Below are 226893 nucleotides of genomic sequence, written 5' to 3'. Positions count from 1 at the left end.
CGGCGGCGACGGCCTTGCGAACCTCGCGGTGCTTCTGCTTCAGCTTCGCCAGTTCGGTTTCCAGGTTCTCCACGCGCTTGCCGAGGTCCTCGGCTTCCGATTCCAGTTCGGACAGTTCCTGTGCCGCGGCATCCCGGTCGGCGGCGGTGCGCTTCGCGCGTTCCTCGGCCTGACGGCGTTCTTCGCGGCGGCGGCGTTCGGCTTCGGCGCGCTTCGCGGCGAGTTCGTCCCGTACCGGCTCGGGCTTTTTCTTCTTCTCCGCCTTGGGTTTTTCCGGCTTCGCCTGCCGTGCCGGGGCCGCCGACGGTGAAGCGGCCATCAGCCACATGTCCGTCATGTCCGGCGTCAACGCCGCGCTGAGCCGCCCGGCGGCCAGTTGCTCGGCGGCCTCTTCCCCGGCGACGGCCGCTTCGAGCGTGCTTTCGATCTCCCGGGTGATCGTCTCGCTCATCGAGACGCCTTCCGCGCGCGCCACCTCCCTGGCCAGCCCGAGCAGCTGGTTGATCTGCTCACGCCGCCGGTGCGACAGCTCACGGATGTCGTCGCTGGCCAGCTCGCGGTGCGCCTGCCGCAGCGACTCCCCCAGCTCGGTCAGCTCACCCAGCTCGTCCGGGTGCGCGGCCGCCAGCCGGTTCGCCAGCCACGCCGAACTGGTCGGCTTGCGGAGCTCCTTGATCCGCGCGGCCAGGTCCCGATCGCCCGCCTTGCGCGCCCGCGCCGCCAGTTCGTTGCGCCTGCCGGTGAACTCCTCCCGCGGCCCGGAGTACAGCTCGGCGGCGATCGAATCGAGATCCATGGCGTTCAGCAAAACACAGCTCACTCGAACCGCGATGTGTCTCCCGCACCGCGCCGCACGATTTCCGGCTCACCCTCGGACAGGTCGATCACCGTGGTCGGCTCGGTCCCGCACTCCCCGGAGTCGAGCACCGCGTCCACCTGGTGGTCCAGCCGCTCCTTGATCTCCCACCCCTGGGTCATCGGCTCCTCCTGGTCGGGCAGCAGCAGCGTGCTCGACAGCAGCGGTTCCCCCAGTTCGGCGACCAGCGCCTGGGTGACCACGTGCTCGGGGATGCGCACGCCGACGGTCTTCTTCTTCGGGTGCATCAGCCGCCGCGGCACCTCCTTCGTGGCCGGCAGGATGAACGTGTAGCTCCCCGGCGTCGAGGCCTTGACCAGGCGGAACACCGCGTTGCTGACGTGCACGAACTGCCCGAGCTGGGCGAAGTCCTGGCAAACCAGGGTGAAGTGGTGCTTGTCGTCGAGCCCGCGGATCTCCTTGATCCGGTCGATCCCGGTCTTGTTGCCCAGCTGGCAGCCCAGCGCGTAGCAGGAGTCCGTCGGGTAGGCGATCAGGCCGCCTTCGGTGATCAGCCGGACCACCTGGCCGATCGACCGGCGCTGGGGGTTCTCGGGGTGCACGTCGAAGTACCTGGCCATGGGCGGAGCATAGAGACGGGTGATCGGCGGCCGCCGGACGGGGGCGGGCCACCCGTGTCTTGTCCCCGCCCGCCCGCACCCCGTACCGTGCTGGGAAAGCCGTCACGATGCGCTGTCGGGCGCCTACCGCCGAGTGAGGAACTGCCGTGGAGCGAACCGCCACCACCCTGGACGTCCGGACCACCCGGCCGGCGCCCGGCGTCGTGGTGGTCAGCGCGGCGGGCGAGATCGATCTCGGCACGCTCACCACCTGGGACACCGCGCTGGCCGCCGCGCTGCTGCCCCCGCCGGAGGTGCTCGTCGCCGACCTGGCCGGGGTGGACTTCCTCGGCAGCAGCGGTATCGCCACCCTGGTGCTGGTGCAGCAGGAAACCGCCGAGCGCGGGGTGGACTTCCGCGTCGCCGGGGCCAGCCGCCCGGTGCGGCGCGCGTTCGAGGCCACCGGCGTCGGCGTGATGCTGCGCCTGTACGAAACCGCCGAACTGGCCGGGCGGCCTGCTGCTCAGACCAGCACGGGCAGCGACTCGACCCCGTAGACCACCGACACCTTCCGGAACTCCAGTTCGTGCGCCGGCACCGCCAGGCGCAGGTCCGGGAAGCGCCGGACCAGCGCCGGGTAGGCGGCACGCAGTTCCATCCTGGCCAGTTCGGCGCCGATGCAGCGGTGCACCCCGTGCCCGAAGGCCACGTGCTTGGTCGGGCTGCGGAAGGCGTCGAAGTCCTCCAGCGCCGGCCCGAACTCCGGGTCCCGGTTCGCCCCGCTCAGCGAGCACACCACCACGTCGCCCTGGCCGATCCGCACCCCGCCGATCTCCAGGTCCTCCCTGGCGAACCGCGGGAACGCGGCCTGCACCACGGTCAGGTGACGCAGCGCCTCCTCGACGAAACCGTGCACCACCGGGTCGTCGTCGGCGGCGCCGCCGATGCGCTTGAACGTCTCCTGGTCCTGCAGCAGGACCAGCGCGCCGAGCGCCAGCATGCTGGCGGTGGTCTCGAACCCGCCGGTCAGCACGCCGTCGGCGAGCCCGGCCAGCTCGCGGTCGTCGACCTCGTCGCCGTGCTCCTTGATGATCATGCCGAGCAGCCCGTCGCCCGGGTTCTCGCGCTGCTTGCGCACCACGCCGAGCAGGTACTCCAGCGATTCGGAGATCGCGCCGAACGACGCCTCCGCCCCGCTGAACAGGTCGAACCGCGCCACGCTCAGGTGCTGGAAGGCGTCGCGGTCCTCGTAGGGCACGCCGAGCAGCTCGCAGATCACCAGCGACGGGATGGGCAGCGCGAACTCCTGCACCAGGTCCACCGGGCCGTGCGCGGAGGCCGCGGCGATCGCGTCCAGCCGCTGGTCGATGATCTCGGCGATGCCGGGCTTGAGCCGCGACAGCCGGCGCATGGTGAACTCCGGGGTGAGCAGCTTGCGCAGCCGCGTGTGCACCGGCGGATCGGCGAAGCCCAGCCCGCCGGGATTGGCGTCGGCGTTCGCGCCGCCCTCCCCGACCAGGTTGTTGAAGTCGTTGCTGAACCGGGTGGCGTCGCTGAGCACCGCCTTGGTCTCCTCGTACCCGGAGACCAGCCACACGTTCACCCCGAACGGGATGTCCAGCTTGCTGATCGGCTCGCGCTCACGCAGCCGCGCCAGCTCCGGCACCGGGTCGAGCCCGTTGCGCCGCAGCGGCATCAGCGCCGAGTCCGGGAACATGCCCAGCCTCGACAGATCGAACCCCTTTTTGCGTACCCTGCTGAGATACCGGCGTGCCAGCCAGGCACTCACTCGCGTCCGAAGCTGCCCCACCCGGCCGACGGTACCCCTGACTCAGGCAAACCGCCCACACCCCCCACCGTCTGTGCGGCAACGCACAAGCTCCCGGTCACCTGATCGTCGGCCGGGGTAAACACGGTAAACGGTTCCCGGGATGGAAGGAGGCCACGACCCATCGGGTCGCGGCCTCCGGCTCGGGACAGCCCCTCGCCCCTACTTGACGAAGTCGTCGACCACCTTCGGCGGCCAGATGCCGACGTTGAGCACGCCCATCGAGTACGCGCGGGAAACCAGCGCGGCCCGGTTGGGCACCTTCAGCTTCCGGAGCAGGCCGCTGACGTGGTACTCCACGCCCTGCCGGCTCAGGTACAGCCGCGAAGCCAGCGGAATGGTGGAGAACCCGGCCGCGATGCCCTCCAGGATCCGTGCGTCCATTTCGGACAGGATCTTCTTGCGGTTGGTCACCACCCCGGCGTCGGCGGCACCCTGCGCGGCCCGCATCATCACCAGGATCGTGGTGGAGCCGCCGATCTCCGGCGTACCACCGCGCACGGCGACCCCGGTCAGCGTGGCCGGGAAGGCCACGCCACCCGCGCGCACCAGGACCACGTGCGCGGCGAAGCGGTGGCGCTTGCCCTCGACCAGGCCGGCGAACTGCCGTCGCAGCGCCTGCTGCATGCTCGGGTGCACCAGCTCGGTGAAGCCGCGGCCGCACACGTCCGCCGACGCCATCCCGAACTGGCGGAAGAACTCCTGGTTGGCCTGCTGGATCCGCAGCGCCGAGTCCAGGCACACCATCAGCCCGGCCTTCTCGGCGTGCGCCTGCGCATCGGTGTCCACGGTCAGTTCGTGCTCGAGGCCGCGGACCGGTGCCCGGCCGGTGTCCGCGAGTGCCGCACTCGTCATGTGACTGCCATCCCTTCGCCTCAGCTGGAGAACCACGCCACTGCCGGAAAAGACCGTTCCGCTCGCCCGTGCCCCCGGTTGGCGGCTGGTTCCGGCCCCGCGATTCTTAGAGCGCTCTACGCCGTCAAGTCGTATCGAAAACTATCCACCGAAAGAGGGGGCGTCAATGAAGGCGGTAACTGAGGGAGAAGCCTGTGGGAACTTGTCGAAGTAGTACGGGCCGACCGGGCGGGAGACGGTGGTTCGGTACGGTCGGCCCCCGAACCCCCGGGCGAACCCGCTGGTGTCCCGCCGTTCACCTGGGAAATCCCGGAGAGACCGAACCGTACCACCGACACTGTCGGCACCGACACCGAACCATGCGGCCCGGGCACCGGTGGATTAGCCGGAAGCGCCGAATCGGGTTCGGAACGAGCTGATTGCCATTGAGTTTACCGACGGGAAACGCGCGAACTTCACTAGCGAGTAAGTAACGTGAAACACGCGTTGAAAAAGCGGTGACGCGGTGATTTCCGCTCAGCCGGCGTCCGGCACATCGGCCGAGATCGCACCGGCCAGCCCGGCCCGGCCCGCGACGCCGAGCTTGCGGTAGGAGTTCGTCAGGTGCTTCTCCACCGCACGCGAGGACACGCCGAGCCGCTCGGCGATCTCGGCGTTGGTCATGCCGGACCCGGCCAGCTCGGCCACCCGGCGCTCGGTGCGGGTCAGCGACACCTTCGGCGGCGGCGCGGCCCCCCGGCCCGCCGCACCCGGCCGGGCGCGGTCGGCCAGCCAGCCCGCCCCGCAGGTGGTGGCCAGTTCGGCGCCTTCGCGCAGCGCGGCAGCGGCTTCGGCCGAGTCGCCGAGGCGCCTGCCCAGCAGGATCAGCGCCCGCGCCAGTTCCAGGTCGTTGGCCGAGCCGCGCAGCGTGCCGACCGCGTCCCGCAGCAGTTCCAGCCCGCGTTCCCCGCCGTGCAGCCAGCCCTGCAACCGCAGCGCGCGCCCGACCGCCGATGCCGCGCCCCACGACTCCGCCCAGGCGTGCTCCTCCTCGGCCAGCGCCAGCGCGGACGAGCTGTCCCCGAGGCGCTGGTGCAGGCTGATCGCCCACGGCCGCCACGGGTACAGCGCGGAATTGCGCCAGCCCGACGCCTCCAGCAGCCTGCCCACGGTGAGCAGCCCGTCCAGCGCGCTGACCCACTGGCCCTGGTGGGCGTCGATCGCCGACTCCAGGATCTGCGTGACCGCGGTCAGGCACAGGCTTTCCGAGCGCCGCCTGCCCACCCCGGCCAGGATGCGCTTGCTCAGCTCGATGTCCCGCAGCTCCAGCGCCACCGCGGCCAGCGAGACCATGGCGCACGCGCTGACCTCGTGCCAGTCGGTGTCCACCAGCTGCATCGCGCGCTCGGCCTGCTCACGCGCGGCGGGCAGCCTGCCGCGGGCGGTGAGCACCAGCGAATGCTCCACGTGCACCAGCGTGTCGGCCACGGTCACCTGCTGGCGCCGCGCCTGCCGCTCGATGGAGAGCCAGGAACTGATGCCCTGCACCGAATCCGCCGCGATCAGGGTGAGCACCAGCAGCGGCAGCGCGGTGTGCACGTGCGACGGGGTGGCCGGTTCGCGCTCCAGGATCCGGTTCGCCAGCGAAGCCAGCTCGGCGGCGGGGCGCCGGGCGCTGATCGTGGCGGCGTGCAGCAGCACGACGAGCAGCTCGCGTTCGGCGCCGGAGCGCATGGGCGGGCTTTCACCGAGGCCGCGCAGGCGTTCGCTGGCCGAGGCCAGCTCCGCCGGGTCCTCGTGCCCGGCGTGCCGGAGCCGGGCTTCCAGCCGCAGCGCGATTTCCCGGGCCGAACCGTCCAAAGTGTCCGGACTGCCGAGGTCGCCGGCGACCTGCCCGATCAGGTCGATCATCGACGCCGGTGGCGTGCCGAGCACGGTCGGCGCGATGCGCAGCACGGCCGCCGCCCGGTCGCGCGGGGTGGTCAGCAGCGGGACGGCCTGGGAGACGTGGCGTTCGCAGGCGGCCGGGTCGAATCCGCGTTCGGCGGTGGCCAGGTCGATCAGCAGGCGCGCGCGGTCCTCGCCCTCGGTGGAGCTGTCCAGCAGCGCCCGCCGCAGGTACCGGGCGGCGGTGTCCGGCGCGCCCCGGCGCAGCGCGGTGTCGGCGGCGGCCCGCAGCACCACCACCGACCACGGCTGCCGCGACACGGTGACCGCCATCAGCTGCGCCGCCACCTGCTCGGCGGGCGCGCCGAACCGGTAGAGCAGGGCGGCGGCCGAATCGTGCAGCCGCTCGCGCTCGACCACGGTCATCGAGGCCTCGACCGCGTCCTGCACCACGCGGTGGAAGAAACGTGGTTCCTGCTCGGTGGCCAGCAGGCCGAGCTGGTGCAGCGAGCGCAGCGCACCGGCGAAGCCGATCGCGTCGAGCCCGGCCAGCCGCGCGATCAGCTCGGGATCGCCCTGCTCGCCGAAGGTGGCGATGGCCGCGGCCAGGTCGCGCACCGGCAGCGGCTGGTTGCGCAGCCCGCTTTCCACGCGCTCACGCAGTTTCGACGGCCGCTGGCTGCGCAGTTGCGGTGCCTGCGCGGCTTCCGGGCGGCAGCCGGTGGCGACCAGGCTGAACAGCATCGAGTTGAGGAACAGCGGGTTGCCGGTGGAGGCTTCGTGGCAGGCGCTCGCGAACTCCTCGTCGCCCTCTTCGCCGAAGTGCCCGACGATCACCTCCTTGGTGGCCTCGAACGAAAGCGGCGCGGGGGTGAGCACCCGGGTGGCGGCGTCGGCCACCTCGCGCACCAGTGCGTGCTGCGCCCGCGGGTCACCGTCGCGCAGTGTGCAGACCACCACCACCCGCAGCCCGCTCAACCGGCGCGCCAGGTAGGCGAACCAGCGCAGCGACGGCACATCGGCCCACTGCAGGTCGTCGACCAGCAGCAACAACGGGGTTTCCTCGCCGACGTTGGCCAGCAGCGTGCACAACCCGTGCAGCACGGCCTCGGACTGGGCCACGTCGTGGGCTTCGGCGGCGGGCACCGCGTCGTCGGCGAAAACCAGCTTGGCGAACCCGGCCCGCTCCTGCAGCCAGTGCTCGCGGGCCTCCTCGGGCGTGCCGGCCAGCAGCGTGTCGAACAACTGGCGCACCACGCCGAAGGCGAAGTCCTGCTCCATCGGCGCCGCGTTCGCCCGCAGCACCCGGACCCGTTCACCGTCGGCCACCCCGGGGAGTTGCTGCAGCAACGCGGACCGGCCGATGCCGAGCGGGCCACGCAACAGGATCAGCGCGGACTCGCCGTCCGTCGCCGCGCGCAGCGCCTTGGCCACCAGCGCGAGTTCGGCGTCCCGCTCCAGCAACATCGGTTTCAGAACCCCTCCATCGACCGGACCAGCGCGCCGAGTTCCTCCCGCCCGCTGATGCCCAGCTTGCGGTAGACGCAGCTGAGCCGCCGCTCCACGGTCCGCTTGGTGACCGAGAGGGTCTCGGCGATCTCGCCGTTGACACGACCGCGGGCAACCATGACGGCGACCTTACGCTCCGGTTCGGACAGCGAAGTCCAAATCGGCGAAACCGGCGTGGCCGGGGCGCCGCCGGCCCGCTCGCTCAGCTCCCGCAGCCGTGTGGTGAGCCAGTGCGAGCGGTGGATGGTGGCCAGCGCGGACGCCTCGCCCAGCAGCGGGGGCGCCTCGGCCGGGTCACCGTCGTCCAACTCGGCGGCGGCGGCTTCCAGCAGTGCCAGCGTGTAGACCGGGCTCAGCCGGAACCCGCGCAGCACCCGCAGCGCTTCGCGCGCCCGCATCACCCGTTGTTCGCCGGACAGCCGCGAAAACCCCATTTCCGCCCAGCCGAGCGCGCTCGGCGCGCCCCACTTCTCGGCCAGCGTCCACTCCTCCAGGCTGAGCCGCTGCGCCTCCTTGACGTGGCCCAGCGCGGCGGCCGCACCGGCGGCCACCGACCGCCACGGCAGCAGCCCGGGATTGACGATGTGCTGCCGCAGCAGCCGCCTGCCGCACTCGCGGAACATGTCCAGCGCGTCCACCGGCCTGCCCTCGGCCAGCGACAGCAGTCCCTTGGCGAACATGAAGTACGCCGAAAACGCGCCCTCGGCCGGCCGTGCCCTGCCGAGCAGCGCCCTGGCCCGGTCCAGCCGTCCATATTGGACATCGATGCACAGCTGCAGCGAGATCGGGTAGGAGGCGATGTTCGGGTGCCACCCGCTCAGCGGCAGCGCGCGCTCGGCGGCGGCCAGGTCCCGTTCGGCGACGTCGTTGCGGCCGGTGCGCATGCTCAGCTCGGCACGCGCGGCGAGCACACGGGCGGTGCCCGCGCGCAGGTGCTCGCGCTGCACGTCGGCGAGCAGCGCGTTCAGCTGCACTTCGGCTTCTTCGAGGTCGTCGGTGAGGAACAACGCGCGGCAGGCGGACAGCCGGGGCATCACCAGCAGCGGCCGGTCCTCCTCCCGGCGCAGCGCGCGCCGCGCCAGCACGCGGGTGGCCTGCAGGTCGTTCGCCGAAGCCGCGAGCTGCCAGGCCCGGGCCCCGGCCTGCGCGGTGTCCAGCGGGTGGTCCGGCAACGGCGGCATCTCCGGCACCATCGGCTCGCCGTCGTCCTGGCGGGTCTGCTCGGACAGCCAGTACAGCGCCAGCATTCCGTCCTTTTCGGACTCGTGCTCGGCGAGCACGGCCTCCGCGGCCACCCGGCGCGCCCAGTGGCTGTCACCGCGGGACAGCTTGGCGTCCACCGCGCGCAGCCGCAGCCCGGCGAACTCGCGGCCGGGAGTGGTGGCCAGCTCGCTCAGCCGCCGGTCGCTGGCCACCGGCACCCTGGCCACCTGCACCGAGGCGAGTTCGAAGTTCAGCCGCGCCCGCTCGAGCGGTTCCAGCGGTTCGTCCAGCGCCCGGTTCAGGTACGCGATCGCCGCGCCGTCGTCACCGGTGCGCAGTGCCGAAACGAAGCTGCGGCGCAGCAGGTGCACCACCCAGCGCGCGCCGATCGGCCCGGCCTGCAACAGGATCCGCGCGACGTCGGCGTCGCGGACGTCGGCCCGGTAGGCCAGCTCGGCGGCCCGCGCGTGCAGTTCGGCGCGTTCGGCGCCCGGCATGCTCTCCAGCACCCTGGCCGCGACCACCGGGGCACGCACGCGCAGCCGGTCCCCCGCCTCCACCGCGAGCCCGCTGGCGGCGATGATCGCGCGGATCCGCGACTCGTGCAGGTCCTGCTCACCGGCCAGCCGGCAGACCAGCGGGAAGTCCAGCACCGCACCGCAGACCGCCACCGCGCGCAGCACCGAAATGGCCTCTTCGGACAGTCCATCCAGGACACGGGCGGCGTAGTCGCCCAGCGCCGCCTCACCGATGGCGCGCAGCCGCGGCGCCCCGGCGTCCACCGGTGCGCCACCGCGGGCGTGGTACTCGCCGAGGACTTCCCGCAGCAGCAAGGGATTCCCGCCGGTGGTGGCCAGCGCGGCGGCGCAGAAACCGTCCTCGCCGCGCTCACCGCAGACCAGCTCCACCGCGTCCGCCACCCCGCGTGCGCTCAGCGGCGCGAGCAGCATCTCGACGGCGTTGACCTGGCCGGTGGCGGCCAGGCTGGACACCGCGGCGCAGTCCCCGCAGGTCCCGCCGGTGCTGGCGAGCATCGCGATCCGGGTGCCGGGCAGCCGCCGCACCAGCGCCTGCAGCCAGGCCGAGGACGCCGGGTCGAGCCACTGCCCGTCCTCGACGATCACCATGGTCGGCCGCGTGCGCGCGGCCCGCAGCAGCTCGGCCAGCCCCGGCAGCTGGTCCGGCCCGGCCAGCAGGTCACGCACGCCGGGCACCAGCGGGGTGAGCAGCTGGGCGACCACGCCGTAACGCAGGCCGTGCTCGGCCGGTGCCGCGCGCGCCCACAGCACGCGCACGCCCTGGCCGGTGGCCAGCCGGGCGATCCAGCGCAGCAGGTCGAGCTGGCCGAGCCCGGGAGCCCCGGAAATCGTGACCACGGAAGGGATTCCGCGGTCGAGCGCGCCGAGCACGGAGGTCAGGGCGTGCCGCTCGGCCTCCCGTTCGAGGCCGAACAACTCGGCGTGGCCGCTCACGAGAACACCCGTTTCGCCGGGCCGCCGAGCGAGCGCGGCATGTCGGCCAGGGCGGTGTCGAGTTCGGCACGCGAGCCGACGCCCAGCTTGCGGTAGACGTTGGTCAGGTGCGATTCGACCGTGCGCACGGTGACGAACAGCGATTCGGCGATGGCCCGGTTGCTCGACCCGGCCACCGCCAGCGCGGCGACCTTGCGCTCGGTGCCGGTGAGCATGTCGACCGGCGATTCGGTGATCTCCCGCATCCGCCCGCCCGCCGCGACCAGCCCGCGGCGGGCCGACCGCGCCAGCGCCAGTGCCCCGCACCGGCGGGCCAGGTCGGCGGCCGTGCGCAGGTGCCCGCGCGCGCGTTCGGAAAACCCGGACTCCAGCAGTGCCTGCCCGAGCCGGAATTCGGCGCGTGCCTGCTCCAGGCGCGCGGGTGAGCGGGCCAGCAGGGACGCGGCTTCGGCGAGCAGTTCCATCCCGGCCGTGCCCGGCGTGATCACCCCGCGCGCGAGCGCGGCCAGCCCGAGCACCCGCGGGGTGCCCCAGCGGCGCGCCAGCTCCGTGCCGTACTCGACGATCTCCACCGCGTCGCCGGGGCGGCGGGTGTCGGCCAGCACGCACGCCGACTCCACCCACCAGGGCACGAACGCCGGGTTGACCAGCCCCGCGTCCTTCAGCGAGCGGCCGCACTCATCGAACAACGCGAGCGCAGTGTCGGCGTCACCGAGCGCCCAGCGCGCCCGCGCGCGGGTCATCAGGAACCAGTGGTACTCCCAGACGAACCGGTCCAGGCCGGCGCGCCCCACCCCGGCCAGCAGTTCCTCGGCGCGGGCCGGTTCACCGCGGTCGATCAGCCCGGCGGCGAGCGCGGTCGGCGGCATGGTCACCGCGTCACCCCACGGTTCCCCGCGGCTGACGTCGAGCGAGACCTGGGCGTCGGAGATCGCGTCGGCCAGCTCGCCGAGCCCGTGCATGATGAACGCGCGGAAGGACAACGTGAGCACGTAGGTGCGGACCGCCGCGTTTTCCCTGGCGTGCTCGAGGACCCGGTCGAGCGCGTCCATGCAGTCGCCCACCTCGTCGGCGAAGCTGAGCGCGAGCGCGGCGGACAGCAGCGACCACCCGCCGAGCGTGACACCGGGGGCACGCATGGCCCGCCGCGCCTGCTCCACCGCCAGCGCCGGGGAGGTGCCGTCCATCGCGGTCACCACGGTCATCGTGCCGAGCAGCTGCCGCTGCGCCGGGGTGTCCCCCGGCGGCGGGGTCATCCGCGCCACCCGCTCGCGGACCGCCGCGACGGTCGACTTCTCGTCCACGCCGGTGAGCAGCAGCGCCGATTCGACGTGGGTGCGCAGCTCGCGGTCGGCCGGATCGGGATCGGGCCCCAGTTCCAGGTCCAGCGCGTCGAGCACTTCGCTGAGCACCCGCACGGCTTCGGGTGACTTCTGCACGTGGAGGCAGGTCATGCCGAACTGCACCGCGACCATCGCCCTGGTGCGCACGTCCAGCGCCAGCACCAGCGCCTCCCGCAGCAGCGCCGCGCCCTTCGGCGGGTCGAGCTCGGCCAGCGACCTGGCCAGTTGCAGCCGCACCGGCACGCTCTCCGGTTCGGCTTCCAGCACGCGGTAGAGGTACCGGATCGCGGCCTCGGGCGCACCCCGCAGCTCGGCACGCGCGGCGGCCGCGCGCAGCACCCCCGCCATCCAGGGCTGGGTCACGTCCGGGACGAGCAGCAGCAGGTTCGCCACGTCCTCGGCCGGACGGCCCGCGTCGCTGAGCAGGCTGGCCGCGCGCACGCGCAGCGCGGCGAGATCGGCCGGGCTGATCGAGTCGAGCACCGCCGAGCGCACCACGTCGTGCACCGGCTCGACGCGGTCGGCGGCCAGCACGTCCGCGCCGCGCAGCACCTCGAGCGCGGTTTCCACCTGCGACGAGGGCACCCCGGCCAGCGCGCCGAGCAGTTCCTCGCCGTGGTCGCCGAGCACGGCGACGGCGATCGCCACGGCACGCACCCAGTCCGGCTTGCTGTCCAGCGTGGCGCGGACCGAGGTCGCCACCACGTACCGGCCGACCTCGGTGACCCGCCGCGCGCCCGTTTCGTCCGGTGGCACGCCCAGTTCCCGCAGTTCGTGCAGCAGCCGGGTGAGCACCAGCGGGTTGCCGCCGGAGACCATCGCCGCGTTGTGCACAAAGGACGGATCGGCGGGGTTGCCGAAGTCGCGGGTGATCATGGTGGCCACGTCGGCCTCGCCCAGCGGTCCGACGTCGACGGTGACCGAACGCGGCTGCGCGGAGATGTCGGCGAGCGCGCCGGGCGCCACGGGTCCGATCTCGGTGCGCAGCGCGAGGACCACCAGCAGCGGCAGCGTGTCCGCGCGCCGCATCAGGAACTCCAGCCAGCGCAGCGACCGCTCGTCGCACCAGTGCACGTCGTCCAGCGCCAGCACCAGCGGGCCGTCGGCCATCAGGTTCACCGCGAGCCAGTAGAGCCCGTGCAGCGCCGGGTAGTCGGCGGCCGAGCCGGCGTCGCCGGGGTCGTCGGCCAGCGCGACCAGCGCCCGGCGGGCGCCACCGCGCAGCAGCCCGGAATCCGCGCCGGTCAGGTCCAGCGAACCGAACAGGGCCTGCGCGCCGCCGTACCCGGTGCCCGCCACCACTTCACCGCAGGTGCCGTGCAGCACCCGCATGCCTTCGGCGGCCGCGTGCCCGGTGAACGCCCGCAGCAGACTGGACTTGCCGATCCCGCTCGGTCCGGAAAGGACGATCAGGCCCGCGTCACCGGCGCGGGCGGCCGCGGCCAGCCGTGCGAGGGCCCCCAGTTCACCGCTCCGGCCGATCAGCACGCCGGAGTCGCCGGGGACTTCCGTCCGCTCGACCAACTGGTCCTCCCTTGCACGGTGCGGCCCGTGACGACTTCGCCAGATGGCGGGCGAATCCCGCATCCCGGCCCCCAGGCCGCATCCGCGGTCCCAAGGTTAGGCTGCGCACAGGCCGTCTCGCACGACCAGTGATCCGGCAGTGGAACCGTACGTTCGTACGGAGAACGCGGTAGGGCCGAACGCACCACTTCCGCGTCAGGTCACGGTTTCCGGTTAAGAATTAACCAATGAGCGCGCCGAGCAGGTCTTCCGCCATGACGCCCCGGCAAACCCACGGCAGCGGGAACGCCGATCCGGCCGCCGGAACGGATGCGGAGGGCACGGATTCACCGCTTCGGTGGCACACAACGCAGTTACCGCCCGATGGGTGCCCGGTGGAAAACCCAGCCGGGGCCGTTCACCGCACTCACACGGAACGCGATCGGCCGCACACGTTCCGCTGATCGACGGGCGGTCACCGGGTTTTCCACCGCTTCGTCAGTCATTTACCAACCGCACTTGGACCATGACAGAAGGTGGTTTCGGACCGCCCGTGGAAGTGCCGAAAACTAGGCGTTTCCGTTGCCGCCGACGGGTCTACTGGGCCCCGCCCCTGCCCACGGCCCACGAGGTGCGTGATGACGATCTTCGCCACACCCGGCAGCGCCGAAAGCAGTGCCGGAACCACGGCAGCCGTGCCGGACCACCGCGACCCGGTGCACCGGCTGACGCAGCTGCTCGACCCGGGTTCACTGCGGCCGGTGCACCACACCGGCGGCATCGGGGTGGTGGTCGCCCGAGGCCTGGTCGACGGGGTGCCGGTGGTCGCCTACTGCACCGACGGCAGCCGGATGGGCGGTGCCATCGGGGTGGACGAGGCACCGCTGATCGTGGACGCCATCGAACTGGCCGTCGCCGAGGACTGCCCGGTGATCGGCGTGTGGCATTCCGGCGGCGCGAAGCTGAACGAGGGCGTCGCCGCGCTCGACGGCATCGGCCGGATGTTCGCCGCGATGGTCCGGGCGTCGGGCCGGGTCCTGCAGCTTTCGGTGGTGCTCGGCCCGGCCGCGGGCGGCGCGGCCTACGGTCCCGCGCTGACCGACCTGGTGGTGATGTCCGAAGCCGGCCGGGTTTTTGTCACCGGGCCGGACGTGGTGCGCTCGGTCACCGGCGAGCAGATCGACATGGCGGGACTGGGCGGGGTCGAGGCACACGGCCGCAAGTCGGGTGTCGTGCACGTGACCACCGAGTCCGAAAGCGACGCTTACGCCGAAGCCCGGCGCATCGTCGGTTTTGTCGGCAGGCCGGGAGTGACCAACCCGGCCGCGATCGCTCCGGCCGAGGACCTCCGCGCGCTGCTGCCGGATTCCCCGCGCCGCGCCTACGACGTCAAGCCGCTCGTGCGCGCCCTGCTCGACGACGGCGATTTCGCCGAACTGCAGGCGAAATGGGCGCCGAACGTGGTGATCGGGTTCGGCAGGCTCGGCGGCCGGACCGTCGGTGTCATCGCGAACAACCCGTTGCGCAAGGGCGGCTGCCTCGATTCACTGTCGGCGGAGAAGGCTTCCCGGTTCGTGCGGATGTGCGACAGTTTCGGCATTCCGCTGCTGGTACTGGTCGATGTTCCCGGTTACCTGCCGGGCGTGGGCCAGGAGTGGAACGGCGTGGTCCGGCGTGGCGCGAAACTGCTGCACGCCTTCGCCGAAGCGGTGGTTCCGCGGATCACGCTGGTCACCAGGAAGTCCTACGGCGGCGCGTACATCGCGATGAACTCGCGCTCGCTCGGCGCCAGCGCGGTGCTCGCCTGGCCGGAGGCCGAGGTCGCGGTGATGGGTGCCGAGGCGGCCGTCGGCATCCTGCACCGCAAGAAACTGGCCGCGGCGCCCGAAGAAGAACGCGAGGCACTGCGGGCGGAACTGGTCGCCGAGCACGAGCTGATCGCGGGCGGCGTCGGGCGCGCGATGAGCATCGGCGTGGTCGATGAGGTGATCAAGCCCGCCGACACGCGCCAACGCCTCGCCGAACTCTTCGCCGTGCTCCCGGCGGCGAGGGGCACCCACCGCAACATCCCGCTGTAGGGCTATCGGCGGCGCCGTGGCGTCAGGCGGACGCCCGGCAACGCGGGCGCGGGAATCCGCTCGTCGCCGTGGCCATCGACCAAGCCGAAGCGCTCCCCGTTCTCCCAGTCGGCGCGCGCGGCGGCGATCTCGTCGTGGCCGCGGCCGACGAAGTTCCACCACATCACCAGCTCACCGGGGAACGGTTCGCCGCCGAGCAGCAGCGCCTGCGCGTGGTCGCTCGCGGTGATCTCCAGTTCCGCGCGCCCGGTGCCGAGGTACAGCAACGGCCCCGGCACCACCGGCAGGCCGTCCACCTCGATCTCGCCCTCGAGCACCAGCACCGCGTGCTCGAAGTCGGGACGCAGCGGCAGCACCGCCCGCGCGCCCGGTTCGACGGCCAGATCCGCGCCCAGCAACGGGGTGTAGGTCGTGGCGGGCGAAACGGCGTCGCCGAGCGAGCCCATCAGCACGGTCGCCGTCACCCCGTCGGCGACGTACTCGGGCAGTTCGGTGTGCTGTTCGAAGGCGGGCTCGGCACCGAGCGCCTCGTCGGGCAGCGCGACCCACAACTGCACGGCGTGCAACAGCGGGATTTCCTCGTCCTGCTCCGGGAGCACGGAGAACTCCGAATGCGCGATGCCGCGCCCGGCCGTCATCAGGTTCAGCTGCCCGGGACGCACGAGCACGTCCGAGCCGACCGAATCCCGGTGCCGGATCTCCCCGGCCAGCGGCCAGGTCACCGTCTGCAGGCCGGTGTGCGGGTGCGGCAGCACGCTCATCTCGACGCGTTCCGGCCCGAACTGGTCGAGGAAGCACCAGGCACCGACGGTGGGCAGCGCGCGCTGCGGCAGCACCCGTTCGACCCGCATACCGCGCAGTCCGCCGAGCGGGACCACGCGCGGTTCGTGGAACTCGGCGACCGCGCCCTCCCCCGCCACCGACCGGCAGAGCGTCTCCTCCGGCTCACTGTCCAGATTGGTCATCGCGCCGCGTCCCAGTCGACGTGCTCCTGGTAACCCGGGTTCCGCTTGAGGTAACTCGCGATGAACGGGCACAGCGGCACGAGCACCCGGCCGCGGGACACCGCGTCGTCGAGCGCGCCGGCGGCGAGCACCTTGCCCAGCCCGCGCCCGCCGAACTCGTCAGCGATCTCGGTGTGGGTGAACACCGTCCGGTCGCCGTGCTCGCGGTACTCGGCGAACCCGGCCACCCGGTCGCCGACCAGCACCTGGTACCGGCTGCCGGCTTCGTCCCGGCTGACCCGGGTTTCCTCGTTCATCGCTGTCCTCCGTCCGCTTCGAGTCCGTGCAGTACAACCGACAGTCCACACCGGAATTCCTCGTCGGCGCCGATCCGCCGCGCGCGGCGGGCGGTTTCGCTCAACCGGGGGAACTCCGCCTCCGGCAGCGCGGCCAGCGCCTCGGTGCCGGAACCGGACAGCGGGCCGAGGTGCTCGGCCTGCAACGCGCCGAGCAGGTAGCCGATGAGCACGCGGAAGGCGATGACCCGGCGTTTCCCGGTGAACCCGGCGTCGGTGAGCACCTCCAGCACGGCTTCGCCCCAGCGGGCCGAGGACAGCGAGCTGTGCCGGTGCGTGAGCAGCAGCGGAACCACGGCGGGGTGCCCGCCGACGGCCGCGCGCATCCGCCCGGCGAGCGTGGCCAGCCGCTCCTGCCACGGGCCCGCCGGGTCCACGCCGAGGTCGATCCCGCCGAGCACCAGCTCCACGATCAGCCCTTCGAGCTGCTCTCGGTCGGTGACGTAGCGGTACAGCGACATCGTGCCCATGCCGAGCTCACCGGCCACGGCACGCATCGACAGCGAGCCGAGACCGTCTCGGTCGAGCACGGCGAGCGCGGCACCGGCGATCTGGTCGGGGGTCAGTGAACGTGGCCTGGGCATCTCGGTTGACAGCGTACGACATACGCGCATACGTTCGTAGGCGTACACCGCACGCTTACGTTCCGGAGGAAGTCATGGGCAGCAGGATCGAGCCGGGTACCGTGCTCACCCCGCGCGAAGTCGAAGTGGTCGACGGTGAACCGGTGGACATCCCCCAGCGGGGACGCCTGGTGCACCTGCAGTTCCGGCGGTTCGCGGGCTGCCCGGTCTGCAACGTGCACCTGCGCTCGGTGGCCACGCGGCACGCCGAACTGGCCGCGGCCGGGGTGCTGGAGGTCGCGGTGTTCCACTCCCCCGAGGCCGAGTTGCGCGTGCACACCGCGGACATCCCGTTCGCCGTGGTGGCCGATCCCGGCAAGCGCCTCTACCGCGAGTTCGGCGTGGAATCCGGGGCCCGCGCGCTGCTGCACCCGCGGGCGTGGCTGCCGGTCCTGCGCAGCATCGCGGCGGGCCTGGCCAGGCGCGACCCGGCGCCCGCGGCCAAGCAGGAGCACGGCAGGCTCGGGCTGCCCGCCGACTTCCTCATCGCCGAAGACGGCACCGTGGTGGCCGCGAAGTACGGCGAGCACATCTACGACCAGTGGAGCGTCGACGACATCCTCGCCCTCGCGCGCGCCGAAACTGACGTACCCCGCCGCTAGGGTCTGGGCCGTGCCGACCGCCGACGAGATGTTGAGTGCCGCCGCCGTCACCGAACTGGCCCGCTGCCTGGGAGAAGCCGCCCCCGAGCTGGACCTGTCCGCGCTGCGGGCGGCCCCGCGCGAGCTGGCGGGGATGAGCTTCAGCGAGCGCGGGCGGTTCGTCCGCGACGCGGTGCTCGCCGGGCTGCCCGAGCCCTACCCGGCGTTCGAGGCGGTGGTCCGCACCGCGCTGGGCGATCCGCGGTTCACCGGGTGGATGATCTGGCCGGTCACCGAGGCGGTGGCGGCCCGTGCCCTGCCCGCGCACTTCGACGCCGGGCTGGACCTGCTGGCCGAGCTGACCCCGCTGCTCACCGCCGAGTTCGCCGTCCGGTCCTTTTTGGACGCCGACCTGGACCGCGCGCTGGCGAAGGCGCTGACGTGGACGCGGCACGAGAACGAGCACGTCCGGCGGCTGGCCAGCGAGGGCACCCGGCCCCGCCTGCCGTGGGCGCGGCAGGTCAAGGCGATCACCCGGCGGCCGGACGCGGCGCTGCCGGTGCTCGACGCCCTGCACCGCGACGACTCGGAGTACGTGCGCCGCTCGGTCGCCAACCACCTGAACGACATCAGCAGGCTCGACCCGGAACTCTGCGTGCGGACGGCGTCGCGCTGGCTGGCCGGTGGCGCCGAGCCGCGGCTGGTCCGGCACGGTCTGCGCACGCTGGTCAAGCAGGGCGATCCCGCCGCGCTGGAGCTGCTCGGCTTCGGCCCGCCCGCCGGGCTCGCGGTGGACGGGCCACGCGTGCGGGCGGGCGAAGTGGCGGTCGGCGAGCACCTCACCTTCGACTTCACCCTGCTCAACCAGGGCACCGAGCCGCTGACGCTGGCCATCGACTACGTGGTGCACCACCGCAAGGCCAACGGCGCACTGGCGCCGAAGGTGTTCAAGCTGACCACGCGCACGCTGCCCGCCGGGGAGGCGGCCACCATCGAGCGCCGGCACTCGTTCAAGCCGATCTCGACGCGGGTCTACCACCCCGGCGAGCACGCGCTGGAACTGCAGATCAACGGGCAGGCCTTCGGCAGGCTCCCGTTCCTGCTCACCACCCAGGTGTCCTAGCCGAGGCGGTCGAGCAGTTCGTCGTGGTTGCCCGGCTGCCGGATGCCGGGCGGGTCGGGCTGGCCGAGCGAGTGGTCGTCCGCCCGCAGCGCGGCCAGGAAGCGCACCACCTGCCGCGGGTCCGGCAGCACCTCGTCCCCGCCGAGGTAGGCCAGCACGATCACGTCCTCCCCGCAGCCCGCCTCGATGGTCGCCGCCCAGCCGTGCTGCTCGTCCCAGATCAGCGCCACGTCGCGCCCGGGGAACCGGGCCAGCCGCCAGTCGATGGCGATGTAGGCCGACACCGGGGTGTCCAGGTCGACCGTGCACGATTCGAGGCCGATGCCCAGCGCGGAGGTGACGGCTTCGAGATAGCCGCGCAGGCCGCGGTTGAACCGGTACTCGACGTCGGAGTCGATCAGGCTGCTCACGGGGCAACGCCTTTCGTCGATGGGGACGGGGGTGGAGATCAGACGCGGTAACCGGCCTTTACCCCGCGCATCGGCGGATCACACCTCGTATCCGGTTTTTCCGCCGGAGATCACCCATTTCGACGTGTGGCGCGGCGCCCGGCTGGGTACCCCCTGGCGTCGGGATCGTGTGAAGGGCTGGAACCCCATGCTGAGTCACCATGATCGGGAGCAGCTGAAGAAGATCGAGGAGTGGTTCGAGGCCGCCGAGCCCGCACTCGCCGCCTCCTTCCGCCGCATCGGCGGTCCGCGCCGGTTCCGGATCGGCAGGGTGCTGCCGGTCTGCGTGGACGTGCTGGCCGGTGTGCTGCTGGTGCTGGCCGTGCTCACCGCCAGCGCGAGCCTGGTGCTGGCTGGCATGCTCGCGCTGGTGCTCGGCGTCGGCCTGCACCTGGCACGCCACCTACCGGCGGACGTCTGAATCGTCACAGCATCGTCACAGCGCCGCCGTGTAATGCCGCACCAGCCCGGGAAAACGCGGTTCCCGCGGCGGGCTCGGTGCCTTGACCACGTCCTGCCCGTCCAGCAGCAGCGCGAGGTTGTCGAGCGAGATGTGGTACCCGGCGGCGCTCTGCGCGACGTGCCCGGGATCGCCGATGGTGGTGGCGAAACCGAGCCGGCAGCCCCCGTCTTCGGGGTCGAGCGTCCAGTCCAGCAAGGCGCCGTAGCAACGCCAGACCAGCCGCCGTTCCGGCTCGACCGTCAGCACCTCGCCCTTGGTCGGTTTCCCCTTGCCGAACGCGACCGACAGCACGCCACCCGGCACCATGTCCGCCCGCACCCGCCACGGCGTCCACACGGACAGCTCGCCGTCGTCGGTCAGCGCCCGCCACACCCTCGCGACCTCGTGCGGGTAGCCGCGGGTGAAGAGCAGGTTCCCGTCCTGGACGCGCACCTCGAGTTCGGTCATGTCCTTCTCCTTCCGTCGGCTCACCGACGGGCGGGCCAGGCGGAGACCGACACTTCAGCCGAAGAGTTTCGCCGGGGTGACCACGCGGGTGTGCCGGACCAGATCGAACCAGCCCGCCGGAGTGCCTTCGAGGTAGTGGCCGTCCTCGGCCGGGTCGTAGGCCGGACCGACCAGCCGGGTCTTCACCGGGGCGTTCGCCACGGCCGCCGGGACGTCGCGGAGGTCGAGCAGGAAGGTGTCCGCGCGGGCCGCGTCGAGCGTGGTTTCGAAGTGGTCCGGCGGCGGCACCGGCATCCAGTCCAGCGGCTCGCCGTGGTGGAAGGTCAGCCCGGCCGAGAGGTACGAGAACCGCTCGCCGAGCAGCTTGCCGAGCGACGGCACGTCCTGGCGCGCGGTGTGCGCGATCCCGCCCCAGTACACGATCTTCGCCGGATTCTCGTCGTGCCACCGCGAAAGGCCGTCGGCGAGCATGCGCTCCAGCCCGGCACGATCGCCGGGCATATCCGGCACCGCGGCTGGGTGCACCACGCGCACCGGGTCACCGGGGTGCCGTTCGTTGAACGACCGCAGCCAGCGCACGGCGTCGAGGATCTCTTCGGCCCGCAGGAACGGCCGCGACTCGCTCAGGATCCGCCTCGGATCACCGTTGCCGGTCCGCACGTGGTCGTCGAGCAGCGCGCTCGCCAGGTCGTCGCCTTCCAGTGCCAGCGCGCGGAACCCGTGGGCTTCCACCAGGTACCGCAGCATCTCGAAGACCATTGTGGACAGTTCGTGGGCCGCGCGGTTGGACACGCCGAGCGCCACGATGTCGGCGTCCGCGGCACGGGCGCCCAGCCGGTCCAGCCCCGTCGAGCTCGCTTCGTCAAGCCAAGTGGTCATGCCCCGACGGTAAAAGCTGAACAAAGGTTCAAGTCAACCGCTCGGCCAGCCTGCCGAGGAACGGGCGCTGCCCCTTCACCAGTTTCCGCTCGGCCTCGGCCAGCCCGAACCACTCGAACCGGTCCATCTCGGGGAACTCCTGCATCTTCCCCGAACGCGGCGGCCACTCCAGTTCGAAGGTGCCCGGCACGGCCAGCGACGGGTCCAGGTCCGCCTCGATGGCGAACACCGTGACCACCTTGCCGGACTGCCGCACCTCGCCCAGCTCGACGTGCTCCCCCTCGGGCACCGGCAGGCCCAGTTCCTCTTCGAACTCCCGGCGCGCGGCGGCCAGCGGCGCCTCGTCCGGCTCGTGCTCACCCTTCGGCACCGACCACGCGGCCTCGTCCTTGCGGGCCCAGAACGGCCCGCCCATGTGCCCGAGCAGAACTTCGGTGTCCGCCGGTCCACCCCGGTACAGGAGGATCCCGGCACTGCGTTTGGCCGCCATGGCGGTCATTCTGCCCCTAAGGTCGAAGCATGCGCCTGCTGATCATCTCCGACACGCACGTGCCCCAGCGGGCCCGCCGCCTGCCCGGCGAGATCTGGGAGCGCGCCGAGGCGGCGGACGTGGTGGTGCACGCCGGCGACTGGGTCGAGGTCGCGCTGCTCGACGAACTCGAGCGCCGCTCGAAGCGGCTGATCGGCGTGTACGGCAACAACGACGGCCCCGAACTGCGCGCCCGCCTGCCCGAGGTGGCCCGCGCCGAACTGGACGGGCTGCGGCTGGCCGTGGTGCACGAAACCGGCCCGGCGAAAGGCCGGGAAGCCCGCTGCGCCAAGGCCTATCCGGACACCGACGTGCTCGTGTTCGGGCACAGCCACATCCCGTGGGACAGCGAGACCGGCACCGGGCTGCGCCTGCTCAACCCCGGCTCCCCCACCGACCGCCGCCGCCAGCCGCACCACACCTATCTGACCGCGGTCGTCGCACGCGGCGAGCTGACCGAGGTCGAGCTGCACACCGTGGACCGAGGAGCGCAGTGAACATTCCGGAACTGATCGGCTCGGCCTGGAATTCGCTCACCGCCAAGCGGGTCTACGGCGAGCCGTACGAGGCCGACGGTGTGGTGGTCATCCCCGCGGCCACCGTCTGGGGTGGCGGGGGCGGCGGTGACGGCCTCGACGGGCAGCGGGCCCAGGGCGCGGGTTTCGGCGTGATCGCGCACGCCACCGGCGCCTACGAGATCAAGGGCGGCCGGGTCCGCTGGGTACCGGCGATCGACCTGAACCGGCTGGTCACCGCCACCGCCGCGGTCGCGGTGACCTACCTGCTGACCCGGTCGCGCCGCACCCGCGTGGAGTCGCGCACCACCAGTTCCGGGGTGTAGACCACGGTCTGGTGCTCGTGCTCGGCCGCGTCGGCCGCGTCATCGGCGGTCTCGGCGATGATCAGCTCCGCGGCGGTCTTCCCGAGCCGCGTGGCGGGCTGGCGCACCGAGGTGAGCGGCACCGCGGCCGCCGCGGCGAACTCGATGTCGTCGTACCCGACGATCGCCATCTCCTCCGGCACGCGCACCCCGGCCGCCACCATCGCCTGCAGCACACCGAGCGCGAGCAGGTCGTTGGCGCAGAACACCGCGGTGGGCCGCGGGCTGATGCCGAGCACGCGCGCCCCCGCGTCCCGCCCCGAAGCCACGTCGAGCGCCTCGGACTCCAGCACGGTGAAGGTGCGGCCCGGCGCGGGTGCTTCGGCCAGCGCCGCCCGCGCCCCGGCTTCGCGGTCGCGGCACTGCGCGAGCAACTGCGGCCCGTTGACGAAGGCGATGTGCGTGTGCCCGGCCTCGATCAGGTGCCGGGCCGCGAGCGCGCCGCCCGCCACGTCGTCCACCGACACCGAGCACGCGTCGGAGTTCGGCATCTTGCGATCGACGAACACGTACGGGATCCCGCTGCGGCGGAAGTTCTCCAGGCTCTCCCCCGCCGAGGCGACCGGGCTGAGCAGCACCCCGCGCACCCGCTGCTCGGCGAGCATCGCCAGGTGCCCGGCCTCGCGGTCGACCCGCTGGCCGCTGTTGCAGGTGATCACGTTCAGCCCTTCGGCCTGCGCCGCCTGCTCGGCGCCCTGCGCCACGTCGACGAAGAACGGGTTGCCCAGGTCCAGCACCAGCACGGCCAGCGTCCGGCTGCGACCGGCCCGCAGCTGCCGCGCCGACTCGTCGCGGACGTAGCCGAGTTCCTGGATCACCGACAGCACCCGGGACCTGGTCGCGGCCGACACCACGTGCGGCCGGTTCACCACGTTCGAGACCGTGCCGATGGAAACCCCGGCGATCCGGGCCACGTCCTTAATGCCGACCATACTTGCTCTCCGTCACACCGAACCCTAACATGCGGATGAAACGTTTCAACCTCACCGACGCGGGGGACGTGCGATGCCCGAGCCGAGCCAGGAAACCATCGAACGGCTGCTGACCAGGTCCCACCGGCTGGGCGCCGACCCGGCGAACACGAACTACGCGGGCGGCAACACCTCCGCCAAGGGCGTGGCCACCGACCCGGCCTCCGGCGAGGACGTGGAACTGTTGTGGGTCAAGGGATCCGGCGGCGACCTCGGCACGCTCGCCGAATCCGGGCTGGCCGTGCTGCGGCTCGACCGGCTGCGCGGGCTGACCCGCGTCTACCCCGGGCCGGAGCGCGAGGACGAGATGGTCGCCGCGTTCGACTACTGCCTGCACGGACGCGGCGGCGCGGCCCCGTCGATCGACACCGCGATGCACGGCCTGGTCGATTCCGCGCACGTAGACCACCTCCACCCGGATTCCGGGATCGCGCTGGCGACCGCCGCCGACGGGGAAAAACTCACCGAACGCTGCTTCGGTGACCGGGTGGTGTGGGTGCCGTGGCGGCGGCCGGGTTTCCAGCTGGGACTGGACATCGCCGAGCTGAAGGCCGCCAATCCGCAAGCCATCGGCTGCATTCTCGGCGGCCACGGAATCACCGCATGGGGTGAAACTTCCGACGAGTGCGAGGCGCGTTCACTGGAGATCATCCGCACCGCGGCGGAGTTCCTGGCCGAAAACGGACGCGCGGAACCGTTCGGCCCGCGCATCGCCGAATACGAGCCACTGCCCGACGCCGAGCGACGGGCCCGTGCCGCCGCGCTGGCACCGGTGCTGCGCGGGCTCGCGTCCACCGATCGGCGTCAGCTCGGGCACTTCACCGATTCGGCCGTGGTGCTGGACTTCCTGGCCGGTGCCGAACACCCGCGGCTGGCCGCGCTCGGCACCTCCTGCCCGGACCACTTCCTGCGCACCAAGGTCCGGCCGATGGTGCTCGACCTGCCGCCGTCCGCGCCGCTGGAGCAGACCATCGAGCGGCTGCGCGAGTTGCACGAGGATTACCGCGCGGACTACCGCGCCTACTACGAGCGGCACGCCGAGCCGGACTCCCCCGCGATGCGCGGCGCCGACCCGGCGATCGTGCTCGTGCCGGGCGTGGGCATGTTCTCCTTCGGCGCGGACGCGCAGACCGCGCGCGTGGCCGGGGAGTTCTACGTCAACGCGATCAACGTGATGCGCGGTGCGGAGTCGGTGTCGGCCTATGCGCCCATTCCGGAAAGCGAGAAGTTCCGGATCGAGTACTGGTCGCTCGAAGAGGCCAAGCTGCGCCGTCGTCCGGCACCCAAGCCGCTGGCGGGCCGGGTCGCGCTGGTCACCGGCGGCGGTTCCGGCATCGGCAAGGCGACCGTGCGACGCCTCGCCGCCGAGGGCGCGTGTGTGGTGGTCGCGGACCGCGCCTTCGACGCCGCACAGGAGGTCGCCGGCGAACTCGGCCGCGACACCGCGGTCGCGGTGCGCGCGGACGTCACCGACGAGGACGAGGTCGGCGCCGCCTTCGCCGCGGGCGCGCTCGCGTTCGGCGGGATCGACCTGGTGGTCAACAACGCCGGGCTGTCGGTTTCCAAGCCACTGCTGGAAACCAGCGCGGCCGACTGGGACCTCCAGCACGACGTGATGGCCCGCGGCTCGTTCCTGGTCTCGCGTGAGGCGGCGCGGCAGATGGTCGCGCAGGGGCTCGGCGGGGACCTGGTCTACATCGTCAGCAAGAACTCGGTGTTCGCCGGGCCGAGCAACGTCGCCTACGGGGCGGCCAAGGCGGACCAGGCCCACCAGGTGCGCCTGCTCGCCGCCGAACTCGGTGAGCACGGCATCCGGGTCAACGGCGTGAACCCGGACGGGGTGGTCCGCGGGTCGGGCATCTTCGCCGGTGGCTGGGGCGCGCAGCGGGCCGCGGTCTACGGCGTCGAAGAGGAGGAACTGGGCGCGTTCTACGCGAAGCGGACGCTGCTCAAGCGGGAGGTGCTGCCCGAGCACGTGGCCAACGCGGTCTTCGTGCTGACGGCGGGCGAACTCGGGCACACCACCGGCCTGCACGTGCCGGTGGACGCCGGGGTCGCCGCGGCCTTCCTCCGCTGATGGCCGAGGTCTTCGCGGCGGTCGACCTCGGCGCGTCCAGCGGCCGCGTGGTGACCGGGCGGTTCGGTGACGGCGGGCTGGAACTGGCCGAGGTGCACCGGTTCCCGAACGAGCCGGTGCGGTGCCGCGGCACCCTGCGCTGGGACATCCGCTCCCTCTACAAAGGACTCACCGACGGCCTGCGGGCGGCGGTCGAGCGGCACGGCGAGCTGTCCGGGATCGGCATCGACACCTGGGCGGTGGACTACGGCCTGCTCGACGCGTCCGGCACGCTGCTCGCGGATCCGGCGCACTACCGGGATACGCGCACCGCGGCGGGCGTGGACCGAGTGCACGCGGTGGTGCCACCCGCGCGGCTGTACGCCACCACCGGCATCCAGTTCCAGCCGTTCAACACGGTTTTCCAACTGGCCGCCGAGGAGCTGGCCGCCGTTTCGTCGGTGGTACTGATCCCGGATCTGCTGTCGTACTGGCTGACCGGTGAGCTGGGCACGGAGCGGACGAACGCCTCCACGACCGGGCTGCTCGATCCGCGCACCGGCGAGTGGTCGGCCGAGTTGTTCGGCGAACTCGGGCTGCGCCAGGACCTTTTCCCGCCGCTGCGGGATCCGGGCGTGGCTGCGGGCAGCTACGAAGGCTGCCCGGTGTACACCGTGGGTTCGCACGACACGGCTTCGGCGGTGGTCGCGGTCCCGGCGGCGAGTGACCGGTTCGCCTACATTTCGTGCGGGACGTGGTCGCTGGTCGGGCTGGAGCTGGACGAGCCGGTGCTCACCGAGCAGGCGCGGCTGGCGAACTTCACGAACGAGCGCGGGGTGGACGGCAAGATCCGGTTCCTGCGGAACGTGATGGGCCTGTGGTTGCTGCAGGAGGTGCAGCGGGAACTGGGCCTGGGGCTCGGCTACCTGCTGGACGCCGCCGCCAGGTCGGCGCCGGGCCGCAGCGTCGTCGACGCGACGGACCCGCGGTTCCTGCCGCCGGGCGGGATGGCCGCGCGGATCACCGCGGCCTGCCGGGAAACCGGGCAGCCGGAGCCGCGCGACCCCGGCGAACTGGCGCGGTGCGTGCTGGACAGCCTGGCGGTCGCCTACCGCGAGGCCATCGCCGACGCCACCCGCCTTTCCGGCCACCAGGTCGATGCCATCCACCTGGTCGGCGGCGGTGCCCGGAACGAACTGCTGTGCAGGCTGACCGCCGAAGCCTGTGGGGTGCCGGTGTACGCGGGCCCCACCGAAGCCACGGCGGCGGGCAACCTGCTGGTACAGGCGCGTGCCGCCGGTGCCCTCGACGGCTCACTTCAGGACCTGCGCACCCTGCTACGGGCGACGCATCCGCCGCACCCGCACCACCCGGAATGAATCGTTTCACTACTCCGGGCTGACGCTATGAATGTGGCTTTCATTGCGCCAGACGCTATGAAAGCCACTTTCATAGCGTCTGGCTGCCCCCCCCGCTGGGGTCAGCGGAGGCAGGTCAGGCGCGGGACGGCCCAGTCCGTGTGGTCGTGGTTCTTCCCGTCCCCGCCGTCGGTGGTGCGCAGCGTCAGCATCCGCACCCCGCGCACATCGGCCCGCACAGCCAACGCCGCGTCGCCGCCGCGCAGTACCGGGGTCGCCGCGAGCGGGGCACCGTCGCCCAGCACCTCGAACACCGCCGAGCCGGGTTCGGTGGTCTCGTCGTCGAGCCCGGCCAGCGCGGTGAACTCCTGGCAGCCGCGTCCCAAGTAGACGGTCACCTCGCTCGGCGCGTGCGTGCCGAGCCCCTTTTCGTACGTGACACCGCCGATCCGCAGCGGGTTCCCGTCCCCGGCCGCCTGGTCGTTGACCGAGCGGTTCCGCTCCACCGGCCCCCAGCCGTTGGCCGCCGACACGAACGGCAGATCACTCACCAGCGCCCCATCCGACGGCACCGGCGGCGGCACAAAAACCTCGACCGCCTCCGCCACGTGCACCTCCGGCCAGTCCAGCGACGGGTCCAGGAAGTCCGCCGCGATCGGGACCTCGTGCTTCCCGGTCCCCGCCCCGGCCGTCACCGTCCACTTGCCACTCAGCACCTGCCCCGGCCGGAACTCGGCCGCCCGCACCGGTTCCCCGGCCAGCGACCATCCACTCGGGACTCGCGGCGCCAGCACCACGTCCCGCACCACCCGATCCGACTCCAGCCTGAATTCCGCGCTGATCTCGAACGACGAACCCGGCTCCCGATCACCGGCGTCCGCCGGGCTGATCGTCAGCGAAGTCGACGGCACCTGCTGGATCGGCTGGTCACAGGTGGTCCGCCCCGGCTCGGCACGGCAGGCCATCGCCGCGAAGCCACCGTTCGCCGGCACTGCGTAGCTCAGGCTGTCCGACGACCGCACCACCCGGCTTTCCCGCCGCACGTCGACGGAACCCGGCACGTCCCGGACCGTCTCCACCAGCCACTCCCCCGCACCGAGGAACGCCAGCGGCGTGGTCACCGTCCGCGCGGGCCCGGCGGTGATCGCGCCGACGAACCACCGGTCACCGGCCCGCCTGGCCAGCGCCGCCTCGTCGCCCGGATACCCGCTCAGGTACCGCGTTTCGTCCCACGTGGTCGGCACCTGGTCGAGGAACCGCAGCGCGTTCGGGTGCCGGTCGTACGCTTCGGGCTTGTCAGCGAAGTGCTGCCACCCCGATTCGTACAGCACCGGCAGCGCCACCTCGTGCCCCACGCTCGACGTCCGCGGCCCGACCTCCAGCGCCACCGGCGTGAAGTCCATCGAGCCGACCACGTTGCGGGTGAACGGGTGCACCGGGTTGTTCGCCGGCTGCGGCAGCTGCTCCTGCCCGTGGATCGCCTCCATGGTCATCAGATGCGGCCAGGTCCTGGCCAGCCCGTGCGGAATGGTCGAACCATGGAAGTTGATCATCAGCTCGAGCGCCGCGGTGTCCGCCAGGATCGCGTCGTACCACTGGTAGCGCGCCTGGGTGTCGGACTCCATGAAGTCCACCTTGACGCCCTTGACCCCCCACGCCTTCACCTTCGGCAGGATCTCGGCGCGCTTCTCCGGCGTGTCCAGCGTCTGCCAGTGGAACCACAGCAGCACCTCGACACCACGGGCGCGCGCGTACCGCGTCAGCTCCGGCACCCAGTCCTCGCTCCAGCCCTCGTCGACCAGCACGTACGGCCAGCCGTTGCGGGCGGCGAAGTCCACGTAGACCTTCTGCCGTTCGAAGTCACGCGGGCTCTGGTGCTCGCTCAGCCACGACCACGCCGACTTGCCGGGCCGGATCCACGACGTGTCCGCGATCTTCGACGGGGTGGCCAGGTCGTCGACCAGTGTGGATTCGGTGACCGTGGCGAGGTCGCCGATGATCGCGGTGCGCCAGGGAGTCCGTGACGTGGTGACCCGCTCGTCGGCGAGTTTCACCGTGTAGTCCGGCGATCCGGCCTCGTGCACCAGCCTGCTGCCCGAGTACGAACCGTCCACATCGGACTCGGTGAGCAGGGCGAAGTCCGTGCCGGAGCGGAACAGCGACGGGTGGCCGTACTCCCCCGACGCCGCGCCGGCCGCCGTGGTCTCGACGCGCTGGTTCTCGTACTGCGGGTTGTAGGGCAGCAGCCAGGCGGTGGCGTCCGGAGCCAGGCGGTACGCCGACGCCTCGCCGGTGACCACCGTGCCGCCCTCGTCCGGCAGCAGGTAGCGGTAGGCGACACCGTCGTCGGACACGCGGACCAGCAGCTCGAACCGCGCGTCCCCGGCAGCCAGCCGGAACCGCGTCTCCCGCGCGCGGACCGCCCGGTCGTGCCGCTTGCCGGTGGTCATCGTGTAGCGCTCGGCGACAATGCGCTGGCTCTGCCCGAGCACCCGCAGGTCACGGCTCAGGTCGGCGCGCTCGGTGCGCAGGCCGAGCGGCGCCGGGGCCAGCACGGTCCGGCCTTGCCGTGCCGCCGAAAGCTTCAGCGTGCCCGCTTCCAGGGTGAGTTCGGCGGTCACCGGCGACCGCGACGAAGGCCCGGTGACCGTCCAGTGCGCCGCCGCGGCGGCGGGTTCCGCCGACACCACGGCCAGTGGGAGCACCACCGCCAGCGCGAGCAGGAAGGAAATGAAGGCCCGGCCCGGCCATGACAACAGCGTCATCGGAGCGCTCCTCAGGATCGGCACGGATGTCAACGTTGTCATCGGGTCGGTGCCGCAGTACGGACGATCTTCACAGCAAAGCGGAGGAATAACCCGGGCGCAAGCGTCCGTTCGGCGCACGCGTCGAACACCGGTGGTAATCACCATTCACCGATCGCCTCGGTTCGGCGCTAGGAATCCGCTTTTCCCTCCGTTAGCGTGCGGCCATGTTCGCCGCCGAACGCCGTCAGGTCATCGTCGAACTCGTCCGCTCGAACGGGGCCGTCTCCCTGCGCGAACTCGCCCGCATCGTGCAGGCCAGCGAGGTCACCGTGCGCCGGGACCTGCGGCAGCTGGCCGCGGAGGGGGTGCTGGCGCGCAGGCACGGCGGCGCGGTCGCCACCAGCCGCACCTCCTACGAGCCGAGTTGCACGGAGAAGGCCAAGGTGGCGGGCGCGCAGAAGGAGGCGATCGCCGCGCTGGCCGCGGAACTGGTCTCCCCCGGCGACTCGGTGGCGCTCGGGCCGGGCACCACCACGCAGGCGCTGGCCAAGCGGCTGGTCCGCACCGGCGAGCTGACCGTGGTGACGAATTCCCTGCTCGTGGCGCAGATCATCGCGCAGGCGCCGGGCGTGGAGGTGCTGATGCCGGGCGGCACGCTGCGCGCGTCGATCTTCGCCACGGTGGGCAGCGCGGCCGAAGCCGGGCTCTCGCAGTTGCGGGTGCGGCACGCCTTCCTCTCCGGCAACGGGCTGACCGCGGCACGCGGGCTGTCCACCCCGAATCCCGCGGTGGCCGGGGCCGACCGGGCACTGGCCGCCGCCGCGGAGCGGGTGGTGGTGCTCGCCGACTCGACCAAGATCGGCGCCGACGCCATGGTCCAGACCATCCCGCCGGCGCGGATCCACCGGCTGGTCACCGACGACGCCGCCGATCCGGCCGAGCTGGACGGCCTGCGCGCGGCGGGTGCCGAGATCGAACTGGCCGCCGTCGCGGCGAATGGCTGACCGTTTCCCGTCCGCAAACGATCAACCTCGGACATCGGCGCGCCGGGGCTTGCGAATGCCCGCATCAGCGCGCGTTAATGGGTGTCCGGACGAATCACCGCCACAATTCTCCGGCGCCTTTTCTCGCCTGTCCCCGCGAACCCAAGGACGTGAAATGAACCGCCGAATTCCCGTGGCCGCCCGAGCCCTGCTCACCGCCGCCACCGCGGCCTGCCTGTGCGCCCCGCCCGCCTCCGCCACCGAGGCGGCGTGCTCCGGCGTGCTGTTCGACGACTTCGCCTACGACTCCCACACCGACCCGAGGCTCGCGCAACGCGGCTGGCAGCTGCGCAACGGCGGGGGCGGACCGGGGGTGGGCGGCTGGTCGGCGGCGAACGCGAGCTTCCCGGTGGTGGACGGGCAGCCGGTGCTGCAGTTGTCCGCGCACACGGACGGCACCACCGGCGGCACCAGCCAGGCCGAGGTGATGCACCAGCGGAAGTTCTTCGAGGGCACCTATTCCGCGCGCGTCCGGTTCAGCGACGCACCGGTCGAGGGCGCCGACGGCGACCACCTGGTCCAGACCTTCTTCACCATCACCCCGCTCGCCTTCCCGAACGACCCGGACTACGGCGAGCTGGACTTCGAGTACCTGCCCAACGGCGGCTGGGGCGAGCCCGGTTCGACGATGTTCCTGACGAGCTGGGAGACCTACCAGCCGGACCCGTGGGTGGCCGACAACCGCAGCACCGCCGTGCGGTCCGGGTTCGCCGGCTGGCAGACGCTGACCGTGCAGGTCTCCGGCGGCACGCTGCGGTACTTCGTCGGCGACCAGCTGGTGGCCACGCACGACGGGCACGTCTACCCGGAAACCCCGATGATGATCGCCTTCCAGGAGTGGTTCATCGACCACGCCGCGCATTCCGGCGGCCGCAGCACCTACCAGACCCAGAACGACTGGGTCTACTACGCGGCGAACGAGGTGCTCTCCCCCGCCGGCGCGGCCAACCGGGTAAACGAGTTGCGAGCGAACGGAACCACGCACCGCGACACCGCCACCTGCTAGGGAAACCGTCCGTTATGGAGTGACCTACCCGGTGCGGGCCCGCAGGCGCGGCTTGTCGTGCTTGCCCACCGCGGTCAGCGGGATGGCGTCCACGAAGTCGACGCGGCGGGGTGCCAGCGCCTCGCCGCGGCGTTGCGCCACCCAGGTGATCAGGTCCTCGGCACTGACGGTGGCGGCCGGGTCGGCGACCACCACCGCGTGCACCACCTCACCGCGCCCGTCGTCCGGGGCGCCGAACACACACGCGTCACGTACCGCCGGATGGGTGATCAGGCCGTCTTCCACCTGTTTGGGGAACACCGTGACACCCGCCGACCGGATCGTCTCGCGCTGCCGGTCGGCCAGGTGCAGGAAGCCGCCTTCGTCGAAATGCCCGAAGTCGCCCGTGTACAGCCGTCCGCCGCGCAGCGCTCGTTCGGTGTCGGCGTACCGGTTCCAGTAACGCACCATCACGTGCGGCCCGCCGACCACCACCTCACCGCGCTCCCCTGGCCGCACCCGCCTGCCGTCGGGGTCTTCGAGGCGCACGTCGGCGATCGCCACCGGGCGGCCGCACGACGACAGCGGCTCGAGGTGCCCGGTGGCCACCGCGGCGGCGTGGTCGCGCTTGCGCAGCACGGTGACCTGCGTCGGCACCTCGGTCAGGCCGTAGAACTGGGTGAACACCGGACCGCAGCGGTCCATCGCGGCGACCAGCCGGTCCGGGTCGACGCGGCCGCCGCTGTAGACCACGGTGGTCAGCGAAAGCAGTTTCGCGCCCGCGGCCGGGGCGGCGTCCATCAGCGCCGCCAGCCTGTCCGGCGAAAGCAGGGTCGCGGTGATCCGCTCCCGCGCGATCGTCTCGACCAGCCGCTCCGGATCGAACCGCCCGGCCAGCACGTTCGTGCCCCCACGCAGCCACACCGGCAGCACGAACGCGCCCGCGGTGTGCGAAAGCGGGGTGACGTGGGCGAACCGGTCGCCGTCGCCGAGGCCGAGTTCGGCGAGCTGGCTGAACAACGCCGCGAGCACGGTGCGGTGGGTGTGGACCACGCCCTTGGGCTGCCCGGTGGTGCCCGCGGTGTAGTAGATGCCGTACAGATCGGTCGGGAAGACCGGCGGGCCGCCGGGATGGTCGGGCTGGTGGCAGGACAGCCGCTGCCAGCTGTGCCCACCGGGCAGCACGGCTTCGTCGTCGACGGAGACCACGTGCTCGACGCCGGAGGTGCCGCGGATCTGCTGCACGCGACGGGCGTGCGTGGCGTCGTGGACGAGCACCTCCGCACCCGAGTCGCAGACGACGTACTGGTGGTCGGCCACACCGAGGCGCGCGCTGAGCGGGACCACGGCCAGGCCCGCCCACAACGCGCCGTAGTAGACGTCGAGCTGTTCCGGCCGGTCGCTCATCAGGATGGCCACCCGGTCCCCGGTGTCCAGGCCGAGGCCGAGCAGCGCGCGCCCGGCGCGGCGGATGCGGGCCAGCTGCTCGCGATAGGTGATCCGGCGGTCCCCGCAGACCACCGCGGTTTTCGGCCCGTGTGCCGCGGCCGCGCGTTCCACCAGTGCGCCGACGGTCTGCTCGTGCATCCGCTGCCCCTCCCGATTCCCTTGTCCGCCAAGGTAGTTCGGCTCGCGGGGCGGTCCAATGTCGGAACCGGACACCCGCGCGCGGGGATTCCCACAGGTTCAGCCGGCGGCGTCCATGAACGGGGCCTGGCCGGTGTTCCCCAGCGCGCGCCGCAGGCGCAGGGCGACCAGCAGCTCGGTGCGGCGCTCGGCGAGATCGTCGCCGAGCAGTTCGGTGGCGGTGCGCAGGCGCAGCCGGACGGTGTTCTCGTGCACACCCAGCTCGGCCGCCGCCCTGGCCTGCGAGCCGCTGGACAACGCGGCGAGCAGGGTGTCGCGGATGCGGTCGGCGCGCTCGTTCGCCTCGGCCAGCTCACCGAGTTCCTCGGCGACGAACCGGCGCGCGGCCGCGGTGTTCTCCAGCAGGAACGCTTCCAGCCGGACGTCGTTGTACCAGAGGAAATCCGCCGGGTCGGCGAGGCTTTCACGCAGGGCCAGCGCCCGCGTGGCCTCCTCGTGCGCGCGGCGGAACCCGGCGAGCCCGGGCGCCGGGCCACCGGCCACCACCGGCTCGCCGTGCCGCGAGACGGCCCGCCGCAGCACGCCCACCGTCGCCGGATCGACCCGGCCGGGAAAACCGAGCCAGCCCGCGAACAACCCGGGCGCGCGCTCGACCAGCAACGCGGCCGGGGCCTCGGTCTCGTGCCGCAGCCTGGCCAGCCGCCGCTCGGCCTGAAAGCGGTCGCCGAGCAGGAGCAGCCCGACGTGGCAGGCACGCAGGCGGTAACCGAGTTCGTCGTCGAGGAACTGGGTGTGGGCGGGCGGTGAGGCACCGAGCAGTTCGTCGACCAGCGCGCGGCGGCGTTCGGCACCGGTGCGGGCCAGCTCGTTCGACGCCTCGTCGTACCGGGCGCTGACCAGGCCGAGCACGCGCGTGACGTACCCGAACACGGCCGGGGTCCGGTTGCCGATCAGCTCGGTGACCGTGCCCTCGCCGCGTTCGGCGGCCTCGCCGACGATGGTCAGCCAGCGGTCCCAGAACTGCTCCAGCCCGACCCAGTAGGCGCGTTCGAGGTCTTCGAACGGGATGCCGCGCGCGGCGACCACCTCGGCGAAGGCGAGCGCGTGCCCGAGGTCGGGTTCGTCGTGGTGCAGGCGGCCCGCCGCGACATCGGCGAGGAAGCCGATGTTACCGCGAACACACTGACGCAGCTTCAGCTCGAAGGCGGTTTCGTTGACCTGGTGCGGAAAAACGCGCGAAGCGATGGCGTTGTGCACCGTCTCCGCGATGGCAGCAACGTCGCCGGGTTCACCGACTTCGCCGAACTCGTCCGAGGCCGTCGTCCCCACCCCTCCCTGCCGCCGGTCCAGGGTAACGCCGATGTTATGCTCAGGGAGTCATGACCGGTTTTCATGACACACCCCACAACCACCACGCCCGGTACGCGGCCGCCTTCAACGCCGCCGATCCCGCCGCGCTCGACCGCCTCTACGAGGACACCGCGGTGCTCGTCCCGCGGCCCGGCCTGCCGCTGACCGGCGCGGACCGCGAAGCCGCCGAGCGCCACCTGCTCAGCTGGGGCCTGCCGATCGAAGCGAAAACGCGGCACAGCTACGTCGCCGGGGACCTCGCCTTGCTGATCGTCGACTGGTCCATCCGGGGGACAGCGACCGACGGTACCCAGGTGGACCTCTCCGGCACCGCCACCGACGTGCTCCGCCGCGGCAGCGGCGGGCAGTGGCGCTACGCCATCGACAACCCCTTCGGCACGGCCGCGGGTTAGAGTCCACCGATGCGAAGGAAGCTCCGCTCGCCGCTGCCGCAGCGGCACGGCCTCGACCCCGCCCGGCTGCGCCTGCCGGACGAGGGTCCGTGGGCGACCCTTCGCGACCACCTGGTGGAGCGGCTGCCCCGCGTCAGCCCGGCGCGGATCGACGAGTTGCTGGCCGAAGAGCGGATCGTCGGGCTCGACGGTCCGCTCGGGCCCGACACCCCGTTCCGGCCGGGCACCTTCATCTGGTTCCACCGCGACCTGCCCGACGAGGTGCCGGTGCCGTTCGAAATCGGCATCGTGCACCGCGACGACGACCTGCTGGTGGTGGACAAGCCGCATTTCCTGGCCACCATCCCGCGGGGCAGGCACGTGGTGGAGACCGCGCTGGTGCGGCTGCGCCGGGACCTGGACCTGCCGCGGCTGAGCCCGGCGCACCGGCTGGACCGGGTGACCGCCGGGCTGCTGCTGTTCGTGATCCGGCCCGAGCTGCGTGGCGCGTACCAGACGATGTTCCGGGATCGCCTGGTGCGCAAGGAATACGAGGCGATCGCTCCGGTGAACCCCGCACTGGAACTGCCCGCGGTGGTGCGCAGCCGGATCGTCAAGGAACGCGGGGTGCTCGCCGCGCAGGAGGTGCCGGGGCCGCCGAACGCCGAGACCCGCGTGGAACTCGCCGAGACGCGTGGCGGCCTCGGCCGCTACCGCCTGCTGCCCGCGACCGGGCGCACGCACCAGTTGCGGCTGCACCTGAGCGGGCTCGGCATCCCCATTCTCGGCGACGACTTCTACCCCGTGCTCACCGAAACCGCGCTGGACGACTTCCGGCGCCCGCTGCAGCTGCTGGCGAAAACGCTGGAGTTCACCGATCCGGTCAGCGGGCAGCCACGCCGCTTCGAAAGCCGCCGCACGCTCCAGGCGTGGACCGACTTCCCGGCCTGGGCGGCCTGACACAGTCCATAGTGGACTCGTTTGCCGGAAGTTTGCCCGGCTCGATCCGGGGTACCCGGGCGGCGAGAACTTGATCATCCGCGAGCGAAGGAGCGTCCAGTGGACACCACCACGCTGCGTGAGCTGACCGAGGCAGGCGGCCCGTTCGTGTCCGTCTACTTCGAGGACTCGCACGACACCGAGGACGCGGCGAAGCAGCTGGAGCTGAAACGCCGGGACATCCGCGAGCAGCTGGCGGGCAAGGGCGCCGGGGATGACACCATCGAGGCGGTGGACCGCGCGATCCGCGACGGGCGGCCGCCGGTCGGGCGCAGCGGGCGGGCCGTGCTGGCCGCGCGGGACCAGGTGCTGGTCGACGAAGGCCTCGCCGAGCCGCCCGGCGCCACCGAGGTCCGGTTCTCCGAGCTGCCCTACCTGCTGCCGCTGGTCGCGCACTCCGCCATCGGCACGCCGTACCTGGTGGTCATCGCCGACCGCACCGGCGCCGACCTGACCGCGGTGGACGCCAAGGGGCGCAGGCAGTCCGTGGAACGCGTGGACGGTGAGGACCACCCCGTGCACAAGGTGCGCGGCGGTGCCGAAGCCCACCGCGACATCCAGGCGCGGGTGGAGGAGAACGTTCACCGCAACCTGGAGCAGGTCGCCGAGCGGACCGCGAAGCTGGCCGCCGAACTCGGCGCCGAGCTGATCGTGCTCGCCGGTGAGGTGCAGGCGCGCCGCGAGCTGCGGGAGCTGCTGCCCAAGCCCGCCAAGGAGATCGCCACCGAGGTGACCGCCGGCGCCCGCGCCGACGCGGCCACCCCGGGCCAGCTCGACACCGCGATCGGCGAGTTGCTCGCCGGGCGCAGGCTGGCGCGCCTCGACCGGGTGGCGGAACGGTTCCGCGCCGAACTCGGCCGCGCGCCGGGGCTCGCGGTGTCCGGGCTGGAGGGGGTGACCACGGCCCTGCGCGAGGGCAACGTGGAAACCCTGCTGGTCACCGAGCCGGGTGACGCCACGGTGGCGGTCGGCGAAGCAGCGGCGCAGGTGGCGGTGGACAAGGGCGAGCTGGCCGCGTTCGGCGTCGGCACGAGTACGGAGCGCCGGGCGGACGAGGCCCTGCCGGTGGCGGCGGTCTCCGTCGGCGCCGGAATCGTGGTCTTCGACGAACGGCTCGACCTCGCCGAAGGCTTCGGCGCCATCCTGCGGCACTGAGACCCTGGAAAGGAGAAGCCGATGAGCACTCCGGAGCACGACCTCGAAAAGCCCACCGCGGACACCCTGGACCAGCTGCGGCCAGCCAGGCCGGACCAGACCCCGGAACCCACCGGCACCGGGACGCCCCCGCTGGAGGCCGACCCCGCCGACGCCGCGGACCAACGGGAACCCGCCTACCCACGAGACGAGGAGTAGGCGCTCGGGTGCCAGGCCGCCTGGGGCGCCAGAGCCCCGGGCCGCCAGGGCGCTTGGGCCCGCTGGGACGCCGAGCCGCCTGGCCGCGCGGCCGCGCCGCCGGGCCCACCCGACAGCGGGACCGCGGAGGCGCGCCCCGGGTCGCGAGGCATCCGCCGCCGGGTGCCCGCCGCCGCGGCAGGGACACGAATGTGGCTTTCGGGGCGTTATTCGCCCCGAAAGCCACATTCGTGTCCACCCCACCCCCCACCCGGCTCGGTTCCATTTCGGACACTCGGCCGGTTCGGCTTGTGGGGTGGTGGGCACCGGCTTACCGTCGAAAAGTGCAGTAGGGCACCAGGCGGGGAGACGCCCTTGCGAACGGCCGGTGAGGTTTCCATCCACCTCCGCGGGCACCCGGACGGGGTGGCCATCGCGGTGGTGACCGGCGACCTGGACACCGCGAGCGTGCCCGCGCTGGCCGAGGTGCTCGACGAACTGCTCACCGCCCGCCAGGACTTCGTGCTCGACCTGCGCGGGCTCGGCTTCCTCGGCGTAGCCGGGCTCGAACTGCTCCTGGAGACCGCCCGGCGCGGCGCCCAGCACGGCGTCGCCTGGGCGGTGGTGACCTGGGGCTGCGTGGTGGTCAGGGCGGTCGAGGCGATCGGCGTGGCCGGGGTGCTGCCGGTGCACCCCACCCTGATCGACGCGCTCGCCGAGGTGGAGGCGTGGCGGCGGGCGCACGCCCGCTGAACCGGTTTCACCCGCTCCCCCGCCGGGTAGCCGGATGCGGACCGCCCGAACCCCACCCCAGGGAGCGGCCGAGAGATGACCGACTTCTTCCCGCCCGGCGGGAGCCCGCTGGACCAGTTCCTCGCCCAGTTCTTCGGTGAAGCACCGGCCCGCCGCCCGCATTCGGTGGACCTGACCCGCCTGCTCACCGCCCCGGCCAGGGACCTGATCGCGGAAGCCGCGCGGAAGGCGGCCCGGTCGGGCCTGCCGCACGTCAACACCGAGCACCTGCTGATGGCCGCCGCCGAGGCACCGCCGACCCGGCAGCTGCTGGCGCGCGCCGGTGCCCGGCTCAGCGTGCTGGGCCAGCCGGACGGCGACGAGCCCGACGCGCCCGCGCAGGCCCCGGCGTCACTGGCACCCGGTGCCAAGCGCGCCCTGATCGAGGCACACCGGCTCGCCCGCGGCCTCGGTGCGTCCTACATCGGCCCGGAGCACATCCTGCTCGCACTGGCGGGCGATCCCGACTCCACCGCGGGCGAACTGCTCGGCTCGGCGGGTGCCACCGCACCGGCGCTGCACCGCGCGATGACCGAAGGCGGTGACACCCGGCAGCCCATCGGCCCGCGACTGCCCACACTGGACAAGTACGGCCGCGACCTCACCGAGGCCGCCCGCGCCGGCTCGATCGACCCGGTGGTCGGCCGCGACGACGAGATCGAGCAGACCGTCGAGGTGCTTTCCCGCCGCACCAAGAACAACCCGGTGCTGATCGGCGAAGCCGGGGTCGGCAAGACGGCCATCGTGGAGGGCCTCGCCCAGCGCATCGCCGACGGTGACGTGCCGGACGTGCTCGCCGGGCGCAAGGTGGTCCAGCTGGACCTGACCGCGATGGTGGCGGGCACCCGGTACCGCGGTGACTTCGAGGAGCGGATGAGCGCGCTGCTCGACGAAATCCGCCAGCACCGCGACGAACTGGTGGTCTTCATCGACGAGCTGCACACCGTGGCCGGGGCGGGTTCGTCGGAGGGCTCCCCGGGCGCGGGCAACATGCTCAAGCCCGCGCTCGCGCGTGGTGAACTGCACGTGGTCGGCGCGACCACGCTCGACGAGTACCGCGCCGAGATCGAGGGCGATGCCGCCCTGGAGCGCCGGTTCCAGCCGATCCTGGTCCCGGAACCGTCCGTTTCGGACACCCTGGCGATCCTGTGCGGCCTGCGCGACCGGTACGAGGCGCACCACGGCATCCGCTACACCGAGGAAGCACTGCACGCCGCCGCGGAGCTGTCCGACCGCTACCTCACCGAGCGGTTCCTGCCGGACAAGGCGATCGACCTGATCGACCAGGCCGGTGCCCGCGTGCGCCTGCGCAGCGGCCGCCGCACCGGCGAGGTCCGCGACCTGGAGGCCGGGCTCGAACGGCTGCTGCGCGAAAAGGACCAAGCCGTCGCCGAAGAGGACTTCGAACGCGCGTCCACCTTGCGCGACGAGATCCGCCGGACACACGAAGAACTGGCCACCGCCCGCCAGGACGGGCGCGGTGGCGTCATCGAGGTGACCACGGACGACATCGCCGAGGTGGTCTCCAGGCTGACCGGCATCCCGGTGCGCCGCCTCACCGAGGACGAGCGGGATCGGCTGCTGCGCCTGGAAGAGCACCTCCACGAGAAGGTGATCGGCCAGGACGAGGCGGTGACCGCGGTCGCCGAGGCGGTCCGCCGCTCGCGTGCCGGGTTCGCCGAACCGGGCCGCCCGTTCGGCAGTTTCCTGTTCCTCGGCCCGACCGGCGTCGGCAAGACCGAACTGGCGCGGGCGCTGGCCGAGGCGCTCTTCGGCGACGCCGAGCACCTGGTGCGCATCGACATGAGCGAGTACGGCGAGCGGCACACGGTGAGCAGGCTGGTCGGCGCACCGCCCGGCTACGTCGGGCACGAGGACGCCGGGCAGCTGACCGAGGCCGTGCGGCGGCGGCCGTACTCGGTGGTGCTGCTCGACGAGGTGGAGAAGGCGCACCCCGAGATCTTCAACGTGCTGCTGCAGGTGCTCGACGACGGCAGGCTCACCGACACCCGCGGCCGTACCGTCGACTTCGCCAACACCGTGCTGATCATGACCAGCAACCTGGGCTCCGAGCTGATCACCAGCGCCACGCGCGGCGCACTGGGCTTCGCCCCCGCCGACGAGGACGACACCGAGAAACCGTTGCGGGAACGCCTGATGCGGCGCCTGCGCGAGTCGTTCCGGCCGGAGTTCCTGAACCGGATCGACGAGATCATCGTCTTCCGCAAGCTGGCCAGGGAACAGCTGGAGCAGATCACCGAGCTGATGCTGGAGCGCACCCGGCGCCGCGCGCACGCGCAGCGCATCGAGCTGGAGTTCACGCCGGAAGCCGTGGGGTGGCTCAGCCGCGCTGGTTACCAGCCCGAATACGGCGCCCGCCCGATGCGCCGCGCGATCCAGCGCGCGGTGGACAACCGGCTGTCCGACCTGGTGCTCAGCGGTGAGCTGTCGCCGGGGTCCCGCGTGCGGGTGGACGAGCGCGACGGCGAGCTGACCTTCGACGTGGCCGCACTGACAGGAGGAAAACCCGCGTGAGACCGCAGCGACGTGTCATGGTGTTCGCCCCGTCCCCGCAGCTGACGGTGACCATCGAGGAACTGGACGGCATTCCGGAACTGCACCTGCACGCCGGCGGGCAGGGCGTGTGGCAGGCACGCATGGTCGTCTCGCTCGGGGTGCCCGCGGTGCTCTGCGCGGCGCTCGGCGGGGAAACCGGCGACCTGCTCAAGCACCTGATCCCCAACGAGGGCATCGAGCTGGTCACGCAGGAGGCCCACTCCCGCAACGGCGGTTACGTGCACGACCGGCGCGACGACCGCCGCGATCCGGTGGTCGAGGCGCCCGGCGAACCGCTTTCGCGGCACGAGCTGGACGGGTTGTACGAAAAGGCGCTGGTGGAGGGGCTGCGGTCGACCACGGTCACGCTCAGCGGGCCGTCCAGCGGGCAGCCGGTACCCGCCGACATGTACCGCAGGCTGGCCACCGACCTGCGGGCGAACGGCTGCCTGCTGGTGGTCGACCTCTCCGGTGAACTGCTGTCGGCGGCCGTCGAGGGCAAGCCGCAGTTCATCAAGGTCAGCCACGAGGAACTGCTGGAGGACGGGCTGGCCGAGAGCGAGGAACCCGCCGCGCTGGTCGCGGGCATGCGCGAGCTGAGCAGGCGGGCCGACGACGCGTCGGTGGTGGTTTCGCGGGCCGCCGACCCGGCGCTGGCCCTGCTCGAAGGCGAGCTGTTCGAGGTCGAAGCACCGCCGCTGCACCCGATGGATTCGCGGGGCGCGGGTGATTCGATGACCGCCGCGGTGGCCGCCGCGCTCACCGAGGGCGCGTCGCAGCTGGACGCGGTCCGGCTGGGCGCCGCGGCCGGGGCGCTGAACGTGACCCGCCGCGGGCTGGCCACCGGGGGCGGCGACAGCGTCCGCGCGGTCGCCGAACGCGTCGAACTGCGGCGGATGAGGAGCGAGGAGTCCGGATGACGCGCGTGCTGATCACCAACGACGACGGCATCGACTCGCCGGGGCTGGTCACGCTGGCCAGGGCCGCGCTGCGGCACCGGCTCGACGTGGTGGTCGCCGCGCCGCACGAGGAGTCGAGCGGTACCAGCGCCGGGCTGACCGTGCTGGGGGAAGAACCGGTGGCCAAGCCGGTCGAACTCGACGGGCTGCCCGGCGTGCAGTGCCACGCGGTGACCGCGCGGCCCGCGTTCATCGTGCTGTCGGCACGCGGCGGCAGTTTCGGCGACCCGCCGGACGTGGTGCTGTCCGGGGTGAACCGGGGCATCAACGTCGGCCGCGCGGTCCTGCACTCGGGCACCGTCGGCGCCGCGCTCACCGCGGGCATGAACGACCTGCTCGGGCTGGCCGTCTCACTCGAGCACCCGGAGCCGGGCGAGCTGCACTGGGACAGCGCCGAGGAACTGGCCGTGGAGGTCATCCCGCTGCTGCTCGACTCCGCGCCGGGCACCGTGCTCAACCTCAACGTGCCCGCGCTGCCGCCCGCCGAACTGGGCCCGCTCACCCGCGCGTCGCTGGCGTCGGCCGGTTCGGTGCAGACCCGGCTGGAGCAGGCGGGTGAGGCCACCGAGGTGGTGACCACCGTGGTCGACGGCAGCGCCGAGCCGGGCACCGACGCCTACCTGCTGCGGCAGGGCAAGCCCACGGTCACCGCGTTGCGCTCGGTGAGCGAGGACCCGGACTTCACCTGGCCGGCCGGTCGCTGAGGGCACACGCAAGCCAGTGGGGCACCTCCCACGCCGGGAGGTGCCCCACTGGCGCGCTGGAACCTACGCGGACTCGGTCTCGCGGCTCAGTGCCGCTTCGACGGTCTCGTCGATGGTCAGCACCGGCTGCAGACCGGCCGCCTCGATGGCCCTCGGCACCACCCGGCCGGTGGCCACCAGCCGCAGCGGGGTGCCCGCCTCGGCGCACTTCTGCTGGATCTCCACCAGGGCGGCCAGCCCCGAGGAGCCGAGGAAGTTCACCTTGGTGAAGTCGGCGACCACCGGGCGCGGCGGCTTGGCCAGCTCGCGCGCGGTGTCGAACTCGGCGACCAGTGCGGGCACGGTCAGCATGTCGATGTCACCGGACGCGACCACGATCACCGCCGACTCCTCGGCACGGTGTTCCAGCTCCAGCAGCTCGCTGGGCAATGGCACGGGACCTCCCGGGTTTCGGGCTGAACGGAAAGTTTCTCCGCCGGTCTCGGCTGGTCGGGACCGAGCGCGATCGGAAATCCCGGCTGGCTGCTCAACCGGTAGCCCAGATCGTAGCGACCGCACCGGAGCACTGCCATCCGGTACCGGATGCACGAAGTTCCCTCGTCCGGGGTAAGAACGATCACTCGCGCGGGCTGCCTCGGCGGGGGGTGTGGCATTGAGTACGGCGGACAGGGCGCGTACGGTCGGAACCAGCGGTTGAAACCAGCAGCCGACGCACTGGACACGTACCGCATCAGCGTGTCTCCGCCGATCTCCGGGAGTACCGGAGCCGGAAGGAGCGTCCGCCATGACTTTGGCGTTCAGGCGCGACAACCTGACCATCCGGGCCGAGCAGGCCCGCCACCGCCGTACCGTCGCCGTCAGCGGCGAAGTCGATCTCGCCACCAAGCCCGACTTCGACGCCGCGCTCACCGCCGCGCTCGACCCGCCCGCCGAGGTGGTCGTGCTCGACCTCAGCGGCGTGAGCTTCCTCTCCAGTTGCGGGCTGCAGGTCCTGCTGGAACTCCAGGACCGCGCCGACGAGCAGGGCTGCGACCTGCGGGTCGTCTGCGCGAACCGGCCCGTCCGGCGCCCGCTGGAGATCGTCGGGCTCGACCGCAGGCTCCGGCTGTTCACCAGCCGGGAACACGCGCTCAGCTGAGCCGGCCGGCGGCCACCGCCCGTCGCACGGCCGCCACGATCTCGGCGTTGGGCATGCCCTTGAGCACGTATTCGCCGACGCCGGCCTCGCGCATCCGCCTGCGGTGCCCGGCGTCGTCGTAGGCGGAGAAGGCGACCAGCCGCGTGCCGAGCCCGGCCACGCGGCGGGCCACTTCGGCGCCGCCACCGGCGGGCATCCGGACGTCGACGACCGCGACCTCGGGGCGGTGGTGCTCGATCAGCGCCACCGCCTCGTCCACCGTGGCCGCCGCCCCCACCACGGTGAAGTCGCCTTCGGCCTCGAACACGGCCCGCAGTGCCTCGCGGATCAGCAGCTCGTCGTCGGCGATCACCACGGATACGCCAGCCACCCCAGGCACTTCAGCCACCATCCCGCTCATCCCTGGCCGGACCGGGACCGTCCGGGATCCAGCAGCGCACCATCGCGCCCGAACCCGGTTCGCTGATCAGTTCCCACCAGCCGCCGACCGCCTCGGCGCGCTCGCGCATGGCCTGCAGGCCGAAGTGCGTGTCACCGCCGCCGAGCGGGTCGACCACCACGTCGGTGCCGACCCCGTCGTCGGTGATCTCGGTCAGCGTGCCGTGGTCGATCGAGCGGAACCGCACCCGCACGCGGTTCGCCCGCGCGTGCTTCTGCGCGTTGGCCAGCGCCTCGCCGACGATGCGGAAGAGGGTCACCGACGCCTCGGGGGGCGGGTCGTCAGTCAGCTCGACGTCGTCGAGTTCGGTCTCGATGCCCTGCGCGGACAGCTGCCGCAGCTGCGCGCGCACAGCGTCGCCCAGGTCCCGGCCGTCCAGCGCGGGCGGGCGCAACCGCAGCACCAGGTCACGCAGCCTGCCGATGGTCTCGGCGACCGCGGTGTCCAGCGCGCGCACCGCGGGCAGGTGCTCGGCGGGCACCTGCCCGCTGAGCAGCTGCAACCGCATGGACACCGCCGCCATCGCCTGGATGGAGTCGTCGTGCACGTCCCAGGCGATCCGGCGCCGCTCGGCCTCCTGCGCCTCGACCAGGTGGAAGAACAGCCGCCTGCGCTCGACCAGCTCGTTCTCCGCGCGCACGCGCTCGCTGACGTCCCTGGTGACCTTGCCGAAGCCACGCAGCCTGCCCTGGTCGTCGAACAACGCGGTGATCACCACCACCGCCCAGAACCGGCTGCCGTCCTGGCGGACGCGCCAGCCCTCGTCCTCGAACCGGCCCACCTCGGCGGCGACCTCCAGCTCGTGGGCGGGTTTGCCGGCCCGCAGGTCGTCCGGCGGGTAGAACACCGAGAAGTGCTGGCCGATGATCTCGTCCGCGCGGTAGCCCTTGATCCGCTCGGCGCCGGGGTTCCAGGTCGCCACGTACCCACGCGGGTCGAGCATGAAGATGGCGTAGTCCTGGACGCTCTGCACGAACAGGCGGAAGGACTCCCCGGAATACGGGTCCGCCAGCGGATCGGCCTCGGCGGTGTCTTCCCGTTCGTCACGGTCGGACCCGGTCACGGCCGGTGCCCGCAGGTCAGCCATGCCCGTGGGGCGAGGGCAGCCGCATTTCGCACCAGACGACCTTACCCGCGCCCCGCGGGCGCACTCCCCACCGTTGTGACAGCCGTTCCACCAGCGCCAGTCCCCAGCCCCCGTCCGGGCCGCCCGCCTTCGGCCGCGGCGGCAGCGGGTTGCCGTCCTCGCATTCGATCCGGATGCCGCCCGCGGTGCTGGCGATGCTCAGCTTCGGCGCACCACCGGCGTGGCGCACCACGTTCGCGACGAGTTCCGAGGCGATCAGCGTGGCGTCTTCGAAGGGCAGGGTGCCCTGCCAGGCCGACAGCACGCGCGCGACGAACCGGCGGGCTTCGCCTTCGGCGGTGAGGTCGGCCGGTAGCACCGTGGTCGCCGGAGTGGCCCGCGCTGCCCAGCTCAGCATGCTGTCCATCGTGGTTCATCGTCCCCCGTCCGCCGCAGCTCCGGCTAGACGCAGCGGTCCCCGATCCACTGATGCATTTGCATCAGTCGCCTCAGTCCAGCAGGCCGCGCCGGCGCGCGATGGCGACCGCTTCCAGCCGCGAATGCGCACCCAGCTTCACCAGCGCCCGCTGAGCGTGGTTGCGCACGGTGTTGCGCGCCAGGTGCAGCCGCTGGGTGATCTCCTCGACGGTGGCGCCCTCGGCGAACAGGCGCAGGATCTCGCGCTCGCGGGTGGTCAGCTCGGCGGGCGCGGCCCGCCCGGACAGCCGGTCGATCACCTCGCCGAGCAGCACCGCGTCGAACACCATCTCCCCCGCCGCGGCCCGGCGGATGGCGTCGGCCAGCTGGTCCAGCCCGGCGGTCTTGGCCACCACACCCGAGCCGCCAGCCTCCACCACCCTGGTCGCCACGGCCGCGCTGACCTCGGCGGTGAGCAGCAGGACCTTCGGCGCGGCGGGCAGCTCACGCAGGCGCCCGATCAGCTCGATGCCGTCACCGTCGGGCAGCCTGCGGTCCAGCACCACCAGATCCGGGTTGACCAGCTCGACCTCACGCACCGCGGCGGCCATCGAACCGGCCCTGGCGGCGAGATCGATGTCGCCGATCCCGGCGAAGACGAGTTCCATGGCTTCGGCCACCATGTCGTGGTCTTCCACGAGTACGACACGGATCACCGGCATCACGGGAACGCTACCAGCCGGATCGGCACGCAACCGAAGAGGACGCCAGCCCGGCCGCCGCCGCGCGGACTGGGGTGTCCACAAAGGATTCATTTCGGCCTGCCCGGTCGCGGGCCGCCGGTGACCCGCCGCCACCGCGTGCCGAACTCCTCGTCCAGCGCGGCCGCGGCGACCGCGTTGCGGCCGTGGAGCACGCCGTAGGAGAACGAGCTGTGCCCGTCGCGGTCGGCCGCCACCGCCAGCCGGACCAGTTCCGCCCGCGCGACCACGCTGTCGTGGTGGTCGCCGAGGGTGGACTGCACCGCCTTGACCCGTTTCCGCCAGGTGTTCAGCTTCTTGCCCGCCACCGGGCGCACCGCGTCGGCGGTGTACCGCGCCTGCTTGGCCTTCTTGCGGACCTCGTGCAGCGCCGCGTCCCGGTCCTCGGCGTCTGTGAGTGCCGCGACCGCGCGCCGCAGCCGCCGGTCCGCGCGGTGCACGGCGTGACGCAGTTCCTTCCTGGCCGGGCGGTTCGCCTTGGCGGTCAGCGGCGGGTCGTCGAGCAGCGCGTCGAGCGCCCGGAGCAGTTCGAGGTACCGCGTGCTGTTCAACGCGGTGAGCGCGGCGGCCTTGGCCTGTTCACCGCGTTGTTCGCAGTAGGTGTCGAGATAGGTGGCGACCGGGCCGATGGTCAGTTCCCGCGGCAGCTCGGCCACCTGCTTCGCGAGCCCGGCGTGCAGAACCTCGTTGTCACGCACCGGCCCCAGCTCACCGCCGAGCCACTTGAGTTCCTCGCGCAGCCCTTGTACGGCGTCGCGGTCGAGCACCCGGCGGAACGAGCCGAGGGCGCTGCGCAGCCGCCGCATCGCCACCCGCATCTGGTGCACCGAGTCCTCGGTGTCGCGGCGCACGCCAGCGTCGTGGCGGCGCATGGCGTCCACCTGGGTGCGCAGGTAGTGCAGCACGACTTCGCCCGCGGAAGCCCGCTTCCCGGGCCGCGGGCTCGGCGGTTCCGCGAGCAGGTCGCCGATCAGCCGCCGCAGTTTCGACGGCCATTCCGACGGCACCGCACCGGCGTCGGCGACCAGCTCGGCCAGTACCGCCATGGTCTGGTCATCGGCGTCGGCGGCCAGTTCGAGTTCCAGTTCCCGCCACTGGTCCAGCCGCGCCACCGCCCCGGCCGCCTCGCCGGTCACGTGGTCATCGGTCAGCGTGGCGAGCACGCGGCCGTCCGCGTCGGCCAGCTCCACCGAGTACCGCACGGTGCGCAGACCGGCGATGGCGATCAGCTCCTCACCACGGCTGTGCCCGCGCACCAGCTCCGCGAGTTCCGCCGGGACCTCACCGTCGGATTCGCCCAGCGGCAGGGTGATCTCCTCACGCGCGTCCGGGCCGACGGGCAGTTTCAGGTGCCAGCCGTCGTCCCCGCCGCCGGTGCGCCGCCGCAGCGTCACCCCGGCGCGGATGAGGTCGTAGCGCGGGGTGTCGTAGTAGGTCGCCTCGAGCCGTTCCTCGACCGGATCGGCCTGGCTGGCCACCGGGCCACGCGCACGCAGATCCGGAATGGCGAGGTCCAGCGGGAATTCGAACTTCCGCTCGCGCTCCAGCGCGGTGCGTGTGCTCATCGGTGTCCTCCTGGTCAGCGGGGCAGGGCGCCGGTGGCAGCGAAGTCGGCCCGGCGGGCCACGGAGACCGCCTGGTCGGCGAAGCGGCCGTAGAACCGGGCGAGCAGCGTGGCGTTCACCGCGGCGGGCACGCCGTGCCGCCAGTCCGGTCCGGTCACCTCGGCGAGCACGTGCTGCTGCAGCGCGTCCACCTCGGCGTCGGCCGCGTGCAGTTGCGCGAAGGCCGTGCCCCCGGTTTCCCCGGTTTCGCTGAGGAACACGCACAGGTCGTCGGCCATCGCCGCGGTGCACTCCGCCAGTTGCTCGAAGGCGGGCAGCAGGTCGTCCGGCACCGCCGGGTCGGGGTGCGCCCGTGCCGCCGTTTCCGCGATGTGCCTGGCCAGATCGCCCATGCGCTCCAACCGGTCGGCACAGTAGACGGCGACCAGCACCAGCCGAAGATCACCGGCGACCGGCGCCTCCAGCGCCAGCAGCCGGTGTGCGGTGTGCTCGCATTCGTCCCGGGCGGAGTCGAGCAGGCGGTCGGTGCGCTTCACTTCCGCGGCCAGCGCCGGTTCGTGTTCGAACAGCGCCCGGTTCGCCAGCCGCAACTCGGCCGCCGCCGCGGCGGACAACCGGACCAGCTGGCCGCCCAGCTCCTCGAGCCGGCCGTGAAATCGCTCCCGCACCCGCCTCACCTCGCTTCGGAGGCGAATACCCGATCGGGGCGGTGGCCAAACGGGACCGGGGTTTCACCCGGCGCCACGCTGGCTATCCCTGCCGTCGTGCACACCTTGGACCGAGCCGGGCGGCAGCCGCTGCCCGTGTTCCTCCCGCCCATGCAGGCGAAACCGGGCGCGCTGCCGCCGGTCGCCGAGGACGAGGAATGGGCTTACGAGTTCGACTGGGGCGGCCCGCGCACGCTGGTGCGCGCGCAGGAGGGCCGGGTCACCGTGCGGGAGCGCTCCGGCCGGGTGATCACCGGCGAGTTCCCGGAACTACGCGGGCTCGGTGACGCGCTCGGTGGCACCGAAGTGCTGCTGGACGGCCAGTTGATGGCCTTCGAAGCCGGGCTGCCGAACCCGGCCGCGCTGCGGTCGCCGGGCAAGAACGGCAAGCGCCGCGCGCCCGTCTGGTACCTGCCTTCGGACGTGCTGCACCTCGACGGCACGCCGTGCCTCGATCTGCCCTACCTGCAACGGCGGGAGCTGCTCGCCGATCTCGGCCTGCACGGCCCGGCCTGGCAGACCCCGGAACACCAGCTCGGCAACGGCGGTGCGGCCCTGCGGTCGGCGCTCGGCCGCGGCCTGCCCGGTGTGCTCGCGAAACGGCTGAAAAGCCCGTACCAGCCCGGAAAACGCAGTCCGCACTGGCTGTCGGTGTCCGGCACCGGCGTGCAGGAGGTGGTGATCGGCGGCTGGCGCCCCGGCGGTGGTTCGCGTGCGGCCACCTTCGGCTCGCTGCTGCTCGGCATTCCGCACGGCAGCCGGTTGCGCTACGTGGGCAACGTCGGCACCGGGTTCACCCATCAGGCGCTGGAGGTGCTGGCCCGGCGGCTCGGGCGGCTCGAACGCAAAACCTCGCCGTTCCACTCGGTACCCGGCCCGCAGAGCCGTGACGCGCACTGGGTGCGCCCGTGCCTGGTCGGCGAGGTGGTTTTCCGCGGCTGGACCGACGCGGCCTGCCTGCGCACCCCGCGCTGGCGCGGCCTGCTCCCGGGCAGGGATCCGGACGGTGTCCGCATCGGCGAGTGAGCCCGGCATGAAACCGGGCCGTACTGGGTACCACGAACGGGTGAGCAGCCGTCCGATCGCCGAATCACGTGACGAGCAGCTCGCCCGCAACGTCGCCGAGTTGCTGGGCGAGCTGCGGGTGGCACAGGCGGCGGTGCAGTTCCTGTTCGGCTTCCTGCTTACGGTGGCGTTCACGGACCTGTTCCGCGCCGCCAGCGGGTTCGAGAAGGGCCTGCACCTGGCCGCCGTGCTGCTGGCCGCCACCTCGACCGCGTTGCTCGCCGCTCCCCCGGTCTGGCACCGGATGCTGTTCCGGGAAGGGCGGCGCGAGGACATCCTGCAGATCGGCAACAAGTCCGTGCTGGGCGGGCTGATCTGCCTGGCCGCCGCGGTCACCGCGACGGTTTCGCTGATCGCCAAGGTCATCTTCGGCGCGATCACCATGGCCGTCATCGGCCCGGCGGTCGGTCTGCTGTTCGGCGTGCTGTGGTTCGTGGTGCCCCACCACATTCGCCGCCGTCGCGGTGCCGAACCCGTGCCCGCGACCGACGGCGAATGAGTGGCTCTGTTCTTTGTTCGTCGTTCTTCTATTCGTCGCCGGGCCAGTCGCCGGTGGCCTTGCGGTAGCTCTCGGCTCCCGCGCGGTCGACCGCCGCCTTCACCGCGCCGAAGATGGCGCCCTGCACGGCGGCCGCGATCACCACCTCGGCCCAGCCGTACTTCGCGTCGGTGGCGTCGGGCGCGTCGTCCTCACCGGACACCCGCCGCCAGATCTGCTTGAACAGCATGCTCGCCGCCAGCCCGCCGAGCGAGCTGACCACCATGCCGAGCGGCTTGTACAGCATCTTGTTCATTTCCGGCTCCTGCGGACCAGCAGCAGCACGATCAGCGCCACCAGCGCGGCCCCGCCACCGGCGACCGGCCACGGGTTGCGGCGCACGGACACCGCCGCGTGCTGCGCCTGCTCCTTGGCGCGCGCGGGCACGTTCACCTTGTGCGCCAAGGCTTCCACCGTCTCGCCGAGCTCCTGCCTGGTCAGTTCGATGTCCACGCGCGCCTGCTCGGCGTCGTGCGGGAACTCGGACTTCTTCTTCTCGGTGCTGCTCATGTGTGCACGCTCTCCTTCAGCACCTTGACGTCGGTGCGCACGCTCGACATGGCTTCCTCCGGTACCGGCGGCGTGCCGCGCTTGAGCTGCGCGCGGCCGGCCAGCCCGGCGATCCCGGCCACCACCAGCAGGGCACCGGCCACGATCAACGCGGCGGCCCAGCCCGGCAGTACCACGGCCAGGCCGAGCACCGCCGCCGCCACCAGGGTCACCACCGCCAGCACGGCGATGAACCCGGCGGCACCGGCCAGGCCGGCGCCGGTGCCCATCCGCTTGCCCTTGCGCTGGAGTTCCGCGGTGGCCAGGCGCATCTCGTCGCGGACCAGCCTGCTCAACTGCTCGGACGCGTCCCCCACCAACTGGGAGACCGACCGGTCGTCCTGCGTCATCGTTTTAACCTCCCGTGGGCTGTTGCCGTTCGGCTACCCCGCGCACCAGCCCCTCAATCAGGCCGGTTTGCGCTGTTCGGCCCCGGGTACCCGAGCAACCGCAGGAAACCGAGGAGGAGGCGGGAGGAAAAATGCCGCAGCAAGCCTGGAGCAACAAGCGGGAACGCCAGTACAAGCACATCAAGTCGAGCCAGAAGGAACGCGGTGCCAGTGAGGACAGGGCCGAGGAGATCGCCGCACGCACGGTGAACAAGAACCGCGCGCAGTCGGGGGAATCCAAGCAGGCCAGCAAGTCCTCCAAGCGTGACGTGTCCCCGCAGCACCGCGGCGGGAAGCGGTCCGGCAATCGCCAGGGCCCCGGCGGGCCGACCAAGGAACAGCTCTACAACGACGCGAAGAAGCGCAACATCAAGGGCCGGTCCACGATGACCAAAAAGGAGCTTCAGGACGCGCTGGGCCGCTGAGACTCCCCGGTAGTCGCCGGACACGAATGTGGCTTTCGGGGCGTTTTCCGCCCCGAAAGCCACATTCGTGTTCTCGTCATGCGCGTCGGCTACTGCCCCGGACGCGGGACGTCACCGCGCCACCCGCCGGATTCCCGGCCCCGGCTCTCGATGAAGTCCTCGAACCGTTTCATGTCGCCCTTGACCCGGCGGTCCAGCACGCCGAGCTTGTCAGCGACGTTCTCCACGAACCCCTCCGGATCGATGTCCAGCTGCGCGGTCACCCGCGTCCGGTTGTCGTCGATCCGGTGGAAGGTGATGACGCCGGCGTGCTTCGGCCCGTCGTCGGAGCGCCACGCGACCCGCTCGTCCGGGTGCTGCTCGGTGATCGTGGCGTCGAATTCCCGTTGCGCCCCACCGATGTTCACGCGCCAGTGGGTGTGCGTGTCGTCCAGCTGCCGGACCTCTTCCACGCCTTCCATGAACTGCGGGAAAGACTCGAACTGGGTCCACTGGTTGTACGCGGTGGAAACCGGTACGCCGACTTCGACTGTTTCGGTGATCGTTCCCACGGGCTCTCCTCGATCGCGGTTGCTTACGCGATCCGGGTACCCGGCCTCCGCCCGGTCACACCACTGGCCTGGATGTAGTCCAGCGCGTCCTGCCGGGGGGACTCCTCCAGCACCGTGGTCCACCCATCGGGGACCTCCACGAACGAAGGCCACAGCGAGTAACGGCCTGCTTCGTTCACCAGTACCACGAACCGGCCCCGGGGATCCGCGAACGGATTGCTCATCACCGCCGACCTTCCTGCCCCTCTCGGCTGCCGACCGGCCCGCCCCGACCGGTCTCGACCCACGGTAGGCAGGCGGCGACGCTGGGGCAAAGGCCTGGCCGGGGTTCGCTGTCCACCCCTCGGCCACCCGCGAGTAACTCGGCGTTGTCTTCGCTGGTCAGACCGCCGCGCCGAGTTCGCCGGCGAGCAGCCGGTCGGCCCGCTTCGCGGTGATGTACGCGATCGCCTCACTGCGCCAGGTGGCGGGCAGGGCCACCCGCCATCCGCGCGGCACGTCCACGTACGACGGCCACAGCGAGTGTTCACCGCACGCGCTCTCCAGCACCAGGAAGCGCGCGCCGGGATCGTCGAGGAACGGGTCCACCGGCACCCCTCAGGAGGCGCACTTCTGGTCCGCGAGCGCCGGTGACTCCCAGCCCGCGGCACCCCGTTCCCGCGCCCGCCGCTGCTTGTCGGCGCGCTCCGACCGCGGCAGCTGCGCGTAGGCCACATCTCTGACCAGCGAATGACCGAAGGCGTAGGCCGCCTCGCCCGCCCCGGCCAACCGGGCGCGGCGCAGGAACTCCAGCCGCTCCAGGTTCGCCAGCGAGCGCGCGACCTCGGCCTGGTCGCGTCCGCCGACCGCGGCCACCGACGCCGGCGTGACCGGCTCGCCGACCACCGAAGCGTCCAGCAACACGGCCTTGTCCACTTCGGGCAGCGTGTCCAGCCGGGCGGCGATCACGCTGTGCACCGCCTGCGGCAGCGGCAGCTGACCGCGTTCGGAGTCGGGCCAGTCCCCGCTGCGCAACCGGTCGGCCAGCGCGCGGGCGTACTCCACGGCGAACAGCGGGTTGCCGCCGACCCGCGCGGCCAGTGCCCGGCAGAACTCGGTGAGCGAGTCCTGCACGATCGGGTCCTGCTCGGCGTCGGTGTCGTCCCCGGCCACCAGGTCACGCAGGATGCCGGTGATCGCGGTGTCGGACAGCGGATCCATCGTCGTGGTGGTGGCGTGCCGCCGCCCGCCGCCCCAGCCGGGACGACGCTGCAGCAGTTCCGGGCGCGCGGTGGCCACCACAAAAAGCGGTACCGGCGCGGCGTGGTCGGACAGCGCGTCGACGAAGTCCAGCAGTTCGTCGGTGGCCCAGTGCAGGTCCTCCAGCACCACGAGCACCGGGCCGGCCACCGCGACGGCCTCCAGGAACCGGCACCACGCGGCGAGCATCTGCCCCGGATCGGCTGGCCGCTCCCCCAGCCCGGCGAGACGGCACAGGTTCTCCCGCATCCACGCGGCCGCTTCGGCGGGTACCGCGAGCCCGTCGATGGCGGCGGCGACCTTCTCCCGCACCACCCCGGCCGGGTCGCCCGCGGCGAACCCGCAGTGCTCGCGCAGTACTCCGGTCAGCGCCGCGTACGGGGCTTCGGCGGTGAAGGGCTGGGTGTTGCCGGTCAGCACGGCGGCGATCTCACCGCGCTCGGCGGCCTGCCTGCCGAACTCGGTGAGCAGCCTGCTCTTGCCGATCCCCGGCTCACCCAGCATGGTCACCAGGTGCGGGCGCCGCCAGCCGCGAACCTGGCCGAGCAGGCTGCGCAGCACCTGGAGTTCGTGGTCGCGGCCGACCAGGCGGCCGGGACCGGCCTGCGGTGCGGCGATCGACCGCGGCGCGGGAGCCACGGCCAGTGCGCCGCGCCCGCCGCCCGGCACCGGCGCGTAGGTGATGGCTTCCTCGGTGGCGCGCCGGGTGGTGTCGCAGACCAGGATGTCGCCGTCCGGCACCGTGGTCAGCAACCGCGCGCAGCCGTCCATCACCGTGCCGGTCACCACCGGCGGCACGTCGCAGCCCGCCGCGCCGTAGCGCACCAGCGCGCTGCCGGTCGCCACCGCCACCCCGACGCTGATGCCGTCGGCCGCGCGGCCGCCCAGTTCGGGGATTTCGTCGGCCAGGAACCGGTCGCGGATGGCCAGCGCCGCCCGCACCGCGCGCTCGGCGTCGTTCTCGTGGTTGCGCGGGACGCCGAACAGCAGCAGGTACATCGGCCCGATCGAGCCGCCGGCCACGCCGTCGAACCGCCGGACCTCACCGTCGAGGATCGCGCCGATGCCCCGCATCGCTTCGTCGACGTCCTCCGGGTCGGCCCCTTCCATGCCGGGGCCGAGGTGCGCGGACACCAGGACCGCGCTGACGTTCTTGCGTTCGGCCCTGGCATCGGACGTTTCGGGCGGCGGCATCCGCACGGCGGTCACCGGAGCGGCCGCCACTGTTTCGGTACTGGTCCCAGTGGGGTCGGCCGGGGTTTCGCGGCGCACCGGCGGTTCCGGGGACACGCGGCGCTGCCCGGGAATCGGCCGGGCGGCGGCACTCACGGTATTCACGGTGGTCACGCGGATCTGCCCGGCCGGCACCCCGGGCACGGTGAGCGCGGCGTCCTGGTTGAGGATCATCCGCTGCAGTTCGCGCAGTTCACGGCCGGGCTCGATGCCGAGGCCGTCCACCAGCATCGCGTAGGTGCGGCGGTAGACGTCGAGCGCGTCGGCCTGCCTGCCGGACCGGTAGAGCGCGAGCATCAGCTGCCCGCACAGCCGCTCGCGCAGCGGTTCGGCGGCAACGACCTCTTCGAGTTCGGCGATCACTTCGTGGTGGCGCCCGCAGCTCAGCTCCGCCTCGAACCGGTCCTCCAGCGCGACCAGCTTCAGCTTCTCCAGCGCGGCCAGCTCCGGCCAGGCGATCCCGGTTTCCACCAGGTCGGACAGCGCGGGCCCGCGCCAGAAGCCGAGCGCCTCGCGCAGGGTGCGGGCGGCGGGTTCGGCCAGTCCGTCGGCCAGCTCGGCGCGGCCGCGCTCGGCCAGGGTCTGGAAGTGGTGCAGGTCCACCGAATCCGGGTCAACGCGGAGCAGGTAACCGGGGGCGTGGGTGAGCAGCATCGGGGTGCGGCCGGGGGCGTGCGGGCGGGAGGCCAGCGTGCGGCGGATGCCGGAGACCGCGTTCTGCACCATCTTGCGGCCGGTCGACGGCACGCCGTCGGCCCACAGCGCCTTGACCACGTGGCTGGTCGGCACCACGTTGTTCGCGTGCAGCAGCAGGTAGCCCAGCACGGCCCGCTGCTTCACGCCGCTCAGTTCCACCGGCGGCCCGTCGTCGACTATCTCCAGCGACCCGAGAACGCAGAACCTCACGAACATTCACCCCGACTCCGGCCGGCCAAACTCGAAAAACTTTCACGATCGCCGGACTTCCGGCATTCCGGACCGAAATCCGCTTCCCGGGCGGTTGCCGGGTCGCCGATCAATCGCTTGTGGCGATTAACCGGCAGCCTCGGCAGCGGAGTCGCCGCGGCGTCCTCCGCGCCCACCGAGCGGGCCCCAGTCCCTCGACTCAGGTAACTGCTCGAGTGCACCTATAGTCACACATGAGTCACTCCGCAGGTACTGCGGAACTCCACAGGTCGATCCACAGAGATGTTGGGAACTATCCGCCGCGACCGGCGTAACAGCGTCACAGAAGGGCCCGGATCCCCTTGAACACCAAGGAAAACCCAGGAAAACCGGCGACGGCGGCCAGGCCGGGCGAGCTGCGGCGTCGCCACAGTGGATGATCACGAACGGTAGCGGTCACGCACTGGCGGTGACCCGCCCGCGGGACTGCGGACCTCCCGGGGCGCCCCGGGTGGCGCCGAGGAGGGGGGCAACCTTAAGTGCATGTTAATTCGCCACACGGGCTGACCCGCTCGCCTAAGATACAGATTGCCCAAACCGGTCCGGTCGCGCAGTTCGGCCCGCCAGCGGGAGGTGTCCATTAATGCGCTCTAACGCGAAACACGCACGCAACACAGTGAACACCGTCGCGCCCGATCTCGCAGCTTCGACGGCGAGAATCACACTTTCCGCCGCGTCCGGCCGTGCTACGCGCCCCGCACCTCCGCACGGCAGGCGAACACCCGGGGACTGACCAGGTGCGGGGGCACCTTGACAGTCATCCGGACGCGGTGACATGGTCCATCACGAACCTGTCGGACAGCCGGACAGGACGCGGGAGGTAACCGTGGAGGGTTCCACCCAGCAGGTGCCGCGGCTTCGCGGGCGCGCCGAGCAGGTGTGCGCCATCGGCCGCCACCTCGACGCGGTCGCCGCCGGCCGTCCCGCCATCACCCATCTGAGTGGCCTCCCCGGCTGCGGGAAGACCGCCCTGCTCACCGTGGCCACCGCCGAAGCCCGCAGCCGCGGGTTCCGCGTGCTGACCGCGCGCTCGGCCCGGCTGGAACGCGACTTCGTCTTCGGTGTGGTCCGGCAGCTGCTGGAGAGCACGGTGTTCGAAGCCTCCCCCGAAGACCGCGCGCGCCTGCTCGGCGGGCCCGCGGCGTTCGCGGTCGAAGTGCTGGAGGCCGGGCCGTCGGCCACCGCGGTGGACCTGCACTCCACCTTCCACTCCCTGTGGCACCTTTCGCGGTTCCTCGCCGAGGGATCTCCGCTGCTGCTGGTGATCGACGACCTGCACTTCGCCGACTCGCTGTCCACGCAGTGGCTCGACTACGTCTCGCGGCGGCTGTCCGGCCAGCGCATCGGCATCCTCACCGCAGGCACCCAGGATGCCCGTGGTGCCGAGCCCGGCCCGTACGGCAAGGCACCCGGGGTGACCGGGGCCGAGCAGCTGGAGGTCGGCGGCCTCGACGCCGCGGCGATCACCGAGCTGGTCACCGACGCGCTCGGTGACCACGTCTCCCCCGAGTTCGTCCGCACCTGCCACACCGTCACCGCGGGCAATCCCGCGCTGCTCGAAGGCCTGCTGCGCTCGTGCCACGGCGCGAGCGGCGAACGGCTGGACCCGTGCCGGTTCGGCGCGCGGGAACTGGCCACCACCATCTACCACCGGCTGGAGCAGGAGGACACCGCGCTGGTGGCGCTGGCGCAGGCGATCGCCGCGCTGGAGGGCACCGACACCGATCTCGAGCTGGCCGCGGCCGTCGCCGGGCTGCCCGCGTCGGCCACCTTCTGGGCCGCGCGGCGGCTGCGGGAGATGGGCCTGCTCGCCGACACCGAAACGCTGACCTTCACCGAGCGCGGCATCCAGGCCGCGATCGCCTGCCGCCTCACCCCGCAGGACCTGCACACCGCGCACGCGAAGGCGGCGCGCTTCCTCAACGGCGTGCACGCGCCGTGCGCCAGGGTCGCCGCGCACCTGCAGGAAACCCGGCAGGTCGGGCAGGACTGGGCGGTGCACACCCTGCTCACCGCGGCCCGTGAGGCCATCGCCGACGGCGACCCGAACACCGCGGTGGTGCACCTGCGGCGCGTGCTGCACGAGCCGCTGCCCGCCGCGCAGCGCGACGAGGTGCTCTACGAACTGGGTGCCGCGGAGATCCACGCCGACCCGCCCGCCGCCGTGCACCATCTGTCCATGGTGGAGTCCGAGACCGCCGATCCCCGGCGCCAGGCCGGGATCGCCGCGCTGCTGGCCGGCGCACTGTCCGAATGCGACAGGTTCCGCGAGGCACTGAACGTGCTGCAGCACGCGGTGGACCGGCTCGACCCCGAGCACCCGGAACTGGCGTCGGAACTGGAAACCGAGATCCTCTACCTGTCGCGGCACGACCCGCACACCGCGACCACGGTGCCGCAGCGGCTGGCGAACCTGAGGCGCCGCAACAGTTCCACCCCGCAGGCGCGGCGGCGGCTGAACGCCTTCGTCGCCGAGCACGGCGCGGTGGCGCTGGACCACATGTCGGCCGCGGCGCTGCGCAGGCTGGCGCTGGACTCCACGCCGCCGGGCCCGCTGACCGATCTCGGCGAGCTGCGCGCGTTCGGCGCGGTGGTCGGCGCACTGTCCAATTTGGAGGAGTACGACCTCGCGCTGCAGATCTGCGAGGAGGTGCTCGACGACCGCAGGCGCAGCCTGCCGCTGGCCACCGGGCTGGCCAGCGCGTACTGCGCGGACATCCGGTACCAGACCGGCCAGCTCACCGCCGCCCGCTCGGACGCGCAGGCCGCGCGCGACCGGCTGGAGGCCTTCGAGATCCGCCGCGGCATCATCCCGGCGCTGCTCGACGGCACCGAGATGCGCCTGGCCGCGGTGCAGCACGACACCGAGGCCGCCGAGCGGCTGCTGGCGCGGCACCGGCACATCTCGAAGACGACCTACCTGCGCACCTGCATGGCGCTGCACGGGCGCGGCCTGCTGCACGCGTCGCTGGGCAACCACACCGCCGCGCTGACCGACCAGCTCGACTGCGGGCGGCGGCTGGAGCGGTTCGGGTACGTCGACCACCCGCAAATCCCGTGGCGGGTGCCCGCCGCGCTGGCCCAGTTCCAGCTCGGCAACCACGAAGAGGCGATCCTGCTGGCGAAAACGCAGCTCGCCTTCGCCAGGAAGCGCGGACTGCCGCGCACGCTCGGCATCGCACTGCACACGGCGGCGACGGTCACCGAGGACGCACGCTCCACCGAGCTGCTGACCGAGGCCGTCGAGGTGCTGGGCCGCTCGCAGGCGAAGCTCGAGTTCGCGCAGGCGCAGGCGGAACTGGCCGTGCGACTGGGCGGCAACGGCGGGCACGAGCAGGCGGCGACCATGCTCAACCAGGCCATGTCCACCGCCACCAGCTGCGGCGCGATCGCCCTGGCCGGGCGGATCCACCAGCAGCTGCACTCACCGGCCACCGCGCAGCCGCAGGTGCTGACCCGGCGCGAGCACAACATCGCCACGCTCGCCGCGCAGGGCAAGAGCAATCCGGAGATCGCGCAGGCACTGGTCCTTTCGCGCCGCACGATCGAGTTCCACCTGACCAACATCTACCGCAAGCTCGGCATCTCCCGCCGGAACCAGCTCACCCAGTCCCTGGTCGGCTCCACCACCCCGACCCCGTTCTAGGGACCCGATGTCACGAATGTGGCTTTCGAGACGCCAAACGTCTCGAAAGCCACATTCGTGACACCTCGCCCGACCCCGTTCTAAGGGGAGACGATCGTGGTCAGGGTGCGTTCGACCTGGTCCAGGTGCGTGGTCATGGCCGCCCCGGCCGCATCCGGTTCGGCGGCCCTGATCGCGGAGACGAGTTCCTCGTGTTCCCGGTTCGACCGCTCCCGCCGGTCCCCCAGCTTGTTCAGGAAGAACGACTGCTGCCGCAGCGCGTCCCGGATTTCCTCGATCACCTTCGCGAACACGGGATTCCCCGAAGCCTGCGCCACGCTGATGTGGAACAGCGTGTCCAGCGCGACCCACGCCGTGTCGTCGGTTTCGCGCCGCATGCGCTCGGTCAGCTCCCCGAGCCGGTCGAGGTCTTCGGCGCTGCGGCGGCGGGCGGCGAAGGCGGCCACCGGGATCTCCACGTGCCGCCGCACTTCGAGCAGGTCCCGCGCGGAGTACGAGCCGAAGATCGGGTTCTGCGCCGCGCCCGCCGCCTGCACGTAGGTGCCCTTGCCGGTGCGCGACACGGTCAGCCCGAGCGCCGCCGAAGCCCGCAGCGCCTCCCGGATCACCGACCGGCTGACCCCGAAGGTCTGCGCCAGCGCCGCCTCGGCGGGCAGCTTGTCCCCCACGCCGTACTCGCCGCGCTCGATGGCGCCGCGGATCTCGCCGAGCACGGCCTCCATCGCGGTCACCCGGCGCGGTGGCACCGCCCCTGTCCGCCTGTCTGACAGGCTCATGGCGATACAACCTGACACGCGCACCCACCGGTGTCAACCAGCATTCCGACAGCTTGCTCTCAGGATTTCGTCATGTTCGGTCCATAACCTCGAACCGGACATTCGTTACCGAGCGCGCCGAGGAGATCCATGACGCCGCCCGCCCGCACCTCGCCGGCCGACACCATCGCCGGCTTCGCCGCGCTGACCACCGGCGTGGCGCTGATCGCCCTGCTGCACGTGCTGCCCGGCACCGCGGACATCAGCCCGGTCCGGCGGACGATCAGCCAGTACGCGCTCACCGACAGCCGCTGGATCTTCGACCTCGGCGTGGCGCTGGTGGCGGTCGGCTCGGCCGTGCTGTTCTACGCACTCGTCCGGCGCGGGCTGATCGAGCGGTTCTCCGCGGCGAGCGTGTTCGGCGGGCTGTGGACGGTGAGCCTGCTGCTGATCGTGGCGTTCCCGAAGACGAACTGGGCGATCGGCCCGAGCCTCGGCGGCACCATCCACCGGTACGCCAGCGTGGTCGCCTTCGTCGCGTTGCCGCTGGCCGTGATCTTCGGCGCCCGTACCGTGTTCCGGCACTCGCCGTTCGCGCGGCGGCTCGCGGTGTTCTTCGGGATCACCTCGCTGCTGTGGTTCGGCCTGATCCTGCTCGGCGTGGTCAACATGCTGGCCGGCGGCGAGCCGTGGTGGACCTTCGTGCCGCTGGGCCTGGTGGAGCGGCTGATGGCGCTGAACGAGATGTTCGCGATCGCCGCACTCGGCTTCGGCGCGCTGCGGGCGCAGCCGGTCGCCGAGCGCATGACGCAGGTCACACCCAAGAGCGAACCGGTAGCGGTAACTTCCTAAGCGCTTGCTTAGCGCGGCGGCCGGGCGCATGCTCGAAGCCGTCGCGCTTTCGTACTCGCTTGCAGGAGGTACCAGTGACCCAGTCCCCTTCCCGAGTCGCGATCGTCACCGGCGCCGGTCGCGGCATCGGCGCGGCGGTGGCCGCGCGGCTGTCCGCGGACGGTTTCGCCGTCGGACTGCTGGACTTGGACGCCGACGCCGTCACCAACGGCGCCGAAACGCTGACCGCGGGCGGTGGCCGCGCCCTCGGCGTCGGCCTCGACGTCAGCGACACCGAGCAGGTGGAGCGCGCGGTCGAGCAGGTGGCCGCCGAACTCGGCCCGCCGACCGTGCTGATCAACAACGCCGGCATCACCAGGGACAACCTGCTGTTCAAGATGACCGACCAGGACTGGGACTCGGTCATCGGCGTGCACCTGCGCGGCTCGTTCCTGATGAGCCGGGCGGCCCAGAAGCACATGACCGAGCAGGGCTGGGGCCGCATCGTCAACCTGTCGAGCACCTCGGCGCTGGGCAACCGCGGGCAGGTCAACTACTCCGCGGCGAAGGCGGGCCTGCAGGGCTTCACCAAGACGCTGGCCATCGAGCTGGGCAAGTTCGGCGTCACCGCGAACGCGATCGCGCCGGGCTTCATCGCCACCGACATGACCGCGGCCACCGCCGAGCGCGTGGGCATGAGCTTCGAGGACTTCAAGAAGGCCGCCGCCGAGCAGATCCCGGTGCGCCGCGTCGGTGAGCCCGCCGACATCGCGAACCTGGTCTCGTTCCTGGTCAGCGACGGCGCCGGGTTCATCTCCGGCCAGGTCATCTACGTCGCCGGCGGACCGAAGGACTGAGGCCGATGCGTACCTTTCCCGACGTAGACGCCTTCGAAGCCGCGGTCGGCGAGCACCTCGGTTACAGCGACTGGACCACCATCACCCAGGAGCAGGTCCAGCAGTTCGCCGACGCCACCGGCGACCACCAGTGGATCCACCTGGACACCGAGCGGGCCGCGGCCGGGCCGTTCGGCGGCACCATCGCCCACGGTTACCTCACGCTGTCCCTGATCCCCCAGTTCGGCCAGGGCATCTACCGCGTGGAGAACCTGTCCATGGGCATCAACTACGGCCTGAACAAGGTGCGGTTCCCGCAGCCGGTCCGGGTCGGCTCGAAGGTGCGCGCCGGTGCCGAGCTGGTCGAGGTGACCGACGTGCCCGGCGGCAAGCAGGCGGTGGTGCGGTGGACCATCGAGATCGACGGCGAGGCGAAGCCGGCGTGCGTGGCCGAAACCGTCGCCAGGCTGATCCGCTGAGCCCCACCGGGCGGCGTGGCGGCCACCCCGCTGTACGCCATACCGACTAGTCGGTACGCTATCCGGACCGGACCGATTCGACAGGAGAGCAGATGGCCACCCGCGAAGACCTGCCCGGACTCGATCTCGAGCGCCTGCGCGCGCACGTGGACGAGCGGCTGCCCGGACTGCTTTCCGGGCCGCTGCACGGCACCGTGGTCCAGGGTGGCCGGTCCAACCTCACCTACGTGGTCGGCGACGGCACCGGCCAGTGGGTGGTCCGCCGCCCGCCGCTGGGGCACGTGCTGCCCACCGCGCACGACATGGCGCGCGAGCACCGGGTGATCACCGCGCTGCACCCGACCCCGGTGCCGGTGCCGGAAACCCTGCTGCTGTGCCAGGACACCGAGGTGCTCGGCGCGCCGTTCTACCTGATGGAGTTCGTGCCGGGCACGCCGTACCGCAGCCGCGAGGAGATGGTCGCGCTCGGCGAGCAGCGCACGCGCGACATCGCGCTGGCGCTGGTGGACACCCTGGTCGAGCTGCACGCGGTGGACCCGGACGCGGTGGGGCTGGGCGATTTCGGCCGTCCGGACGGCTTCCTGGAGCGGCAGCTGCGGCGGTGGAAGAAGCAGCTGGACGCCTCGCGCAGCCGGGAGGTCCCCGGGATCGACCGGCTGCACGACCGGCTGGCCGCGGCGGTGCCGGTCTCGCCGCCGCCGACCGTGGTGCACGGCGACTTCCGGCTGGACAACGTGCTCGTCGGGGCCGACGACCGGATCAACGCGGTGCTGGACTGGGAGATGTCCACCCTCGGCGACCCGCTCACCGACGTGGCGCTGCTGCTGGCCTACGCCGAGCGGGACGCGGTGAACCTCGGTTTTGTCTCCAGCGCCACGTCGGCGCCCGGTTACCCGAACTCGGACGAGGTGGTCTCCCGGTACGCCGAGCGCTCCGGGCGGGACGTGTCGAAGCTGAACTGGTACGTCGGATTCGCGTTCTTCAAGCTCGCGGTGATCCTCGAAGGCATCTACTTCCGCTTCACGCAGGGGAAAACGGTGGGCGAGGGCTTCGAGAAGGTCGGCGCGGGCGTGGCTCCGCTGGTCGCACACGGCAACGAGATTCTCAAAGAGGAGAAGTGACGATGGAATTCGCCTACGACGCGAAGACCGAAGAACTCCGGGAGCGGCTGCTGTCCTTCATGGACGAGCACGTCTACCCCGCCGAGCCGGTGTTCGAAGAACAGCTCGCCGAGCGCGACAGCGAGTGGACCAGCGTGCCGATCGTCGAAGAGCTCAAGGCCGAAGCGCGGCGGCGCGGGCTGTGGAACTTCTTCCTGCCCGGCGAGCACGGCGGCGGCCTGACCAACCTGCAGTACGCGCCGCTGGCCGAGATCACCGGGCACAGCCCGCGGCTGGCGCCCACCGCGCTGAACTGCGCCGCGCCGGACACCGGGAACATGGAAGTACTGACCATGTTCGGCAACGAGCAGCAGCGCAAGCAGTGGCTGCAACCGTTGCTGGACGGTGAGATCCGCTCGGCGTTCGCGATGACCGAGCCGGACGTCGCCTCGTCCGACGCGCGCAACATCTCCACCCGCATCGAGCGCGACGGCGACGAGTACGTGATCAACGGCCGCAAGTGGTTCATTTCCGGCGCGATGAACCCGAACTGCCAGATCTTCATCGTGATGGGCAAAACCGATCCGGACGCCGCCCCGCACCGGCAGCAGAGCATGATCCTGGTGCCGCGCGACACGCCGGGCCTGGTCGTCAAGCGCGGCATGAAGGTGTTCGGCTACAGCGACGGCGACCACGGCGGGCACGCCGAGGTCGTGTTCGAGAACGTGCGCGTGCCAGCGGAAAACCTGCTCGCCGAGGAGGGCAGCGGGTTCGCCATCGCGCAGGCACGGCTCGGCCCCGGCCGGATCCACCACTGCATGCGGTTGATCGGCATGGCCGAGCGCGCGCTGAAGCTGATGTGCGAGCGCACGCTTTCCCGGTCCACCTTCGGGAAGCCGATCGCGGAGCAGGGCGTGGTGCAGGACTGGATCGCCGAGTCGCGCGTGCGGATCGAGCAGTTGCGGTTGCTGGTGCTGAAAACCGCGTGGCTGATGGACACCGTGGGCAACCAGGGCGCGCACACCGAGATCCAGTCGATCAAGATCACCACCCCCGCCTCGGTGGAGTGGATCATCGACAAGGCCATCCAGGCCCACGGCGCCGGCGGGGTCAGCCAGGACTTCCCGCTGGCCGAGCTGTGGATGTCGGCGCGCATGCTGCGCCTGGCCGACGGGCCGGACGAGGTGCACAAGCGCTCGCTGGCCCACCGCGAACTCAAGCAGTACCGGACGGAGGGCGCGAAATGAGCCTGACCGCCGACGAGCTGCGGGAGCGGACCAGGAAGCTGCTCGCCGAGCACGACTTCAGCGACCGCCTCGCCTTTCTCCGTGCGCGCTTCGACGCCGGGCTCGCCTGGGTGCACTTCCCCGAAGGCCTCGGCGGGCTCGACGCACCGAGGGCACTCCAGTCCGTTGTGGACGCCGAGCTGGCCGAAGCGGGTGCGCCGGACAACGATCCGCGCCGCATCGGCATCGGGCTCGGCATGGCCGCGCCGACCATCCTGCGCTTCGGCACCGACGAGCAGCGCAAGCGCTACCTGCGTCCACTGTGGACCGGTGAAGAGGTGTGGTGCCAGCTGTTCTCCGAGCCGGGCGCCGGTTCGGACCTGGCCGCGCTGGGCACGCGTGCGGTGCGCGACGGGGACAACTGGGTCGTCACCGGGCAGAAGGTCTGGACCTCGAGCGCGCACACCGCCCGCTTCGCGATCCTGGTCACCCGCAGCAATCCCGACGTGCCCAAGCACCAGGGCATGACCTACTTCATCTGCGACATGCACGCACCCGGCGTGGAGGTGCGGCCGCTGCGGCAGATCACCGGTGAGGCCGAGTTCAACGAGGTCTTCCTGACCGAGGTCCGCATCCCGGACGCGAACCGGCTCGGCGAGGTCGGCGACGGCTGGCGCGTCGCGCAGACCACGCTGATGAACGAGCGCGTCGCGATCGGCGGGCACGCCATCCCTCGTGAGGGCGGCATGATCGGCATCGCGGCGAAGCTGTGGCGCGAGCGGCCGGAGCTGCGCACCCCGGAACTGCACGACCGGCTGCTGCGGCTGTGGGTGCGGTCCGAGGGCGTTCGCCTGGCCGGGACGCGGCTGCGCCAGCAGCTCGCGGCGGGTTCACCCGGCCCGGAGGGTTCGGCGATGAAGCTCGCCTTCTCCACGCTGAACCAGGAGATTTCCGGGCTGGAACTGGAAATGCTCGGCGAGGAAGGGCTGCGCTACGACGACTGGACGATGCGCCGTCCGGACAAAGTGGACTTCACCGGCCGCGAGGCCGGGTACCGCTACCTGCGTGCCAAGGGGAACTCCATCGAGGGCGGTACCTCGGAGATCCTGCGGAACATCATCTCGGAGCGGGTGCTCGGGCTGCCGTCCGAGCCGCGCGTGGACAAGGACGTCGCCTGGAAGGACCTGCCCCGATGACCGCGGACCTGCTGTACTCCGACGTCGAGGAAGACCTCCGGGCGAGCGTGCGGTCGCTGCTGGCCGATCACTGCGAGCCCGCGGCGCTGCTGAAGCGGGCCGAAAGCACCGAACCGTACGACCTGAAGCTGTGGCGGTCGCTCGCCGCCGACCTGGGTGCCGCCGGGCTCCAGGTGGCGGAGGACCGCGGCGGTCAGGGCGCGTCGGCGCGGGAAATCGCGCTGGTCATGGAGGAACTGGGCCGGAGCGTGGCGCCGGTGCCGTTCCTGGGCAGCACCGTGCTGGCCACCAACGCGCTGCTCGCCAGTGGCACGGACCACGAACTGCTGGGCAAGCTCGCCTCGGGCGCCGCGACCGCCGCGCTGGCCGTGCCGCTGTCCACCGGGCCGGACCGCGTCAAGTCCACTGTGGACGTCTCGGACGGGGTGCTGACCGGCCGGGTGGGCACGGTCGCGGACGCCTCGGTGGCGGACTTCCTGGTGGTACCGGCGGGCGACGGTCTGTACATTGTGGACACCGGGTTCACCGTGTCGGAGCTGGTTTCACTGGACCTGACCAGGCGCGTTGCCGACGTGACGCTGTCGGGCGCGCGGGGCACGGCGATCGCCACCGGCGCCGCGGCGGCGGAGGCACTGACCGCGGCGCTGACCGCCGGGGCCGCGTTGCTGGCGTCGGAGCAGCTGGGACTGGCGGACTGGTGCCTGGAGGAGACGGTGCGCTACCTGAAGGGGCGCTACCAGTTCGGGCGGCCGGTGGGCTCGTTCCAGGCGCTCAAGCACCGGCTGGCGGACCTGTGGCTGGAACTGGTCTCGGCCCGTGCCGCGGCGCGGTACGCCGCCGACTGCCTGGCGCGGCGGGACCCGGACCTGCCGGTGGCGGCGGCGGTGGCGCAGGCGCTGTGCTCGGAGGTCGCGGTGCACGCGGCCGAGGAGTGCGTGCAGTTGCACGCCGGGATCGGGATGACCTGGGAGCACCCGGCGCACCTGTACCTGAAGCGCGCGAAGGCGAACCAGATCGCCCTGGGCACCGCCGGACGGCACCGGGCCGCCCTCGCCACCCTGGTGGACCTGCCCTCCTGAGCCGAGCCGGGTGCCCTGGCGGCCGCCGCGTCGGCCCGTGTCACGAATGTGGCGCGGGCTCAAGCGGTGGTTGCAACGGGGGACTGTCCGGACAGTACTCGGTTGAGGGATTGGGCTGGGGTGAGCCAGCCCAGGGTGTGGCGGGGGCGTTCGTTGAGTTCGGCGGCGACGGCGGCGAGGTCGTCGGCGGTGTGCCTGGTCAGGTCGGTGCCTTTGGGGAAGTACTGGCGGAGCAGGCCGTTGGTGTTCTCGTTGGTGCCGCGTTGCCAGGGTGAGTGCGGGTCGCAGAAGTAGATGGCCATGTCGGTGGCCAGGGTGATCTCGGCGTGGCGGGCCATTTCGTTGCCGCGGTCCCAGGTCAGCGAGCGTCGCAGCTGGGCGGGCAGGGTGGTGATGGTGGCGATCATCGCGTCGCGGACGTGCTCGGCGGTGTGACCGTGGGGCAGGTGCAGCAGCAGCACGAACCGGGTGGACCGCTCCACCAGCGTCCCGATCGCGGAGCTGTTGCCGGCGCCGAGGATCAGATCGCCTTCCCAGTGCCCGGGCACCGCGCGGTCGGCGGCCTCGGCCGGGCGCGCCGAGATCGGGATCGGGCCGGGCAGCCGGGGCGGCAGGTGGCGGCGGGCCTGGCCGCGGGGACGGCGCAGCGCCCGCCCGGTCCGCAGGCACGCGGCCAGCTCACGCCGTAACGCGCCCCGGCTCTGGACGTAAATGGCCTGGTAGATCGTCTCGTGCGACACCCAACGCTCCGGCTGATCGGCAAAAGCGAGCTTGCGCGCGGCCGCGATCTGCCCGGGCGACCACCGCTTCTCCAGCCGAGTCTGCACCCACGCCCGCAGCCGGGCGTCAACAGCCAGCTTCACCGGTTTCGGACGCCGCGCCCGCACCCGCGCCGCGCTGTCGGCAACCACCGCCCGATACGCCACCGGCCCACCATGACGAGCCACCTCCCGGCTCACCGTCGACGCCGCCCGCCCCAGCCCCCGAGCGATCCTGCGCAACGACCACCCCGCACACAACCCCCGCGAGATCTCCTCCCGCTCAGCCAACGACAAATACCGCCCGCCCAGCGCACACGGCGCGTTCCCGATCACCCCACCAGCCTGCGCGAACCACCGCCGCCCCGTCTCATGCGACACACCCGCCAACCCCGCCGCCGGCCGCACCGCCCACCCCGCCCGCACCAACCCCCAAAACCGCACCCGAACATCACGACCCAGCACCATCACAACTCCCATCAACAAGGGTGTTGCAACAACCACTGGAATCCACCTGGCTTTCGAGACGTTTGGTGTCCCGAAAGCCACATTCGTGACACCGGGCCGGTCAGGCGCAACCCACCTCGGAGCAACGGGCACGGACCCGGCTGGCGGTGGGTTTTGTCGGTGGCGGGTGGTACTGGTGAGGCAGGTGATTCGCCGGCCGGGAGGAAGCCATGAAACTGCTCGTCGCGACCTCGGTGACCCAGGGCAGCCGCGGGAACGACTTCAGCTACTGCGTCGACGGGGAACTGGTCTGGATCGGCCTGGTCTGCAGCGAGGACCAAGCCGACCCCGACGGCGGGTGCGGCTGCGGGCGCGCCTTCTCCGGCATGAACTCCCACCGCGCGGGCACCACCGCGATGGTGGTCGACCGGCCGGGCTTCACCGAGGCCGACTACGTCGAGGCCATCCGCTCCAGCCTCGACCAGCAGGGCTTCCCCGCCGACATCGCCGGCGAGCTGGCCGCCAGCCTGCTCCGCCTGGCCGCCCACTACCCGGCGGGCACCGTGGTGGAACGCCGCCTCGACGACATCTTCCCCCGCGCCGTCGTGCCGTATTGAAGAGAGCTCTAGAGCGGCCGCAACGCGGAAAGCAGCAGGTCCGCGTAGTGGTCGCCGACCTGCTGCGCGGACATCGAGCCGCTGCGGCGGTACCACGAACCCAGGTGGTGCACCCCGCCGAAGAAGAAGTCCAGCACCAGATCGGCGGGCTTGTCGGCGCGGAACTCGCCGCTGGCCTGCCCTTCCTCGATCAGCGACCGGAACCGCTCGTGGTACTTGCGGCGCTCGGCACGCACCGACTTCTGCTTCTCCGGGCTCAGGTGGTGCATCGACTGCATGAAGATGGTGGCGTCGTCGAGATTGGCGATCGTGCTGACCACCACGTCGGAAGCGGCGGCGCTGAGCCGTTCGGCCAGCGGCGCGTCGCTCGCCATCAGCCGCTCCAGCTGGTCGGTCTGCTCGCGCAGCACCCGCGCGTAGATCTCGTAGAGCAGATCGTCCTTCGAGCCGAAGTAGTGGTACATCGCGCCCTTGGTGACGCCGGCCGCCTCGACGATCTCCTGCACCGACGTCCGGTCGAAGCCTTTCTTGGCAAAAAGCTTGGTGGCCACCGAAAGCAGCCGCCGCGGTACCGACCCCGGAGCGTAACCGTTCTCCTCGACCGTGGTCCCCGGCTTGCCGGTGCTGGCTCGAGTCATCGCCCGGTCCCCTTCGCCTCACCCGGCTCACCTGCGGCGAGCCGGCCCTGATCGGACGCTGAGCCTACCGATCCGGTGATCACTGTACGTACACCGGTCCACCGCTCGTCCGCGCGCCCGGAACTCCCGGCGCAGGATCTTGCCACTCAGCGTCCCCGGTGGCGCGCCGAACACCTCGATCGGGCGATACCCGCGCTCTCGAAGTTACGCCTCGACGGAGACCTAAGCAACCGCTTAGTCTGTAGCTGTCCCAAGGACATGAGCACACCAGGAGGCGCCCGATGTCCGGAACCACCCTGGCCGACGGCCTGCGGTACGCCGTGTCGAGCGGCGTCGCCACGCTCACCTTCGAGCGCCCCGAACGGCACAACGCGATGGACCCGGCCATGCGCACGCGCTACGGCCGGACCCTGCGGGAAGCCGAACGGGATCCGGCCGTGCGCGCGGTGGTGGTCACCGGCGACGGCCGCTCGTTCTGCCCTGGCGCCGATCTCGACGCGCTCGCGGGCATCGGCGCCACCGGCGTGGCCGACGAGGAGGTGGCCGCTGACGACGGTGGCCACGCCGACGTGCTCGCCGCCGCGACCGTGGCGAAACCGGTGGTCGCCGCGATCAACGGCGGCTGCGCCGGGCTCGGTTTTGTGGTCGCCTGCGCCGCCGACGTCCGGTTCGCGGCGTCGGGCGCGAAGTTCACCACCGCGTTCGTGCGGCGCGGGCTGATCGCCGAATACGGCATCGCCAAGCTGCTGCCGGAACTCGTCGGCCGCGGCCGCGCGCTGGACCTCCTGCTCTCGGGCCGCACGTTCACCGCCGAACAGGCGCTGGACTACGGACTGGTGCAGGAGGTCGTGCCGCCGGAGGAACTGCTCACCGCGGCGACGGCGTACGCGCGCGAACTCGCCACCTACAGCGCGCCCCGGTCGATGGCGTTGATCAAGGAGCAACTGCGCGTGGAGGCGGCGCTGCCGCTGGCCGAGTCCGCGCGGCGCGCCACCGCGCTGATGGTCGAGTCCTTCGGCCACCCGGAACTCGCCGAGGGCGTGGCCAGCTGGACCGAGCGCCGCCCGCCCGCGTTTCCGCCCTACCCCAGCGAAAGCTGACCCGGCACCCCTTCGAAGGCGAGCAGGAACTGCTTGCGCGGCAGCCCACCGCCGTACCCGGTGAGGCTGCCGCCGCTGCCGATCACCCGGTGGCACGGCACGATGATGCTGATCGGGTTGCGCCCGTTGGCCGCGCCCACCGCGCGCACCGCCGTCGGTTTGCCGATCCTCGCCGCCAGTTCGGCGTAGGAAACCGTTTCCCCGTACGGAATCCGCGACAGCTCCATCCACACCGAACGCTGGAACTCGGTCCCGTCGAAGTGCAGCGGGAGAGCGAACTCCCGGCGCTGCCCGGCGAAGTACTCGTCGAGCTGGCGCGTGGTCTCGGCGAACGGCGTCTCGTCACGCACGCCGAAGGTTTCCTCCGGCGGCAGGTGCCGCTGCTGTTCCATGTAGACACCGGCCAGCCGGTCACCTTCGGCCACCAGCGTCAGCTTGCCGACGGGGCTGTCCACCACCGTGTGGGCCCTCATGCGATTTCCCTTTCCCTTCCAGCGTTTTCGAGATGTTGTGCGGCGTAGGCCCGCCACGGGCGCCATCGCCTGCCGTCCCCCGCGCACGGGAAGGCGTCCGGATCACCCAGCGCGCGCATCGCGATCAGCTCCACCTTGGCCGGATCGAGGGCGGCCAGCCGCGCCCTGGCCCGCGTCCAGTCGCTGCCCGCGCCGAGTTCGAGTTCACCCTCGGCCAATGCCCGGGCCAGTTCGGCGACCGGTTCCTCGTCGACCAGCGCCGCGGGTTCCGGGAAGAGCAACGAAAGCCCGCCGCCGGGATCGGCGACCGGGTCGCCGTGCTTCGCCACCAGTTCCGCCGCCTTCTCCCCCGCGAACGCCCGCAGCGCGAACTCGGCGCCGTCCACCGTGCGCGGCACCCGGCGACCGGGGTACGCGGCGACGAGCGGAGCGAGGGCGGGGTCCTCGGCCAGCAGTGCGTCGACCGCGACGGGATCGGCGTCGAGATCGAGCAGGCGGCGGCAGCGGTTGATCGCGGTGTGCAGGTCACGCAGGTCGGCCAGTGACAACTCCGCCGCTATGTGACCCGGCATCGGCCGCAGCGACACGATCGCCGGGCCGTGCGGCAGGCGCAGCGTCCGCCGGTACGCGCCGTCACGCCACTCCTCCACACCCGGCAGCGCTTCGGTGGCGAGTGTCGCGAACAGGCTGTCGGCGTACAGCGGGGTGCGGAACGGCAGCCGGAGGGAAAGCGAGCCCGACGCCGGTCCGCCGTTCCCGGCCCGGCGGCGCAGTTCGGTCGGTGACATCGCGAAGACCTCGCGCACGGTGTCGTTGAACGTGCGCAGGCTGGCGAACCCGGCCGCCAGCGCGACCTCGCTCATCGGCAGCGCGCTGGTTTCGATCAGCAGCCGCGCGGTCTGCGCTCGCTGCGCCCTGGCCAGCGCCAGCGGCCCGGCGCCGAGTTCGGCGAGCAGCTGCCGCTGCACCTGGCGGACGCTGTAGCCGAGCCGGCGCGCGAGCCCGTCGACGCCGTCGCGGTCGACCACGCCGTCGGCGATCAGGCGCATCGCCCTGGCCACCAGGTCGGCCCGCTCGTTCCAGCGCGGCGAACCGGGGCTCGCGTCGGGGCGGCAGCGCTTGCACGCGCGGAACCCGGCCTGCTGCGCGGCCGCCGCGCTGGGCAGGAAGCGCATGTTCTCGGCCTTGGGCGGGACCACCGGGCAGCTGGGACGGCAGTAGATCCGCGTGGTCAGCACGGCGGTGAAGAACCAGCCGTCGAACCGGGCGTCCTTCGACCGCACGGCCCGCACGCACCGCTCGGTGTCCTCGTGTACCTCTCGCACCGCACCAGCATCGCCGCGCCCGCGACGTCACGCTAGCGGAAATGCGACAGCTACCTCACGGCCGCATGCCGAACGACGGGCGGCCGAGCAGTTTCGGCAGCACCCGGTAGGCGTCGGTCACCCAGTCGCACAGCCGCGCACGGGTTTCGCGGGGGTCGATCACGTCCTCCACGCCGAACCGCTCGGCCGTGCGGAACGGCGAGCGCACCGCGTCCAGCCGTTCGCGGATCTCCGCCAGCAGTCGCTCCGGGTTCTCCGCCGCCTCCAGTTCCGCGCGGTACGCGGCCTCGATCCCGCCCTCGACCGGCAGCGAACCCCAGTCACCCGACGGCCACGCCCAGCGGCGGACCAGCCGGTGCCGGTTGGTGATCCCGGCGCCGCCCACGCCGAACACCCGCCGCACGATCACCTCGGCCGACGGCACCCGCGCCTGGTACACGGCGGTGATCGCCCGCGCGCCACGGCGGATCGAGCCGCGCTGCTCCCCCGCCGAGCCGATCACCATGCCCGCCTGGTCGGTCAGGCTGACCAGCGGCAGGTGGAAGGTCTCGCACAGGTCGACCAGCCGGGTGACCGCGTCGGCGCCCTCCGCGGTCAGCGTGACGCCGCGGTACGGGTCGGTGGCGAGCACGCCGACGGGATGGCCGTCCAGCCGCGCGAGGCCGGTGTAGGCCGAACCGCCGTAGCACGCGTAGTCGAACACCGAACCGGCGTCGAACACCGCGTCCAGCAGCGGCCGCAGGCGGTACGGCTTGCGCCGGTTGCGCGGTACCAGCGAAAGCAGCACCTCGTCCGCCCGCGCCGGATCGTCCGGCGACGGCACCACCGGTGGCAAAGAATCCACATTGGACGGCAGATACGACAGGAACGCCTTGATCACGGCGAAGGCTTCGGCCTCACTGCCCACGATCCGCTCGACCGCACCACTGCGCCGGTGCACCGCGGCGCCACCGAGTTCCTCTTTGGACAGATCCTCGCCGGTGGCGTGCCGCACCAGCGGCGGCCCGGCCACGAACAGCTGCCCGATGCCCTCGACCAGCACACAAAGGTGCGACATCACCGCCCGAGCCGCGCCCAGCCCGGCCACCGGCCCGAGGCAGGCCGAGACCACCGGCACCGCGGAAAGGTTGTCCACCACCAGATCCCAGCCGGGATTGGCGGGCACATAGGTGAAGCCGGAGTCCTCCAGCGACTTCACGCTCCCACCGCCACCGGTGCCCTCGATCAGGCGGACCAGCGGCATGCCGAGCTCACCGGCCAACCGCTCGGCGAGCACCTGCTTCCCGGCGATCGCGGCGTCGGCCGCGCCACCGCGCACGGTGAAGTCGTCCGCACCGAGCGCCACCCGGCGCCCGTCCAGCCTGGCCGTGCCGACCACGAAGTTGGCCGGGGTGAACGACGCCAGTTCACCGTCCGATGTGTACTGACCGAACCCGGCGAGCACGCCGATCTCGTCAAAGCTGCCCGGATCGGCCAGTGCCTCGATCCGCTCGCGCACGGTGAGCCGCCCGGCCGCGTGCTGGCGGGCGACTTTCGCCTCGCCGCCCATGCGGTGGGCCAGCTCGCGCCGCCGGGCGATCTCGTCAACCTCGGCCTGCCACTCCCCGGTCATCTCACTCCCCGAGCGCTTCGACCTTCCGCTGCAGCTTGTTCATCCCGCCCAGCCACCGATCGGTCTGCGTGGCGCGCGCGGCGTAGTAGTCGGCGACCTCCGGGTGCGGCAGCACCAGGAACCGCTTCTCGGCAATGGCTTCGAGCAGCGCGTCCACCACCTGCTCCGGCTCGATCGCCGACGCGCCCATCAGCAGCTGACCGCCTTTCCCGGTGTTGGCCAGCATGTTCGTGCGCACGCCCTGCGGGCACACCGCGTGCACGTCGATGCCGCGGTGGCGGTAGGTGGCGCTGAGCCATTCGGCGAACGCCAGCGCGCCGTGCTTGGTCACCGAATACGGCGCCGAGCCCAGGCTGGTCAGGATCCCGGCCGCGGACACCGTCGCGACGAACCGGCCGCGCCCGCGGTCGAGCCACTCCGGCAGCAGCGCGTTCGCCGCCCGGACGTGGGCCATCACGTTGACGTCCCAGGTACGTGCCCACACCTCCTCGGGGCTGTCCGCCCCGCCGAGCGGCGCGATGCCCGCGTTGGCGCAGAAAACATCGATCTCGCCGAGCACCTCGCGTGACCGGGCGAGCAGCCGCTCCACACCCTCGACCCCGGCGGCGTCCCCGGCGACCGCGGTCCCGCCGATCTCCTCCGCCACCGCGGCGGCCGCGTCACCGTCGAGATCGGCGACCACCACCCGGGCGCCTTCGGCGTGGAACCGGCGCGCCATCGCCGCGCCGATGCCGGCGCCGCCGCCGGTGACGACGATCCCGGCGCCCTCGAGCCCCACGAGCCCCACGGTCACAGGCCACCGACCAGCGTGCGGCCGCCGTCGAGCACCATGGTCTGCCCGGTGATCCAGCTCGCTTCGTCGGAGAGCAGGAAGGCCACCGCGCTCGCGATGTCGTCGGGCACGCCGAGCCGCTTCATCGGGTACGCGGCCGAAACCTCCTCCTCACGGCCTTCGTACAGCGCCGTGGCGAACTTGGTCTTGACCACCGCCGGCGCGACCGCGTTGACCCGGATGCCCGGCCCCAGCTCCGCACCGAGTTCCACGGTCAGCCGGATCAGCGCGGCCTTGCTGATGCCGTACATGCCGATGCCCGGCGACGCGCCGAGCCCGGCGACCGAAGCCACGTTGACCACCGACCCGCCGTGCTCGCCCATCCACGCGTCACGCGCCTGGCGCGTCCAGGCCAGCGGCGCCAGCACGTTGACCGCGAGGATCTTCGCCGCCGCTTCGGCTTCGATGTCCAGCGTCGGCCCGTAGACCGGATTGATGCCGGTGTTGTTGACCAGCATGTCGAGGCTGCCGAAGGTCTCCACCGCCTTGGCGACGGTCTCGGCCTGGTGCGCCGCGTCGTCGGCCTTGCCGGGCACGGCGACCGCGTGGTCCGGCCCGCCCAGTTCGGCGACCGCCTCGGCCAGCGGTTCCGGCTTGCGCGCGGTGATGACCACCTTGGCGCCCCGGTCGACGAGGGTGCGGGCGATGCCGAGGCCGATGCCCCGGCTCGCGCCGGTGACGATCGCGACGCGGTCCTTCAACGAGTTCATCGTGGTCGTTCTCCTTGATGGCTGAAGCCCGAGCTAAGCGCTCGCTTACACTGTGCAGCGGCGGGCCGCCTGTCAAGCCCGCCAGGATCGGGGAGGTGTGCCGCGATGAGCGAGCCGAGCGGCGCGGTGCCGGCCGAACTCTCGACCGAGCTGTGGCCGGACGTGCAGCCCGACGCGGCCAGGCGGCTGATGCTGGCCGGGGTCGAGTCCTTCGCCCGCCGCGGTTTCCACGCCACCACCACCCGGGACATCGCCGGCCGCGCCGGGATGAGCCCGGCCGCGCTGTACGTGCACTTCCCGTCGAAGGCGGCGCTGCTGTTCGCGATCAGCAAGTACGGCCACGAGCAGACGCTGCAGCTGGTCGAGCGCGTGGTGGCCCGGCCGGAACCGGCCACGGCGAAGATGACCGCGCTGGTCGAGGACTTCGTGGCCTGGCACGCGCGGCGGCACACCGTGGCCAGGGTCGTGCAGTACGAGCTGCAGGCGCTGCCGGAGGCGGAGTACGAGGAGGTCGGGCGGCTGCGGCGGCGCATCGAGCAGCTGGTCCGCGAGCTGATCACCGAGGGCGTGGAGGCGGGCGAGTTCGACGTGCCGGAGCCGCGCACCGCCGCCAGGGCGGTGCTGTCGCTCGGCGTGGACGTGGCGCGCTGGTACAGCGACCGCATGCGCAAGTCACCCGCCGCGCTCGGGCGCGAGTACGCCGGCCTGGTGCTCAACATGCTGGGCGCCAAGGCGGGCTGACGAGGGGTGCGCACGCGCCCAGGATGACATACTAAGCGGTCGGTCATCCAGCCCGGGCGAACCGCGCGGCCAGCTCGCGCACGTGCGCGACCAGCTCCGGCGGGTCCTCCACCTCGAAGTCGCAGCCGAATCTGGCCAGGTAGAACGGGATTTCCTGGATCCGCGCGCCCCCGGCGTGCAGGCGGCAGGTGTGCTCGTCGATCGGCTCGACCGCACCGATCGCCGCGCCGACCAGTTCGCTGATCCGGCTCGCGGGCGCGTGCAGCTTCACCCGGCAGTGGTACCGGTAGGGCGCGGTGGACAGCTGCCGCGTGAGATACGCGCCGAGATCCGCGGCGGGCGGCTCACGCGGAGTGAACCGGCCCGCGATGCGCGGTTCGTCGGTGATCCGGTCGACGCGGAAGGTCCGCCACGCCGCCTTGTCCACGTCCCACGCGAGCAGGTACCAGCGGCGCCCCGTGCAGGCGAGCTTCAGCGGCTCGACCCGGCGTTCGGTGGCGGCGCCGTCCCCGGACGCGTAGGCGAACCGCAGCCGCTCGGTGTCACGGCAGGCGGCCGCGATCGTGGTCAGCCGGGCCGGATCGACCGCCGACACACCACCGCCGAGCGGCAGGGTCACCGAGCGGAGCGAGTCCACGCGATGACGCAACCGCACGGGCAGCACCTGTTCGAGCTTCATCAGCGCCCGCACCGAGGTTTCCTCGATGCCGGTCACCGTGCCGCCCGCCGCGGTGCTCAGGCCGACCGCCACCGCGACGGCCTCTTCGTCGTCCAGCAGCAACGGGGGCAGCGCCGCCCCGGGGCCGAGCCGGTAGCCGCCCGCGACGCCGGGCGTCGAATGCACCGGATAACCCAGTTCCCGCAAGCGATCCACGTCGCGGCGCACGGTCCGCACGTCCACTTCGAGGCGCGCGGCGAGATCGGCGCCCGCCCACTCGCGACGTGCCTGCAGCAACGCGAGCACGCGCAGCAATCTCGCCGAGGTTTTCACCCGATCTCCCATCGAGGACTCACCCTGTCCTGAATGACTCCTAGCTTGGTGACCATGAGCGAAGAGATCAAGCCCTTCCGCGTGAACTTCCCCGAATCCGCCCTCGACGACCTGCGTGCCCGGCTCGCGCAGACCCGCTGGCCCGACGAACTGCCCGGCGTCGGCTGGGCCCAAGGCGTGCCGGTGAGCTACCTGCGTGAGCTGGCCGAGTACTGGCGCACGGGCTACGACTGGCGCGCGGCCGAGCGGGAGCTGAACGCATACCCGCAGTTCACCACCGAGATCGACGGGCAGCGGGTGCACTTCCTGCACGTGCGCTCGGCTTCGGCGGAGGCGACCCCGCTGCTGCTCACCCACGGCTGGCCCGGTTCGATCGTCGAGTTCCTGGACCTGATCGAGCTGCTGACCGGCGAGTTCCACCTGGTCATCCCGTCGCTGCCGGGGTTCGGGCTGTCCGGGCCGACCACCGAGAGCGGCTGGAACTCGCCCCGGATCGCGCGTGCCTGGGTCGAGCTGATGGACCGGCTCGGGTACGAGCGGTTCGGCGTGCAGGGCGGGGACACCGGTGCGATCGTCTCGCCGGAGGTCGCCCGGCTGGTCCCCGATCGGGTCATCGGCGTGCACTGCAACGGGCTGACCGCGTTCACGCCGGTGGACCCCGGAGCGGAGCTGACCGAAGCCGAGCAGGCACGCGTGGAGCGGTTGCGGTATCTCGAAACCGAGCAGTCCGGCTACGCGATGATCCAGATCAGCAGGCCGCAGACGCTGGCGTTCGGCCTCACCGACTCGCCAGCGGGCCAGCTCGCCTGGATCGTGGAGAAGTTCCACGAATGGACCGATCCGGCGGCGGAACTGCCCGAGAAGGCGGTCGATCGCGACCGGCTGCTGACCAACGTGATGCTCTACTGGCTGACCGGCACCGCCGCGTCGTCGTCCCGGCTGTACTACGAGACCGCGCACGCCGGGGCCTGGGCGGCGGCGGAGAAGTCGGCCGTGCCGACCGGGGTCGCGGTGTTCCCGCACGACGTGTCGATCCGGCGGACCGTGGAACTGGAGCACACCGTGGTGCACTGGGCCGAGTACGACCGCGGCGGGCACTTCGCCGCGATGGAGGCACCGGACCTGCTCGCGGCGGACATCCGGGCGTTCTTCGGCTCGTTGCGGGGAGAAGCGCAATAGGCTGGGCTCATGGACGACAAGAGCATGCTGGCCATCGCGCGGGAAGAGGCGATCCTCGGCCGGGACGAGGGCGGCGTGCCGATCGGGGCGGCGTTGTTCACCGCGGACGGGGAGCTGCTCGGCCGCGGGCACAACCGGCGCGTCCAGGACGATGACCCCTCGATGCACGCCGAGACGGCGGCGTTCCGCGCCGCGGGACGCCGCCCGCACTACCGCGACACGGTCATGGTGACCACGCTTTCGCCGTGCTGGTACTGCTCGGGGCTGGTCCGCCAGTTCGGCATCGGCCGGGTGGTGATCGGCGAGGCGGAGACCTTCCACGGCGGGCACGACTGGCTCGCCGAGCACGGGGTGGCGATCAGCGTGCTCGGCGATCCGGCCTGCGTGGCGCTGATGCGGGAGTTCATCGCGGCGCGGCCGGAGCTGTGGTTCGAGGACATCGGGAAGGACTGAGCATGGGTGCCGTACCGCTGATCGACCTGGACCCGTGGTACCGCGGTGAACGGGCCGCCGTGGCCCGCCGCGTCGACGAAGCCCTGCAGGACTCCGGTTTCCTGCTGATCACCGGCCACGGTGTCGATCCGGGGCTGCGGGCGGAAACCCGGCGGCTGGCGCGGGAGTTCTTCGCCCTGCCGCCGGCGGTGAAGCAGCGGTACGCGGTGACCGTCGGCGGCCGCGGCTGGCTGCCGCCCGGGGTGGAGGCGAACGGGTACGCCGAGGGCACCGCCACCCCGCCGGATCTCAAAGAGTCCTTTTCGGTCGGTGCGGACACCGGTGTCGGCGATCCGGCGGTCGACTCGTTCTGGTTCCAGCGCAACGTTTTCCCGGCCGAGGTGCCCGGTCTGGAAAGGACGGTCACGGCGTACCTCGCCGAGATGCGCCGGGTGTCGGACGACCTGCTCACCCTGTTCGCCGTCGCACTCGGCCTCGACGCGGCGCACTTCACCGCGCACACGCGGCACCCGACGTACACGATGAACATCAACTGGTATCCGCCGCTGACCGCGGTGGGCACGCCGGAGCCCGGCCAGTTCCGCATCGGCCCGCACACCGATTTCGGCACGGTGACCGTGCTGGACCGCCAGGCCGGGGTCGGGGGGCTCCAGGTCTGCACCGCGGGCGGGCGGTGGGAGGACGCGCCGTTCGACCCGGCGGCGTTCACCGTGAACATCGGGGACCTGATGGCACGCTGGACCGGTGACCGCTGGCGCTCGACCCGCCACCGCGTCCTGCCGCCTGCCGCCGACGCCCCCGACGAGGACCTGGTCTCCCTGATCTTCTTCTACGAGACCGACCACGACGCGCGGATCACCTCGCTGGCACCGCCGCTGGGCCGCACCAGCTATCCCGAGGTGGTCGCTTCGGCTTACCTGAAGGAAAAACTGGACGCCATCACGGTCGTCTAACGCATTTACGGCATGGTGCGCACGCGGTCGCGGCCCGCGTCCTTGGCCACGTACAACGCCCGGTCCGCCGCGGCGAGCAGCGACTCCAGCGTGTGCCCGTCCCGTGGTTGCGCGGCCACGCCGATCGAGGCGGTGATGCCGATTTCCCCGCCGGGCACCGGAACCAGCACCTGGCCGACCCGGCGCCGGATGCGCTCGGCGATGGTGACCGCGTCGAACCGGTTGGTGCCCGGCAGCAGGATCGCGAACTCCTCGCCGCCGAACCGGCCGAGCACGTCCGCGGCGCGCACCTCGGCCCGCAGCGCGGCGGCCACCGCCCGCAGCACCTGGTCGCCGGTGAGGTGGCCGTGCCGGTCGTTGATCGCCTTGAAGTGGTCGAGGTCCACCATCAGCACGCTCGACGGCAGCCCGCGCCGCCGCCCGCGGGCGAGTTCGCCGGTGGCCACCTCGGTCCACTTCGCCGCGTTCAGCAGCCCGGTTTTCCCGTCGGCACCGGCCTGTTCGCGGAACTGCTGCACCAGCGTGCTCCGGTGCAGCACCAGGGTCACCCCCATGATGAGCACCAGCACCGGCGGCCAGTCCACCAGCGCCCAGGCCAGCAGCACGCCGAGCGCGATGGTCGCCGCTTCCAGCGCGTAGTCGGCCGGGGTGAACATCGCCTCGCGCAGCCTGCTGCCGGGCCTGCTGCGGTACACCGCGAAGGTGATCAGCGCGGTGTTGCTCAGCCCGTAGATCAGCGCGGCGCCGAAGATGGCGAACTCCTGCGGCGCGAACGGCACCAGGTTCGCCAGGTAGGCCGACACGATCGAGGCGGCGGCGCTGAAGGTCTGCCGGTAGACCGGGCGGTGGCGCACCCGCAGCCAGCGGTAGGCGAACGACACCGAGATGACCACCGCGGCCAGCCCGGGGTGCAGCAGGAGCGCCGCGGCGAACATCCAGACCGAGTTGAGGTCGATGTGGGGGCCGTCGAGGAAATCCGCGCGGCTGCGGTCGATCGAGCGGGACACCTCGACGTAGACCACGCAGCAGGCGAGCAGGATCCAGAACGGGCGCCAGTCGCGGGCGGGCACGGGCAGCGCGTGGAAGGCCGCCGCCGCGCCGGTCAGCGCGGTCAGGTCGACCGCGAGCACGTAGCCGACGAGAAACCGGTCGGGCAACCGCCACAGCCGCCAGCGGGCGATCGCGAGCACCCCGAACGGCCCCCAGCCGGACTGGGTCCGCTCCCCCTCCACCTCGTCAAGGAAACCACTGTTCGCCCCGGAATCACTCGGTCAATCGGACGAAACCGGATACGCAACGAGCACGCTCCGCTACCATCAGCAAGCCAGGATTCAGGGGAGGAACCAGGTGACACGCGCCCACATCAGCGCGGCAGCGGGATTGTTGGCCGCGGTGGTGCTGGCCGCCTGCAGTCCGAAGCCCGAAGCGCCGCAGCCCGAGCCGCCGACGCCCGTGGTGCTCGGCGCGCCGGTGCCGATACCGGCGGTGGGCTTGAACGTGGGCGGGCTCAGGGAGGATCCGTGCCGGGCGTTCACCCCCGCCCAGCAGGTGACGCTGAACTACATCGCCACGGAAGAGGAGTGGCATCAGCCCTGGCACGCGGGGACCGGGTACTGCGTCTGGACGGAGCGAACGGCGCAGTTCTCGGTGAGCGTGCGGGAGGAATCCGCCGCCAAGGCCTTCGAATTCGGGCGGCGAACCCTCGACGAGATGTCCGTGTCCGGGCTGCCGGTCCTGATCGAGACCAACCCGGCCCTCCCGGACAAGTGCCAGGTGACCCTGGGCGCCGCACCGAACTTCGTCATCGTCATCGGCTACGAGTCGAGAAAGGGCGCGCGGTTCTGGACCAACGATTCATGCGGTGGCGCTTTCAAGGCCGCCGAGTTCCTCACCCGCAACTTCCGCGGCTGAGCCCGCCGAGCCTGAAGTCCGCCGGAGCCCGCCAGCGCCGGAGCCTCACTGGGCCCGGCTAGGCCAGAGTGAGGCTGCTCCCGTCCGAATCCGAGCCCGAACTGAACCCGGCTGGGCTCGCCAGAGCCAGAGCCAGAGCCCGGGTTAGCTCGGCTGAACGAGCGTCCGCTGAACCTGAGTCCGAGTGAGCCCGGGTGAGCCGAAGTGTGGCGAGGGGGTCAGGCGGCGGCGACCACGCCGACGGCGGCCCAGCCTGCGGGAGTCAGCTCCGCGCGCACCCGGGCACCTGGGCGGGCGGGGGCTTCGGCGGGGCGTAGGTAGCCGGCGCGGGCCAGGGCGTGTGCGGTGACCTGGTCGCAGCAGGCAAAACCGTCGATGAACAGGTCCGGCTCGCAGCTGCCGGACATCATCGCGCGGCGTTCGGCCACGGCTCGCAGCATGGCCAGCGCGCGATGACTCAGTTCGTCACTTTGCTCGGACATCGGACTGTCCCCCTTGATAAGTAACCCTCTGTTACTTGGCTATCGGACGTTGCTCCGAAAGCGTTAGCCAGTAGTTGAGACGAACTTCACAAGAACCGGGTTCCCATCGGTTCGGGGAGTGTGCCGGCCAGTGCGGGCTCCAGCATCCGCGCCCACTGCCGCACGATCCGGCGCCGTCGCCGGGTGTCGTCGGTGAGCAGGTTCGCCAAACCCAAGCCCCGCGCCAGGTCCAGCGTGGCCTGCACGGTTTCCCGGACCCCCGGCCGGGATTCGTCCGCGCCCAGCAGTTCCAGCGCCACCCGGTGCGCCTCGCGGCCGACCCGCGCCTCCAGTGGCGCGAGCACCGCGAGCAGCTTCGAATCAGTGGAAGCCGCGACCCACAGCTGCAGGGCCGCGCGGAACATCGGGCCGGTGTAGAGGTTCAGCAGCATCTCGGCCACCGCTTCGCTGCGTGACGTGCCGCCCGGCAGCAGTTCCACCTGCTTGCGCAGCTCGGCCAACTGCTCCTCCCCCACCTGCGCGACCGCGGCGACCACCAGGTCCTCGCGCGTCGGGAAGTGGTGCTGCGCGGCGCCTCGCGAGACCCCCGCCTGCTCGGCGACCATCGCCACGGTGGTGCCGTGCCAGCCCCGCGCGGCCAGGCACTCGACGGCGGCTTCGACCAGCCGCCGCCGCGTGGTCCGGCTTCGTTCCTGTTGTGGTTCGCGCATGGCGGCTCAGGCCGGCTCGACCCAGAAGTCGAGCTGGAGGTCGGCTTCCTCACCGGCGATGCGGTACTTCGAGAAGTCCGTGACGCCTTCGGCGGCGAGCACCTCGTCGTCGAGGAAGAAGTTCCCGGTGGTCTCCCGGCTCGGCCGGACCAGGATCGCGTGCGCCGCGTCGGCCATGATTTCCGGGGTGCGGGAGCGGTTGGCCAGTTCCGCGCCGACCACGTTCCGGATCGCCGCGGTGTCGATGGTGGTGCGCGGCCACAGCGAGTTCGCCGCGATGCCGTCCCCGCGCAGTTCCGCGGCCAGGCCGACGGTCACCAGGCTCATGCTGTACTTCGCGATGCTGTAGGCCAGGTGCCCGGCCTCGAACCACTTCGGGTCCAGGCTGATCGGCGGCGAAAGCGTGAGCACGTGCGGGTTCTCCGCCTTGCGCAGGTGCGGGATCGCCAGCTTCGACAGCAGGAACGAGCCGCGCGCGTTGATGTCCTGCATCAGGTCGTAGCGCTTCATGCCGATCTGCTCGGTCGGCGTCAGGTCGATCGCGCTGGCGTTGTTCACCACGATGTCGATGCCGCCGAACCGCTCGACGGTCTGCTCGACCGCGGCGGCCACCGCTTCGTCGTCGCGGATGTCGCCGACGATCGGCAGCGCCTGCCCGCCCGCCTTCTCGATCGCCTCGGCCGCGGTGTGGATGGTGCCGGGCAGCTTCGGGTGCGGTTCGGTGGTCTTCGCGATCAGCGCCACGTTCGCGCCGTCGGCGGCCGCGCGCAGCGCGATCGCCTCACCGATGCCCCGGCTGCCACCGGACATGATGATCGTCTTGCCGGAAAGTGTCGCCATGGCGGGAAAACCCTCTCAGTAGGACTTGGGCAGGCCGAGCGAGTGCTGCCCGACGAAGTTGAGCACGATCTCCCGGCTCACCGGCGCGATCCGGCCCAGCCGGACCGCGGCGAGCAGCGTGCCGAGGCCGTATTCCGAGGCCAGGCCGTTGCCGCCGTGGGTCTGCACGGCCTGGTCGACCGCGCGGATGGCGACCTCGGCGCCGGCGTACTTGGCCATGTTCGCCGCCTCCCCGGCCCCGAAGTCGTCCCCGGCGTCGTAGAGCGTGGCGGCCTTCTGGGTCATCAGCTTGGCCAGCTCCAGCTCGATCTTCACCTGGGCGAGCGGGTGCGCGAGCCCCTGGTGGGTGCCGATCGGCGTGCCCCACACCTGGCGCTCCTTCGCGTACGCCACGCCCTTGTCCAGCGCGTACCGGGCGATGCCGAGCGAGAACGACGCGCCCATGATGCGTTCCGGGTTGAGCCCGGCGAACAGCTGCGCGATCGCCGCGTCCTCCTCACCGACCAGCGCGTCACCGGGCAGCTTCACGTTGTCCAGGAACAGCCCGAACTGCTTATCCGCGGACACCAGGTCCATGTCGATTTCGCGGTACTCGAACCCCGGCGTGTCCGTGGGCACGATGAACAACGCGGGCTTGAGCTTGCCGGTCTTGGCGTCCTCGGTGCGGCCGACCACCAGCACCGCGTCGGCCTCGTCCACGCCGGAGATGAAAACCTTGCGGCCGTTGAGGATCCAGCCACCGCCGTCGCGCTGCGCGGTGGTGGTGATCCGGTGCGAGTTGGACCCGGCGTCGGGCTCGGTGATGGCGAAGGCCATCCGCACCTGCCCGGTGGCGAACCCGGGCAGCCACTTCTTCTTCTGGTCCTCGGTGCCGTAGCGCGCGATCACCGTGGCGCAGATCGCCGGGGACACCACCATCAGCAGCAGCGGGGTGCCGGTGGCGCACAGTTCCTCGCAGACCGCGGCGAGATCGCCGATGCCCGCGCCACCACCGCCGAACTCCTCCGGCACGGCCACGCCGAGGTAACCGAGCCGCCCGGCCTCGTCCCACAGCTCCTTGGTCTTGCCGCCCGAGCGCGCCTTGCCCAGGTAGTACTCGTGGCCGTAGCTCTTGCCCAGTTCACGCACCGCCTTGCGCAGGGCGATCCGCTCCTCCGGCTCGGTGAAGTTCATGCTCATCTCAAGACTCCTTGTCCTGCACCACCGCGAGCACGGTGCCCAGCTCGACCTGCTGCCCCACTTCGACGGGGAGTTCGGCGACCACGCCCGCGGCGGGCGCGGCGATCTTGTGCTCCATCTTCATCGCTTCCAGCCACAGCAAGGGCGCGCCCGCCTCGACCTCGTCGCCCGCGGCGACGGCCAGCCGGACCACGGTGCCCGGCATCGGCGCGACCAGCGAGCCCGCGGCCAGCGCGGCGGACGGGTCGGCGAAGCGCGGCACCACGTCCAGCACCACCGGCCCGAGCACGGAATCGACGTACACGCGGTCGCCGTAGCGGGCCACCGAGAACTCGCGGCGCACCCCGTCGATCTCCAGCACCACCCGATCCTGGTGTGCGGCAACGAGTTCCACGCCGGGATGGTCGTCGGCCCGCAGCCCGGCGCGGTCGAGCACGTACCGCACGTCGAACTCGGTGTCACCGGAGGCGAAGCGCTTGTGCTGCGGGGACGAGCGCACGTTCCGCCAGCCGCCGGGCAACCGGCCCTGCACGGTCGCGGCGCGCCGGTTCGCCGACGCTCCCGCCAGCGCGGCGACGAGCGTGGCGGTGCGCGTGGTTTCCGGTGACGCCAGCGGCTGGGACAGCGTGTCCAGCCCGTGCGTGGTGAAGAAGGCGGTGTCGGTCTCCCCGGCGAGGAAAGCCGGGTGCCGCAACACGTTCACCAGCAGGTCGCGGTTGGTGCGCACGCCGTGGATGTGCGTACCGGCCAGCGCGGCGGCGAGCCGCCGCGCCGCCGACGTCCGGTCGGGGCCCCAGGCGATCACCTTGGCCAGCATCGGGTCGTAGTGCACGCCGACCACCGAACCGTCGATCACCCCGGAATCCAGCCGCAGCCCGAACCCCGCCGGGATGCGGAACTCCGCGTCCACGCCCGGCACGGCGAACCGGTGCAGCGTGCCGCTCTGCGGCTGCCAGTCCGCCGCCGGGTCCTCCGCGTACAGGCGGACCTCGATGGCGTGCCCTGTCCACTGTGGAGGATCGACCGGCAGCACGGCGCCCTCGGCGATCCGCAGCTGCCGGGCGACCAGGTCCTCCCCGGTGACGCATTCGGTGACCGGGTGCTCCACCTGCAGCCGGGTGTTCATCTCCAGGAAGTAGAACCGGCCGTCGGCACCGGCGAGGAACTCGACCGTGCCCGCGCCGACGTAACCGATCGCCTTGGCCGCCTTGCGGGCCGCCTCGAACAGCTCCTCGCGCATGGCCGCGCCGACCAGCGGCGACGGCGCCTCCTCGACCACCTTCTGGTGACGCCGCTGGATGGAGCATTCCCGCTCCCCCAGCGCCCAGACCGTGCCGTGCCCGTCGGCGAGCACCTGCACCTCGATGTGCCGCCCGGTTTCCAGGTAGCGCTCGCAGAACACCGTCGGATCGCCGAAGGCCGAACCGGCTTCGGCGCGGGCGCTCTCCACCGCCGCCGCCAGGTCGCCCGGCGCGCGGACCACACGCATGCCGCGCCCGCCGCCCCCGGCGGAAGCCTTGACCAGCAACGGGAAATCGGCCTCGGTGACCTCGCCGGGATCCAGCTCGGCGAGCACCGGCACCCCGGCCGCGGCCATCAGCCGCTTCGACTCGACCTTCGAGCCCATCGTCTCGATGGCCTCCGGCGGCGGCCCGACCCAGGTCAGCCCGGCGTCGATGACCGCGCGCGCGAACGCCGCGTTCTCCGACAGGAAGCCGTAACCGGGGTGGACCGCGTCGGCACCGGCCTTCGCCGCGGCCTCGATCAGCAGGTCCGCGCGCAGGTAGGTGTCCGACGGCGCGTTGCCCGGCAGGCGCACCGCGGCGTCGGCCTCGGTGGTGTGCGGGGCTTCGGCGTCGGCGTCGGAGAACACCGCCACCGTGCCGATCCCGGCGTCACGGCAGCTGCGGAACACCCGGCGGGCGATTTCCCCGCGGTTGGCGACTAGCAGTTTCTCGATCATCACTCACATCCGGAAGACGCCGAAGCCACCGGCGCCGCTGATCGGTCCATTGTGGATCGCCGACAGGCTGAGCCCGAGCACCGTGCGGGTGTCCCGTGGATCGATGATGCCGTCGTCGTAGAGCATGCCGGAGAGGAACATCGGCAGCGACTCCGCCTCGATCTGCCCCTCCACCATGGCGCGCATGGCGGCGTCGTGCTCCTCGTTGTACTCCTGCCCCCGGCTCGCCGCGGCCTGCCGCGCCACGATGGACAGCACCCCGGCCAGCTGCGCCGGGCCCATCACCGCCGACTTCGCGCTGGGCCAGGCGAACAGGAACCGCGGGTCATAGGCACGCCCGCACATGCCGTAGTGCCCGGCGCCGTAGGAGGCGCCGATCAGCACCGAGATGTGCGGCACCCGCGAGTTCGACACCGCGTTGATCATCATCGCGCCGTGCTTGATGATGCCGCCCTGCTCGTACTCCTTGCCGACCATGTAGCCGGTGGTGTTGTGCAGGAACAGCAGCGGCGTGTCGGTCTGGTTGGCCAGCTGGATGAACTGGGCCGCCTTCTGCGACTCCTCGGAGAACAGCACGCCGCGTGCGTTGGCCAGGATGCCCACCGGGTAGCCGTGCACCTGCGCCCAGCCGGTGACCAGGCTCGAGCCGTAGAGCGGCTTGAACTCGTCGAAGTCCGAGCCGTCGACCACCCTGGCGATCACCTCGCGAGGGTCGAACGGCACCTTCAGGTCGGCCGGCACGATGCCGAGCAGGTCTTCCGGGTCGTGCAGCGGCTCGGCGTAGTCCGGTTTCGGTGCCGGGCCCTGCTTGTGCCAGTTGAGGCGGCGCACGATGCGCCGCCCGATGCGGATCGCGTCCTGCTCGTCCTCGGCGAGGTAGTCGGCCAGGCCGGAGGTCCGCGCGTGCATCTCGGCACCACCGAGCGATTCGTCGTCGGACTCCTCGCCGGTGGCCATCTTCACCAGCGGCGGCCCGCCGAGGAACACCTTGGCGCGCTCCTTGACCATCACCACGTGGTCGGACATGCCGGGCAGGTAGGCACCACCGGCGGTGGAGTTGCCGAAGACCAGCGCCACGGTCGGCACCCCGGCGGCCGACGACCTGGTCAGGTCGCGGAAGATCCGCCCGCCGGGGATGAAGATCTCCTTCTGCGTCGGCAGGTCCGCGCCGCCGGACTCGACCAGGTTGATCGTCGGCAGCCGGTTCTGCGCCGCGATGTCGGCGGCCCGGTAGGACTTCTTGGCCGTCCACGGATTGCTCGCGCCACCCTTCACCGTGGGATCGCTGGCGCAGATCATGCACTCCACGCCCTCGACCACGCCGATGCCGGTGACCAGGCTGGCGCCGACCTGGTAGTCCGAGCCCCAGGCGGCCAGCGGGGACAGCTCGAGGAAGGCCGAGTCCTCGTCGAGCAGCAGCTCGACCCGCTCCCTGGCCAGCAGCTTGCCACGCTTGCGGTGCCGCTCGACGTACTTCTCGCCGCCACCGGCGACGGCCTTGGCCTGCTCGGCCTCCAGCTCGGCGAGCTTGGCCAGCATCGCCTCCCGGTTGGCGGCGAACTCGGCGCCCCGGCTGTCCACTGTGGACCTCAAGGTGGTCATGCGGTGTATCCCAATCGTTTGGCGGCCAGCCCGGCGAGGATCTCGTTGGTGCCACCGCCGATGCCCAGGATGCGGACGTCGCGGTAGTGGCGCTCCACCTCGGTCTCGCTCAGGTAGCCGAGGCCGCCGTGCAGCTGCACGGCCTCGTTGACCACCCATTCGGCGGTCTCCACGGCGGTGTTCTTGGCAAAGCAGGCTTCGGCGATCACCTCTTCGCCCGCCACGTGACGCACTCCGATCTGGCGGGTGTACGTCCTGGCCACGTCGATCTTGCGCGCCATCTCGGCGAGCTTGTGCTGCACCAGCTGGCGTGAGATCAGCGGGCGGCCGAAGGTCTCCCGCAGCCGGCACCACTCGAGCGTCAGGTCCAGCGCCCGCTGCGCGTGCGCGTACCCCTGCACCGCCAGCGAAAGCCGTTCCGCGACGAACTGGGTGGCCACCTGCGCGAACCCGGAGTTCTCCGGCCCGACCAGGTTCTCCACCGGCACCCGGACGTCTGCATAGGACAGTTCGGCGGTGTCCGAGCAGTGCCAGCCCATCTTGGCCAGCTTGCGCCCGACGGTGAAACCCGGCGTGCCGCGCTCGACCACCAGCAGCGACAACCCGTGCGCGCCCTCACCTCCGGTGCGCACGACGGTGGTGACAAAATCCGCGCGGCACCCCGAAGTGATGAACGTCTTGGCGCCGTTGACTACGTAGTGGTCACCCTGGCGACGGGCGGTGGTGCGGATGCCCGCGACGTCGGACCCGCCGTCCGGCTCGGTGACCGCGAGCGCGCCGATCAGCTCCCCGGCCAGCGTCGGGCGCACCCACTTCGCCAGCTGCGCCTCGTCACCGGCGGCCGCGATGTGCGGTACCGCGATGCCGCAGGTGAACAAGGACGCGATCAACCCGCCGGACGCGCCCGCGTAGTGCATCTCCTCGGTGACCGTCATCGCGTCGAGGAAGTCCCCGCCCGCGCCACCGGCCTTCTCGTCGAAGGCGACCCCGAGCAGCCCGAGCGCCCCGGCCTTGCGGTGCAGTTCCCTGGGCAGCTCACCGTCGCGCTCCCACTGACCGAGGTGGGGCAGCACCTCGGTCTTCATGAAGCCGCGCACCGTTTCGCGGAGCGCGTTCCGCTCCGGCGTGGCGAACGGATCGCTCACAACAACACCTCCGGGATCTCGGCGTACCGGCCGCGCAGCCACTCGCCGAGCGCCTTGGCCTGTGGATCGAACCTGGCCTGCGAAGCGACCCCCTGACCGAGGATCCCGGTCACCACGAAGTTGACCGCTCGCAGGTTGGGCAGCATAAAACGCCGCACCGACAATTCCGCGGTTTCCGGCAGCAGCCGCTGGAATTCGGCCACGGTCAGCGTGTGCGCGAGCCATCGCCAGCCCTCGTCGGTCCTCGCCCAGACGCCGACGTTCGCGTCGCCGCCCTTGTCCCCGCTGCGCGCGCCGAGCACCGCTCCGAGTGGCGCGCGCCGCGTGGGCCCGTCCGGAAGTGGTTCCGGCAGTTCGGGATCGGGCAGGTCGGCCAGTTCGAGCGTCTCGGCCGCGGGTGCCACGTCGATGCGCGATTCGCCGACCACCGCGACGTGCGGCACTTCCGTTGCGTCCACATAGGACGCCCGGTAGACACCGTACGGCGCGGCGTCCGAAGGTGGTGCGGTGACGTGGAAACCGGGGTAGCTGGCCAGCGCCAGCTCGATCGCGGCCTGGCTGAACGCGCGCCCGGCCACCTTCGGATCCGGATCGGTGACGGCCACGTGCAGCAGCGCGCTCGCGGTCTGTTCGGTGTCGGCGTCCGGCCGATCCGTCCTGGCCAGCGTCCAGCGCACCTTCTCCGGCGGCTTCGCGTTGAGTGCCTCGGTGAGCTGCTCGCGCACCAGCGCGGCCTTCGCCTCGATGTCGAGACCGGTGAGCACGAAGGTGGTTTCGTTGCGGAAGCCGCCGAGCGCGTTGAGGCAGACCTTCAGCGTCGGCGGTGGTGGCTCGCCGGTCACGCCGCTGATCCGCACGCGGTCCGGCCCGTCCTGCGTCAACGTCAAACTGTCGAACCGCGTGGTGACGTCAGGACCGGCGTAGCGCGCGCCGGTGATCTCGTACAGCAGCTGCGCGGTGACCGTGCCGGTGGTGACCACGCCGCCGGTGCCTTCGTGCTTGGTGATCACGCTGCTGCCGTCTTCGCGGACCTCCGCGATCGGGAAGCCGGGATAGGCAACGTCGTGCTGGGTGAAGAAGGCGTAGTTGCCGCCGGTGGCCTGCGCCCCGCATTCGATGACGTGCCCGGCGGCGACCGCGCCCGCGAGCCGGTCGTAGTCGTCGCGCGCCCAGCCGAAGTGCGCGGCGGCCGGGCCGACCACCAGGGAGGCGTCGGTGACCCGGCCGGTGACCACCACGTCGGCACCCGCGTCCAGGCATTCCGCGATGCCCCACGCGCCGAGATAGGCGTTGGCGGTCAACGGGTTCCCGAAGCCCAGCTCCTCGGCCCGGTGCCGCAGGTCGTCGCCCTCCACGTGCGCGATCGAAACGTCCACCTCGGACTTCGCGGCCAGCTCGCGCAGCGCGGCGGCCAGCCCGGCGGGGTTCAGCCCGCCCGCGTTGGTGACCACCTTGACGCCGCGTTCCTTGGCCAGCGCCAGGTTTTCCGCCATCTGCCGCAGGAAGGTCTTGGCGTACCCGCGATCTGGGTCCTTGAGCAGGTCGCGGCCGAGGATGAGCATGGTCAGCTCGGCCAGGTAGTCGCCGGTCAGCACGTCCAGCGGGCCACCGGTGAGCAGCTCGCGGACCGCGGCGAAGCGGTCGCCGTAGAAACCGGAGGCGTTGCCGATGCGGATCGGTGCGCTCACTCGAACTGCCCCTCCTTGCGGCCGGAACCCGGCAGGCCCGCGAACGCCTGCGCGAAGGTGAGCCACGTCCGCGCTTCCTCGCCCTCGGCGCGCAGGTCGGTGTCGGCCGGGTGCCGCCGCTGGGTGACCACCATGACAAAGCCGAGCGCGCTGCCGGTGACGCGCTCCGCGGCGTCCTCCGGCCCGAACGCCCAGGTCGAACCGTCCGGCGCGGTCAGCTCCACGCGGAACTGCCCGGCGGGCGGCGTGCGGGAGTTGATGGTGTAGGCGAAGTCGCGGGTGCGTACACCGAACCTCGCGATGTGCCACAACCGGTCCGTTGGTTCCCTACGCAGCCCGAGCGCGTCGAACACGTCCTGCGCGTGCGCCCAGGTCTCCATCAGGCGCGCGGTGACCATAGATGCGGCGCTCATCGGCGGGCCGTACCACGGCACCTTCTGCCCGTCGGGCACTTCGGCGAGCGCGCGAGCCAGTTCCTCGCGACCCAACCGCCAGCGCGCGAGCAGTTCCGCGGGTGGCGCGGCGGCGCCTTCTTCGGCGCCCTCGTCCACGTCCTTGCCGCCGGAGGCGAACGCTTTCTCCACCTCGGCGGCGAACCGCTCCGGGGTGCGCACCGCGATCAGCGCCTTGTCGTCGGTCCAGGCCAGGTGGGCGATCTGGTGCGCGATCGTCCAGCCATCGGCCGGTGTCGGCCGGGCCCAGTCCGCTTCCGGCAGCGCGGCGACCACGTCGTCCAGTTCCGCGCTCTCGGCCGCGAGATCCCGCAGGATCGCGCCCACATCCGCCACGGTGGCACCTCCTCAGCGACGAGCCCCTGCGGCCGAGCCTGACACCGGGCCGCAGAAAAATCAAGCTTGCATGATTGTTTTGCGTCCGCCCGGACCGCGCCTGGCTAGGGTGACGCGCATGCCGCGAGACACGCCCAGTCCGGAAAGTGTTCGCCTCCGCACCGCCTTCGCCACCCGGGTCCGCCCGCTCGCCGACCGCGCCGCCCCGCGGGGTTACCAGCTGCGCGGAATCCGCCGGATCGCTGACAGCGCCGGGCTGACCCGGCTCCCCCGCGGCGCCAGGGCCTGGCCTGCCCGCTACGGCCGCGTGCGCGGGGTGTGGATGCGCGCGCCCGGCGCCGACGCGAACCGCGGCGCGCTGCTTTACCTGCACGGCGGCGGGTATGTGTTCGGTTCGCCGCGGTCGCACCGCACCTTCGCCTACCGGCTGTCCAAGCAGACCGGCGTGCCCGTGTTCCTGCTCGACTACCGCCGCGCGCCCGAGCACCCGTTCCCGGCCGCGGCCGACGACGCGCTCGACGCCTACCGGCTGCTGCTGGCTCAGGGCTACCCGCCGGAGAAGCTGCTGGTCGCCGGAGATTCGGCGGGCGGGCACCTGACCGCTTGCCTGCTCGGCGACCTCGCCAGGCTGCACCTGCCGCAGCCGGCGGGCGCCTACCTCGTCTCACCCTGGCTCGACCTGACCGTCGCGTCGGCAGCACGCCGCGACAATGGGGGCACCCCCGCCAGTGAGGGCGTAGCCGGCGGGGGACAGCAGCGCGACCCGTTCCTCTCCCCCGCCTACGCCGCCCTGTGCCGCGACGCCTACCTGAGGACCACACCGTGGAGCCACCCGCGTCTCGACGTGCTCGCCGCGGACAAGTCCGGCTGGCCGCCGATCCTGCTCCAGGTCGGTGACACCGAGGCACTGCTCGACGAGGCACAGCGGTTCGCCGCCAGCCACACTCGTACCGAACTGGAGGTGTGGCCGGGCCAGTTGCACGTGTTCCCGATCTTCTCGAACCTGCCGGAAGGCCGAGCCGCGGCCCGCCGGGCGGGCGAGTTCCTCGGCGGCTTGTTGACGGCTTGCCAGTAAGCCGGGAACGGCATACCTTCGTCGCACGCGGAGCAAAGGAGCGCCTGTGTCACCTTCGGCGTACACCGACATCACCTACGAGGTCAGCGACCGGATCGCGACGATCACGCTGAACCGGCCGGCCGCACGCAACGGCTACACCATCCGGATGGCCGACGAGCTGGGCGCCGCCTTCGACGAAGCCGACCGCGACGAGCAGGTGCGCGTGGTGGTGCTGACCGGCGCCGGTGGCGACTTCTCCGTCGGGGCCGACCTTTCCCAGGGCGGCTTCGACTTCGACGCCGAGAAGGGCCCCGACCCCGAGTGGCAGGAACCGGCGGGCCGGTGCTCCAAGCGCGTGTTCGAGATGAACAAGCCGGTGATCGCGGCGATCCGGGGCGCGGCCATCGGCGGTGGCGTGACGATCACGCTGTCCGCCGACTACCGGCTCGCCTCCACCGACGCCCGCTTCGGCTTTGTCTTCGTCCGCCGCGGGATCTACCCGGAGGGCGCGTCGGCGTGGTTCCTGCCGCGGCTGGTCGGCATGGGCACCGCGATGGACTGGATGATCAGCGGGCGCGTGTTCGGCGCCGAGGAGGCACACCGGGCCGGGCTGGTCCACCGCCTGCACGAGCCGGACGAACTGCTGGACAAGGCCTACGAACTCGCCCGCGAGCTGATCGAGACCACCGCGCCGGTTTCGGTGGCGGTCACCCGGCAGCTGCTCTACCGGATGGCCGCCGCGGACTCGCCGTACCCGGTCCACCAGGTGGACTCGAAACTGATCGGCGGGCTGTCGAGCAATCCGGACGCGGTCGAGGGCGTGCTGTCGTTCCTGCAGAAGCGCCCGCCCGAGTTCAAGCTGCGTGTGCCCGAGGACGTGCCCGCCTACCTGCCGTGGGTGGCGGAGAAATGAGCGAATACCCGCCCGAACCCTGGAACCTGGCCGGTCAGGCGTACCTGACCACCTGGCGCGTGCCGGTGGACGCGCTGCCCGCGCTGGCGGACGGGCTGAGCCCGGTGGTGGTCGCCGGGCGGGCGGTGGTGGTCACCGCCTGGCTGGACTACCAGCCGCCCGGCCGGCTGTCCTACCACGAACTGCTGGCCACCGTCGCGGTCCGCGCTCCTTCCGGCGGCCTGCGCGCCACCGGCACGATCACCGACATCTGGGTCGACAGCGAGGTGTCGCTGGCTGGCGGGCGCGCGCTGTGGGGCATTCCGAAGGACCTCGCCGCCTTCGACTTCACGCACGGCCGCACCTTCACCGCGTCGGCGAGCCTGGACGACGGCTGGATCGCCACCGCGGCGTTCACGCGGCGCGCCGGGCTGCCGTTCGCGCCGCCCGCCGCGTTCCGCATCGCCCAGGAACTCGACGGCGCGCTGAAGCACACGCCGGTCCGCTCCACCGGCCGCCCGCACCTGGCGTCGGCGAACTGGAACCTCAACCCGGACGGCCCGCTCGGCTTCCTGGCCGGCCGCCGTCCCGGCCCGAGCGCGCACCTCGCCGACTTCCGGCTCACGTTCGGCGAGTAGGCCACCGGCCCGGGTGAACCCCGGCCCCTCGGAAGTGGCCCGCCCCGGCACCGGCTGGTGCCGGGGCATCACTGTGAGTGGCGTTCCGAATTCCGAACGGCCCAGCGGCCCGGGTGATCGGCGGGCGGGTTCCGGGGCCCTCCACCACCTCTGAGCAGCAGGCGAGCGAAAGCCCCTAACCTGCCTGGGGGAGGGTCGAGTTCAGCATTCGGGAAAGGCGCGACACGCCACCCGTTGGGGCATGTGCGCGCTGACACCCCTACATGTAGTCTCTGGGCACCGACAGCGCACCGGCGATGGGAGACCGCCGGAAGCGCCGCTCGGCCAGACCTGCACCACCGCACAGCACACCGCCTCTCGAGCCGGTGTGGCGAACCAACGCGCCCTTTTGGAGCCACGTATGTCACTGGACATCACCGAGACAAGCCAGCGGCCACCGTCCGTCACCGAGAAGACCGCCACCGTGCGCGTCATCCGCCGTGACGGCAGTGTGTCGCCGTTCGACGCGAACAAGATCTCGGTGGCGATGACCAAGGCGTTCCTCGCCGTCGAAGGTGACGACGCGGCCGCCTCCTCGCGGATCCACCACCTGGTCGCCGAGCTGACCGAGCAGGTGGAGCAGTCGCTGCTGCGGCACGCCGGCCCGGAGACCGCGCTGCACATCGAGCAGATCCAGGACCAGGTCGAGCTGATGCTGATGCGCGGTGAGCACCACAAGGTCGCCCGCGCCTACGTGCTCTACCGCGACGAGCGGGCCAAGGCCCGCGCCGCCGCCGAGGCCGCGAGCCCGGCCCGCGACGAGAACGTCCTGCACGTCAAGTCCGCCGACGGCGTGCTGCGCCCGCTCGACTGGGACCGCGTCGCGCACGTGGTCGGCGAGGCGGTGGCCGGGCTGTCCGACGTCAGCAGCGAGCCGGTGCTGACCGAAACCCGCCGCAACCTCTACGACGGCATCTCCGCCGACGAGCTGGCGCTGGCCCAGATCATGGCCGCCCGCACCCTGGTCGAGCAGGAGCCGAACTACTCCTACGTCAGCGCCCGCCTGCTGGCCGACAAGCTGCGTGCCGAGGCGCTGAGCTACCTGGCCGGCCGCCCGCGCCAGGCCAGCCAGGACGAGATGGCTGGGATCTACCCCGGCTACTTCCGCGACTACCTGCGCCGCGCCATCGAGCTGGAGCTGGTCAACCCCGAGCTGGCCCAGTTCGACCTGGACCGGATCACCGCCGCGCTGCGCCCCGAGCGCGACCTCGACTTCGGCTTCCTCGGCCTGCAGACCCTCTACGACCGCTACTTCCAGCACCACAACGGCACCCGGTTCGAGCTGCCGCAGGCGTTCTTCATGCGCGTGGCGATGGGCCTGGCCATCCGCGAGGACGACCGCGAAGCCCGCGCCATCGAGTTCTACGAGCTGCTGTCCTCGTTCCACTTCATGGCCTCGACGCCCACGCTGTTCAACTCCGGCACCACCCGGCCGCAGCTGTCCTCCTGCTTCCTCACCACCGTCGACGACGACCTGGACTCGATCTTCCAGGCGTACAAGAACAACGCGCTGCTGGCGAAGTACTCGGGCGGGCTCGGCAACGACTGGACCCCGGTCCGCGGCCTCGGCGCGCACATCAAGGGCACCAACGGGCAGTCGCAGGGCGTGGTCCCGTTCCTCAAGATCGCCAACGACACCGCGGTCGCGGTGAACCAGGGCGGCAAGCGCAAGGGCGCGGCGTGCGCCTATCTCGAGACCTGGCACGTGGACATCGAGGAGTTCCTCGACCTGCGCAAGAACACCGGTGACGACCGCCGCCGCACCCACGACATGAACACCGCGAACTGGGTGCCCGACGAGTTCCTCCGCCGGGTGGAGGCCAACGAGGGCTGGACCCTGTTCTCCCCCAACGAGGTCCCCGACCTGCACGACCTGTACGGCAACGCCTTCGCCGAGCGCTACCGCGAGTACGAGGCCGCCGCCGAGCGCGGTGAGATCAAGGTGTTCCGCAAGGTCCGCGCGGTCGACCTGTGGCGCCGCATGCTGACCATGCTGTTCGAGACCGGCCACCCGTGGATCACCTTCAAGGACCCGTGCAACCTGCGCTCGCCGCAGCAGCACACCGGCGTGGTGCACTCGTCGAACCTGTGCACCGAGATCACCCTGAACACCAGCGCCGACGAGGTCGCGGTGTGCAACCTGGGCTCGGTCAACCTGCTCAAGCACGTCGGCCCGGACGGGCTGGACACCGCGCGGCTCGAGAAGACCGTGCGCACCGCGGTGCGGATGCTCGACAACGTGATCGACATCAACTTCTACACGATTCCCGAGGCACGCCGGTCCAACCTGCGCCACCGCCCGATCGGGCTGGGCCTGATGGGCTTCCAGGACGCGCTGTTCGAGCTGGGCCTGCCGCTGTCCTCGGAAGCCGCGGTGGAGTTCGCCGACCGCAGCATGGAGTACATCAGCTACTACGCCATCTCGGCGTCGACCGACCTGGCGGAGGAGCGCGGGCAGTACCAGACCTTCGAGGGTTCGCTGTGGAGCAAGGGCATCCTGCCGATCGACTCGATGCAGCTGCTCATCGACGCCCGCCGCGGTGACGCGCTCGACGTGGACACCTCGTCCACTTTGGACTGGGAGCCGCTGCGCCAGCGCGTGCGCACGGTCGGCATGCGCAACTCCAACGTGATGGCGATCGCGCCGACCGCGACGATCTCCAACATCTGCGGGGTCGGGCAGTCCATCGAGCCGCTGTTCCAGAACCTGTTCGTCAAGTCGAACATGTCCGGCGACTTCACCGTGGTGAACCCGCACCTGGTCCGCTCGCTCAAGGAGCGTGGCCTGTGGGACGAGGTGATGGTCTCCGACCTGAAGTACTTCGACGGCAGCCTCGGCCAGATCGACCGCGTGCCCGACGACCTCAAGGCGCTCTACGCCACCGCGTTCGAGGTGGAGAGCAAGTGGCTGGTCGACGCGGCCTCGCGGCGGCAGAAGTGGATCGACCAGGCGCAGTCGCTGAACCTGTACATCGCCGCGCCGAGCGGGCGCAAGCTCGACGAGCTGTACCGCTACGCCTGGCACAAGGGCCTCAAGACCACGTACTACCTGCGGGCGCAGTCCGCGACGCACGTGGAGAAGAGCACCCTGCGCGGCACCGACGGCAAGCTGAACGCCGTCTCGGCCACCCCGGCTCCGGCCGCTTCGCCGTCGCCTTCCCCGGCTCCGTCGCCGTCGCCATCGCCGTCGCCATCGCCGTCCCCGTCGGCCGCTGTTCCGGCCACGCCTTCGGCCGTGGTCCCGGCGGTGCCGCCGGCTCCGGTGGTCAAGCCCAAGGAGCTGCCGAAGGTGGACGACGTGGACTTCGCCGCCACCGACGGTGCCGCCTGCCGGATCGACGACCCCGACTGCGAAGCCTGCCAGTAAGGAACGACTGAACAAGATGACCAACACCGAAACCCCAGCACCGCTCACCGACGCCACCGGCCTCGGTGAGATCGAGCGCGGCGCCGAGCGCATCAGCGTCGACGACAAGCGCATGATCAACGCCCGCGCCGACGTGAACCAGCTGCTCCCGCTCAAGTACACCTGGGCGTGGGAGAAGTACCTGGCCGGCTGCAACAACCACTGGATGCCGACCGAGGTCGCCATGCAGGCCGACATCGCGCTGTGGAAGTCGCCCGACGGGCTGACCGAGGACGAGCGGCAGATGCTCAAGCGGAACCTGGGCTTCTTCGCCACCGCGGAGTCGCTGGTCGCGAACAACATCGTGCTCGCGGTCTACCGGCAGATCACCAACCCGGAGTGCCGCCAGTACCTGCTGCGCCAGGCCTTCGAGGAGGCCGTGCACACGCACACCTTCCAGTACATCTGCGAGAGCCTCGGCCTGGTCGAGGGCGAGCTGTTCAACATGTACCGCGAGGTGCCCTCGATCGCCGACAAGGACGCGTGGGCGCTGAAGTACACGCAGAACCTGGAGAACCCGGACTTCGAGACCGGCACGCCGGAGGCCGACCAGGCCTTCCTGCGTGACCTGGTGGCGTTCTACGTGATCTTCGAGGGCATGTGGTTCTACACCGGCTTCGCGCAGATCCTGTCGCTGGGCCGCCGGAACAAGATGGTCGGCATCGCCGAGCAGTACCAGTACATCCTGCGTGACGAGTCGATCCACCTGAACTTCGGCATCGACTGCATCAACCAGATCAAGATCGAGAACCCGCACCTGTGGACGGAGGAGTTCCAGGCGGAGGTGCGCGGCATGCTGATGGAGGCGTGCGAGCTGGAGGTCGCCTACGCGCGCGACACCATGCCGCGCGGCATGCTCGGGCTGTCGGCCCAGCTGTGCGAGCAGTACATGCACTTCATCACCGACCGCCGCGCGCAGCAGATCGGCCTGGCGCCGATCTACGGCGAGAACGAGAACCCGTTCCCGTGGATGTCGGAGGCGATGGACCTGAAGAAGGAGAAGAACTTCTTCGAGACCCGCGTCATCGAGTACCAGAGCGGCGGCGCACTCGACTGGGACTGATCTTTCCCGCTAGGCTCGGCCACGCCACTGGTTCGCCATGGCGTGGCCGAGCCTTTTTCGCGGCCGCGTGGTGGGGAGGCAACAGGGAACCCGGTGTGAATCCGGGACTGCCCCGCAGCGGTAAGCGGGAACGAACGCTGTCACCGCGCCCGCGGTCAAGCACTGGGCACCCGCCCGGGAAGCGACAGCCAGTAGGTCCGGCTCCCTTTTCCGGAGCCTCGCCCGCGAGTCCGAATACCTGCCGGTGGTGCGCGCGCCGTCGGCGCGCGCGGGTCCGGGTCCCGCGGGAGGACAGGTCCGAACCAGGTCGCTGGTTCGTGCTGCGCTGTGCCGTCCTTGCCGCCCCGGGCTCGTCGGACGAGCTCGCGAGGAGAGAGCTGTGGCAGACCAAGACCGCCTGGGTTCGACCGTTCTCGGTTACCCGAGGATCGGCCCCGATCGGGAGTTGAAGAAGGCCGTCGAAGGCTACTGGGCAGGCCGGATCGACGAAGCGGAACTGCAGAAGGTGGCGCGTGGACTGCGCCTGGACACCTGGCAGCGGCTGGCGAAGGCCGGGCTCGGCTCGGTGCCGTCGAACACCTTCTCCTACTACGACCAGGTGCTCGACACCACCGTGTTGTTCGGCGCGCTGCCGTCCCGGTTCACCGAGCTGGGCCTGTCCGCGATCGACACCTACTTCGCCGCGGCGCGCGGGGTCCAGGAGGCACCCGCGCTCGAGATGACCAAGTGGTTCGACACGAACTACCACTACCTGGTGCCGGAACTGGGCCCGGACACCGAATTCACCGTCGCTGGCGGCAAGCCGCTGGACGAGTACCGCGAAGCCAGGGCGATCGGTGTCGAGACGCGGCCGGTGCTCGTCGGGCCGGTGACCTATCTCCTGCTGGCGAAGGCGGCGGGCGGCGCACCCCGCGGTTTCCGGCCGCTCGACCTGCTCCCCCAGCTGGTCACCGCCTACGCGCAGTTGCTGACCACGCTGCACGACGAAGGTGTCCGGTGGGTGCAGCTGGACGAACCGGCCTTCGCCGCCGACCGCACGCCCGAGGAACTGGAAGCGCTGCGGCAGGCCTACACCGCGCTGGGTGAGTTGACGCGGCGGCCGAAGCTGCTGGTCGCCGGGTACTTCGGCGCGCTGGGTGACGCGCTCGGTGTGCTGGCCCGCTCCCCTGTCGACGCGCTGGCCGTGGACCTGGTCACCGAACCGGCCGCGGTCGAAGCCGTCGCGGCGGAGAACTCGTTGCGGGACAAGGAAGTGCTGGCCGGGGTGGTGGACGGCCGCAACATCTGGCGGGTGGACGCCGACGCCGCGCTGGCGAAGGCCGCGACACTCCTGGGCACCGCGGGGTCGGTCAGCGTGTCCACTTCGTGCTCGCTGCTGCACGTGCCGTACGACGCCGCGCGCGAGTCCGATTTGGACGAACGACTGCGTGGCTGGCTGGCGTTCGCCGAGCAGAAGGTCGAAGAGGTGGTGCTGCTCGGGCGGGCGCTCGCCGGGGAGCCGGCGGACCTGGGCGCGGCGCGTGCGGCGACCGCGGACCGGGCGAACGCCGGTGACCTGCGTGACGACCGCGTCCGGGCTCGGCTGGCCGCGCTGAAGCCGGAGCACAGCCGCCGCGGCGACTACCACCGGCGCGCGGCGGCGCAGGCCGAGGCGCTCGGCCTGCCCGCCTTGCCGAGCACCACGATCGGGTCGTTCCCGCAGACCGGTGACGTGCGCAAGGCGCGCGCGGCACTGCGGGCCGGGCGGATCGACGCGGAGACCTACCGCGCGCGCATGCACGCCGAAATCGAGAAAGTGGTGCGGCTGCAGGAAGACCTCGGGCTCGACGTGCTGGTGCACGGGGAGCCGGAGCGCAACGACATGGTGCAGTACTTCGCCGAGCAACTGGCCGGGTTCGCCGCGACGGAGCACGGCTGGGTGCAGTCCTACGGTTCGCGGTGCGTGCGGCCGCCAATCCTGTACGGCGACGTCTCGCGGCCGCGGCCGATGACGGTGGACTGGGCGTCGTACGCGCAGTCGCTGACGCCGAAGCCGGTCAAGGGCATGCTGACCGGGCCGGTGACCATTCTGGCGTGGTCGTTCGTGCGCGACGACCAGCCGCTCGCGGACACCGCGCGGCAGGTGGCGCTGGCGATCCGCGACGAGGTGCACGACCTGGAGTCGGCGGGCATCCGGATCATCCAGGTCGACGAGCCGGCGCTGCGGGAGCTGCTGCCGCTGCGTGCTTCGGCGCACCAGGCCTACTTCGACTGGGCGGTCGGCTCGTTCCGGCTGGCCACCTCGGGCATCGCGGATTCGACGCAGGTCCACACGCACATGTGCTACTCGGAGTTCGGGGACATCCTGCCCGCGATCGACGCCATCGACGCCGACGTCACCAGCATCGAGGCGGCGCGCTCCCGGATGGAGGTCCTGGACGGCTTGGGTGACTTCGAGCGGGGCGTCGGCCCGGGGGTGTACGACATCCACTCGCCGCGGGTGCCGGACGTCGAGGAGGTGACGAGCCTGCTGCGGACCGCCGTGGCGGCCGTGCCGCGGGAGCGGATCTGGGTGAACCCGGACTGCGGCCTGAAAACCCGGGGCTACGCGGAAGTCGAACCGGCGCTGCGCAATCTGGTGGCGGCCGCCCGTCGCCTGCGCGCCGAACTCCCCTAACCCGCACGGGGGTGACCCGATGTCACGAATGTGGCTTTCGAGACGTTCGGCGTCTCGAAAGCCACATTCGTGACACGGCCGGGGCCCTCGCGAACTGGACCCGTTCGCGTTCTTGTCAGACTGCCAACAAGGGGGCATGGTGAGGGGGCAGGTCTCTCAGCGACGAGAGGAGCCGACCGTGCCGAGCCCGCTCTCCGCCCCGGCCGCCAGCAAAGTGAGCAAGGTGAGCGAAGTGGCCACCGCGCTCCGCGAGCGCGTCCCGCCGCTCACCTCGATCCCGCTCCCCCGCGCGGTCGACCGCAGGCTGCTCGGGCAGCGCTGGCCGACCAGGGAACTCGCCACGCCCCCGGCGGGCAGCGGCCTCAAGGCCATTCCCGGCGACGACGGCGCGCCGCTGATCGGGCATTCGCTCGACTTCATGCGCTTCGGCGTCGAGTGGGCCCTGCGCCGCTACGAGCTGTACGGTCCCGTCTCCTGGATGGGCGCCTTCGGCCGCCGCATCGTCAGCCTCTCCGGGCCCGACGCCACCCAGCTCGCACTGGTCAACAAGGACAAGGCGTTCTCGCAGCAGGGCTGGGAGTTCTTCATCGAGCGGTTCTTCCAGCGCGGCCTGATGCTGCTCGACTTCGGCGAGCACCACGCGCACCGCCGGATCATGCAGTCCGCCTTCACCCGTGACCGCCTCGCCGGGTACGTCGCCCAGATGGGGCCCGCGCTGCGTGAGGGCATCGGCGCGTGGGCGCCGGATTCGCGCCCGCGCCTCTACTGGTCACTCAAGCGGCTGACCCTCGATGTGGCGAGCCGGGTGTTCATGGACATGCCCAGCGGTGACGACAGCGCGCGACTCAACCGCGCGTTCGTCGATTCGGTGCGCGCGGGCACCGCGATCGTGCGCTACCCCGTGCCCGGCGGGCGGTGGGCGGCCGGGCTCAACGGCCGCAAGGTGCTGGAGCGCTACTTCCGCGAGAACCTGCCGGCCAAGCGCCGCGACGACGGCGCGGACCTGTTCTCCGCGCTGTGCCACGCCACCACCGAAGACGGCGAACGCTTCTCCGACGCCGACGTGGTCAACCACATGATCTTCCTGATGATGGCCGCGCACGACACCACCACGATCACCAGCACCGCCGCCGTCTACTACCTGGCCAAGCACCCCGAATGGCAGGAACGCGTGCGCGAGGAGTCACTGCGCCTCGGTGACGACCCGCCGGACGTCACCGCACTCGGTGAACTGTCCACACTGGAACTGGTGATCAAGGAGGCGCTGCGGCTGGTCGCGCCCGTACCATCGCTGGCCCGGAAAACCTTGCACGACACCGAAGTACTGGGGTTTCACCTACCGGCGGACACGCTCGTCGGCGTGTCGCCGACGATCAACCACTTCGACCCGGCGTGCTGGACCGACCCGCTGCGCTTCGACCCGGAGCGGTTTTCCGAGGCACGGCGGGAAGATCGCAACCACCGCTATGCCTGGATGCCGTTCGGCGGCGGTGCGCACAAGTGCATCGGGCTCCACTTCGGCATGTACGAGGTGAAGGCGCTGCTGCACGAAATGCTGCGGCGTTTCCGCTGGTCCGTCCCGGCGAACTACGAAGCGCGCTGGGACTACGTTTCGCTACCGGTTCCGGCCGACGGACTCCCGGTTCTCCTGACCAGGCGATGATATGTCACACTCAGAGTACCCGTTCGAGTACCGATCATCACCCTTTCAGCCGGTAGACACCTAGCGTGCTGCGTGATGACGTGACATGACTCTCGGCTGGCTCGTGCCCTGGACGGGCTTTCCGATCCCCGCACGGGCACTGAGCTGGCCTTTGCATCGCATGAAGAGGTGGAGTGTGCCGAGACCTGGTGACGCGCCAGGATTGGTGAAGATCGCCCGCAAATGGGCGGCCACGTTGGCCGACACGGAAGGAGTATCGCTTCCGCCCGAGGAACTCGAGGGAAGCCTGCTCTCCTTCGCCCAGGAGCTGCGCGCCGACGCCGATCCCGCGCACGAAGGCGCCAAGCTCCGGTTCGCCGCGCTGTATTCGGCCTCCCCGCTGGGTATCGCACTGGCCGACCGCGACGGCGTGATCGTCGAGGCCAACCCGGCGCTGGGCCGCATGCTCGGCCGCCGGTCCGAATCGCTGCGCGGCACGCCGATCCCGAGCCTGGCCTCCACCGACAAGGGCGCCGCCACGCTGACCAACGGACTGGCCGAGCTGGCCGAAGCCGATCTTTCCCTGTACCGCCAGCTGATCGTGCTGTCCAACGCCGAGGACGACCCGCTGTGGGTCAACGTCACGCTCTCCCAGCTGCCCGGCGACGACTCCGGGCAGGTGTACCCGGTGCTGATGGTCGAGGACGTCAACGACCTGCACCTGCTGCAGGAGCGGCTGCGGCACCAGACCCTGCACGACTCGCTGACCGGCCTGCCGAACGCGCTGAGCTTCTCCACCAAGCTGGAGTCCGCGGTGTCGGCGGACTCGTCGGGCCAGCTCGCCTTGGTGTACCTGGACATCGACGGGTTCAAGGTGATCAACGACGGCCTCGGCGCCGACCTCGGCGACCAGGTGCTGCGCTCGGTCGGCCGCAAGCTGGGCACCGTGTTCGCCGAGCACGACGCGTTCATCGCGCGGCTGTCCGGTGACGGGTTCGCGGTGCTGCTGCACGGCGAGCTGAACGCCACCGAGGTGATCGCGCTGGTGCAGCGGGTGCTCGACGAGCTGACCGAGCCGGTCTACTACGACGAGCTGGGCATCGGCGTGAGCGCCAGCGCCGGGATCGTGGTCCGCAAGGCCGCCGGTGGCTCGGCGAGCGAGCTGCAGCGCGCCGCCGAGATCGCCCTGCACCGCGCGAAGGAGGCGGGCAAGGCGCAGTGGATGCTGTTCGACCCGGAGCTGGACGCGCGTGACCGCAGCCGCTACCGGCTCGGCGCCACCATCGCCGGCGCGCTGGAGAACGGCGAGTTCTCGCTGGTCTTCCAGCCCACGGTGAAGCTGGCCAAGCAGCACGAGCTGGCCGTGGTGAACGCCGGGCTGCGCTGGAACCACCCGGAGTTCGGCGACCTGGAGTCCGACGTCTTCTACCCGCTGGCGGCCACCACCGGCATGACGATCCCGCTCGGCCGCTGGCTGCTCACCGAATCGCTGGCGGCCACCGCCCGCTGGCGCGAGAAGTTCGGGGACGCCGCGCCCGAGGTGTGCGTGCGGCTGCCGTACCGGCTGGCCACCGACCCGGACCTGGTGCTGCTGGTCAAGGAGGAGCTGGACCGCAACGACCTGCCGGCCGGCGCGCTGCGGCTGTGCACGGACGGGCCGTCGGTGCTCGACCCGCGTGGTGAGGTGATCGACTCGCTGGCGGTGCTCGCCGACCTCGGCGCGCACCTGGTGCTGGCCGTGTCCGGCAGCGCCGACCTGGAGCTGATCCGCACGCACCAGCTGCCCGTGCGGCACGTCATCCTCACCGGCGAGGTGGTCGACGCGCTCGCCGAGCACGACGACGAGGTCGCCTCGCGTCACCTCGGCCAGCTGGTCGCCCGCGCGAAGGAGATGGGCCTGCGCATCGGCGCGGAAGGCGTGCGCGACGCCGCGCACGCGGAACGGCTGCGTGCACTCGGCGTGCTCGCCGGGCGCGGGCCGTTCATCGCCGAGTCGGCCACCACCTCCGACGTCGAAGAGCTGATCGACCGGCACGCCGCGGTCTGAGCCCGGCCCCGCCGTGCGCGCGGTCCCGGCACCAGGCAGGATCGCGGGGTCCACGCGCGCGCACGGCAGAGGAGTTCTTCACATGCAGCAGGGAGACCTGGCCCCGGACTTCACCCTGGACGACGACCGCGGGCAGCCGCGGTCGCTGAGCGGGCTGCTCGCCGACGGGCCGGTGGTGCTGTTCTTCTACCCGGCCGCGATGACCAGCGGCTGCACCGCGGAGAGCTGCCACTTCCGCGACCTGGCCACCGAGTTCGCCGCGGTCGGCGCGCAGCGCGTCGGGATCAGCCCGGACGAGGTGAGCAAGCAGCACCTGTTCTCGGCCACGCACGGCTTCGACTACCCGCTGCTGTCCGATCCGGACGGCGCGGTCGCCACCCAGTTCGGCGTGCGGCGCAAGTTCGGGCCGCTGCTGACCAAGCGGCAGACCTTCGTCATCGACACCGACCGCAAGGTGCTCGAAGTGATCAAGAGCGAGCTGCGGATGAGCGTGCACGCGGATCGCGCACTGGCGACCCTGCGTGCCCGCCGCACCGCCTAGCCCGGGCCCCTAGTTGACGATGACGCTGTCCGGGATGGGCTTGTCGTTCTTCAGCGCGTCGAACAGCTGCTCGGACTTCTTCTTGTCCCAGTTCTCCGCCGAGGCCGAAGTGACCGGCACGGTGGTGGTGACCACGCCGCCGCTGGAGATGCCGCGCATCGCGAACGCCAGGCCGACCAGGTGGTGCAGGTGGTCGCCCTCGTCCATGGTCAGCGCTTCCGGCGCCTCGGACAGCAGCGGGAACAGGTAGAACGGGTTGAGCAGGGTGCCGGGGCTGGCCATCTCGGAGACCATCGCGCCGATGAACTTGCGCTGGTTGGCCACCCGGTCCAGGTCCGACCGCGGGGTCGCGCTGCTGTACCGCATGCGCACGAAGCTCAGCGCCTGCGCACCGTCCAGCTCCTGGCAGCCGGCCTCCAGCTTGGCCCCGGTCATCGAGTCGTTCATCTCGGTCTCGAGGCACATCTCGACCCCGCCGATGGCGTCGACGATGTTCGCGAACCCGCCGAAGCCGATCTCGGCGTAGTGGTCGATCCGCAGGCCGGTGGCGCCTTCCACGGTCTTGGCCAGCAGCTGCGGCCCGCCGAAGGAGAACGCCGCGTTGATCTTGTTGGTGCCGTGGCCGGGGATCTTGACCTGCGAGTCGCGGGGCAGGCTGAGCAGCGTCGGCGGGGTGTCGTTGTCCGGGATGTGCGCGACCATGATGGTGTCGGTGCGCTGCCCGGCGGTGTCACCGGTGGACAGCCGCGCCTCGTCCTCCGGGTCCAGTCCCGCGCGTGAGTCCGAGCCGACGATCAGCCAGTTCGTGCCCGAGCCTGCCGCGGGGTGGTCCTCGTACCCCAGCGCGTCGATCCGGTTGATGGAGAACTCCAGGTAGACCCAGACCGCGGCGAGGAACACCACAAAAACCATCAGCAGGCTGAGCAGCACCTTGCCGAAGCTCCACCGGCGGCGGCGCGGCGGGCGCTCACGCGGCGGCCGGGGCGGCGGGCCCTCCGGCCCGCGTGGCGGCACCGGCGCGCGCATGGTCGGCTGCGGCGGCATGTGCTCGTCACGCGGCGGGTACGCCTCGCGCCGGGGCGGCTGCTCCCGGCCCGGGATGGGCAGCATCTGCGCACGCTGGTGCTGCCGCGGGCCTCGGGGGGCCGGGCGGGGGTCCTGCCCGCCGTAGTCTCCGCCGTAGGTCATCTAGCTCACCGTTTCCCTGCCGTCCGACATGCCTGCGGTGCACAGTGAACCGCAGTTCCCGAAGACAAGGACGTGCGACACCCCCTTGCGGTTGTGCGGACCACCCCGAAGTGGCCCGCTACCTGCCGAAGGACAGCTGGCGCACCTTGATGTAGCCGGAGCGGAACCCGGCTTCGGAGTAGGCGAGGTAGAACTCCCACATCCGCTTGAACACCTCGTCGAAGCCGAGCCCGGAGACCTCGGACCACCGCTGGGTGAACCGCTCGCGCCACTCACGCAGCGTGCGCGCGTAGTCCTGGCCGAACTCGCGGGCCGCGCGCAGCTTCAGCCCGGCCTGCTCGGCTAGCCCGCTCTCGATCGACTCGGGCGACGGGATGAGCCCGCCGGGGAAGATGTACTTGTGCATCCAGGTGTACGACGAGGCCGCGGCGAGCATGCGGTCGTGGTTCATCGTGATGGCCTGCAGGCCGAGCTTGCCGCCGGGGCGCAGCCGCTGGCCGATGGTCCGGTAGAAGGCAGGCCAGTACTCCGCGCCGACCGCCTCGATCATCTCGACGCTGACCACCGCGTCGTACTGGCCTTCGGACAGCCGGTAGTCGCGCAGCTGCACGTCCACCCGGTCGGACAGGCCCGCCTCGGCGATCCGCTTCTTGGCCAGCGCGGCCTGTTCCCCGGAGATGGTCAGTGAGGTGACCTTCGCGCCGCGTTGCGCCGCCCGGATGGACAGCTCACCCCAGCCCGTGCCGATTTCGAGCACCTCACTGCCCGCGCGGACTCCGGCGTAGTCCAGCACACCGTCGATCTTGCGGCGTTGCGCGGACGCGAGATCCTCGCCCGGCGAACCGTACAAAGCAGACGAATACGTCATCGTCTCGTCGAGAAAGGTGGCGAACATTTCGTTCGACAGGTCGTAGTGCCGGTGGATGTTCTGCCGGGCGCCGTCCACCGTATTCGCCTCCGCGGCCGGCTGGCGCCGGTCGACGAACCGCCGGAACCGTTGCAGCACCGGCGGAATCAGCGTGGCCATCCGCTCGGCGAACGGGGTGAGCACCTCGGCCAGCGCGTCGGAGGTCCAGTCCCCGACCATGTACGCCTCGCCGAAGCCGATCTTCGCGTCCACCCCGAGGCGGTGGAAGAACTCGGCCGGGCGGCGCAGGTACATGCGTGGCGCGTCGGGTCCGCCGGCGCCGAGCCAGCGGCCGCCGGGCAGCACGACGCGCACGTCGAGCGGCCGGACCGCACGCCGGAACAGTGCTTCGGCGATCTTCGCCCGCAGCGGTGAATGCGGTGCCTTCGCCAGCTCGGGCCAAGCGCCGCCGTCCACCGCCGCCGGTCCTGCTTCTGATCTGGTCACGGAGAATCCCCTCTCACCGGTAGTGCCGCCTAAAGCGGAATTCGCAGCCGTTCCGCGACCGGCCTGGTCCACGCGGCGGTCAGCGTGCCGTCCGACGGCGGCAACCCGAGTGTGTCCAGTGTGAAAGCACAAACCAGCCTGGTCCATACCGGCGCGCGGCGCACCATCGCGTGTCCCTCGTCGGTGACCTCGAACCGAGCGATCCGCGACGCCGCGGTTTCGGCGCGGCTGCCGAAGGTGTACGAGTCGGCCGGGCTGGTGATGAGGTCCTTGGTGCCGTGGGCGATCAGCACCGCCCGGTCGCGCACGGCGGCCACCGGTTCGTCCCGCGGCGTCCACGGCGCGAGCGCGCAGACCCCGGCCACCGCCGGGTCGTCGGCCACGCGCAGCGCCACCCGGCCGCCCATCGAATGGCCGACGAGCACCACCGGCACCCCGGGGTGGTCGGTGTGGATGCCCTCGAGCGCCCAGCGCGCGTCCCGCACCGCGTCGAGACCGGGTTCGTTCCAGCCGCGCACGCGGTTGCGCAGCAGCCGGACCTCCACCCCGTGCCGCGCGACGGCCCGGTGCAGCGACTTCGCGATCGGCACCATCCGGAGATAGGCCAGGCGCCACGGCCGGACCACCGCGCTGCCGTGCTCGGCGCCGCCGTGCAGCACCAGTACCACCGCGCGAACTGGTCCGCGCGCACGCCGGATGGTGACAGCAGCCTGTCTTCCGCTCAACGCCCACCTCCCACTCCGATCATGGCAAGGTTGCTTCGTAGCCGACCATTCCCAGGAAGGGACGATGTGGTGAGCGCCACCCAATCCACCGAATTCGCCGATCTCGCCGCGACCGCGCTCGAGCGCGCGCGGACGGCCAACGCCGAGGCCGTCACCGCGGCCGCCGCCCAGATCGTGCGGACCATCCGGGCGGACGCGCTGATCTTCACCGCGGGCGCCGGGCACTCGCTCGCCGCGGTGGCGGAGACCTTCTACCGCGCCGGCGGGCTCGCCAACGTCTACCCGCTCTACCACGAGGAGTTGCTGCCGCTGCACGGCGCGCAACGCAGCACCAAGGCCGAGCGCCGGTCCGGCCTGGCCGCCGAGGTGCTCTCGGTGAAGGCGCCCGGGCCGGACGACCTGCTGGTGGTCTTCTCCACTTCCGGGGTCAACCCGTACCCGGTGGAACTGGCGATGGCCGCGCGCGAGGCGGGCGCGCCGGTGATCGCGGTCAGCTCGCGGGCCTCGGTCGAGGCGGCACCGCGGCGGTCGGCGAGCACGCTGGTCGAGCAGGGCACCATCGTGCTGGACACCGGCATCCGGCCCGGCGACGCGAGCTATCCCGCCGACGAGCCGGTGACCGGGCCGCTGTCCACTGTGGTCAACGCCTTCCTGTGGAGCCAGGTGCTCACCGCGGTGCTGGAGCAGGCCGCCGCCGAGGGCGTCGAAGTCCCGCTGTGGCGCAGCTCCAACGTGGACGGTGGCGACGAGGCCAACGCGGCGTTGTTCGAGAAGTACCAGCCGCGCGTGCCCATGCTGGGCTGAGTCACCGGGCGGCCCGGCCACCGGTGTTACACCGGGGCCGGGTCGTCGGCGAACTGGGTGCGGTACAGCTCCGCGTACCGCCCGTCCGCGGCGAGCAACTGCTCGTGCGTGCCGCGTTCGACGATGCGCCCGCTTTCGACCACCAGGATCTGGTCGGCCGCGCGCACGGTGGACAACCGGTGCGCGATCACCAGCGAGGTCCGCCCGCGCAACGCGTCGGCCAGCGCCTCCCACACCGCGGCTTCCGACGACGAGTCCAGGTGCGCGGTCGCCTCGTCCAGCACGAGCACCCGCGGCCGCGCCAGCAGCAGCCGCGCGATGGTCAGGCGCTGCCGTTCGCCGCCGGAAAGCCGGTAACCGCGTTCACCGACCACGGTGTCCAGCCCGTCCGGAAGCGCGCCGATCGTGTCCGCGAGCCGTGCCCGGCCGAGCGCGTCCCACAGTTCCTCGTCGGTCGCCTCCGGCCGCGCGTAGACCAGGTTCGCGCGAATGGTGTCGTGGAACAGGTGCCCGTCCTGCGTGACCACGCCGACGGTGGACCGCAGCGTGTCGAAGCCCAGGTCACGGACGTCCACACCGGACAACCGCACCGCGCCGGAATCCACGTCGTACAACCGCGGCAGCAGCGAGGCGATGGTCGACTTGCCCGCGCCCGAGGAGCCGACCAGTGCCACCATCTGGCCCGGCTCGGCGCGGAAGCTGATGCCGTGCAGCACTTCCTCACCACCACGACTGTCCACAGTGGCTACTTCTTCGAGCGAGGCGAGCGAGTACTTGTCGGCCGACGGGTAGGCGAAGCGCACGTCGTCGAACTCCACCGACACCGCCTCGCCGCCGGGCAGCCGCTTCGGCTCCGGCTTCTCCTTGATCATCGGGTCGAGGTCGAGCACCTCGAAGATCCGCTCGAACGAGACCAGCGCGGTCATCACGTCCACCCGGACGTTCGCCAGCGCGGTCAGCGGGGTGTACAGCCGGGTCAGCAGCAGCGCCAGCGCGACCACCGTGCCCGCCGCGAGCTGCCCGTTCAGCGCCAGCCAGCCACCGAGGCCGTAGACCAGCGCGAGCGCCAGCGCGGAGACCAGGGTGAGGCTGGTCAGGAACCAGCGGGTCAGCATCGCGGTGCGCACGCCGATGTCACGGACGTGACCGGCCCGCGCGCCGAACTCCTCCGCCTCGGCCCGCGGCCTGCCGAACAGCTTGACCAGGGTGGCGCCCGGCGCGGAGAACCGCTCGGTCATCTGCGTGGTCATCGAGGCGTTGAGCACCGACGCCTCGCGCTGCAGCGCCGCCATCCGCCGCCCGATGCGGCGGGCGGGCAGCACAAAAACCGGCAGCAGCACCAGCGCGAGCAGGGTCACCTGCCACGACAGCGCCAGCATCACCACCAGGGTCAGCACCAGCTGGATCGAGTTGGTCAGCAGCCCGGACAGCGTCGCGGTGAAGGTCCGCTGCGCGCCGATCACGTCGTTGTTCAGCCTGCTCACCAGCGCGCCCGTGCGGGTGCGCGTGAAGAACGCCACCGGCATGCGCTGCACGTGCTCGAACACCGCGCGCCGCAGGTCGAAGATCACGCCCTCGCCGATGCGCGCGGACTGCCACCGCTCGGCCAGGCCCAGCGCGGCGTCGACCACCGCCAGCCCGGCGATCGCCAGCGCCAGCCACACCACCACCGAGGCCTGCCCGCCGCTGGTGATCACGTCGATCACCCGGCCGGCCAGCAGCGGCGTGCTCACCGCGAGCACCGCGGAAAGCACCGTCAACCCGCCGAACACCGCGAGCCTTCGCCAATGCGGCCTGGCGAACTTGGCCACCCGCTTGACGGTGCCCCTGGTCAGCCCGCGCGGCACCTCGTCCGCCCGCATCGCGCCCATCATCAGCGACCACGCGTTGTCCATCTGTGCCACCCTTCCCCCAGAACCTCAAGTAACATAGAGGTTTTCGCCGGATATGCCCTGGACAACAGTAGAACCCAACCCGTTGTTCCCGATCCGCCGGAAATCTTTCCCCGGTGCTCGGTAGCCTGCATGCCACAGGCAGGATTTCCGTGGCTGGTGTCGTCGTGAAGGTGAGCAGAATCGCGTGGTCCGCACCGTTTCCGAGCGTCTGCGGCAGTTCGTGTCCGGGCAGCCGCTCACCGTGGACCTCGCGGTCTACTTCGCCTGTGCGGTCTACGCGCTGATCCTGTCGGCCACCAACGAGTTCTACGGCTTCCGGATCTGGGGCAACTTCGCCACCGCCGCCTACGGCCTCGCCTTCGCGCACACCGCCTGGCTGCTGGCCACCCGGCGGCGCGAGGAACACCGGTGGTGGCGCAGCCGCTGGGTGGGCGTGGCCGTGGTCGGCGTGGTGGGCATGCTGGCGCCGCTGATCACCCTGCTCTTCCGGCGGCTGACCGGAGTGGACTGGCTGAGCACCCCGTGGTCGTGGAGCGCGCAGCCCGAGGTCTGGGTGATCGAGCGCTCGGCCACGCTGCTGTTCGAGCACGGCACGCCGTACGTCGACGTGCACGCGCTCGGCAGGCTGCCCGAGGTCAACGACTACACGCCGTACGGCCCGGTGATGACCGTGTTCGGCATGCCGAGGGCGCTGCTGGGCGACAGCTCGCTCACCGACGCGCGGCTGATGTTCGCGCTCACCGCCGCGCTGTGCGTGTGGGCGAGCCTGCGCGTGCTGGGGCGCCCGCGCGTCCCCGTCACCGCCGCGCAGCTGGCCGTGGCCTTCCCGCTCACCGCGCTGACCTTCGCGGTCGCCGGGCCGGACCTGGCGATCATCGGCCTGGTGGTGCTGGGCACCGCGCTCGCCGCGACCGACCGCCACCTGGGCGCGGCCGCGGTGATGGCGCTGGTGGTCAGCGCCAAGCTGACCGCGCTGCCCGCCGCGGTGGTGGTCGCGGTGCTGATCGCCGCCCGCCTCGGCGCCCGCGCGCTCGGCACCGCGACCCTCGCCTTCGCCGGGGTGTGCGCGGTGGTGAACCTGCCCGTGCTGCTCGCCGATCCCGCCGCCTTCGCCGAGCACGTGGTGCGGTTTCCGGCCGGGCTCGGCGCGGTCGCGTCACCGGCGACGAGCCCGTTCCCCGGATACCTGATCGCGAGCACCGGCGAGGCCGGGCACGTGGTGGCGATCGTGCTGCTGGCCGCCGCGGCGCTGGCGCTGAGCTGGTGGCTGCTGCGCCTGCCCCCGGTCACCGGGGCGGATGCCATGTTCCGCATCGCGGTGGGGCTGGGCACCTCGATCCTGCTCACCCCGGCCACCCGGTTCGGCTATCTGGTGTACCCGGTGGCGCTGTTCGGCGCGATGCTGTGTTTTCCGCGCGAAACCCCGGACGAGCGGATTGTTACTTCTTCTTGACCCTGGTCGCCCCGCCGCGCCCGCGCAGCTGCACGCCGGATTCCGAAAGCACCCGGTGGACGAATCCGTAGGACCGTCCGGTGGACTCGGCCAGCGCGCGAATGCTCGCGCCCTTCTCGTATTTCTTCTTCAGGTCAGCGGCCAGCTTGTCGCGCGTGTTACCGGTGATCCGCGCGCCCTTCTTCAGGTCAGCCACGTCTCTCCGCCTTCCGCATGAGCGTGTTCTGGGCCACATTCGACCCCTGCCGCCGCAATGATCGAACACTGAGCCGCGGAATGCCAGACGACAGGCGAAAAACATGCTGAAACCGCCCTGACATTGGGCCATTCCAGTGCTTGCCGGGGTGCTTGTTGAACATCAACTAAGCACATGATCAACCGGACGGACGGTTTCCTGGCGAAGTACCTCAGGCCAGTTGCACGAGCTCCAGATAGTCCGGCGACCAATGGTCCTCGGTGCCGTCGGGCAGCAGGATCACGCGTTCGGGTTCGAGCGCCTCGACCGCACCCGGGTCGTGCGTCACCAGCACCACCGCACCGGAGTAGGTGCGCAGCGCCTCGAGCACCTGGGCGCGGCTGGCCGGGTCCAGGTTGTTCGTCGGCTCGTCGAGCAGCAGCACGTTGGCGGCGCTGGAAACCAGCCCGGCCAGCGCGAGCCGGGTCTTCTCGCCGCCGGAGAGCGTACCGGCCGGCTGGTCCAGCTGCTCCCCGCTGAACAGGAAGGAGCCGAGCAGGTTCCGCAGTTCCTGCGCGCCGGTGTCCGGCGCGAGGTGCCGGATGTTCTCCCAGACGCTCGCGTCGTGGTCCAGCGTTTCGTGTTCCTGGGCGTAGTAACCGAGGCGCAGGCCGTGCCCGGGCACCGTTTCACCGGTGTCCGGCCGCTCCATTCCGCCGAGCAGCCGCAGCAGGGTGGTCTTCCCGGCGCCGTTGAGGCCGAGTACCACCACTTTGGACCCCCGGTCGATGGCCAGGTCCACCCCGGTGAAGATCTCCAGCGAGCCGTAGGACTTCGACAGCCCCTCGGCGGTGAGCGGGGTCTTGCCGCACGGCGCGGGCGCCGGGAACTTGATGTGCGCGACCTTGTCCGCCTGGCGGGTGTCGTCCAGGTTGGCCAGCATCTGCTCGGCGCGGCGGGCCATGTTCTTCGCGGCCACCGCCTTGGTCGCCTTGGCACCCAGCTTGGCCGCCTGCTGCTGCAGCGCGGACGCCTTCTTCTCGGCGTTGGCGCGCTCGCGGCGGCGGCGCTTCTCGTCGGTGGCGCGCGCGTCCAGGTAGCGCTGCCAGGTCATGTTGTAGTGGTCCAGTTCACCGCGGGTGGCGTCGAGGAACCAGACCTTGTTGACCACCTCGGCGAGCAGTTCCACGTCGTGGCTGATCACCACGAGCCCGCCGTCGTGCGCCTTGAGAAAGCCGCGCAGCCAGGTGATCGAGTCGGCGTCGAGGTGGTTGGTCGGCTCGTCCAGCAGCAGGATGGTGTCCGACCGGCCGCTGGCCCCCGCCTCGGAAGCGGCGAACAGGATGCGCGCCAGCTCGACGCGGCGGCGCTGGCCACCGGAGAGCGTGCGCAGGGTCTGCGCCAGCACGCGGTCGGCCAGGCCCAGATTGGCGCAGATGCGCGCGGCTTCGCTCTCGGCGGCGTACCCGCCGCGCGCGGCGAAGCGCTCTTCGAGCCTGCCGTAACGGCGGATCGCCTTGTCGCGCTCGTTGTCGTCGACCAGTTCGGACATCGCCGACTGGGCCTTCTCCATGTCACGCAGCAGCGCGTCGAGGCCACGCGCGGAGAGCACGCGGTCCTTCGCGGTGACCGAGAGGTCGCCCTCGCGCGGGTCCTGCGGCAGGTAGCCGAGTTCACCGGCGTGGCGGACCTCGCCGGCGTAGGGCTCGCCCTCACCGGCCAGCACCTTCAGGGTGGTGGTCTTGCCGGCGCCGTTGCGCCCGACCAGGCCGATGCGGTCGCCCTGCTGGATGCGCAGGGAGGTGTCGGCGAGCAGGATGCGGGAGCCGGCGCGCAGCTCGAGGCCGGAGGCCGTGATCACAGGAAACTCCGAGGTGGGAAGGTGGATTCCGGACAGCGTCGGGCACGCCCGCGGTGCGTTCACGCGGGCGGCGCACTACTCCAGGAGAATGTCCACGAACCCAGTGTACGGCCCGCCGTCCACCGAATTACCCGGCCCATGACCGGGATCACCCTCCCGGCCCCGCACCGTCCACTCCGGACAGTGCGGGGCCGGGGCGGGGGATCAGACCGGGCGGACCGGTCCGTTGCGCACTTCCTGGCGCACCTGCGCGGGCTTTCCGGCACCGCTGACGTATCCGTTGAGGTGCAGCGAAACCGCGCGGATGGTGCCGGAGTCACCACCGATGACGTCCCTGGCGTGGAAGGTCCAGGTGCCGTCCACGCCACCGGCGATCAGCCCGGACAGCGCCGCGGCCGGGCGCCACGACCCGGTGAACGGCGCGTCCGAGAACGACACCGAGCTGAACGCCCGCGCTGCGGTGTCGGTGAAGATCACCTGGCACAGGTTGTTGCCCGAACTGCCGTTGCGCTGGAACACCACCGCCTGCGCGCCCGACGGCGCGGTCAGCGTGCCGACCAGGTCACCGACGTAGGAGTGGCTCACGCCCACCGTGGTCGAGGTCTGGTCGGTGCTGCACGTGCTGCCGTCCACCGAGAAGGTCAGCTTCGACGCGCGGCCCATGCCGGTCACCTCGATCGGCACGCTCACCCCGGCCTGGTTGTTGTCCGGGATGGCCACCGGCGCGCCGGCGTAGGCGAAGTCGGTGGCCACCGGCGACGGCTTGCCGACCGCCACCGGGAACCGGACCGTGGTCGGCGAATGCGCCCCGGCGAAGCTCACCTTGACGTCCAGCAGGACCGGCTCGCCGAGCTGGTGCGTCGCGGGCACGGTGATGCCGAACTCGTTGATCCCGGTCTGCTTCGGGCTGATCGTGCCGTAGGACTTCGACCGCGGCGTGAGGGTCACCCCCGGCGTCGGCGTGCTCAGCACCACGCTGGTGGAGACCGACGGCCCGTCACCGGTGTTGGTCACCGGCAGGCTGAGCTTCGCGGTCTCACCGGGGTCGAGGTAGCTGTCGGCACCGAGCACGGACGGCGCCCTGGCCACGGTCACCGGCTGCGGGCTGGCGCCGGTGTAGTCGAGCACCCGGTCGGCCAGCAGCACCCCCGCACCGCTGAGCACGTCGGTCCCGGCCAGCTCGATGTCGGCCGCGGTGTTGACCAGCGCTTCCCGCATCTCCTTCGGGTGCAGGCCGGGATTGCCCGAGAGCACCAGCCCGGCGATCGCCGCCGCGTGCGGGGCCGCCGCCGAGGTGCCGAAGAACGGGTTGAACCCGGTCACGCTGGTGCTCACCCCGTCGGCCGCGGTCAGGTCCGGCTTCTGCCGCACCTCGCCGCCGGTGGCCGAGACGTCGCCGGGGGTGATCGGCGTGCCGTCCGCTTCGTAGAACACGCGGCGCGGGCCGTCCGAGCTGAACCGCTCGATCTGCGTGTCCGGGCCGAACGAGCCGGGGAACGGCCCGGCCGGGTTGGCCGGATCACCCGGCTCCAGCGGCGAGCCGAACGGCTTGGCCGCCGGGGTCGCCGCCACGCTGTAGGCCTGCCGCGCGGCCGAATGGCCCACGGTCACGCCCGGCGTGGTGTACGCCTTGAGTCCGTCGGCCGAGTCGGAGAAGCGCCCGCCGAGCCCGGACAGCGACAGGTACCGGTTCTCCCCGGAGTACTTGACCACGGCCAGCCGCAGGCCGGTGCCGCCGAACAGCGGGGTGTCCAGCCGCTCGTACGGGTCCTGCGTGCCGGTCTGGTTGTTCTGGCTCATCGCCACCACCGCACCGGTGGCGTTGAACAGGTACAGGTCGTAGTCGTTGGCGGACTTGCCGACCGGATCCGACCAGAACAGCGTGACCACCACCGAGCCGGATGAGGCGTCGGAGATCGGCTCGAAGATCTGCGTGCCCTCCGCCCCGGCGAAGTCGTGCGCGGCACCGGTGAACTTGCCCGCCTGCAGGCCGGAATCGGCGAAGTCGCCTTCCCAGTGCGCCGTGGTGCCGTCGCTGGTGTTGCCCTCGTTGCCCGCCGAGGAGAAGTACAGCGCGCCGTCGGCGGTCACCTCGTTCACCGCCTGCGCGATGATCCAGTCCTGGAACGGCGATTCCTTGAAGTACAGCACGTCGTCGACGATGATGTCGCAGCCCGCGTCGAAGCGGAGCTTGCGGATGTTGTCCGCGAACCCGGCGTCGGAGCTGAACGCGGTGGCGAAGCCGAGGTCCGCGCCCGGCGCCACGTCGTGGATGATCTCCAGCATCGCGGTGCCCTCGTTGCCGGTGCCCTCCTGGCCCGGCAGCACGTCGATCGACGGCGGCAGCTCGCCCCTGGCCTGCGAGGCGGCCAGTGAGGCGACCCCGTCGGACAGCGCGCAGATCTTCACCCCGGCGCCGCTGACGCCGAACTGCTGGCGCGCGGTGTCGGCGTTGTGCGCCCGGTCGCCCTCGCTGGTGACGGGACCGGCCTGGATACCGGCCTCCGCCTGCGAAAGCTCGGTTTCCAGCTTCCGCGCGAACTCCTCCTTGCTCTGCGCGGGCGCGTCGTCCGACCGCGGGGCCCGCGCGGACGGATCGCTGAGCTGGTGCGCGGTGACCGCCTGGACGGCGGGTTCGATCAGCCGCACGTCGGCGCGCTGCGCCAGGCCGGTGACCGCGTCGAGCGGCAGCTCGGCGCGGATGCTGGCCGCCTTCTCCGAAACGGTCCGCAGTTCCGCGCCCGCGGCCCCCAGGCCCGCGAGCAGGTCCCCGGTGACCGCGGTGGCCCGGATGTCGACGGTCACCGTGCCGCGTTCACTGACCTTCGCACCGGTGTCCAAAGCGGACAATTCACCGGCGGGCAGCCGCTGCGCGCGCCGCTGCCGCTCCAGCAGGAGCTGGCTGTCCACTTTGGATTCGGCGGGGGTCTGCGCGCGCTTGAGTTCCTGCAGCGCGGCGATTTGCTGGAACACCTTGTCCTGGACAGCCGCGGCGGGATCCGCCGCCGCGACCGCCGGGCTGAGCACCCCGGCGGCGAGCGCGGCGCAGGCCGCGGTGGTCAGGCCTCTTCGCGTTCTCCCGCGGGGTCGTCGAGCTGGACGCACAAGCGCCTCCGATTTCCTGGCGCGTGCCCCGACTCACGCTGGCCGATCGCCGGTGATCACCGGCTGAGACCACTTAAGTGCAGAGCGCAGGGCTTGGCAGCAGCCTTTCGGGTGACCGTCGATCGGTGAATTTCTGACGGCGCCTACAGCACGAACGAATCGGACCACGGCTGCGAGGCGCGGCCGGTCAGCGCGTCGAGCAGGCTGACCGCCTGCTTGTCGGTCAGCGAAGCGACAAAGTCGACCACGGCGCGCCCCCGGGCCAGCGCCCGCACCTCGTCCTGCCCGCGCACCGGCTCGCCGGTGGCCCCGATCAGCAGCTCCGGTGAATGCGCCGCCAGCTGCGCGTACTCGCGGTGCGCCAGCTCGACCAGGTCGTGCAGCCGCCGCGGCAGCCGGGACGCCTCGTCGCGGTCCACCAGCCAGGCGTCCAGCGCGTCGACCAAAGTGGACACCAGGCTGGCCTGCCCGCGCTGGTGCAGCGCCAGGTCCGGGCGGAGCAGCACGAACCGCCGGTGCACGAACTTGAGCACCTGCACCTCGTGCCACTGGGCGGGCCGCAGCGTGACGTGGCCGGAGCGGGTGGACGGCGACGGCGTCAGCGAAACCCCGCCGACCAGCCGCGCGGTCCAGCGCGCGGAGAACGCGGCGGTGGCCTGTTCGGCCTCGATCGAACCGTCGAAGGCTCCGGCGAGCAGGTCGTCGACCAGTTCACCGCGCACCCGCGCCACGGCCAGCGCGAACGCCTCGTCGTCGACGATCCAGCGGTCCTTCGCGTGCATGCGGCGGCGCAGGCGTTCCAGCGAGTAACCGGGCTTGCGCCGTTCGGCGGCCAGCGTGGCACCGTCCAGTTCGGACAGTTCGGCCATCCGCGCGGACCACTGGCCGAGCTCGGCGGCCACCGATGCGTGCTGCAGCACCCCGATGCGGTGGAAGTCCTGCAGGTCGTGGATGGCGTAGGCGATGTCGTCGGCGGTGTCCATCACGGACGCCTCGACGGTCTGCTGCCAGTGCTCGAGCCTGCCCGCGAACGGCGCCCGCGCCTCGGCGAAGTCGTCGAGTTCGGTGCAGTAGGCGGAGAACTTGCTCGCCCCGGTGCCCGGCGCGTTCTCCGGCTCGGCGGCACCGCGTGGCGGCACGCGCATGCCGGACGGATGCGGATCGGGCACGTGCAGCCGCGCCCACGGGTACTTCAGCACCGCGGCACGCACGGCGGCGGTCAGGTCCAGGCCGATCGCGGCGGGACCGCGGACGTCGGTGGTGGTCAGGATCCGGAAGGTCTGCGCGTTGCCCTCGAAGCCGTCGGCGAGGCCGTAGCGGTGCCGGGCGATCCGGTCGAGCACCTGCTCGCCGAGGTGGCCGAACGGCGGGTGCCCGAGGTCGTGCGCCAGCGCGGCCGCCTCGGCCACGTCGGGGTCGCAGCCGCCGAGCTTCTCGGCCAGCTCGGCGGTGTCGGGCGAGGCGGTCAGCCGCTCGGCGATCGCCCTGGCCACCTGCGCCACCTTGAGGCTGTGCGTGAGCCGGTTGTGCAGCAGGCCGGCGCCGCCGGCGCTGACCACCTGGGTGACGCCGCCGAGCCGGGCGAAGAACGGGGAGGCGGCGATCCGGTCGCGGTCGATCCGGAACGGGCTGCCCGCCAGGTCCGCGGCCGCCGAGGACCGCGCCGCCTGCCGGTCGTGGTCGCGGCGGTGGGCCCTCGGGTCCTCAGCGTTCGGCACGCCCTACACCCTAAGCCGTCTTATGGTGGGATTCGGCCATGGACACGATCATCGCCGGGGCGGGTCCGGCGGGGTGGGCGCTGGCCGGGGCCTGTGCCCGCGCCGGGCTGCGGGTGGCGCTGGTCGACCCCGCCCCGTGGCGGCACTGGACGCCGACCTACGGGCTCTGGCGCGACGAGGTGCCCGGCCTGCCGGACGCGGCCGTGGCCGCCGTGCCGCACACCGTGCTGGCCACCGCGGTCACCACGCACCGGCTCGACCGCGAGTACGTGGTGCTCGACAACCGCGGCCTGCGTGACTGGCTCGTCCACCCGGCCGTCGAGGTGATCACTGGGCGTGCCGAGGCGGTCACCAGGGGCGAGCGCGGCGCGACGGTCCGGCTCGCCGGTGGCAGGCGGCTGGCGTGCGCGGTGGCCGTGGACGCCACCGGGGCGCGGCGCGCGCTGTCCGGCGGCCCGGTCCGCGACCCGGCCGCGCAGACCGCGTTCGGCGTGGTGCTGGACGAAGCGGCGGCCGAGCCGGTCACCGGCCACCGTCCCGGCACGGCCGTGTTCATGGATTGGCGGCCCTCCCCCGACCCCGCGGATTCGGCCGTGCCGACCTTTCTCTATTCACTGCCGCTCGGTGCCGGCCGCACGCTGGTCGAGGAAACCTCGCTCGCCGCGAAACCCGGTGTGCCGCAACAAATTCTTTCCACGCGGTTGCGTTCACGGCTGGCCGCCGCCGGAGTCATCGGACCAGCCGAGGCCGAACGCGTCCGCATTCCGCTCGATCTGCCCATTCCGCGCACGCTCGCGTTCGGCGTCGCGGGCGGTTTCACGCACCCCGCCACCGGGTACGGCGTCGCCACCGCGCTGCGGCTTGCTTCCCCGGTGGCACAGGCCATCGCGGCCGCGGGCAACCCGCGCGAAGCCGATCGCGCCGCCCGTCAGGTCCTCGCCCCGGCCCGCGCGCGCCAGGTGCACGCGCTGCGCCGGTTCGGCCTGCGTGTGCTGACCGGACTGCCGCCGGCGCAGGTGCCCGAATTCTTCGAAATGTTCTTCACACTGCCGCCGGAACAGCAGCGCGCCTATCTGTCCGGCCGTGAGGACCTGACCGGGACCGCCGCCGCCATGGCGGGTCTTTTCCGGCTCGCGCCGTGGCGAATCCGCACCCGGATGGTCTAATTGCGCGACCTCCCGATGAACTTTTGTTTACAGACCACCCGAATCGGCCCCGGACTCGGCACGATGCGGGCGTGGGCCCGACCCAGATCGCCGTCAGCTTCGCCTTCCAGCCGCTGTACAGCCTGCACACCGGCGGTGCCGTGGCACTGGAAGCGCTCGCGCGCGCCGGTGCCGGGGAGCATTCGGTGGCCAGGCTGCTCGACGACGCCGCCCGTGCCGGACGGCTCGCCGAGACCGACGTGGCACTGGCCGCGCACGCCGTCCGCCAGGAGGCCGACGGCGGGTCCGCCGAGACCCTGCTGCCGCTGCACCTGAACCTGAGCGCCGCCTCGGTCGCCGAGGGCGCGCAGCGGTTCACCCCGCTGCTCGATGTGCTCGACGAGGTGGGCAGGCGCCCGCGTGAGGTGGTGCTGGAGATCGGGCCGCCGTTCAGCCGGGTGCGGCCAGCCGACCTGCTCGAGAGCATGGCCGCGCTGACCGATCTCGGCTTCCGGCTCGCGCTCGACGGCCTCGGCCGCGGTGACCTGCCGCTGGCGCTGCTGGCCGCCGCCCCGGTGAGCACGCTGAAGGTGGACGGCACGTTGATCGCCCGTTCCCCCAACTCCCCCAACGACACCGCCACCGCTGCGGTGTTCGAGTCGCTGCTGCACTTCGCCTCGCGCACCGGAGCCCGGCTGGTGGCCACCGGGATCGAGAACACCCAGCACTTCGAGGTGGTGCGCGGCCTCGGCATCCGGGTCGCGCAGGGCCCGCTGTTCACCGGCACCGAGCAGGGCGGCTGGCTGGACGGGGTGACCGCGCCGCTGCCGATCACGGCCGGTCCCGCCATGCCGTCGGCCGCGCCCGGCGTGAAGGACTTCCTGAAACCGGCGACCACGCTGCCCGCCACGGCCACCTGCGAGGACGTCCGCGAGGCGCTGGCCAGCACCGAACGGGCCACCGGCATCGTCGGCGTGGACGAGCGCGAGCGTCCACTGTGGTCGGTCGACCGGGCGCGGTTCCTGCTCGCCTTCACCGGCCCCTACGGGCACGCGCTGCACGCCAAGCGGTCCGCTGACCGGCTCGCCGACACCCCGCACACCATCGACGTGGAGGCCTCGGCGCTGGAACTGCTGGACGTGGTCGCCGACGCCGACTGGGACCGCACCGGCGACGACGTGGTGGTGGTCGACCGGCGCGGCCGGTGCCTGGGCGTGGTGCAGGTGACCGAGGTGGTGCGCGGCGTGGCCGAGGCGAAGGTCGAGGAGGCCACCGCGCTCAGCCCGCTGACCCGGCTGCCCGGCACCGACACCGTGGCCAGGGACATCGACCGCCGGATCGCCGCGCGGGAGCCGTTCGTCACCGCCTGGCTGGACGTGGACTCGTTCAAGGCGGTCAACGACAACGCCGGGTTCGCCGCGGGCGACGACCTGATCCGGGAGCTGGGCCGCGCGCTGACCGAGGTGGCCGCGCGGCTGCACCGGGTGACGGTCAGCCACGTCGGCGGTGACGACTTCCTGGTCGCCTGCGACGTCGACGAGATCGCCACGCTCGCCGCGGCCATGCTGGACACCTCGTGGTCGGCCGACGGGCACCCGGTTTCGGTGTCGCTGGCCACCCTGGTCTGCATGACCTCCTCGGTGAGTTCCTACCGCGACGTGTCGAAACTGCTGGCACCGCTGAAAAAACGCGCCAAACAGGTGCGCGGGTCGAGCTGGGTGCTGGGCCGGCCCGGCTCCGACCGCGTCGAGGTGCTGCGCGGCCGCGGTGGCAGGCCGGGATCCGGGGTCAGCCGACCGGCTTGATGAAGCCCGATTCGTAGGCCTTGATCACCGCCTGCGTGCGGTCACGCGCGCCGAGCTTGGCCAGCAGGTTGCCGACGTGGGTCTTCACCGTCTGCACGCCGAGGAAGAGCTCGCCCGCGATTTCCACATTGGACAGTCCTTTCGCGACCAACCGGAGCACTTCGGACTCGCGCTCGGTCAGGCCCGCACCGGCCAGGCGGTCCTGCCCGGCGCCGGCGTCGGCATGGGTGGCCGCCAGGCGCCGGATGGCGGCCGGGAACAACAGCGAATCACCGGCCGACACCGTGCGCACCGCCGACACGATCTCCTCCGGCCGCGCGCGCTTGAGCAGGAACCCGCTCGCCCCGGCACGCAGCGCTTCGTAGACGTAGTCGTCGTTCTCGAAGGTGGTCACCACCACCACCTTCGGCGGGTTGTCCATTGTGGACATCAGGTGCCCGGTGGCGCGGATGCCGTCCACCGCGGGCATGCGCACGTCCATCAGCACCACGTCGGGCCGCAGCTTCGCGACCAGGCCGGGCACCTCGGCACCGTCCCCGGCCTCGCCCACCACGGTCAGCTCCGGCTCGGAGTCGATGATCGCGCGCAGGCCCGCCCTGATCAGCTGCTCGTCGTCGACCAGCAACACACCGATGGTCATTTCCCGGCTCCCCACGGCAATCGCACCAAGACCTCCCAGTGTTCTCCGTCGCGCCCGGCGCTGAACTCCCCGCGCAGCACCTCGACCCGTTCCGCCATGCCCCGCACCCCGCGCCCGCCGGTGGGCCGCGACGCCACCGGCTCCCCGGCGGGATTGCGCACCCGCAGCTCCAGCTGGTCCCCGCCGATCGCCAGGCGCAGCGCCACCGGGACCTTACCCGCGTGCCGCAGCACGTTGGTCAGGCATTCCTGCAGGATGCGGTAGGCCTCGCGGGAAACCACCGCGGGCACCTCACCCGGTTCGCCGGTGACCTCCGCGGTCACCGGCACCCCGGCCAGCCTGGTGGCCTCCAGCAGGCCGGGCAGCTCGCCCAGCCCGGCCTGCGGTGCCTTGCCCGGCTTCTCCTCGCGCAGCAGGCCGAGGACGTGGTCCAGGTCCTCCAGCGCCGACCGCGCGGCGTCCTCGATGGCTTCCAGCGCGCGGCCGGTGAAGTCGGGGTCACGCCGCAGCAGCCGCCGCGCGGCCCCGGCCTGGATGGTCACCACGCTCAGCGCGTGGCCCACCGAGTCGTGCAGTTCCCTGGCCAGCCGGTTGCGCTCGGCGAGCTGTTCGGTGCGCTTCTCCAGCTGCGCGATCCGGTCGGCCGCGGAGATGCCGAGCAGCACCGCCGCCGCGCGGCCGAGCAGGGCACCCGCCGCCGAAACCGCGTAGATCAGGCCGACCACCAGCAGCAGGAACAGCACCGGCACCCAGGCTCCGGCCCAGCCACGCGGCACCGCGATGCCCTCCTCGGTGGCGATCGCGATCCGCCCGGTGAACGGCCCGGCGAGCGACAGCACGAACACCACCGGCAGCACCAGGCTCAGGAAGCTGAGCACACCGCCGGTGAGCACGTGCAGCACGAACATCGCGCTGGAGCGCAGCCGCACCGGCCAGTTCTCCGCGCGGCCGAAGGTCGCGCCCGGCGCCGGGTCGTCGAGCAGCTCGCGCACGGCGGTGCCTTCGAGCACCCGCACCGCCGGGATGAACGAGCTGGCCACCAGCACCAGGATCGCCACCAGCCCGCCGACCACGGTGGCGGTGCCGATGCCGGCGGCGATCGGGGTCACCGACGGGATCGCGATCGAGGCGAAGATCAGGTACGGCACGAACAACGCGCCGCCGAGGATCAGGTAGGCCCAGCGGCGGTAGGTCGACCGGTTCACCACCGGGTTCAGCAGGCGCACCCGATGATCGTAGGCGGCCCCGCGCGCCGCCGGGTTCCCTCCGGAGAGGGAGGCCGCACCCGCGCGAGCGGGACCCGCGCCACCGGGGTGCGCTGCTCTACTTCCCGGGTGTCCTCTTTGGTCTTCGGTTTGCTCAGCCTGCCGTTCTACGTGGTGTTCCTCTGGCCGCTGGTGGCCGCCTCGCGGCGGGTGCTCGGCGTGCGCATCGGCGCGGTCCGCGCGCTGACCGGCGCGCTGCTCGGCTGGACGGTGGTCACCGGCGTGTTCACCCTCCTGCCCCCGGTCCAGCCGGCGAACCCGGCGGCCTTTCTCGGCCTGCTCGTGCCGATCGCCGGCGCGGCCTTCGTCACCACGCTGCTGTTCCTGTTCGTGGTGGAACTGGCGATGCCCAGCGGCGGCGGGCTCGGCCTGCTCGGCCGCATCCGCGCGGCACGGGCGAAGGCGGGGCGCGGCCGCCGGTACTCGCAGATCACCCGCATCGCGGTGAAGCACGGCCTCGGCCCGTACCTGAGCGGGCGCCGCGACGCCGACGGCAGCCGGGAAGCCGCGCTGGCCCGGTCGCTGCGCCGGGCGCTGGAAGACGCCGGGGTCACCTTCGTCAAGCTCGGGCAGCTCCTGTCCACCCGGCCCGACCTGCTGTCCCAGCCGTTCATCGACGAACTGAGCCGCCTGCAGGACGGCGTGGCGCACGCGCCGGCCGAGCTGATCGAGCAGGTGCTGCACGACGAGCTGGGCGCGCCACCGGCCGAGGTGTTCGCCGAATTCGACCCGACGCCGATCGCCGCCGCGTCGATCGCGCAGGTCTACCGCGCCAAGCTGCGCTCCGGTGAGCGGGTGGTGGTCAAGGTGCAGCGGCCGGACGTGCGCCGGGTGGTCGAGCGTGACCTCGACATCGTGCACCGGGTCGCGCGCTCGCTGGAGCGCCGCACGCGGTGGGCGCGTTCGCTGGGCATCACCGAACTGGCCGAAGGATTTGCCGTCGCGCTGGTCGAGGAACTGGATTTCCGGGTGGAGGCAAGGAATGTCGCCTCGGTCGCGGCGGCCCGGCCGGACAACTCGGTTGCCCTGCCCACTGTCCACGAAGGACTGTCCACCGAGCGCGTGCTGGTGATGAGCAGGCTCGACGGCGTGCCGCTGGGTTCGGCTTCGGTGCCCGCCGAGCGGCGCCCCGCACTGGCGCGGTCGCTGCTGGACTGCCTGCTGCACCAGGTGATGCTGCACGGCGTGTTCCACGCGGACCCGCATCCCGGCAACGTGCTGGTGCTCGGCGACGGGCGCCTCGGCCTGCTCGACTTCGGCTCGGTCGGGCGGCTCGACGCCAGCCTGCGCGGCGGGCTGCAGAACCTGCTCGCCGCGGTCGACCGCGGTGACCCAGCGGCCCTGCGCGACGGCCTGCTGGAGATCGTCGACCGGCCCGACGACATCGACGAACGGCGGCTGGAGCGCGCGCTCGGCGCCTTGGTGGCCAAGCACTTCAGCCACCGGCAGGCGGCCGATCTCGACCTGTTCACCGACCTGTTCAAGGTGATCACCGGCTTCCGGCTGTCGGTGCCGCCGCCGATCGCCGCGGTGTTCCGCGCGCTGGCCACCATGGAGGGCACGCTCGGCCTGCTCTCGCCGGGCTTCGACGTGATGAGCGAGTCGCGCTCGTTCGCCATGGCCAGGGTCGGCGAGAAGCTGCGGCCCGACTCGCTGCGGCAGGCCGCCACCGACGAGCTGATGTCGCTGCTGCCGGTGGTGCGGCGGCTGCCGAGGCGGCTCGACCGGATCAGCAGCGCGCTGGAGCAGGGCAGGCTGTCGGTGAACGTGCGGTTGCTCGCCGACGAGCGCGACCGCGAGGTGATCACCGGGTGGCTGCACGAAATCCTGCTCGCCGCGACCGGCGGTGCCGCCGGGCTGATGGCGGTGCTGCTGCTCGGCAGCGCGAGCGGGCCGCGGGTGCTGCCGGACGTCACGCTCAACCAGCTGTTCGGTTACAACCTGCTGGTGGTGAGCATGCTGGTCGGGCTGCGGCTGCTGTTCGTGGTGTTCCGGCGGCAGCGGCGGCTCAGGTGAGCGCCTTGACCAGCCCGGCCACCGGCCCGTCCAGGGCACCGGCGTGCACCGCCTCCACGCAGTGTGCCAGCCGTGGCTCGGCGATCGGCACGGCGGTCACGCCGGGGGCCGCTTCGGCGGCCGGGCGCGGCAGCACGGCCAGCCCGTGGCCACCGGCGACGAGCGCGCCGAGCGCGGCGACGTCCGTGCCGTCGTAGGCCAGCGCCGGGCGGAAGCCGCCGAACTCGGCGTTCGCCCGCAGTTGCGCCAGCGGCAGGCCCGCTTCGGGCGCGTCGATCCAGCGCGCGTCGGCCAGGTCGGGCAGGCGCAACGCCGTCCGCCGCGCCAGCGGGTGGTCCAGCGGCAGCGCGGCGACCAGCTCGTCGTCCCCGGCGGCGCGGACCACGCCGGTCAGCGGGGCGGCTTCGGGCAGGCGCAGCGGGTCGCTCGGGGCGGCCATGCCGTCGACCAGGCCGAGCGCGAGCGCGCCGGTGGACACCTCGTCGAGCACCGCCTGCCTGCCGAGCACGCGGACGGTCACGTGGGTGCGCGGGAACCGGCGGCGCAGGTCGGCGAGCGCGGTGGACAGGCGGGGTTTCACCGCCAGCGGCGAGGCCCCGATGGTGATCGCGGCGTTCGGGGTCGCGGCCACGCGCATGACGTCGGCGCGCGCGGCGTCGAGGCGGATGAGCAGCGGACCGGCGTGTTCGAGCAGACGGGTCCCGGCCTCCGACGGCGCGACCGGGCGGCGGAACAGCAACACGGTGCCGAGGTCGGCTTCCAGGCTGGCGATGTGCTGCGAGACGGCGGACTGGGTGTAGCCGAGTTCGCGGGCGGCGGCGCTGAAGGAGCCGCGGCGCACCACCGTGACGAAGGTACGGAGCAGATGCGGATCCATAACAATCATTATCGCTAATGTGCGCAGCAGTTTTCCTCGTTGGACCTGAACTCGCGGCGGGACCACGATGGAGGCCATGACCGCACCTGTCGCCCGGATCGCTCTGGTCGGCGACCGCTCCCCGCACGTCCGCTCGCACACCCGGATCCCGGCCCTGCTGGACACGCTCGCCGAACGCGACGGCCTGGTGCTCGACGCGTACTGGATCCCGACGCCCGAAGGCGGCGAGGTCGGCGGTTTCGACGCGATCTGGTTGCTGCCGGGCAGCCCGTACGCCAGCGAGGCGGGCGCGGTGGCCGCGGTGACGACCGCGCGGACGCGCGGCATCCCGTTCCTGGGGACGTGCGGGGGTTTCCAGCACGCACTGCTGGAGTTCGCACGCGAAGTGTGCGGGCTGGACTCGGCCGCGCACGCGGAGAACGCGCCGTCGGCGGCCGCGCCGGTCATCGTGCCGCTGGAGTGCTCACTGGCCGGTCACGAAGGCGCGATCCTGGTGGAGCCGGAGTCGCTGGCGGGCGAGATCCTGGGCGCGGCGCGGACGGTGGAGCGGTACCACTGCTCGTACGGGTGCAACCCGGAGTACCTGGACGTGCTGCGCTCCCACGGCCTGCGGTTCACAGGAACGGACGAGGCCGGGGACCCGCGAGTGGCCGAGCTGCCGGAGCACCCGTTCTTCCTGACGACCTTGTTCCAGCCGGAACTGGCACGCGACGAGGTGGCGCCGCACCCGATCATCCGAGCGCTCGCTTTTGCCGCCGTGGCGCACTTGGGTACCCAAAGCGCGGCCGTATAGATCGTTATACATGTCACGAATGTGGCTTTCGGGACACCAAACGTCTCGAAAGCCACATTCGTGACACCCGCCGGAGGCGGGGCACATTACCGGCCGCCAGCCGCGAGGTCGCGCCGGTCATCGGAGTGGGGCGCGTCGGGCCGCCCAGCGGCACGGCGTGTCCCGCTCCGATGACCGGCGCGACCTCGCCGCCCCGCCGGAGGCGGGGCCAACTACCCGGAGGCGGGGCCGACTACATCGTGAAGCCGAGGGCGCGGAGCTGGTCGCGGCCGTCCTCGGTGATCTTTTCCGGGCCCCACGGCGGCATCCAGACCCAGTTGATCCGGAAGTCCGAAACCAGCCCGGCGCCGCCGGTGAGCACGGACGCGGTCTGGTCCTCGATGACGTCGGTCAGCGGGCAGGCCGCCGAGGTCAGCGTCATGTCGATGGTGGCGGTGTTGTCCGGCTCCACGTGGATGCCGTACACCAGCCCGAGATCGACCACGTTGATGCCCAGCTCCGGGTCGACCACGTCACGCATGGCCTCTTCGACGTCCTCCACCTTGGCCACGTCCGCGACCGGCGCCGCCGGCTGCTCCGGCAGGTCGGCGGCGGTGCGCCCCTCGCGGTGGGCGGGAACCTCGGTCTCGCTCATTTCACCTCTCCGTTCGAACCAGCGGCCGGCGCCACGCTGCTCACGGCGTCCTTGAACGCCATCCAGCCCAGCAGCGCGCACTTCACGCGCGCCGGGTACTTCGCGACCCCGGCGAAGGCGATGCCGTCCTCGAGCACGTCCTCGTCCGGCTCCACCTGGCCGCGGCCCTGCATCAGCTCGACGAAGGCGTCCAGCGTGGTCATCGCCTCTTCCACGGTATGCCCGACGACCAGATCGTTCAGCACGGAGGTCGACGCCTGGCTGATCGAGCAGCCCTGCCCCTCGTAGGAAATGTCCGCGACGGTGCCGCCGTCGAGCGTCACCCGCAGCGTCACCTCGTCGCCGCAGGTGGGGTTCACCTGGAACGACTCGGCGTCGAACGGCTCCCGCAGGCCGCGACCGTGCGGGTTCTTGTAGTGGTCCAGGATGATTTCCTGGTACATGCTCTGCAGTTGCATCAAGCCACCCCGAAGAAGCGCTGCGCCTCTCGCACGCCGCGCACCAGTGCGTCCACTTCGGACAGCTCGTTGTACAGGTAGAACGACGCGCGCACGGTGGCGGGCACGCCCATCCGCCGGTGCAGCGGCCACGCGCAGTGATGACCGACGCGCACCGCGACGCCGAGGCTGTCCAGCACCTGACCGGCGTCGTGCGGGTGCACCCCGTCGATCACGAAGGACACCGCTCCCCCGCGGTCGGCCAGGTCGGCGGGCCCGATGATCCGGACGCCGTCGATCTCGGCCAGCCCGGCCAGCGCGGCCTCGGTGAGCCGGTGCTCGTGCGCGGCGATCGCGTCCATCCCGGCCGCGGTCAGGTAGTCCACCGCGGCACCCAGGCCGACCGCCTGCGAGGTCATCGGCGAACCGGCCTCGAACCGCTGCGGTGGCGGCGCGAAGGTGGAGCCCTCCATCCGGACCAGCTCGATCATCGAGCCACCGGTGATGAACGGCGGCATCGCCTCGAGCAGCTCGCGGCGCCCGTAGAGCACGCCGATCCCGGACGGGCCGAGCATCTTGTGCCCGGAGAAGGTGGCGAAGTCCACGCCCAGCCCGGCGAGGTCCACCGGCGCGTGCGGCACCGACTGGCAGGCGTCGAGCAGGGTCAGCGCGCCGACCCGCTTCGCCGCCGCCACCAGCTTCGCCACCGGGTTGACCGTGCCGAGCACGTTCGACTGGTGCGTGAACGCCACCAGCTTGGTCCGCTCGGTGATCAGCGAGTCCAGTTCGGACAGATCGAGGCGGCCGTCGCCGGTGACGCCGAACCAGCGCAGCTTCGCCCCGGTCCGCTGGGCCAGCTGCTGCCACGGCACCAGGTTCGCGTGGTGTTCCATCTCGGTGATGACGATCTCGTCGCCCGCACCGATGGCGAACCGCGCGGCCTCGGGGCCCGCGGTCGCCGAGTTGCTCATCGCGTAGGCGACCAGGTTGAAGCCCTCGGTGGCGTTCTTGGTGAACACCAGCTCACCCGGCGTGGCGCCGACGAACTCCGCGATCCGCGCGCGGGCGTCCTCGTAGGCGTCGGTCGCTTCCTCGGCGAGCTGGTGCGCACCGCGGTGCACCGCGGCGTTGGCCGTCTCCAGGAACCGGCGCTCGGCGTCGAGCACCTGCGCCGGGCGTTGCGAGGTGGCCCCGGAATCCAAGTACACCAAGGGTTTCCCGTCCCGGACGGTGCGGGACAGGATGGGGAAGTCGGCGCGCAGGGCGGCGACGTCCAAGGGCACAGAGTCGGCGGCGGTGGTGGTCAAGCCGGCTCCTCTCGATCGTGTGGTGGATTCCGGGGCGCTACGGCGGCTAGACCGCGGCGGGCTCGGCCTTGCCCGCGTACTTCACGTAGCCGTTGGCCTCGAGCTCGTCAGCCAGTTCAACGCCACCGGACTCGACGATCTTCCCGCCGGCGAACACGTGCACGAAATCCGGCGTGATGTGCTTGAGGATCCGGGTGTAGTGCGTGATCAGCATGACGCCGACCTCGTTGTTCGCCTTGTAGTCGTTGACACCCTCGGAGACCACGCGCAGCGCGTCCACGTCGAGACCGGAGTCGGTCTCGTCGAGAATGGCGAACTTCGGCTTGAGCAGCGCCAGCTGCAGGATCTCGTGGCGCTTCTTCTCACCGCCGGAGAAGCCCTCGTTCACGCTGCGCTCGGCGAACTCGGCGGAGATGTCCAGCTTGCCCATCTCCTCCTTGACCTCCTTGACCCAGTGGCGCAGCTTGGGGGCCTCGCCACGGACCGCGGTGGCCGCGGTGCGCAGGAAGTTCGACATGGACACACCCGGCACCTCGACCGGGTACTGCATGGCGAGGAACAGCCCGGCGCGGGCGCGCTCGTCCACGCTCATCTCGAGCACGTCCTCGCCGTCGAGCAGCACCTGGCCCGAGGTGACCTCGTACTTCGGGTGCCCGGCGACGGCGTAGGACAGGGTCGACTTGCCGGAGCCGTTGGGGCCCATGATCGCGTGCGTCTCACCCGAGCGGATGGTCAGGTTGACGCCCTTGAGGATCTCCTTGGCGCCCTCGTCGGTGGTGACCGAGGCGTGCAGGTCCTTGATTTCCAGAGTGGCCATGAGTCTTTTTTCTTTTCCTAAGTCCGGGAGGTTGGTCAGGCGGCGTCAGGCACCGACGGCTTGCAGCTCGGCCTCGATCGCGGCCTCGAGGCGCTCGCGCACCTCGGGCACGGTGATCTTCGCCAGGATCTCGTGGAAGAACCCGCGCACCACCAGCCGGCGCGCCTGCTCCTCGGCGATCCCGCGCGACTGCAGGTAGAACAGCTGCTCGTCGTCGAACCGCCCGGTGGCGCTGGCGTGGCCCGCGCCCTCGATCTCGCCGGTCTCGATCTCCAGGTTCGGCACCGAGTCGGCGCGCGCGCCTTCGGTGAGCACCAGGTTCCGGTTGAGCTCGTAGGTGTCGGTGGCCTCGGCGGCCGCGCGGATCAGCACGTCGCCGATCCACACCGTGTGCGCGCCGTCGCCCTGCAGCGCGCCCTTGTACATCACGTTCGACTTGCAGTTGGGCACCGCGTGGTCGACGAAGAGCCGGTGTTCCTGGTGCTGGCCCGCGTCGGCGAAGTACACGCCGAGCAGTTCGACCTCGCCACCCGGCTGCGAGAACGCCGCGGTCGGCGAAATCCGCACCAGGTCGCCGCCGAGGGTGACCACGGTGTGCTTGAGCACCGCGTCCCGGCCCAGCTTCAGGTGCTGCTCGGAGACGTGCACCGCGTCGTCGGCCCAGTCCTGCACGGAGACCACGGTGATCTTGGCCGAGTCGCCGACGACGAACTCGACGTTGTCGGCGTAGGTGCCCGAGCCGGCGTGGTCGAGAATGATCACGGCCTCGGCGAAGGCCTCGGCACGCACCTGCAGGTGGCCGTAGGCGGTCTTGCCCTCGCCGGGACCGACCAGCCGGACCACGCTCGGGGCCGACGCCCTGGTCTCCTTCGGCACGGTCACCACGGTGGCCGTCTCGAAGGCGGAGTAGGCCTGCGCGGCGATCCGGTCGCTCGGCACGCCCGCGGCGCCGAGGCGCTCGTCGTCGCGGCCGACGGTTTCCAGCTTCAGCTCGGGGGCCAGGTCGGCCTCCACGGTGACCCGGCCGTCGGCGACGGCGGTGCCGTCGTGCAGGCCGCGCAGGCGCTTCATCGGGGTGAAGCGCCAGTTCTCCTCGCGACCGCCGGGCACCTCGAAGGCCTCGACGTCGTAGGAAGCGAACCGCTCCGCGCGGGAGGCGGCCGGGATGACCGACTCCCGCGCGGCGGCGGAAACGTTGTTCTCGGTTTCGGTGCTAGCCGTCATATCAGCCGACGGACCCTTCCATCTGCAGCTCGATCAGGCGGTTCAGCTCGAGCGCGTACTCCATCGGGAGCTCGCGCGCGATGGGCTCGACGAAGCCGCGGACCACCATGGCCATGGCCTCTTCCTCGGTCAGCCCGCGCGACATCAGGTAGAACAGCTGGTCCGCGCTGACCTTGGACACCGTGGCCTCGTGGCCCATGGACACCTCGTCGTTGCGGATGTCCACGTACGGGTAGGTGTCCGACCGCGAGATGGTGTCCACCAGCAGCGCGTCGCAGACCACGCTGGAGCGCGAGTGGTGCGCCCGCTTGGCCACCTTGACCAGGCCGCGGTAGGAGGTGCGGCCACCGCCGCGCGCCACCGACTTCGACACCACGGTCGAGGAGGTGTACGGCGCCAGGTGCTCCATCTTCGCGCCGGCGTCCTGGTGCTGGCCCTCACCGGCGAAGGCGACCGAGAGCACCTCGCCCTTGGCGTGCTCGCCCATCAGGAAGACCGACGGGTACTTCATGGTGACCTTGGAGCCGATGTTGCCGTCGACCCACTCCATGGTCGCGCCCTCTTCGGCCTTGGCGCGCTTGGTGACCAGGTTGTAGACGTTGTTCGACCAGTTCTGGATCGTGGTGTAGCGGCAGCGGCCGCCCTTCTTCACGATGATCTCCACGACCGCCGAGTGCAGCGAGTCCGACTGGTAGATCGGCGCCGTGCAGCCCTCGACGTAGTGCACGTAGGCACCCTCGTCGACGATGATCAGCGTGCGCTCGAATTGGCCCATGTTCTCGGTGTTGATCCGGAAGTAGGCCTGCAGCGGGATGTCCACGTGCACGCCCGGCGGCACGTAGATGAACGAGCCACCCGACCAGACCGCGGTGTTCAGCGCGGAGAACTTGTTGTCACCGGCCGGGATGACCGAGCCGAAGTACTCCTGGAACAGCTCCGGGTGCTCACGCAGCGCGGTGTCGGTGTCCAGGAAGAGGACACCCTGCTTCTCCAGGTCCTCGCGGATGGAGTGGTAGACGACCTCGGACTCGTACTGCGCCGCGACACCCGCGACCAGCCGCTGCTTCTCCGCCTCGGGGATGCCCAGCTTGTCGTAGGTGTTCTTGATGTCCTCGGGCAGGTCGTCCCAGCTGGTGGCCTGCTTCTCGCTGGAGCGCACGAAGTACTTGATGTTGTCGAAGTCGATGCCGGAGAGGTCGGCGCCCCAGTTCGGCATCGGCTTGAGGTTGAACAGCTTGAGCGCCTTCAGGCGCGCGTCACGCATCCACTCCGGCTCGGACTTCTTCGCCGAGATGTCGAGCACGACATCCTCGTTGAGGCCGCGCCTGGCGCTGGCCCCGGCGGCGTCGGAGTCCGCCCAGCCGTACGCGTAGTTGCCCAGGGAGTCGATGGTCTCTTCCTGGGACAGGGGCGCTGTGGTGGGAGTGCGCTGCTCGGCAGCGGCAGTCATACGGGATTCCCTCCGTCCGGAGATGGTGCTTCCATACCGCGCGGATTCTCCGCGGGTACGTGGGTGGTGCAGGCGGTGTCCCCGCGCGCGATCGTCGCGAGGCGCTGCACGTGCGTCCCCAGCAGCTTCGCGAAGGCCTCGGTCTCGGCTTCGCAGAGCTGCGGGAACTCGGCGGCCACGTGAGCCACCGGGCAGTGGTGCTGGCACAGCTGCTCACCCGTGCGGACCTGCCGGGTCGAGGCAGCGTAACCCTCCCTGGTCAGGGCGGTGGCGAGGGCCTCCGCCCGGGAGGCGGGCGCCGCGGAGCTGGTCACCGCGTCGCGGTGGGGCTCCACGAGTGCCGCGACGCGGCGCTCGGCGAACGCGCGCACGGCCTCCGGCCCCGCGTGCTCCGCGAGGAACCGGACGGCCGAGACCGCGAGGTCGTCGTAGGCGTGCCCGAACCGGGCACGGCCGCTGTCGGTGAGCCGGAACGCCCTGGCTGGGCGCCCCCTCCCGCGCGGCCCGCGCCGTGGCGCGTCGAGCGCCTCGGCTTCCCCGCAGTCGAGCAGGGTGTCGAGGTGCCGGCGTACCGCGGTGGGGCTGATGCCGAGCTTCTCGGCGACCACCGCGGCCGTGATCGGCCCCTCCTCGAGCAGCAGGCGCGCCACCTCGTGCCGGGTCCGGCCGTCGGCGTTGGCCTGCGCGGGCACCCCAGTGGCGGCGGGGCGGCCTTCGCCGTCCCGCCGCTGCTGAGCGGCACCCGTCTTTTTCACAACACAAGTGTGTCGTATATCCGGGCGATGGGCAAAGGAGGGTCAATTCCGGGTGACCGACATCACGATGACAGCCCGGTCGATACGCTGCCCGAGTGGAGACCAGGTCGCCCGTCGAGCCCGCCGCACCCCAGCCGCTGGACGTCACCGAAGAGCGCGCGCTCAAGATCATCCGCCGGTTCGGCACCACCGGCTCGCTGTTCCTGGCCATCGGCTCGCTCGGCGCGGGCGCCGCGCCGGTGGCGAACCCGGTGGTGGAGATCCCGGTGCTGCGGGTCTTCGCGCGGATCTCCACGGTCTCGCTGGCCATCGCGGCCACCGGCATCCTCATGGTGGTCATCGCGTGGCTGATGATCGGCCGGTTCGCCCGCCCGGCGAACGCGCGGCTGGCCACGCCCAAGCAGCTGCACCGCGCGCTGATCACCTGGGTGACGCCGCTGCTGTTCATCCCGCCGCTGTTCTCCCGCGACGTCTACAGCTACCTGGCGCAGAGCGAGATCGTGCGGCGCGGGATGGACCCGTACTCGCTCGGGCCCGCCGAGGCGCTGGGCATCGGCGACCCGCTGACCTCGGGCGTGTCGAACATGTGGCGCGAGACGCCCGCCCCGTACGGGCCGCTGTACCTGCGGTTCGGCAGCTGGCTGGCGGAGCTGTCCGGCAACAACATCGTCACCGGCGTGATGCTGCACCGCGGCCTGGCCGTGGTCGGCGTGGTGCTGATCGTCTGGGCGCTGCCGCGGCTGGCGTCGCGGTTCGGCGTGCAGCCCGCCACCGCGCTCTGGCTGGGCGCGCTCAACCCGCTGCTGATCTTCCACCTGGTCGCGGGCGCGCACAACGACGCGCTGGCGCTCGGGCTGATGGTCGCCGGGCTGGAGCTGGGCCTGCGCAAGCTGCCGATCCGGGTCAAGGGCGACACCCCGCCGCCGCTGGCGCCCGGCGAGCTCCTGGGGATCTCGCTCGGCGTGGCGGTGATCACCCTGGGCGTGCTGACCAAGGTGAGCGCGATCCTAGCGCTGCCGTTCTTCACCGTGATGGTGGCGCGGCGCTGGCACGGCGGCATCCGCGACCTGTTCCGCGCGGCCGCGCCGATGGCCGCGGTGTTCGCCGTGGTCTTCGTCGGGGTCACCCTGCTCACCGGGCTCGGCTTCGGCTGGATCGGCACGCTGGACACCCCCGGCCTGGTCCGCGCGTGGATCTCGCCGACCGCCGAGCTGGGCAATCTCGGCGGGCTGCTCGGGATTTCGCTCGATCTGGGGAACCACACCAACGCGCTGGTGCCGATCCTGGGCAACCTCGGGTACCTGGTGGCCGCGATCGTCACGGTGAAGTTCATCTGGGACAGCCTGAAGTGGCGGTACCGGCCGATCATCGGGCTCGGCGTCTCGCTCGGCGCGGTGATGGTGCTGCACGTGGCGCTGCAGCCGTGGTACCTGCTCTGGGCGGCGATCCCGCTGGCCGCGGCGGCGGGCACCTCGCGGTTCCGGGTGGCGGCGACGTGGTCGAGCGTGGTGCTGTCGCTGGTGGTGTTCCCCACCGGCGGCAGCTTCGGCGGCCGCACCTTCGTGCCGTTCCAGGCCTACACCGCGGCGATCGTGGTGGTGGTGCTGGCGCTGCTGCTGGTGCGCCGGATGTGCCCGCTGATCTTCACCCGCCCCGACGCCGCCGCCATCTCCGGCGCGCTGTCGGAAGCACACCTCGACGACAAGACCTATCCCAGCCCGCGCCAGCCCGCATGAGGGCGCACCTTTACCCTTAACCGTTGTGAGTGCACCCGCCGTGGAGATAACCGGGCTGGTGAAGCGCTTCGGATCCACCAAGAAGGTCACCGCCGTCGACGGCCTCGACCTGCGGATGCCGCAGGGCACCCTGCTGGCCCTGCTGGGCCCGAACGGGGCGGGCAAGACGACCACGGTCGAGGTGTGCGAAGGCTTCCAGCGGCCCGATTCCGGGACCGTCCGGGTGCTCGGGCTGGATCCCGCCGGCCAGGGCGCCCGGCTGCGGCCCCGGATCGGCGTGATGCCGCAGGGCGGTGGCGCCTATCCCGGCGTGCGTGCCGATGAGATGCTCGGGCTGGTCGCCTCGTGCGCGGCCCGGCCGCTGGACCCGGCGTGGCTGCTGGAGGTGCTCGGCCTCGAAGGCGTCCGGCGCACCCCGTTCAAGCGGCTCTCCGGCGGGCAGCAGCAGCGGCTTTCGCTGGCCTGCGCCCTGGTCGGGCGCCCCGAGCTGGTGTTCCTCGACGAGCCGACGGCGGGCATGGACCCGCAGGCACGCCGCCTGGTCTGGGACCTGCTCGCCGCGCTGCGGGCCGACGGCGTCAGCGTGCTGTTGACCACACATCTGATGGAAGAAGCCGAAACGCTCGCCGACCACGTGGTCATCGTCGACGGTGGCAAGGTGATCGCCGAGGGCGCGCCGGGTGAGCTGACCGCCGAGGCCGGTGAAGCCGCGCAACTGCGGTTCCGCGCGCGAGCCGGGCTCGACACGAAGCTGCTTTCGGCCGCGCTGCCCGAGGGTTACCTGGTGCGCGAGTCCGCGCCCGGCAGCTACCGGGTGGAGGGCGTGGTGGACCCGCAGGTGGTCTCCGCGGTCACCGCCTGGTGCGCGCAGCAGGGCGTGCTCGCCGAGGAACTGCACGTGGGCCGCCGCGACCTGGAAGAAGTGTTCCTCGAGCTGACCGGACGGGAGCTGCGCGGATGACCGCCGTCAAGCCAGGCAGGGAAGAAAGCGTGAGCCCCCGTTTCGCCCCCGGCACCTTCACTCCCGCGCCCGGCCGCGGCTCGCTGGTCCGCATGCTGCGCACGCACGCGCGCGTGGAAACCGCGCTGACGCTGCGTCACGGCGAACAGATCCTGCTCACCCTGCTCATCCCGCTCGCGCTGCTGATCGGGTTGAGCCTGCTGGACATCCTGCCCTCCGGGGAGCTGGGCCCGGTCGAGGCGGTGGACTGGGTGACCCCGCGGATCCTGGCGCTGGCGGTGATGTCGTCGGCGTTCACCGGGCAGGCCATCGCGCTCGGCTTCGACCGGCGCTACGGCGTGCTCAAGCGGTTGTCGGCGACCGCGCTGCCGCGCTGGCTGCTGGTCGCCGGGCGGCTGCTCGCGGCGCTGGTGGTGGTCGCCATCCAGGCCGTGGTGCTGGGTGTGGTGGCCGCGCTGCTGGGCTGGTCGCCGTCGCCGGGCGGGCTGCTGGCCGGCGTGGTGTTCCTGGGGTTCGGCACGTTCGCCTTCGGGGCGCTGGGGGTGCTGCTGGGCGGTTCGCTGCGGGCCGAGGCGGTGCTCGCGCTGGCGAACGTGGTGTGGTTCGTGCTGCTGCTGGCGGGCGGCATCCTGCTGGTGCCCGCCGCGATGCCGGGTGTGCTCGGCGACGTGGTCGGGCTGCTGCCGTCGGGTGCGCTCGCCGAGGGCCTGCGCGCGGCGCTGCTCGACGGCCGGTTCAGCTGGGGACCGGTCGCCGTGCTCGCCGCCTGGGCGGCCGCGGCCGGTGCGCTCGCCGCGCGTACCACCCGGCTGAACTGATCCGCAAGACCTCCGCAAGACCTCTCAGCAAGCGCCGGGAACCGGCCGCCTACCATCGGATCGTGCCGTTGAAGTCGCTCGTCGCCCGCCTCCCGTATCCCTCTCCCGCAGTACAGCGCGTGCTCGCCATCGCCGCGGTGATCACCCAGGGCGGGATCGGGGTGACCGGCTCCATCGTGCGCGTCACCGGCTCCGGGCTCGGCTGCCCGACCTGGCCGCAGTGCTTTCCCGGCAGCATGTTCCCGGTCGAGCACCCCGAGCTGAGCGCGGTGACGCAGTGGATCGAGTTCGGCAACCGGCTGCTCACCGGGCTGGTGATCGTGGTGGCCGGGTTGTGCGTGCTGGCCGCCTGGCGGATCCAGCTCGACCAGCCCAGCAGGCGCCGCCTGGTCGCGCTGGCGTGGACCATGCCGCTGGGCGTGGTGGCGCAGGCGGTGATCGGCGGCATGACCGTGCTCACCGGGCTGCTCTGGTGGACCGTGGCCATCCACTTCCTCGCCTCCACCCCGCTGGTGTGGCTGGCGTTCATGCTGCTGCGCGCGTTCCGCGAGGGTGACGAGCGACCGCGCTGGCTGATCGAGCCGCTCGGCCGCAAGCTGATGGTCGCGCTGGTGGCGCTGCTCGGCGCGGTGCTGGTGGCCGGCACCGTGGTGACCGGCGCCGGTCCGCACGGCGGCGACCCGGACACCCCGCGCCTGGACGCGCCGATCGACCTGCTCGCGAAGGTCCACGGTGGACTGCTGGTGGCCTTCCTGGTCGTGCTGGCCGTGCTGGGGCTCAACTTCTCGCGCACCGGCGTGCCGTCGCCGCTGTGGCGGCGCTACACGGTGCTGTGGGTGCTCGCGCTGGCGCAGGGCGGGCTGGGCAGCCTGCAGTACGCGCTCGGCATTCCGGAGGCGCTGGTGTCCTTCCACGTGCTGGGTTCGGCGCTGGTCATCGTGGCCACCGCGGCGCTGTGGTGCGCCACGCGCGACCGCGGCCCGGTGCCCGCCAGGACCCCCGAACCGGCGCCGGTACTCGCGACTGCCGACTGACCGACACCACCTCGTAACGAGGGCGCGGGCCGCAGGCCAAAATGTCCGAATAGGCTCATGCCCCATGAAGTCACCTTCGGCGGCCAAGCCGATCATCTCCCACCGGCGCTCGACCACCGAGATGCTCGTGCTCAAGGCATTCCTGCTGATCCCGTTCGCCGCGCTGGTGGTGGCCGTGCCGGTCGCCTGGGGCTGGGGGCTCAACTGGGTCGACGTCGGACTGGCGGTGGCGTTCTACGTGATCGGCACGCTCGGTGTGACCGTCGGCTACCACCGCTACTTCACACACGGCGCGTTCAAGGCGTCGCGGCCGCTGCGGATCGCGCTGGCCGTAGCGGGCGGCATGGCCGTGCAGGGCTCGGTGATCTTCTGGGTCGCCAGCCACCGGCGGCACCACGCCTTCGCCGACCGCGAGGGCGACCCGCACTCCCCCTGGCTGTTCGGCACGTCACCGAAGGCGCTGGCGAAGGGGTTCTGGCACGCGCACATGGGCTGGATGTTCCAGCGCGAGGTGACCAGCTACGAGCGGTTCGCCCCGGACCTGCTCGCCGACGGCGACCTGCGGGTGGTCAACCGGTACTTCTGGCTGTGGACCACGCTCAGCCTGGCCGCGCCCGCGCTGCTGGGCGGCCTGCTCACCTGGTCGTTCTGGGGTGCGGTGACCGCGTTCTTCTGGGCGGGGCTGGTGCGGATCGCGTTCCTGCACCACGTGACCTGGTCGGTGAACTCGATCTGCCACCTGGTCGGCGACCGGCCGTTCGCCAGCCGCGACAAGGCGGCGAACTTCTGGCCGCTGGCGATCCTGTCCATGGGCGAGTCGTGGCACAACTCGCACCACGCCGACCCGACCTGCGCCCGGCACGGGGTGCTGCGCGGTCAGGTCGACGTGTCGGCCAGGGTGATCTGGCTGTTCGAAAAGCTCGGCTGGGCCAGGGACGTGCGCTGGCCGAAGCCGGAGCGCATCGCCGCCAAGCTGGTCAAGCCCGCTTCGTCCTAGCGCGGGCTCGCCATCCTGCGGCGGTACTTGGCGCCGATCTTGGTCGCGCCGACGGTCTCGTTGTCCCAGGTGGACGGTTCGAGGCCGTCGACGGCCTCGACCAGCTTTTCGCCGGTCTCCACGCTGGTGACGAACACGTCGCCGATAGCGCCGTCCGCGCCGACGAGCATCACCCTGGCGCCCGCGCGCCCGACGTTCTCCACCACGGCCTTCCCGGTCTTGCCCTCGCCGCCGTGCTTGGCCAGGAACTCACGGGCGGCGGCCAGCTGACGGCTGGTCGGCTCGGCCGGTTGCGTCTTCTCGTTCTCCTGCTCAGCCACGAGCCGACCCTAGCCTGTCCGGCCCGCGGGACGCGGAACATCGTGGCCCCGGCCATAGTTGCGTCTGAGGAGAAGGCACGATCGAGGAGGACTACGCATGCCGACCCCAGCAGTACGGATCCAGCGGACCGGTGGCCCCGAAGTACTGGAGTTCACCGAAGTCGAAATCGGTGAACCGGGACCGGGCCAGCTGCTGGTCGAGGTGGCCGCGGCCGGGGTCAACTACATCGACACCTACCAGCGCGGCGGCCTCTACCCGGTGGACCTGCCGTTCGTCCTCGGGCTCGAGGGCGCGGGCCGGGTCACGGCGGTCGGCGAGGGCGTGACGGAGTTCGCCGCCGGTGACCGCGTGGCGTGGCAGGGCGTGCCCGGCAGCTACGCGGGCCGGACGCTGGTGCCCGCTTCGTCGGCGGTGCGCGTGCCGGAGAACGTCACGGACGACATCGCCGCCGCGACGCTGCTGCAGGGCATCACCGCGCACTACCTGGTGTCGTCGACCTACCCGGTGCAGGAGGGCGACGCGGTGCTCGTGCACGCCGCCGCGGGCGGGGTCGGGCTGCTGCTCACCCAGCTGGCCAAGGCGAAGGGGGCGCGGGTGATCGGCACCGTGTCCACCGAGGAGAAGGAGCAGCTGGCGCGCGAGGCGGGCGCCGACGAGGTGATCCGGTACGACCAGGTCGACTTCGCCGAGGCGACCAGGAAGCTGACCGACGGCGAGGGCGTGGCCGTGGTCTACGACGGGGTCGGCAAGTCCACTGTGGACGGCAGCATGGCGAGCGTGCGGCGGCGCGGCATGCTGGTGCTGTTCGGCAACGCCAGCGGCGCGGTGCCCCCGGTGGACCCGCTGCGGCTGAACGCGGCGGGCTCGATCTTCCTGACGCGGCCCAAGACCCTCGACTACACCGCCACCCGCGAGGAACTGGACTGGCGGGCGGGCGAGCTGTTCGACGCCGTGGCGGAGGGCTCGCTGAAGATCCGGATCGGCGGCACCTACCCGCTGGCCGACGCGCGGCAGTCCCACGAGGACCTGCAGGGCCGCCGGACCACCGGAAAGCTCCTGCTGCGCCCGTGACGCGGCACCCGCCGCCCGCGACCCAGTGCTATGAATGTGGCTTTCATTGCGTGCGGGGCGCCGCCGGCACCACCGGCCACTACGCCTGCCCGCAGGGGTGGGCTGATGTCACGAATGTGGCTTTCGAGACGTTCCGCGTCTCGAAAGCCACTCAGTGTCAGGGTTGGTGTGGCCGCTCGTGGTGGGCGGTTAGGGTCCGGTCTTGATCGCGTGGTGACTCTGAAAGCCACTGCCGTTGCTGGCTTGCGAACGAATTGTCCAGCGTGATCAAGGTCCGGGCCTGGCTGGCCTGACTTGATAGAAGCGTGGGCATACGCCATCAACCTCGACTGAGGTGTGTCCGACCAGCCCGGCCCGGAAAAGACGCATGTTCTCCGGCTAGGGAAGGAACACACGCGGTGTCCATGGTGGTCATTGGCATCGATCCGCACAAGTCCAGCCACACCGCGGTCGCGGTCGATCAGACCGGCCGCCGCCTGGGGCAGAAAACCGTGACCGCCGACCCCGACGGGCTGCTGCGGCTGCGGTCCTGGGCCACCCAGTTCGGCACCGGGCCGCGCTGGGCGGTCGAAGACGGCCGCGGCGTGGCCGGGCGACTGGTCCGCACCCTGATCGGCACCGGCGCCACCGTGGTCTGGGTCCCACCCAAACTGATGGCCGCCTGCCGCGCCAGCGCCCGCACCCGCGGTAAATCCGACCCGATCGACGCCCTGGCCATCGCCCGCGCCGCCCTGCGCGAACCCGACCTGCCCACCGCACACCTGGACCAGACCGCCCTGGACCTGCGCCTGCTCTCCGACCGGCGCGAACACCTGGTCAACCGCCGCACCGCCAGCATCAACCAACTGCGCTGGCACCTGCACGACCTCGACCCCGCCCTGGACCAGACCCACCCCCGCCTGACCGGGCCCCGCGCCCAGCACACCCTCACCACCGCCCTGTCCACCCTGCCCGCCAGCGTCCGCCGCGACCTCGCCCTGGACCTGCTCACCGAGATCACCACCCTGACCCAGCAGATCACCCAGCTCGAACACCAACTCCGCACCCGAGTCCAGCCCCTGGCCCCCACCCTGCTGGCCATCACCGGCGTCAGCACCGTCCTCGCCGCGAAAATCATCGGCGAAACCGCCGGCATCACCCGCTTCCGCTCACCCGCCGCCTACGCCATGCACACCGGCACCGCACCCATCCCCACCTGGACAGCCAACAAACCCCACTACCGCCTCAACCGCGGCGGCAACCGCCAACTCAACACCTGCCTCCACCGCATCGCCATCACCCAACTCACCCACCACCCACCCGCCCGCACCTACCGCGACAACTGGACCAAACACCACCCCCACGCCACCACCAAAGCCGCCCTCCGCGCCCTCAAACGCCACCTCGTCAACACCATCTACCGAGCACTCACCACCGACCTCACTTGACATAGAAGCTTCATTCGTGACACTTCGGCCCCCGGAGACAGCTGTACGCACCAGCGCGGCAATCCCGCGCCAGGCCCCATCCTGGCTCGGCACCTCTGGACACGAATGTGGCTTTCGGGGCGGAAAACGCCCCCCCAAAGCCACATTCGTGTCGCGGCAGGCGCCCCGCCGCAGGGCGACCCCCGTCAGTTCGTGCCCGGGGTGACCTTCACCGCGTCCACCACGAAGACCAGGGTCTCCTTCTGCAGCGGGTGGCCGAGCTGCTTGCCGTAGGCCAGGTCCGGCGGCACCACGATGACGCGCCGCCCGCCCTGGTAGATGCCTTCCAGGCCCTGCTCCCAGCCCGGGATGACCTGCTGCGCGCCCAGGGTCAGCGGCAGCGGCTTGCCCTTCTCGTACGAGTTGTCCGCGACCTGCTTGTTCCCCCAGGTCATCAGCAGGTAGTTCGCCTCGAGCTGGCTGCCCTTGGCGGCCTCGGCGCCCTGGCCGGGCTCGAGGTCCTTGGTGAGCAGCTTGGTCGGCGCGGCACAGCCGTCGGGCAGCGTGATCTCCGGCTCCTGGCCAGGCTCGCCCTTGACCTCGATCTGGTCCACCGTGCACTCCGGCCCGGCCGGCTGCTGCGGCAGCGCCGTCACCGAACCGGGTCCCGGCTGGCCGGTGTTCGGCCCGGCGGGCGCGATCGACGGCTGGGCGTTCGAACCGGGGGGCTGGGTGGAGTCCTTCTCCGATGGCGTGCACGCACCGACGGCCAGTGCGGCGGCGACCACGACCATGAGCTTGGCAGAGTTCCGCATAACGGGCAGCCTAGCTCCCGGCCGGAAACGGCTCCGACCCGGCGTGGAGCACCCCGAGCCGCCGTGTGGCGCGGGTCAGCGCCACGTACAGGTCGTTCCAGCCGCGCGGTGACTCCGCCACGATCTCCTCCGGCGCGACCAGCACCACGGAGTCGAATTCGAGCCCCTTGGCCAGTTCGACGGTCAGCACGGACAGCCGCTCGTCCTCGGCGACAACCTCCCGCACCCCGGCCAGCCGCTCCGCCGGGCACAGCACCGCCACCGTGCCGCCGTCCACTTCGGACAGCTCGGCACGGGCGACCGCCGCCAGGTCCGCGGCCGCCAGCGGCACCTGCCACGGCGCCACTCCCGTCGAGCGCACCGACGTCGGCACGGTCAGCGAGGGATCGACCCGTTCCAGTGCCCGCGCCGCCAGCGCCATGATCTCCGCCGGCGTGCGGTAGTTGACCGTCAGCTCCGCCAGCCGCCACCGGTCGTCGACGTACGGGCCGAGCACGTCGCCCCACGCCGACGCACCGCCCTCGGCGCCGGTCTGCGCCACGTCCCCGACCACCGTCATCGACCGGCTCGGGATCCGCCGCATGATGGTCCGCCAGTCCATTTCGGACAGTTCCTGCGCCTCGTCCACGATCACGTGCCCGAAGGTCCAGGTGCGGTCCTGCGCGGCGCGCTGCGCGGCGGTCAGCTCGCTGCGGGCCTGCTGGCGTTCGGCGAACAGCTCCGCGTCGAGCACGTCGCTCACCCGCAGCAGCTCGGGGTCGATGATCTCCTCGTCCTGCTCCAGGATGTCCAGCACACCCTCGGCGTACGCGCGCTGCTCGCGTTCCTCGCGGGCACGCGCGGCGCGTTCCTCGGTGTCGTCCCAGCCGAGCAGTTCGGCCAGCTCGTCGAGCAACGGCACGTCGGCGGGGGTGAACTCCGCACCGCGATCGCGCCGGAGCGACGCGCGCTCGTCCTCGCTGAGCTGCTTCGACGCCGCCGAAGCCAGGCGCCGCGGCTCCGCGAAGAGGTCGTCGAGCACCTCCTCCGGGGTGAGCACCGGCCACAGCTCGTCCAGCGCCCGGCGCACGTCCTTGTCCTCGGCGAGTTCCGCCCGGATGTCGCCGACGTCGCGCGCGTCGAGCAGGTGGTCACCGAGGCGCCGCGCGGCCTGCCGGGTGAGCGCGTCGAGCAGTTCGGCGACGAAGATCCGCCGCGCCTGGTTGTGCGGGCGCCGCGACCGGCGTGCCTTCGCCCGCGCGTCGGTGCAGGTGCGCTTGTCCAGGCGCAGGATCTCGCGCTCCACCTCGATCTCCAGCACCGGCGACGGCACCGCCTGCCGGTCCTTCACCGCGTTCGCCAGCACCTCGGCCATCACCGCGCGCCCCTTGACCTCGGCGGCGGCGCGCTCGTCGGCACCGGTCGCGTCGATGCCCGGGTACAGCTGCCCGACCGTGGCCAGCAGCACCCCGGTCTCGCCCAGCGACGGCAGCACCTGCCCGATGTAGCGCAGGAAGGTGCTGTTCGGCCCGATCACCAGCACGCCGCGCTTGGTCAGCTGCTGGCGGAAGGTGTAGAGCAGGTACGCCGCGCGGTGCAGCGCGACCGCGGTCTTGCCGGTGCCGGGCCCGCCCTGGACCACCAGCACGCCGTTCATCCCGGCCCGGATGATCCGGTCCTGCTCGGCCTGGATGGTGGCGACGATGTCGCTCATCTCACCGGTGCGCCGCTGGGTCAGCGCGGCCAGCAGCGCCGCCTCCCCGGCCAGGCCGAGGTCGTGGTCGCCCGCACCGGCCTCGCCGAGGTCGAGGATCTCGTCGTCCAGCCCGGTGACCCGGCGGGACAGGCTGCGGATGTGCCGCCGCCGTCGCACGCCCTCCGGGGAGGCCGCGGTGGCCAGGTAGAACGGCCGCGCCACCGGGGCACGCCAGTCCACCAGCAGCGGCCGGTAGTCGTCCTCGGTGTCGAACAGGCCGAGCCTGCCGATGTAGGCGGTTTCCTGGTGGTGGAAGTCGAGCCTGCCGAAGCACAGCCCCTGCTCGACCGAGCCGAGCTGGGCCAGCCGCTCGGTGTAGGTGGCGGTGGCGACGTCGCGTTCGGTGCGGGCCTGCGGGGTCCCGCCGGTCAGCCGCAGGGTTTCGTCGAGCCGACGCTGGGTGAGGTCGCGTTCGGCGTCGAGCATCTCGTAGAGCTTGGTGACGTAGGCCTGTTCGTGCTCGAGATCGGAGTCCCCATGGGACGCGGACAAGGGCGACTCACTTTCGTACGAGGGGATTCCGATCGATCCTACGCGGGCGGCCAGGCGGCCATCACCTCGTCGCCGTGCTCGAAGGCCCACTCCCCCAGCGCGCCGATCGGCCCGAGCAGCGTCTCCCCCAGCGGGGTGAGCGAGTACTCCACCCGCGGCGGCGCCTCGGCGTAGGCCTGCCGCGTCACCAGGCCGTTGAACTCCAGGCGCCGCAGGGTTTCGGTGAGCACCTTCGGCCGGATGCCGCCGATCTGCTCGCGCAGTTCGGCCGGGCGGCGCGGGCCGTGGCGCAACGCCCACAGCACCACCGAGTTCCACGTGTTGCCGAGCAGGTCGAAGGCCAGGCGGGCACGGCAGTCGGCGAGGAAGCCGGACACGGGCACCTCCCTTTCGCGGGCACCGGATGGTGCCCATCGGAATCCCTACCGTCGATCTTCCAGCAACAACGGGAGGTACGGATGCGGATCGGGATTCTCGGCGCGGGCGGCATGGCGGACGCGCTGGGCACGCAGTGGGCGCGCGCGGGCCACGAGGTGCGGACCAGCGGGCGCACACCCGCCGGCGCCTACGCCGGCGCGGCGGAGTTCGGCGAGGTGGTGCTGCTCGCGGTGCGGCACGAAGGCGTGGAGCGGGCGCTGCGCGCGGCCGGTGACGCGCTCGCGGGCAAGGTGGTGATCGACTGCACGAACCCGGTGGTGGACGGTGAACTGGTCACCGGCAGCACTTCCGCCGCCCAGTGGGTGGCCGAACTCAGCGGCGGCCGGGTGGTGAAGGCGTTCAACCTGTGCCACGTGGACGTGTGGCGGATGACACCCCCGGCGTTCGGCGGCGAGCCGCTGGTGGTGCCGGTGTGCGGGGACGACCCGGCCGCACTGGCCACAGTGGACTCACTGGTGCGCGACCTCGGCTGCCTGCCCGCCGCGGGCGGCGGCCTGGCGCGGGCCGGGTTGCTCGAAGCCACCGCCGCGTTCGTGATCGGGCTGTGGCGCGGTGGCGCCGACGCGCGGGCGATCCTGCCGCCGCTGGCCTACGCGGAAGGCGACCCGGCCCCGCAGCCTCAGAAGGGCAGGCCGAGCGCGGGCAGCCCGATCGCCGAGTCCACCGCGAGCGCGCAGAACACGATCATCAGGTAGGTGTTGGAGCGGTGGAACAGGGCCATCGGCTTGGTCTCCACCCCGCGGTTCACCGCGGCGCGCAGCCGGTGCGCGTAGAACAGGAACCACGCACCGGCCAGCGCGGCGAACGAGGCGTAGAGCCAGCTCGTCGCCGGCGCCAGCATCAGCGTCCAGGCCACCATCACCCACGAGTAGATGACGATCTGCTTGGCCACGTGCTGCGGGGTGGCCACCACCGGCAGCATCGGCACGCCGGCGCGCTCGTAGTCGTCGCGGTACTTCATCGCCAGCGCCCAGGTGTGCGGCGGCGTCCAGAAGAAGATCACGCCGAACATCACGAAGGCGGGCCACTCGACGGTGCCCGAGACCGCGGCCCAGCCGATCACCACCGGCATGCAGCCCGCGGCACCGCCCCACACCACGTTCTGCGGCGTGCGCCGCTTGAGGCCGAGCGTGTAGACGAAGATGTAAAACAGGATCGTCGCGATGGCGAGGATCGCCGAGAGCAGGTTCACCGTGAAGAACAACACAGCGAACGAGGCGACCCCGAGCACCAGCCCGAAGACCAGCGCGTTGCGCCGCGGCACCGAGTCCTTGACCAGCGGGCGCCGCTTGGTGCGGTTCATCACCTTGTCGATGTCGGCGTCGATCACGCAGTTCAGCGCGTTCGCGCTGCCCGCGGCCATCGTGCCGCCGAGCAGCGTGGCCAGCACCAGCCAGGGGTTGGGGATCTCACGCCCGGCCAGGAACATCGCCGGAATGGTGGTGACCAGCAACAGCTCGATCACGCGAGGCTTCGCGAGCGCGGCGTAGGCACCGATGACCCGGCGGGGGCTACGCCGGCCACCTGGCTTCTCGGGTGCGTCCACGGCGCTGGCTTCACCGCGCCCGTGCGCGGCGTGCACCAACGACATTTCGCTCCCTGCTACTTCTAGCTATTTCACTGTCGGTCCGGGACGGAGAACGCGGCTCGGATCTGATCTTGCGGGTGGGCCCGAAACCACGCCGGGCCTGCGCCCTGACCGATCGTAATCGGCGGGGTGTCCGGATCAACCGAGGGGGTCTTGACACGGTTGGGGTGCGCCGCCACGGGTACGCCTACGACTAGGCTGGCCCGCGTGGGCGTGGCGTGCCCGTGCGAGTGGTGCCGAACAGGCATATCGTGCACCCGGATCGATCAAGGCGCGCCCGCCGGCAAGCACCGTGCAAAGCAAGCGAATCACCGAAGACGGGGAGTTCGAGTTCAGTGTCCGAAACCGCCCTCAGCAGCGAGAACAACCCTCTCATCCGGCGGAACTACCCCGCCGACTGGACCGAGCTGGACACACGCGCGGTGGACACCGCCCGGGTGCTGGCGGCGGACGCCGTGGAGAACTGCGGCAGCGGCCACCCCGGCACGGCGATGAGCCTGGCCCCGGTCGCCTACTCGCTGTTCCAGCGGATCATGCGGCACGACCCGGCCGACCCGGAGTGGCCGGCGCGTGACCGGTTCATCCTCTCGGCCGGGCACTCCAGCCTGACCCTGTACATCCAGCTCTACCTGGCCGGGTTCGGCCTGGAGCTGGAGGACCTCAAGCAGCTGCGCCGCTGGGGCTCGAAGACCCCCGGTCACCCGGAGTACCGCCACACCGCCGGCGTGGAGACCACCACCGGCCCGCTCGGCCAGGGCCTGGCCAACGCGGTCGGCATGGCGATGGCCGCCCGCCGCGAGCGCGGCCTGCTCGACCCCGAGCCCGCGCCCGGCGAGAGCATCTTCGACCACCAGATCTACGTGATCGCCTCCGACGGCGACATCGAGGAGGGCGTCACCTCCGAGGCCTCCTCCATCGCCGGCCGCCAGGAGCTGGGCAACCTCACCGTCATCTACGACGACAACAAGATCTCCATCGAGGACGACACGAACATCGCGCTGTCCGAGGACACCGCGAAGCGCTACGAGGCCTACGGCTGGCACGTCCAGGTGGTCGACGGCGGTGAGGACGTGGTCGCGTTCGAGGCCGCGATCGAGGCCGCCAAGGCGGAGACCACCCGCCCGTCGTTCATCCTGCTGCGCACGGTGATCGGCTTCCCGGCGCCGACCAAGATGAACACCGGCAAGGCGCACGGCGCCGCGCTGGGTGCCGACGAGGTCGCCGCGGTCAAGGAGATCCTCGGTTTCGACAAGGACAAGGACTTCCAGGTCGCCGACGAGGTGATCGAGCACACCCGCAAGGCCGCCGAGCGCGGCAAGGCGGCGCATGCCGAATGGCGGACGAAGTTCGACGCGTGGGCGGAGGCCAACCCGGAGCGCGCCGCGCTGGCGGCGCGGCTGGCCAAGCGCGAGCTGCCCGCGGGCTGGGCCGACAACCTGCCGTCGTGGGAGCCGGACGCCAAGGGCGTGGCCACCCGCAAGGCCTCCGGTGAGGTGCTCAACTCGCTGGCCGACGCGCTGCCGGAGCTGTGGGGCGGTTCGGCCGACCTGGCCGAGAGCAACAACACCACGATGAAGGGCGCCGACTCGTTCGGTCCCGAAGCCGCCGCCACCGGGATGTGGAAGACCAGCCCGTACGGCCGCACCCTGCACTTCGGGGTCCGCGAGCACGCGATGGGCTCGATCCTCAACGGCATCGCGCTGCACGGCGGCACCCGGCCCTACGGCGCCACCTTCCTGATCTTCTCCGACTACATGCGCCCGCCGGTGCGGCTGGCCGCGCTGATGAAGGCGCCGGTCATCTACGTGTGGACGCACGACTCGATCGGCCTCGGCGAGGACGGCCCGACGCACCAGCCGATCGAGCAGCTCGCCGCGCTGCGCGCGATCCCCGGGCTGAACGTGGTCCGCCCGGCCGACGCCAACGAGACCGCGGCAGCGTGGAAGGCCGTGCTGGAGGACAACCAGCACCCGTCGGGCCTGGCGCTGACCCGCCAGAACGTGCCGGTGCTCGAGGGCACCAGCGCCGAGGGCGTGGCCCGCGGTGGTTACGTGCTCGCCGAAGCCTCGGGTGCCACGCCGGACGTTGTGCTCATCGCCACCGGTTCCGAGGTGCAGCTGGCCGTCGAGGCCAGGAAGAAGCTCGAGGCCGACGGCGTTTCCACCCGTGTGGTGTCCATGCCGTGCGTCGAGTGGTTCGAGGCGCAGAACCAGGCCTACCGCGAGTCGGTGATCCCGTCCGGGGTGAAGGCCCGCGTGGCCGTGGAGGCCGGGGTCGCCCAGCCGTGGCACAAGTTCGTCGGGGACGCCGGTGAGATCGTCTCGATCGAGCACTTCGGCGCCTCCGCCGACTTCGCCACCCTGTTCCGCGAGTTCGGCATCACCGCCGAAGCCGTGGTCGACGCCGCCCGCCGGTCGCTGGACACCGCCAAGAACTCCTGAATTCCACCGAAGGGGATGAAGTCATGAGCAGCACCGACCGCCTGGCCAGGCTGTCCGAGGCCGGCGTCTCGATCTGGCTCGACGACCTGTCCAGGGAACGGCTCGACTCGGGCAATCTCGCCGGGCTGATCCGCGACCAGCACGTCGTGGGGGTCACCACCAACCCGACCATCTTCGCCAACGCGCTGTCGAAGGGTGACGCCTACGACAAGCAGGTCGGCGAGCTGGCCGCGCGCGGTGCCGATGTGGACGCCGCCGTGCGCGAGCTGACCACCACCGACGTGCGCAACGCCGCGGACCTGTTCCGCGACGTCTACACCGCCACCAACGGGGTGGACGGCCGGGTGTCCATCGAGGTGGACCCGCGGCTGGCCAAGGACACCGACGCCACCGTGGCCGAGGCGCAGGACCTGTGGAAGACGGTCGACCGGCCGAACATCCTGGTCAAGATCCCGGCCACCGAGGAGGGCCTGCCCGCGATCACCCGCACGCTGGCCGAGGGCATCAGCGTCAACGTCACGCTGATCTTCTCCGAGGAGCGCTACCGCGCGGTGATCGACGCCTACTTCGCCGGTCTGGAGCAGGCGAAGGCGAACGGGCACGACCTCAAGGGCATCCACTCGGTCGCCTCGTTCTTCGTGTCGCGGGTGGACGCCGAGATCGACAAGCGGCTGGACGCCATCGGCACCGACGAGGCCAAGGCGCTGCGGGGTGAGGCGGCCATCGCCAACGCGCGGATCGCCTACGCCGCCTACGAAGAGCTGTTCGCCTCCGACCGGTGGAAGGCGCTGGCCGCCGACGGCGCGAACGTGCAGCGCCCGCTGTGGGCCTCCACCGGGGTGAAGGATCCGTCCTATTCGGACACCCGGTACGTGGACCAGCTAGTGGTGGCGAACACGGTCAACACCATGCCGGAGAAGACGCTGTTCGCCGCCGCGGACCACGCCGAGATCGAGGGCGACAAGGTTTCGGGCACCGAAGCCGCCGCCCGCGAGGTGTTCACCAAGCTCGAGGCCGCCGGTGTCGACATCACCGACGTTTTCCTGGTGCTGGAGAACGAAGGCGTGGACAAGTTCGAGAAGTCCTGGAGCGAACTGCTCGAGACGGTCACCGGGCAGCTGGCGAAGGCGAAGGGCTGAGCACGGGCATGGCAGCGGAAGAGACGGGCGCGGGGGTCACGATCGTCGACCCCGCGCTGGAACAGCAGGCCAAGCCGCTGGCGGACAGCCTGATCGCGGACAAGGCCGCCTCGCGCCTGGCCGCCCAGGACCCCACGCTGTGGGGCACCGAGGCCGAAGCCGAGGCGGCCATCCGGCTGTCCTGGACCACCCTGCACAAGTCGTCGCGGCCGCTGATCGGCGAGATCGAGGCGCTGCGCACGGAATTGCGCTCGGAGGGCGTGGACCGGGTGGTGCTGGCCGGCATGGGCGGTTCCTCGCTGGCGCCGGAGGTGATCACCGGGACCGAGGGCGTCGCGCTCACCGTGCTCGACACCACCGATCCCGGCCAGGTGGCCGACGCGCTGGCCGGTGACCTGGAGCGGACCGTGCTGGTGGTCTCGTCGAAGTCCGGCGGCACGGTGGAGACCGACAGCCACCGCCGGATCTTCGCGAAAGCCTTCTCCGACAACGGGATCGACGCCAAGCGGCGGATCGTCGTGGTGACCGACCCCGGCTCGCCGCTGGCGGAACTGTCCGAGCAGGAGGGTTACCGCAAGGTGTTCCTGGCCGACCCGCACGTGGGCGGCCGGTACTCCGCGCTGACCGCGTTCGGGCTCGTGCCCGCCGGCTTGGCCGGTGCCGACGTGGCGCGGTTGCTGGACCAGGCCGCGGGCGTGGCCGACCAGCTGGCCGCGGACAGCGAAGCCAACCCGGCCGTGCGGCTGGCGGCGGCGCTGGGTGCGCGGCACGCGCAGAACGCCGAGAAGGTGGTCTTCGCCGACACCGGGTCCGGGATCAAGGGTTTCGGTGACTGGGCGGAGCAGCTGATCGCCGAGTCCACCGGCAAGCAGGGCACCGGCCTGCTGCCGGTGGTGGTCGAATCACCGGAGGCGGCGGGCTTCGCCGACGCCGGTGCCGACGCCACCCCGGTGGCCGTCGGGCACGCGGCCGCGCCCGCGCAGCTCTCGGTGACCGGCCCGCTCGGCGCGCAGTTCCTGCTGTGGGAGTTCGCCACCGCGCTGGCCGGGCGGCTGCTCGGCATCAACCCGTTCGACCAGCCCGACGTCGAGGCGGCGAAGAAGGCGGCGCGCGCACTGCTGGACCAGCCGTCCACTTCGGACAGCGGCGCCAAGCCGTCGTTCACCGACGGCGCTATCGAGGGCTACGGCTTGGACGCGGCCGACCTTCGCGAGGCCCTGAAGTCCTTTGTGGACTCCGCGACCGGGGCGCCGTCGGCGTACCTGGCGGTGCAGGCCTACCTGGACCGCCTCGACGACGCGTCCGCCGCGGTGCTGCGCCCGCAGCTGGCCAAGAAGACCGGGCTGCAGACCACCTTCGGCTGGGGACCGCGGTTCCTGCACTCGACCGGGCAGTACCACAAGGGCGGCCACCCGAACGGCTTCTTCCTGCAGCTGACCGGGGCCGCCGAGCAGGACCTGGACGTGCCGGACCGGCCGTACACGCTGGCCGGGCTGCAGCTGGCGCAGGCGCTCGGCGACGGGCAGGTGCTCGCCGAGCACGGGCGGCCGGTGCTGCGGCTGCACTTCACCGACCGGGCCGCCGGGCTGGCGCAGCTGGTGGCCGCGCTGGAGGACTTGGCGTGAGCTGGACCAACCCGCTGCGGGACCCCCGCGACAAGCGGCTGCCGAGGATCGCCGGGCCGTCCAGCCTGGTGATCTTCGGCGTCACCGGGGACCTGTCCCGCAAGAAGCTGATGCCCGCCATCTACGACCTGGCCCACCGCGGGCTGCTGCCGGCCGGGTTCTCGCTGGTCGGGTTCGCCCGGCGGGACTGGGAGCACCAGGACTTCGGCGAGCTGGTGCACGACTCGGTGGCCGAGCACTCGCGCACGCCGTTCCGCGAGTCGGTGTGGAACCGGCTCGCCGAAGGCATCCGGTTCGTGCAGGGCACCTTCGACGACGACGACGCCTTCGACCGGCTCGCGCAGACCGTGCGCGAGCTCGACGCCGAGCGCGGGACCGGCGGCAACACCGCGTTCTACCTGTCGATCCCACCGAGCGCTTTCCCGGTGGTGACCAAGCAGCTGGCCCGCTCCGGGCTGGCTGCCACCGACGAGAACACCTGGCGTCGCGTGGTCATCGAGAAGCCGTTCGGGCACGACCTGGGCAGCGCGCGTGAGCTGAACGCGATCGTCAACGACGTCTTCCCCGAGGAGTCGGTGTTCCGCATCGACCACTACCTCGGCAAGGAGACGGTGCAGAACATCCTGGCGCTGCGCTTCGCGAACCAGCTGTTCGAGCCGATCTGGAACGCGAACTACGTGGACCACGTGCAGATCACCATGGCCGAGGACATCGGCCTCGGCGGGCGCGCGGGCTACTACGACGGGATCGGCGCGGCGCGCGACGTCATCCAGAACCACCTGCTCCAGCTGCTCGCGTTCACCGCGATGGAGGAGCCGGTCTCGTTCGAGCCGAAGGCGCTGCGCGCGGAGAAGGTGAAGGTGCTCGGCGCGACCAAGCCGGTGCAGCCGTTCGAGGCGACCACCGCCCGCGGGCAGTACACCGGCGGCTGGCAGGGCGGCAAGAAGGTGCCCGGCCTGCTGCAGGAGGGCGGGTTCTCCAAGGACTCGACCACCGAGACCTACGCCGCGGTGACGCTGGAGGTGCAGAACCGCCGCTGGGCCGGGGTGCCGTTCTACCTGCGCACCGGCAAGCGGCTGGGCCGCCGCGTCACTGAGATCGCAGTGGTGTTCAAGCGGGCGCCGCACCTGCCGTTCGACTCCACCGCCACCGAGGAACTCGGCCAGAACGCGCTGGTCATCCGCGTGCAGCCGGACGAGGGCGTGACGCTGCGGTTCGGCTCGAAGGTGCCGGGGACCACGATGGAGGTCCGCGACGTCACGATGGACTTCGGGTACGGGCACGCGTTCACCGAGTCCTCGCCGGAGGCCTACGAGCGGCTCATCCTGGACGTGCTGCTCGGCGAGCCGTCGCTGTTCCCGGTGAACGAAGAGGTCGAGCTGTCGTGGGAGATCCTCGACCCGATCCTGGCGCACTGGGCCAAGCACGGCAGGCCGGAGGAATACCCGCCGGGCTCGTGGGGTCCGGCTTCGGCTGACGCCATGCTGGCCGCTTCGGGCCGTAACTGGAGGCGCCCGTGATCATCGACCTGCCGTCCACCACCACCTCGCAGCTGAACAAGAAGCTGGTCGAGCTGCGCGAACGCGGCGGGGCCGTGGCGCTGGGCCGGGTGCTGACCCTGGTCATCGCCGCGGACGACGACGAGCACCTGGAAGACGCGATCGACGCGGCCAACGAGGCCAGCCGCGAGCACCCGTCGCGGGTGATCGTGGTGGCCAAGGGCTCGAAGACGGCGGCGCCGCGCATCGACGGCCAGATCCGCGTCGGCGGGGACGCCGGCGCGAGCGAAGTCATCGTGCTGCGGCTGTACGGCGCGCTGGCGTCGAACAGCCAGAGCGCGGTGGTGCCGCTGCTGCTGCCCGACGCGCCGATCGTCACCTGGTGGCCGGGCACCGGCCCGCGCAACCCGGCCAAGGACCAGCTCGGCGAGCTGGCGCAGCGCCGGATCACCGATTCGGCGGCGGAGAAGAACCCGATCCGCGCGCTCGGCACGCGGGGCAAGGCCTACACCGACGGCGACACCGACCTGGCCTGGACGCGGCTGACGAACTGGCGTGCCCAGCTGGTCAGCGCGCTGGACCTGCCGCCGTACGAGAAGGTGCTCTCGGCCACGGTCACCGGTGAGGCGGACTCGCCGTCCACCGAGCTGCTGGCCGGCTGGCTGGCCGAGTACCTGAAGGCGCCGGTCAAGCGGGTCAAGTCGAGCAGTGCGCAGGGCATCCTGTCGGTCACCCTGGAGCGGCGCTCCGGCCCGATCGAGCTGTCCCGCCCGGACGGCCGGGTCGGCACGCTGACCCAGCCGGGCCAGCCGGCCCGGCGGATCGCGCTGCAGCGGCGGGACAACAAGGACTGCCTGATCGAGGAACTGCGCCGCCTCGACCCGGACGAGATCTACGAGGCGGCGCTGCACGGCCTCGGCAAGATCGCCGCCACCTCACGCAGGACAGCGGCGGCCAAGGCCCCCGCCAAATCGGCGGCCAAGTCCGCGGCGAACGAATCAGCCAAGTCAGCGGCCAAGTCCGAGGCGAAGGCACCGGCCGGGTCTCCGGCCAAGGCACCGGCCAGGTCGGCGGCGAAGGCATCGGGCAAGGAATCGGCGAAGGCGTCCGGCGCGAAGGCGGCGGAGAAGGCGAAGTCATGAGCACCTCCGAAGTAGTCGTCTACTCCGATGCACGGCTGCTCGCGGCGGCCTGCGCGGCCCGGCTGGTCACCCGGCTGGTCGACGTGCAGGCCGCGCGCGGCTCCGCGTCGCTGGTGCTGACCGGCGGCGGCACCGGCATCGCGATCCTGCGCGAGCTGCGCAACTCCCCCGCCAGGGACGCCGTCGACTGGTCGAAGCTGGACCTGTACTGGGGCGACGAGCGCTTCCTGCCCGCGGACGACGACGAGCGCAACGAGAAGCAGGCACGCGAAGCGCTGCTGGACCACGTGCCGGTCGACCCGGCGCGGGTCCACGCGATGGCCCCGTCCGACGGCCGGTTCGGCGACGACCCGGACGCCGCGGCGGCCGACTACGCCCGCGTGCTCGCCGAGAACGCGCGGCCGGAGGACCACGGCGACGTGCCGACCTTCGACGTGACCCTGCTCGGCCTCGGCGGCGAGGGCCACACCGCGTCGATCTTCCCGGAGTCCCCGGCGGTCTACGAGACCGAGCGCTCGGTGATCGCGGTGCGCAACTCGCCCAAGCCGCCGCCGACGCGGATCTCACTGACGCTGCCCGCCATCCGGCGCTCGGCCGAGGTGTGGCTGGTGACCACCGGCGAGGCGAAGGCGGACGCGGTGGCGCTCGCGCTGGCGGGTGCCGGTGAGGTGCAGTTGCCGGTGGCCGGTGCCCGCGGCCAGCGCCGCACGCTCTGGCTGCTGGACCGCACCGCGGCCGCGAAGGCGCCGAACGTGTTTCGCCCGCGCATCGCCTGATCGATCAAGTCCCCCATTTCGTCCGATTATCGGACAGTACTCGTCATCCCCCGGACGGGTTAGTCAGCGCGCCCAAAAGGTACGCGCATACGGCTGAATGGCCGGAAACTTACCGCCAACCGGCAAATCAACGTTAGCGTCCGCTAATTTGTCCGTCCTGCCGCGTCCCGATCGGGTGGTGGATCCCTCTCCCCAGTAAGTCCACAAGACGAGAGGTCCATGCGATGACCACAGAGGGACTCTCCATACCTGGCACTGGCATGTCGGTCGGCCGCCCCCGCGCGGACACGGCCGGGCACATCCGTGACGGCAGCATCGCGGACTGGTTCCGGAAACGGGCCGTGCGCGCGCTGTCCATCGACGTCCTGGCGATCGCGCTCGCCGTGCTGGACGTCTGGCTCGTCTTTCCCGAAGAAGCCATGACCTACTCCATCTGGCTGTCGGCGTTCTCGTGCGTCGCGCTGGTGGCACGGCGGTGGCTGCCGTTCGGCGTGGTGCTGGCGACCTTCCCCGGTTACCTGGCCGGCTGGGCCCAGCTGGCGGCGATGATCGCGCTGGGAATGCTGGCCACCCGCCGCGGGTTGAACTGGCAGACCATGGCCGGTTTCGGCATGGTCTGGGCCAGCCGGTTCATCCTGTGGCCGCTGGAGGACTTCGCCGCGCTCAGCTGGCAGGAACACGTGCTCGACGGCATCTACGGCGTGGTCGTGGCCGGTATGCCGGTGGCACTGGGCCTGCTCATCCGGGCCAGGAGCGAACTGTCCGACAAGCTGGCCGAGCTGGCCGCCAGCCGCGATCGCGAACAGCAGCTGCACGCGCAGGCCGTGCGCGCGCAGGAACGCGCGCGGCTGGCCAGGGAGATGCACGACGTGGTCTCCCACGACATCACGCTGATCGCGATGCAGGCCAACGTGCTGTCGATCTCCGCGCCGGGCACGGAGGCGCACCAGGCCGCGGAGAACATCCGCCAGCTGAGCAAGCGCACGCTCGAAGAACTGCGGACCCTGGTCGGCGTGCTGCGCTCCGGGGTGGACGAGGACGGGCCACAGCCCGGAATCGACGAGTTGCACCAGCTGATCCGGACCTCGGACGTGCCGGTGCAGCTCACCGTGGAGCGCATTCCCGAAACCGTGCCGCGGCAGGTGTCCGCGGCGGCCTACCGGACCGTGCAGGAGTGCCTGACCAACGTGCACAAGCACGCCCCCGGCGCCAAGGCGACGGTGTGCGTGCGCGGCGAGGACGACGCGCTCGGCGTGGAGGTGCTCAACGAGCAGCCCTGCGAACCGGCGCGCGGCCTGCCCTCGGGCGGGCACGGGCTGACCGGGCTGGCCGAACGGGCACGACTGCTCGGCGGCACGTTCGAAACCTCGCCCACCGACGACGGCGGCTTCCGCGTGCGCGCGGTCTACCCGCTACCCGGCTGAGCACGGCGGAAAGGGGAGCCATCGCCGGTCCGGCGATGGCTCCCCTTCGGCCTGTCCGTGCGCGAGGTTGTTCAGATGATCTCGCGCCGCTTGCGCAGCCGGTCGAGCGCCTCGGCGAGAATGGCTTCGCCATCCGCGTCGCTGCGGCGCTCCTTCACGTAGGCGAGATGGGTCTTGTACGGCTCCGTGCGCGGCGCCGCGGGCGGGTTCTGCTCGTCCTGCCCACCCGGCAGCCCGCACCGCGGGCAGTCCCACTCCTCGGGAATCTCGGCTTCCAAGGCAAAGGACGGACGAGCTTCATGCCCGTTGGCGCACCAGTAGGAGATCCGGCGCCGCGGCGCCGACTCCCCCCGCTCGGACTCGCCGGACGGGCCCGCCCCGACCCTGGTACCCCGAATCGCGTTTCCGCCAACCATGAACTCTCACACCCCGGTCTTGTTCCCGGCGCACCCGCACGGTACGCCGTGCCACTCTGCTTGGCCGGGCGCGCACCCGGCCGGTCGACGGCTCGTGCGTGCCGCTCAGATCTTCAGCAGCAGGCCCAGCCCCACGATGCTGATCAGCCAGACCGCACCGAGGCCGAGCGTGATCCGGTCGAGGTTCTTCTCGGCCACGCTCGAACCCGCCAGGCTGGACTGCATACCGCCACCGAACAGGGAGGACAGCCCGCCTCCGCGTCCACGGTGCAGGAGAACGGCGACGATCAGCAGCACGCTGGAAGCGATCAACACCACTTGCAGGAACAGTTTCATCTCATCCTCTGTGTTCGGTGAAAACGCGCGGTCAGCGCGGGCCGACGAGCACCGTGACCCACATTACCCGGTGACCGCCCGGATCAGGGCAGCGGCCCGCCCGCGGCCAGTGCGCAGAGCTTGGTGAACTCGTCGGCGTCGAGGCTCGCCCCGCCGACCAGCGCGCCGTCGATGTTCTCGCACTTGACCAGGTCGCCGATGTTGCCCGACTTGACCGAGCCGCCGTAGAGCACCCGCAGGCCGTCGGCGATTTCGGCGCCGTACTTCTCGGCCAGGGTGGCCCGCAGCGCGGCGCACACCTCCTCCGCGTCGGCCGGGGTGGCGACGCGGCCGGTGCCGATGGCCCACACCGGCTCGTAGGCGACCACCACGTTCTTGACCTGCTCGGCCTTGAGCCCCTTCAGGCCCGCGACCAGCTGGTTCGTGGTGTGCTCGAGGTGCCCGCCCGCCTCGCGGACCTCGAGCTGCTCACCGACGCACAGGATCGGCGAAAGCCCGTGCTTGAGCGCGGCACGGACCTTCTTGTTGACCAGTTCGTCGTCCTCGTGGTGGTACTCGCGGCGCTCGGAGTGCCCGACGGTGACGTAGGTGCACCCGAGCTTGGCGAGCATCGGCCCCGAGACGTCCCCGGTGTAGGCACCGGAGTCGTGCGGCGACAGGTCCTGCGCCCCGTAGGTGAGCAGGAGCTTGTCGCCGTCGGTGAGCGTCTGCACGCTGCGGATGTCGGTGAACGGCGGCAGCACCGTGACGTCCACCTTGGCGTAGTACTTCTCCGGGAGCGAGAAGGCGATCTTCTGCACCAGCGCGATGGCCTCGAGGTGGTTGAGGTTCATCTTCCAGTTGCCGGCGATGAGAACTTTGCGAGCCACTACTGCTACTCCCCCAGTACCGAGACGCCGGGCAGGTCCTTGCCCTCGAGGTATTCCAGTGACGCGCCGCCGCCGGTGGAGATGTGCGAGAAGCCGTCCTCCGGGAGGCCGAGCTGGCGCACCGCGGCCGCGGAGTCACCGCCGCCGACCACGCTGAACGCGTCGCTCGCGGCGATCGCCTCGGCGACCGCGCGCGTGCCGCCGGCGAAGGCGTCGAACTCGAACACGCCCATGGGGCCGTTCCAGAACACGGTGGCCGCGTCGGCCAGCTTGCCGGCGAACAGCTCACGGGTCTTCGGGCCGATGTCCAGGCCCTGCCGGTCGGCCGGGATCGCGGTGGCGTCGACCACCTCGTACGGCGCGTCGGCGGCGAACTCGGTCGCGGCCAGCACGTCGACCGGGAGCACCAGTTCGACACCGCGCTTCTCCGCCTCGGCCAGAAAGCCGCTGACCTGCTCGAGCTGGTCGGCCTGCAGCAGCGAGCCGCCCACCTCGTAGCCCTGCGCCTTGAGGAAGGTGTAGGCCATGCCGCCGCCGATGAGCAGGCGGTCGACCTTGGTCAGCAGGTTGGCGATGACGCCGAGCTTGTCCGAGACCTTGGCGCCGCCGAGCACCACCGCGTACGGCCGGGCGGGCTCCTCGGTGAGCTTGCGCAGCACCTCGAGCTCGGCCAGCACGAGGCCGCCGGTGTAGGCCGGGAGCACACCCGCGATGTCGAACACCGAGGCCTGCTTGCGGTGCACCACGCCGAACCCGTCGGAGACGAACGCGCCGTTCTCCCCGGTCAGCTCGGCCAGCTCGCGGGCCAGGTCGGCCCGCTCCTCCTCGACCTTGCTGGTCTCGCGCGGGTCGAACCGCACGTTCTCCAGCAGGGCCACCTGGCCGTCGGCCAGCGCACCGGCAACCGACTTCGCGCTTTCGCCGACCACGTCGGAAGCCAGCGCGACTTCCGCACCCAGCAGCTCACCCAGCCGCGCCGACACCGGCGCGAGCGAGAACTTGGGGTCCGGCGCGCCCTTGGGACGGCCCAGGTGCGCGGCCACGAGCACGCGCGCACCGGCGTCGGCCAGCCGCCGGATCGTCGGCAGCGCCGCCCGGACGCGGCCGTCGTCGGTGATCCGGTCACCGTCGAGGGGGACGTTGAGGTCGGCGCGCACCAGCACGCGCCGACCCGTCACACCCTCGCTGAGCAGGTCATCGAGAGTTTTGAAGGCCATGGCTCAGGAAAGCTTGCCGCCGACGAGGCCGACCAGGTCCACCAGGCGGTTCGAGTAGCCCCACTCGTTGTCGTACCAGCCGTACACCTTGACCTGGTTGCCGATGACCTTGGTGATCGGCGCGTCGTAGATGCACGAGGCCGGGTCGTTGACGATGTCGCTGGAGACGATCGGGTCCTCGCTGTAGCGCAGGATGCCGGCCAGCGGGCCCTCGGCGGCGGCCTGGTACGCGGCGTTGATCTCGTCGACGCTGGCCTGCTTGGCCAGGTCGACGGTCAGGTCGGTGATCGAGCCGGTGGGCACCGGCACCCGCAGCGAGTAGCCGTCCAGCTTGCCGTTCAGCTCGGGCAGCACCAGGCCGATGGCCTTCGCGGCACCGGTGGAGGTCGGCACCACGTTCAGCGCGGCGGCGCGGGCGCGGCGCGCGTCCTTGTGCGGGCCGTCCTGCAGGTTCTGGTCCTGGGTGTAGGCGTGGATGGTGGTCATCAGGCCCTGCTCGATGCCGAAGGCGTCGTGCAGCACCTTGGCCAGCGGCGCGAGGCAGTTGGTGGTGCAGGAGGCGTTCGAGATGATCGTCTGCGAGCCGTCGTAGAGGTGGTCGTTCACGCCGAGCACCACGGTCAGGTCCTCGCCCTTGGCCGGGGCCGAGATGATGACCTTCTTCGCACCACCGGCGACGTGCGCCTTGGCCGCGTCGGCGTTGGTGAAGAAGCCGGTGGACTCGACGACCACGTCCACGCCGAGGTCGCCCCACGGCAGGTTGGCCGGGTCGCGCTCGGCGAGCGCCTTGATGGTCTTGCCGCCGACGACGATGCCCTCGTCGCTGACGGTGACCTCCTCCGGGTACCGGCCGAGAACGCTGTCGTACTTCAGCAGCTGGGCCATGGTGGCGACATCGCCGAGGTCGTTGAACGCGACCACCTCGATGTCCTGGCCGCCGGCCTGCACGGCCCGGAAGAAGTTGCGGCCGATCCGGCCGAAGCCGTTGACACCTACGCGAACCGTCACTGCTGCCACTCCTCTGAAGGTTCGGCCGGGCCCGGCCCGGCCAGACTGGGGACTCGGGGCCACCCTAGCGTGCTGGCCTGGGCGTTCCCGCATGCCCCAGCGAGACTTCCACTACACCGGGCCGGTGGTCAAGAATCGATCAAGACATCGATCAAGATGATCCGCTCAGCTCGCGTTCCAGCGGGGTCCGGAACCGCGGCACCACCCGGATCTCGCCCAGCCACTCCCCCAGCCGGGCCGCCTCCGCGGCGATCCGGGTAGTGGCGTCCGCGCCGACATCATCCAGACAGCGGAACGCGATTCCACCATCCGGGCGCTGCGCCCAGCCACCGACGACCCGGCCGTCGCACCAGATCGTCGGCCCGATGTTGCCGCTGCGGTCGAACAGCGCGTCGCGGTGCGGGCCGAGCCACCACTCGCGCGCGGACCAGCCCATCGGCGTGGGGTCGAGCGCGGGCAGCAGGGCGATCCACGGGCCCGGGTCCGGCTCGGGTTCGAGGTCATCGGGCAGGACCAGCCCGGTGCCGCCGCCTTCGAGATCCACCTCGGCCGGGCCGATGGCGGCCAGCGCCTGCTTAACCTGCGCCGCCGTCCAGCCGGTCCACCAGCGCAGGTCCTCCACCGGCGCCGGGCCGTACGCGCGCAGCCAGCGTCGCGCCAGTTCGACACGGGCGCCGGCGGCGTCGATCCGGGGCAGGCCGCCGGGCAGCCAGTCCGCCATCGGCGACCAGCGGTACTGCGTGGACAACCACGAGCCACGCGGACGGCCGCGCACGATCCGGCCCTCGGCGGCGAGCAGGAACAACACGCGGCTGGTCACGTTGCCGATGGCTTCGTACGGCTTGCCCGGCGCCATCCGCAGCTGCTGGCGCAGGCCGGGCACGTCGGCGGCGAGTTCCTGGCCGAGCGCCGTGCCGCGTTCGCGCAGCGCTTCGACGGTGGTCGCCTCGACCTCCGCCAGCCACGCGGCGGCGTCCGGCACGCCCTCCGGGTGACCGTTCTCGGCGAGGTGCTTGACCAGCAGGGCGCGCTGCTTCCTGGCGATGTCATCCGCGCAGGCCGCCTGCACCACGGGCGCGACCTCGCGCGGCACCACAAAAACCGTGCGCCGCATGCCGAGCAGGCGGACGAGCGTGCGGTCTTCGTAGAGCGCGCGCTCGGTCTCGGGCGCGGTCGCGCGGGCGGCCACCGACAGGTGCACGGTGGCCGGGTCGGTGGCGTGCAGCGCGATCACCGCCTCCGCCGCCTCTTCCGGGGTGGCGGCGCGCGTGGCGAGCCGATGGCGCGCGGCGAGCCTGGCCCGGCGCTGCGCGGTGGTGATCAGCATGGCGGCTTCCTACCACCGGGTGCCGACAATCCAGGTGCCCGCGGTCGCCGGATCGGGTTAATCTCCGGCATGGTCTCCCCCAGTCACTTCGCCGCCTTCGCCGCGCTGACCTTCCTGATGGTCATCGTGCCGGGGCCCAGCGTGCTGTTCACCATCAGCCGCGCGCTCACCGCGGGCCGCCGCGACGCGCTGCTCACCGTCGCGGGGAACGCCACCGGGGTGTACCTGCAGGTGGTCGGCGTGGCGTTCGGGCTCGGCGCGCTCGTGGAAAGCTCGGCGGCGGTGTTCACCGCGATCAAGTTCGCCGGTGCCGCCTACCTGATCTATCTCGGCGTGCAGGCGTTCCGGCACCGGCGGTCGCTGGCCGAAGCCTTCGGCGACCAGGTGGCGGCGACGCGCGCGCCGGCGTGGCGGGTGATCCGCGACGGCGTGGTGGTCGGCTTCGCGAACCCGAAGTCGATCGTGTTCCTGGCCGCCGTGCTGCCGCAGTTCGTCGACGCGGGTGCCGGTTCGGTGGCCGCGCAGATGCTGGTGCTGGGCATCCTGCTGCCGGTGACCGCGCTGCTGTGCGATTCGGCATGGGCGTTCGTCGCCGGGACCGCGCGCTCGTGGTTCGCCGGTTCCCCACGGCGGCTGGCCATGATCGGCGGCACCGGCGGCCTGGTGATGATCGGCCTCGGCACCAGCCTCGCCGTCACCGGCCGCAAGGACTGACCCGCCGCGGCACCTACACCGGGTCTCGCCACATCGGGTGGAAGGGCGGGCCGTCCGGTAGGTGGAACGGGCTGCCCCGGTGCCGGTAGCCCTCCCGTTCGTACAGCGCCGCCGCGCGCAGGCTGCTCGCCTCCAGGTAGGCCGCCGTGCCGTCGGCGTCCAGCCGCGCGTGGTGGTGCCGCAGCAGCGAAGCCCCCAGCCCCTGGCCCTGCGACGCCGGATGTACCGCCAGGAAGACCAGGTGGTGGTGCGGCTCGTGCGGGTGGTTCGCCTCGAAGGCGTCGTCGAGCGCGCGGAACCGGTCGGTGTACGGGCCGCACGCGGCCAGCAGCCGCGCGTCGTAGTCCGGCGGAGGCGGCAACTCCACCCCCGCCTCCTGCGGCAGCCACACCGCGGCGGCCCGGTCGCCGATCAGGTCGGCGTGCCCGTGCTCGAGCGCGTATTCGACCAGGATGCGGAAGTTCCCGGCCAGCGTCGCCCGGCGCGGGGCCGGGTCGGGGACCAGCCAGCGCGACACGTCCAGCGGTTCGAACGCGGTGGCGATCAGCCCGGCGATCGCGCCCGCCTCCGCAGCGCCGGCACGGCGGATTTCGGCGGTTCCGGTCACAGCCGCGTCCCCCGGTACTCCTCGCCCGAAGCGGACGCCGTCAGCGACGCCGGGCTCTTCGCGCCCAGCCCGATCGCCGCGTACACCAGCGGCCGCCGGATGCGCAGCACCAGCGCCCACAACACGCCCGCGAGCCCGGCGAGCCCGTAGATCGACGGCACCAGCCACGGCAGTGGCGACTCCGGCGGCGTGCCCAGCAGCGTGCCGAAGTTCGCCAGCACCAGCACCAGCACCACCAGCACGGCGATCGACGCCAGCGCGGGCGCGATCATCCGCCGCCACAGGTTCTCGCCCGACGGCTGCCGCGCGAAGAACAGCACTACGGCGAACGAGGTGGCCACGATCAGCACCAGGATGCCGAGACCGCCGGAGGTGCCGCCCCAGTAGAACAGGTGCACCAGCGGGTCCCAGCCCGCCAGCGCGAACAGCCCGATCACCAGCAGCCCGACCCCGCTCTGGATGGCCGACCCCGCCACCGGCGAACCGGTGCGCGGCGACGTGCGGCCCAGCATCGCGGGCAGCACGCGTTCCCTGCCGAGCGCGAAGGTGTAGCGCGCGATGGTGTTGTGGAAGGAGATCATCGCGGCCAGGATGCTGGTCACGAACAGCACCCGGCCCGCGGTGGCGAGCCCGTGCCCGAGCTGCCCGTTCGCCAGCGAGAACAGCAGTTCCGAGCTCTGCGCCCGCGACTCGCCGACGATGTTGCCCGGCCCGGTCGCCACGCTCATCGCCCACGACGCGAACGCGTACAGCCCGCCGATCGCGGCGAGCGAGACGTAGGTCGCCACGGCGACCGTGCGCCGCGGGTTGCGGACCTCCTCGCTGAACACCACCGACGACTCGAACCCGACGAACCCGAGCACGGCGAGCGCGAGGATCGCCCCGGCGCCGGGGCCGAACAGCTCGGCGGGCGCGAGCGTGTCGAAGGTGACCTCACCCCCGGCCGGGTTGGCCACGTTCGACGCGCTGTACACCACGATCACCGCGACCTCGGCGGCCAGCAGCACGGCCAGCACCTTGCCGTTGATGTCCACGTGCTGCAGCCCGAGCACGGCCACGATCAGCCAGGCGGCCAGCGCGAAGACCCACCACGCCAGGTCGACGCCGAACCACTCGGCGGCCAGCGGTGCCGCCGCCGCGCCCGCCGCGCCGTACAGCCCGACCTGCAGCAGGTTGTACGACAGCAGCGCGATCCACGACGCGCCCACCCCGAACGGCTTGCCCAGCCCCCGGCTGATGAACCCGTAGAACGCGCCGGCGATGGCCACGTGCCGCGCCATCGCCACGTAGCCGACCGAGAACAGCGCCAGCACCAGCGCGATGAACACGAACGCCACCGGGATGCCGATCAGGCCGGTGGTGGCGTACCCGGTGGTGACCACCCCGGCCACCACGGTCAGCGGGGTGGCGGCGCTGATCACGAAGAACACCACGGCCGAGGCGCCGAGCCGGTCCGAGGCCAGCGCCTGCGAGACCGGGCTTGGTCTGGCTGGTCGATCGTTCATGGCAACTCCCTGTGGCGGTGGGGTTGGGGGGATTGGGGACCTACATGCGGTGGTGCAGCACGGCCTCACCGACGGCCGTTTCGGTTTCCAGCACGAGCACCCGCAGCGGCGCGGGCAGCTCGATGATCAGCCGTTCCAGGTACTGCCTGGCCTCGGCCGACGCGGTGTAGAAGACGTACCGGTCCAGCCCGGTGGCGATGACCAGCCCGGCCAGCACGACGTCGTCGGGTTCGAGCGGGTCGAGCCGGGCGATCGGGCCGGACAGGCGGGCGGCAGGCCAGGCCGCGGCGTTGATGTCGACCGGCTCGTAGGTGTCGGCGCGCCACGGCAGCCTGGCCTTGACCACCCGCAGTTGCCCGCTGCCGAGCAGCCGCCGCGCGACCGACGCGTACGAGTCGCGCGCGAGGTAGCGAAGCCAGTCACGGACCACGCGCGTCTCCGGTTCGGCGACCATGTCGCTGAGCGCCGGGCCGAGCACCTCGCAGCGCGGCAGCCGCGGGTCGAGCACGCGGACGCGGCCGTGCTCCACGGTGATCCGCCCGGCCAGGAGCAGCTCGGCGAGCACCGCGCCGGCCAGGCCGAGCCCGGCGGCGCGTTCGTGCAGACGCCGTTTTCCGGTGCGGTCGTCGTGCGCGAGGAAAAACAGATCATCGGCGAGCGGAGCGGTCACCGTTTTCGCTCCGTGGCGGCGTCCATTTCCGCTGCGGCCGGAATCACTGCTGGCTTACTCCCCGGATCAGGCGTTCCGCGCCCTGGCCGCGAAACCGAGCCGGACGGTAGCGCCGCAGCCGGTAAACCGGCAAGGGCGTGCCCTGATCTTGACCCGTTTGCCTGAAGACTTCCGGCAGGTGCGCCAATCAGCCGCCGCGCACGAACATGCGGGCCGCGGAAAGGCGCGCTGTGCCATCCGGCTCACCGAGTTCGTCCACTTCGCGGCGGATCGTCGCGTCCACCGAAAGGTACTTGCGCCCGGCGCGGAGGTCCGCGTCATTGCGCAACCGCACGATGAGCGGGAATTCACTGAGCGCGCCCGCGTCGAACAACCCGGTGGTGTAGATCAACTGCACGCCGAGCGCGTCGGCCACCGCGCGCTGCAGTTCCAGCAGATATCCGGCCGAGGCGCGGCCGATCGGATTGTCCAGGAACAGCACGCCGGAATGGCGGCTGCGCAACCGGCCGCGGTTGTTCGCCCGCAGCGCGGCCAGCGTGCAGTAGAGAATGATGGCGGCGGTCAGCTGCTGCCCGCCGGAGAACACGTCCCTGATCTCGGACACGCGCTGGCGTTCGGTCCGCAGCACCGAATCCGGCTTGAGCATGTCCACCCGGAAGCCCTTGGGCACCGCGGCCTGCACCGAGCGCAGCAGCAGCGACATGCCGTCGCGCTTGACGTCGCGGCCGTCGCTGGTCTTGCCCGCCGCGGCCTCGTCGACCACCTCGCCGAGGCGTTCGGCGAGCAGGTTGTCCTCCAGCTCGGTGAACCGGATGCGCAGGAACTCCTGGCCGGACCAGTCCCCCAGCCCGTCGGGCAGCCGGGACACGCGCTGGGCCGACCGCAGCGTGCGCAGCGCGCCGTCGACCATGCCCTGCAGGCGCGAAACGATGCCGGAGCGGTGGCGGTCGATCTGCGCGAGGTCGTCGGTGAGCGTGCGCAGGCGCGGGCGCAGCGCTTCGGCCCATTCCGCGGCGTGCGCGGGCAGGCTGTCCCGCTTGACCGAAATGACCTGCTGCCGCACCGGGGTGCTGAGCTTCTCGAACCGTTTCTCGGTGGCGTACTGGGCCAGCGCGTCGGCCTGTTCCCTGACCCGTTTCTCGGCGTGCTCGACCGCTTCCTTCGCGCCGGTCCAGGTCGAATTGAGCGAGTTGTACCTGGCGCGGGCGGACTCGAGGTCGCCGTCGTAAATCCGGCCGGGCTCGCCGTCGGCCACCAGGTTCGCCATCGATTCGGCGAGCAGGCCGAAACCGGCGGAGGAATTCTTCGCGGATTCGAAGGTTTCCGCCGCGTCGGCGCGCTGGCGGGTGAGTTCCTCCCATTTGCGCGCGGCGGCGGAAACCTCCGCCCCGGCCGCGTCGATCAGTTCCCGCCCGTGTTCCACGTCGCGCGGGCGCTCGTGGGTATCGGCCGCTCCGCTCTGCCGCGGCAATTGCTCCAGTTCGGCCTTGCGGGTGGCGACCAGGGCGATCACCTCGGCGCGTTCCTCTTCCAGCGCGGCGACCGCGCGCCCGGCCCGGTCCTGCGCGGCGGCCCTGGCCGAGGCGTCGGAACCGTCGGGGGTTTCGAGCAGTTCGGTGGCCCGGGCCCGCACCGGGGCGGGCAGCGCCTCCACCGCCGCGTGGGCGGTCGCCTCGGCGCTTTCCGCCTGCTCGAGTTCGGCACGCAGATCGCTGCCGACCTCGACCTTGGCGTAGGCCTCGGCGGCCGAGGCGAAGGTGCGGCGCAGCGCGTCGACCGGTTCGGCGGGCGCCGGATCGGACTCGCTCACCGAGCCCGCTCCCGGCACCTCGGCGAGTTCGGACCGCGCCCCGGCGGCGGTGCGCCGGTGGCCGTCGGCGGTGCGCTGTTCCTCACCGGCCTGCTCACGCAGTTTCGCCGCCCTGGCACCGGATTCCTTCGCCTGCGACTCGGCCCGCTCGACGATCTCACGCGCGTGCTCGGCCTCTTCGGTCCACTGTGGAATCTTCGCGGCGCGGGCGGCCAGCGCGTCCAGCCGCCGCGCGCGGTCTTCGGCGGTGGCCAGCGCGGCACGCAGGTCCGGGACGCGTTCACGCAGCGAAACCCGCTTGGCGGTGAGGCGTTCCAGCTCGGTGTTCGCCGCCGCCAGCGCCTTTTCGGCGTTCTCCCTGGCGGTGACCGCCGACTGCGCGCGCTCGGCGAGGTTCGCCAGCGCGCCCGGCGGGTAGTCCTCACGCCAGGTGGTCAGCTTCCACGACAGCGCACCGTCGGCGGCCAGCGATTCGTCCAAAGCGGACAGTCGCCGGAGGCGCACGGCGTGGCGTTCGGCCACCGCGCGGCGTTCGGCGTCGGCGGCGTCCTCGTCGTACATGGCCGGATTCGGCGGAACCAGGAAGTCGACCCCGTCCGGCAGTTCACCGTCCTTTTCGGACGCCGCGGTCACCGCCGCGGTGGTGCCGACCGCGATCATCGCGCTGGGCAGCAACTTCAGCCCGGTGAGCACCTCGCGCGCCCGGTCCACCTGCGCGGCCTCGTTCAGCAGCACCCCGGAAACCAGCTGCGGGGCACGCGACAGCACCACCTCACGCTGCTTGGCGTCCAGTTTGGACAGATAACGCCAGCCGGACCACGCGGTGATCCCGGCCGACTCCAGCGCGTCCAGCGCCGCCTGCACCTCCTCGGGTGGCGGCAGCAGGCCACCGGAGCCGAGCGCGGCGAGAATGCGCTCGTCGGCGGATTCGGCCATGCGCAAGGAAGTCTGCTCGCGTTCCGCGGTGGCGCGCGCTTCGCGCAAGCGGTCGAGCAGCGACGGGACGTCGGTCTCCAGCTGCACGTCGTCGGTGCCGAGTAGTTCGACGAACCGCGGTTCCGCGGCGAGGCTGTCGGTGCGGCGGGTGGCGCGGTCCAGTTCCTCGGCGGCGCGTTCGTGCCGGTCGCGGGCGGAACCCGCGGCCTGGTGCGCCTCGTTGGCCGCCACCTGTGCGGCCGCGAGTTCTTCGGCGACGGCCTCCAGTTCGGCTTCGCGGTTGGCCAGCTCCGAAGCCGCCGACTCCGCCGCCGCGCGGGCCATGCGCGCGCTCTCGGCCACTTCGGCGGCGTCGGTGAGCAGCCCTTCGCGGACTGCCTCGGTCACCTCGGCACGCACCTCGGCGATGCGCGCGGTGAGGCCGTCCGCTTCGGCACGCCGCGTGGCCGCGGTCGAGGTGGCTTCGTCACGGTCCTGCTGCGCGCGCTCGGCCTCGGCCAGCAACGCCCGCGCCGCCTGGTCGGCGGCGTCGGCCTGCGTCTGCGCGTCCTTGGCGAGTGCCAGCAGGCCACGGGCGAACGCCGTCGCGGCGGCGTTCTTCGCCTCCAGCGCCGGCTGCGCCTTCTGCTCGCGGTTGCCGACCAGCTCGCGGATGTCGCGTGCCTTGCGGGAAGCGTTGAGGTGCGCCAGCACCGTGGTGGTCTCGCGCCACGCCTCGGCTTCGACCTTGGCCTCGGTGTACGACTCGTCGAGCTGCTTGCGGGTTTCGGTGGCCTCTTCCAGCCGCATCCCGGCGACCACGCGGCGCAGCTCGGTGACCGCGGCGGTGAGCCTGCGGTGGTCGCCCTCGGCCAGCTTCTCGGCCGTCTTGAGTTCCTCGACGTGTGCTTCGAGCACTTCGAGCCGGTCGCTTTCCACCTTCTCGCGGGCGGCGATCATCCCGGCCAGCTCGGCCAGGTCGGCGCGGGCCGACGCGGCCAGCTTGCGCGAGGCGGCGGCCAGCGACTCCTCGTCCGAAAGCGGGCCGAGCAGTTCCAGCGCCCCGGCGACAAAATCCCGCTCCGCCATCAGGTCACCGCGCTGCGACAGGTTCTCCGCGTAGGTGGCCAGCACCTCGGCGAGTTCCTTCGGCTCGTCCTCGGACAGCACGGCGCGCAGCAGGAACTCGACAAACGCCTCGTCGGTGCCGAAGGCGAACGCGTCGGCGGCCTCACCCTCACCCGCGTTCATCGCGCGCTGGTAGCGGAACAGCTCGGTGTCCAGGCCGAGCTGGTCGAGCCTGCCGGTCCAGTCGGCGTGCCGCCGCGTCCAGTACAGCTCCAGTTCCGGCGTGCCGGCGTGTGCCTTGGCCAGCCGCTCGTGGAAGCCGGACAGGGTGAGCAGGCGGCCGTCCTCGGTCAGCGGCAGCGAGTCCAGCCCGAGCGACGTGCTCGGGCGGAAGCAGTACCAGGAGTCGATCAGGTTCGCCGGATCGGAGGACACCACGTGCCCGCGCCACTCCGACGCCTTGCCGGTGATCACCCGCTCACCGGTCTCGGTGTGCTGCCACTCCAGCACCACGTGCGCGACGTCCTTGCCGGCGACGAACTTCTCCAGCACCCGGGTGCTGGTGGTGCCGACCACCTGGCGGCGGCCCGGCAGCATCACCGAGAAGATCAGCTTGATCAGCACCGACTTGCCGCCGCCGTTCTCCAGGAACAGCACGCTAGCCGGGGACGGCCGCCGCACCGGGCCGGTTTCGGCACCGTGGATGCCCGCCGCGAACAACGCGTCCTGGCGCGGCGTGGTGACCGGCTCGCCGACCCCGCTGAAGTCCAGCAGCACGTCCTGGTAGCGGGCGCCGGCTGGGCCGACCGAATGCAGGCGCACACGCGAAAGCTCATACATAGGTTGCTGTTCCCGTTACTGGAGGGTGTCCGAGGTGGTCGCGCGCAGGCTGCCGCCGCCGTCGGTGACCTCGAGCACGCCGAGCGCCAGCAGCTCCTCGAAGGCCAGGTCGGCGGCCAGCTCGCGCACCTGGATCTGGTAGCGCGGGGTGGTCCGGTAGGTGCCGCCCTGCTCGGTGCTGACCTGCACCAGGAAGCCCTGGTCGGCCAGGAAGCGCAGGGCGCGGGCGACCATGCCGCGGGTGGTGTCCGGCGCGAGCCTGCCGTCCTTGGTGGCCGCGGCCGCCGGGCGGCGGGCGTAGGCGCGCCAGGCCTGCTCCAGCTCCGGCGCGTCGGCGAGCGGGTCGTTGTTGGCCTCGGCGGCGGCCGCGCGGTCGTCGAGGATGCGGCACGCCTCGCGGACCATGCCGTCGACCTGCTCCACGCTGACCCGGCCGATGTAGGTGTCGTTGGCCAGGTCGTCCGGGCGGGGATACCCGAGCGCGGCGGTGGCCAGGTGGATCAGCCCGTGCAGCACCTTTTCGGTGTCGCGGCGCTCGCGGATCTTGCTCTGGCGGGCGTAGCTGTCCATCTTGATCTCGAACACCGACTCGTCGGTGGCCGCGAGCACCGCGCCCGCCGCGGTGCTCACCTCCAGCACCATCAGCCCGAGCCCGGCCGCCACCGCGTGGGTCAGCTGCTTGAACGCGCTGTCCTCGCCGTAGCGCCGGACCAGGTCGCCGTAGACCACGTCACGCGCGGGCAGCTGCTTCGGCCGCATGCCGAACGAGATCAGCCTGGCCGCCGCTTCGGCGTCGTTGGTCAGTGCGCTCACGCGGCCCCCTCCGTGTCATCTTCCCCTTGCTCCACCTGCGCGGTCATCAGCAGCAGGTCCGCCCCGCCGAACTCCGGATCGTCCAGCTCGGTGCCGTCGTCGACGGCCAGCAGCACCTGCCGCTCCCCCTGGCGGATCGCCGCGCCGACCTCAGGACCATAGGCGTGCACCGCGCGCAGCGCGACCAGGCGGGGCAGCGCCGGGTCCAGCCGCCGCGCCTCCTCGATCAGCCCGGACAGCCGCCGCGGCACCTCCGGCAGGGTGAGCAGCTCGTCCGACTGGCGCCACTGCTCGTCGGAGTAGCGGTCGGTCTCCTCGGCGGGCAGCAGCTCCGGCTCGGGCACCTCGCCGACCAGCTGGTCGCGCTCGGGCGCCGGGCGCAGCAGCAGCGAGACCAGCGCGGACAGCGACGGCACCACCGGCACGGTCACCCCGGTACCGGCGTGGAAGTACCGTCGCATCGGTTCGACCGCGTCCGCCAGCGGCAGGCCCAGCGTGGGCACCAGCAGCTGGCCGAACAGGTCGATCGCGGCGCGCTGCGGCGGGCCGGAGAACTGCTGGCGATCCTGTTCGGCGCGGAAGATCGCGCCCGCGGCCTGCAGGCGCGACTGCAGCTGGGTGTGCCGCCGGATGCACTCGCCGACGATGTCCACCAGCTCGGCCGCGCGGCGCTTGTGGCCGGGGTCCTCGGCCTCGTCGCGGGCGGCGGTGATGTTCTTCAGGATCGCGTTCTCCGCGCGGAACCGGGACTCGATGTGGGTCAGCGCCGAGTCCAGCAGGTCGGGGATCTCCAGCTCCCAGTCCACCGCGCGCACGTCGCGCCGGGTGGCGTCCAGCTTCGCGCGCAGCGTCTCGCCGTACTGGACGGTGCGGTAGCGGGCCTGCTCGGCGGCGAGCTTGGCGTCGGCCAGCCTGCCGCGGCTGATCAGGTTCTCCAGCTTGACCTCGGCCGCGATCTGCGCCGACTCCACGTCCGTGTCGAGCGCGCCGACCAGCACGTTGATCGCCTCGTCGGTGGCACGCAGGTACACCTCGCCGTCCGGTGCCGCCAGTTCGACCAGCAGCTTGAAGTCGAAGGCGCGCCGCTGGTAGGTGCCGTCGGCGCCGACCGCGCCGTAGACCCGGCGGAAGCCGCGGTCGGTGGTGCCGACGTTGATCAGGTTGTCCAGCACCCAGCGCGCCACCCTGGTGTGCTCGGCGGACGGGCGGTGCGGGGCCTGCGAGGCGATGAACGGCAGCAGGCGCTCGACCACCTGGTGGTGGTCCGCGCCGGTGTCGAAGTCCATCGCGATGGTGACCTGGTCGATGGTGTGCAGCGCGATCTCGGCCATCTGGTAGACGGTGGCGTCGGCCCAGTCGAGCTTGGCCTTGCGCGCGTCCAGGTCGTGCAGGGGCGCGGTGCAGGCGAGCGCCTTCAGCCGGCGGGTCAGTCCTTCGTCGGCCGGACCCGCGGTGATCAGCTCTTCGGTGTGCACAGCGAGCCAGGTTAGCCTTTCGTGATGGGCGCGCCAGCGGGCGCATCGGTAGCGTCTGCCCCATGCGTGAGATGAGCAGGGACGAGTGGTGGGCCTTCGCGAGCGAGGGCACGCGGACGGGCAAGCTGGCCGTGGTGCGGGCGAACGGCGCGCCGCACGTCACGCCGATCTGGTTCGTGCTGAACGAGGGGCCCGGTTACGACGAGCTGATCTTCAACACCGGGCGTGACTCGCTCAAGGGCAAGGCGTTCCGCCGGGACCCGCGGTTCTCCCTGTGCGTCGACGACCAGCGGCCGCCGTACTCCTACCTGCAGTTCACCGCCGAGGCCACCCTGCACGAAGACCTCGACGAGATGCTGGAGTGGGCCACGAAGATCGGCACCAGGTACATGGGCGAGGAGCAGGGCGCCGCGTTCGGCAAGCGGAACGCCGTGCCCGGCGAATACCTGGTCCGGGCGAGGATCACCAAGGTCATCGCCCACGCGGACGTCGCGGACTGAGTCCAGCCGCAAAGTCATCCCGGCTTCGCCCGAACGGGTGAGGCCGCTTCGCGCTGTGTAAGCGCTTACCTCAACCGTTGACAGCAAACCGTCTTCCGGTGTGAGATCGCCATTAACCGACAGGAAACTTTCCTAACCATTTAGCCGCCGCCATCCCCGCACCTCTCCCGACAACGACGTTAGGAGGCCGACGTGGCATCACGGGTACCCCCGGCCCGGCGCGTGCTCATGGCCTGCGGTCTGGCGACGGCGACCACCCTGGCAACCATCACGCCCACCAGCACGGCGGCGAACGCGGCCCCGGCCGACTACGAGGCCGAGAACGCGCTCGTGTCCAACGGCGTGGTCGAGGCCAACCACCCCGGCTACTCCGGCAGCGGCTTCGTCAACTACGACAACGAGGCCGGCGGTTACGTCGAGTGGACCGTGCCGTCCGGCGCCGCCGGTCCGACCGAGCTGACCTTCCGCTACGCCAACGGCACCACGGCCGACCGCAAGATGGACATCACCGTCAACGGCACGCTCGTCGTCGACGACCACTCCTTCCCCGGCACCGGCGCGTGGACCAGCTGGCGGACCACCACCGTCAAGGCCGACCTGAGCGCCGGGGCGAAGGTGCGGGCGACCGCGGTCACCGCCGACGGCGGTCCCAACGTGGACAAGCTGACCGTTGCCGCGACCGATACCGAAGCCCCGCAGGCCCCGCCGAACCTGCGTTCCACCGGCAAGACGCACCACAGCGTGTCGCTCGCGTGGGACGCGGCGGCCGACAACACCGGGGTCACCGGGTACGACATCTACCAGCACGGGCAGCTCGAGAAGACCGTCGGCAACGTGCTCACCGCGACCGTCGACGGCCTCGACGCCGGCACGGTCTACGACTGGACCGTGTTCGCCAAGGACGCCGCGGGCAACATCTCCCCCGCCAGCAACGCGGTCCAGGTGAAAACCGATCCCGCGCCCCCGGACGCGCAGGCCCCGACGGTGCCGGGCACGCTCAGTTCACCTGGCCGGACCGCGACCACCGTCGACCTGGCCTGGGGCGCCTCCACCGACAACGTGAAGGTCACCGGGTACGACATCTTCCGCGACGGCGTGCAGTCCGGTTCGGCCGACGGCACGGCCACCACCGCGACGGTCGGCGGCCTGACCACCGGCCAGGCCTACAAGTTCCGCGTGCGCGCCAGGGACGCCGCCGGGAACGTCTCCGCCTTCGGCAACGAGATCACCGTGACCCCGGCCGCGGGCGGCCCGGCGGGCGTGCCCGACCCCGGCGCGGTCACCCAGATCGGCGGCGGCACCGACATCGCGTGGGGCCTGGGCTTCCTGCCCGACGGCTCCGCGATCATCACCGAACGCGAAACGTTCAACATCTACCGGCTGACCGAGTCCGGCACCCGCACGCCGCTCGGCAAGGTGCCCGGTGCGATGGGCACGACCGGCGAGGGCGGCGCGCTCGGCGTGGAGATCTCCCCCACCTTCGCCACCGACGGATTCGTGTACGTCTACCACACCGCGAGCGGCGGAAATCAGCTCGTGCGCGCGAAACTGACCGGCAACCAGCTCACCGGCTGGACCACGCTGCTCGGCGGGGTGCCGAAGAGCAAGTACCACAACGGCGGGCGGCTGCGGTTCAGCCCGGACGGCAAGTACCTGTTCATCTCCACCGGCGACGCGCAGAACGGCGCCAACGCGCAGAACCTGAACACCAACGCGGGCAAGATCCTGCGCATCCACCCGGACGGCAAGATCCCGGCCGACAACCCGTTCCCCGGCAAGGCGATCTGGAGCTACGGCCACCGCAACGTCCAGGGCCTGGACTTCGATTCGAAGGGCAGGCTGTGGTCGTCCGAGTTCGGCAACTCCGGCCAAGACGAGGTCAACCTGATCACCAAGGGCGGCAACTACGGCTGGCCCGGCTGTGAAGGCACCTCGGGCAGTTGCTCCGGCAGCATCGCGCCGAAGAAGACGTGGTCCACCTCGTCGGCGTCGCCGAGCGGGCTGACCATCATCAACGACCACGTCTTCGTCGCCACCACCGTCGGCCAGCGCGTCTACCGGCTGCGCATCGACAGCGGTGCGAACCTGGTCGAGCAGAAGGCCTACTTCCAGGGCACGTACAACCGGTTGCGCACGGTCGAGGTCGACCGCGACGGCGACATCTGGCTGACCACGACCACCGACAAGGACGGCAAGCCGGGCAACGACCGGGTGCTGCACATGGACATCCGGTACGCGAACGGGCGTACCGGATAACCGGTGGCGGCTGGGGTGGTTGAGCGGCGGCGGGCCACCCCAGCCGCTTCCCTGGTCAGGCTTCTTCTTCGAGCATCTCCGCGGTGACCGCCGACTCGGTGTCCGGCACGCCCTGCTCGCGGGCCTTCTTGTCGGCCATCGCCAGCAGCCGCCGGATCCGGCCCGCCACCGCGTCCTTGGTCATCACCGGGTCGGACAGCTGGCCCAGTTCCTCCAGCGAGGCCTGCCGGTTGGACAGCCGCAGCTTGCCCGCGGCGAGCAGGTGGTCCGGCGCCGAGTCGCCGAGGATGTCCAGCGCGCGTTCCACCCTGGCCGCGGCGGCGACCGCCGCGCGCGCCGAGCGCCGCAGGTTGGCGTCGTCGAAGTTCGCCAGCCGGTTCGCCGTGGCGCGCACCTCGCGGCGCATCCGCCGCTCTTCCCACTGCAGCACGCTCGAATGCGCGCCGAGGCGGGTGAGCAGCGCGCCGATCGCGTCGCCGTCGCGCACCACCACGCGGTCCGCGCCGCGCACCTCACGCGACTTCGCCTGGATGCCCAGCCGCCGCGCCGCGCCGACCAGCGCCAGCGCCGCCTCCGGGCCGGGGCAGGTGACCTCCAAAGAGGACGAACGCCCCGGTTCGGTCAGCGAGCCGTGCGCCAGGAAGGCACCGCGCCAGGCGGCTTCGGCGTCGGCGACCCCGCCCGACACCACCGCGGCCGGCAGCCCGCGCACCGGGCGGCCGCGCTGGTCGATCAGCCCGGTCTGCCTGGCCAGGCCCTCGCCGTCCTTCACCACGCGCACCACGTAGCGGGTGCCCTTGCGCAGCCCGCTGGACGAGATCACGTGCACATCGGACTGGTGCCCGTACAGGTCGTGGATCTCCCGGCGCAGGCGCCGCGCCACCGAGCCGGTGTCCAGCTCGGCCTCGACCACCACCCGGCCGCCGACGATGTGCAGGCCGCCCGCGAACCTCAGCAGGGAGGCCACCTCCGACCGCCGCGGCCCGATCTTGGTGATCTCCAGCCGGCTCAGCTCGTCCTTGACCGACGCGGTCATCGCCATCGCCCCTGCCCCTCCTGCTCTGCCTGTTCGCGCCGGCCCGCCGGGCCGAGCGCCTCTCGCACGCACTTCGCCAGCGCGTCCGGGTCGTGCCTGCCCGCCACGTCCGGGTCGGCGATCGAAACCAGATGCGCTGTCGCTCCCAGCTCCGCGGCGGCCTGGCGCAACCGGACCGGGGTGGGCACCCAGTCGCGGTCGGCGACCACCACGTCCACCTTCAGCCGGGGAGCGTGCTCGAAGAGTACGTGCAGATGCCGTTCGGGTGAGAAGCCAGCCGTCTCACCCGGTTGCGGGATGAGGTTGAGGATGACCACCTTGGTCGCCTTCGTGCGCACCAGCGCGTCGTGCAGCCCCGGCACCAGCAGGTGCGGCAGCACGCTGGTGAACCACGAGCCAGGCCCGAGGAAAACCGCGTCCGCGCCGAGCACCGCGTCCACCGCCTCGGCGCACGCCACCGGCGCTTCGCCGGGCCGGTCCGGGTTGCGCAGGGTGATCCGGCGCACCTGACCGGGGGTGCTGGCGACCGCCACCTGACCGCGGATGCGGCTGACCGCGCCATTCTCCAGCCCGGTCACCTCGGCCTCGATCTCCAGCGGTTCCGGGCACATCGGCAGCACCCGGCCGGACGCGCCGACCAGCCGGACCGCCTCGTCCAGCGCCGCCACCGGGTCGCCGAGCACCTCGAACAACCCGGCCAGCAGCAGGTTGCCCACCGCGTGCCCGTTGAGCGCGCCGTCGCCGCCGAACCGGTGCTGGAACACCTCCGCCCACAGCGTGCCGCCGTCCTCGGTGGCGGTCAGCGCGGCCAGCGCCTGCCGCAGGTCACCGGGTGGCAGCAGGCCCAGTTCCCGGCGCAGCCGTCCCGACGAACCACCGTCGTCGGCGACGGTGACCACCGCGGTGACGTCCTCGGTGATCCGCCGCAACGCGGTGAGGGTGGCGTGCAGGCCGTGCCCGCCACCGAGCGCGACAGCGCGCAAAATCGGCTCCCAACTACAGCAGTCCAGCTCACTCGCGGCCGAGGTCGCGGTGCACGACCTTGACCGCCATTCCGTCCTCATTGGACAGACGTCGCGCCAGTTCCTCGGACAGCGCGACGCTGCGGTGCTTGCCACCGGTGCAGCCGACGGCCAGGGTCAGGTACCGCTTGCCCTCGCGCTTGTAGCCGGCGCCGACCAGGCGCAGCAGCTGATGGTAGCGGTCCAGGAACTCCTCGGCGCCCTCCTGGCTGAGCACGTAGTTGCGCACCTCGCCGTCGAGGCCGGTGTGCTCGCGCAGTTCCGGGATCCAGAACGGGTTCGGCAGGAAGCGCACGTCCATCACCAGGTCGGCGTCCATCGGCAGGCCGTACTTGTAGCCGAAGGACAGCACGGTGACCCTGGTCTGCGTGCTCGCCTCGGAGCCGAACGCGTCCTCGATCTTGGCGCGCAGCTCGTGCACCGACAGCGCCGAGGTCTCCAGCACCAGGTCGGCCTCCTCGCGCAGCGGCGCCAGCAGCGCGCGCTCGGCGGTGATGCCGTCGGCGAGCCTGCCGTCACCCTGCATCGGGTGCCCCCGGCGGACCGCCTCGAACCGGCGCACCAGCACCGCGTCGGTGGCCTCCAGGAACAGCACCCTCGGCTTGTAACCGCGGGCGTCGAGGTCCTTGATCACCGAGGCGAGGTCGTCGGTGAACGCGCGCGAGCGCACGTCCATCACCACCGCGACCTTGGTGATCGCGCCCCTGGCCTGCGCCCCCAGTTCGACCATGGTGGCGATCAGCTCCGGCGGCAGGTTGTCCACCACGAACCAGCCGAGGTCCTCGAGGCACTTCGCCGCGGTGCTCCGCCCGGCCCCGGACAGGCCGCTGACCACCGCCACCTCCATTCCGGAGGTGTGCTCCCTGTTCTCCTGCTCCCCGCTCACGCGCCCGTTTCCCCTTCTCTGGTCGTGGTGCTCTCCCCGGCCAGTGCCGCGTGCACCGCCTGCGCGGTACGCCTGCCGACACCGGGCACTCCCGAGATCTCGTCCACTGTGGCCTGCTTGAGTTTCTTCACCGAGCCGAAGTGCTTGATCAGCGCGGTGCGCCGTGCCTGCCCGAGACCCGGTACACCGTCCAATGCGGACACCTGCAGCCGCTTGGACCGCTTCTCGCGGTGGTACCTGATCGCGAACCGGTGCGCCTCGTCGCGCACGCGTTGCAGAAGGTACAGCGCGTCCGAGGTGCGCGGCAGGATGACCGGGTCGGGATCGTCGGGCAGCCACACCTCCTCCAGCCGTTTCGCCAGCCCGACCACGGCGACGTCGGTGATGCCCAGCTCGGCGAGCACGTCCGCGGCGGCGGTGGCCTGCGGTCCCGCGCCGTCGACCACGAGCAGGTTGGGCGGATAGGCGAACTTCCGCGGACGGCCGGTCTCCGGATCGATGCCGGGCGCCGGACCCTCTGGCCCGACAGCTCCGGCAGTTCGAGCCTTCTCGGCGGCTTCGGCAACTCCGGCGGCTCCGGCGCTCTCAGTCTTCTCGGCGCCCTCGCCGGTCTCAGCGCCGTCGCCGGTCTCGGCGCTCTCGCTGGCTTCAGTGATCTCGCCGGGCTCAGCCGTTTCTTTCAGGTACCGCGCGAACCGCCGCCGCACCACCTCGGCGATCGAGGCCACATCCCCCTCTTCGGCGGCCTCCCGCAGGGCGAACCGGCGGTACTCGGACTTGCGCGGCACCCCGTCCTCGAAGACCACCAGCGACGCGACCACGTCGGTGCCCGCGATGTGGCTGATGTCCACGCATTCGATGCGCAACGGCGCCGAATCCAGCCCGAGGTGCTCCTGCAGTTCGGCCAGCGCGGCCGAGCGCGCGGTGAGGTCGCCCGCGCGGCGCAGCTTGTGCTGTGCGAACGCCTCCTGCGCGTTGCGACTCACGGTGTCGGCGAGCGCCCGCTTGTCACCCCGCTGGGGGACGCGCAGCCGCACCTTCCCACCACGCAGGCCGGACAACCACTCCTCCACCGCCTCGGGCTGGGCGGGCAGCTCGGGCACCAGCACCTCACGCGGCACCGGCGAACCCGTGCCGTCCTCACCGGGGTCGAGTTCGGCCTGCTCGCCGTAGAACTGCCCGATGAACTGCTCCACCAGCGCGGGCACGTCCATCTCCTCGGCCTTGTCGACCACCCAGCCGCGCTGCCCGCGCACCCGGCCGCCACGCACGTGGAACACCTGGACGGCGGCCTCCAGCTCGTCGTGCGCGAAGGCCACCACGTCGGCGTCGGTGCCGTCACCGAGCACCACCGCCTGCTTCTCCATCGCGCGCCGCAGCGCGCCGAGGTCGTCGCGCAGGCGCGCCGCCCGCTCGAACTCCAGCTCCTCGGAGGCCTGCGCCATCTCGCGCTCCAGGCGGCGCATCATCAGATCGGTGCGGCCGGCCAGGAAGTCGCAGAAGTCCTCCACGATGCCGCGGTGCTCGTCGGCGGACACCCGGCCGACGCACGGCGCCGAGCACTTGCCGATGTAACCGAGCAGGCACGGCCTGCCGATCTGGGTGTGCCGCCGGAACACCCCGGCCGAGCAGGTGCGGGCCGGGAACACGCGCAGCAGCAGGTCGAGCGTCTCGCGGATGGCCCACGCGTGCGCGTACGGGCCGAAGTAGCGCACCCCGCGCTTGCGCGCACCGCGGTAGACGTGCAGCCGCGGGAACTCCTCGTGCAGGGTCACCGCGAGCACCGGGTACGTCTTGTCGTCCCGGTAGCGCACGTTGAACCGGGGGTCGAACTCCTTGATCCAGTTGTACTCCAGCTGGAGCGCCTCGACCTCGGTGCCGACCACGGTCCACTCCACGCTCGCCGCGGTGGTGACCATCTGGCGCGTGCGCGGGTGCAGCCCGGCGAGATCGGCGAAGTAGGAGTTCAGCCTGCTGCGCAGGCTCTTCGCCTTGCCGACGTAGACGACCCGCTGGGTGGAATCGCGGAACTTGTACACGCCGGGGGCGTCGGGAATGCTCCCCGGCGAAGGGCGGTAGGTCGACGGGTCAGCCACGACGACAAGCCTATGGCGCCGCCCCGACACTCTCGCGCACCCCCGGCCCTCACTCGCCGGGCTGAACCTGGGAAGAACCGGATCGGGTGTCGTTATGACGCGCGGTAGGAAAATTACCTCCTTCCGTAGGGAACCCGCCACCATCCGACGTTCGTCGGTACCTGTCGCGTGACACGGTTGATTACTTTCCGCTGCAACGCCGAATCCTCGGTGGTCCTGAAGCCCGGTTCCCTGAAAGGACCTCGACTGTGAGCCGAGTCCGCACCCTTGGCGGTGTCTGCGCCGCCTCTGCCACGCTCGCCATGACCCTGTTCGCCGGCGGCACCGCCGGTGCCAGCGGCGTTCAGCCCTTCATCGTCGGCGGCGAGGACGCGCCCGCCGTGCCGTGGGGCGCCCAGGTCTACGTCGGCGGCAACTTCAACTGCTCCGGCAGCATCATCGCCGCCGAATGGGTGCTCACCGCCGAGCACTGCCTCGGTGACTCGATGAGCGTGAAGGTCGGCAGCAACGACCTCGGTTCCGGCACCGAGTCGGCCGTCGACCGGCAGGAGGTGTCGCCCGAGGGCGACATCGCGCTGCTGCACCTGAGCACCCCGATCGAGGCCGACTACATCACCCTCGGCGACGCCGACCCGGCCGTCGGCTCGACCAACGACATCTACGGCTGGGGCCGCACCACGCCCACCGGCCCGGCCTCGCCGGTGCTCAAGACCGCGCAGGTCAAGGTCATCGGCGAGTCCACCGACGCCTACGGCGGCCCGGCCATCCAGAGCGAGGGCGTCAACGGCTCGGCGTGGAAGGGCGACTCCGGTGGCCCGCAGATCGCCGACGGCAAGCAGGTCGGCGTCGCGTCCACCGTGCAGAACCAGGACGGCAGCAACACCACCGGCACCAACAACTACGCCAGCGTGGCCAGCAGCCGCTCCTGGATCAGCCAGACCGCCGGCGTCTGAGCGAACCCCGCCCCGATCCGCGGCCGTTCCCGCCGGGCTCCGACCCGGCGGGGGCGGCCGTTCCCAGTCCCGGGGGCGGTCTGGACAATGGGCGCATGCGCATCGCCACCTGGAACGTGAACTCCGTCGGCGCCCGGCTGCCGCGGCTGCTGAACTGGCTCGAGTCGAACCAGCCCGACGTGTTGTGCCTCCAGGAACTCAAGTGCGACAGCGACGCGTTCCCGCACGCGGAGGTCGGCGAACTCGGTTACGAAACCGCGGCCTACGGCATCGGCCGGTGGAACGGGGTGGCCATTCTCTCGCGCGCCGGGCTGGAGGACGTGCAGCGCGGCCTGGTCGACCAGCCCAGCTACGAGGACGCGATCGAGCCGCGTGCCATCGGCGCGACCTGCGGCGGGGTGCGGGTGTGGTCGGTGTACGTGCCGAACGGGCGCGTGCCGGGGCACACCCACTACGACTACAAGTTGAACTGGTTGAACGCGCTGCGCGAGACGGTCGAGGCGGAGAAGAAGCTCGACCTGCCCTTCGCGGTGCTCGGTGACTTCAACATCGCGCCCGCTGACGCCGACGTCTGGGACATCGCCGCGTACGCCGACTCCACGCACGTGACCGCGCCGGAACGCGAAGCGCTGGAGCGGGTGCTGTCCGCCGGGCTCACCGACGTGCTGCCGCGGCCGTTGAAGTACGACCACCCGTTCACCTACTGGGACTACCGCCAGCTGGCCTTCCCGAAGAACCGCGGCATGCGGATCGACCTGGTGCTCGCGGAGGCCCGGTTCGCCGAGGCGATCACCGACTCCTACGTCGACCGCGAGGAACGCAAGGGCAAGGGCGGCTCGGACCACGCGCCCGTGGTGGTCGACCTGGCGGTCTGAGCCGCCAGGCCGGCCCCGGCTCAGTCCGCGGCCCGGCTCGGCCGCGGCCCGGCTCAGTCGTGCTGGTGGTACTGGCGGTGCAGCTTGCGCAACGCGCGCACCGCCGCCACCGCGCGCTCGCGGTCGACCGCCTGCACGGCCAGCACCGAGTAGTACTCGTCCTCGGGCAGTTCGAGCCGGGCGAAGGACGCGCCGTCGGGGAAGCTCACCGACAGCACCTCCGCCCAGGAGAACCGCCGCGTGCCCCACACGTTGCGCACGCTGACGCCCTCGGCGTCGGCCACCGCCTTCGGCAGCGCGAACAGCATGGTCAGCCCGGCCAGCAGCACGCCGATGCCGATCATCGCCACCTGGTCGGCGGTCTGGAAGATCACCCCGGTGTCCGACTGGCGCAACAGCACCGCGACGGTGGTGAACACGCCGATCAGCAGCAGCGCCAGCGCGCCGCACATCCACACCGCCCGCCGGGGGCGGACGGTGACGGCGGCCTGCTCGGTGGTCATGGTCGTTCCGGTCACACGAATCCTTTTTCGGTCCACGGCTGCCGCAGTCCCCGCAGCACGTGCGCGGTGTCCAGCGCCGCCACGGTCGCCTCGGCGCCCTTGTCCTCGGCCGAGCCGGGCAGCCCGGCCCGGTCCAGTGCCTGTTGCTCGGTGTCGCAGGTGAGCACCCCGTTGCCCACGGGCGTGCTCTCGTCCAGCGCCACCCTGGTCAGCCCGGCGGTCACCGCGTCGCACACGTACTCGAAGTGCGGGGTGCCGCCGCGGATCACCACGCCGAGCGCGACCACCGCGTCGTGCGTGCGCGCCAGCGCCTGCGCGACCACCGGCAGCTCGACCGCACCGGACACGCGGACCACGGTGGGCTCCTCGTCCAGCTTCGCCTCGCGGGCGGTGGCCAGTGCGCGGTCCAGCAGGCTGTCGGTGATCTGCTCGTGCCACCGGGTGGCCACGATCGCCAGCCGCAGGCCCGCGCAGTCGCTGAGGTCGAGCCCGGTGGACGGCCGTCCTTCCCCGCTCACCGGCCGCTCCCGCCGTTCACCACGTCGTCCGCGCCCAGCGCGCCGACCTCGTCGAAGTGCTCCAGCTGCGACAGGTCGTGCCCCATCCGGTCGCGCTTGGTCTTCAGGTAGCGCAGGTTCTCCGGGTTGGGCGAGATCGGCAGCGGCATGCGCCCGGTGACCCGCAGCCCGTAGCCCTCCAGCCCGACCCGCTTGGCCGGGTTGTTGGTCAGCAGCCGCATCGACTTCACGCCCAGGTCGCACAGGATCTGCGCGCCGGTGCCGTAGTCACGCGCGTCGGCCGGCACGCCCAGCGCGAGGTTCGCGTCCACCGTGTCGGCCCCGGCGTCCTGCAGCTGGTACGCCTGCAGTTTGTGCAGCAGGCCGATCCCCCGGCCTTCGTGGCCCCGCACGTACAGCACGATGCCGCGGCCCTCGGCGGCGACCGCGGCCAGCGCGGCGTCCAGCTGCGGGCCGCAGTCGCAGCGCAGCGAGCCGAACACGTCGCCGGTGAGGCACTCGGAGTGCACGCGGACCAGGATGTCCTCGCCGTCGCCGATCTCGCCGTAGACGAAGGCGACGTGCTCGATGCCGTCGAGCAGACTGTCGTAGCCGACCGCGCGGAAGGTGCCGTGGGCCAGCGGGATGCGGGCCTCGGCGACCCGCTCCACCTGCTTCTCGGTGCGGCGGCGGTAGGCGATCAGGTCGGCGATGGTGATCAGCTGCAGGTCGTGGTCCGCGGCGAAGATCTCCAGCTCGTCGCGGCGGGCCATGTCGCCCTCGTCCTTCTGCGAGACGATCTCGCAGAGCACGCCGGCGGGCGCCAGCCCGGCCAGTCGCGCCAGGTCGACCGCGGCCTCGGTGTGCCCGGGCCGCCGCAGCACCCCGCCCTCCTTCGCGCGCAGCGGCACCACGTGGCCGGGGCGGCGGAAGTCGCCGGGGGTGGTCTTCGGATCGGCGAGCAGCCGGATGGTCTGGCAGCGGTCGGCGGCCGAGATGCCGGTGCTGATGCCCTCGGCGGCGTCCACCGTGACCGTGTACGCGGTGCCGCGCTGGTCCTGGTTGGTGTGGTACATCGGCGGCAGGTCGAGGCGCTGGCAGTCGTGTTCGGTCAGCGCGACACAGACGTAACCCGAGGTGTAGCGGACCATGAAGGCCAGCATCTCCGGGGTGGCCTTCTCGGCGGCGAAGATGAGGTCACCCTCGTTCTCGCGGTCCTCGTCGTCCACCACGACCACCGGCTTGCCCGCCCGGATGTCGGCGATCGCCCGGTCGATCGCGGCGACCTGGCCGCCGGGGGTGGTCTCGCTCACCGGCGCCCACTCGTCGATGTCACTCATCCGCGCTGCTCCTTGGTGCCGCCGTCAGTACCGCCATTGTCCACCGTGTGCCGCCCGGAGGACGGCAGATGTGGCGCAGCCAGCTTCTCCACGTACTTGGCCAGCACGTCGACCTCGAGATTGACCGATTCACCCGGTTCCCGCCTGCCGAGAGTGGTCAGCTCGAGCGTGGTCGGGATGAGCGCGACCGAGAACTCCTCCGCGGAGATCGCGGCGACCGTCAGCGACACACCGTCGACCGCGATGGATCCCTTCTCCACCACGTACCGGGCCAGCTCCGGCGGCAGCGCGAAGTGGGTGAGCCCGTCCGGGTCCCTGGACAGGAACACCCCGGTGCCGTCCACGTGCCCCTGCATGATGTGCCCGCCGAGGCGGTCGCCGAGCGCGGTCGCCCGCTCCAGGTTGACGCGGTCGCCGGTGGCCACCTTGGCCAGGCTGGAGCGGCGCAGCGTCTCGTGCACCACGTCCACGGTGAAGGTGTCACCGCTCACCTCGACCACGGTCAGGCACACGCCGTTGACCGCGATCGAGTCGCCGTGCTTGGCGTCCGAGGTGACCAGCGGGCCGCGCACCGCCAGCCGGGCGGCCTCGGTGAGTTCCTCTACCGCGGTGATCTCGCCGAGCTCCTCGACGATGCCGGTGAACACTTCAACGCCTCCTGGTGTGGTTGGTCAGCGCCCGGCGGCCCGGGCGGCCTGCTCGCGCAACGCGGCCACGGCCTTGCCGGGGTCGGCGGCGCCGTAGACCGCGGAGCCCGCGACGAAGCAGTCGACCCCGGCCTCCGCGGCCTGTTCGATGGTGTCGGCGTTGATCCCGCCGTCGATCTCGACGAGCAGCTTGAGGTGGCCGGTGTCGACCAGGCGGCGCGCGGTGCGCACCTTCTCCAGCACGCCGGCGATGAACGACTGCCCGCCGAAGCCCGGTTCCACCGACATCACCAGCAGCGTGTCGTAGTGCTTGAGCGTTTCGAGGTGGTCCTCCAGCGGGGTGCCCGGCTTGATCGACAGGCCCGCCTTCGACCCGGCCGCGCGCAGGTCCTTCGCCAGCTTCACCGGATCGTGGGCGGCTTCGACGTGCACGGTCACGTTGTGCGCGCCCGCCTCGGCGTACCCGATCGCCCAGCGGTCGGGGTCCTCGATCATCAGGTGGCAGTCCAGCGGCAGGTCGGTGTGCTTGAGCAGCGACTGCACCACCGGCAGGCCCAGCGTCAGGTTCGGCACGAAGTGCGCGTCCATCACGTCGACGTGCACCCAGTCGGCCCGGGTTTCGCCTTCGCCGGCGACGGCTTCGATCTCCGCGCCGAGCCGGGCGAAGTCAGCGGACAGGATGCTGGGTGCGATCAAGGGTCGTGGTGCCACGACCCGCAGTCTAGGAGGTCGGTCCCCGGCATCCGTCTCGCATGCTGCGATGGTCACGTCACGGCTGGGACACGCCCGGTCACGGCCGGAGCACGACCTTGCCGACGGTCCGCCGCCGTTCCAGCTCGGTGTGCGCCCGCGCGGCCTCCGCCAGCGGGATCGGCTCGTTCACCAGCGGCACGATCCGGCCGGCGGCCACCTCGGCCAGCGCCTGGTCCTCCAGCGCGCGCATCGCGCCCGGCACGCGCATGATCCGCTGCCCGATCGGCACGGACACGGTCAGGCCGCGGCCGTAGAAGTCCATTGCGGACAATTCCGGCGGCTCCCCGGCCGACCAGCCGAACATGACCAGCCTGCCGCCGACGCCGAGCAGTTCGAGCGCGGCGCGGCCCTGGCTGCCGCCGACGCCGTCCAGCGCGACGGTCAGCTCGCGGCCGCCGAGCGCCTCCCGCACGCGCTCCGCCCAGCCGTCCTCGGAGTAGTCGAAGACCAGGTCAGCGCCGAGTTCGCGGACGATCGCCAGCTTCTCCTCGCCACGCGCGAGGCCGATCACGAAGGCACCCGCGTTGTGCGCGTACTGCACCGCGAAGCTGCCGATGCCCCCGGCCGCCGCGGTGACCAGCACGGTGTCGCCCGCGGTGATCTTCGCGTCGTTCAGCACGGCCATCGCGGTCCGGCCGGTGCCGATGGTGGCGACCGCGCCGTCCTCGGTGACCCCGTCCGGGATCTCCTGCAGCGCGGTGACCGGCGCGACGGCCAGTTCGGCGTATCCCCCGCTGGCCGCGCCCAGGTGCGCCACCACCCGCTTGCCGAGCCAGCTCGCGTCGGCGTCCTCGCCGAGCTGGTCCACCACGCCGGCCACCTCGCGGCCCGGGGTCATCGGCAGCTCGGGCAGCGGCATCGGCCCGCCGCCGATGCCCTGGCGGATGGTGGTGTCGAGCAGGTGCACCCCGGCCGCGCGGACGCGGATCCGCACCTGCCCGCGCCCCGGTTTCGGATCCTCGACCTCTTCGTACCGGAGGTTCCCGGCCGGGCCGAACTCGTGCTGGCGGATGGCGTGCATGCTGGGCTCCAAGATCGTCTCGATGAGTCTCGGCACGACCGTAGAAGCTCAACTTAACTTGAAGTCAACCGTCCAGTTCGTCGAGCACCGGGGTCCAGGACCCGCCGTGGTCCAACCGGTTCAACCGCACCCCGGCACCGCCGAGCGCGGCCAGGTGCCCCGGCCAGGCCGGGTGCTTGAACCGCGCGTCGCGGACCTGGTAGCCGACGGTGATGGTCACGCCGGGTTCACCGAGTGCGTCGCCGAGCACGGTCAGCGCCTGGTTGTCGGCCAGGCCCAGTGCCAGCTTCGCGACCGAGTTGGCCGACGCGGGCGCGAACAGGAAGTGCACCGGATCCGGGTGCGGGCGCGCTTCACCGGGCAGCCGCGAGGTCGACCGCACCGCCAGGTCGGTCAGCTCCTGCAGCCGCTCCAGTTCGCCGACCGCGTCCAGCCAGCGCGACGCGGCGGGCGTGAGCGTGATGGCCAGGCGCCAGCCCCTGGCGGCCGCCGGCTCGGCGATTTCGGTGCGGAAGCGGGTGTCGAGCCCGCCGCAGGAACTGGCGACGAGCCCGAGCACACGATCCATCAGGCGGTCTCCGGGCGTCGCAGGACCGCGCAGAACATCGCGTCGGTGCCGTGCCGGTGCGGCCACAGCTGCACGTACGGCCCCTCGCCGAGCTGCGGCACACCGGGGAAGAACTCCCGCGCGTCCAGCGTCTCGGCCTTCGCGCGCCGGGCGATCTCCCCCACCACGCCCTCGGTCTCGGCGAGGTGCGGCGAGCAGACCACGTACGTGACGATGCCGCCGGGACGCACCAGGTTCAACGCGGCGGTGAGCAGCTCGCCCTGCAGCTTCGTCAGTTCCGCGACGTCGGACGGCTGGCGCCGCCAGCGCGACTCGGGACGGCGGCGCAGCGAGCCGAGCCCGCTGCACGGCGCGTCCACCAGCACGCGGTCGTAGCCCGGTTCGAGTTCCAGCTCGCGTCCGTCACCGACGTGCACGGTCACCGGCAGGCCGGCGGTGGATTTCCGCACCAGGTTGGCCCGGTGTGGTGCCTTCTCCACCGCGTCCACGGTGGCGCCGGACAGCCCGGCGAGCGCGCCGAGCAACGCGGCCTTGCCACCGGGACCGGCACACAGGTCGAGCCAGCGCTCGTCACGCCCGTCGACCGGGACCTTCGTCACCGCGACCGCGCACAGCTGGCTGCCCTCGTCCTGGACCGCCGCCAGCTTCTCCTTCACCGGCTCGGAGTCGGCGGGATCACCGGCTCCGGCGGGCAGCCGCACGCCGTAGGGCGAGTAGGGCGCGGGGTCACCGCCGGTGATCGCGGCCAGCTCGTCCGCGGAGATTTCACCCGGCCGGGCGACCAGATGCACCTCGGGCCGCTCGTCGTCCGCCGCGAGCGCCGCTTCCAGCTCGGGTCCCTTGTCCCCCAGCGCTTCCGCGAAGGACCGGGCCACCCAGCGCGGGTGCGCGGTGCGCAGCGCGAAGTTACCGATCGGGTCCTCGTCCGGGGACGGCGCGATCTCGTCCAGCCAGGCCGCCTCGTCCTTCGCCGAAACCGCGCGCAGCACCGCGTTGACGAACCCGGCGGTGTGCGAACCAGCGTCGGCGCGCACGAGGTCCACAGTGGACGTCACGGCGGCGTGCTCGGGGATCCGGGTGCGCAGCAGCTGGTAGGCACCCAGCCGCAGGCCGTCCAGCACCACGCCGTCCACTTTGGACAACGGGCGGTCGATGCAGGCGGCGATCACCGCGTCCAGCAGGCCCTGCGCCCGCGACGCGCCGTAGGTCAGCTCGGTGGCCAGCGCGGCGTCCCGGCCCTTGATCCGGCGCTCGCGCAGCAGGTCGGGAAGGACCAGGTTCGCGTAGGCCTCGCGTTCGCGGACCGCACGCAGCACGTCGAGCGCGGCGCGACGGGCCGGGTCCTCCGGCGGCGGGCGGCGCGGGCCGTCCTTGCGGGGCGCGGGACGCCCTCGTTGCGGCCTCGACGGACGCCGCTCACCGCGGTCCCCCCGCTCACCGCGCTCTTCGCGGCCTCGGTGGCTGTTCATGTCAGGCGCTCTCCCTGCTCGATCCTCGTGCCGCGCGCCCAGTCGGTGGCAGCCATCCGTTTTTTGCCCTGCGCCTGCACCTGGCCGAGCACCACCGGCTTGGTGGCGGTCCCGGCGAGCACCCGCTTGCGCTCCACCCGCAGTTCACCCGGTGCGAGCGCGCCCTCGGTGTCGGTGTCCACGACGGACACCGGACCCAGCTTGAACCGCTCACCGCGGAACTCCGCCCACGCCCCCGGATCCGGGGTGACCGCGCGGATCAGCCGGTCCACCGCGATAGCCGGTGCGTCGAACGAGACCCGCGCGTCCTCGACGGTGATCTTCGGCGCGTAGCTGACGCCCTCGCTGCTCTGCGGCACCGCGTTCAGCTTGCCGTCCGCAATGCCGTCCATTGTGGACAGCAGAAGCCGGGCACCGGATTCGGCGAGCCTGCCGAGCAGTTCCCCGGCGGTGTCGGTGGGCGCGATCTTCTCGGTCACCACACCGAAAACCGGCCCGGCGTCGAGTTCCTTGACGATCCGGAAGGTGGACGCGCCGGTGATCTCGTCCCCGGCCCGCACCGCGGCCTGCACCGGCGCGGCACCGCGCCACGCGGGCAGCAGCGAGAAGTGCAGGTTCACCCATCCGTGCACCGGGATGTCGAGCGCGGCCTGCGGCAGCAACGCGCCATAGGCCACCACCGGGCAGGCGTCCGGCGCCAGTTCGGCCAGCCGCGCCAGGAAGTCCGGGTCGCCCGCGCGCGCCGGGGTGAGCACCTCGATGCCGTGCTCGTCGGCGAGCGCGCCGACGGGCGAGCGCAGCACCTTGCGACCGCGGCCTGCCTGCGCGTCGGGCCGCGTCACCACGGCGACGACCTCGTGGCGGCCGGAGTCGAGCAGGGCACGCAGCGCGGGCACGGCCGGTTCCGGGGTACCGGCGAAGACCAGCCTCATCGGACCCCCTCGGGGGTTCCGGCGGGTGGCGGGGGAAAGTCAGCGAGAGCGCACATCACCGGCGAGTCTAGCCACCGGTGATGTCCGCCCCGACCTCGCCGGTCAGGGGTGCGGAACGGGCAGCACCACCCTGGCCGAGCCGCCGCCGCGCCGCACCGGTTCCGCGGCGGCCAGCCAGCGCCCGTCCGGCAGCAGTTCCACCGCGGTCGCCGCGCCGATCTCACTCGGTGTGGCGGCGAACTCCTGCCCGCGCGCCCGCAGGTCGGCGGTCTCCGGCTGGTCCAGGAACGCCTGCTCGACCTGGGCGTTGTCCGAGTTGCGCTGGGACGCGCGCGGCGCGGCGATGGCGTCGACCAGCCGCAGGTCGCGGTCCAGCCGGCCGGTCAGCACCTGCAACACGGTGGTGATGATGGACGCGCCACCCGGCGACCCGGCGGCGAGCAGCGGCTTGCCGTCCTTGAGCACGATCGTCGGCGCCATCGAGGACCGCGGGCGCTTGCCGGCGGCGGGCAGGTTCGGGTCCGGCACGCCGGGGGTCACCGGCACCATGGAGAAGTCGGTCAGCTCGTTGTTCAGCAGGAAGCCGCGGCCGGGCACGACCATGCCGCTGCCGCCCTCCTGCTCGATGGTCAGCGTGTAGGCGACCACGTTGCCCCACTTGTCCGCGGTGGTCAGGTGCGTGGTGTTCTCGCCCTCGTACGGCGTCGGCGCCGGGGTGGGGCCGGCCTGGCACGGCTGCGGGTTCCGCGGGTCACCTGGCGCGACCGGGCTGACCAGCGCCTGCGCCGGGTCGATCAGGCAGGCCCGGCTGTCGGCGAACTCCTGGCTGATCAGTTCGTCCGCGGGGACGTCGGAGAAGGCCGGGTCGCCGATCCAGCGGTTGCGGTCGGCGAAGGACAGCCGGGTCGACTCGAGGAACCGGTGCAGGTAGTCGGCCTTGCCCAGCTCACCGAGGTCGGTGCCTTCGAGAATGTTCAGCGCCTCGCCGACGGTCAGCCCGCCGGACGAGGGCGCGGGCATGCCGTAGACGTCGAGCCCGCGGTACTCGGTGTGCGTCGGCTCGCGGTCGACCGTGCGGTAGGCCTCCAGGTCGGACTTGGCCAGCTTGCCGGGGCGCACGTTGAGCCCGGCGGCCGGATCGACCGGCGGCTGCTGAACGGTGCGCACCACCTCCTCGCCGATGCGGCCGCGGTAGAGCGCGGCGGTGCCGGTGCGCGCGAGTTCGCCGTAGGTCTTGGCGAGGTCCGGGTTGGCGAACTTGCTGCCGACCACGGGCGGCGCGCCGCCGGGGAGGTAGAGGTCGCGCGTGGCCGGGAAGGCGCTGAAGCGGGCCGCGTTGTTCGCGATCTGGTCGTGGAAGGTCTTGTCCACGGTGAACCCGCGCCTGGCCAGGTTCTCGGCCGGCTTCATCGCCCTGGCCAGCGGCAGCGTGCCCCACTTGCGCAGGGCGTCGCGCCAGGTGGCCGGGGTGCCGGGGGTGCCGACGGACAACCCGCTGGTCACCGCCTCGGCGAACGGGATCGCCTTGCCGTTCTCGACGAACAGGTTCTCGTCGGCGGCGGCGGGCGCGGTCTCGCGGCCGTCGATGGTGTGCACCTTGCCGGTGCGTGCCTCGTAGAAGACGAAGAACCCGCCACCGCCGATACCGGCGGAGAACGGGTCGGTCACCCCGAGCGCGGCGGCGGTGGCGACCGCCGCGTCGACCGCGTTGCCGCCGCGGCGCAGCACGTCGATGCCGACCTGGCTGGCGTCGGCGTCGATGCTGGACACCGCGCCGAGGTAACCGGCCTGCTCGGGAACCTTGCCCGGCGGCGCGCCGGGGGCGGCCGAAACCGGCGCGCCGGCGGTGAGCAGTGCCGTCGCGCACGACACGGCGAGCACGCTGCGGACGATGCGGGTTCTGCGCTGAACAGGCATGCGGGTCATCCTGCCCCAGCGCCCCCCGAAAATCACCAGTCTCGGCGCTCAGCTGGTCTCGGCGAGGTAATTGCGGCCGGTGATGATCGTGCCGACGCGCTCGCCGGGGATGTCGTGCTGGAGCAACGCCGCGATCCCGGCGACGGCGGACGGTTCAACCAGTTGACCCGTAGTTTCGCGGAGCAGCCGCATGGCGTGCTCGATGGTCGCTTCTTCGACGGCGAGCATGTCGTCGACGTATTCGACGGTCCACTCGACCGCGGCCGGGACGGGCACGCGAACGGCAATCCCGTCGGCCATGGTCCGCGCGCTCTCGGTGGCGACCGGGGTGCGGTCGCGCCAGCTGTACAGCATCGCGGGTGCACCGGCCGCGCAGACGCCGACGATCCTGGTCCGCGGCGCGTGCGCCTTGAGGTAGCAGCCGATGCCGCCGATCAGCGCGCCGTTGCCGACCGGCACCAGCAGCGTGTCGAGATCGAGTGGCGCGAGTTCGACGCCGATGGTGCCCGCGCCCTCGGCGATGGCGGGCGCCTCGCCGTCCTCCACGAACAACCGGCCCTCGCCCTCGGCGTACTCGCGGGCCGCATCCTTCGCGACGTCGAAGTCGGCCCCGGCCTGCCGCACGTTCGCCCCGAACGAGCGCATGCGCGCGATCTTGCCCGCGTTCGCGTTCTCCGCGGTGAACACGGTGACCGGGATCCCCCGCGCGGCCGCGGCGTAGGCGATGCCCTGCCCGAAGTTGCCTGCCGAAGCGCAGACGATCTCCTTGCCCGCTTCGAGGCCGCGGACGAAGTAGCTCGCCCCGCGCCCCTTGAACGAGCCGAGGGGGTTGAGCGTCTCGACCTTGAGCACCAACTCGCGGCCCAGCCGCTGGTCGAGCACGGGATCGTGGAACTGCGGGGTGTTCCGGAAGACCGGTTCAACCAGCTGAACAGCTTCGGCGATGTTCGCCGGGGAGAGCGCCACCATGTGCGCATCGTATACGATGAACAGGTGCCCGCAACGCCGATCGCCCGCGCCGAGCCCCTGCGCGACGCCGTGTACGCCCGGATCGTCGAGTTGTTCTGGTCGGGCGCGTATCCGCCGGGCACCGCCGTGACCGAGGCCGCGCTGTCGCGTGAGCTGGACGTCTCCCGGACGCCGGTCCGCGAGGCCCTCCTCCGCCTCGAAGCCGAAGGCGTCCTGCGGTCGGCGCTGGCCAGGGGCTTCACCGTGCGACCGCTCGACCGGCGCGAGGCCAGCGAGCTGTACCCGATCCTGGGCGCCCTGGAGAGCCTCGCCGTCCGGACGGCGGGCACGCCGTCGGCCGCACGCGTGCGCGACCTGGAACGCATCCTCGCCAACCTCGAAGACTGCACCGACCCGGTCCGACGCTGGCGACTCGACTCCGACTGGCACGCCACGCTGGTCACTGCCAGCGGCAACCAGCAACTGGAGGAAATGGTCGCGCGGGTGCGCACGAACCTGTCGCGCTACGAACTGACCTACATGCGCGAGACGGTCGACCGCACCGAGCCCGACCGCCAGCACCTCGAGGTCCTCGTCGAATTCGCCTCGGGCGAGAACGAGCGCGCGGCGCAACTGCTCAGCGCGCATTGGGACGCAGGCATGCGCGCCGTGTTGACCTGGCTCGACCAAACCGGCGATTGAACGAGCCCGACGAGGCCGCCGGTTAACTGGCTCAACCCAGGCCCCGGTTGAGCCAGCTCGACCAGACCGCCGATTGAGCTGGCCCGACCGGGTCACTGATTGAACGGTTCGACCAGGGCGCCGATTGACGTGGCTCGACCTGGACACCAACGAAGCCACGCTTGAGCTGGCCCCGGCCAGGCCGCCGGTCGAGCTGGCCCGGCCAGGCCGCCGGTTGGACTGGCCTCACCAGGCCGTCGACCTCGGCTAAATCAGCTCCAGCGGGTCGAGTTGCACCCGCAGCGCTTCCGCTTCCTTGCGTGCGCTGCGCACCGCCTGTCCGCTGGCGAGCGCCGCCGCGAGGGCGCGGCCGTCTTCCCGCGGCACCCGGAGCAGCATGCGCTCGCGTTCCGAACGGCCTTCGTCGTCGATTTCGCCGATCGGCACCGGTCCGAGCAGTTCGACACTGTCCGGCAACCGCGTCTCGTCGAGGTAGGCGGCGACGGTCTCCGGGCTGCCCTCGACACTGGCCATCCGCACCGCCGGCGGGAACCCCAGCTCGCGGCGTTCACCCAGTTCGACACTCGCGTGCCACGCCGGGTCCCAGCGCACCAGCGCCTGCACCGGCGTCAGCCCCGCCTCGGCGCCGACGATCACGCGCCCGCCCTCCGGTCCCGGTCGCACCAGCGCGGCTGCGGCCATCCAGCGACGCAGCGTTTCCTCCGCCGCGCGCAGGTCCTGCCTGCCCAACAACGCCCAGCCGTCCAGCAGCAGCGCGGCGCCGTAACCGCCCTCGGCGATCGGCTCCGCGCCGGGCGTCGCGATCACCAGCGCAGGCCGCGCGGGCACCTCCGCCAGCACCTCCGACGCGCCGGAAGTGCGCACCGGCACCCCCGGGAACGCGCGGCCCATCTCCTCGGCCGTGCGCTTCGCCCCGATCACCACCGCCCGCAGCCGCGCCGAACCGCACGCCGGGCAGCGGAATCCCGCCTCCGGCACCCCGCACCACCGGCAGTGCGGCGCACGCGGCGCGCCCTGGTCGTGTCCACCTGGCAGGACCAACGGCCCCGCGCAGCGGCGGCAGCGCGCCGGGGTGCGGCACTGCCCGCAGGCCAGCGCAGGTACGTATCCCCGTCGCGGCACCTGGACCAGGACCGGCGCGCCTGCCGCCAAGCCCTGGCGTGCCGCTTCGAAGGCAACGGACGGCAGGCGCGCGGCCTTCGCCGCCTCGTCCCGCGCGACGTCGAAGTCCTCCCCCACCGGCGTGACGCGTGGCGCCCGCGCACGCAGGTCGTCCCGGCTCGCCACGATCGGATGCGCCCAGCCGGTCTCGACGAGCAGCTGCGCCTCGGCCGTCCGGTTGAACCCGGCGACCAGGAGCGACGCGTTGCTGGCGTGTGCCCGCACCATGAGCACGTCGCGGACCTGCGGATACGGCATGTGCGGGTCGGCGTGCAGGTCGTCCCCGTCGTCCCAGACCACGAACAGGCCGGGGTCGTGCACCGGGGCGAACATGGTGGCCCGCGTGCCGACGACCACCCGGACCGCCCCGCGCGACACCGCCAGCCAGCGGCGGTACCGCTCGGCGGGACCGCTCTCGGCGGTCAGCGCGACCACCGCCTCCTCGCCGACCAGCTCGGCGCACGCCTGGTGCAGGCGCTTGAGGTCGCGTTGATCCGGCACGACCAGCACCGCCCCCCGGCCCGCGGCCGCCACGGTGGCCGCCGCTTCGGCGAGACGGCGCGGCCAGTCCTCCCCCGGCAACGCCTGCCACACCGCGTGCGCCCGACGGCCGGCGCCCAGCGCTTCGAGGAATGAACCACCCGACGGATACCGTGTCCAACCAGTTGAACCGGGTGCCTCCGGCACCGGCGCGACCTCGCGCGGCGGCTCGCCCTCGGCCTTCGCGTGGCGCGGCGGGATCGCCAGGCGCAGCACGTCGATGAGCGTGCCGCCGTACCGCTGCGCCACCGCGCGCCCCAGCGCGGCCAGTTCCGGGCCGAGCACCGGTTCACTGGAGGTGACCCGGTCGAGAAAGCTCAGCTTGCCCACGTGCTCGGTGGTGTCGGCGCGCTCCAGGAGAAAGCCGTCGACCAGCTGCCCGGCGAACCGCACGCGGACGCGGCAGCCCGGCACCGCGGTTTCGTGGAACTTCTCCGGCACCTGGTAGTCGAACGTGCGGTCCAGGTGCGCGAGCGGCACGTCCACGACCACCCGTGCGACCGGCTCGCTCGGCGCCGGATTCTGCGCGCCCCGGCGCTGCGCCGCCGCTGCCTTCGCGGCGGCCGCCTTCGACTTCGGCGCGGCACGCTTCGCCCCCGCCGCGCCGGTCCCCTCCGGCTTCCGGGCGGCGGGCGGCTCGGGGAGGTCCCACAGCGGGGTCGCGCCGTTCACGTCGTGATCTCTACCAGAAGAAAGCCCCCGGCCCCGATCGGGGCCGAGGGCTTGCAGCGGAACGTGTGTGCTCAGGCGCCGGCGATCGATCGCAGGTCGGCGGCGCGCTGGGTGCTCTCCCACGGCAGCCCGAGCTCCGGGCGGCCGAAGTGCCCGTACGCCGCGGTCGGCGCGTAGATCGGGCGCAGCAGGTCCAGGTCGCGGATGATCGCGGCCGGGCGCAGGTCGAACACCTCGCGGATGGCGGCCTGTATCTTCGTCGGGTCCACCGTCTCGGTGCCGAAGGTCTCCACGAACAGGCCGACCGGGGACGCCTTGCCGATCGCGTAGGCCACCTGCACCTCGACCCGCGAAGCCAGCCCCGCGGCCACCACGTTCTTGGCCACCCACCGCATCGCGTAGGCCGCCGAGCGGTCCACCTTGGACGGGTCCTTGCCGGAGAACGCGCCACCACCGTGACGGGCCATGCCGCCGTAGGTGTCCACGATGATCTTGCGGCCGGTCAGCCCGGCGTCACCCATCGGGCCGCCGATGACAAAACGCCCGGTCGGGTTGACCAGCAGCCGCACGTCCGCGGTGTCCAGCTCCAGCTCGGCCAGTTCCGGCGCGACCACGTGCTCCTTGACGTCGACCCCGAGCATCTTGTCCAGGTCGATGCCGTCGGCGTGCTGGGTGGATACGACCACGGTGTCCAGGCGCACCGGCTGGTCACCGGCGTACTCGATGGTCACCTGGGTCTTGCCGTCCGGGCGCAGGTACGGCAGCACGCCGTTGTTGCGGACCCCGGTCAGCCGCTGCGACAGCCGGTGCGCCAGCGCGATCGGCAGCGGCATCAGCTCAGGCGTGTCCGAGCAGGCGTAGCCGAACATCAGGCCCTGGTCGCCGGCGCCCTGGCGGTCGATCTCGTCCAGCGCGTTCTCCAGGCGCGACTCGTACGCGGTGTCCACGCCCTGGGCGATGTCCGGGGACTGCGCGCCGATCGCGACGTTCACCCCGCACGAGTTGCCGTCGAAGCCCTTGGCCGACGAGTCGTACCCGATCCGGAGGATGACGTCGCGGACGATGGTCGGGATGTCCGCGTAGGCCTCGGTGGTCACCTCGCCGGCGACGTGCACCTGGCCGGTGGTGATCAGGGTCTCCACTGCCACCCGGCTGCGCGGGTCCTTGCTCAGCAGGGCGTCCAGGATCGAGTCGCTGATCGCATCGCAGATCTTGTCCGGATGCCCCTCGGTCACCGACTCGGAAGTGAACAGCCTGCGGTTCGACGCACTCACGATCTCGTCACTTCCCTTTCTTAGGGTCCCCTGGTCACCCATCAGAGTACTGGCTGACGGTGCTCAACCACCTTGAGTCTTGCGCAAGCTCGCGACCGCGTCCCACACTGCGGCGGCCAGTTGCGCCTTCGCGCCGAACGGGATAGGAACCTCGGTTCCGTCGGCGCCGAGCAGCCAGCCCGAGTTGTCCTCGACCTCGAACGCCTTGCCCTCGCCGACCGCGTTGACCACCAGCAGGTCGGCGCCCTTGCGCTTGAGCTTGGCCCGCGCGTGGTGCAGCACGTCACCACCGGCGTCGCCGGTTTCGGCGGCGAATCCGACCACGATCTGGTCCGGCCGCCGGTTTTCCACCAATCCGGCCAGAATGTCCGGATTGCGCACCAGGTCGACCGTCGGCGCGCCACCGTCGTCGGTTTTCTTGATTTTGTGCTCCGCACGCGACGCGGGCCGGAAATCGGCCACCGCGGCGGCCATCACCACCACGTCGGCGCGCTCGGCTTCCGCGCGCACGGCTTCGGCGAGCTGCTCGGCGGTGGAGACGTGCCGGACGGTCGCACCCGCTGGACCGGGCAGGTCCACGGTGTGCGCGGCGACGAGGGTGACGTCGGCGCCACGCTGGGCCGCCACCCGTGCCAGCGCGTAACCCTGCTTGCCGGACGAGCGGTTGCCCAGGTACCGGACCGGGTCGAGCGGCTCACGGGTGCCACCGGCGGAGACCACGACCCGCAGGCCCTCCAGGTCGCGCGGCAGCGCGTCCGGGGCGGCGAGCAGCAGTTTCGCCAGGTCGACGATCTCGCGGGGGTCGGCGAGCCTGCCCGGCCCGCTGTCCACCCCGGTCAACCGGCCCGAATCCGGCTCGGTGACCACCAGGCCGCGCGAGCGCAGCAGTGCGACGTTGTCCCTGGTGGCCGGGTGCTGCCACATCTCGGTGTGCATGGCCGGGAAGAACGCCACCGGGCAGCGCGCCATCAGCAGCGTGCCGGTGAGCAGGTCGTCAGCGCGCCCGTGGGCGGCCCTGGCCAGCAGGTCCGCGGTGGCGGGCACCACCAGCACCAGGTCCGCCTCGTGGCCGATGCGCACGTGCTGCACGCTGGGCACGTCGCTGAACACCCCGGTGTGCACGGGATGACCGGACAGCGCCTCGAAGGTGGCCGCGCCGACGAAGTTCAGCGCGGCGTCGGTGGGCACCACGCGCACGTCGTGCCCGGACTCGGTCAGCCCACGCAGCACCTCGCAGGCCTTGTAGGCGGCGATGCCGCCGCCGACGCCGAGAACGACCCTGGGCTTGCGCCCGGGGGCCTGGCTCATTCGCCTTCGGTGTGCTCGAGCAGGCCGGCGTGGATCTCGCGCAGCGCGATCGACAGCGGCTTCTCACGGGGACCCGGCTCGACGAGCGGGCCGACGTACTCCAGCAGGCCCTCACCGAGCTGCGCGTAGTAGTCGTTGATCTGGCGGGCGCGCTTGGCCGAGTAGATCACCAGCGCGTACTTCGAACTGACCTTCTCGAGCAGGTCGTCGATCGGCGGATTGGTGATGCCTTCGAGTTCCTCGTGCTGTGCACCCAGGGTGATGGTCACGCGCAGTACTCCTGAACGGTTGTGGAAAACAAGCTAGCTCGTCATCAAGCTTAACAACTCCGCCGCGGCGGTCTTCACGTCGGCGTTGACCACGGTCGCGTCGAACTCGCCGGCGGCCGCGAGCTCACGCTCCGCTTCGGCCAGCCTGGCCCGGACCGCCTCGTCGGCTTCGGTGCCGCGGCCGGTCAGCCTGCCCACCAGCACCCCCAGGACGGCGGGACCAGCATGACCAGCCTGGCCTCCGGCATCGCGGCGCGCACCTGGCGCGCGCCCTGCAGCTCGATCTCCAGTATCGCCTGCTTGCCGTCGGCCAGCGCCTTCTCCACCGGCGCGCGCGGGGTGCCGTAGCAGTTGCCGGTGAACTCGGCGTGTTCGAGCAGTTCGCCCTTGGCCACCATGGCGTCGAACGCGGGCCGGTCGATGAAGTGGTAGTGCTCGCCGTCCACCTCGCCGGGGCGCGGGCGGCGGGTGGTCACCGAGACGCTGAAGAAGATCTCCGGGTCCAGCTTGCGCAGCTCGGTGACGACACTGGACTTGCCGACCCCGGACGGCCCGGATACGACGGTGAGCCGGTGCCGGTTCCCCGTCACCGGCCCACCCTCAGCTGTGGTGCCGCCGTGTTCCGCGCCGCTCACTCGCCGCTGAACTCGGCGAGCAGCGCCTTGCGCTGCCGGTCGCCGAGTCCACGCAGGCGACGGCTCGGCGCGATTTCGAGCCGCTCCATGGTCTGCTGCGCGCGGACCTTGCCAACGCCGGGCAGGGCCTCCAGCAGAGCGGACACCTTCATCTTGCCGAGAACCTCGTCCTCGTCCGCCTGCTTGAGCACGTCGACCAGCGTGGTGCCACCCCGCTTCAGCCGCTCCTTGAGCTCGGCGCGGGCGCGACGGGCAGCAGCGGCCTTCTTCAGCGCCTCAGCACGCTGTTCCTCGGTCAGCTGGGGAAGTGCCACGATTTCCTCCGGTATTACTCAATAATTCGGCCGTCCTCGGGACGGTACCCACCTGCCATACCTGCCACAATGCGGGGGTGGGCCTCCACCTGGGGATGCGGGTGGTGGTATCGGCGTGCCGCACGCCTGTTCGGGCGAGTTCACCACCCCGCGTGAACCACGTGCGGCAAGCACGGAACGTTCAGTCCCGCAACGAATCCCGGACCCGGAACACGGCCTCACGCAGGGCGGACGGCGACGGCCCGTGCCGCAGGATGTCGCGTGAGGAAGCCGCCAGGACCGCCGGTGAACCCGCCCCGAAAAGAGCACGTAAATCCGCCGCGGTGGCCCCCTGGGCGCCGAAACCGGGCGCCAGGATTGGGCCGTTCAGCCTATTCAGGTCCAGTTCCCCGCGGCCGATGGTGGCCCCGGCCACCACGCCGATGTCGCCCAGTGGCGCGGTTCCCGCGTTCCGCTCGGCCACCGCGTCCACGATTTCCTGGGCCACCGTGCGGCCCGCCGCGGTCACCGTGCCCTGCAGCCCCGCGCTCTCCGGGTTGGACGTGCGCGCGAGCACAAAAACCCCGCGCCCGCTGGTTTCGGCGGCCGTCAACGCGGCTTCCAGCGAGCCGAAACCGAGGTAGGGCGACACGGTGATGGCGTCGGCCGCCAGCGGCGCCCCGTCGGCCAGGTAGGCCGCCGTGTAGGCGGCCATGGTCGAGCCGATGTCCCCGCGCTTGACGTCGAGCAGCACCAGCGCACCGGCCTCGCGGGCCAGCTCGACGACCCGCTCCAGCACCGCGATGCCCTTCGAGCCGTAGGTCTCGAAGAACGCCGACTGCGGCTTGAGGATCGCCACGTGCTCGGCGATCGCCTCGGTGGCGGTCAGCGCGAAGCGCTCCAGCCCGGTGGCGTCCTCCGGCAGGTCCCACGCCCGCAGCAGGCCGGGGTGGGGGTCCACCCCGGCGCACAGCGAGCCACGGGCCGCGATCGCCTTGCTCAGCCTGGCCCCGAACCGTTCCATGATCATTTCGAGGCCCGGAGAGCCGCCTGGAGCTCTTGGAGCGAGCGCACCCCGATATCACCCCGGATGAGCGCCTCGATGCCGTGTACGGCCGCGGCAGCGCCCTGAATCGTGGTGATGCAAGGGATGTCGCGCGACACGGCGGCGGTGCGGATCTCGTAGCCGTCCACGCGGGGGCCGCTGTTGCCGTACGGGGTGTTGATCACCATGTCCACCCCGCCGCCGAGGATCACCTCGACCACGTTCGGCTCGCCTTCGGTGCTGCCCTCGAAGTGCTTGCGCAGCACCGAGCACTGGATTCCGTTGCGGCGCAGCACTTCCGCGGTGCCGGAGGTGGCCAGGATCTCGAAGCCGAGATCGGCGAGGCGCTTGACCGGGAAGACCAGCGAGCGCTTGTCGCGGTTGGCCACCGAGACGAACACCCGCCCGGAGGTGGGCAGCGAGCCGTAGGCGCCGCTCTGCGACTTGGCGAAGGCCTTGCCGAACGAGACGTCCACGCCCATCACCTCGCCGGTGGACTTCATTTCGGGGCCCAGCAAGGAATCCACGCCGTGGCCCTCGGGGGTGCGGAAGCGGTGGAAGGGCAGCACGGCCTCCTTGACCGACACCGGGGAGTCGGCGGGCAGGTCGCCGCCGTCACCCTCGGCCGGCAGCACACCGGACGCGCGCAGCTCCTTGATCGTGGAGCCGGTCATGATCAGCGAAGCCGCCTTCGCCAGCGGCACCGCCGTCGCCTTGGACACGAACGGCACCGTGCGCGAGGCACGCGGGTTCGCCTCCAGCACGTAGAGCACGTCGTCCTTGAGCGCGTACTGCACGTTCAGCAGGCCGCGCACGCCGACGCCGCGCGCGATCGCCTCGGTGGAACGGCGGACGGTGTCCAGGTCGGTGCGGCCCAGCGTGATCGGCGGCAGCGCGCACGAGGAGTCGCCGGAGTGGATGCCGGCTTCCTCGATGTGCTCCATCACACCGCCGAGGTAGAGCTCCTCGCCGTCGAACAGGGCGTCCACGTCGATCTCGATGGAGTCGTCGAGGAAGCGGTCCACCAGCACCGGGTGCTCCGGGGTGACCTCGGTGGCGCGCTGGATGTACCCGGCCAGCGACGGCTCGTCGTAGACGATCTCCATGCCGCGCCCGCCGAGCACGTACGACGGGCGCACCAGCACCGGGTAGCCGATCTCGTCGGCGATCCGCTTCGCGCCCTCGAACGAGGTCGCCGTGCCGTAGCGCGGCGCCGGGAGACCGGCGGCACGCAGCACCTCACCGAAGGCACCGCGGTCCTCGGCCAGGTGGATCGCCTCGGGCGAGGTGCCGACCACCGGCACGCCCGCCGCGGCGAGGCGGCGCGCGAGCCCGAGCGGGGTCTGCCCGCCCAGCTGCACGATCACCCCGGCCACCGTGCCGGACTCGCGCTCGGCGTGCACCACCTCGAGAACGTCCTCAAAGGACAGCGGCTCGAAGTACAGCCGGTCGGAGGTGTCGTAGTCGGTGGACACGGTTTCCGGGTTGCAGTTGACCATCACCGCCTCGAACCCGGCCTCGCGCAGTGCGAGCGCGGCGTGCACGCACGAGTAGTCGAACTCGATGCCCTGCCCGATCCGGTTCGGCCCGGAGCCGAGGATGAGCACCTTCTGCTTTTCCCGCTGCGGCGCCACTTCCGACTCCGCGGCGGGATCGGTCTCGTAGGCCGAGTAGTGGTACGGCGTTTTCGCGGCGAACTCGGCGGCGCAGGTGTCGACCGTCTTGAACACCGGGCGCACGCCGAGGCGGTGCCGCAGCGCCCGCACCCCGTCCTCGCCGGCCAGTTCCGGGCGCAGTGCGGCGATCTGGCGGTCGGACAGCCCGGTGCGCTTGCCGCGGCGCAGCAGTTCGCCGTCGAGCACCGGTGCCTGCGCGATCTCCTGGCCCACCTCGCCGATCAGCGCGATCTGGTCGATGAACCACGGGTCGATCCCGCTGGCCTCGTGCACCTGCTGGACGGTGGCGCCGAGCCGCAGCGCCCGCTCGACCGCGTACAGGCGGCCGTCGTGCGGGTTGCGCAGCGACTCCAATGTGGACTCGAGCGTGGCGCCCTCGGGATCGGGCACGGTCCAGAAACCGGCCGCCTTGGTGTCGATCGAGCGCAACGCCTTCCCGAGCGCCTCGGGGAAGCTGCGGCCCATCGACATGGCCTCGCCGACGCTCTTCATCGTGGTGGTCAGCGTCGGGTCCGCGCCGGGGAACTTCTCGAAGGCGAACCGCGGCACCTTCACCACCACGTAGTCGAGCGTGGGCTCGAACGAGGCCGGGGTCTCGCCGGTGATGTCGTTGCGGATCTCGTCGAGGGTGTAGCCGATGGCCAGCTTCGCGGCGATCTTGGCGATCGGGAAGCCGGTGGCCTTCGAGGCCAGCGCGCTCGACCGCGACACGCGCGGGTTCATCTCGATGACCACCATGCGGCCGTCGCGCGGGTTGATCGCGAACTGGATGTTGCAGCCGCCGGTGTCCACGCCGACCGCGCGCAGCACGTCGATGCCGACGTCGCGCATGTGCTGGTACTCGCGGTCGGTCAGGGTCATCGCGGGCGCCACGGTGACCGAGTCGCCGGTGTGCACGCCCATCGCGTCCACGTTCTCGATCGAGCAGACGACCACCACGTTGTCCTGGCGGTCGCGCATCAGCTCGAGCTCGTACTCCTTCCAGCCGAGCACGCTCTCCTCGATGAGCACCTCGGTGACCGGGCTTTCCTCCAGCCCGACCGAGGCCATGCGCTCGAGGTCCTCGTGCGTGTGCGCCATGCCGGAGCCGAGGCCGCCCATGGTGAACGACGGCCGGATGACCACCGGCAGCCCGAGCTTCTCCACGGTCGCGCGGACCTCGTCCATCGAGTGGCACACCGCGCTGCGGGGCACCTCGCCGCCGATCTGGCGCACGATGTCCTTGAACTTCTGGCGGTCCTCGCCGCGCTGGATGGCGTCGATGTCGGCGCCGATCAGCTCGACGCCGTACTTCTCCAGCACGCCGCGTTCGTGCAGCGCGACCGCGCAGTTCAGCGCGGTCTGCCCGCCGAGGGTGGCCAGCAGCGCCTGCGGGCGCTCGGCGGCGATGACCTTCTCGACGAAGTCGGGGGTGACCGGCTCGATGTAGGTGGCGTCGGCGAACTCGGGGTCGGTCATGATCGTGGCCGGGTTCGAGTTCACCAGGCTGACCCGCAGGCCCTCGTCGCGCAGCACGCGGCAGGCCTGCGTGCCCGAGTAGTCGAACTCGGCGGCCTGCCCGATCACGATCGGGCCGGAGCCGATGACGAGCACGTGCTCGATGTCTGTGCGTTTCGGCATTACTTGGCTGTCTCCATCAGGCTGACGAACTCGTCGAAGAGGGGGGCCGCGTCGTGCGGGCCGGCGGCGGCTTCGGGGTGGTACTGCACGGAGAACGCGGGAACGTCCTCGGCGCGCACGCCCTCCACCGTGTTGTCGTTCGGGCAGTAGTGGCTGATCGTCGCGGCGCCGAAGGGCGAGTCGAACCGCTGGCCGGGCTCGCCCTCGAGGGCGAAGCCGTGGTTCTGCGCGGTGATGGCGACCTTGCCGGTGGCCACGTCGATCACCGGGATGTTGATGCCCCGGTGCCCGTAGCGCATCTTGTAGGTGCCCAGCCCCAGCGCGCGGCCGAGGATCTGGTTGCCGAAGCAGATGCCGAACAGCGGGATGCGGCGCTCGAGCACCGCGCGGGTCAGCGCGGTGGCGTGCTCGGTGGTCGCCGGGTCGCCCGGCCCGTTGGACAGGAAGATCCCGTCCGGCTCGACCGCGAGCAGCTGGTCGAGCGAGCTGGACGACGGCAGCACGTGCACCTCGATGCCGCGCGCGGTCATCTGGCGCGGCGTGTTCGACTTGATGCCCAGGTCCAGCGCGGCGACGCGGAAGCGGCGCTCGCCGACCGCGGGTACCACGTACGGCTCGGCCGTGGTGACCTCGCCCGCCAGGTCGGCGCCCTTCATCGGCGGGCTGGCCAGCACCTCGCCGAGCATCTCGTCGTCGCTGCCGAGCGCGTCGCCGGAGAACACCCCGGAGCGCATCGCGCCCTGCTCACGCAGGTGACGGGTCAGCGTGCGGGTGTCCACGCCGGAGATGCCGACCACACCCTGCTCGGCGAGCGCGTCGTCGAGCGTGCGGGTGGCTCGCCAGTTGGACGGGGTGCGGGCCGGGTCGCGGACCACGTATCCCGAGACCCAGATGCGGGCCGACTCGTCGTCCTCGTCGTTCCACCCGGTGTTGCCGATCTGCGGTGCGGTCTGCACGACGATCTGGCGGTGATAGGAGGGGTCGGTCAGCGTCTCCTGGTATCCGGTCATCCCGGTGCAGAAGACGGCTTCCCCGAGGGTGCGCCCCTGCGCCCCGTATGCGGTGCCCCGGAAGACGCGGCCGTCCTCCAGTACCAGCGCGGCGGGTGTCCGGCTACTCGTCATGATTGGGCACTTCCCTTGATCTCCGTACCGTTCTTGCCAAGCTCGCCGAGCCAGCGGGGGTAGACGTCGAGGTCGTCCCCGCGGAACCCGGTGTCCAGTTCTTCGTCGCCGTGGCGCCAGGTGAGCACCAGCAGGCTGTCGGTGCCCATCACCTTCCCGGCCATGCCCTTGTCCGTGCGGACCCCGGTGATCGAGGCGCGCGGGATCCAGAACCCGGGCGCGCGGCCCCGGTCGATCTCCACGCCCGTGTCGTACAGGCGCAACGTCGCGTACCCGCGCACCCCGGCGCCGCGGGTGACGACGCGCTCCTGCCAGCGCCCGGCGATCGTGGTGCTCACGTACAGGCCGTCGGTGACCAGCAGCGGTTCACCTGGTTCGACCGGTACCTCCGGGAACGGCGCGATGCGGGCGCTCTGGGAGCGCGCCTTGCGGCGCCAGCCCAGCCACATGCCGTAGACGCACAGCGCGAAGAAGGCGGCGACCGCCAAGGTCAGCAGAAAACGCTCCATCAGGCCAGTTTCCCTTCTCGCACGGTGAACCGCCCGCGGAGCAGGGTCGCGGTCACCGCACCCGGCAGCCGCATCCCCTCGTACGGGGTGTTCGCCGCGATGCTCGCCAGCTCGGCGCCGCGCACGGTCCACTCGGCGTCCGGGTCGACCAGGGTCAGGTTCGCCGGCTCGCCCACCGCGATCGGGCGGCCCTGGTCGGGCAGCCCGGCGATCTCGGCGGGGCGCTCGCTCATCACCCTGGCCACGCCGCGCCAGTCCAGCAGACCGGAGCGGACCATGGTCTCGGTCACGATGGACAGCGCGGTCTGCAGCCCGAGCATGCCGGGCTTGGCCGCGGCCCATTCGCAGTCCTTGTCCTGCACGGCGTGCGGCGCGTGGTCGGTGGCGACGCAGTCGATCACCCCGTCGGCCAGCGCGCGGCGCAGCCGCTCGGTGTCGGCGCCGGTGCGCAGTGGCGGGTTCACCTTGTTCACCGGGTCGTACCCGCTCAACCGCTCGTCGGTGAGCAGCAGGTGGTGCGGGGTGACCTCGGCGCTGACCCGGGTGCCGCGCTCCTTCGCCCAGGCCAGCACGTCGGCGGTGCCCGCCGTGGACACGTGGCAGATGTGCAGCCGGGCGCCGGCGTGCCGGGCGAGCAGGCAGTCGCGCGCCACGATCGACTCCTCGGCGGACGCGGGCCAGCCCGCGTAACCGAGCCGGGCGGCCTGCTCACCTTCGTGGGCCTGCGCGCCGACGGTGAGTCGCGGTTCCTCGGCGTGCTGCGCGATCACCGCATCGAGCGCTATCGAGTACTCCAGCGCGCGGCGCATCAGCAGCGGGTCGTGCACGCACTTGCCGTCGTCGGAGAACACGCGCACCCCGGCGGCGGAGGCGGCCATCGTGCCCAGCTCGGCGAGCTTCTCACCGCCGAGGCCGACGGTGACCGCGCCGACCGGGTGCACATCGACCAGCCCGGCGGCCTGGCCGAGGCGCCACACGTGCTCGACCACGACCGCGTTGTCGGCGACCGGGTCGGTGTTGGCCATGGCGAAGACCGCGGTGTACCCGCCGAGCGCCGCGGCGGCCGAGCCGGTCGCGATGGTCTCGGTGTCCTCGCGGCCCGGTTCACGCAGGTGGGTGTGCAGGTCGACGAAGCCTGGCAGCAGCACCTGACCTGCGGCTTCGACCACCTCGGCGTCATCGGTCGCACTGGGTGAACCGATCCCGGCGATCTCGCCGTCGGCGATCAGCACGTCCACCGGGTCGCCTTCGCCGTAGGGCCGGACGCCCTTGAGCAGGATCTCGGTGGTCATGCGGCGACTCCTTCTTCTTCACCCGCGAGCAGGTGGTACAGCACAGCCATGCGGACGTGGACCCCGTTGCGCACCTGCTCGGTGATCGCCGAGGCCGGCGAGTCGGCGACCGCCGAGGCGATCTCCATCCCGCGCAGCATCGGCCCCGGGTGCAGGACGACCGCGTGGTCGGCGAGCAGCGCGAGCCGCTTCTCGTTCAGCCCGTAGGCGATCGAGTACTCGCGCGCCGAGGGAAAAAACCCGCCGTGCATGCGCTCGGCCTGCACACGCAGCATCATCACCGCGTCAGCCGCCGGCAGTTCCGCGTCCAACTGGTGCGACACCGTCACCGGCCAGCTTTCCACGCCGACCGGCAGCAGAGTGGGTGGTGCGACGAGCACCACCTCGGCGCCGAGCGCGGCGAGCAGGTGCACGTTGGACCGGGCGACCCGGCTGTGCACGACGTCACCCACGATGGCGACGCGGCGACCGTCCAGCGAGCCGAGCCGGTCCCGCAGGGTGGCCGCGTCGAGCAGTGCCTGCGTCGGGTGCTCGTGCGTGCCGTCACCCGCGTTGACCACCTTCGTGCCGGTCTCGCCGAGCCAGCCGGCCAGCCGGTGCGCGGCGCCGGAGGCGGGGTGGCGGATGATCACGCAGTCGGCCCCGGCGGCGGACAGGGTCAGCGCGGTGTCTCGCAGCGACTCCCCCTTGCCCACCGAGGAACCGCCCGCCGAGACGTTCACCACATCGGCGCTCATCCACTTCCCGGCGATCTCGAAGGAGACGCGGGTGCGGGTGGAGTTCTCGTAGAACAGGGTGATCACGGTGCGGCCGCGCAGCGTGGGCAGCTTGCGGACTTCGCGTCCGAGCAGCGTGCGCTTGAGCTCGTCGGCGGTGTCCAGGATGGACGTCGCCAGCTCCGGATCCAGCCCGTCGGTGGCGAGCAGGTGCTTCACGATTTCCCTTCCTCGGCCGGCGCATCCGGTGCGCTGGGTCCGCCGCGCAGCAGGACCGCGTCGCGCCCGTCCACTTCGGACAACAGCACGGCGACGTCCTCGGCGCGGGAGGTGGGCACGTTCTTGCCCACGTAGTCGGCGCGGATCGGCAGCTCGCGGTGGCCGCGGTCGACCAGTACCGCCAGCTGGACCGCGCGCGGGCGGCCGTGGTCGCGCAGGGCGTCGAGCGCGGCGCGGATGGTGCGCCCGGAGAACAGCACGTCGTCGACGAGCACCACCACCCGGTCGTCGATCCCGGTGCCGGGGAGCTGCGTCTGCTCCAGCGGGCGGGTCGGGCGGCGGCGGAGGTCGTCGCGGTAGAGGGTGACGTCGAGCGCGCCGATCGGCACGTCGACCCCGGAGAACTCGGTCACCCTGGCGGCCAGCCTGGCGGCGAGCGGGGTGCCACGGGTGGGTATGCCCAGCAACACGGGTGGGGCCGAGTGGCCCGCACCGAGTGCGGTCTTCTCGATGACCTGATGGGCCATTCGAGCGATGGTGCGTGCGACGTCTCCGGCCGAGAGGAGCTCGTGCTCACCGGCCGGATCCGTCACACCGCGCGGACGCGATGTCACGGTGGACCTCCTTCCCCGCCTCACTGGACGGGTCGTTAAAGGACGTCGATTTCCCAGGTAGTTGGCGGAAATCGAGCCCAGGGTAACAGGATCGGCCACTCAGCCTTACGGGTGGTGTGCCCGGTTCCCACCACCCCCGCGCAATGATCTGCTTGACCTGGTGACGACAACGCGTAACCATTACTCTGAGTATTCGACTCAAGAAGTGCCCCTCCGGTCGTTCGGCCGGGCGGGGACGACGAAACGGAGAACCACCAGATGGGCGATTACGCCAAGGCGCTCGGGGCCAAGCTCCGCGGGATCCGCCAGCAGCAGGGCCTGTCCCTGCACGGGGTCGAGCAGAAGTCCGGCGGACGCTGGAAGGCGGTCGTCGTGGGTTCGTACGAGCGCGGCGACCGGGCCGTGACCGTGCAGAAGCTCGCCGAGCTGGCGGACTTCTACGGGGTGCCGGTGGTCGAGCTGCTGCCAGAGGGCCGCGTTCCGTCTGGGGCGGAGCCGGCCACGAAGATCGTGATCAACCTGGAGCGGCTCCAGCAGCTGCCCGCCGAGAAGGTCGGGCCGCTCGCGCGGTACGCCGCGACCATCCAGAGCCAGCGCGGCGACTACAACGGCAAGGTGCTCTCGATCCGCACCGAGGACCTGCGCTCGCTGGCGATCATCTACGACATGACGCCCGGGGAGCTGACGGAGCAGCTGATCGACTGGGGAGTGCTGCCGCCCGAAGCTCGGCCGTCCAAAGAGGACTGAGCCGTGCGGGCCCGCCGGGCCGCACCGAGAACAGGCCGAAGGGGCCTTCGGAACGAACCAGGGTTCGCCGGAGGCCCCTTCGGTATGTCTGGGTCTTCCCTACCGCGTCGTCTCTACCGCGCCCTGCCTGCCGCGTCGTGCCTACAGCACCGCGCGCAGGCGGTCGGCGATCGTGCCGATCCGGCCGAGCACGCCGTTGACGAAGCGTGGCGAGTCGTCCGTGGACAACTCCTTGGCGATGCCGACCGCCTCGTCGATCGCCACCGGGTCCGGCACGTCGGCCGCCCACAGCAGCTCGTAGACCCCGACCCGCAGTACCGCCAGGTCGACCGGCGGCATCCGGTCCAGCGACCAGCCCTGCGCGTGCTCGGCGAGCAGCTCGTCGATCTGCTCGCGCCGCGTGGTGACCCCCTCGACCAGGGAGACGGTGTAGTCGCTGATCGGGTCGACGTCGGTTGAACCCACACGACCGGCCAGCAGGGTCACCGCGTCGGAGTCGCGCTGCGCGGCCTCGTACAGCATCTCCACCGCGCGCTTGCGCGAAGCCCGGCGGCCGATCGGGCCACCGCGCTTGGGCGAACCGGTTGAACTCAACTCGAAACCCGGCCGAGGTAGCGACCGTCGCGGGTGTCGACCTTGACCTTCTCACCCGTGGTCAGGAACAGCGGCACCTGGATCTCGGCGCCGGTCTCCAGGGTGGCCGGCTTGGTGCCGCCGGTGGACCGGTCGCCCTGCAGGCCGGGGTCGGTGTGCTGGACCACCAGCTCGACCGAGGTGGGCAGCTCGACGTAGAGCGGGGTGCTCTCGTGGATGGCGACCTGGACCTCGGTGTTCTCCAGCAGGTAGTTCGCCCCGTCCCCGACGATCTCGCGCGCCACGTTGATCTGGTCGTAGGTGTCGCCGTCCATGAACACGAAGTCGGTGCCGTCGTTGTAGAGGTACGTCATCGTGCGGCGGTCCACCGTCGCGGTCTCGACCTTGGTGCCGGCGTTGAACGTCTTGTCCACGACCTTGCCGCTCAGGACGTGCTTGAGCGTGGTGCGCACGAACGCGCCGCCCTTGCCCGGCTTGACGTGCTGGAAGTTCACGACCGACCACAGCTGTCCGTCGAGGTTGAGGACCATGCCGTTCTTCAGGTCGTTGGTGGTGGCCACGGGTCTGGGATCTCCTGTGTCTGCTCGAAGCGGGCCGCGGTTAGACGACCACGAGTTCCTTGGTGCTCAGGGTGAGGACCTCCCCCGTGCCGTCACGGACGATCAGCGTGTCCTCGATGCGCACGCCACCGCGGCCGGCGAGGTACACGCCAGGCTCGACGGTGACCGCCATACCGGCGGACAGTGTACCGACACCCGTGGTGGCCAGGCTGGGTGCCTCGTGCACCTGCAGGCCGACGCCGTGGCCGAGACCGTGCGAGAACCGCTCGCCGTGCCCGGCTCGCTCGATCACCTCGCGCGCGGCCTTGTCCACCGCGGAGACCTCGGCACCCGGCAGCACCGCGGCCAGCCCGGCGGCCTGCGCGCGGTGCACCAGCTCGTACAGCTCGCGCTGCCAGTCGGCGGGCTCACCCAGTACCAGGGTACGGGTCATGTCGGAGTGGTAGCCGTCGATGATCGCGCCGAAGTCCAGCTTGACGAAGTCGCCCTTGGCCAGCGGCCGGTCGGTGGGCCGGTGGTGCGGGATGGCCGAGTTCGGGCCCGCGGCCACGATCGACTCGAAGGAGGCGCCGGACGACCCGTGGTCGAGCATGCGGTTCTCCAGCGCGCGGGCGACCTCGCGCTCGGTGCGGCCGACGCGCAGGTCACCGTGCTCGATCAGGCCGCTCAGCGCGCGGTCGGCGGCGGCGCAGGCCATGCGCAGCGCCTCGATCTCGGCCTGGTCCTTGACCAGTCGCAGCCGTTCGACCAGGTTCGGCGCGCGGCGCAGCTCGATGCCCTCGGCGATCTTCCTGGTCGTTTCGTACTGTTCGACGCTGACGTGCTGGCTCTCGAACCCGGTGCGGCCGTAGTCGGCGGCGTTGGCCGCGGCGTGCCGGGCGAGCGCGGCGGCGCTGGCGCGGTCGAGCACGCGCTGGAGGTCGGGCACCTGGACCTCGGACTGCGTGGTGTACCGGCCGTCGGTGCAGAACAGCGTGCGGTCCTCGGCCTCGGCGTGCACGAGCAGCGCCGCGTTCGACCCGGTGAACCCGGTGAGGTAGCGGATGTTCAGCAGGTCGGTGACCAGGAGCGCGTCGAGACCGCTCTCCCGGATCAGGGACCGGAGGGCGGTGCGGCGAGCGGCGTGGGTTTCAGGCACCGGGTCAGTTTATGACACAGTGTTCGGATGGCAGGCTGGGTTACGCGCGCACTGGTTCTCGCGGTGCTGCACGCGGTCGCGGCGGTGCTGCGGGCGAAGGCCGCGGTGTTCCGGCCGACCGAGCTGGACACGCTCACCGTCGGCATCATCGCGCTGCTGGTCGGCGCCTCGGCGACGTGGGCCGCGCTCGACGCGTGGCGCGGCATGCGGGACCGGGGCCGCACCTGGTTCATCGCCGCGCTGGTAGCGGGCCCGGTGTCGGGCGTGCTCGACGTGGCGGGACGCGCGATGTTCGTCGACCGCACGGGACTCGAGGCGCTGCCCGACGCACTGACCGGCGGTGCCGCGTTCACCGCGCTGCTCATCCTGGTGCCGGCCTGGCTCGGCCTGTTCGCCGGCGAGCGGATCGGCCGTCGCGCTGACACGACCGACGACCCCGATGAGCCGCCACGACCGCCGAGACCTTCCCGGCCGCCGCGGCCCCGGCCGTCGAAGCCCGATCAGCCCAAGGCCAAGCCCGCCGGATAGCCGTTCCACTGCTCGTCGGTGATCGGCGTGACGGCGGACCCGTTCAACTCGGCCACGCCGGGCGGGCGGACCGCCCACAGCTTGCCGTCGTTGAGCAGCAGCCCGACGCCGCCGGTCGGCGCCTGCACGGCGGGCACCCCGGTGGCCAGGTGTGCGGCGACCGGCACCCGTTCCATGCCGGGAATGCGCTGGTCGAGCAGCCGGACCGCGAGCCGGTCGGCCACCGTGCGGCGGTCGACCCGCACGACACTGCCGCCCGCGACCAGGTCCATCGTGCGCACCGGGGACGGCATCGCGAAGCCGTCGAGCACGGTGAGCATCCGGTTCACGTCGCCGCAGCCGTCGATCCCGTGCAGGTCGATGCCGAAGTGCTTGAGGTGCGTCGGCGCGCCCGCTTCACCGATCATCGTCGCGCGCACCACGTCCAGCGGTACCCGGCCGCAGGGGTCGTCCACCGAGATCGGGGCGTGCCCGTCCGGCTGGCGCAACAGGCCGGGGCCTTCCTTCCACGGGCCGGGCACCAGCACCGGCGGGTAGGGCCGCAGGCTGAAGTTGCGGTCGAGGAAGGTGACCGTGGTGCCGTCCTCCGTCTCGTGCGCGACGCCGAAGGATTCGAGGGCCTCGATCCACATCAGATCGGCGCTGAAGGCGTCCACCAGGGAGCGCGTGCGGGGTGCCTGCGTATTCGGCACCGGCTCGAAGCCGCGCTCCCCCAGCGCCTCCACGCCGGTCGCGAAGCCGGGGTCCTTCGAGCGCACGATGAACTGGCCCGCCCCGTTCCAGCCGGCGGCGCGGCCGGTCGTGTCGGTGAACATGAGGTAGAACCAGCCGTCGAGGAAAACCACGGCGGGCTGACCGGCCCCGTAGGTGTTCTCGCGGGCGGTGTCGCGGGCCGGGTTGAGGATCGGGTTGCCGCCGTTGGCCCTGGTCCAGTTGATGCCGTCGGGGCTGGTGGCCATGCCGATGGAGTTGCCGAGCGCGTGGTCGCCCGCGGCGCCGGTGTAGTAGAGGTAGTAGACCCCGTCGACCTTGAGCACCGAGGGGTCGCACGTGTGCACCCCGTCGAACGCGCCCGGGTTGCCTGACAGCACCGCCTGCGCGGGCCCGCCACCCGGTCCGGTGAACGGCCCGGCGATGCCGGCCGACTCGGCGTGCAGGATGTCGTCGCCCGGCGGGCGCGCGGCGGGGTACTGGCTGCACCACCACATCCGCACGCGGTCGCCGTCCTGCATGACGGCGGGGCCGTAGTTGTAGGGCGCCCCGATCCCGCCGGCCGCGACCACGCCAGCCGACTGCCGCCCGGCGTCCACCGAGGGCGACGCACCAGGCGGGATCACCGGCGGCGGCACGGGGCTGGCCGGCGGCGGCGCCTCCCCGCCGATCACCGGTCCCTGGCCGGCGCCTTCGGCCTGCGGCTGCGCCCGGCTGGGCGTGCACCCCGCGACCAGGGCGGCACCCAGCAGCCAGGTGAGCGTGCCGCGCACGCGCGGGGACCTGCGGAACGTCAATCCTGCTCCCGAGCCGGTGGACACGAACGTGTCGACGGCGGGGCACGCGACACGGAAGTTACTACGACTCAGTGTACGGAGAGGTTCACCCGTTCGAGTGCACACCTGGTGGTGTGGCGACAAGTTCCACTTCGAATCCGTGAGCGTTTTCCAGGTAGGCCGCGTAGTGCTGGTCACCGCCCGCATGCGGGTACCGGTCCGCGAACAGCGGTTTCCAGCCGTGCGCGCCCGCTTGGTCGGCCAGCTGGTCGACCTGCTGCCGGGTGGAAACGTGCAGCGCCAGGTGGTTCAGCCCGGGATCGCGGCGCCGGTGTTCCCGCGCGGTCAACGCGGGCGACTGCTCGACCACGAGGTAGGTGGCGCCCAGCTTCCAGCTCACTCCGTCCGGCCAGCGCTGGAACTCGCGCCAGCCCAGCTCACCGAGCAACCAGCCGAAACTGGCCTCCGCTTCGGCGAGGTCGGGTACCCACAGTTCGATGTGGTGCGTCCTGCCGTGCAGGTCCGGCAACTTCACGTGGACGCGGTGCTCGGCGCCGTAGTGCATCCCGCTGCCGACGTCGAGGAAGCCCAGTCGCTGCGCCAGTTTCACACTGGACACATTGGACTCCCGGATCAGCGCCCAGACCGCGGGCACGCCGAGTTCGGCGAGCCCGTAGTCCAGCAGCCGCGCGGCCGCCTCCGTGGCCAGGCCGCTGCCGCCGTGCGCGGGTTCGAGGAAGTAGCCGATCTCGACCACGTTCCCCGGTAGTTCCCAGGATGGCCGCAGGTGCGCGAGGCCGATCACCTCGCCGTCGCGCTCGATCACCCAGTGCCCGAGTTCCGGCGGGCCGTCGTAAGCGAGCCGGCGCTCGATCATCCGGCGGCACTGCACCGGGTCCGACAGGTCGGCCTCGAAGAACCGGCTCATCTCCGGATCGGCGAAGACCCGCAGCACGGCGTCGGTGTCATCACGGGTCAACCCGCGCAACGTGAGCCGCTCGGTGGTCAGCACCGGAACCATGCATCCCCCAGCCTTCGTCCCGCGGTGCAGTCAGTTGGACCGTTCCGCCAGCCATCGGATCGCGAGCGCGTACCCGGCGACACCGAACCCGGCCATCACCCCGGTGGCGAGGTCGGAGAGCACGCTGTGGTGGCGGAACTCCTCACGCCGGTGCACGTTCGAGATGTGCAGCTCGATCAACGGCGCGGTCAGCTGCGCGGCAGCATCCCGGACGGCGATCGAGTAGTGCGTCCAGGCCCCGGCGTTCAGCACAACGGCGGCCCCGGCGTCGGCCGCCTCGTGCAGCCAGCCGACCATCTCGCCCTCGTGGTCGGTCTGCCGGACCTCGACCTCCACGCCCAGCGAACCGCCGGTCTCCTCGCAGAGCCGCACCAGGTCGTCGTGGGTCGACGCGCCGTAGACGCCGGGCTCGCGCTTGCCGAGCCGCCCGAGGTTCGGCCCGTTGAACACGAAGATCTTCACAGCAGCACGCTCCCGCCCCCGGCCTTGTCGGCAGCGACCGCCGAATACGCCGCGGCGAGCAGCGCCGGGTCCGGCCCCTCCAGGCGGCCGGGCTTCGCCAGTCCATCCAGCACGACGAACCGCAGCACGCCGGACCGGGTCTTCTTGTCGGTGCGCATGCTGTCGAGCAGCTGGGGCAGCGCGTCGGCGTCGTACGTCGTGGGCAACCCGAGCAACCGCAGCACGGCCGCGTGCCGATCAGCCGTCGCGTCGTCCAGCCGCCCGGCGAGCCGCGCCAGCTCGGCCGCGAACACCAGGCCGACGCTCACCGCCGCGCCGTGCCGCCAGCGATACCGCTCGCGCCGCTCGATCGCGTGCCCGAGAGTGTGGCCGTAGTTCAGGATCTCCCGCAGATCCGACTCGCGAAGGTCAGCCGACACGACATCGGCCTTCACCTGGATCGCGCGCCGCACCAGCTCGGCGAGCACGTCGCCCTGGGTGTCCAGCGCGGCCGACGGGCTCCGTTCGATCAGTTCGAGGATCCGCGGGTCGGCGATGAAACCGGCCTTCACCACCTCGGCCATCCCGGCGACCAGCTCGTTCGGCGGCAGCGTCTCGAGTGTCGCCAGGTCGACCAGCACGGCGGACGGCTCGTGGAACACACCGACCAGGTTCTTGCCCGCCTCGGTGTTGATCCCGGTCTTGCCGCCGACCGCCGCGTCCACCATGCCGAGCAGCGTGGTCGGCACGTTGACCAGGCGGACGCCGCGCATCCAGGTCGCCGCGACGAACCCGGCCAGGTCGGTCACCGCACCACCGCCGAGACCGACCACCACACCCTGCCGGTCCAGGCCGATGCGCCCGAGGACCTCCCAGCAGAACCCGGCCACCGTAAGCGCCTTGCCGTCTTCGGCGTCCGGGATCTCCACGCGATGCGCGTCGAGACCGGCTTCGTTCAGCTCCTCGCGGATGGCCTCCGCCGTGGTGGTGAGCGTCGGCGGGTGGATCAGCGCGATCTTCGACGCGTCACGGACGGTGTCGGTCAGCTCGCCGAGCAAGCCGCGGCCGACCACCACGTCGTAGGGCGTACCGGCCTTGACCTGGATACGGACCGGTTCGGACATCATGCTCCTCGTTCGTGCTGTGCGGCTTCGACGCCGCCGGCCTCCCGCAGCCGTTCTTCGATCGCGGCGGCGACGTCGGCGGGGATCAGTTCGTCGGTGCCGATCTCGACGGTGGCGACCTCGCGGTAGATCGGCAGCCGCGCGTCGAGCAGCGCCTTGTAGGTCGCGCGGGGGTTCACCCCGGCGAGCAGCGGTCGCGCGGACGAAACCCCGGTGCGGCGCACGCCCTCGGCCATACCCACGTTGAGGAAGACCACGGTGTGCCCGGCCAGCCGACCACGGGTCCGCTCGGACAGGACGGCACCGCCGCCCACCGCCAGCACCCCGGCGTGTTCAGCCAGCGCGACCGCGACCGTTTCTTCTTCCAGCGCACGGAAAGCAGGCTCCCCGTCGTCGGTGAAGATTTCCGAAATCGACTTGCCGGCGCGCTTGACGATGTCGTCGTCGGTGTCGCGAAAGCCGACCCCGAGCCGTTCCGCCAGCAGCCGCCCGACGGTGCTCTTACCGGAACCAGGCGGGCCGACGACAACCGCGCGCGGACTCACCAGCGCTCCTCGAGCGCACGCAGGTAGCCCTCCGCGTTGCGCTTGCTCTCCGCCAGCGAGTCGCCGCCGAACTTTTCCAGCGCCGCGTCGGCGAGCACCAGCGCCACCACGGATTCCAGCACGACGCCCGCTCGCGGCACCGCGCACACGTCCGACCGCTGGTGGATCGCGACCGCGGGCTCGCCGGTCGTGACGTCCACAGTGGACAAAGCCTTGGGCACGGTGGAAATCGGCTTCATCGCAACGCGCACCCGGAGCGGTTCACCGTTGGTGATCCCGCCCTCGAGCCCACCGGCGCGGTTCGACCGGCGGGTCACGCCCACTGGACCGGTGCCGCGGTCGATTTCGTCGTGAGCCTGGCTCCCCCACCGCTTAGCGGTGGTGAAGCCGTCGCCGACCTCCACGCCCTTCATCGCCTGAACGCCCATCAGGGCACCGGCCAGCCGTGCGTCGAGACGGCGGTCCCAGTGCACGTGGGAACCAAGGCCCGGCGGCAACCCGTACGCGAGCACCTCGATCACGCCGCCCACGGTGTCCCCGGCCTTCCGCACGGCGTCCACCTCGGCGACCATCGCCTCGGTGCCCTCCGCGCTGAACGCCCGCACCGGGCTTTCGTCGATCGCGGCCAGGTCCTCCGGCACGGGCAGCGGCCCGGCCGGAGCTTCGGCGCCCCCGATCGACACCACGTGGCTGATGATTTCGACCCCGAGCAGCTGCCGCAGGTACGCCCGCGCGACCGTGCCGAGCGCGGTGCGCGAGGCGGTCTCACGCGCGCTCGCCCGCTCCAGCACGGGACGGGCCTCGGGAAAGTCGTACTTCTGCATGCCGGGCAGGTCGGCGTGACCGGGCCGCGGGCGGGTCAGCGGCTCGTTGCGGGCGAGGCCTTCGAGCTCGGCCGGGTCCACCGGGTCGGCCGACATCACCTTTTCCCACTTGGGCCACTCGGCGTTCTCGATCTGCACGGCGACCGGTCCGCCCTGCGTGAGCCCGTGCCGCACCCCGCCGAGGAACTCGATGCGGTCCTTCTCGAACCCCATCCGGGGACTCCGGCCGAAGCCGAGCCGACGGCGAGCCAGCTGCTCGGTCACGTCGGCGGTGGTGACCTCGACTCCGGCCACCATGCCCTCGAGCACGGCGGCCAGGGCGGGCCCGTGCGATTCACCTGCGGTCATCCAGCGCAACACGCCACGATCCTGTCACGTCCGCGACCTGCGCGAGCGCACACCCTCCACGCCGTGCCGGGCGGCTGCTCACTGGCTGGGAAACAGCGTCACCAGTGCGGTGGCCGTCAGCAGCCCTGGGCCATGTGGCACGCCGTCGTCCCAGGTCGGCGAGCCGCGGATGCGCGCGAGCAGCCCCAACACGGCGGTCACCAGCGCGCTGGCGAACACCGCCAGGACCATGGCTGTCCAACCAGTTGCACCGAGAACGAGCCCGAGCGAGCCCGTCAGCTTGACGTCGCCGGCGCCGAGTGCGTGCGGAATCACCCGATGGATTACCGCGTGCAACCCGCCGAACACGAGCGCGCCGAGCAGAGCGGCCCACAACAGCCCCGCCCCACGCTCGACCGCGGCGAACCCGAGCGCCCCCGCGAAGAGCAGATAGGCGGGCAACGTCAGGGCATCCGGCAACCGGCGCTCCCGCAGGTCGACCACGAACAACGGAACCGCGACGCCAACCACGGCCAGTGGCACGGGCAGCCACCACCAAGGCACACCGAGCCAGGCGACCAGCGGCCACAACACCGTTACGGCGGCGACGGCACCCCAGCCGGGCAGGCGAACCGGCGGAACGGTGCGGCGCAGCGCCCACCGGCCGGCGAGTCCAGCGAGGCAGCCAGCGAGGGCGAGGAAGGGGAAACAGATCCAAGGCACACGGTCAGACTCCGGCGGCTGCGGCCGGGCCGGCAAACGAGGATGGGTGCCTACGGCGTATGTCTGCAGGCAAATCGAGGCAAACGGGCCGTAGGCGTAGCTCAGGGCTGCCAGCGCAGCAGCGGCTTGCCCGCGGTCGTGCGGATCTCCAGCGCGGCGATATCGGCGCGGTGCCACGTCGTGGCGACCGAGATCTGCGCGGTGTCGTCGGGAATGGCCCGCCAGCTCGCGAGCTCGTCGACCTGACCTTCCCGGTTGACCGCGACCAGCAGGTAGTCCCCTACCTTGCCGCCGTCGTAACTGCATTTCATGTCGACCCTGGAGCCACCGGGCACGTCCTTGACCTGGGCGACGGCTTCGACCGGGAACTCGCCCAGCGCGACCATCGGTGTGCCGGGATCCTCCTGCGCGGTCAGCGGGAACGCCACCACCATGACCAGGGCCGCCGCGGCCGCGAGCGCTCCCGCGGTCGTCCATCGACGACGCAACCGAATTCGCCGCACCCGACGCATCAGCGACGACCGCAGGCCGCGCGGCTCATGCGCGACCGGATCGAGCGCGTCGGCAGGCACCTGTGACAGCAGCCCGGGCAACCCCGCCAGCTCTCGCACGGCGCGGGCGCACTCGCGGCACACCTCCAAGTGCGCTTCGAAGGCGTAACGGTCCTCCGGGGTGAGCGCGCCGAGCACGTAAGCCGCGTCGTAGGACGCGAAGGGGTCATCGGTCATCGCACAACCCCCTTCTCCTCCAGCGCCAGCTTCAACGCCCTGAGCGCATAATGCGTCCTCGACTTCACGGTGCCTTCGGCGACCCCCAACCGCCTGGCCGCGTCGGCGACCGAATAGCCCTGGAAGAAGCAGAGCACGAGGACCTCGCGGTGCCGGTCGGACAACTGGCCGAGGGCCTCCGCCACCAACCACCCCTGCAACGCGCGTTCGGTGTCGTCGGGTACGGGCTGCTCCGGCGGTGCGTCCGTGGAGACCTCGGACCGGGACGCCGCCGAACGCCAGTCGTCGATGGCGATCCGCCGGGCCACGGTGAACAACCAGGCACGCGCCGAACCCTGGGACTGGTCCAGCACCCGGGGGTGCTTCCAGGCACGCAACAGCGTTTCCTGCACGACGTCCTCGGCGCGCGCGGTGTTGCCACCGGTCAGGCTCAGTGCGTACGACCAGAGCGCGGCCGCGTGATCCGAGTGCAGCGCACGCATCAACTCGTCTTCCGGAGCGTCCTTCACACCCGGGCGCCGTCCCGGTCGCGCACCGCGATCGCCACCAGGCCGAACAGCACGCAGGCGCCTTCGGCGATGGCCGCCCACACCTGCGAGGAGCCCCAGTACAGCTCGTTCTTCATACCGAACAGCCCGACGGTCACCGACAGGAAGAAGGCCGCCAGCGTGACCGCGCCGAACCCCGCGGCGGCCAGCAGCGGCAGCCAGTGGTGCCAGAACAGCACGGCGAGCGCCAGCACGACCCCGGCGACGGCGTTGACCAGGAACAGCGGGCCGATCGTGTCGATGTCGCGGTACCCCAGCTGCCAGAGGTCGAAGTGGATCCACGCGGAGCCCAGCAACCCCGCGACCACCAGCAACCGTAACGCCCATGTGAACATGGCCGACTCCCTGCGCGCGTGTGGAAGGACACTACTTCCACCACACGGGCCGGGCACCCCGTTGGTTCAGTCGGCGGACCGATTTTGAACCGAATCGGTACCTAAGTCGTGTCACTGGGCATGACTGCCGAACAACACACCCGCCGCACCGTACTGGTCACCGGAGCCGCCGTCGCCGGCGTGGCCGCTGGAACCGCCGCGCTCACTGCCTGCGGAACGGACGACGCGCCGTCCACCGCCGCGGGCGGTGGCGGGCTCGTCGCGCTGGCCGACATCCCGGTCGGCGAAGCGAAAGCCGTCAAATCAGGTGACCAGGAGATCATCGTCGCCCGTCCAACCGACGCGACCGCGGTCGCCTTCAGCGCCGTTTGTACCCATCAGGGTTGCGCGGTCAAGGCGGAGGGCAAGGACCTCACCTGCCCGTGTCACGGCTCGGTGTTCGACGCCCTCACCGGCGAGGTTCGGCAGGGCCCCGCGGAGACCCCGCTCCCCGCGGTGGCGGTGAAGGTGGAGAACGGCCAGGTGCTCAGCGCCTGAGCCGAACCGAGCGGCCCCGGGAGCCCTGAGCCCAGTTCCCGGGGCCGTCCCGCTCAGTCGTTCCAGGTGAACAACACGTCGCCCTCGGTGACGTCCGCGCCGGTCGAGAGCGCCGCGAGCGCCTCGGCCGGTGCATCCAGCGCGACCACCGGCACCACAGCCGAGTAGCCAGCGGCCGTGACCGCCTCGGGGTCCCAGCTGATCAGCGGCTGGCCCGCGCGCACGGACTCGCCCTTGACCACGTGCAGGGTGAACCCCTCGCCCTTCTGCTGCACCGTGTCGATGCCCAGGTGGACCAGCACCCCGCGGCCGTCCTCGGTGGACACCACGAACGCGTGCGGGTGCAGCGTGACCACCGTGCCGTCGACCGGGGAGACCGCGTCCGCGCGGCCACCCGACGGCTGCACCGCGATCCCCGGCCCCACCATCGCCTGCGCGAAGACCTGGTCGGGCACCTCGCTCATCGGCACCGTGCGCCCGGGCACCGGGCTCAGGATCTCCAGGCTCACATCAGGTCCTGGATGTCGCTGGCGATGGTGTCCGCCTCCGGGCCCACGATGACCTGGATCACCGAGCCCATCTTCACCACGCCCATCGCGCCTGCCTTCTTCAGCGCCGCCTCGTCGACGACCGAGCCGTCTTCCAGCTCGCAGCGAAGGCGGGTGATGCAACCCTCGATTTCGATCACGTTGTCCGCGCCGCCGAGCGCCGCGAGGATCTTTTCCGGCCTGTCGTCCGCCACCGGTGACCTCCTGAAATCCGGGCCTGCCGCATTCGCGCCAGGCACAACTACGCCGATCGCCGGTACCGGTGCCGATCACGAGCACGAACTCGTAACGGCTGTTGACACCCGATCAGTCAGCGGAGCATTCTGCCCCATCAATGAATGGTCTAGACCGGAACGTACCAATCTTCGCGGCCCGGTGCGAGCACCAGGGTCACGAAGTCGGCGGAAGGAGGTGGAGGACATGAGCGCGGCCGCGTTCCCCTCCCGGCCCGACCGCGTCGTGGACGGTCCGACCCCGAAACACGCTCAGCTGCGGGAGATCCTGCGGCACGCGGTCGAACGGGAGCTGCCACCCGGCTCCCCCATCCCCTCCGAACGCGAGCTGGCGGAGCGCTACCAGGTTTCGCGGCTCACGGTCCGGTCGGCGATCGGCAAGCTGGTCGAGGAAGGCCTGCTGTCCAGGGTCCGCGGCAAGGGCACGTTCACCGCCAGCCGCCGGATGGAATTGCAGCTCTACCTCATGTCGTTCACCGACGACATGCGCCGCCGGGGCCTCGAACCGACCACCGAGGTCCTCGGCACCACCACCGAGGTTCCGCCCGCCGCGACCGCGAACGCACTCGGCCTCGCCGAGGGCGCCGCGGCGCTGCGGCTCAAGCGGCTGCGCCGCGCCGACGGGATACCGCTGGCCGTGGAACGCGGCTGGTACCACCCCGTCAGGGTGGCGGGGTTGTTCGAACTGGACCTCACGCGGTCGCTGTACGCGCAGCTGGCCGAGCAAGACATCCGCCTCGACCACGCCTGGCAGACCGTCTGGGCGGAGTCGGCGGACAAGGAAACCGCACGGCTGCTCGGTATCCGTACCGGCAGTCCGCTGCTCGTCTTCCGCCGCGTCTCCAGCATGGCCGGAGCACCGGTGGAGGACATGACTTCCTGGTACCGGGGAGATCACTACCAGGTGACTATGCAGTTGGACCGGAGTTCCCCGGATTCCGGTAACCCCGCCAAACATGGAGGTACCCGATGAGCGCCACCACAACGGGGGCGAAGGGTAAGGGGCTGGCCGGTCTGCAGCGGTTCGGCCGCAGCCTGATGCTCCCGATCGCGACCCTGCCGGCCGCCGGCCTGCTGCTCCGGCTGGGCCAGGACGACCTGCTCGGCAAGGACGGTCTCGGCTGGGACAAGGTCGCCGCCGTGCTCAGCGCCGCGGGTGGTGGCCTGCTCGACTGGCTGCCGCTGCTGTTCGCCGTCGGCATCGCGGTGGGCTTCGCGCGCAAGGGCGACGGCTCGACCGGTGTCGCCGCGGTCGTCGGCTTTGTCGTGTTCAACAAGGTCGTCCAGGTGTTCGCGCCGATCAACGAGATGGAGGGCTTCAAGGAGGGCTGGTTCCTCGCCCCGGTCAAGTGGCCGTACTCGGTGCTGTCCGGTGTGATCGTCGGCCTGGTCACCGCGGTGCTGTGGCAGCGGTTCCACCGCATCAAGCTGCCCACCTACCTGGCCTTCTTCGGCGGCCGCCGGTTCGTGCCGATCATCAACTCGCTGGCCCTGCTGGTGCTCGGCGTGATCTTCGGCTTGATCTTCCCGGTCATCGACGCCGGCATGCAGAACCTCGGCGAAGCGGTCACCAGCAGCGACGTCGTCGGTGGCGGTATCTACGGCCTGCTCAACCGCCTGCTCATCCCGATCGGCCTGCACCAGCTGATCAACGTGCCGGTGTGGTTCATCTTCGACGGCGGTGACCTGACCAAGTTCCTCGACGGCGACCCGACCGCGGGCGCGTTCATGACCGGCTTCTTCCCGATCTTCATGTTCGCCCTGCCCGCCGCCGCGCTGGCGATCTGGCAGACCGCGAAGCCGTCGCAGAAGAAGGTCGTCGGCGGTGTGATGGTGGCGGCCGCGTTCACCTCGTTCCTCACCGGCGTGACCGAGCCGATCGAGTTCGCGTTCATGTTCGTGGCGTGGCCGCTGTACCTGATCCACGCGATCCTGACCGGTATCTCGCTGGCACTGGTCAACGCACTGGACATCCACCTCGGGTTCTCGTTCTCGGCGGGCGCCATCGACTTCGCGCTGAACTCGACGCACCCGGCGGCGAGTTCGAACGTCTGGCTGCTCATCCCGATCGGCCTGGTCTACGCCCTGATCTACTACTTCCTGTTCCGGTTCGTCATCATCAAGTGGAACCTGCGCACGCCGGGACGTGAAGAAGACGACTCGATCGAGGCCGACCTCGACGCCACGGCCGCGAAGTAAGCGCAGCACGAAAACCAAGCACCACAAGGAAAGGACGGCTCAATGCCGGAGCGACGTGTCAAGGTGGCGAGCAAGGTGGGCCTGCACGCCCGGCCGGCCGCACTGGTCGCCAAGGCCGCGGCGGCCCAGCCGGTGACGGTCAGCATCGCCAAGGACGGCGGCGCTCCCGTCGCGGCGGGAAGCGTGCTCAGCCTGATGACGCTGGGCGCCGCGCACGGCGACGAAGTGGTCATCACGGCTGAAGGAGATGGCGCGGAAGCCGCGATCGAAGCAGTGGCCGAGCTGATCGAAAGCGACCTGGACGCGTAGCAGCAGAGCCGAAAAGCCGCCCTGGGGAAGTTCCCCGGGGCGGCTTTTCCTATCGGCGCTCACCCGCCAAGCCGTTCCCTTCCGGGGACCACTACTCCCGCACCCACCATCGCCCGGCGCATGCCAGCCGCCCCGCGCCGCGACGCGAACGGCCCGTTCGCATACTTGTTTTTTTGACGCTCCCAGCTCCCCATCAGCATCGCAACGCAAGCCTCTGACCAGGCGTTTTGCCGGGTTTTCACCCTGAAGACAGTCTCCGGCGCGTCACCGTAGCCGCCACCCACGACAATTCCGCCGGACTGACACAGCCTCACGATCGTGTGCTTCGAAACGTCGGTCATGGCGGTTACCGTCGTGCCATGGAAACCACAACCTCGAAGCCTTCCGAGCTTCACCACGTCATCGTCGAGCTGCAGCAGAACGAAAAGGAGATTTCGCGCCTGCACGCACGGAGAATGAAGCTGGTCGCCGAGTTCTGCCGAAGATCCGAGACGAGACGGGGGCTCCCCGAGCAGCTCGCCATGGCCCTGTCGATGACCCGGCACCGGGCCGCGTCCACCATCAGCGCAGCGGAGAAACTCACCGAACACCTGCCCAGAACCTTTGCGCTGCTGGAGCAGGGCAGCATCCCGCTGACCGTCGCCGAGCGCGTCCGGGACGCCACCACCTGGCTCCCCGACAGCAAGCTGCCGGAAGTCGACGCCTTGCTGGAGGACAAGCTCGAAGGCCGCAACCCCACCCAGGCGAGAAGGATCACCACTCGAACCGCCGCCAAGGTCGATCAAGAAGGCCACGCCGACCGCGCGAAGGGCGCCCGCCGAGGCCGCCAAGTGCGCCTGCGTCACGGCGACACGGGCACCGCCTCCCTCGCGGTGACGTCCGCTCCGGTCGAGCGCGCTATCGCCGCGTATGCCAACGTCGACCAGCTGGCCCGGCGACTGAAGACCGCCGACGAGACCCGCACGCTGGATCAGCTGCGCGCCGACACGATGCTGGACCTGCTGATGGGCAAGCAGTTCGGCGGCGAGGTCCGGACCCACTGCTACCTCTACCTCGACGCGACCACCTACGCCGGGCTCAACGACAAGCCCGCCGAGCTGGCCGGGCACGGCGTCATCCCCGCCTGGCTCGCCAAGGAGCTGTGCAGCGGGCGGAAGACCGTGTTCCAGCGAATCATCACCGAGCCGCGGAGCGGGCAGCTGGCCGAACTGGGCGACGCCCACCACGGTGCGGCCAGCGATGTCACCGAGCTGGTCCGAGTGCGCGACCGCGAATGTCGTCGCCCCGGGTGCACCAGGCCGGCTCAGCTCACCGAACTCGAACTCTGCGAGCACCACGACGGCCGGAGCGAGGGCGCGCAGATCGGCATGTGCTCAGCCGACCACAATCTCCAGACCGTCCGTGGTTGGCGTCATCGACTGGAGGCCGACGGGTCGCTCACCATCACCACGCCCAGCGGCGAGACACACAGCAGCACACCGGAGCCACTGCACGAACCGCGCGACGTTCCCGCCGCGACCAACACAAACCAGGGTCGACCATACTGC

The 226893-nt window shown here is 71.5% G+C and carries 210 protein-coding genes, 1 pseudogene and 1 riboswitch (2 of these 212 only partly in view); of the genes and pseudogenes, 82 read left to right on the top strand and 129 right to left on the bottom strand.

What is annotated here, in order from left to right; translation table 11 throughout:
* Together A4R43_RS05715 and A4R43_RS05710 are read right to left on the bottom strand one after the other, a co-directional pair.
* Positions 1 to 796, bottom strand: the 5' portion of a protein-coding gene (locus A4R43_RS05715) for a hypothetical protein (RefSeq protein WP_162788333.1). Its footprint begins 77 nt before the window's first position; 796 of the gene's 873 nt are visible here — the first part of the coding sequence; it begins with the start codon at positions 794 to 796; the stop codon falls past the left edge of the window.
* Between the two features lie 20 nt (positions 797 to 816).
* A complete protein-coding gene (locus A4R43_RS05710) occupies positions 817 to 1437 on the bottom strand; it encodes an L-threonylcarbamoyladenylate synthase (protein ID WP_113691343.1) in 621 nt (206 codons plus the stop codon).
* Between the two features lie 146 nt (positions 1438 to 1583).
* Here A4R43_RS05710 and A4R43_RS05705 point away from each other — a divergent pair, with 146 nt between their 5' ends.
* On the top strand, positions 1584 to 1973 hold the full coding sequence (locus A4R43_RS05705) for an STAS domain-containing protein (protein ID WP_113691342.1): 390 nt from the start codon (positions 1584 to 1586) through the stop codon (positions 1971 to 1973).
* Here A4R43_RS05705 and A4R43_RS05700 read toward each other — a convergent pair.
* The 5 genes from A4R43_RS05700 to A4R43_RS05680 all read right to left on the bottom strand — a co-directional run bounded on the left by A4R43_RS05700 (position 1940) and on the right by A4R43_RS05680 (position 13016).
* Complete coding sequence (locus tag A4R43_RS05700; RefSeq protein ID WP_205215423.1) at positions 1940 to 3205, bottom strand: cytochrome P450; 1266 nt, start codon at positions 3203 to 3205, stop codon at positions 1940 to 1942. The two genes, A4R43_RS05705 and A4R43_RS05700, sit on opposite strands and share 34 nt — an antisense overlap.
* 201 nt (positions 3206 to 3406) lie before the next feature.
* Positions 3407 to 4099, bottom strand: coding sequence for a LuxR C-terminal-related transcriptional regulator (locus A4R43_RS05695; RefSeq protein WP_236808791.1), 693 nt, complete (start codon positions 4097 to 4099; stop codon positions 3407 to 3409).
* A gap of 516 nt (positions 4100 to 4615) precedes the next feature.
* Positions 4616 to 7432, bottom strand: coding sequence for an ATP-binding protein (locus tag A4R43_RS05690; RefSeq protein ID WP_113691340.1), 2817 nt, complete (start codon positions 7430 to 7432; stop codon positions 4616 to 4618).
* Between the two features lie 5 nt (positions 7433 to 7437).
* The gene (locus tag A4R43_RS05685) at positions 7438 to 10149 is read right to left on the bottom strand and encodes a helix-turn-helix transcriptional regulator (RefSeq protein WP_162788332.1); all 2712 of its coding nucleotides are present in this window, start codon (positions 10147 to 10149) and stop codon (positions 7438 to 7440) included.
* Entirely contained in the window at positions 10146 to 13016 is a 2871-nt protein-coding gene (locus A4R43_RS05680; RefSeq protein WP_205215250.1) for a helix-turn-helix transcriptional regulator, read from the bottom strand. The genes A4R43_RS05685 and A4R43_RS05680 overlap by 4 nt, the downstream gene beginning before the upstream one ends.
* A 617-nt stretch (positions 13017 to 13633) precedes the next feature.
* On the opposite strand from A4R43_RS05680, the gene A4R43_RS05675 reads away from it, so the two are divergent.
* Positions 13634 to 15073: an acyl-CoA carboxylase subunit beta gene (locus tag A4R43_RS05675; protein WP_113691337.1), complete on the top strand. Its 1440-nt coding sequence runs from the start codon at positions 13634 to 13636 to the stop codon at positions 15071 to 15073.
* Between the two features lie 2 nt (positions 15074 to 15075).
* On the opposite strand, the gene A4R43_RS05670 is transcribed toward A4R43_RS05675, so the two are convergent.
* From A4R43_RS05670 to A4R43_RS05660, 3 genes are read right to left on the bottom strand one after another with little or no spacing between them, the layout of a single operon-like run.
* Positions 15076 to 16038 (bottom strand): pirin family protein, encoded by a 963-nt coding sequence (locus A4R43_RS05670; protein WP_113691336.1) that lies wholly within the window; start codon positions 16036 to 16038, stop codon positions 15076 to 15078.
* Complete coding sequence (locus tag A4R43_RS05665; RefSeq protein WP_113691335.1) at positions 16035 to 16334, bottom strand: GNAT family N-acetyltransferase; 300 nt, start codon at positions 16332 to 16334, stop codon at positions 16035 to 16037. Before A4R43_RS05665 ends, A4R43_RS05670 begins: the two co-directional genes overlap by 4 nt.
* Positions 16331 to 16957 (bottom strand): TetR/AcrR family transcriptional regulator, encoded by a 627-nt coding sequence (locus A4R43_RS05660; protein ID WP_113691334.1) that lies wholly within the window; start codon positions 16955 to 16957, stop codon positions 16331 to 16333. Before A4R43_RS05660 ends, A4R43_RS05665 begins: the two co-directional genes overlap by 4 nt.
* A 74-nt stretch (positions 16958 to 17031) precedes the next feature.
* Between A4R43_RS05660 and A4R43_RS05655 the strand changes: the two genes are divergently transcribed.
* On the top strand, positions 17032 to 17598 hold the full coding sequence (locus tag A4R43_RS05655; protein WP_113691333.1) for a peroxiredoxin-like family protein: 567 nt from the start codon (positions 17032 to 17034) through the stop codon (positions 17596 to 17598).
* 10 nt (positions 17599 to 17608) lie between these two features.
* On the top strand, positions 17609 to 18700 hold the full coding sequence (locus A4R43_RS05650; RefSeq protein WP_113691332.1) for a DNA alkylation repair protein: 1092 nt from the start codon (positions 17609 to 17611) through the stop codon (positions 18698 to 18700).
* Here the strand turns inward: A4R43_RS05650 and A4R43_RS05645 are convergent.
* Positions 18697 to 19110 carry a DUF6292 family protein gene (locus A4R43_RS05645; RefSeq protein ID WP_113691331.1) on the bottom strand — a complete coding sequence of 138 codons (414 nt, stop codon included), beginning with the start codon at positions 19108 to 19110 and terminating at the stop codon, positions 18697 to 18699. The two genes, A4R43_RS05650 and A4R43_RS05645, sit on opposite strands and share 4 nt — an antisense overlap.
* 187 nt (positions 19111 to 19297) lie before the next feature.
* Between A4R43_RS05645 and A4R43_RS42565 the strand changes: the two genes are divergently transcribed.
* Positions 19298 to 19570, top strand: coding sequence for a DUF3040 domain-containing protein (locus A4R43_RS42565; protein ID WP_162788331.1), 273 nt, complete (start codon positions 19298 to 19300; stop codon positions 19568 to 19570).
* 15 nt (positions 19571 to 19585) lie between these two features.
* Here the strand turns inward: A4R43_RS42565 and A4R43_RS05635 are convergent, their stop codons facing one another.
* Genes A4R43_RS05635 through A4R43_RS05625 form a run of 3 tightly spaced genes read right to left on the bottom strand, consistent with a single transcriptional unit; the run spans position 19586 to position 21428 of the window.
* The gene (locus A4R43_RS05635; protein WP_113691329.1) at positions 19586 to 20059 is read right to left on the bottom strand and encodes an SRPBCC domain-containing protein; all 474 of its coding nucleotides are present in this window, start codon (positions 20057 to 20059) and stop codon (positions 19586 to 19588) included.
* A gap of 54 nt (positions 20060 to 20113) precedes the next feature.
* Positions 20114 to 20938: an erythromycin esterase family protein gene (locus A4R43_RS05630; RefSeq protein WP_113691328.1), complete on the bottom strand. Its 825-nt coding sequence runs from the start codon at positions 20936 to 20938 to the stop codon at positions 20114 to 20116.
* A gap of 28 nt (positions 20939 to 20966) precedes the next feature.
* Entirely contained in the window at positions 20967 to 21428 is a 462-nt protein-coding gene (locus tag A4R43_RS05625) for an NUDIX hydrolase (protein ID WP_113697365.1), read from the bottom strand.
* A 29-nt stretch (positions 21429 to 21457) separates the two neighbouring features.
* Here A4R43_RS05625 and A4R43_RS05620 point away from each other — a divergent pair, with 29 nt between their 5' ends.
* Together A4R43_RS05620 and A4R43_RS05615 are read left to right on the top strand one after the other, a co-directional pair.
* Complete coding sequence (locus tag A4R43_RS05620) at positions 21458 to 21964, top strand: metallophosphoesterase family protein (RefSeq protein ID WP_113691327.1); 507 nt, start codon at positions 21458 to 21460, stop codon at positions 21962 to 21964.
* Positions 21961 to 22308, top strand: a complete 348-nt coding sequence (locus tag A4R43_RS05615; protein ID WP_113691326.1) for a sporulation protein — start codon at positions 21961 to 21963, stop codon at positions 22306 to 22308. Before A4R43_RS05620 ends, A4R43_RS05615 begins: the two co-directional genes overlap by 4 nt.
* On the opposite strand, the gene A4R43_RS05610 is transcribed toward A4R43_RS05615, so the two are convergent.
* Positions 22245 to 23279, bottom strand: coding sequence for a LacI family DNA-binding transcriptional regulator (locus A4R43_RS05610; protein ID WP_113691325.1), 1035 nt, complete (start codon positions 23277 to 23279; stop codon positions 22245 to 22247). The genes A4R43_RS05615 and A4R43_RS05610 overlap by 64 nt on opposite strands.
* 73 nt (positions 23280 to 23352) lie before the next feature.
* Here A4R43_RS05610 and A4R43_RS05605 point away from each other — a divergent pair, with 73 nt between their 5' ends.
* Together A4R43_RS05605 and A4R43_RS05600 are read left to right on the top strand one after the other, a co-directional pair.
* Entirely contained in the window at positions 23353 to 25395 is a 2043-nt protein-coding gene (locus tag A4R43_RS05605) for a bifunctional aldolase/short-chain dehydrogenase (RefSeq protein WP_113691324.1), read from the top strand.
* Positions 25395 to 26753: a rhamnulokinase gene (locus A4R43_RS05600; protein ID WP_113691323.1), complete on the top strand. Its 1359-nt coding sequence runs from the start codon at positions 25395 to 25397 to the stop codon at positions 26751 to 26753. Before A4R43_RS05605 ends, A4R43_RS05600 begins: the two co-directional genes overlap by 1 nt.
* Before the next feature lie 101 nt (positions 26754 to 26854).
* Here A4R43_RS05600 and A4R43_RS05595 read toward each other — a convergent pair whose 3' ends face one another.
* Positions 26855 to 29497: an NPCBM/NEW2 domain-containing protein gene (locus A4R43_RS05595; protein ID WP_113691322.1), complete on the bottom strand. Its 2643-nt coding sequence runs from the start codon at positions 29495 to 29497 to the stop codon at positions 26855 to 26857.
* 206 nt (positions 29498 to 29703) lie between these two features.
* Here A4R43_RS05595 and A4R43_RS05590 point away from each other — a divergent pair, with 206 nt between their 5' ends.
* Both A4R43_RS05590 and A4R43_RS05585 read left to right on the top strand, forming a co-directional pair.
* Positions 29704 to 30483 carry a DeoR/GlpR family DNA-binding transcription regulator gene (locus A4R43_RS05590; RefSeq protein ID WP_113691321.1) on the top strand — a complete coding sequence of 260 codons (780 nt, stop codon included), beginning with the start codon at positions 29704 to 29706 and terminating at the stop codon, positions 30481 to 30483.
* Between the two features lie 154 nt (positions 30484 to 30637).
* A complete protein-coding gene (locus A4R43_RS05585) occupies positions 30638 to 31528 on the top strand; it encodes a glycoside hydrolase family 16 protein (protein WP_113691320.1) in 891 nt (296 codons plus the stop codon).
* A gap of 24 nt (positions 31529 to 31552) precedes the next feature.
* On the opposite strand, the gene A4R43_RS05580 is transcribed toward A4R43_RS05585, so the two are convergent.
* Positions 31553 to 33094, bottom strand: coding sequence for an AMP-binding protein (locus A4R43_RS05580; protein WP_113691319.1), 1542 nt, complete (start codon positions 33092 to 33094; stop codon positions 31553 to 31555).
* Between the two features lie 99 nt (positions 33095 to 33193).
* Positions 33194 to 34423, bottom strand: a complete 1230-nt coding sequence (locus A4R43_RS05575) for a PucR family transcriptional regulator (protein ID WP_113691318.1) — start codon at positions 34421 to 34423, stop codon at positions 33194 to 33196.
* Between the two features lie 50 nt (positions 34424 to 34473).
* Between A4R43_RS05575 and A4R43_RS05570 the strand changes: the two genes are divergently transcribed.
* The 8 genes from A4R43_RS05570 (at position 34474) to surE (ending at position 42178) form a co-directional block, all read left to right on the top strand.
* Positions 34474 to 34857, top strand: coding sequence for a YybH family protein (locus tag A4R43_RS05570; RefSeq protein WP_113691317.1), 384 nt, complete (start codon positions 34474 to 34476; stop codon positions 34855 to 34857).
* Positions 34858 to 34866: 9 nt separating this feature from the next.
* Positions 34867 to 35796, top strand: a complete 930-nt coding sequence (locus A4R43_RS05565) for an RluA family pseudouridine synthase (RefSeq protein WP_113691316.1) — start codon at positions 34867 to 34869, stop codon at positions 35794 to 35796.
* Positions 35797 to 35895: 99 nt separating this feature from the next.
* Complete coding sequence (locus A4R43_RS05560) at positions 35896 to 36990, top strand: Rv2629 family ribosome hibernation factor (RefSeq protein ID WP_113691315.1); 1095 nt, start codon at positions 35896 to 35898, stop codon at positions 36988 to 36990.
* Between the two features lie 21 nt (positions 36991 to 37011).
* Positions 37012 to 37188 (top strand): hypothetical protein, encoded by a 177-nt coding sequence (locus tag A4R43_RS43180; protein WP_205215249.1) that lies wholly within the window; start codon positions 37012 to 37014, stop codon positions 37186 to 37188.
* A gap of 354 nt (positions 37189 to 37542) precedes the next feature.
* Entirely contained in the window at positions 37543 to 37920 is a 378-nt protein-coding gene (locus tag A4R43_RS05555) for an STAS domain-containing protein (RefSeq protein ID WP_162788330.1), read from the top strand.
* A gap of 75 nt (positions 37921 to 37995) precedes the next feature.
* Positions 37996 to 40494 (top strand): ATP-dependent Clp protease ATP-binding subunit, encoded by a 2499-nt coding sequence (locus A4R43_RS05550; protein WP_113691313.1) that lies wholly within the window; start codon positions 37996 to 37998, stop codon positions 40492 to 40494.
* Positions 40491 to 41435: a 1-phosphofructokinase family hexose kinase gene (locus A4R43_RS05545; RefSeq protein ID WP_236808790.1), complete on the top strand. Its 945-nt coding sequence runs from the start codon at positions 40491 to 40493 to the stop codon at positions 41433 to 41435. The genes A4R43_RS05550 and A4R43_RS05545 overlap by 4 nt, the downstream gene beginning before the upstream one ends.
* Entirely contained in the window at positions 41432 to 42178 is a 747-nt protein-coding gene (surE, locus tag A4R43_RS05540; protein WP_113691311.1) for a 5'/3'-nucleotidase SurE, read from the top strand. Before A4R43_RS05545 ends, surE begins: the two co-directional genes overlap by 4 nt.
* 63 nt (positions 42179 to 42241) lie before the next feature.
* On the opposite strand, the gene A4R43_RS43805 is transcribed toward surE, so the two are convergent.
* Positions 42242 to 42613 (bottom strand): STAS domain-containing protein, encoded by a 372-nt coding sequence (locus A4R43_RS43805; RefSeq protein WP_236808789.1) that lies wholly within the window; start codon positions 42611 to 42613, stop codon positions 42242 to 42244.
* A gap of 349 nt (positions 42614 to 42962) precedes the next feature.
* On the opposite strand from A4R43_RS43805, the gene A4R43_RS05530 reads away from it, so the two are divergent.
* A complete protein-coding gene (locus tag A4R43_RS05530) occupies positions 42963 to 43316 on the top strand; it encodes an STAS domain-containing protein (protein ID WP_113691309.1) in 354 nt (117 codons plus the stop codon).
* On the opposite strand, the gene A4R43_RS05525 is transcribed toward A4R43_RS05530, so the two are convergent.
* The 6 genes from A4R43_RS05525 to A4R43_RS05500 form a co-directional block, all read right to left on the bottom strand.
* A complete protein-coding gene (locus A4R43_RS05525; protein WP_236808788.1) occupies positions 43309 to 43686 on the bottom strand; it encodes a response regulator in 378 nt (125 codons plus the stop codon). The two genes, A4R43_RS05530 and A4R43_RS05525, sit on opposite strands and share 8 nt — an antisense overlap.
* A gap of 10 nt (positions 43687 to 43696) precedes the next feature.
* Positions 43697 to 44842, bottom strand: coding sequence for a PAS domain-containing sensor histidine kinase (locus tag A4R43_RS05520; protein WP_113691307.1), 1146 nt, complete (start codon positions 44840 to 44842; stop codon positions 43697 to 43699).
* Positions 44835 to 45239: an ATP-binding protein gene (locus tag A4R43_RS05515; protein WP_162788329.1), complete on the bottom strand. Its 405-nt coding sequence runs from the start codon at positions 45237 to 45239 to the stop codon at positions 44835 to 44837. Before A4R43_RS05515 ends, A4R43_RS05520 begins: the two co-directional genes overlap by 8 nt.
* A 91-nt stretch (positions 45240 to 45330) precedes the next feature.
* Entirely contained in the window at positions 45331 to 45960 is a 630-nt protein-coding gene (locus A4R43_RS05510; protein WP_113691305.1) for a response regulator, read from the bottom strand.
* An 89-nt stretch (positions 45961 to 46049) separates the two neighbouring features.
* Positions 46050 to 47564, bottom strand: a complete 1515-nt coding sequence (locus A4R43_RS05505; RefSeq protein WP_113691304.1) for a CYTH and CHAD domain-containing protein — start codon at positions 47562 to 47564, stop codon at positions 46050 to 46052.
* Positions 47565 to 47578: 14 nt separating this feature from the next.
* Complete coding sequence (locus A4R43_RS05500) at positions 47579 to 48232, bottom strand: phosphate signaling complex PhoU family protein (RefSeq protein ID WP_113691303.1); 654 nt, start codon at positions 48230 to 48232, stop codon at positions 47579 to 47581.
* A 96-nt stretch (positions 48233 to 48328) separates the two neighbouring features.
* On the opposite strand from A4R43_RS05500, the gene A4R43_RS05495 reads away from it, so the two are divergent.
* Together A4R43_RS05495 and A4R43_RS05490 are read left to right on the top strand one after the other, a co-directional pair.
* Positions 48329 to 49297, top strand: coding sequence for an ATP dependent DNA ligase (locus tag A4R43_RS05495; RefSeq protein ID WP_236808787.1), 969 nt, complete (start codon positions 48329 to 48331; stop codon positions 49295 to 49297).
* Positions 49298 to 49337: 40 nt separating this feature from the next.
* Positions 49338 to 49835 carry a DUF6328 family protein gene (locus A4R43_RS05490; RefSeq protein WP_236808786.1) on the top strand — a complete coding sequence of 166 codons (498 nt, stop codon included), beginning with the start codon at positions 49338 to 49340 and terminating at the stop codon, positions 49833 to 49835.
* 28 nt (positions 49836 to 49863) lie between these two features.
* Here A4R43_RS05490 and A4R43_RS05485 read toward each other — a convergent pair whose 3' ends face one another.
* From A4R43_RS05485 to A4R43_RS05475, 3 genes are read right to left on the bottom strand one after another with little or no spacing between them, the layout of a single operon-like run.
* On the bottom strand, positions 49864 to 50130 hold the full coding sequence (locus A4R43_RS05485) for a DUF4235 domain-containing protein (protein ID WP_113691301.1): 267 nt from the start codon (positions 50128 to 50130) through the stop codon (positions 49864 to 49866).
* On the bottom strand, positions 50127 to 50384 hold the full coding sequence (locus A4R43_RS05480; RefSeq protein ID WP_113691300.1) for a DUF3618 domain-containing protein: 258 nt from the start codon (positions 50382 to 50384) through the stop codon (positions 50127 to 50129). Before A4R43_RS05480 ends, A4R43_RS05485 begins: the two co-directional genes overlap by 4 nt.
* The gene (locus A4R43_RS05475) at positions 50381 to 50773 is read right to left on the bottom strand and encodes a phage holin family protein (protein WP_113691299.1); all 393 of its coding nucleotides are present in this window, start codon (positions 50771 to 50773) and stop codon (positions 50381 to 50383) included. The genes A4R43_RS05480 and A4R43_RS05475 overlap by 4 nt, the downstream gene beginning before the upstream one ends.
* Before the next feature lie 131 nt (positions 50774 to 50904).
* On the opposite strand from A4R43_RS05475, the gene A4R43_RS05470 reads away from it, so the two are divergent.
* Positions 50905 to 51237, top strand: coding sequence for a plasmid stabilization protein (locus A4R43_RS05470; RefSeq protein ID WP_113691298.1), 333 nt, complete (start codon positions 50905 to 50907; stop codon positions 51235 to 51237).
* Positions 51238 to 51326: 89 nt separating this feature from the next.
* Here A4R43_RS05470 and A4R43_RS05465 read toward each other — a convergent pair whose 3' ends face one another.
* The 4 genes from A4R43_RS05465 to A4R43_RS05450 all read right to left on the bottom strand — a co-directional run bounded on the left by A4R43_RS05465 (position 51327) and on the right by A4R43_RS05450 (position 55166).
* Positions 51327 to 51788, bottom strand: coding sequence for an SRPBCC family protein (locus A4R43_RS05465; RefSeq protein WP_113691297.1), 462 nt, complete (start codon positions 51786 to 51788; stop codon positions 51327 to 51329).
* Between the two features lie 23 nt (positions 51789 to 51811).
* Positions 51812 to 52012: an MbtH family protein gene (locus A4R43_RS05460; protein ID WP_113691296.1), complete on the bottom strand. Its 201-nt coding sequence runs from the start codon at positions 52010 to 52012 to the stop codon at positions 51812 to 51814.
* A 157-nt stretch (positions 52013 to 52169) separates the two neighbouring features.
* A complete protein-coding gene (locus A4R43_RS05455; RefSeq protein ID WP_236808785.1) occupies positions 52170 to 52376 on the bottom strand; it encodes an MbtH family NRPS accessory protein in 207 nt (68 codons plus the stop codon).
* A gap of 9 nt (positions 52377 to 52385) precedes the next feature.
* A complete protein-coding gene (locus A4R43_RS05450) occupies positions 52386 to 55166 on the bottom strand; it encodes a BTAD domain-containing putative transcriptional regulator (RefSeq protein WP_162788328.1) in 2781 nt (926 codons plus the stop codon).
* 865 nt (positions 55167 to 56031) lie between these two features.
* Between A4R43_RS05450 and A4R43_RS05445 the strand changes: the two genes are divergently transcribed.
* A complete protein-coding gene (locus tag A4R43_RS05445; protein WP_162788327.1) occupies positions 56032 to 58851 on the top strand; it encodes a LuxR family transcriptional regulator in 2820 nt (939 codons plus the stop codon).
* A gap of 80 nt (positions 58852 to 58931) precedes the next feature.
* On the opposite strand, the gene A4R43_RS05440 is transcribed toward A4R43_RS05445, so the two are convergent.
* Positions 58932 to 59573, bottom strand: a complete 642-nt coding sequence (locus tag A4R43_RS05440; protein ID WP_205215421.1) for a FadR/GntR family transcriptional regulator — start codon at positions 59571 to 59573, stop codon at positions 58932 to 58934.
* Positions 59574 to 59756: 183 nt separating this feature from the next.
* On the opposite strand from A4R43_RS05440, the gene A4R43_RS05435 reads away from it, so the two are divergent.
* From A4R43_RS05435 to A4R43_RS05405, 7 genes are all read left to right on the top strand, one after another.
* On the top strand, positions 59757 to 60458 hold the full coding sequence (locus A4R43_RS05435) for a DUF998 domain-containing protein (RefSeq protein ID WP_113691291.1): 702 nt from the start codon (positions 59757 to 59759) through the stop codon (positions 60456 to 60458).
* 74 nt (positions 60459 to 60532) lie between these two features.
* A complete protein-coding gene (fabG, locus tag A4R43_RS05430) occupies positions 60533 to 61294 on the top strand; it encodes a 3-oxoacyl-ACP reductase FabG (RefSeq protein ID WP_113691290.1) in 762 nt (253 codons plus the stop codon).
* A 5-nt stretch (positions 61295 to 61299) separates the two neighbouring features.
* A complete protein-coding gene (locus A4R43_RS05425) occupies positions 61300 to 61752 on the top strand; it encodes a MaoC family dehydratase (protein WP_113691289.1) in 453 nt (150 codons plus the stop codon).
* 92 nt (positions 61753 to 61844) lie between these two features.
* Positions 61845 to 62873: a phosphotransferase family protein gene (locus tag A4R43_RS05420; protein WP_113691288.1), complete on the top strand. Its 1029-nt coding sequence runs from the start codon at positions 61845 to 61847 to the stop codon at positions 62871 to 62873.
* Positions 62874 to 62875: 2 nt separating this feature from the next.
* Positions 62876 to 64099 carry an acyl-CoA dehydrogenase family protein gene (locus A4R43_RS05415; RefSeq protein ID WP_113691287.1) on the top strand — a complete coding sequence of 408 codons (1224 nt, stop codon included), beginning with the start codon at positions 62876 to 62878 and terminating at the stop codon, positions 64097 to 64099.
* On the top strand, positions 64096 to 65274 hold the full coding sequence (locus A4R43_RS05410; protein WP_113691286.1) for an acyl-CoA dehydrogenase family protein: 1179 nt from the start codon (positions 64096 to 64098) through the stop codon (positions 65272 to 65274). The genes A4R43_RS05415 and A4R43_RS05410 overlap by 4 nt, the downstream gene beginning before the upstream one ends.
* Positions 65271 to 66353: an acyl-CoA dehydrogenase family protein gene (locus tag A4R43_RS05405; RefSeq protein ID WP_113691285.1), complete on the top strand. Its 1083-nt coding sequence runs from the start codon at positions 65271 to 65273 to the stop codon at positions 66351 to 66353. The genes A4R43_RS05410 and A4R43_RS05405 overlap by 4 nt, the downstream gene beginning before the upstream one ends.
* A 59-nt stretch (positions 66354 to 66412) precedes the next feature.
* On the opposite strand, the gene A4R43_RS05400 is transcribed toward A4R43_RS05405, so the two are convergent.
* Positions 66413 to 67591 (bottom strand): IS30 family transposase, encoded by a 1179-nt coding sequence (locus A4R43_RS05400; protein ID WP_205215173.1) that lies wholly within the window; start codon positions 67589 to 67591, stop codon positions 66413 to 66415.
* Positions 67592 to 67788: 197 nt separating this feature from the next.
* On the opposite strand from A4R43_RS05400, the gene A4R43_RS05395 reads away from it, so the two are divergent.
* On the top strand, positions 67789 to 68175 hold the full coding sequence (locus A4R43_RS05395) for a DUF7715 family protein (protein WP_113691283.1): 387 nt from the start codon (positions 67789 to 67791) through the stop codon (positions 68173 to 68175).
* 8 nt (positions 68176 to 68183) lie between these two features.
* Here A4R43_RS05395 and A4R43_RS05390 read toward each other — a convergent pair whose 3' ends face one another.
* Positions 68184 to 68813, bottom strand: coding sequence for a TetR/AcrR family transcriptional regulator (locus A4R43_RS05390; RefSeq protein ID WP_113691282.1), 630 nt, complete (start codon positions 68811 to 68813; stop codon positions 68184 to 68186).
* A 281-nt stretch (positions 68814 to 69094) separates the two neighbouring features.
* On the opposite strand from A4R43_RS05390, the gene A4R43_RS05385 reads away from it, so the two are divergent.
* Positions 69095 to 69913: an enoyl-CoA hydratase-related protein gene (locus tag A4R43_RS05385; RefSeq protein WP_113691281.1), complete on the top strand. Its 819-nt coding sequence runs from the start codon at positions 69095 to 69097 to the stop codon at positions 69911 to 69913.
* Here A4R43_RS05385 and A4R43_RS05380 read toward each other — a convergent pair.
* The 5 genes from A4R43_RS05380 to A4R43_RS05360 form a co-directional block, all read right to left on the bottom strand.
* A complete protein-coding gene (locus A4R43_RS05380) occupies positions 69895 to 70386 on the bottom strand; it encodes a methylated-DNA--[protein]-cysteine S-methyltransferase (protein ID WP_113691280.1) in 492 nt (163 codons plus the stop codon). The two genes, A4R43_RS05385 and A4R43_RS05380, sit on opposite strands and share 19 nt — an antisense overlap.
* Positions 70383 to 71711, bottom strand: coding sequence for a bifunctional transcriptional activator/DNA repair enzyme AdaA (locus A4R43_RS05375; protein WP_113691279.1), 1329 nt, complete (start codon positions 71709 to 71711; stop codon positions 70383 to 70385). Before A4R43_RS05375 ends, A4R43_RS05380 begins: the two co-directional genes overlap by 4 nt.
* Positions 71712 to 71766: 55 nt before the next feature.
* Complete coding sequence (locus tag A4R43_RS05370; RefSeq protein ID WP_113691278.1) at positions 71767 to 73323, bottom strand: acyl-CoA carboxylase subunit beta; 1557 nt, start codon at positions 73321 to 73323, stop codon at positions 71767 to 71769.
* 1 nt (position 73324) lies between these two features.
* The gene (locus A4R43_RS05365; protein ID WP_113697363.1) at positions 73325 to 74041 is read right to left on the bottom strand and encodes an SDR family oxidoreductase; all 717 of its coding nucleotides are present in this window, start codon (positions 74039 to 74041) and stop codon (positions 73325 to 73327) included.
* A gap of 71 nt (positions 74042 to 74112) precedes the next feature.
* Positions 74113 to 74865: an SDR family oxidoreductase gene (locus A4R43_RS05360; protein ID WP_113691277.1), complete on the bottom strand. Its 753-nt coding sequence runs from the start codon at positions 74863 to 74865 to the stop codon at positions 74113 to 74115.
* Positions 74866 to 74970: 105 nt separating this feature from the next.
* Here A4R43_RS05360 and A4R43_RS05355 point away from each other — a divergent pair, with 105 nt between their 5' ends.
* Positions 74971 to 75606, top strand: coding sequence for a TetR/AcrR family transcriptional regulator (locus tag A4R43_RS05355; RefSeq protein WP_418190808.1), 636 nt, complete (start codon positions 74971 to 74973; stop codon positions 75604 to 75606).
* A 43-nt stretch (positions 75607 to 75649) separates the two neighbouring features.
* Here A4R43_RS05355 and A4R43_RS05350 read toward each other — a convergent pair whose 3' ends face one another.
* Positions 75650 to 76609 (bottom strand): helix-turn-helix transcriptional regulator, encoded by a 960-nt coding sequence (locus A4R43_RS05350; RefSeq protein ID WP_113691276.1) that lies wholly within the window; start codon positions 76607 to 76609, stop codon positions 75650 to 75652.
* A 42-nt stretch (positions 76610 to 76651) separates the two neighbouring features.
* Between A4R43_RS05350 and A4R43_RS05345 the strand changes: the two genes are divergently transcribed.
* From A4R43_RS05345 to A4R43_RS05335, 3 genes are read left to right on the top strand one after another with little or no spacing between them, the layout of a single operon-like run.
* Positions 76652 to 77776, top strand: coding sequence for an epoxide hydrolase family protein (locus A4R43_RS05345; RefSeq protein WP_113697361.1), 1125 nt, complete (start codon positions 76652 to 76654; stop codon positions 77774 to 77776).
* 9 nt (positions 77777 to 77785) lie between these two features.
* Entirely contained in the window at positions 77786 to 78229 is a 444-nt protein-coding gene (locus A4R43_RS05340; RefSeq protein WP_113691275.1) for a nucleoside deaminase, read from the top strand.
* 2 nt (positions 78230 to 78231) lie between these two features.
* Complete coding sequence (locus A4R43_RS05335; protein ID WP_113691274.1) at positions 78232 to 79182, top strand: isopenicillin N synthase family dioxygenase; 951 nt, start codon at positions 78232 to 78234, stop codon at positions 79180 to 79182.
* A 5-nt stretch (positions 79183 to 79187) separates the two neighbouring features.
* Here the strand turns inward: A4R43_RS05335 and A4R43_RS05330 are convergent, their stop codons facing one another.
* Complete coding sequence (locus A4R43_RS05330) at positions 79188 to 80414, bottom strand: GGDEF domain-containing protein (RefSeq protein ID WP_236808783.1); 1227 nt, start codon at positions 80412 to 80414, stop codon at positions 79188 to 79190.
* Between the two features lie 160 nt (positions 80415 to 80574).
* On the opposite strand from A4R43_RS05330, the gene A4R43_RS05325 reads away from it, so the two are divergent.
* On the top strand, positions 80575 to 81093 hold the full coding sequence (locus A4R43_RS05325) for a DUF3558 family protein (protein WP_236809175.1): 519 nt from the start codon (positions 80575 to 80577) through the stop codon (positions 81091 to 81093).
* Positions 81094 to 81311: 218 nt separating this feature from the next.
* Here A4R43_RS05325 and A4R43_RS05320 read toward each other — a convergent pair whose 3' ends face one another.
* From A4R43_RS05320 to A4R43_RS05280, 9 genes are all read right to left on the bottom strand, one after another.
* Positions 81312 to 81575: a hypothetical protein gene (locus A4R43_RS05320; RefSeq protein ID WP_113691272.1), complete on the bottom strand. Its 264-nt coding sequence runs from the start codon at positions 81573 to 81575 to the stop codon at positions 81312 to 81314.
* Between the two features lie 86 nt (positions 81576 to 81661).
* Positions 81662 to 82285, bottom strand: a complete 624-nt coding sequence (locus A4R43_RS05315) for a TetR/AcrR family transcriptional regulator (RefSeq protein WP_113691271.1) — start codon at positions 82283 to 82285, stop codon at positions 81662 to 81664.
* A 6-nt stretch (positions 82286 to 82291) separates the two neighbouring features.
* The gene (locus A4R43_RS05310; RefSeq protein ID WP_113691270.1) at positions 82292 to 83125 is read right to left on the bottom strand and encodes an SDR family oxidoreductase; all 834 of its coding nucleotides are present in this window, start codon (positions 83123 to 83125) and stop codon (positions 82292 to 82294) included.
* Between the two features lie 15 nt (positions 83126 to 83140).
* Entirely contained in the window at positions 83141 to 84298 is a 1158-nt protein-coding gene (locus A4R43_RS05305; protein ID WP_113697359.1) for an acyl-CoA dehydrogenase family protein, read from the bottom strand.
* A 7-nt stretch (positions 84299 to 84305) separates the two neighbouring features.
* Positions 84306 to 86267, bottom strand: a complete 1962-nt coding sequence (locus A4R43_RS05300; RefSeq protein WP_113697358.1) for an acetyl/propionyl/methylcrotonyl-CoA carboxylase subunit alpha — start codon at positions 86265 to 86267, stop codon at positions 84306 to 84308.
* Between the two features lie 3 nt (positions 86268 to 86270).
* Positions 86271 to 87869, bottom strand: coding sequence for an acyl-CoA carboxylase subunit beta (locus A4R43_RS05295; RefSeq protein WP_162788325.1), 1599 nt, complete (start codon positions 87867 to 87869; stop codon positions 86271 to 86273).
* Entirely contained in the window at positions 87866 to 89014 is a 1149-nt protein-coding gene (locus tag A4R43_RS05290) for an acyl-CoA dehydrogenase family protein (protein ID WP_113691268.1), read from the bottom strand. Before A4R43_RS05290 ends, A4R43_RS05295 begins: the two co-directional genes overlap by 4 nt.
* A complete protein-coding gene (locus tag A4R43_RS05285; protein WP_113691267.1) occupies positions 89011 to 90702 on the bottom strand; it encodes an acyclic terpene utilization AtuA family protein in 1692 nt (563 codons plus the stop codon). Before A4R43_RS05285 ends, A4R43_RS05290 begins: the two co-directional genes overlap by 4 nt.
* Positions 90699 to 91490, bottom strand: coding sequence for a TIGR03084 family metal-binding protein (locus A4R43_RS05280; RefSeq protein ID WP_113691266.1), 792 nt, complete (start codon positions 91488 to 91490; stop codon positions 90699 to 90701). The genes A4R43_RS05285 and A4R43_RS05280 overlap by 4 nt, the downstream gene beginning before the upstream one ends.
* A 118-nt stretch (positions 91491 to 91608) precedes the next feature.
* On the opposite strand from A4R43_RS05280, the gene A4R43_RS05275 reads away from it, so the two are divergent.
* From A4R43_RS05275 to A4R43_RS05235, 9 genes are all read left to right on the top strand, one after another.
* On the top strand, positions 91609 to 92565 hold the full coding sequence (locus A4R43_RS05275) for an alpha/beta hydrolase (RefSeq protein WP_162788324.1): 957 nt from the start codon (positions 91609 to 91611) through the stop codon (positions 92563 to 92565).
* A 46-nt stretch (positions 92566 to 92611) separates the two neighbouring features.
* A complete protein-coding gene (locus A4R43_RS05270; RefSeq protein WP_113691264.1) occupies positions 92612 to 93460 on the top strand; it encodes an enoyl-CoA hydratase-related protein in 849 nt (282 codons plus the stop codon).
* Positions 93457 to 94077 carry an acetoacetate decarboxylase family protein gene (locus A4R43_RS05265; protein ID WP_113691263.1) on the top strand — a complete coding sequence of 207 codons (621 nt, stop codon included), beginning with the start codon at positions 93457 to 93459 and terminating at the stop codon, positions 94075 to 94077. Before A4R43_RS05270 ends, A4R43_RS05265 begins: the two co-directional genes overlap by 4 nt.
* A gap of 400 nt (positions 94078 to 94477) precedes the next feature.
* Positions 94478 to 97483: a ribonucleoside-diphosphate reductase subunit alpha gene (locus tag A4R43_RS05260; RefSeq protein WP_113691262.1), complete on the top strand. Its 3006-nt coding sequence runs from the start codon at positions 94478 to 94480 to the stop codon at positions 97481 to 97483.
* A gap of 16 nt (positions 97484 to 97499) precedes the next feature.
* On the top strand, positions 97500 to 98585 hold the full coding sequence (locus tag A4R43_RS05255) for a ribonucleotide-diphosphate reductase subunit beta (RefSeq protein ID WP_113691261.1): 1086 nt from the start codon (positions 97500 to 97502) through the stop codon (positions 98583 to 98585).
* Between the two features lie 22 nt (positions 98586 to 98607).
* Positions 98608 to 98835, top strand: a riboswitch (cobalamin riboswitch).
* Between the two features lie 129 nt (positions 98836 to 98964).
* A complete protein-coding gene (gene metE / locus A4R43_RS05250) occupies positions 98965 to 101241 on the top strand; it encodes a 5-methyltetrahydropteroyltriglutamate--homocysteine S-methyltransferase (protein WP_113691260.1) in 2277 nt (758 codons plus the stop codon).
* 178 nt (positions 101242 to 101419) lie between these two features.
* Positions 101420 to 102904: a cytochrome P450 gene (locus A4R43_RS05245; RefSeq protein WP_236808782.1), complete on the top strand. Its 1485-nt coding sequence runs from the start codon at positions 101420 to 101422 to the stop codon at positions 102902 to 102904.
* A 160-nt stretch (positions 102905 to 103064) separates the two neighbouring features.
* A complete protein-coding gene (locus tag A4R43_RS05240; protein ID WP_205215248.1) occupies positions 103065 to 104930 on the top strand; it encodes a diguanylate cyclase domain-containing protein in 1866 nt (621 codons plus the stop codon).
* 82 nt (positions 104931 to 105012) lie between these two features.
* Positions 105013 to 105471: a peroxiredoxin gene (locus A4R43_RS05235; protein ID WP_113691258.1), complete on the top strand. Its 459-nt coding sequence runs from the start codon at positions 105013 to 105015 to the stop codon at positions 105469 to 105471.
* Between the two features lie 9 nt (positions 105472 to 105480).
* On the opposite strand, the gene A4R43_RS05230 is transcribed toward A4R43_RS05235, so the two are convergent.
* From A4R43_RS05230 to A4R43_RS05220, 3 genes are all read right to left on the bottom strand, one after another.
* Entirely contained in the window at positions 105481 to 106659 is a 1179-nt protein-coding gene (locus tag A4R43_RS05230; RefSeq protein ID WP_113691257.1) for an LCP family protein, read from the bottom strand.
* Positions 106660 to 106777: 118 nt separating this feature from the next.
* A complete protein-coding gene (locus A4R43_RS05225; RefSeq protein ID WP_236808781.1) occupies positions 106778 to 108013 on the bottom strand; it encodes an SAM-dependent methyltransferase in 1236 nt (411 codons plus the stop codon).
* Positions 108014 to 108042: 29 nt separating this feature from the next.
* A complete protein-coding gene (locus A4R43_RS05220; protein ID WP_162788323.1) occupies positions 108043 to 108738 on the bottom strand; it encodes an alpha/beta hydrolase in 696 nt (231 codons plus the stop codon).
* Between the two features lie 66 nt (positions 108739 to 108804).
* Between A4R43_RS05220 and A4R43_RS05215 the strand changes: the two genes are divergently transcribed.
* Positions 108805 to 109542, top strand: a complete 738-nt coding sequence (locus A4R43_RS05215) for a sugar isomerase domain-containing protein (protein ID WP_236808780.1) — start codon at positions 108805 to 108807, stop codon at positions 109540 to 109542.
* A gap of 26 nt (positions 109543 to 109568) precedes the next feature.
* Here the strand turns inward: A4R43_RS05215 and A4R43_RS05210 are convergent, their stop codons facing one another.
* Positions 109569 to 111437: an ABC transporter ATP-binding protein gene (locus tag A4R43_RS05210; protein WP_113691254.1), complete on the bottom strand. Its 1869-nt coding sequence runs from the start codon at positions 111435 to 111437 to the stop codon at positions 109569 to 109571.
* Positions 111438 to 111621: 184 nt separating this feature from the next.
* Between A4R43_RS05210 and A4R43_RS05205 the strand changes: the two genes are divergently transcribed.
* Positions 111622 to 112890 carry a glycosyltransferase 87 family protein gene (locus tag A4R43_RS05205; protein ID WP_113691253.1) on the top strand — a complete coding sequence of 423 codons (1269 nt, stop codon included), beginning with the start codon at positions 111622 to 111624 and terminating at the stop codon, positions 112888 to 112890.
* On the opposite strand, the gene A4R43_RS05200 is transcribed toward A4R43_RS05205, so the two are convergent.
* The 4 genes from A4R43_RS05200 to A4R43_RS05185 form a co-directional block, all read right to left on the bottom strand.
* Positions 112877 to 113086, bottom strand: coding sequence for a helix-turn-helix domain-containing protein (locus A4R43_RS05200; RefSeq protein ID WP_005437638.1), 210 nt, complete (start codon positions 113084 to 113086; stop codon positions 112877 to 112879). The genes A4R43_RS05205 and A4R43_RS05200 overlap by 14 nt on opposite strands.
* 211 nt (positions 113087 to 113297) lie before the next feature.
* On the bottom strand, positions 113298 to 114926 hold the full coding sequence (locus A4R43_RS05195; protein WP_113691252.1) for an ABC-F family ATP-binding cassette domain-containing protein: 1629 nt from the start codon (positions 114924 to 114926) through the stop codon (positions 113298 to 113300).
* 204 nt (positions 114927 to 115130) lie between these two features.
* Positions 115131 to 118031: a S8 family serine peptidase gene (locus tag A4R43_RS05190; protein ID WP_113691251.1), complete on the bottom strand. Its 2901-nt coding sequence runs from the start codon at positions 118029 to 118031 to the stop codon at positions 115131 to 115133.
* 143 nt (positions 118032 to 118174) lie between these two features.
* The gene (locus A4R43_RS05185; RefSeq protein ID WP_113691250.1) at positions 118175 to 119749 is read right to left on the bottom strand and encodes a deoxyguanosinetriphosphate triphosphohydrolase family protein; all 1575 of its coding nucleotides are present in this window, start codon (positions 119747 to 119749) and stop codon (positions 118175 to 118177) included.
* 38 nt (positions 119750 to 119787) lie between these two features.
* Between A4R43_RS05185 and A4R43_RS05180 the strand changes: the two genes are divergently transcribed.
* Entirely contained in the window at positions 119788 to 120915 is a 1128-nt protein-coding gene (locus tag A4R43_RS05180; protein WP_113691249.1) for a lycopene cyclase family protein, read from the top strand.
* A gap of 71 nt (positions 120916 to 120986) precedes the next feature.
* Positions 120987 to 122699, top strand: coding sequence for a GGDEF domain-containing protein (locus A4R43_RS05175; RefSeq protein WP_113691248.1), 1713 nt, complete (start codon positions 120987 to 120989; stop codon positions 122697 to 122699).
* Here A4R43_RS05175 and A4R43_RS05170 read toward each other — a convergent pair.
* Together A4R43_RS05170 and A4R43_RS05165 are read right to left on the bottom strand one after the other, a co-directional pair.
* Complete coding sequence (locus tag A4R43_RS05170; protein ID WP_113691247.1) at positions 122683 to 123339, bottom strand: response regulator; 657 nt, start codon at positions 123337 to 123339, stop codon at positions 122683 to 122685. The two genes, A4R43_RS05175 and A4R43_RS05170, sit on opposite strands and share 17 nt — an antisense overlap.
* On the bottom strand, positions 123336 to 124565 hold the full coding sequence (locus A4R43_RS05165) for a sensor histidine kinase (protein WP_113691246.1): 1230 nt from the start codon (positions 124563 to 124565) through the stop codon (positions 123336 to 123338). Before A4R43_RS05165 ends, A4R43_RS05170 begins: the two co-directional genes overlap by 4 nt.
* Positions 124566 to 124673: 108 nt before the next feature.
* Between A4R43_RS05165 and A4R43_RS05160 the strand changes: the two genes are divergently transcribed.
* Complete coding sequence (locus tag A4R43_RS05160) at positions 124674 to 126620, top strand: ABC1 kinase family protein (RefSeq protein ID WP_236808779.1); 1947 nt, start codon at positions 124674 to 124676, stop codon at positions 126618 to 126620.
* On the opposite strand, the gene A4R43_RS05155 is transcribed toward A4R43_RS05160, so the two are convergent.
* Complete coding sequence (locus tag A4R43_RS05155; RefSeq protein WP_113691244.1) at positions 126613 to 127497, bottom strand: LysR family transcriptional regulator; 885 nt, start codon at positions 127495 to 127497, stop codon at positions 126613 to 126615. The genes A4R43_RS05160 and A4R43_RS05155 overlap by 8 nt on opposite strands.
* A gap of 76 nt (positions 127498 to 127573) precedes the next feature.
* Here A4R43_RS05155 and A4R43_RS05150 point away from each other — a divergent pair, with 76 nt between their 5' ends.
* Positions 127574 to 128290 carry a CTP synthase C-terminal region-related (seleno)protein gene (locus A4R43_RS05150; RefSeq protein WP_113691243.1) on the top strand — a complete coding sequence of 239 codons (717 nt, stop codon included), beginning with the start codon at positions 127574 to 127576 and terminating at the stop codon, positions 128288 to 128290.
* 232 nt (positions 128291 to 128522) lie between these two features.
* Here A4R43_RS05150 and A4R43_RS05145 read toward each other — a convergent pair whose 3' ends face one another.
* From A4R43_RS05145 to A4R43_RS05115, 7 genes are read right to left on the bottom strand one after another with little or no spacing between them, the layout of a single operon-like run.
* Positions 128523 to 128924, bottom strand: coding sequence for a metal-sulfur cluster assembly factor (locus A4R43_RS05145; RefSeq protein ID WP_113691242.1), 402 nt, complete (start codon positions 128922 to 128924; stop codon positions 128523 to 128525).
* The gene (gene sufU, locus A4R43_RS05140; protein ID WP_113691241.1) at positions 128921 to 129382 is read right to left on the bottom strand and encodes a Fe-S cluster assembly sulfur transfer protein SufU; all 462 of its coding nucleotides are present in this window, start codon (positions 129380 to 129382) and stop codon (positions 128921 to 128923) included. The genes A4R43_RS05145 and sufU overlap by 4 nt, the downstream gene beginning before the upstream one ends.
* Positions 129382 to 130668, bottom strand: coding sequence for a cysteine desulfurase (locus A4R43_RS05135; RefSeq protein ID WP_113691240.1), 1287 nt, complete (start codon positions 130666 to 130668; stop codon positions 129382 to 129384). The genes sufU and A4R43_RS05135 overlap by 1 nt, the downstream gene beginning before the upstream one ends.
* Positions 130669 to 130714: 46 nt before the next feature.
* Positions 130715 to 131485: a Fe-S cluster assembly ATPase SufC gene (gene sufC, locus A4R43_RS05130; protein WP_113691239.1), complete on the bottom strand. Its 771-nt coding sequence runs from the start codon at positions 131483 to 131485 to the stop codon at positions 130715 to 130717.
* Positions 131486 to 131530: 45 nt separating this feature from the next.
* Entirely contained in the window at positions 131531 to 132709 is a 1179-nt protein-coding gene (gene sufD, locus A4R43_RS05125; RefSeq protein ID WP_113691238.1) for a Fe-S cluster assembly protein SufD, read from the bottom strand.
* A gap of 1 nt (position 132710) precedes the next feature.
* On the bottom strand, positions 132711 to 134159 hold the full coding sequence (sufB, locus tag A4R43_RS05120) for a Fe-S cluster assembly protein SufB (protein WP_113691237.1): 1449 nt from the start codon (positions 134157 to 134159) through the stop codon (positions 132711 to 132713).
* Positions 134156 to 134914, bottom strand: a complete 759-nt coding sequence (locus tag A4R43_RS05115) for a helix-turn-helix transcriptional regulator (protein WP_162788322.1) — start codon at positions 134912 to 134914, stop codon at positions 134156 to 134158. The genes sufB and A4R43_RS05115 overlap by 4 nt, the downstream gene beginning before the upstream one ends.
* 95 nt (positions 134915 to 135009) lie before the next feature.
* On the opposite strand from A4R43_RS05115, the gene mptB reads away from it, so the two are divergent.
* The 5 genes from mptB to A4R43_RS05090 all read left to right on the top strand — a co-directional run bounded on the left by mptB (position 135010) and on the right by A4R43_RS05090 (position 140460).
* Positions 135010 to 136650 carry a polyprenol phosphomannose-dependent alpha 1,6 mannosyltransferase MptB gene (mptB, locus tag A4R43_RS05110; protein WP_205215247.1) on the top strand — a complete coding sequence of 547 codons (1641 nt, stop codon included), beginning with the start codon at positions 135010 to 135012 and terminating at the stop codon, positions 136648 to 136650.
* Positions 136651 to 136675: 25 nt separating this feature from the next.
* Positions 136676 to 137611, top strand: coding sequence for an ABC transporter ATP-binding protein (locus tag A4R43_RS05105; protein WP_113691235.1), 936 nt, complete (start codon positions 136676 to 136678; stop codon positions 137609 to 137611).
* 92 nt (positions 137612 to 137703) lie between these two features.
* Entirely contained in the window at positions 137704 to 138429 is a 726-nt protein-coding gene (locus tag A4R43_RS05100) for an ABC transporter permease (protein WP_113697356.1), read from the top strand.
* A gap of 62 nt (positions 138430 to 138491) precedes the next feature.
* Positions 138492 to 139463 (top strand): COX15/CtaA family protein, encoded by a 972-nt coding sequence (locus A4R43_RS05095; protein ID WP_113691234.1) that lies wholly within the window; start codon positions 138492 to 138494, stop codon positions 139461 to 139463.
* Between the two features lie 64 nt (positions 139464 to 139527).
* Positions 139528 to 140460 carry an acyl-CoA desaturase gene (locus tag A4R43_RS05090; protein WP_113691233.1) on the top strand — a complete coding sequence of 311 codons (933 nt, stop codon included), beginning with the start codon at positions 139528 to 139530 and terminating at the stop codon, positions 140458 to 140460.
* Here A4R43_RS05090 and A4R43_RS05085 read toward each other — a convergent pair.
* On the bottom strand, positions 140457 to 140780 hold the full coding sequence (locus tag A4R43_RS05085) for a hypothetical protein (RefSeq protein WP_113691232.1): 324 nt from the start codon (positions 140778 to 140780) through the stop codon (positions 140457 to 140459). The two genes, A4R43_RS05090 and A4R43_RS05085, sit on opposite strands and share 4 nt — an antisense overlap.
* A gap of 97 nt (positions 140781 to 140877) precedes the next feature.
* Here A4R43_RS05085 and A4R43_RS05080 point away from each other — a divergent pair, with 97 nt between their 5' ends.
* Both A4R43_RS05080 and A4R43_RS05075 read left to right on the top strand, forming a co-directional pair.
* Positions 140878 to 141852 carry a quinone oxidoreductase family protein gene (locus A4R43_RS05080; protein ID WP_113691231.1) on the top strand — a complete coding sequence of 325 codons (975 nt, stop codon included), beginning with the start codon at positions 140878 to 140880 and terminating at the stop codon, positions 141850 to 141852.
* Between the two features lie 404 nt (positions 141853 to 142256).
* Positions 142257 to 143279, top strand: a complete 1023-nt coding sequence (locus A4R43_RS05075; protein ID WP_113691230.1) for an IS110 family RNA-guided transposase — start codon at positions 142257 to 142259, stop codon at positions 143277 to 143279.
* 185 nt (positions 143280 to 143464) lie between these two features.
* On the opposite strand, the gene A4R43_RS05070 is transcribed toward A4R43_RS05075, so the two are convergent.
* Genes A4R43_RS05070 through A4R43_RS05060 form a run of 3 tightly spaced genes read right to left on the bottom strand, consistent with a single transcriptional unit; the run spans position 143465 to position 146677 of the window.
* Entirely contained in the window at positions 143465 to 144073 is a 609-nt protein-coding gene (locus tag A4R43_RS05070; protein WP_113691229.1) for an FKBP-type peptidyl-prolyl cis-trans isomerase, read from the bottom strand.
* A gap of 10 nt (positions 144074 to 144083) precedes the next feature.
* Positions 144084 to 146300 carry a HelD family protein gene (locus A4R43_RS05065; protein ID WP_236808778.1) on the bottom strand — a complete coding sequence of 739 codons (2217 nt, stop codon included), beginning with the start codon at positions 146298 to 146300 and terminating at the stop codon, positions 144084 to 144086.
* 38 nt (positions 146301 to 146338) lie between these two features.
* On the bottom strand, positions 146339 to 146677 hold the full coding sequence (locus A4R43_RS05060) for a winged helix-turn-helix transcriptional regulator (RefSeq protein WP_205215246.1): 339 nt from the start codon (positions 146675 to 146677) through the stop codon (positions 146339 to 146341).
* Positions 146678 to 146758: 81 nt separating this feature from the next.
* Here A4R43_RS05060 and A4R43_RS05055 point away from each other — a divergent pair, with 81 nt between their 5' ends.
* Positions 146759 to 147433, top strand: coding sequence for an NADPH-dependent F420 reductase (locus A4R43_RS05055; protein WP_113691227.1), 675 nt, complete (start codon positions 146759 to 146761; stop codon positions 147431 to 147433).
* Here A4R43_RS05055 and A4R43_RS05050 read toward each other — a convergent pair.
* A complete protein-coding gene (locus tag A4R43_RS05050; RefSeq protein ID WP_113691226.1) occupies positions 147358 to 148329 on the bottom strand; it encodes a heme o synthase in 972 nt (323 codons plus the stop codon). The two genes, A4R43_RS05055 and A4R43_RS05050, sit on opposite strands and share 76 nt — an antisense overlap.
* Before the next feature lie 332 nt (positions 148330 to 148661).
* On the opposite strand from A4R43_RS05050, the gene tkt reads away from it, so the two are divergent.
* The 7 genes from tkt (at position 148662) to A4R43_RS05015 (ending at position 158372) form a co-directional block, all read left to right on the top strand.
* Positions 148662 to 150767, top strand: a complete 2106-nt coding sequence (gene tkt, locus A4R43_RS05045; protein ID WP_113691225.1) for a transketolase — start codon at positions 148662 to 148664, stop codon at positions 150765 to 150767.
* Positions 150768 to 150790: 23 nt separating this feature from the next.
* The gene (gene tal / locus A4R43_RS05040) at positions 150791 to 151906 is read left to right on the top strand and encodes a transaldolase (RefSeq protein WP_113691224.1); all 1116 of its coding nucleotides are present in this window, start codon (positions 150791 to 150793) and stop codon (positions 151904 to 151906) included.
* A gap of 8 nt (positions 151907 to 151914) precedes the next feature.
* Positions 151915 to 153531: a glucose-6-phosphate isomerase gene (locus tag A4R43_RS05035; RefSeq protein ID WP_162788320.1), complete on the top strand. Its 1617-nt coding sequence runs from the start codon at positions 151915 to 151917 to the stop codon at positions 153529 to 153531.
* The gene (gene zwf, locus A4R43_RS05030; RefSeq protein ID WP_113691223.1) at positions 153528 to 155051 is read left to right on the top strand and encodes a glucose-6-phosphate dehydrogenase; all 1524 of its coding nucleotides are present in this window, start codon (positions 153528 to 153530) and stop codon (positions 155049 to 155051) included. The genes A4R43_RS05035 and zwf overlap by 4 nt, the downstream gene beginning before the upstream one ends.
* Positions 155048 to 156172 (top strand): glucose-6-phosphate dehydrogenase assembly protein OpcA, encoded by a 1125-nt coding sequence (opcA, locus tag A4R43_RS05025; RefSeq protein WP_113691222.1) that lies wholly within the window; start codon positions 155048 to 155050, stop codon positions 156170 to 156172. Before zwf ends, opcA begins: the two co-directional genes overlap by 4 nt.
* The gene (gene pgl, locus A4R43_RS05020) at positions 156169 to 156948 is read left to right on the top strand and encodes a 6-phosphogluconolactonase (protein WP_113691221.1); all 780 of its coding nucleotides are present in this window, start codon (positions 156169 to 156171) and stop codon (positions 156946 to 156948) included. The genes opcA and pgl overlap by 4 nt, the downstream gene beginning before the upstream one ends.
* A 224-nt stretch (positions 156949 to 157172) precedes the next feature.
* Positions 157173 to 158372: a sensor histidine kinase gene (locus A4R43_RS05015; RefSeq protein WP_113691220.1), complete on the top strand. Its 1200-nt coding sequence runs from the start codon at positions 157173 to 157175 to the stop codon at positions 158370 to 158372.
* A gap of 71 nt (positions 158373 to 158443) precedes the next feature.
* Here A4R43_RS05015 and A4R43_RS05010 read toward each other — a convergent pair whose 3' ends face one another.
* The 6 genes from A4R43_RS05010 to A4R43_RS04985 form a co-directional block, all read right to left on the bottom strand.
* Positions 158444 to 158788, bottom strand: coding sequence for an RNA polymerase-binding protein RbpA (locus A4R43_RS05010; protein ID WP_113691219.1), 345 nt, complete (start codon positions 158786 to 158788; stop codon positions 158444 to 158446).
* A gap of 105 nt (positions 158789 to 158893) precedes the next feature.
* Positions 158894 to 159124 (bottom strand): preprotein translocase subunit SecG, encoded by a 231-nt coding sequence (gene secG, locus A4R43_RS05005; RefSeq protein ID WP_113691218.1) that lies wholly within the window; start codon positions 159122 to 159124, stop codon positions 158894 to 158896.
* An 83-nt stretch (positions 159125 to 159207) separates the two neighbouring features.
* Positions 159208 to 159993, bottom strand: coding sequence for a triose-phosphate isomerase (tpiA, locus tag A4R43_RS05000; RefSeq protein WP_113691217.1), 786 nt, complete (start codon positions 159991 to 159993; stop codon positions 159208 to 159210).
* Between the two features lie 5 nt (positions 159994 to 159998).
* A complete protein-coding gene (locus A4R43_RS04995) occupies positions 159999 to 161210 on the bottom strand; it encodes a phosphoglycerate kinase (protein WP_113691216.1) in 1212 nt (403 codons plus the stop codon).
* Between the two features lie 3 nt (positions 161211 to 161213).
* Positions 161214 to 162218: a type I glyceraldehyde-3-phosphate dehydrogenase gene (gene gap / locus A4R43_RS04990; protein WP_113691215.1), complete on the bottom strand. Its 1005-nt coding sequence runs from the start codon at positions 162216 to 162218 to the stop codon at positions 161214 to 161216.
* A 151-nt stretch (positions 162219 to 162369) separates the two neighbouring features.
* Positions 162370 to 163545, bottom strand: coding sequence for a winged helix DNA-binding domain-containing protein (locus A4R43_RS04985; protein WP_113691214.1), 1176 nt, complete (start codon positions 163543 to 163545; stop codon positions 162370 to 162372).
* Between the two features lie 69 nt (positions 163546 to 163614).
* Here A4R43_RS04985 and A4R43_RS04980 point away from each other — a divergent pair, with 69 nt between their 5' ends.
* On the top strand, positions 163615 to 164259 hold the full coding sequence (locus A4R43_RS04980; RefSeq protein WP_113691213.1) for a LysE family translocator: 645 nt from the start codon (positions 163615 to 163617) through the stop codon (positions 164257 to 164259).
* Between the two features lie 13 nt (positions 164260 to 164272).
* Here the strand turns inward: A4R43_RS04980 and A4R43_RS04975 are convergent, their stop codons facing one another.
* The 6 genes from A4R43_RS04975 to A4R43_RS04950 form a co-directional block, all read right to left on the bottom strand.
* Positions 164273 to 164866 carry a GNAT family N-acetyltransferase gene (locus A4R43_RS04975; protein WP_205215245.1) on the bottom strand — a complete coding sequence of 198 codons (594 nt, stop codon included), beginning with the start codon at positions 164864 to 164866 and terminating at the stop codon, positions 164273 to 164275.
* Entirely contained in the window at positions 164863 to 166371 is a 1509-nt protein-coding gene (locus A4R43_RS04970) for an APC family permease (protein WP_113691212.1), read from the bottom strand. Before A4R43_RS04970 ends, A4R43_RS04975 begins: the two co-directional genes overlap by 4 nt.
* 40 nt (positions 166372 to 166411) lie before the next feature.
* On the bottom strand, positions 166412 to 167041 hold the full coding sequence (locus tag A4R43_RS04965) for a GOLPH3/VPS74 family protein (protein WP_113691211.1): 630 nt from the start codon (positions 167039 to 167041) through the stop codon (positions 166412 to 166414).
* 187 nt (positions 167042 to 167228) lie between these two features.
* On the bottom strand, positions 167229 to 171674 hold the full coding sequence (locus A4R43_RS04960) for a hypothetical protein (RefSeq protein ID WP_113691210.1): 4446 nt from the start codon (positions 171672 to 171674) through the stop codon (positions 167229 to 167231).
* A gap of 15 nt (positions 171675 to 171689) precedes the next feature.
* Positions 171690 to 172433, bottom strand: coding sequence for a hypothetical protein (locus A4R43_RS04955; RefSeq protein ID WP_113697352.1), 744 nt, complete (start codon positions 172431 to 172433; stop codon positions 171690 to 171692).
* Positions 172434 to 172483: 50 nt separating this feature from the next.
* Positions 172484 to 173962, bottom strand: coding sequence for a hypothetical protein (locus tag A4R43_RS04950; RefSeq protein WP_113691209.1), 1479 nt, complete (start codon positions 173960 to 173962; stop codon positions 172484 to 172486).
* A gap of 62 nt (positions 173963 to 174024) precedes the next feature.
* Here A4R43_RS04950 and A4R43_RS04945 point away from each other — a divergent pair, with 62 nt between their 5' ends.
* Entirely contained in the window at positions 174025 to 174462 is a 438-nt protein-coding gene (locus tag A4R43_RS04945) for a PPOX class F420-dependent oxidoreductase (protein ID WP_113691208.1), read from the top strand.
* Positions 174463 to 174654: 192 nt separating this feature from the next.
* Positions 174655 to 176718: a PQQ-dependent sugar dehydrogenase gene (locus A4R43_RS04940; RefSeq protein ID WP_236808777.1), complete on the top strand. Its 2064-nt coding sequence runs from the start codon at positions 174655 to 174657 to the stop codon at positions 176716 to 176718.
* Between the two features lie 55 nt (positions 176719 to 176773).
* Here the strand turns inward: A4R43_RS04940 and whiA are convergent, their stop codons facing one another.
* From whiA to uvrC, 4 genes are read right to left on the bottom strand one after another with little or no spacing between them, the layout of a single operon-like run.
* Positions 176774 to 177760 (bottom strand): DNA-binding protein WhiA, encoded by a 987-nt coding sequence (gene whiA, locus A4R43_RS04935; RefSeq protein ID WP_113691206.1) that lies wholly within the window; start codon positions 177758 to 177760, stop codon positions 176774 to 176776.
* Positions 177751 to 178737 carry a gluconeogenesis factor YvcK family protein gene (locus A4R43_RS04930; protein ID WP_113691205.1) on the bottom strand — a complete coding sequence of 329 codons (987 nt, stop codon included), beginning with the start codon at positions 178735 to 178737 and terminating at the stop codon, positions 177751 to 177753. The genes whiA and A4R43_RS04930 overlap by 10 nt, the downstream gene beginning before the upstream one ends.
* Positions 178738 to 178765: 28 nt before the next feature.
* Positions 178766 to 179623 (bottom strand): RNase adapter RapZ, encoded by an 858-nt coding sequence (gene rapZ, locus A4R43_RS04925; protein ID WP_113691204.1) that lies wholly within the window; start codon positions 179621 to 179623, stop codon positions 178766 to 178768.
* A 35-nt stretch (positions 179624 to 179658) separates the two neighbouring features.
* On the bottom strand, positions 179659 to 181758 hold the full coding sequence (uvrC, locus tag A4R43_RS04920) for an excinuclease ABC subunit UvrC (protein WP_113691203.1): 2100 nt from the start codon (positions 181756 to 181758) through the stop codon (positions 179659 to 179661).
* Positions 181759 to 182006: 248 nt separating this feature from the next.
* Between uvrC and A4R43_RS04915 the strand changes: the two genes are divergently transcribed.
* Together A4R43_RS04915 and A4R43_RS04910 are read left to right on the top strand one after the other, a co-directional pair.
* Positions 182007 to 182711, top strand: coding sequence for a S1 family peptidase (locus A4R43_RS04915; protein ID WP_113691202.1), 705 nt, complete (start codon positions 182007 to 182009; stop codon positions 182709 to 182711).
* 95 nt (positions 182712 to 182806) lie between these two features.
* Complete coding sequence (locus tag A4R43_RS04910; protein ID WP_113691201.1) at positions 182807 to 183586, top strand: exodeoxyribonuclease III; 780 nt, start codon at positions 182807 to 182809, stop codon at positions 183584 to 183586.
* Between the two features lie 53 nt (positions 183587 to 183639).
* Here the strand turns inward: A4R43_RS04910 and A4R43_RS04905 are convergent, their stop codons facing one another.
* From A4R43_RS04905 to A4R43_RS04855, 11 genes are all read right to left on the bottom strand, one after another.
* Positions 183640 to 184089: a PH domain-containing protein gene (locus A4R43_RS04905; protein WP_113697351.1), complete on the bottom strand. Its 450-nt coding sequence runs from the start codon at positions 184087 to 184089 to the stop codon at positions 183640 to 183642.
* Positions 184090 to 184100: 11 nt separating this feature from the next.
* Positions 184101 to 184607, bottom strand: a complete 507-nt coding sequence (ribH, locus tag A4R43_RS04900; RefSeq protein WP_113691200.1) for a 6,7-dimethyl-8-ribityllumazine synthase — start codon at positions 184605 to 184607, stop codon at positions 184101 to 184103.
* Positions 184604 to 185926 (bottom strand): bifunctional 3,4-dihydroxy-2-butanone-4-phosphate synthase/GTP cyclohydrolase II, encoded by a 1323-nt coding sequence (locus A4R43_RS04895; RefSeq protein ID WP_113691199.1) that lies wholly within the window; start codon positions 185924 to 185926, stop codon positions 184604 to 184606. Before A4R43_RS04895 ends, ribH begins: the two co-directional genes overlap by 4 nt.
* Entirely contained in the window at positions 185923 to 186573 is a 651-nt protein-coding gene (locus tag A4R43_RS04890; protein WP_113691198.1) for a riboflavin synthase, read from the bottom strand. The genes A4R43_RS04895 and A4R43_RS04890 overlap by 4 nt, the downstream gene beginning before the upstream one ends.
* Positions 186574 to 186597: 24 nt before the next feature.
* Positions 186598 to 187269 (bottom strand): ribulose-phosphate 3-epimerase, encoded by a 672-nt coding sequence (gene rpe, locus A4R43_RS04885; protein ID WP_113691197.1) that lies wholly within the window; start codon positions 187267 to 187269, stop codon positions 186598 to 186600.
* A gap of 94 nt (positions 187270 to 187363) precedes the next feature.
* The gene (locus A4R43_RS04880) at positions 187364 to 188347 is read right to left on the bottom strand and encodes a zinc-binding dehydrogenase (protein WP_113691196.1); all 984 of its coding nucleotides are present in this window, start codon (positions 188345 to 188347) and stop codon (positions 187364 to 187366) included.
* Positions 188348 to 188411: 64 nt separating this feature from the next.
* Positions 188412 to 188915 carry a flavoprotein gene (locus A4R43_RS04875; RefSeq protein ID WP_113691195.1) on the bottom strand — a complete coding sequence of 168 codons (504 nt, stop codon included), beginning with the start codon at positions 188913 to 188915 and terminating at the stop codon, positions 188412 to 188414.
* Positions 188915 to 190384 (bottom strand): RsmB/NOP family class I SAM-dependent RNA methyltransferase, encoded by a 1470-nt coding sequence (locus A4R43_RS04870; RefSeq protein ID WP_113691194.1) that lies wholly within the window; start codon positions 190382 to 190384, stop codon positions 188915 to 188917. The genes A4R43_RS04875 and A4R43_RS04870 overlap by 1 nt, the downstream gene beginning before the upstream one ends.
* Positions 190381 to 191316 carry a methionyl-tRNA formyltransferase gene (gene fmt / locus A4R43_RS04865; RefSeq protein ID WP_113691193.1) on the bottom strand — a complete coding sequence of 312 codons (936 nt, stop codon included), beginning with the start codon at positions 191314 to 191316 and terminating at the stop codon, positions 190381 to 190383. Before fmt ends, A4R43_RS04870 begins: the two co-directional genes overlap by 4 nt.
* A 102-nt stretch (positions 191317 to 191418) precedes the next feature.
* Positions 191419 to 193233: a gamma-glutamyltransferase gene (gene ggt, locus A4R43_RS04860; RefSeq protein WP_113691192.1), complete on the bottom strand. Its 1815-nt coding sequence runs from the start codon at positions 193231 to 193233 to the stop codon at positions 191419 to 191421.
* A 48-nt stretch (positions 193234 to 193281) separates the two neighbouring features.
* Complete coding sequence (locus A4R43_RS04855; RefSeq protein WP_113691191.1) at positions 193282 to 194202, bottom strand: threonine ammonia-lyase; 921 nt, start codon at positions 194200 to 194202, stop codon at positions 193282 to 193284.
* Between the two features lie 24 nt (positions 194203 to 194226).
* On the opposite strand from A4R43_RS04855, the gene A4R43_RS04850 reads away from it, so the two are divergent.
* Together A4R43_RS04850 and A4R43_RS44430 are read left to right on the top strand one after the other, a co-directional pair.
* Complete coding sequence (locus A4R43_RS04850; protein WP_205215244.1) at positions 194227 to 194883, top strand: GntR family transcriptional regulator; 657 nt, start codon at positions 194227 to 194229, stop codon at positions 194881 to 194883.
* Positions 194884 to 195007: 124 nt separating this feature from the next.
* Positions 195008 to 195133: a hypothetical protein gene (locus A4R43_RS44430; RefSeq protein WP_257791790.1), complete on the top strand. Its 126-nt coding sequence runs from the start codon at positions 195008 to 195010 to the stop codon at positions 195131 to 195133.
* Here the strand turns inward: A4R43_RS44430 and A4R43_RS04845 are convergent.
* The 13 genes and pseudogenes from A4R43_RS04845 to pyrR form a co-directional block, all read right to left on the bottom strand.
* Positions 195130 to 197256 carry a primosomal protein N' gene (locus A4R43_RS04845; protein WP_113691190.1) on the bottom strand — a complete coding sequence of 709 codons (2127 nt, stop codon included), beginning with the start codon at positions 197254 to 197256 and terminating at the stop codon, positions 195130 to 195132. The two genes, A4R43_RS44430 and A4R43_RS04845, sit on opposite strands and share 4 nt — an antisense overlap.
* A 71-nt stretch (positions 197257 to 197327) precedes the next feature.
* Entirely contained in the window at positions 197328 to 198530 is a 1203-nt protein-coding gene (gene metK, locus A4R43_RS04840; RefSeq protein WP_162788319.1) for a methionine adenosyltransferase, read from the bottom strand.
* A gap of 63 nt (positions 198531 to 198593) precedes the next feature.
* Positions 198594 to 199838 carry a bifunctional phosphopantothenoylcysteine decarboxylase/phosphopantothenate--cysteine ligase CoaBC gene (coaBC, locus tag A4R43_RS04835; protein WP_113691189.1) on the bottom strand — a complete coding sequence of 415 codons (1245 nt, stop codon included), beginning with the start codon at positions 199836 to 199838 and terminating at the stop codon, positions 198594 to 198596.
* The gene (gene rpoZ, locus A4R43_RS04830) at positions 199835 to 200113 is read right to left on the bottom strand and encodes a DNA-directed RNA polymerase subunit omega (protein ID WP_370469022.1); all 279 of its coding nucleotides are present in this window, start codon (positions 200111 to 200113) and stop codon (positions 199835 to 199837) included. The genes coaBC and rpoZ overlap by 4 nt, the downstream gene beginning before the upstream one ends.
* A gap of 27 nt (positions 200114 to 200140) precedes the next feature.
* A pseudogene (gene gmk, locus A4R43_RS04825) lies at positions 200141 to 200742 on the bottom strand (guanylate kinase).
* A complete protein-coding gene (mihF, locus tag A4R43_RS04820; protein ID WP_113691187.1) occupies positions 200739 to 201056 on the bottom strand; it encodes an integration host factor, actinobacterial type in 318 nt (105 codons plus the stop codon). Before mihF ends, gmk begins: the two are co-directional and overlap by 4 nt.
* Positions 201057 to 201237: 181 nt before the next feature.
* Positions 201238 to 202065: an orotidine-5'-phosphate decarboxylase gene (gene pyrF / locus A4R43_RS04815; protein ID WP_113691186.1), complete on the bottom strand. Its 828-nt coding sequence runs from the start codon at positions 202063 to 202065 to the stop codon at positions 201238 to 201240.
* Entirely contained in the window at positions 202062 to 205376 is a 3315-nt protein-coding gene (carB, locus tag A4R43_RS04810; RefSeq protein ID WP_113691185.1) for a carbamoyl-phosphate synthase large subunit, read from the bottom strand. The genes pyrF and carB overlap by 4 nt, the downstream gene beginning before the upstream one ends.
* Positions 205376 to 206500, bottom strand: coding sequence for a glutamine-hydrolyzing carbamoyl-phosphate synthase small subunit (carA, locus tag A4R43_RS04805; RefSeq protein ID WP_113691184.1), 1125 nt, complete (start codon positions 206498 to 206500; stop codon positions 205376 to 205378). Before carA ends, carB begins: the two co-directional genes overlap by 1 nt.
* Complete coding sequence (locus A4R43_RS04800; protein ID WP_113691183.1) at positions 206497 to 207009, bottom strand: PH-like domain-containing protein; 513 nt, start codon at positions 207007 to 207009, stop codon at positions 206497 to 206499. Before A4R43_RS04800 ends, carA begins: the two co-directional genes overlap by 4 nt.
* A complete protein-coding gene (locus A4R43_RS04795) occupies positions 207009 to 208301 on the bottom strand; it encodes a dihydroorotase (protein WP_113691182.1) in 1293 nt (430 codons plus the stop codon). Before A4R43_RS04795 ends, A4R43_RS04800 begins: the two co-directional genes overlap by 1 nt.
* Entirely contained in the window at positions 208298 to 209236 is a 939-nt protein-coding gene (locus A4R43_RS04790) for an aspartate carbamoyltransferase catalytic subunit (RefSeq protein ID WP_113691181.1), read from the bottom strand. Before A4R43_RS04790 ends, A4R43_RS04795 begins: the two co-directional genes overlap by 4 nt.
* Complete coding sequence (gene pyrR, locus A4R43_RS04785) at positions 209233 to 209850, bottom strand: bifunctional pyr operon transcriptional regulator/uracil phosphoribosyltransferase PyrR (RefSeq protein ID WP_113691180.1); 618 nt, start codon at positions 209848 to 209850, stop codon at positions 209233 to 209235. The genes A4R43_RS04790 and pyrR overlap by 4 nt, the downstream gene beginning before the upstream one ends.
* 258 nt (positions 209851 to 210108) lie before the next feature.
* Between pyrR and bldD the strand changes: the two genes are divergently transcribed.
* A complete protein-coding gene (bldD, locus tag A4R43_RS04780) occupies positions 210109 to 210597 on the top strand; it encodes a transcriptional regulator BldD (protein ID WP_003096372.1) in 489 nt (162 codons plus the stop codon).
* Positions 210598 to 210738: 141 nt separating this feature from the next.
* Here bldD and nusB read toward each other — a convergent pair whose 3' ends face one another.
* Genes nusB through A4R43_RS04765 form a run of 3 tightly spaced genes read right to left on the bottom strand, consistent with a single transcriptional unit; the run spans position 210739 to position 212889 of the window.
* Positions 210739 to 211191 carry a transcription antitermination factor NusB gene (gene nusB, locus A4R43_RS04775; RefSeq protein WP_113691179.1) on the bottom strand — a complete coding sequence of 151 codons (453 nt, stop codon included), beginning with the start codon at positions 211189 to 211191 and terminating at the stop codon, positions 210739 to 210741.
* Complete coding sequence (gene efp / locus A4R43_RS04770; RefSeq protein WP_113691178.1) at positions 211188 to 211751, bottom strand: elongation factor P; 564 nt, start codon at positions 211749 to 211751, stop codon at positions 211188 to 211190. The genes nusB and efp overlap by 4 nt, the downstream gene beginning before the upstream one ends.
* A 40-nt stretch (positions 211752 to 211791) precedes the next feature.
* The gene (locus A4R43_RS04765) at positions 211792 to 212889 is read right to left on the bottom strand and encodes a M24 family metallopeptidase (protein WP_113691177.1); all 1098 of its coding nucleotides are present in this window, start codon (positions 212887 to 212889) and stop codon (positions 211792 to 211794) included.
* 27 nt (positions 212890 to 212916) lie between these two features.
* Between A4R43_RS04765 and A4R43_RS04760 the strand changes: the two genes are divergently transcribed.
* Positions 212917 to 213417, top strand: a complete 501-nt coding sequence (locus A4R43_RS04760; RefSeq protein ID WP_113691176.1) for a B-4DMT family transporter — start codon at positions 212917 to 212919, stop codon at positions 213415 to 213417.
* On the opposite strand, the gene A4R43_RS04755 is transcribed toward A4R43_RS04760, so the two are convergent.
* The 10 genes from A4R43_RS04755 to A4R43_RS04710 all read right to left on the bottom strand — a co-directional run bounded on the left by A4R43_RS04755 (position 213390) and on the right by A4R43_RS04710 (position 221520).
* A complete protein-coding gene (locus A4R43_RS04755) occupies positions 213390 to 214925 on the bottom strand; it encodes a glycoside hydrolase family protein (protein ID WP_236808775.1) in 1536 nt (511 codons plus the stop codon). The two genes, A4R43_RS04760 and A4R43_RS04755, sit on opposite strands and share 28 nt — an antisense overlap.
* Before the next feature lie 85 nt (positions 214926 to 215010).
* Positions 215011 to 215925, bottom strand: coding sequence for a GNAT family N-acetyltransferase (locus A4R43_RS04750; protein ID WP_113691174.1), 915 nt, complete (start codon positions 215923 to 215925; stop codon positions 215011 to 215013).
* Positions 215926 to 215955: 30 nt separating this feature from the next.
* Positions 215956 to 216387 (bottom strand): type II 3-dehydroquinate dehydratase, encoded by a 432-nt coding sequence (gene aroQ / locus A4R43_RS04745; protein ID WP_113691173.1) that lies wholly within the window; start codon positions 216385 to 216387, stop codon positions 215956 to 215958.
* Entirely contained in the window at positions 216384 to 217490 is a 1107-nt protein-coding gene (gene aroB / locus A4R43_RS04740; protein WP_113691172.1) for a 3-dehydroquinate synthase, read from the bottom strand. Before aroB ends, aroQ begins: the two co-directional genes overlap by 4 nt.
* On the bottom strand, positions 217490 to 218035 hold the full coding sequence (locus A4R43_RS04735; protein ID WP_113691171.1) for a shikimate kinase: 546 nt from the start codon (positions 218033 to 218035) through the stop codon (positions 217490 to 217492). The genes aroB and A4R43_RS04735 overlap by 1 nt, the downstream gene beginning before the upstream one ends.
* Entirely contained in the window at positions 218032 to 219219 is a 1188-nt protein-coding gene (gene aroC, locus A4R43_RS04730) for a chorismate synthase (protein ID WP_113691170.1), read from the bottom strand. The genes A4R43_RS04735 and aroC overlap by 4 nt, the downstream gene beginning before the upstream one ends.
* Positions 219220 to 219285: 66 nt before the next feature.
* Positions 219286 to 219729: a prepilin peptidase gene (locus A4R43_RS04725; RefSeq protein WP_236808773.1), complete on the bottom strand. Its 444-nt coding sequence runs from the start codon at positions 219727 to 219729 to the stop codon at positions 219286 to 219288.
* A 281-nt stretch (positions 219730 to 220010) separates the two neighbouring features.
* Positions 220011 to 220637: an anti-sigma factor family protein gene (locus tag A4R43_RS04720; RefSeq protein ID WP_113691169.1), complete on the bottom strand. Its 627-nt coding sequence runs from the start codon at positions 220635 to 220637 to the stop codon at positions 220011 to 220013.
* Positions 220634 to 221119: a sigma-70 family RNA polymerase sigma factor gene (locus tag A4R43_RS04715; RefSeq protein ID WP_236808771.1), complete on the bottom strand. Its 486-nt coding sequence runs from the start codon at positions 221117 to 221119 to the stop codon at positions 220634 to 220636. Before A4R43_RS04715 ends, A4R43_RS04720 begins: the two co-directional genes overlap by 4 nt.
* Positions 221120 to 221142: 23 nt before the next feature.
* Positions 221143 to 221520: a hypothetical protein gene (locus tag A4R43_RS04710; protein ID WP_113691167.1), complete on the bottom strand. Its 378-nt coding sequence runs from the start codon at positions 221518 to 221520 to the stop codon at positions 221143 to 221145.
* 120 nt (positions 221521 to 221640) lie between these two features.
* On the opposite strand from A4R43_RS04710, the gene A4R43_RS04705 reads away from it, so the two are divergent.
* Positions 221641 to 222057: a Rieske (2Fe-2S) protein gene (locus A4R43_RS04705; RefSeq protein ID WP_113691166.1), complete on the top strand. Its 417-nt coding sequence runs from the start codon at positions 221641 to 221643 to the stop codon at positions 222055 to 222057.
* Positions 222058 to 222110: 53 nt separating this feature from the next.
* Here A4R43_RS04705 and A4R43_RS04700 read toward each other — a convergent pair whose 3' ends face one another.
* The gene (locus A4R43_RS04700; RefSeq protein ID WP_113691165.1) at positions 222111 to 222566 is read right to left on the bottom strand and encodes a PTS sugar transporter subunit IIA; all 456 of its coding nucleotides are present in this window, start codon (positions 222564 to 222566) and stop codon (positions 222111 to 222113) included.
* Positions 222563 to 222799, bottom strand: a complete 237-nt coding sequence (locus tag A4R43_RS04695; RefSeq protein WP_113691164.1) for a PTS sugar transporter subunit IIB — start codon at positions 222797 to 222799, stop codon at positions 222563 to 222565. Before A4R43_RS04695 ends, A4R43_RS04700 begins: the two co-directional genes overlap by 4 nt.
* Before the next feature lie 226 nt (positions 222800 to 223025).
* On the opposite strand from A4R43_RS04695, the gene A4R43_RS04690 reads away from it, so the two are divergent.
* The 4 genes from A4R43_RS04690 to A4R43_RS04675 form a co-directional block, all read left to right on the top strand.
* A complete protein-coding gene (locus A4R43_RS04690) occupies positions 223026 to 223811 on the top strand; it encodes a GntR family transcriptional regulator (RefSeq protein ID WP_113691163.1) in 786 nt (261 codons plus the stop codon).
* Positions 223808 to 225037, top strand: a complete 1230-nt coding sequence (locus A4R43_RS04685) for a PTS transporter subunit EIIC (protein ID WP_113691162.1) — start codon at positions 223808 to 223810, stop codon at positions 225035 to 225037. Before A4R43_RS04690 ends, A4R43_RS04685 begins: the two co-directional genes overlap by 4 nt.
* 42 nt (positions 225038 to 225079) lie before the next feature.
* Entirely contained in the window at positions 225080 to 225346 is a 267-nt protein-coding gene (locus A4R43_RS04680) for an HPr family phosphocarrier protein (RefSeq protein WP_113691161.1), read from the top strand.
* 227 nt (positions 225347 to 225573) lie between these two features.
* On the top strand, positions 225574 to 226893 hold the 5' portion of the coding sequence (locus tag A4R43_RS04675) for a DUF222 domain-containing protein (protein ID WP_162788318.1). The gene runs 12 nt beyond the window's last position; only the first 1320 of its 1332 coding nucleotides appear in the window; the start codon lies at positions 225574 to 225576; the stop codon falls past the right edge of the window.

The organism is Amycolatopsis albispora (genome assembly GCF_003312875.1).
GTDB lineage: Bacteria > Actinomycetota > Actinomycetes > Mycobacteriales > Pseudonocardiaceae > Amycolatopsis > Amycolatopsis albispora.
This window is presented reverse-complemented; position numbering and strand designations above follow the sequence as displayed.

Excerpts from the sequence above, each read along its gene's own strand:
- A4R43_RS05710 (WP_113691343.1), bottom strand. The coding sequence starts at position 1,437 with ATGGCCAGGTACTTCGACGTGCACCCCGAGAACCCCCAGCGCCGGTCG.
- A4R43_RS05695 (WP_236808791.1), bottom strand. The coding sequence starts at position 4,099 with ATGACGAGTGCGGCACTCGCGGACACCGGCCGGGCACCGGTCCGCGGC.
- A4R43_RS05690 (WP_113691340.1), bottom strand. The coding sequence starts at position 7,432 with ATGTTGCTGGAGCGGGACGCCGAACTCGCGCTGGTGGCCAAGGCGCTG.
- A4R43_RS05675 (WP_113691337.1), top strand. The coding sequence starts at position 13,634 with ATGACGATCTTCGCCACACCCGGCAGCGCCGAAAGCAGTGCCGGAACC.
- A4R43_RS05670 (WP_113691336.1), bottom strand. The coding sequence starts at position 16,038 with ATGACCAATCTGGACAGTGAGCCGGAGGAGACGCTCTGCCGGTCGGTG.
- A4R43_RS05665 (WP_113691335.1), bottom strand. The coding sequence starts at position 16,334 with ATGAACGAGGAAACCCGGGTCAGCCGGGACGAAGCCGGCAGCCGGTAC.
- A4R43_RS05660 (WP_113691334.1), bottom strand. The coding sequence starts at position 16,957 with ATGCCCAGGCCACGTTCACTGACCCCCGACCAGATCGCCGGTGCCGCG.
- A4R43_RS05655 (WP_113691333.1), top strand. The coding sequence starts at position 17,032 with ATGGGCAGCAGGATCGAGCCGGGTACCGTGCTCACCCCGCGCGAAGTC.
- A4R43_RS42565 (WP_162788331.1), top strand. The coding sequence starts at position 19,298 with ATGCTGAGTCACCATGATCGGGAGCAGCTGAAGAAGATCGAGGAGTGG.
- A4R43_RS05635 (WP_113691329.1), bottom strand. The coding sequence starts at position 20,059 with ATGACCGAACTCGAGGTGCGCGTCCAGGACGGGAACCTGCTCTTCACC.
- A4R43_RS05630 (WP_113691328.1), bottom strand. The coding sequence starts at position 20,938 with ATGACCACTTGGCTTGACGAAGCGAGCTCGACGGGGCTGGACCGGCTG.
- A4R43_RS05625 (WP_113697365.1), bottom strand. The coding sequence starts at position 21,428 with ATGGCGGCCAAACGCAGTGCCGGGATCCTCCTGTACCGGGGTGGACCG.
- A4R43_RS05620 (WP_113691327.1), top strand. The coding sequence starts at position 21,458 with ATGCGCCTGCTGATCATCTCCGACACGCACGTGCCCCAGCGGGCCCGC.
- A4R43_RS05610 (WP_113691325.1), bottom strand. The coding sequence starts at position 23,279 with ATGGTCGGCATTAAGGACGTGGCCCGGATCGCCGGGGTTTCCATCGGC.
- A4R43_RS05605 (WP_113691324.1), top strand. The coding sequence starts at position 23,353 with ATGCCCGAGCCGAGCCAGGAAACCATCGAACGGCTGCTGACCAGGTCC.
- A4R43_RS05600 (WP_113691323.1), top strand. The coding sequence starts at position 25,395 with ATGGCCGAGGTCTTCGCGGCGGTCGACCTCGGCGCGTCCAGCGGCCGC.
- A4R43_RS05595 (WP_113691322.1), bottom strand. The coding sequence starts at position 29,497 with ATGACGCTGTTGTCATGGCCGGGCCGGGCCTTCATTTCCTTCCTGCTC.
- A4R43_RS05590 (WP_113691321.1), top strand. The coding sequence starts at position 29,704 with ATGTTCGCCGCCGAACGCCGTCAGGTCATCGTCGAACTCGTCCGCTCG.
- A4R43_RS05585 (WP_113691320.1), top strand. The coding sequence starts at position 30,638 with ATGAACCGCCGAATTCCCGTGGCCGCCCGAGCCCTGCTCACCGCCGCC.
- A4R43_RS05580 (WP_113691319.1), bottom strand. The coding sequence starts at position 33,094 with ATGCACGAGCAGACCGTCGGCGCACTGGTGGAACGCGCGGCCGCGGCA.
- A4R43_RS05570 (WP_113691317.1), top strand. The coding sequence starts at position 34,474 with ATGACCGGTTTTCATGACACACCCCACAACCACCACGCCCGGTACGCG.
- A4R43_RS05565 (WP_113691316.1), top strand. The coding sequence starts at position 34,867 with ATGCGAAGGAAGCTCCGCTCGCCGCTGCCGCAGCGGCACGGCCTCGAC.
- A4R43_RS43180 (WP_205215249.1), top strand. The coding sequence starts at position 37,012 with ATGAGCACTCCGGAGCACGACCTCGAAAAGCCCACCGCGGACACCCTG.
- A4R43_RS05550 (WP_113691313.1), top strand. The coding sequence starts at position 37,996 with ATGACCGACTTCTTCCCGCCCGGCGGGAGCCCGCTGGACCAGTTCCTC.
- surE (WP_113691311.1), top strand. The coding sequence starts at position 41,432 with ATGACGCGCGTGCTGATCACCAACGACGACGGCATCGACTCGCCGGGG.
- A4R43_RS05530 (WP_113691309.1), top strand. The coding sequence starts at position 42,963 with ATGACTTTGGCGTTCAGGCGCGACAACCTGACCATCCGGGCCGAGCAG.
- A4R43_RS05520 (WP_113691307.1), bottom strand. The coding sequence starts at position 44,842 with ATGGCTGACCTGCGGGCACCGGCCGTGACCGGGTCCGACCGTGACGAA.
- A4R43_RS05515 (WP_162788329.1), bottom strand. The coding sequence starts at position 45,239 with ATGCTGAGCTGGGCAGCGCGGGCCACTCCGGCGACCACGGTGCTACCG.
- A4R43_RS05510 (WP_113691305.1), bottom strand. The coding sequence starts at position 45,960 with ATGCCGGTGATCCGTGTCGTACTCGTGGAAGACCACGACATGGTGGCC.
- A4R43_RS05505 (WP_113691304.1), bottom strand. The coding sequence starts at position 47,564 with ATGAGCACACGCACCGCGCTGGAGCGCGAGCGGAAGTTCGAATTCCCG.
- A4R43_RS05485 (WP_113691301.1), bottom strand. The coding sequence starts at position 50,130 with ATGAACAAGATGCTGTACAAGCCGCTCGGCATGGTGGTCAGCTCGCTC.
- A4R43_RS05480 (WP_113691300.1), bottom strand. The coding sequence starts at position 50,384 with ATGAGCAGCACCGAGAAGAAGAAGTCCGAGTTCCCGCACGACGCCGAG.
- A4R43_RS05475 (WP_113691299.1), bottom strand. The coding sequence starts at position 50,773 with ATGACGCAGGACGACCGGTCGGTCTCCCAGTTGGTGGGGGACGCGTCC.
- A4R43_RS05470 (WP_113691298.1), top strand. The coding sequence starts at position 50,905 with ATGCCGCAGCAAGCCTGGAGCAACAAGCGGGAACGCCAGTACAAGCAC.
- A4R43_RS05460 (WP_113691296.1), bottom strand. The coding sequence starts at position 52,012 with ATGAGCAATCCGTTCGCGGATCCCCGGGGCCGGTTCGTGGTACTGGTG.
- A4R43_RS05440 (WP_205215421.1), bottom strand. The coding sequence starts at position 59,573 with ATGGAGGCCGTGCTCGGCGAGATCCGCGGCGCCATCGAGCGCGGCGAG.
- A4R43_RS05435 (WP_113691291.1), top strand. The coding sequence starts at position 59,757 with ATGACGCCGCCCGCCCGCACCTCGCCGGCCGACACCATCGCCGGCTTC.
- A4R43_RS05425 (WP_113691289.1), top strand. The coding sequence starts at position 61,300 with ATGCGTACCTTTCCCGACGTAGACGCCTTCGAAGCCGCGGTCGGCGAG.
- A4R43_RS05420 (WP_113691288.1), top strand. The coding sequence starts at position 61,845 with ATGGCCACCCGCGAAGACCTGCCCGGACTCGATCTCGAGCGCCTGCGC.
- A4R43_RS05415 (WP_113691287.1), top strand. The coding sequence starts at position 62,876 with ATGGAATTCGCCTACGACGCGAAGACCGAAGAACTCCGGGAGCGGCTG.
- A4R43_RS05410 (WP_113691286.1), top strand. The coding sequence starts at position 64,096 with ATGAGCCTGACCGCCGACGAGCTGCGGGAGCGGACCAGGAAGCTGCTC.
- A4R43_RS05405 (WP_113691285.1), top strand. The coding sequence starts at position 65,271 with ATGACCGCGGACCTGCTGTACTCCGACGTCGAGGAAGACCTCCGGGCG.
- A4R43_RS05400 (WP_205215173.1), bottom strand. The coding sequence starts at position 67,591 with ATGGGAGTTGTGATGGTGCTGGGTCGTGATGTTCGGGTGCGGTTTTGG.
- A4R43_RS05395 (WP_113691283.1), top strand. The coding sequence starts at position 67,789 with ATGAAACTGCTCGTCGCGACCTCGGTGACCCAGGGCAGCCGCGGGAAC.
- A4R43_RS05390 (WP_113691282.1), bottom strand. The coding sequence starts at position 68,813 with ATGACTCGAGCCAGCACCGGCAAGCCGGGGACCACGGTCGAGGAGAAC.
- A4R43_RS05385 (WP_113691281.1), top strand. The coding sequence starts at position 69,095 with ATGTCCGGAACCACCCTGGCCGACGGCCTGCGGTACGCCGTGTCGAGC.
- A4R43_RS05380 (WP_113691280.1), bottom strand. The coding sequence starts at position 70,386 with ATGAGGGCCCACACGGTGGTGGACAGCCCCGTCGGCAAGCTGACGCTG.
- A4R43_RS05370 (WP_113691278.1), bottom strand. The coding sequence starts at position 73,323 with ATGACCGGGGAGTGGCAGGCCGAGGTTGACGAGATCGCCCGGCGGCGC.
- A4R43_RS05365 (WP_113697363.1), bottom strand. The coding sequence starts at position 74,041 with ATGGCGCGCCGGTTCCACGCCGAAGGCGCCCGGGTGGTGGTCGCCGAT.
- A4R43_RS05360 (WP_113691277.1), bottom strand. The coding sequence starts at position 74,865 with ATGAACTCGTTGAAGGACCGCGTCGCGATCGTCACCGGCGCGAGCCGG.
- A4R43_RS05355 (WP_418190808.1), top strand. The coding sequence starts at position 74,971 with ATGAGCGAGCCGAGCGGCGCGGTGCCGGCCGAACTCTCGACCGAGCTG.
- A4R43_RS05350 (WP_113691276.1), bottom strand. The coding sequence starts at position 76,609 with ATGGGAGATCGGGTGAAAACCTCGGCGAGATTGCTGCGCGTGCTCGCG.
- A4R43_RS05345 (WP_113697361.1), top strand. The coding sequence starts at position 76,652 with ATGAGCGAAGAGATCAAGCCCTTCCGCGTGAACTTCCCCGAATCCGCC.
- A4R43_RS05340 (WP_113691275.1), top strand. The coding sequence starts at position 77,786 with ATGGACGACAAGAGCATGCTGGCCATCGCGCGGGAAGAGGCGATCCTC.
- A4R43_RS05335 (WP_113691274.1), top strand. The coding sequence starts at position 78,232 with ATGGGTGCCGTACCGCTGATCGACCTGGACCCGTGGTACCGCGGTGAA.
- A4R43_RS05320 (WP_113691272.1), bottom strand. The coding sequence starts at position 81,575 with ATGTCCGAGCAAAGTGACGAACTGAGTCATCGCGCGCTGGCCATGCTG.
- A4R43_RS05315 (WP_113691271.1), bottom strand. The coding sequence starts at position 82,285 with ATGCGCGAACCACAACAGGAACGAAGCCGGACCACGCGGCGGCGGCTG.
- A4R43_RS05310 (WP_113691270.1), bottom strand. The coding sequence starts at position 83,125 with ATGGCGACACTTTCCGGCAAGACGATCATCATGTCCGGTGGCAGCCGG.
- A4R43_RS05305 (WP_113697359.1), bottom strand. The coding sequence starts at position 84,298 with ATGAACTTCACCGAGCCGGAGGAGCGGATCGCCCTGCGCAAGGCGGTG.
- A4R43_RS05300 (WP_113697358.1), bottom strand. The coding sequence starts at position 86,267 with ATGATCGAGAAACTGCTAGTCGCCAACCGCGGGGAAATCGCCCGCCGG.
- A4R43_RS05295 (WP_162788325.1), bottom strand. The coding sequence starts at position 87,869 with ATGACCACCTTGAGGTCCACAGTGGACAGCCGGGGCGCCGAGTTCGCC.
- A4R43_RS05275 (WP_162788324.1), top strand. The coding sequence starts at position 91,609 with ATGCCGCGAGACACGCCCAGTCCGGAAAGTGTTCGCCTCCGCACCGCC.
- A4R43_RS05265 (WP_113691263.1), top strand. The coding sequence starts at position 93,457 with ATGAGCGAATACCCGCCCGAACCCTGGAACCTGGCCGGTCAGGCGTAC.
- A4R43_RS05260 (WP_113691262.1), top strand. The coding sequence starts at position 94,478 with ATGTCACTGGACATCACCGAGACAAGCCAGCGGCCACCGTCCGTCACC.
- A4R43_RS05255 (WP_113691261.1), top strand. The coding sequence starts at position 97,500 with ATGACCAACACCGAAACCCCAGCACCGCTCACCGACGCCACCGGCCTC.
- A4R43_RS05240 (WP_205215248.1), top strand. The coding sequence starts at position 103,065 with ATGAAGAGGTGGAGTGTGCCGAGACCTGGTGACGCGCCAGGATTGGTG.
- A4R43_RS05235 (WP_113691258.1), top strand. The coding sequence starts at position 105,013 with ATGCAGCAGGGAGACCTGGCCCCGGACTTCACCCTGGACGACGACCGC.
- A4R43_RS05230 (WP_113691257.1), bottom strand. The coding sequence starts at position 106,659 with ATGACCTACGGCGGAGACTACGGCGGGCAGGACCCCCGCCCGGCCCCC.
- A4R43_RS05210 (WP_113691254.1), bottom strand. The coding sequence starts at position 111,437 with ATGGACAACGCGTGGTCGCTGATGATGGGCGCGATGCGGGCGGACGAG.
- A4R43_RS05180 (WP_113691249.1), top strand. The coding sequence starts at position 119,788 with ATGGACACGATCATCGCCGGGGCGGGTCCGGCGGGGTGGGCGCTGGCC.
- A4R43_RS05170 (WP_113691247.1), bottom strand. The coding sequence starts at position 123,339 with ATGACCATCGGTGTGTTGCTGGTCGACGACGAGCAGCTGATCAGGGCG.
- A4R43_RS05155 (WP_113691244.1), bottom strand. The coding sequence starts at position 127,497 with ATGGATCCGCATCTGCTCCGTACCTTCGTCACGGTGGTGCGCCGCGGC.
- A4R43_RS05150 (WP_113691243.1), top strand. The coding sequence starts at position 127,574 with ATGACCGCACCTGTCGCCCGGATCGCTCTGGTCGGCGACCGCTCCCCG.
- A4R43_RS05145 (WP_113691242.1), bottom strand. The coding sequence starts at position 128,924 with ATGAGCGAGACCGAGGTTCCCGCCCACCGCGAGGGGCGCACCGCCGCC.
- sufU (WP_113691241.1), bottom strand. The coding sequence starts at position 129,382 with ATGCAACTGCAGAGCATGTACCAGGAAATCATCCTGGACCACTACAAG.
- sufC (WP_113691239.1), bottom strand. The coding sequence starts at position 131,485 with ATGGCCACTCTGGAAATCAAGGACCTGCACGCCTCGGTCACCACCGAC.
- sufD (WP_113691238.1), bottom strand. The coding sequence starts at position 132,709 with ATGACGGCTAGCACCGAAACCGAGAACAACGTTTCCGCCGCCGCGCGG.
- sufB (WP_113691237.1), bottom strand. The coding sequence starts at position 134,159 with ATGACTGCCGCTGCCGAGCAGCGCACTCCCACCACAGCGCCCCTGTCC.
- A4R43_RS05100 (WP_113697356.1), top strand. The coding sequence starts at position 137,704 with ATGCTGCGCACGCACGCGCGCGTGGAAACCGCGCTGACGCTGCGTCAC.
- A4R43_RS05090 (WP_113691233.1), top strand. The coding sequence starts at position 139,528 with ATGAAGTCACCTTCGGCGGCCAAGCCGATCATCTCCCACCGGCGCTCG.
- A4R43_RS05080 (WP_113691231.1), top strand. The coding sequence starts at position 140,878 with ATGCCGACCCCAGCAGTACGGATCCAGCGGACCGGTGGCCCCGAAGTA.
- A4R43_RS05075 (WP_113691230.1), top strand. The coding sequence starts at position 142,257 with ATGGTGGTCATTGGCATCGATCCGCACAAGTCCAGCCACACCGCGGTC.
- A4R43_RS05070 (WP_113691229.1), bottom strand. The coding sequence starts at position 144,073 with ATGCGGAACTCTGCCAAGCTCATGGTCGTGGTCGCCGCCGCACTGGCC.
- A4R43_RS05055 (WP_113691227.1), top strand. The coding sequence starts at position 146,759 with ATGCGGATCGGGATTCTCGGCGCGGGCGGCATGGCGGACGCGCTGGGC.
- A4R43_RS05050 (WP_113691226.1), bottom strand. The coding sequence starts at position 148,329 with ATGTCGTTGGTGCACGCCGCGCACGGGCGCGGTGAAGCCAGCGCCGTG.
- tal (WP_113691224.1), top strand. The coding sequence starts at position 150,791 with ATGAGCAGCACCGACCGCCTGGCCAGGCTGTCCGAGGCCGGCGTCTCG.
- A4R43_RS05035 (WP_162788320.1), top strand. The coding sequence starts at position 151,915 with ATGGCAGCGGAAGAGACGGGCGCGGGGGTCACGATCGTCGACCCCGCG.
- pgl (WP_113691221.1), top strand. The coding sequence starts at position 156,169 with ATGAGCACCTCCGAAGTAGTCGTCTACTCCGATGCACGGCTGCTCGCG.
- A4R43_RS05015 (WP_113691220.1), top strand. The coding sequence starts at position 157,173 with ATGACCACAGAGGGACTCTCCATACCTGGCACTGGCATGTCGGTCGGC.
- A4R43_RS05010 (WP_113691219.1), bottom strand. The coding sequence starts at position 158,788 with ATGGTTGGCGGAAACGCGATTCGGGGTACCAGGGTCGGGGCGGGCCCG.
- secG (WP_113691218.1), bottom strand. The coding sequence starts at position 159,124 with ATGAAACTGTTCCTGCAAGTGGTGTTGATCGCTTCCAGCGTGCTGCTG.
- A4R43_RS04995 (WP_113691216.1), bottom strand. The coding sequence starts at position 161,210 with ATGGCCTTCAAAACTCTCGATGACCTGCTCAGCGAGGGTGTGACGGGT.
- A4R43_RS04985 (WP_113691214.1), bottom strand. The coding sequence starts at position 163,545 with ATGCTGATCACCACCGCGCAGCGCCGGGCCAGGCTCGCCGCGCGCCAT.
- A4R43_RS04980 (WP_113691213.1), top strand. The coding sequence starts at position 163,615 with ATGGTCTCCCCCAGTCACTTCGCCGCCTTCGCCGCGCTGACCTTCCTG.
- A4R43_RS04970 (WP_113691212.1), bottom strand. The coding sequence starts at position 166,371 with ATGAACGATCGACCAGCCAGACCAAGCCCGGTCTCGCAGGCGCTGGCC.
- A4R43_RS04960 (WP_113691210.1), bottom strand. The coding sequence starts at position 171,674 with ATGTATGAGCTTTCGCGTGTGCGCCTGCATTCGGTCGGCCCAGCCGGC.
- A4R43_RS04955 (WP_113697352.1), bottom strand. The coding sequence starts at position 172,433 with ATGCGGCCGAAGCAGCTGCCCGCGCGTGACGTGGTCTACGGCGACCTG.
- A4R43_RS04945 (WP_113691208.1), top strand. The coding sequence starts at position 174,025 with ATGCGTGAGATGAGCAGGGACGAGTGGTGGGCCTTCGCGAGCGAGGGC.
- whiA (WP_113691206.1), bottom strand. The coding sequence starts at position 177,760 with ATGGCGATGACCGCGTCGGTCAAGGACGAGCTGAGCCGGCTGGAGATC.
- rapZ (WP_113691204.1), bottom strand. The coding sequence starts at position 179,623 with ATGGAGGTGGCGGTGGTCAGCGGCCTGTCCGGGGCCGGGCGGAGCACC.
- A4R43_RS04910 (WP_113691201.1), top strand. The coding sequence starts at position 182,807 with ATGCGCATCGCCACCTGGAACGTGAACTCCGTCGGCGCCCGGCTGCCG.
- A4R43_RS04905 (WP_113697351.1), bottom strand. The coding sequence starts at position 184,089 with ATGACCACCGAGCAGGCCGCCGTCACCGTCCGCCCCCGGCGGGCGGTG.
- A4R43_RS04895 (WP_113691199.1), bottom strand. The coding sequence starts at position 185,926 with ATGAGTGACATCGACGAGTGGGCGCCGGTGAGCGAGACCACCCCCGGC.
- A4R43_RS04880 (WP_113691196.1), bottom strand. The coding sequence starts at position 188,347 with ATGCACGCCATCCGCCAGCACGAGTTCGGCCCGGCCGGGAACCTCCGG.
- A4R43_RS04875 (WP_113691195.1), bottom strand. The coding sequence starts at position 188,915 with ATGGATCGTGTGCTCGGGCTCGTCGCCAGTTCCTGCGGCGGGCTCGAC.
- A4R43_RS04870 (WP_113691194.1), bottom strand. The coding sequence starts at position 190,384 with ATGAACAGCCACCGAGGCCGCGAAGAGCGCGGTGAGCGGGGGGACCGC.
- fmt (WP_113691193.1), bottom strand. The coding sequence starts at position 191,316 with ATGAGGCTGGTCTTCGCCGGTACCCCGGAACCGGCCGTGCCCGCGCTG.
- ggt (WP_113691192.1), bottom strand. The coding sequence starts at position 193,233 with ATGCCTGTTCAGCGCAGAACCCGCATCGTCCGCAGCGTGCTCGCCGTG.
- A4R43_RS04855 (WP_113691191.1), bottom strand. The coding sequence starts at position 194,202 with ATGGTGGCGCTCTCCCCGGCGAACATCGCCGAAGCTGTTCAGCTGGTT.
- coaBC (WP_113691189.1), bottom strand. The coding sequence starts at position 199,838 with ATGAGCCAGGCCCCCGGGCGCAAGCCCAGGGTCGTTCTCGGCGTCGGC.
- pyrF (WP_113691186.1), bottom strand. The coding sequence starts at position 202,065 with ATGATCATGGAACGGTTCGGGGCCAGGCTGAGCAAGGCGATCGCGGCC.
- carB (WP_113691185.1), bottom strand. The coding sequence starts at position 205,376 with ATGCCGAAACGCACAGACATCGAGCACGTGCTCGTCATCGGCTCCGGC.
- carA (WP_113691184.1), bottom strand. The coding sequence starts at position 206,500 with ATGACGAGTAGCCGGACACCCGCCGCGCTGGTACTGGAGGACGGCCGC.
- A4R43_RS04800 (WP_113691183.1), bottom strand. The coding sequence starts at position 207,009 with ATGGAGCGTTTTCTGCTGACCTTGGCGGTCGCCGCCTTCTTCGCGCTG.
- A4R43_RS04795 (WP_113691182.1), bottom strand. The coding sequence starts at position 208,301 with ATGACCACCGAGATCCTGCTCAAGGGCGTCCGGCCCTACGGCGAAGGC.
- bldD (WP_003096372.1), top strand. The coding sequence starts at position 210,109 with ATGGGCGATTACGCCAAGGCGCTCGGGGCCAAGCTCCGCGGGATCCGC.
- A4R43_RS04760 (WP_113691176.1), top strand. The coding sequence starts at position 212,917 with ATGGCAGGCTGGGTTACGCGCGCACTGGTTCTCGCGGTGCTGCACGCG.
- A4R43_RS04750 (WP_113691174.1), bottom strand. The coding sequence starts at position 215,925 with ATGGTTCCGGTGCTGACCACCGAGCGGCTCACGTTGCGCGGGTTGACC.
- aroB (WP_113691172.1), bottom strand. The coding sequence starts at position 217,490 with ATGTCCGAACCGGTCCGTATCCAGGTCAAGGCCGGTACGCCCTACGAC.
- A4R43_RS04720 (WP_113691169.1), bottom strand. The coding sequence starts at position 220,637 with ATGACCGATGACCCCTTCGCGTCCTACGACGCGGCTTACGTGCTCGGC.
- A4R43_RS04715 (WP_236808771.1), bottom strand. The coding sequence starts at position 221,119 with ATGCGTGCGCTGCACTCGGATCACGCGGCCGCGCTCTGGTCGTACGCA.
- A4R43_RS04710 (WP_113691167.1), bottom strand. The coding sequence starts at position 221,520 with ATGTTCACATGGGCGTTACGGTTGCTGGTGGTCGCGGGGTTGCTGGGC.
- A4R43_RS04705 (WP_113691166.1), top strand. The coding sequence starts at position 221,641 with ATGACTGCCGAACAACACACCCGCCGCACCGTACTGGTCACCGGAGCC.
- A4R43_RS04690 (WP_113691163.1), top strand. The coding sequence starts at position 223,026 with ATGAGCGCGGCCGCGTTCCCCTCCCGGCCCGACCGCGTCGTGGACGGT.
- A4R43_RS04685 (WP_113691162.1), top strand. The coding sequence starts at position 223,808 with ATGAGCGCCACCACAACGGGGGCGAAGGGTAAGGGGCTGGCCGGTCTG.
- A4R43_RS04680 (WP_113691161.1), top strand. The coding sequence starts at position 225,080 with ATGCCGGAGCGACGTGTCAAGGTGGCGAGCAAGGTGGGCCTGCACGCC.